At 65.2% G+C, this 222,106-nt stretch carries 222 protein-coding genes, 3 pseudogenes and 1 riboswitch (2 of these 226 running past the window's edge); of the genes and pseudogenes, 98 read left to right on the forward strand and 127 right to left on the reverse strand.

Annotated features, from left to right (window positions below; translation table 11 throughout):
- The 3 genes from ABCR88_RS17590 to ABCR88_RS17600 form a co-directional block, all read right to left on the reverse strand.
- Positions 1-8 carry the 5' portion of a TetR family transcriptional regulator C-terminal domain-containing protein gene (locus ABCR88_RS17590; protein WP_350024041.1) on the reverse strand. Its footprint begins 640 nt before the window's first position, so the window shows 8 of its 648 coding nt (coding positions 1-8); it begins with the start codon at positions 6-8; its stop codon lies beyond the left edge, outside the window.
- Positions 9-105: 97 nt separating this feature from the next.
- The gene (locus ABCR88_RS17595; protein ID WP_350402897.1) at positions 106-900 is read right to left on the reverse strand and encodes a class II aldolase/adducin family protein; all 795 of its coding nucleotides are present in this window, start codon (positions 898-900) and stop codon (positions 106-108) included.
- Between the two features lie 99 nt (positions 901-999).
- Complete coding sequence (locus ABCR88_RS17600) at positions 1,000-2,061, reverse strand: ABC transporter substrate-binding protein (RefSeq protein WP_350402899.1); 1,062 nt, start codon at positions 2,059-2,061, stop codon at positions 1,000-1,002.
- Between the two features lie 215 nt (positions 2,062-2,276).
- On the opposite strand from ABCR88_RS17600, the gene ABCR88_RS17605 reads away from it, so the two are divergent.
- Both ABCR88_RS17605 and ABCR88_RS17610 read left to right on the forward strand, forming a co-directional pair.
- Positions 2,277-4,229 carry an FAD-dependent oxidoreductase gene (locus ABCR88_RS17605; protein WP_350402900.1) on the forward strand — a complete coding sequence of 651 codons (1,953 nt, stop codon included), beginning with the start codon at positions 2,277-2,279 and terminating at the stop codon, positions 4,227-4,229.
- A 73-nt stretch (positions 4,230-4,302) separates the two neighbouring features.
- Positions 4,303-4,914, forward strand: coding sequence for a cupin domain-containing protein (locus ABCR88_RS17610; RefSeq protein ID WP_060838987.1), 612 nt, complete (start codon positions 4,303-4,305; stop codon positions 4,912-4,914).
- Between the two features lie 124 nt (positions 4,915-5,038).
- Here ABCR88_RS17610 and ABCR88_RS17615 read toward each other — a convergent pair.
- The 3 genes and pseudogenes from ABCR88_RS17615 to ABCR88_RS17625 form a co-directional block, all read right to left on the reverse strand.
- Positions 5,039-5,944 (reverse strand): annotated as a pseudogene (locus ABCR88_RS17615) (DMT family transporter).
- A gap of 19 nt (positions 5,945-5,963) precedes the next feature.
- Positions 5,964-6,254: a DUF1330 domain-containing protein gene (locus tag ABCR88_RS17620; protein WP_350024038.1), complete on the reverse strand. Its 291-nt coding sequence runs from the start codon at positions 6,252-6,254 to the stop codon at positions 5,964-5,966.
- Entirely contained in the window at positions 6,251-7,108 is an 858-nt protein-coding gene (locus ABCR88_RS17625; protein WP_350024037.1) for an NAD(P)H-dependent oxidoreductase, read from the reverse strand. The genes ABCR88_RS17620 and ABCR88_RS17625 overlap by 4 nt, the downstream gene beginning before the upstream one ends.
- Before the next feature lie 104 nt (positions 7,109-7,212).
- Here ABCR88_RS17625 and ABCR88_RS17630 point away from each other — a divergent pair, with 104 nt between their 5' ends.
- Positions 7,213-8,103, forward strand: a complete 891-nt coding sequence (locus ABCR88_RS17630) for a LysR substrate-binding domain-containing protein (RefSeq protein WP_350024036.1) — start codon at positions 7,213-7,215, stop codon at positions 8,101-8,103.
- Positions 8,104-8,240: 137 nt separating this feature from the next.
- Here ABCR88_RS17630 and ABCR88_RS17635 read toward each other — a convergent pair whose 3' ends face one another.
- Positions 8,241-8,528, reverse strand: coding sequence for a DUF3077 domain-containing protein (locus ABCR88_RS17635; protein ID WP_350024035.1), 288 nt, complete (start codon positions 8,526-8,528; stop codon positions 8,241-8,243).
- Between the two features lie 290 nt (positions 8,529-8,818).
- Here ABCR88_RS17635 and ABCR88_RS17640 point away from each other — a divergent pair, with 290 nt between their 5' ends.
- Entirely contained in the window at positions 8,819-9,487 is a 669-nt protein-coding gene (locus tag ABCR88_RS17640; protein WP_350024134.1) for a phytanoyl-CoA dioxygenase family protein, read from the forward strand.
- 46 nt (positions 9,488-9,533) lie between these two features.
- Here ABCR88_RS17640 and ABCR88_RS17645 read toward each other — a convergent pair whose 3' ends face one another.
- The 3 genes from ABCR88_RS17645 to ABCR88_RS17655 form a co-directional block, all read right to left on the reverse strand.
- The gene (locus tag ABCR88_RS17645; RefSeq protein WP_253278692.1) at positions 9,534-9,722 is read right to left on the reverse strand and encodes a DUF6360 family protein; all 189 of its coding nucleotides are present in this window, start codon (positions 9,720-9,722) and stop codon (positions 9,534-9,536) included.
- A gap of 2 nt (positions 9,723-9,724) precedes the next feature.
- A complete protein-coding gene (locus ABCR88_RS17650; RefSeq protein WP_350024034.1) occupies positions 9,725-9,988 on the reverse strand; it encodes a hypothetical protein in 264 nt (87 codons plus the stop codon).
- 230 nt (positions 9,989-10,218) lie between these two features.
- The gene (locus ABCR88_RS17655; protein ID WP_350024033.1) at positions 10,219-11,133 is read right to left on the reverse strand and encodes an SGNH/GDSL hydrolase family protein; all 915 of its coding nucleotides are present in this window, start codon (positions 11,131-11,133) and stop codon (positions 10,219-10,221) included.
- 197 nt (positions 11,134-11,330) lie between these two features.
- On the opposite strand from ABCR88_RS17655, the gene ABCR88_RS17660 reads away from it, so the two are divergent.
- Positions 11,331-11,759, forward strand: coding sequence for a hypothetical protein (locus tag ABCR88_RS17660; protein WP_315869309.1), 429 nt, complete (start codon positions 11,331-11,333; stop codon positions 11,757-11,759).
- A gap of 133 nt (positions 11,760-11,892) precedes the next feature.
- Here the strand turns inward: ABCR88_RS17660 and ABCR88_RS17665 are convergent, their stop codons facing one another.
- From ABCR88_RS17665 to ABCR88_RS17675, 3 genes are all read right to left on the reverse strand, one after another.
- Complete coding sequence (locus ABCR88_RS17665) at positions 11,893-12,369, reverse strand: hypothetical protein (RefSeq protein WP_350402901.1); 477 nt, start codon at positions 12,367-12,369, stop codon at positions 11,893-11,895.
- 217 nt (positions 12,370-12,586) lie between these two features.
- Positions 12,587-12,850, reverse strand: coding sequence for a hypothetical protein (locus tag ABCR88_RS17670; RefSeq protein WP_041117850.1), 264 nt, complete (start codon positions 12,848-12,850; stop codon positions 12,587-12,589).
- 36 nt (positions 12,851-12,886) lie between these two features.
- Entirely contained in the window at positions 12,887-13,831 is a 945-nt protein-coding gene (locus tag ABCR88_RS17675; RefSeq protein ID WP_350024031.1) for an AraC family transcriptional regulator, read from the reverse strand.
- Between the two features lie 178 nt (positions 13,832-14,009).
- On the opposite strand from ABCR88_RS17675, the gene ABCR88_RS17680 reads away from it, so the two are divergent.
- The 3 genes from ABCR88_RS17680 (at position 14,010) to ABCR88_RS17690 (ending at position 15,771) form a co-directional block, all read left to right on the forward strand.
- Positions 14,010-14,438, forward strand: coding sequence for a hypothetical protein (locus ABCR88_RS17680; RefSeq protein ID WP_350024030.1), 429 nt, complete (start codon positions 14,010-14,012; stop codon positions 14,436-14,438).
- Positions 14,439-14,504: 66 nt separating this feature from the next.
- Complete coding sequence (locus tag ABCR88_RS17685; protein WP_011060988.1) at positions 14,505-15,125, forward strand: hypothetical protein; 621 nt, start codon at positions 14,505-14,507, stop codon at positions 15,123-15,125.
- Positions 15,118-15,771 (forward strand): hypothetical protein, encoded by a 654-nt coding sequence (locus ABCR88_RS17690; protein ID WP_350402902.1) that lies wholly within the window; start codon positions 15,118-15,120, stop codon positions 15,769-15,771. Before ABCR88_RS17685 ends, ABCR88_RS17690 begins: the two co-directional genes overlap by 8 nt.
- 61 nt (positions 15,772-15,832) lie before the next feature.
- Here ABCR88_RS17690 and katG read toward each other — a convergent pair whose 3' ends face one another.
- The 3 genes from katG to ABCR88_RS17705 form a co-directional block, all read right to left on the reverse strand.
- Entirely contained in the window at positions 15,833-18,013 is a 2,181-nt protein-coding gene (gene katG / locus ABCR88_RS17695) for a catalase/peroxidase HPI (RefSeq protein ID WP_350402904.1), read from the reverse strand.
- 213 nt (positions 18,014-18,226) lie between these two features.
- Positions 18,227-18,826, reverse strand: a complete 600-nt coding sequence (locus ABCR88_RS17700) for an HD domain-containing protein (protein WP_325985959.1) — start codon at positions 18,824-18,826, stop codon at positions 18,227-18,229.
- A 118-nt stretch (positions 18,827-18,944) separates the two neighbouring features.
- Complete coding sequence (locus ABCR88_RS17705) at positions 18,945-19,502, reverse strand: helix-turn-helix transcriptional regulator (protein WP_325986016.1); 558 nt, start codon at positions 19,500-19,502, stop codon at positions 18,945-18,947.
- A 189-nt stretch (positions 19,503-19,691) separates the two neighbouring features.
- On the opposite strand from ABCR88_RS17705, the gene ABCR88_RS17710 reads away from it, so the two are divergent.
- A complete protein-coding gene (locus ABCR88_RS17710; RefSeq protein ID WP_041117838.1) occupies positions 19,692-20,033 on the forward strand; it encodes a low molecular weight protein tyrosine phosphatase family protein in 342 nt (113 codons plus the stop codon).
- An 87-nt stretch (positions 20,034-20,120) separates the two neighbouring features.
- Here the strand turns inward: ABCR88_RS17710 and ABCR88_RS17715 are convergent, their stop codons facing one another.
- Entirely contained in the window at positions 20,121-21,308 is a 1,188-nt protein-coding gene (locus ABCR88_RS17715) for a PrpF domain-containing protein (RefSeq protein WP_325985958.1), read from the reverse strand.
- 410 nt (positions 21,309-21,718) lie between these two features.
- Between ABCR88_RS17715 and ABCR88_RS17720 the strand changes: the two genes are divergently transcribed.
- Positions 21,719-22,306 carry an AidA/PixA family protein gene (locus tag ABCR88_RS17720; protein WP_325985957.1) on the forward strand — a complete coding sequence of 196 codons (588 nt, stop codon included), beginning with the start codon at positions 21,719-21,721 and terminating at the stop codon, positions 22,304-22,306.
- Positions 22,307-22,351: 45 nt separating this feature from the next.
- Here ABCR88_RS17720 and ABCR88_RS17725 read toward each other — a convergent pair whose 3' ends face one another.
- From ABCR88_RS17725 to ABCR88_RS17735, 3 genes are all read right to left on the reverse strand, one after another.
- A complete protein-coding gene (locus ABCR88_RS17725; protein ID WP_123430904.1) occupies positions 22,352-22,972 on the reverse strand; it encodes a LysE family translocator in 621 nt (206 codons plus the stop codon).
- A gap of 87 nt (positions 22,973-23,059) precedes the next feature.
- Complete coding sequence (locus ABCR88_RS17730) at positions 23,060-23,710, reverse strand: DUF2239 family protein (RefSeq protein ID WP_041117830.1); 651 nt, start codon at positions 23,708-23,710, stop codon at positions 23,060-23,062.
- 45 nt (positions 23,711-23,755) lie between these two features.
- Positions 23,756-23,986 (reverse strand): DUF3079 domain-containing protein, encoded by a 231-nt coding sequence (locus tag ABCR88_RS17735; protein WP_041117828.1) that lies wholly within the window; start codon positions 23,984-23,986, stop codon positions 23,756-23,758.
- A 296-nt stretch (positions 23,987-24,282) separates the two neighbouring features.
- On the opposite strand from ABCR88_RS17735, the gene ABCR88_RS17740 reads away from it, so the two are divergent.
- Together ABCR88_RS17740 and ABCR88_RS17745 are read left to right on the forward strand one after the other, a co-directional pair.
- Positions 24,283-24,684: a hypothetical protein gene (locus ABCR88_RS17740; protein WP_041117826.1), complete on the forward strand. Its 402-nt coding sequence runs from the start codon at positions 24,283-24,285 to the stop codon at positions 24,682-24,684.
- A 95-nt stretch (positions 24,685-24,779) separates the two neighbouring features.
- Entirely contained in the window at positions 24,780-25,334 is a 555-nt protein-coding gene (locus tag ABCR88_RS17745; protein WP_041117823.1) for a UPF0149 family protein, read from the forward strand.
- A 96-nt stretch (positions 25,335-25,430) separates the two neighbouring features.
- On the opposite strand, the gene ABCR88_RS17750 is transcribed toward ABCR88_RS17745, so the two are convergent.
- The 8 genes from ABCR88_RS17750 to ABCR88_RS17785 form a co-directional block, all read right to left on the reverse strand.
- Positions 25,431-26,018: a hypothetical protein gene (locus ABCR88_RS17750; RefSeq protein WP_041117821.1), complete on the reverse strand. Its 588-nt coding sequence runs from the start codon at positions 26,016-26,018 to the stop codon at positions 25,431-25,433.
- 10 nt (positions 26,019-26,028) lie between these two features.
- Positions 26,029-26,640, reverse strand: coding sequence for a hypothetical protein (locus ABCR88_RS17755; RefSeq protein WP_041117820.1), 612 nt, complete (start codon positions 26,638-26,640; stop codon positions 26,029-26,031).
- Between the two features lie 107 nt (positions 26,641-26,747).
- Complete coding sequence (locus ABCR88_RS17760) at positions 26,748-27,098, reverse strand: hypothetical protein (RefSeq protein ID WP_041117819.1); 351 nt, start codon at positions 27,096-27,098, stop codon at positions 26,748-26,750.
- Between the two features lie 40 nt (positions 27,099-27,138).
- Positions 27,139-27,432: a hypothetical protein gene (locus ABCR88_RS17765; RefSeq protein WP_011060967.1), complete on the reverse strand. Its 294-nt coding sequence runs from the start codon at positions 27,430-27,432 to the stop codon at positions 27,139-27,141.
- A 135-nt stretch (positions 27,433-27,567) separates the two neighbouring features.
- The gene (locus tag ABCR88_RS17770; protein ID WP_041117818.1) at positions 27,568-28,044 is read right to left on the reverse strand and encodes a surface-adhesin E family protein; all 477 of its coding nucleotides are present in this window, start codon (positions 28,042-28,044) and stop codon (positions 27,568-27,570) included.
- The gene (locus ABCR88_RS17775) at positions 28,041-28,688 is read right to left on the reverse strand and encodes a hypothetical protein (RefSeq protein ID WP_041117815.1); all 648 of its coding nucleotides are present in this window, start codon (positions 28,686-28,688) and stop codon (positions 28,041-28,043) included. The genes ABCR88_RS17770 and ABCR88_RS17775 overlap by 4 nt, the downstream gene beginning before the upstream one ends.
- A 115-nt stretch (positions 28,689-28,803) precedes the next feature.
- Positions 28,804-29,589, reverse strand: a complete 786-nt coding sequence (locus ABCR88_RS17780) for a PhzF family phenazine biosynthesis protein (RefSeq protein WP_350024133.1) — start codon at positions 29,587-29,589, stop codon at positions 28,804-28,806.
- 5 nt (positions 29,590-29,594) lie between these two features.
- Positions 29,595-30,290 carry a PAS domain-containing protein gene (locus ABCR88_RS17785; RefSeq protein WP_041117814.1) on the reverse strand — a complete coding sequence of 232 codons (696 nt, stop codon included), beginning with the start codon at positions 30,288-30,290 and terminating at the stop codon, positions 29,595-29,597.
- Between the two features lie 182 nt (positions 30,291-30,472).
- Here ABCR88_RS17785 and ABCR88_RS17790 point away from each other — a divergent pair, with 182 nt between their 5' ends.
- From ABCR88_RS17790 to ABCR88_RS17810, 5 genes are all read left to right on the forward strand, one after another.
- Positions 30,473-31,165 carry a response regulator transcription factor gene (locus tag ABCR88_RS17790; protein ID WP_041117812.1) on the forward strand — a complete coding sequence of 231 codons (693 nt, stop codon included), beginning with the start codon at positions 30,473-30,475 and terminating at the stop codon, positions 31,163-31,165.
- A complete protein-coding gene (locus ABCR88_RS17795; RefSeq protein WP_041117811.1) occupies positions 31,165-32,502 on the forward strand; it encodes a sensor histidine kinase in 1,338 nt (445 codons plus the stop codon). The genes ABCR88_RS17790 and ABCR88_RS17795 overlap by 1 nt, the downstream gene beginning before the upstream one ends.
- A gap of 130 nt (positions 32,503-32,632) precedes the next feature.
- Positions 32,633-34,873, forward strand: a complete 2,241-nt coding sequence (locus ABCR88_RS17800) for a TonB-dependent siderophore receptor (RefSeq protein ID WP_350024026.1) — start codon at positions 32,633-32,635, stop codon at positions 34,871-34,873.
- A 44-nt stretch (positions 34,874-34,917) separates the two neighbouring features.
- Positions 34,918-35,820, forward strand: a complete 903-nt coding sequence (locus ABCR88_RS17805; protein ID WP_041117809.1) for an alpha/beta hydrolase — start codon at positions 34,918-34,920, stop codon at positions 35,818-35,820.
- Between the two features lie 117 nt (positions 35,821-35,937).
- Positions 35,938-36,549: a DNA-3-methyladenine glycosylase gene (locus tag ABCR88_RS17810; protein WP_015635362.1), complete on the forward strand. Its 612-nt coding sequence runs from the start codon at positions 35,938-35,940 to the stop codon at positions 36,547-36,549.
- Positions 36,550-36,658: 109 nt separating this feature from the next.
- Here ABCR88_RS17810 and dctM read toward each other — a convergent pair whose 3' ends face one another.
- From dctM to ABCR88_RS17825, 3 genes are read right to left on the reverse strand one after another with little or no spacing between them, the layout of a single operon-like run.
- Entirely contained in the window at positions 36,659-37,939 is a 1,281-nt protein-coding gene (gene dctM, locus ABCR88_RS17815; protein ID WP_011060956.1) for a C4-dicarboxylate TRAP transporter large permease protein DctM, read from the reverse strand.
- The gene (locus ABCR88_RS17820) at positions 37,939-38,571 is read right to left on the reverse strand and encodes a TRAP transporter small permease (protein WP_011060955.1); all 633 of its coding nucleotides are present in this window, start codon (positions 38,569-38,571) and stop codon (positions 37,939-37,941) included. Before ABCR88_RS17820 ends, dctM begins: the two co-directional genes overlap by 1 nt.
- Before the next feature lie 57 nt (positions 38,572-38,628).
- Complete coding sequence (locus ABCR88_RS17825; RefSeq protein ID WP_041117808.1) at positions 38,629-39,630, reverse strand: TRAP transporter substrate-binding protein; 1,002 nt, start codon at positions 39,628-39,630, stop codon at positions 38,629-38,631.
- A 241-nt stretch (positions 39,631-39,871) separates the two neighbouring features.
- Here ABCR88_RS17825 and ABCR88_RS17830 point away from each other — a divergent pair, with 241 nt between their 5' ends.
- The 5 genes from ABCR88_RS17830 to ABCR88_RS17850 all read left to right on the forward strand — a co-directional run bounded on the left by ABCR88_RS17830 (position 39,872) and on the right by ABCR88_RS17850 (position 44,375).
- A complete protein-coding gene (locus ABCR88_RS17830; RefSeq protein ID WP_036996300.1) occupies positions 39,872-40,903 on the forward strand; it encodes an AraC family transcriptional regulator in 1,032 nt (343 codons plus the stop codon).
- Positions 40,904-41,009: 106 nt separating this feature from the next.
- Positions 41,010-42,131 (forward strand): polyamine ABC transporter substrate-binding protein, encoded by a 1,122-nt coding sequence (locus ABCR88_RS17835; protein WP_011060952.1) that lies wholly within the window; start codon positions 41,010-41,012, stop codon positions 42,129-42,131.
- 105 nt (positions 42,132-42,236) lie between these two features.
- Positions 42,237-43,700, forward strand: a complete 1,464-nt coding sequence (locus ABCR88_RS17840; protein WP_041117807.1) for an amidase family protein — start codon at positions 42,237-42,239, stop codon at positions 43,698-43,700.
- Between the two features lie 63 nt (positions 43,701-43,763).
- On the forward strand, positions 43,764-44,093 hold the full coding sequence (locus ABCR88_RS17845) for a hypothetical protein (RefSeq protein WP_011060950.1): 330 nt from the start codon (positions 43,764-43,766) through the stop codon (positions 44,091-44,093).
- Positions 44,094-44,183: 90 nt separating this feature from the next.
- Complete coding sequence (locus ABCR88_RS17850) at positions 44,184-44,375, forward strand: 4-oxalocrotonate tautomerase family protein (RefSeq protein ID WP_011060949.1); 192 nt, start codon at positions 44,184-44,186, stop codon at positions 44,373-44,375.
- Between the two features lie 28 nt (positions 44,376-44,403).
- Here ABCR88_RS17850 and ABCR88_RS17855 read toward each other — a convergent pair whose 3' ends face one another.
- The 6 genes from ABCR88_RS17855 to ABCR88_RS17880 form a co-directional block, all read right to left on the reverse strand.
- Positions 44,404-44,835: an HD domain-containing protein gene (locus tag ABCR88_RS17855; protein ID WP_011060948.1), complete on the reverse strand. Its 432-nt coding sequence runs from the start codon at positions 44,833-44,835 to the stop codon at positions 44,404-44,406.
- A 97-nt stretch (positions 44,836-44,932) separates the two neighbouring features.
- A complete protein-coding gene (locus tag ABCR88_RS17860; RefSeq protein WP_011060947.1) occupies positions 44,933-45,745 on the reverse strand; it encodes a CoA ester lyase in 813 nt (270 codons plus the stop codon).
- Between the two features lie 165 nt (positions 45,746-45,910).
- Positions 45,911-47,116: a CaiB/BaiF CoA-transferase family protein gene (locus tag ABCR88_RS17865; RefSeq protein ID WP_015635354.1), complete on the reverse strand. Its 1,206-nt coding sequence runs from the start codon at positions 47,114-47,116 to the stop codon at positions 45,911-45,913.
- Positions 47,117-47,148: 32 nt separating this feature from the next.
- Positions 47,149-48,498 (reverse strand): MmgE/PrpD family protein, encoded by a 1,350-nt coding sequence (locus ABCR88_RS17870; RefSeq protein ID WP_041117802.1) that lies wholly within the window; start codon positions 48,496-48,498, stop codon positions 47,149-47,151.
- A 9-nt stretch (positions 48,499-48,507) separates the two neighbouring features.
- Complete coding sequence (locus tag ABCR88_RS17875) at positions 48,508-49,671, reverse strand: acyl-CoA dehydrogenase family protein (RefSeq protein ID WP_041117800.1); 1,164 nt, start codon at positions 49,669-49,671, stop codon at positions 48,508-48,510.
- 34 nt (positions 49,672-49,705) lie between these two features.
- Positions 49,706-50,533, reverse strand: coding sequence for a MaoC family dehydratase N-terminal domain-containing protein (locus ABCR88_RS17880; RefSeq protein ID WP_041120627.1), 828 nt, complete (start codon positions 50,531-50,533; stop codon positions 49,706-49,708).
- A 142-nt stretch (positions 50,534-50,675) separates the two neighbouring features.
- Here ABCR88_RS17880 and ABCR88_RS17885 point away from each other — a divergent pair, with 142 nt between their 5' ends.
- Positions 50,676-51,581, forward strand: a complete 906-nt coding sequence (locus ABCR88_RS17885) for a LysR family transcriptional regulator (RefSeq protein WP_232642347.1) — start codon at positions 50,676-50,678, stop codon at positions 51,579-51,581.
- Positions 51,582-51,716: 135 nt separating this feature from the next.
- Entirely contained in the window at positions 51,717-52,283 is a 567-nt protein-coding gene (locus ABCR88_RS17890) for a GNAT family N-acetyltransferase (protein ID WP_350024024.1), read from the forward strand.
- 77 nt (positions 52,284-52,360) lie between these two features.
- Here the strand turns inward: ABCR88_RS17890 and mntP are convergent, their stop codons facing one another.
- A complete protein-coding gene (gene mntP, locus ABCR88_RS17895; RefSeq protein ID WP_041117795.1) occupies positions 52,361-52,933 on the reverse strand; it encodes a manganese efflux pump MntP in 573 nt (190 codons plus the stop codon).
- A gap of 5 nt (positions 52,934-52,938) precedes the next feature.
- Positions 52,939-53,104: riboswitch (yybP-ykoY riboswitch) on the reverse strand.
- Positions 53,105-53,214: 110 nt separating this feature from the next.
- On the opposite strand from mntP, the gene ABCR88_RS17900 reads away from it, so the two are divergent.
- From ABCR88_RS17900 to ABCR88_RS17910, 3 genes are all read left to right on the forward strand, one after another.
- Positions 53,215-53,703 carry a GFA family protein gene (locus ABCR88_RS17900; RefSeq protein ID WP_011060937.1) on the forward strand — a complete coding sequence of 163 codons (489 nt, stop codon included), beginning with the start codon at positions 53,215-53,217 and terminating at the stop codon, positions 53,701-53,703.
- Between the two features lie 108 nt (positions 53,704-53,811).
- Complete coding sequence (locus ABCR88_RS17905; protein WP_350402918.1) at positions 53,812-55,623, forward strand: serine hydrolase domain-containing protein; 1,812 nt, start codon at positions 53,812-53,814, stop codon at positions 55,621-55,623.
- Positions 55,624-55,629: 6 nt separating this feature from the next.
- Positions 55,630-56,430, forward strand: a complete 801-nt coding sequence (locus tag ABCR88_RS17910) for a MipA/OmpV family protein (protein WP_350402920.1) — start codon at positions 55,630-55,632, stop codon at positions 56,428-56,430.
- Between the two features lie 67 nt (positions 56,431-56,497).
- Here the strand turns inward: ABCR88_RS17910 and ABCR88_RS17915 are convergent, their stop codons facing one another.
- From ABCR88_RS17915 to miaE, 3 genes are all read right to left on the reverse strand, one after another.
- On the reverse strand, positions 56,498-57,787 hold the full coding sequence (locus tag ABCR88_RS17915; protein ID WP_011060934.1) for an ATP-binding protein: 1,290 nt from the start codon (positions 57,785-57,787) through the stop codon (positions 56,498-56,500).
- Positions 57,788-58,498 (reverse strand): winged helix-turn-helix domain-containing protein, encoded by a 711-nt coding sequence (locus ABCR88_RS17920; protein ID WP_011060933.1) that lies wholly within the window; start codon positions 58,496-58,498, stop codon positions 57,788-57,790.
- 171 nt (positions 58,499-58,669) lie between these two features.
- Positions 58,670-59,275, reverse strand: a complete 606-nt coding sequence (gene miaE / locus ABCR88_RS17925; RefSeq protein WP_011060932.1) for a tRNA isopentenyl-2-thiomethyl-A-37 hydroxylase MiaE — start codon at positions 59,273-59,275, stop codon at positions 58,670-58,672.
- A gap of 289 nt (positions 59,276-59,564) precedes the next feature.
- Between miaE and ABCR88_RS17930 the strand changes: the two genes are divergently transcribed.
- Complete coding sequence (locus ABCR88_RS17930) at positions 59,565-60,428, forward strand: universal stress protein (RefSeq protein WP_041117789.1); 864 nt, start codon at positions 59,565-59,567, stop codon at positions 60,426-60,428.
- Between the two features lie 217 nt (positions 60,429-60,645).
- Here the strand turns inward: ABCR88_RS17930 and ABCR88_RS17935 are convergent, their stop codons facing one another.
- Positions 60,646-61,113, reverse strand: a complete 468-nt coding sequence (locus ABCR88_RS17935) for a DUF1289 domain-containing protein (RefSeq protein WP_011060930.1) — start codon at positions 61,111-61,113, stop codon at positions 60,646-60,648.
- Between the two features lie 409 nt (positions 61,114-61,522).
- Here ABCR88_RS17935 and acnB point away from each other — a divergent pair, with 409 nt between their 5' ends.
- A complete protein-coding gene (gene acnB, locus ABCR88_RS17940; protein ID WP_011060929.1) occupies positions 61,523-64,132 on the forward strand; it encodes a bifunctional aconitate hydratase 2/2-methylisocitrate dehydratase in 2,610 nt (869 codons plus the stop codon).
- Positions 64,133-64,186: 54 nt separating this feature from the next.
- On the opposite strand, the gene ABCR88_RS17945 is transcribed toward acnB, so the two are convergent.
- Together ABCR88_RS17945 and ABCR88_RS17950 are read right to left on the reverse strand one after the other, a co-directional pair.
- Complete coding sequence (locus ABCR88_RS17945) at positions 64,187-65,860, reverse strand: SulP family inorganic anion transporter (protein ID WP_019094304.1); 1,674 nt, start codon at positions 65,858-65,860, stop codon at positions 64,187-64,189.
- A gap of 316 nt (positions 65,861-66,176) precedes the next feature.
- Positions 66,177-67,457: a serine/threonine transporter gene (locus tag ABCR88_RS17950; protein WP_011060927.1), complete on the reverse strand. Its 1,281-nt coding sequence runs from the start codon at positions 67,455-67,457 to the stop codon at positions 66,177-66,179.
- A gap of 493 nt (positions 67,458-67,950) precedes the next feature.
- Between ABCR88_RS17950 and ABCR88_RS17955 the strand changes: the two genes are divergently transcribed.
- From ABCR88_RS17955 to ABCR88_RS17980, 6 genes are all read left to right on the forward strand, one after another.
- Complete coding sequence (locus ABCR88_RS17955; RefSeq protein ID WP_350402924.1) at positions 67,951-68,490, forward strand: cysteine hydrolase family protein; 540 nt, start codon at positions 67,951-67,953, stop codon at positions 68,488-68,490.
- A 134-nt stretch (positions 68,491-68,624) separates the two neighbouring features.
- On the forward strand, positions 68,625-69,020 hold the full coding sequence (locus ABCR88_RS17960) for a VOC family protein (RefSeq protein ID WP_019094301.1): 396 nt from the start codon (positions 68,625-68,627) through the stop codon (positions 69,018-69,020).
- Positions 69,021-69,037: 17 nt separating this feature from the next.
- On the forward strand, positions 69,038-69,988 hold the full coding sequence (locus tag ABCR88_RS17965; RefSeq protein WP_350402927.1) for a 2-hydroxyacid dehydrogenase: 951 nt from the start codon (positions 69,038-69,040) through the stop codon (positions 69,986-69,988).
- A 247-nt stretch (positions 69,989-70,235) separates the two neighbouring features.
- Positions 70,236-71,303 (forward strand): phosphotransferase family protein, encoded by a 1,068-nt coding sequence (locus ABCR88_RS17970; RefSeq protein WP_011060923.1) that lies wholly within the window; start codon positions 70,236-70,238, stop codon positions 71,301-71,303.
- 39 nt (positions 71,304-71,342) lie between these two features.
- Positions 71,343-72,110, forward strand: a complete 768-nt coding sequence (locus ABCR88_RS17975) for an SDR family oxidoreductase (RefSeq protein ID WP_011060922.1) — start codon at positions 71,343-71,345, stop codon at positions 72,108-72,110.
- Between the two features lie 231 nt (positions 72,111-72,341).
- Positions 72,342-73,448, forward strand: coding sequence for a Gfo/Idh/MocA family oxidoreductase (locus tag ABCR88_RS17980; RefSeq protein ID WP_350024021.1), 1,107 nt, complete (start codon positions 72,342-72,344; stop codon positions 73,446-73,448).
- Positions 73,449-73,504: 56 nt separating this feature from the next.
- On the opposite strand, the gene ABCR88_RS17985 is transcribed toward ABCR88_RS17980, so the two are convergent.
- From ABCR88_RS17985 to ABCR88_RS18035, 11 genes are all read right to left on the reverse strand, one after another.
- Positions 73,505-74,941, reverse strand: coding sequence for an FAD/NAD(P)-binding protein (locus ABCR88_RS17985; RefSeq protein WP_019094299.1), 1,437 nt, complete (start codon positions 74,939-74,941; stop codon positions 73,505-73,507).
- Positions 74,942-74,954: 13 nt separating this feature from the next.
- Positions 74,955-75,722, reverse strand: coding sequence for an ABC transporter ATP-binding protein (locus tag ABCR88_RS17990; protein ID WP_350402931.1), 768 nt, complete (start codon positions 75,720-75,722; stop codon positions 74,955-74,957).
- Positions 75,723-75,725: 3 nt separating this feature from the next.
- Positions 75,726-77,060, reverse strand: coding sequence for an ABC transporter substrate-binding protein (locus tag ABCR88_RS17995; protein WP_011060918.1), 1,335 nt, complete (start codon positions 77,058-77,060; stop codon positions 75,726-75,728).
- 28 nt (positions 77,061-77,088) lie between these two features.
- The gene (locus tag ABCR88_RS18000; RefSeq protein ID WP_047336614.1) at positions 77,089-78,138 is read right to left on the reverse strand and encodes a branched-chain amino acid ABC transporter permease; all 1,050 of its coding nucleotides are present in this window, start codon (positions 78,136-78,138) and stop codon (positions 77,089-77,091) included.
- Between the two features lie 4 nt (positions 78,139-78,142).
- Positions 78,143-79,024, reverse strand: a complete 882-nt coding sequence (locus ABCR88_RS18005) for a branched-chain amino acid ABC transporter permease (protein ID WP_011060916.1) — start codon at positions 79,022-79,024, stop codon at positions 78,143-78,145.
- Positions 79,024-79,800 (reverse strand): ABC transporter ATP-binding protein, encoded by a 777-nt coding sequence (locus tag ABCR88_RS18010; protein ID WP_350402934.1) that lies wholly within the window; start codon positions 79,798-79,800, stop codon positions 79,024-79,026. The genes ABCR88_RS18005 and ABCR88_RS18010 overlap by 1 nt, the downstream gene beginning before the upstream one ends.
- Complete coding sequence (locus ABCR88_RS18015) at positions 79,797-80,786, reverse strand: AMP-binding protein (RefSeq protein ID WP_041117778.1); 990 nt, start codon at positions 80,784-80,786, stop codon at positions 79,797-79,799. Before ABCR88_RS18015 ends, ABCR88_RS18010 begins: the two co-directional genes overlap by 4 nt.
- A 153-nt stretch (positions 80,787-80,939) precedes the next feature.
- A complete protein-coding gene (locus ABCR88_RS18020) occupies positions 80,940-82,343 on the reverse strand; it encodes an LLM class flavin-dependent oxidoreductase (RefSeq protein WP_011060913.1) in 1,404 nt (467 codons plus the stop codon).
- Positions 82,343-82,807: an acyl-CoA dehydrogenase gene (locus tag ABCR88_RS18025; protein WP_011060912.1), complete on the reverse strand. Its 465-nt coding sequence runs from the start codon at positions 82,805-82,807 to the stop codon at positions 82,343-82,345. Before ABCR88_RS18025 ends, ABCR88_RS18020 begins: the two co-directional genes overlap by 1 nt.
- 11 nt (positions 82,808-82,818) lie before the next feature.
- Positions 82,819-84,021, reverse strand: a complete 1,203-nt coding sequence (locus ABCR88_RS18030) for an SfnB family sulfur acquisition oxidoreductase (protein ID WP_041117776.1) — start codon at positions 84,019-84,021, stop codon at positions 82,819-82,821.
- A gap of 202 nt (positions 84,022-84,223) precedes the next feature.
- On the reverse strand, positions 84,224-84,787 hold the full coding sequence (locus ABCR88_RS18035) for an XRE family transcriptional regulator (RefSeq protein ID WP_011060910.1): 564 nt from the start codon (positions 84,785-84,787) through the stop codon (positions 84,224-84,226).
- Between ABCR88_RS18035 and ABCR88_RS18040 the strand changes: the two genes are divergently transcribed.
- Positions 84,782-85,789, forward strand: coding sequence for a DMT family transporter (locus tag ABCR88_RS18040; RefSeq protein WP_015635330.1), 1,008 nt, complete (start codon positions 84,782-84,784; stop codon positions 85,787-85,789). The genes ABCR88_RS18035 and ABCR88_RS18040 overlap by 6 nt on opposite strands.
- Before the next feature lie 163 nt (positions 85,790-85,952).
- Here ABCR88_RS18040 and ABCR88_RS18045 read toward each other — a convergent pair whose 3' ends face one another.
- Positions 85,953-86,312, reverse strand: coding sequence for a hypothetical protein (locus tag ABCR88_RS18045; protein WP_169891825.1), 360 nt, complete (start codon positions 86,310-86,312; stop codon positions 85,953-85,955).
- 205 nt (positions 86,313-86,517) lie between these two features.
- Here ABCR88_RS18045 and ABCR88_RS18050 point away from each other — a divergent pair, with 205 nt between their 5' ends.
- From ABCR88_RS18050 to ABCR88_RS18075, 6 genes are read left to right on the forward strand one after another with little or no spacing between them, the layout of a single operon-like run.
- Positions 86,518-89,436, forward strand: a complete 2,919-nt coding sequence (locus ABCR88_RS18050; RefSeq protein ID WP_011060907.1) for a monovalent cation/H+ antiporter subunit A — start codon at positions 86,518-86,520, stop codon at positions 89,434-89,436.
- Positions 89,436-89,780 carry a Na+/H+ antiporter subunit C gene (locus tag ABCR88_RS18055; RefSeq protein ID WP_011060906.1) on the forward strand — a complete coding sequence of 115 codons (345 nt, stop codon included), beginning with the start codon at positions 89,436-89,438 and terminating at the stop codon, positions 89,778-89,780. Before ABCR88_RS18050 ends, ABCR88_RS18055 begins: the two co-directional genes overlap by 1 nt.
- Complete coding sequence (locus tag ABCR88_RS18060; protein WP_015635327.1) at positions 89,777-91,465, forward strand: monovalent cation/H+ antiporter subunit D; 1,689 nt, start codon at positions 89,777-89,779, stop codon at positions 91,463-91,465. Before ABCR88_RS18055 ends, ABCR88_RS18060 begins: the two co-directional genes overlap by 4 nt.
- The gene (locus tag ABCR88_RS18065; protein ID WP_350024018.1) at positions 91,462-91,950 is read left to right on the forward strand and encodes a Na+/H+ antiporter subunit E; all 489 of its coding nucleotides are present in this window, start codon (positions 91,462-91,464) and stop codon (positions 91,948-91,950) included. Before ABCR88_RS18060 ends, ABCR88_RS18065 begins: the two co-directional genes overlap by 4 nt.
- Complete coding sequence (locus ABCR88_RS18070; RefSeq protein WP_011060903.1) at positions 91,947-92,225, forward strand: K+/H+ antiporter subunit F; 279 nt, start codon at positions 91,947-91,949, stop codon at positions 92,223-92,225. The genes ABCR88_RS18065 and ABCR88_RS18070 overlap by 4 nt, the downstream gene beginning before the upstream one ends.
- The gene (locus tag ABCR88_RS18075) at positions 92,222-92,590 is read left to right on the forward strand and encodes a Na+/H+ antiporter subunit G (RefSeq protein WP_011060902.1); all 369 of its coding nucleotides are present in this window, start codon (positions 92,222-92,224) and stop codon (positions 92,588-92,590) included. Before ABCR88_RS18070 ends, ABCR88_RS18075 begins: the two co-directional genes overlap by 4 nt.
- A gap of 137 nt (positions 92,591-92,727) precedes the next feature.
- On the opposite strand, the gene ABCR88_RS18080 is transcribed toward ABCR88_RS18075, so the two are convergent.
- Positions 92,728-93,165, reverse strand: a complete 438-nt coding sequence (locus ABCR88_RS18080) for a DUF3995 domain-containing protein (RefSeq protein WP_019094294.1) — start codon at positions 93,163-93,165, stop codon at positions 92,728-92,730.
- Positions 93,166-93,261: 96 nt separating this feature from the next.
- Between ABCR88_RS18080 and ABCR88_RS18085 the strand changes: the two genes are divergently transcribed.
- Entirely contained in the window at positions 93,262-93,648 is a 387-nt protein-coding gene (locus ABCR88_RS18085; protein WP_026020110.1) for a DUF2946 domain-containing protein, read from the forward strand.
- Between the two features lie 87 nt (positions 93,649-93,735).
- Complete coding sequence (locus tag ABCR88_RS18090) at positions 93,736-95,871, forward strand: TonB-dependent receptor (RefSeq protein ID WP_350402943.1); 2,136 nt, start codon at positions 93,736-93,738, stop codon at positions 95,869-95,871.
- A gap of 61 nt (positions 95,872-95,932) precedes the next feature.
- Here the strand turns inward: ABCR88_RS18090 and ABCR88_RS18095 are convergent, their stop codons facing one another.
- From ABCR88_RS18095 to ABCR88_RS18105, 3 genes are all read right to left on the reverse strand, one after another.
- Positions 95,933-96,946, reverse strand: a complete 1,014-nt coding sequence (locus ABCR88_RS18095; RefSeq protein WP_325985940.1) for an ABC transporter substrate-binding protein — start codon at positions 96,944-96,946, stop codon at positions 95,933-95,935.
- Positions 96,947-97,082: 136 nt separating this feature from the next.
- Positions 97,083-97,286, reverse strand: a complete 204-nt coding sequence (locus ABCR88_RS18100) for a hypothetical protein (protein WP_015635322.1) — start codon at positions 97,284-97,286, stop codon at positions 97,083-97,085.
- Positions 97,286-97,756 (reverse strand): hypothetical protein, encoded by a 471-nt coding sequence (locus ABCR88_RS18105; protein ID WP_325985939.1) that lies wholly within the window; start codon positions 97,754-97,756, stop codon positions 97,286-97,288. Before ABCR88_RS18105 ends, ABCR88_RS18100 begins: the two co-directional genes overlap by 1 nt.
- Before the next feature lie 545 nt (positions 97,757-98,301).
- Here ABCR88_RS18105 and ABCR88_RS18110 point away from each other — a divergent pair.
- From ABCR88_RS18110 to ABCR88_RS18120, 3 genes are all read left to right on the forward strand, one after another.
- The gene (locus ABCR88_RS18110) at positions 98,302-98,589 is read left to right on the forward strand and encodes a hypothetical protein (protein WP_210456806.1); all 288 of its coding nucleotides are present in this window, start codon (positions 98,302-98,304) and stop codon (positions 98,587-98,589) included.
- A gap of 78 nt (positions 98,590-98,667) precedes the next feature.
- Entirely contained in the window at positions 98,668-99,030 is a 363-nt protein-coding gene (locus ABCR88_RS18115; protein ID WP_171820706.1) for a hypothetical protein, read from the forward strand.
- A gap of 84 nt (positions 99,031-99,114) precedes the next feature.
- Positions 99,115-99,354 (forward strand): DUF2789 domain-containing protein, encoded by a 240-nt coding sequence (locus ABCR88_RS18120; RefSeq protein ID WP_011060895.1) that lies wholly within the window; start codon positions 99,115-99,117, stop codon positions 99,352-99,354.
- Here the strand turns inward: ABCR88_RS18120 and ABCR88_RS18125 are convergent.
- The 13 genes from ABCR88_RS18125 to iolC form a co-directional block, all read right to left on the reverse strand.
- On the reverse strand, positions 99,351-99,569 hold the full coding sequence (locus ABCR88_RS18125; RefSeq protein ID WP_041117759.1) for a hypothetical protein: 219 nt from the start codon (positions 99,567-99,569) through the stop codon (positions 99,351-99,353). The genes ABCR88_RS18120 and ABCR88_RS18125 overlap by 4 nt on opposite strands.
- A 121-nt stretch (positions 99,570-99,690) precedes the next feature.
- Positions 99,691-101,316 carry a methyl-accepting chemotaxis protein gene (locus ABCR88_RS18130; protein WP_350024017.1) on the reverse strand — a complete coding sequence of 542 codons (1,626 nt, stop codon included), beginning with the start codon at positions 101,314-101,316 and terminating at the stop codon, positions 99,691-99,693.
- 159 nt (positions 101,317-101,475) lie between these two features.
- Positions 101,476-101,880 carry a TraR/DksA family transcriptional regulator gene (locus ABCR88_RS18135; RefSeq protein ID WP_011060892.1) on the reverse strand — a complete coding sequence of 135 codons (405 nt, stop codon included), beginning with the start codon at positions 101,878-101,880 and terminating at the stop codon, positions 101,476-101,478.
- A 421-nt stretch (positions 101,881-102,301) separates the two neighbouring features.
- Positions 102,302-103,324: an ABC transporter permease gene (locus tag ABCR88_RS18140; protein ID WP_011060891.1), complete on the reverse strand. Its 1,023-nt coding sequence runs from the start codon at positions 103,322-103,324 to the stop codon at positions 102,302-102,304.
- A gap of 31 nt (positions 103,325-103,355) precedes the next feature.
- Positions 103,356-104,903, reverse strand: coding sequence for a sugar ABC transporter ATP-binding protein (locus ABCR88_RS18145; protein WP_350024016.1), 1,548 nt, complete (start codon positions 104,901-104,903; stop codon positions 103,356-103,358).
- A gap of 66 nt (positions 104,904-104,969) precedes the next feature.
- Positions 104,970-105,896: a sugar ABC transporter substrate-binding protein gene (locus tag ABCR88_RS18150; protein ID WP_011060889.1), complete on the reverse strand. Its 927-nt coding sequence runs from the start codon at positions 105,894-105,896 to the stop codon at positions 104,970-104,972.
- 41 nt (positions 105,897-105,937) lie between these two features.
- Positions 105,938-106,183: a hypothetical protein gene (locus ABCR88_RS18155; protein WP_011060888.1), complete on the reverse strand. Its 246-nt coding sequence runs from the start codon at positions 106,181-106,183 to the stop codon at positions 105,938-105,940.
- A 213-nt stretch (positions 106,184-106,396) separates the two neighbouring features.
- Positions 106,397-107,407 carry a Gfo/Idh/MocA family oxidoreductase gene (locus tag ABCR88_RS18160; protein WP_350402951.1) on the reverse strand — a complete coding sequence of 337 codons (1,011 nt, stop codon included), beginning with the start codon at positions 107,405-107,407 and terminating at the stop codon, positions 106,397-106,399.
- A 34-nt stretch (positions 107,408-107,441) separates the two neighbouring features.
- Entirely contained in the window at positions 107,442-109,379 is a 1,938-nt protein-coding gene (gene iolD, locus ABCR88_RS18165) for a 3D-(3,5/4)-trihydroxycyclohexane-1,2-dione acylhydrolase (decyclizing) (protein WP_350402953.1), read from the reverse strand.
- 77 nt (positions 109,380-109,456) lie between these two features.
- On the reverse strand, positions 109,457-110,278 hold the full coding sequence (locus ABCR88_RS18170) for a TIM barrel protein (protein WP_350402955.1): 822 nt from the start codon (positions 110,276-110,278) through the stop codon (positions 109,457-109,459).
- Positions 110,279-110,314: 36 nt separating this feature from the next.
- Complete coding sequence (iolB, locus tag ABCR88_RS18175; protein ID WP_015635313.1) at positions 110,315-111,121, reverse strand: 5-deoxy-glucuronate isomerase; 807 nt, start codon at positions 111,119-111,121, stop codon at positions 110,315-110,317.
- Positions 111,118-112,026 (reverse strand): myo-inosose-2 dehydratase, encoded by a 909-nt coding sequence (gene iolE / locus ABCR88_RS18180; RefSeq protein WP_015635312.1) that lies wholly within the window; start codon positions 112,024-112,026, stop codon positions 111,118-111,120. The genes iolB and iolE overlap by 4 nt, the downstream gene beginning before the upstream one ends.
- A gap of 130 nt (positions 112,027-112,156) precedes the next feature.
- Complete coding sequence (gene iolC, locus ABCR88_RS18185; RefSeq protein WP_350402957.1) at positions 112,157-114,097, reverse strand: 5-dehydro-2-deoxygluconokinase; 1,941 nt, start codon at positions 114,095-114,097, stop codon at positions 112,157-112,159.
- A 315-nt stretch (positions 114,098-114,412) separates the two neighbouring features.
- Here iolC and ABCR88_RS18190 point away from each other — a divergent pair, with 315 nt between their 5' ends.
- A complete protein-coding gene (locus ABCR88_RS18190) occupies positions 114,413-115,333 on the forward strand; it encodes a MurR/RpiR family transcriptional regulator (RefSeq protein ID WP_011060881.1) in 921 nt (306 codons plus the stop codon).
- A gap of 19 nt (positions 115,334-115,352) precedes the next feature.
- On the opposite strand, the gene ABCR88_RS18195 is transcribed toward ABCR88_RS18190, so the two are convergent.
- The 3 genes from ABCR88_RS18195 to ABCR88_RS18205 all read right to left on the reverse strand — a co-directional run bounded on the left by ABCR88_RS18195 (position 115,353) and on the right by ABCR88_RS18205 (position 118,103).
- The gene (locus tag ABCR88_RS18195) at positions 115,353-115,622 is read right to left on the reverse strand and encodes a hypothetical protein (protein ID WP_053157953.1); all 270 of its coding nucleotides are present in this window, start codon (positions 115,620-115,622) and stop codon (positions 115,353-115,355) included.
- Positions 115,623-115,637: 15 nt separating this feature from the next.
- Complete coding sequence (locus tag ABCR88_RS18200) at positions 115,638-116,558, reverse strand: DHH family protein (RefSeq protein ID WP_350402960.1); 921 nt, start codon at positions 116,556-116,558, stop codon at positions 115,638-115,640.
- Positions 116,559-116,633: 75 nt separating this feature from the next.
- Entirely contained in the window at positions 116,634-118,103 is a 1,470-nt protein-coding gene (locus ABCR88_RS18205; protein ID WP_041117745.1) for a PLP-dependent aminotransferase family protein, read from the reverse strand.
- A 92-nt stretch (positions 118,104-118,195) separates the two neighbouring features.
- Here ABCR88_RS18205 and ABCR88_RS18210 point away from each other — a divergent pair, with 92 nt between their 5' ends.
- Together ABCR88_RS18210 and ABCR88_RS18215 are read left to right on the forward strand one after the other, a co-directional pair.
- Positions 118,196-119,419: a multidrug effflux MFS transporter gene (locus ABCR88_RS18210; protein ID WP_350402962.1), complete on the forward strand. Its 1,224-nt coding sequence runs from the start codon at positions 118,196-118,198 to the stop codon at positions 119,417-119,419.
- 258 nt (positions 119,420-119,677) lie between these two features.
- The gene (locus ABCR88_RS18215) at positions 119,678-120,289 is read left to right on the forward strand and encodes a glutathione S-transferase (protein WP_350402964.1); all 612 of its coding nucleotides are present in this window, start codon (positions 119,678-119,680) and stop codon (positions 120,287-120,289) included.
- Positions 120,290-120,393: 104 nt separating this feature from the next.
- On the opposite strand, the gene hcnC is transcribed toward ABCR88_RS18215, so the two are convergent.
- The 6 genes from hcnC to ABCR88_RS18245 form a co-directional block, all read right to left on the reverse strand.
- Positions 120,394-121,647 carry a cyanide-forming glycine dehydrogenase subunit HcnC gene (hcnC, locus tag ABCR88_RS18220; RefSeq protein ID WP_015635308.1) on the reverse strand — a complete coding sequence of 418 codons (1,254 nt, stop codon included), beginning with the start codon at positions 121,645-121,647 and terminating at the stop codon, positions 120,394-120,396.
- The gene (hcnB, locus tag ABCR88_RS18225; RefSeq protein ID WP_011060874.1) at positions 121,640-123,049 is read right to left on the reverse strand and encodes a cyanide-forming glycine dehydrogenase subunit HcnB; all 1,410 of its coding nucleotides are present in this window, start codon (positions 123,047-123,049) and stop codon (positions 121,640-121,642) included. The genes hcnC and hcnB overlap by 8 nt, the downstream gene beginning before the upstream one ends.
- Entirely contained in the window at positions 123,046-123,363 is a 318-nt protein-coding gene (gene hcnA / locus ABCR88_RS18230; protein ID WP_011060873.1) for a cyanide-forming glycine dehydrogenase subunit HcnA, read from the reverse strand. Before hcnA ends, hcnB begins: the two co-directional genes overlap by 4 nt.
- A gap of 389 nt (positions 123,364-123,752) precedes the next feature.
- Positions 123,753-124,694, reverse strand: a complete 942-nt coding sequence (locus tag ABCR88_RS18235) for a hypothetical protein (RefSeq protein ID WP_350024007.1) — start codon at positions 124,692-124,694, stop codon at positions 123,753-123,755.
- 190 nt (positions 124,695-124,884) lie between these two features.
- Positions 124,885-125,271 carry a hypothetical protein gene (locus ABCR88_RS18240; protein WP_041117737.1) on the reverse strand — a complete coding sequence of 129 codons (387 nt, stop codon included), beginning with the start codon at positions 125,269-125,271 and terminating at the stop codon, positions 124,885-124,887.
- Between the two features lie 38 nt (positions 125,272-125,309).
- On the reverse strand, positions 125,310-125,651 hold the full coding sequence (locus ABCR88_RS18245) for a hypothetical protein (protein ID WP_041117735.1): 342 nt from the start codon (positions 125,649-125,651) through the stop codon (positions 125,310-125,312).
- Between the two features lie 181 nt (positions 125,652-125,832).
- Between ABCR88_RS18245 and ABCR88_RS18250 the strand changes: the two genes are divergently transcribed.
- Together ABCR88_RS18250 and ABCR88_RS18255 are read left to right on the forward strand one after the other, a co-directional pair.
- Entirely contained in the window at positions 125,833-126,516 is a 684-nt protein-coding gene (locus tag ABCR88_RS18250) for a response regulator transcription factor (RefSeq protein WP_011060869.1), read from the forward strand.
- Positions 126,494-127,888 carry a HAMP domain-containing sensor histidine kinase gene (locus tag ABCR88_RS18255; RefSeq protein ID WP_350402969.1) on the forward strand — a complete coding sequence of 465 codons (1,395 nt, stop codon included), beginning with the start codon at positions 126,494-126,496 and terminating at the stop codon, positions 127,886-127,888. The genes ABCR88_RS18250 and ABCR88_RS18255 overlap by 23 nt, the downstream gene beginning before the upstream one ends.
- Positions 127,889-128,096: 208 nt before the next feature.
- On the opposite strand, the gene ABCR88_RS18260 is transcribed toward ABCR88_RS18255, so the two are convergent.
- The 4 genes from ABCR88_RS18260 to ABCR88_RS18275 all read right to left on the reverse strand — a co-directional run bounded on the left by ABCR88_RS18260 (position 128,097) and on the right by ABCR88_RS18275 (position 131,053).
- On the reverse strand, positions 128,097-128,738 hold the full coding sequence (locus ABCR88_RS18260) for a trimeric intracellular cation channel family protein (protein ID WP_015635302.1): 642 nt from the start codon (positions 128,736-128,738) through the stop codon (positions 128,097-128,099).
- A gap of 177 nt (positions 128,739-128,915) precedes the next feature.
- Positions 128,916-129,176 (reverse strand): DUF1652 domain-containing protein, encoded by a 261-nt coding sequence (locus ABCR88_RS18265; protein ID WP_015635301.1) that lies wholly within the window; start codon positions 129,174-129,176, stop codon positions 128,916-128,918.
- 1 nt (position 129,177) lies between these two features.
- Positions 129,178-129,429, reverse strand: coding sequence for a CsbD family protein (locus tag ABCR88_RS18270; protein ID WP_350402971.1), 252 nt, complete (start codon positions 129,427-129,429; stop codon positions 129,178-129,180).
- A 136-nt stretch (positions 129,430-129,565) separates the two neighbouring features.
- A complete protein-coding gene (locus tag ABCR88_RS18275; RefSeq protein WP_350402972.1) occupies positions 129,566-131,053 on the reverse strand; it encodes a helix-turn-helix transcriptional regulator in 1,488 nt (495 codons plus the stop codon).
- A 205-nt stretch (positions 131,054-131,258) separates the two neighbouring features.
- Between ABCR88_RS18275 and ABCR88_RS18280 the strand changes: the two genes are divergently transcribed.
- The gene (locus ABCR88_RS18280) at positions 131,259-131,801 is read left to right on the forward strand and encodes a GNAT family N-acetyltransferase (RefSeq protein WP_232642384.1); all 543 of its coding nucleotides are present in this window, start codon (positions 131,259-131,261) and stop codon (positions 131,799-131,801) included.
- A gap of 26 nt (positions 131,802-131,827) precedes the next feature.
- Here the strand turns inward: ABCR88_RS18280 and ABCR88_RS18285 are convergent, their stop codons facing one another.
- A complete protein-coding gene (locus ABCR88_RS18285) occupies positions 131,828-133,141 on the reverse strand; it encodes a sigma-54-dependent Fis family transcriptional regulator (protein ID WP_019094278.1) in 1,314 nt (437 codons plus the stop codon).
- A gap of 251 nt (positions 133,142-133,392) precedes the next feature.
- Here ABCR88_RS18285 and ABCR88_RS18290 point away from each other — a divergent pair, with 251 nt between their 5' ends.
- From ABCR88_RS18290 to ABCR88_RS18305, 4 genes are all read left to right on the forward strand, one after another.
- Entirely contained in the window at positions 133,393-134,277 is an 885-nt protein-coding gene (locus tag ABCR88_RS18290) for an MBL fold metallo-hydrolase (protein WP_041117725.1), read from the forward strand.
- Between the two features lie 30 nt (positions 134,278-134,307).
- Complete coding sequence (locus tag ABCR88_RS18295) at positions 134,308-135,585, forward strand: FAD/NAD(P)-binding oxidoreductase (protein ID WP_041117723.1); 1,278 nt, start codon at positions 134,308-134,310, stop codon at positions 135,583-135,585.
- Positions 135,582-136,409 (forward strand): sulfite exporter TauE/SafE family protein, encoded by an 828-nt coding sequence (locus ABCR88_RS18300; RefSeq protein WP_011060859.1) that lies wholly within the window; start codon positions 135,582-135,584, stop codon positions 136,407-136,409. Before ABCR88_RS18295 ends, ABCR88_RS18300 begins: the two co-directional genes overlap by 4 nt.
- A gap of 238 nt (positions 136,410-136,647) precedes the next feature.
- Entirely contained in the window at positions 136,648-136,986 is a 339-nt protein-coding gene (locus ABCR88_RS18305) for a DUF1232 domain-containing protein (protein ID WP_283994744.1), read from the forward strand.
- Positions 136,987-137,061: 75 nt separating this feature from the next.
- Here ABCR88_RS18305 and ABCR88_RS18310 read toward each other — a convergent pair whose 3' ends face one another.
- The 3 genes from ABCR88_RS18310 to ABCR88_RS18320 form a co-directional block, all read right to left on the reverse strand.
- Positions 137,062-138,078 (reverse strand): PDDEXK nuclease domain-containing protein, encoded by a 1,017-nt coding sequence (locus ABCR88_RS18310; RefSeq protein WP_350402975.1) that lies wholly within the window; start codon positions 138,076-138,078, stop codon positions 137,062-137,064.
- 123 nt (positions 138,079-138,201) lie between these two features.
- Positions 138,202-138,612 carry a hypothetical protein gene (locus ABCR88_RS18315; protein WP_041117715.1) on the reverse strand — a complete coding sequence of 137 codons (411 nt, stop codon included), beginning with the start codon at positions 138,610-138,612 and terminating at the stop codon, positions 138,202-138,204.
- Positions 138,613-138,645: 33 nt separating this feature from the next.
- Positions 138,646-139,050, reverse strand: coding sequence for a hypothetical protein (locus ABCR88_RS18320; protein ID WP_053150990.1), 405 nt, complete (start codon positions 139,048-139,050; stop codon positions 138,646-138,648).
- A 229-nt stretch (positions 139,051-139,279) separates the two neighbouring features.
- On the opposite strand from ABCR88_RS18320, the gene ABCR88_RS18325 reads away from it, so the two are divergent.
- The 8 genes from ABCR88_RS18325 to ABCR88_RS18360 all read left to right on the forward strand — a co-directional run bounded on the left by ABCR88_RS18325 (position 139,280) and on the right by ABCR88_RS18360 (position 148,567).
- On the forward strand, positions 139,280-142,501 hold the full coding sequence (locus tag ABCR88_RS18325; RefSeq protein WP_350402978.1) for an efflux RND transporter permease subunit: 3,222 nt from the start codon (positions 139,280-139,282) through the stop codon (positions 142,499-142,501).
- Positions 142,491-143,657: an efflux RND transporter periplasmic adaptor subunit gene (locus ABCR88_RS18330; protein ID WP_350402979.1), complete on the forward strand. Its 1,167-nt coding sequence runs from the start codon at positions 142,491-142,493 to the stop codon at positions 143,655-143,657. Before ABCR88_RS18325 ends, ABCR88_RS18330 begins: the two co-directional genes overlap by 11 nt.
- A complete protein-coding gene (locus ABCR88_RS18335) occupies positions 143,641-145,062 on the forward strand; it encodes an efflux transporter outer membrane subunit (protein ID WP_350402981.1) in 1,422 nt (473 codons plus the stop codon). Before ABCR88_RS18330 ends, ABCR88_RS18335 begins: the two co-directional genes overlap by 17 nt.
- Positions 145,063-145,187: 125 nt before the next feature.
- Entirely contained in the window at positions 145,188-145,367 is a 180-nt protein-coding gene (locus tag ABCR88_RS18340; protein WP_092315415.1) for a type II toxin-antitoxin system HicA family toxin, read from the forward strand.
- 43 nt (positions 145,368-145,410) lie between these two features.
- The gene (locus ABCR88_RS18345; protein WP_102864418.1) at positions 145,411-145,818 is read left to right on the forward strand and encodes a type II toxin-antitoxin system HicB family antitoxin; all 408 of its coding nucleotides are present in this window, start codon (positions 145,411-145,413) and stop codon (positions 145,816-145,818) included.
- A 592-nt stretch (positions 145,819-146,410) separates the two neighbouring features.
- Positions 146,411-146,713, forward strand: coding sequence for a transposase (locus tag ABCR88_RS18350; protein ID WP_350023010.1), 303 nt, complete (start codon positions 146,411-146,413; stop codon positions 146,711-146,713).
- 26 nt (positions 146,714-146,739) lie between these two features.
- Entirely contained in the window at positions 146,740-147,546 is an 807-nt protein-coding gene (locus ABCR88_RS18355) for an IS3 family transposase (protein WP_350023009.1), read from the forward strand.
- Between the two features lie 748 nt (positions 147,547-148,294).
- Positions 148,295-148,567 (forward strand): hypothetical protein, encoded by a 273-nt coding sequence (locus tag ABCR88_RS18360; protein WP_350024001.1) that lies wholly within the window; start codon positions 148,295-148,297, stop codon positions 148,565-148,567.
- Positions 148,568-148,651: 84 nt separating this feature from the next.
- Here the strand turns inward: ABCR88_RS18360 and msrA are convergent, their stop codons facing one another.
- The 7 genes from msrA to ABCR88_RS18395 all read right to left on the reverse strand — a co-directional run bounded on the left by msrA (position 148,652) and on the right by ABCR88_RS18395 (position 157,236).
- The gene (msrA, locus tag ABCR88_RS18365) at positions 148,652-149,101 is read right to left on the reverse strand and encodes a peptide-methionine (S)-S-oxide reductase MsrA (protein WP_350024000.1); all 450 of its coding nucleotides are present in this window, start codon (positions 149,099-149,101) and stop codon (positions 148,652-148,654) included.
- A gap of 11 nt (positions 149,102-149,112) precedes the next feature.
- Positions 149,113-150,168 (reverse strand): glycine betaine ABC transporter substrate-binding protein, encoded by a 1,056-nt coding sequence (locus ABCR88_RS18370; RefSeq protein ID WP_065363813.1) that lies wholly within the window; start codon positions 150,166-150,168, stop codon positions 149,113-149,115.
- Entirely contained in the window at positions 150,165-152,237 is a 2,073-nt protein-coding gene (locus tag ABCR88_RS18375) for an ATP-binding cassette domain-containing protein (RefSeq protein ID WP_350402985.1), read from the reverse strand. Before ABCR88_RS18375 ends, ABCR88_RS18370 begins: the two co-directional genes overlap by 4 nt.
- Positions 152,238-152,349: 112 nt before the next feature.
- A complete protein-coding gene (locus ABCR88_RS18380) occupies positions 152,350-153,318 on the reverse strand; it encodes an aliphatic sulfonate ABC transporter substrate-binding protein (protein ID WP_041117698.1) in 969 nt (322 codons plus the stop codon).
- A 106-nt stretch (positions 153,319-153,424) separates the two neighbouring features.
- Entirely contained in the window at positions 153,425-153,955 is a 531-nt protein-coding gene (locus tag ABCR88_RS18385) for a hypothetical protein (RefSeq protein WP_232512103.1), read from the reverse strand.
- Positions 153,956-154,244: 289 nt separating this feature from the next.
- Positions 154,245-155,522 carry a Zn-dependent hydrolase gene (locus ABCR88_RS18390; protein WP_350023998.1) on the reverse strand — a complete coding sequence of 426 codons (1,278 nt, stop codon included), beginning with the start codon at positions 155,520-155,522 and terminating at the stop codon, positions 154,245-154,247.
- A 226-nt stretch (positions 155,523-155,748) separates the two neighbouring features.
- Positions 155,749-157,236, reverse strand: coding sequence for an NCS1 family nucleobase:cation symporter-1 (locus ABCR88_RS18395; protein WP_350402988.1), 1,488 nt, complete (start codon positions 157,234-157,236; stop codon positions 155,749-155,751).
- 622 nt (positions 157,237-157,858) lie between these two features.
- Between ABCR88_RS18395 and hydA the strand changes: the two genes are divergently transcribed.
- The 3 genes from hydA to preA all read left to right on the forward strand — a co-directional run bounded on the left by hydA (position 157,859) and on the right by preA (position 162,118).
- Positions 157,859-159,298 carry a dihydropyrimidinase gene (gene hydA / locus ABCR88_RS18400; protein ID WP_350402990.1) on the forward strand — a complete coding sequence of 480 codons (1,440 nt, stop codon included), beginning with the start codon at positions 157,859-157,861 and terminating at the stop codon, positions 159,296-159,298.
- Between the two features lie 177 nt (positions 159,299-159,475).
- On the forward strand, positions 159,476-160,843 hold the full coding sequence (locus tag ABCR88_RS18405) for an NAD(P)-dependent oxidoreductase (protein ID WP_350402992.1): 1,368 nt from the start codon (positions 159,476-159,478) through the stop codon (positions 160,841-160,843).
- Positions 160,844-162,118 (forward strand): NAD-dependent dihydropyrimidine dehydrogenase subunit PreA, encoded by a 1,275-nt coding sequence (gene preA, locus ABCR88_RS18410; protein WP_350402994.1) that lies wholly within the window; start codon positions 160,844-160,846, stop codon positions 162,116-162,118.
- A gap of 84 nt (positions 162,119-162,202) precedes the next feature.
- Here preA and ABCR88_RS18415 read toward each other — a convergent pair whose 3' ends face one another.
- Positions 162,203-162,823 (reverse strand): TetR/AcrR family transcriptional regulator, encoded by a 621-nt coding sequence (locus ABCR88_RS18415; RefSeq protein WP_011060841.1) that lies wholly within the window; start codon positions 162,821-162,823, stop codon positions 162,203-162,205.
- A gap of 264 nt (positions 162,824-163,087) precedes the next feature.
- Here ABCR88_RS18415 and ABCR88_RS18420 point away from each other — a divergent pair, with 264 nt between their 5' ends.
- The 3 genes from ABCR88_RS18420 to copD are packed head-to-tail and all read left to right on the forward strand — an operon-like array spanning position 163,088 to position 164,799.
- Positions 163,088-163,522 (forward strand): GNAT family N-acetyltransferase, encoded by a 435-nt coding sequence (locus ABCR88_RS18420; RefSeq protein ID WP_350402997.1) that lies wholly within the window; start codon positions 163,088-163,090, stop codon positions 163,520-163,522.
- A gap of 29 nt (positions 163,523-163,551) precedes the next feature.
- Positions 163,552-163,920 (forward strand): copper homeostasis periplasmic binding protein CopC, encoded by a 369-nt coding sequence (gene copC, locus ABCR88_RS18425; RefSeq protein ID WP_350403001.1) that lies wholly within the window; start codon positions 163,552-163,554, stop codon positions 163,918-163,920.
- A gap of 3 nt (positions 163,921-163,923) precedes the next feature.
- Positions 163,924-164,799, forward strand: a complete 876-nt coding sequence (copD, locus tag ABCR88_RS18430) for a copper homeostasis membrane protein CopD (protein ID WP_350403005.1) — start codon at positions 163,924-163,926, stop codon at positions 164,797-164,799.
- A gap of 225 nt (positions 164,800-165,024) precedes the next feature.
- Here the strand turns inward: copD and ABCR88_RS18435 are convergent, their stop codons facing one another.
- Together ABCR88_RS18435 and ABCR88_RS18440 are read right to left on the reverse strand one after the other, a co-directional pair.
- A complete protein-coding gene (locus ABCR88_RS18435; protein ID WP_019094312.1) occupies positions 165,025-166,149 on the reverse strand; it encodes an HlyD family secretion protein in 1,125 nt (374 codons plus the stop codon).
- On the reverse strand, positions 166,146-167,807 hold the full coding sequence (locus ABCR88_RS18440) for an MFS transporter (RefSeq protein ID WP_350403009.1): 1,662 nt from the start codon (positions 167,805-167,807) through the stop codon (positions 166,146-166,148). Before ABCR88_RS18440 ends, ABCR88_RS18435 begins: the two co-directional genes overlap by 4 nt.
- A 208-nt stretch (positions 167,808-168,015) precedes the next feature.
- Here ABCR88_RS18440 and dapF point away from each other — a divergent pair, with 208 nt between their 5' ends.
- Complete coding sequence (dapF, locus tag ABCR88_RS18445; RefSeq protein WP_350403011.1) at positions 168,016-168,810, forward strand: diaminopimelate epimerase; 795 nt, start codon at positions 168,016-168,018, stop codon at positions 168,808-168,810.
- Between the two features lie 15 nt (positions 168,811-168,825).
- On the opposite strand, the gene ABCR88_RS18450 is transcribed toward dapF, so the two are convergent.
- Entirely contained in the window at positions 168,826-170,310 is a 1,485-nt protein-coding gene (locus ABCR88_RS18450) for a DASS family sodium-coupled anion symporter (RefSeq protein ID WP_350403013.1), read from the reverse strand.
- Between the two features lie 247 nt (positions 170,311-170,557).
- Between ABCR88_RS18450 and ABCR88_RS18455 the strand changes: the two genes are divergently transcribed.
- The gene (locus tag ABCR88_RS18455) at positions 170,558-172,180 is read left to right on the forward strand and encodes a methyl-accepting chemotaxis protein (RefSeq protein ID WP_350403015.1); all 1,623 of its coding nucleotides are present in this window, start codon (positions 170,558-170,560) and stop codon (positions 172,178-172,180) included.
- 117 nt (positions 172,181-172,297) lie between these two features.
- Positions 172,298-173,494, forward strand: coding sequence for an HD-GYP domain-containing protein (locus ABCR88_RS18460; RefSeq protein WP_236203568.1), 1,197 nt, complete (start codon positions 172,298-172,300; stop codon positions 173,492-173,494).
- 3 nt (positions 173,495-173,497) lie between these two features.
- On the opposite strand, the gene bkdR is transcribed toward ABCR88_RS18460, so the two are convergent.
- Positions 173,498-173,986, reverse strand: a complete 489-nt coding sequence (gene bkdR, locus ABCR88_RS18465) for a Bkd operon transcriptional regulator BkdR (protein WP_011060831.1) — start codon at positions 173,984-173,986, stop codon at positions 173,498-173,500.
- Positions 173,987-174,182: 196 nt separating this feature from the next.
- Here bkdR and ABCR88_RS18470 point away from each other — a divergent pair, with 196 nt between their 5' ends.
- From ABCR88_RS18470 to ABCR88_RS18505, 8 genes are all read left to right on the forward strand, one after another.
- Positions 174,183-175,418, forward strand: coding sequence for a 3-methyl-2-oxobutanoate dehydrogenase (2-methylpropanoyl-transferring) subunit alpha (locus ABCR88_RS18470; protein WP_015635269.1), 1,236 nt, complete (start codon positions 174,183-174,185; stop codon positions 175,416-175,418).
- 1 nt (position 175,419) lies between these two features.
- The gene (locus ABCR88_RS18475; RefSeq protein WP_011060829.1) at positions 175,420-176,478 is read left to right on the forward strand and encodes an alpha-ketoacid dehydrogenase subunit beta; all 1,059 of its coding nucleotides are present in this window, start codon (positions 175,420-175,422) and stop codon (positions 176,476-176,478) included.
- Complete coding sequence (locus ABCR88_RS18480; RefSeq protein WP_350403019.1) at positions 176,479-177,783, forward strand: dihydrolipoamide acetyltransferase family protein; 1,305 nt, start codon at positions 176,479-176,481, stop codon at positions 177,781-177,783.
- Between the two features lie 17 nt (positions 177,784-177,800).
- The gene (gene lpdA, locus ABCR88_RS18485; RefSeq protein ID WP_210671724.1) at positions 177,801-179,192 is read left to right on the forward strand and encodes a dihydrolipoyl dehydrogenase; all 1,392 of its coding nucleotides are present in this window, start codon (positions 177,801-177,803) and stop codon (positions 179,190-179,192) included.
- Between the two features lie 287 nt (positions 179,193-179,479).
- Positions 179,480-180,499, forward strand: coding sequence for a branched-chain amino acid aminotransferase (locus ABCR88_RS18490; RefSeq protein WP_011060826.1), 1,020 nt, complete (start codon positions 179,480-179,482; stop codon positions 180,497-180,499).
- Positions 180,500-180,676: 177 nt separating this feature from the next.
- A complete protein-coding gene (locus ABCR88_RS18495) occupies positions 180,677-181,192 on the forward strand; it encodes a sigma-70 family RNA polymerase sigma factor (RefSeq protein ID WP_041117642.1) in 516 nt (171 codons plus the stop codon).
- Positions 181,189-182,190, forward strand: coding sequence for a FecR family protein (locus tag ABCR88_RS18500; protein WP_041117640.1), 1,002 nt, complete (start codon positions 181,189-181,191; stop codon positions 182,188-182,190). Before ABCR88_RS18495 ends, ABCR88_RS18500 begins: the two co-directional genes overlap by 4 nt.
- A gap of 83 nt (positions 182,191-182,273) precedes the next feature.
- On the forward strand, positions 182,274-184,703 hold the full coding sequence (locus tag ABCR88_RS18505; RefSeq protein ID WP_350403022.1) for a TonB-dependent siderophore receptor: 2,430 nt from the start codon (positions 182,274-182,276) through the stop codon (positions 184,701-184,703).
- Positions 184,704-184,782: 79 nt separating this feature from the next.
- Here the strand turns inward: ABCR88_RS18505 and ABCR88_RS18510 are convergent, their stop codons facing one another.
- Genes ABCR88_RS18510 through ABCR88_RS18520 form a run of 3 tightly spaced genes read right to left on the reverse strand, consistent with a single transcriptional unit; the run spans position 184,783 to position 187,604 of the window.
- Complete coding sequence (locus ABCR88_RS18510) at positions 184,783-185,481, reverse strand: hypothetical protein (protein WP_169893732.1); 699 nt, start codon at positions 185,479-185,481, stop codon at positions 184,783-184,785.
- A gap of 12 nt (positions 185,482-185,493) precedes the next feature.
- The gene (locus ABCR88_RS18515; RefSeq protein WP_041117636.1) at positions 185,494-186,387 is read right to left on the reverse strand and encodes a TIGR03915 family putative DNA repair protein; all 894 of its coding nucleotides are present in this window, start codon (positions 186,385-186,387) and stop codon (positions 185,494-185,496) included.
- Positions 186,384-187,604, reverse strand: coding sequence for a putative DNA modification/repair radical SAM protein (locus ABCR88_RS18520; RefSeq protein WP_015635263.1), 1,221 nt, complete (start codon positions 187,602-187,604; stop codon positions 186,384-186,386). The genes ABCR88_RS18515 and ABCR88_RS18520 overlap by 4 nt, the downstream gene beginning before the upstream one ends.
- A gap of 177 nt (positions 187,605-187,781) precedes the next feature.
- On the opposite strand from ABCR88_RS18520, the gene ABCR88_RS18525 reads away from it, so the two are divergent.
- Positions 187,782-188,432, forward strand: a complete 651-nt coding sequence (locus ABCR88_RS18525; protein WP_236187049.1) for a sel1 repeat family protein — start codon at positions 187,782-187,784, stop codon at positions 188,430-188,432.
- A gap of 67 nt (positions 188,433-188,499) precedes the next feature.
- Here the strand turns inward: ABCR88_RS18525 and ABCR88_RS18530 are convergent, their stop codons facing one another.
- Entirely contained in the window at positions 188,500-189,666 is a 1,167-nt protein-coding gene (locus ABCR88_RS18530) for a heparan-alpha-glucosaminide N-acetyltransferase domain-containing protein (protein ID WP_052470405.1), read from the reverse strand.
- Positions 189,667-189,846: 180 nt separating this feature from the next.
- Positions 189,847-190,818: a DMT family transporter gene (locus ABCR88_RS18535; protein ID WP_350403026.1), complete on the reverse strand. Its 972-nt coding sequence runs from the start codon at positions 190,816-190,818 to the stop codon at positions 189,847-189,849.
- 111 nt (positions 190,819-190,929) lie between these two features.
- Here ABCR88_RS18535 and ABCR88_RS18540 point away from each other — a divergent pair, with 111 nt between their 5' ends.
- Positions 190,930-191,727 (forward strand): helix-turn-helix domain-containing protein, encoded by a 798-nt coding sequence (locus ABCR88_RS18540; RefSeq protein ID WP_019094321.1) that lies wholly within the window; start codon positions 190,930-190,932, stop codon positions 191,725-191,727.
- Between the two features lie 8 nt (positions 191,728-191,735).
- Here the strand turns inward: ABCR88_RS18540 and ABCR88_RS18545 are convergent, their stop codons facing one another.
- The 7 genes from ABCR88_RS18545 to ABCR88_RS18575 form a co-directional block, all read right to left on the reverse strand.
- Positions 191,736-192,731: a hypothetical protein gene (locus ABCR88_RS18545; protein ID WP_141323223.1), complete on the reverse strand. Its 996-nt coding sequence runs from the start codon at positions 192,729-192,731 to the stop codon at positions 191,736-191,738.
- On the reverse strand, positions 192,707-193,780 hold the full coding sequence (locus ABCR88_RS18550) for a hypothetical protein (RefSeq protein WP_041117623.1): 1,074 nt from the start codon (positions 193,778-193,780) through the stop codon (positions 192,707-192,709). Before ABCR88_RS18550 ends, ABCR88_RS18545 begins: the two co-directional genes overlap by 25 nt.
- A gap of 184 nt (positions 193,781-193,964) precedes the next feature.
- Positions 193,965-194,768, reverse strand: a complete 804-nt coding sequence (locus ABCR88_RS18555) for a transglutaminase family protein (protein WP_041117621.1) — start codon at positions 194,766-194,768, stop codon at positions 193,965-193,967.
- Positions 194,765-195,715 carry an alpha-E domain-containing protein gene (locus ABCR88_RS18560; RefSeq protein ID WP_011060816.1) on the reverse strand — a complete coding sequence of 317 codons (951 nt, stop codon included), beginning with the start codon at positions 195,713-195,715 and terminating at the stop codon, positions 194,765-194,767. The genes ABCR88_RS18555 and ABCR88_RS18560 overlap by 4 nt, the downstream gene beginning before the upstream one ends.
- A gap of 3 nt (positions 195,716-195,718) precedes the next feature.
- Complete coding sequence (locus ABCR88_RS18565) at positions 195,719-197,128, reverse strand: circularly permuted type 2 ATP-grasp protein (RefSeq protein ID WP_011060815.1); 1,410 nt, start codon at positions 197,126-197,128, stop codon at positions 195,719-195,721.
- 441 nt (positions 197,129-197,569) lie between these two features.
- Positions 197,570-198,067 carry an AAA family ATPase gene (locus ABCR88_RS18570; protein ID WP_015635256.1) on the reverse strand — a complete coding sequence of 166 codons (498 nt, stop codon included), beginning with the start codon at positions 198,065-198,067 and terminating at the stop codon, positions 197,570-197,572.
- A gap of 256 nt (positions 198,068-198,323) precedes the next feature.
- The gene (locus ABCR88_RS18575) at positions 198,324-199,079 is read right to left on the reverse strand and encodes a metalloregulator ArsR/SmtB family transcription factor (protein ID WP_325985918.1); all 756 of its coding nucleotides are present in this window, start codon (positions 199,077-199,079) and stop codon (positions 198,324-198,326) included.
- An 81-nt stretch (positions 199,080-199,160) separates the two neighbouring features.
- Between ABCR88_RS18575 and ABCR88_RS18580 the strand changes: the two genes are divergently transcribed.
- From ABCR88_RS18580 to ABCR88_RS18595, 4 genes and pseudogenes are all read left to right on the forward strand, one after another.
- Complete coding sequence (locus tag ABCR88_RS18580; protein ID WP_350403031.1) at positions 199,161-200,300, forward strand: cytochrome P450; 1,140 nt, start codon at positions 199,161-199,163, stop codon at positions 200,298-200,300.
- Complete coding sequence (locus tag ABCR88_RS18585) at positions 200,297-200,644, forward strand: antibiotic biosynthesis monooxygenase (RefSeq protein WP_015635252.1); 348 nt, start codon at positions 200,297-200,299, stop codon at positions 200,642-200,644. Before ABCR88_RS18580 ends, ABCR88_RS18585 begins: the two co-directional genes overlap by 4 nt.
- Positions 200,645-200,738: 94 nt before the next feature.
- Positions 200,739-201,230 carry a DUF1543 domain-containing protein gene (locus tag ABCR88_RS18590; protein WP_041117614.1) on the forward strand — a complete coding sequence of 164 codons (492 nt, stop codon included), beginning with the start codon at positions 200,739-200,741 and terminating at the stop codon, positions 201,228-201,230.
- Between the two features lie 113 nt (positions 201,231-201,343).
- Positions 201,344-201,475 (forward strand): annotated as a pseudogene (locus tag ABCR88_RS18595) (GNAT family N-acetyltransferase); the annotation flags it as partial.
- A 13-nt stretch (positions 201,476-201,488) separates the two neighbouring features.
- On the opposite strand, the gene ABCR88_RS18600 reads toward ABCR88_RS18595, so the two are convergent.
- Positions 201,489-202,421 (reverse strand): LysR substrate-binding domain-containing protein, encoded by a 933-nt coding sequence (locus tag ABCR88_RS18600; protein WP_041117612.1) that lies wholly within the window; start codon positions 202,419-202,421, stop codon positions 201,489-201,491.
- A 119-nt stretch (positions 202,422-202,540) separates the two neighbouring features.
- Between ABCR88_RS18600 and ABCR88_RS18605 the strand changes: the two genes are divergently transcribed.
- Positions 202,541-203,179: a LysE family translocator gene (locus ABCR88_RS18605; protein ID WP_350404904.1), complete on the forward strand. Its 639-nt coding sequence runs from the start codon at positions 202,541-202,543 to the stop codon at positions 203,177-203,179.
- A gap of 11 nt (positions 203,180-203,190) precedes the next feature.
- Here ABCR88_RS18605 and dmeF read toward each other — a convergent pair whose 3' ends face one another.
- Positions 203,191-204,195, reverse strand: coding sequence for a CDF family Co(II)/Ni(II) efflux transporter DmeF (gene dmeF / locus ABCR88_RS18610; RefSeq protein ID WP_350403033.1), 1,005 nt, complete (start codon positions 204,193-204,195; stop codon positions 203,191-203,193).
- Between the two features lie 9 nt (positions 204,196-204,204).
- On the reverse strand, positions 204,205-204,480 hold the full coding sequence (locus ABCR88_RS18615; RefSeq protein ID WP_011060804.1) for a metal/formaldehyde-sensitive transcriptional repressor: 276 nt from the start codon (positions 204,478-204,480) through the stop codon (positions 204,205-204,207).
- A 70-nt stretch (positions 204,481-204,550) separates the two neighbouring features.
- Between ABCR88_RS18615 and ABCR88_RS18620 the strand changes: the two are divergent.
- Positions 204,551-204,667, forward strand: a pseudogene (locus tag ABCR88_RS18620) (diguanylate cyclase); the annotation flags it as partial.
- Positions 204,668-204,729: 62 nt separating this feature from the next.
- Here the strand turns inward: ABCR88_RS18620 and ABCR88_RS18625 are convergent.
- From ABCR88_RS18625 to ABCR88_RS18640, 4 genes are all read right to left on the reverse strand, one after another.
- Positions 204,730-205,152, reverse strand: a complete 423-nt coding sequence (locus ABCR88_RS18625; protein ID WP_041117608.1) for an NUDIX domain-containing protein — start codon at positions 205,150-205,152, stop codon at positions 204,730-204,732.
- A gap of 22 nt (positions 205,153-205,174) precedes the next feature.
- Positions 205,175-205,513 (reverse strand): FKBP-type peptidyl-prolyl cis-trans isomerase, encoded by a 339-nt coding sequence (locus ABCR88_RS18630; RefSeq protein ID WP_350403036.1) that lies wholly within the window; start codon positions 205,511-205,513, stop codon positions 205,175-205,177.
- Between the two features lie 76 nt (positions 205,514-205,589).
- On the reverse strand, positions 205,590-205,982 hold the full coding sequence (locus tag ABCR88_RS18635) for an Imm10 family immunity protein (RefSeq protein ID WP_015635243.1): 393 nt from the start codon (positions 205,980-205,982) through the stop codon (positions 205,590-205,592).
- A 23-nt stretch (positions 205,983-206,005) separates the two neighbouring features.
- Positions 206,006-206,437, reverse strand: coding sequence for a DUF4265 domain-containing protein (locus ABCR88_RS18640; protein ID WP_350403038.1), 432 nt, complete (start codon positions 206,435-206,437; stop codon positions 206,006-206,008).
- 185 nt (positions 206,438-206,622) lie between these two features.
- Between ABCR88_RS18640 and ABCR88_RS18645 the strand changes: the two genes are divergently transcribed.
- A complete protein-coding gene (locus ABCR88_RS18645; protein WP_015635241.1) occupies positions 206,623-207,222 on the forward strand; it encodes a LemA family protein in 600 nt (199 codons plus the stop codon).
- Positions 207,223-207,246: 24 nt separating this feature from the next.
- Positions 207,247-208,257: a M48 family metallopeptidase gene (locus ABCR88_RS18650; RefSeq protein WP_041117602.1), complete on the forward strand. Its 1,011-nt coding sequence runs from the start codon at positions 207,247-207,249 to the stop codon at positions 208,255-208,257.
- 5 nt (positions 208,258-208,262) lie between these two features.
- On the opposite strand, the gene ABCR88_RS18655 is transcribed toward ABCR88_RS18650, so the two are convergent.
- From ABCR88_RS18655 to ABCR88_RS18670, 4 genes are all read right to left on the reverse strand, one after another.
- Positions 208,263-209,516 (reverse strand): OprD family porin, encoded by a 1,254-nt coding sequence (locus ABCR88_RS18655; protein WP_350404905.1) that lies wholly within the window; start codon positions 209,514-209,516, stop codon positions 208,263-208,265.
- Between the two features lie 92 nt (positions 209,517-209,608).
- The gene (locus ABCR88_RS18660) at positions 209,609-210,913 is read right to left on the reverse strand and encodes a citrate:proton symporter (protein ID WP_041117598.1); all 1,305 of its coding nucleotides are present in this window, start codon (positions 210,911-210,913) and stop codon (positions 209,609-209,611) included.
- Between the two features lie 139 nt (positions 210,914-211,052).
- Positions 211,053-212,378, reverse strand: coding sequence for a C4-dicarboxylate transporter DctA (gene dctA / locus ABCR88_RS18665; protein WP_350403041.1), 1,326 nt, complete (start codon positions 212,376-212,378; stop codon positions 211,053-211,055).
- Positions 212,379-212,421: 43 nt separating this feature from the next.
- On the reverse strand, positions 212,422-213,504 hold the full coding sequence (locus tag ABCR88_RS18670; RefSeq protein ID WP_350403043.1) for a 4-oxalomesaconate tautomerase: 1,083 nt from the start codon (positions 213,502-213,504) through the stop codon (positions 212,422-212,424).
- Between the two features lie 170 nt (positions 213,505-213,674).
- On the opposite strand from ABCR88_RS18670, the gene ABCR88_RS18675 reads away from it, so the two are divergent.
- The 4 genes from ABCR88_RS18675 to ABCR88_RS18690 all read left to right on the forward strand — a co-directional run bounded on the left by ABCR88_RS18675 (position 213,675) and on the right by ABCR88_RS18690 (position 218,944).
- Entirely contained in the window at positions 213,675-214,565 is an 891-nt protein-coding gene (locus tag ABCR88_RS18675) for a LysR family transcriptional regulator (RefSeq protein ID WP_016966118.1), read from the forward strand.
- A gap of 189 nt (positions 214,566-214,754) precedes the next feature.
- On the forward strand, positions 214,755-216,578 hold the full coding sequence (locus tag ABCR88_RS18680; protein ID WP_041117590.1) for a monovalent cation:proton antiporter-2 (CPA2) family protein: 1,824 nt from the start codon (positions 214,755-214,757) through the stop codon (positions 216,576-216,578).
- Positions 216,579-216,780: 202 nt separating this feature from the next.
- The gene (locus ABCR88_RS18685; RefSeq protein WP_232642431.1) at positions 216,781-217,887 is read left to right on the forward strand and encodes a DNA alkylation repair protein; all 1,107 of its coding nucleotides are present in this window, start codon (positions 216,781-216,783) and stop codon (positions 217,885-217,887) included.
- A 16-nt stretch (positions 217,888-217,903) separates the two neighbouring features.
- Positions 217,904-218,944, forward strand: a complete 1,041-nt coding sequence (locus tag ABCR88_RS18690; RefSeq protein WP_350403046.1) for a DUF6602 domain-containing protein — start codon at positions 217,904-217,906, stop codon at positions 218,942-218,944.
- Positions 218,945-218,980: 36 nt separating this feature from the next.
- Here the strand turns inward: ABCR88_RS18690 and ABCR88_RS18695 are convergent, their stop codons facing one another.
- Positions 218,981-219,355 carry a hypothetical protein gene (locus ABCR88_RS18695; protein ID WP_325985914.1) on the reverse strand — a complete coding sequence of 125 codons (375 nt, stop codon included), beginning with the start codon at positions 219,353-219,355 and terminating at the stop codon, positions 218,981-218,983.
- Between the two features lie 31 nt (positions 219,356-219,386).
- A complete protein-coding gene (locus tag ABCR88_RS18700) occupies positions 219,387-220,016 on the reverse strand; it encodes a TetR/AcrR family transcriptional regulator (RefSeq protein WP_015635232.1) in 630 nt (209 codons plus the stop codon).
- A 155-nt stretch (positions 220,017-220,171) separates the two neighbouring features.
- Between ABCR88_RS18700 and ABCR88_RS18705 the strand changes: the two genes are divergently transcribed.
- Both ABCR88_RS18705 and ABCR88_RS18710 read left to right on the forward strand, forming a co-directional pair.
- Positions 220,172-221,686, forward strand: coding sequence for an MFS transporter (locus ABCR88_RS18705; RefSeq protein WP_350023981.1), 1,515 nt, complete (start codon positions 220,172-220,174; stop codon positions 221,684-221,686).
- A gap of 176 nt (positions 221,687-221,862) precedes the next feature.
- Positions 221,863-222,106, forward strand: partial view of a phytanoyl-CoA dioxygenase family protein gene (locus tag ABCR88_RS18710; RefSeq protein ID WP_019094400.1) — the 5' end (the start) only. The gene runs 692 nt beyond the window's last position; 244 of the gene's 936 nt are visible here — the first part of the coding sequence; the start codon lies at positions 221,863-221,865; its stop codon lies beyond the right edge, outside the window.

Raw genomic sequence — 222,106 nt, forward strand, 5'->3', positions numbered from 1 at the left:
TGGCTCATGGGGCGGGTTCCTTGGACAGTGGCGGGAAGTTGAAACTGAACGACTGTACAACAAGCGTCCCGCGAGCATCCAGTCCCGCCTTCAGGCCGTCCCCCTTCAGGCGCGGTAGTCGGGGGCGATGCGCTCCAGCAGGCGCAACAGCGCCGCCCAGGCCAGTTGCATGGCGTCCGGGTCGTTCAGTTCGCCTTCCTGCAGTGGCCGGCCCGGGTCGTTGAACTGGCGTTCGGTGTGGGCGCAGACCGCGTCCGGCGGCAGCACGATCTCCCCCGCCGCCTGGGCCGCCAGCTGGATCTCGCAGGCCTTCTCCAGGTAGTACATGCGCAAAAACGCCTGGCTCACGGTTTCGCCCACGGTGAGCAGGCCATGGTTGCGCAGCATCAGCACGCTCTTGTCGCCGAGATCAGCCACCAGCCGTTGCTGCTCGCCCAGGTCCAGGGCCACGCCTTCGTAGTCGTGGTAGGCCACGCGACCATAGAACTCCATGGAGATCTGGTTCACCGGCAGCAAGCCGCATTTGAGCGCCGCCACCGCGCAACCGGCCTTGGTGTGGGTGTGCAGCACGCACTGGGCGTCTTCCCGAGCGCCGTGAATCGCGCTGTGAATCACGAAACCTGCCGGGTTCACCGGGTACGGCGACGGCTCCACGGCTTCGCCATTGAGGTCGATCTTCACCAGGTTGGAGGCGGTGATTTCATCGAACATCAGGCCGTAGGGGTTGATCAGGAAATGATGCTCGGGCCCGGGCAGGCGCACCGAGATGTGGGTGAAGATCAGGTCGGTCATGCGAAAGTGCGCGATCAGGCGGTAGCAGGCCGCCAACTCTTCGCGCAGGCGCTGTTCGGTGGCGCTGCGCTCGGCGCTGGCGTACGGGCTGGGAGCGATGTTGTTCATTATTGGAGTCCTCCAGGCAGTTGGGCGGGCAAACGGGGCCGGTAAAAAGAGCCCGCAAACAATAGGACCGGACGCCCGCAGACGTCCAGCCCGTTGCGCTTACTTGCTGGCCCAGGCGTTGAAGCGCTCTTCCAGTTCCTCGCCATGATCAACCCAGAACCCGACGTCCATCGCCAGTGCCCCCTTGAGGTTCTGTTCCGAGGTCGGCACCCACTGCGCCAGCGCCGGGTCGAGCTTGGCTGCGGCCAGGGTGTTGGTGGGGCCATAGGGGATCTGCTTGACGTAGTCGACCTGGGCTTCAGGGGTGTTGGCAAAAGCGATGAAACGCTTGGCCTGATCCACGTGTTTCGAGCCCTTGATGATCGCCCAGTAGTCCATGCCATACAGGCTGCCGGGCCAGACCACCGCCAGCGGCGCGCCGGCCTGGGCGGCCACGGCGATGCGGCCGCTGTAGGTGGAAGTCATCACCACATCACCGGCGGCCAGCCACTGCCCCGGCTGGGCGCCGGCTTCCCACCACTGGATGTAGGGCTTGAGTTCGCTGAGCTTGGCAAAGGCCCGGTCCACCCCCTCGGGCGTGGCCAGGACCTTGTACACGTCCTCGACCTTGACCCCGTCGGCCATCAGGGCGAATTCCAGGTTGTACACCGCGCGCTTGCGCAAGCCGCGCTTGCCGGGGAACTGCTTGACGTCCCAGAAATCCGCCCAGGACGCCGGGGCCTTGGCCAGCTTGTTGCGGTCGTAGGCGATGGCCACGCTCCACACCAGCACCGCCGAGCCGCAGGGCTGGGCGGCATCTGGAATCAGCTGCTCGGCACGGCCCAGGGCTTTCCAGTCCAGGGGCTCGTACATGCCCTCCTCGCAGCCGCGCATCAGGTCCGGGCCTTCGATCTGCACCACGTCCCAATCGACGTTGCCGGTGTCGACCATGACCTTGATCCGGGCCATTTCGCCGTTGTATTCGCTCTGGATCAGCTTGCTGCCATCGGCCTTGCTGAAGGGTTGGAACAACGCCACATCCTGGGCTTTTTGTCCGGCTCCGCCGTACGCCACGACCACCATGTCGGGGGCTGCCTGGGCAGTGCCCTGGCCCAGGGTCAGACCCAGGGCGAGGCTCAGGGCCAGGAAAGAACAACCGTGCTTGCGGGTGAGCGCTTTCATCTGTGAATCCTCGTCGCGGTGCCACACCGGCAGGCGCCGGCACAGCCCTTTTTTATTGTTGTGAGGTTCGCGCCAAAAGCGGGCGCAGGCCAAAGCTACGGCAAGCCTTAGTAAAAAAACAAGTTGATTTTTTACTGGCGGTAAATTTTGATAGGCCCACAATAACAACGCCAAGGCTGCGCTCCCCTGCCCTTGGCCCGCCTGGAGTCACCGCAATGACCAGCGCCTTCCCGCACCTGTTCGCACCCTTGCAGATCCGTGGCAAACGCCTGAAGAACCGCATCATGTCCAGCGGCCACGACACCTCGATGCCCACCGACAACCTGGTCAACGAACAGCTGATCGCCTACCACCGCGCCCGCGCCGAAGGCGGCGTCGGCCTGATCGTGCTGCAGGTGGCCGGGGTCCACGACAGTGCGCGCTACACCAGCCACGTGCTGATGGCCACCGACGACGCCTGCATCGACGGCTACCGACGCCTGGCCGAAACCTGCCACGCCCACGGCACCGTGGTGCTGTCGCAGATCTTCCACCCGGGGCGGGAAATCATGGAGTCCGCCGACGGCCTGCTGGCGGTGGCCTACGCCCCTTCGGCGGTGCCCAACGAACGCTTCCGGGTCATGCCCCGGGCCCTGGACCAGGACATGATCGACGAGATCATCCAGGGCTACGCCGACGCCGCCCGACGCCTGCATCAGGCCGGGCTGGACGGCGTGGAACTGGTGGCCAGCCACGGCTACCTGCCGGCGCAGTTCATCAACCCCCGGGTCAACCGCCGCAGTGACGGCTACAACGGCGAGCTGGAACAGCGACTGCGCTTTATCCGGGAAATCCTCGACGCCATGCGCGCCAGCACCGATGCCGAGTTCATCATCGGCCTGCGCATTTCCGCCGATGAACGCGACCCCGAAGGCCTCACCGAAGACGAATCCCTGGCCGCCGTGCAATTGCTGCAAGGGCAACTGGACTACGTGCACATAGTCGCTGGCACCTCCGCCTCCCTCGGCGGCGCCGTGCACATAGTCCCGCCCATGGCGGTGGAAGCGGCCTATCTGGCCCGGGAAGCCGGCACCTTCAAGGCCGGACTGTCGATCCCGCTGTTCGTCACCGGGCGCATCAACCAGCCCCAGGAAGCCGAAGCGATCATCGCCAAGGGCCAGGCCGATGTGTGCGGCATGACCCGCGCGCTGATCTGCGACCCGCAGATGCCCAACAAGAGCAACAGCGGCCACGCCGAAGACGTGCGCGCCTGCATCGCCTGCAACCAGGCGTGCATCGGCCACTTTCACAAGGGCCTGCCGATCTCCTGCATCCAGCACCCGGAAACCGGCCGCGAACTGCTCTACGGCCAGCCCAAACCCAGCACCCGCGGCAAACGCATTATGGTGGTGGGCGGCGGCCCAGCCGGGATGAAAGCCGCTGCGGTGGCCGCGCAACGGGGCCACCGCGTGACCCTCTACGAAGCCAGCGCGCAACTGGGCGGCCAGATTCAACTGGCGCAACTGCTGCCCCGGCGCAGCGAATTCGGCGGCGCCAGCACCAACCTGCAACGGGAAATGCAGCTGGCCGGGGTCGAAGTGGTGCGCAACACCCGGGTCGACCGCGCCCTGATCGAGCGGGAAAAGCCCGACCACGTGATCATCGCCACCGGCGCCCAACCCTACTGGCCGAACTTCGAACGCGGCGGCGAACTGCAAGTGGTGGACGCCTGGCAAGTACTGCGCGATGAAGTGCAACTGGGCCGCAGCGTGGTGGTGGTCGACTGGCGCTGCGACTGGATCGGCCCCGGCATCGCTGAACGCCTGGTACGCGCCGGGCACCAGGTGCAACTGGCGGTCAACGGCACCCACTGCGGCGAAAGCCTGCCGCTGTACGTGCGCGACCAGATGGCCGGCGAACTGCACAAACTGGCGATCCCGATCATCCCCTACGCCCGCCTCTACGGCTGCGACGACAGCACCGTGTACCTGCAACACACCGCCAGCGGCGAACCCATGCTCCTGGAAAACGTCGACAGCCTGGTGCTGTGCCAAGGCCACCAATCCGTAGACGACCTCGGCCAACAACTCAAAGGCCTGGTGCCCTTCCAACGCATCGGCGACTGCCTGGCACCGCGCACCGTGGAAGAAGCCATCCATGAAGGCTTGAAAGTCGCCTGGGCGCTTTGAGGCTGCTTTATACTCCAGGGCTTTTGCAGGACGGGTGCCCGGACGCGCCCGCCTTCCAGGCCTGGAGCCCGCCATGAATCAAAGCAGCAAGACGCCGCCCGAGCCCGGCAGCGACAACCAAGCCCCCGGCGGCCCACAGTTTCTTGGCACCCGTATCCGCGGCCTGCGCAAACGCCGTGGCCTGACCCTGAGCGAACTGGCCCAGCAGAGCGAACTCACCGCCGGCTACATCAGCCAACTGGAACGCAACCTCGCCTACCCCTCCATCCCCGCCCTGTTCAACATCGCCCGCAGCCTGGGCGTGACCATCCAATGGTTCTTCGCCAGCGAAACCCAGACCGCGCCCGAGGATCAGGGCTATGTAGTGCGCAAGAAACAGCGGCTGCAGGTGAATTATGAGAACGGGATTATTGATCAGCTGTTAACCCCGCAACCGACCCGGCAGCTGGAGTTTTTGCACTCACGGTTTCCACCGGGGACGTACAGCAAGGAGAGTTACAGCCATGAGGGCGAAGAAGCCGGGTATGTGCTGTCGGGGAGTTTTGAGCTGTGGGTGGGGGAACGGTATTTTCAGCTGAGTGAGGGGGATAGCTTTAGTTTCTCCAGCCAGGAACCGCATAAGTATGGGAATCCTGGGGAGGAGGATGCGGTGGTGTTGTGGGTGATAACGCCGCCGACGTTTTGAGGAGGATGTTGAGGGGGGTTAACCGAACGGCTGCTACCGGCCACGAGCTGCCGTTCGCGACAGACTCTCGGCCAAAAGCAACCATTGATGAAGAGCAGTCCCGGTTTGACGTTGCTCTTACAATTTAAGGAGCAATCGTCCCTTTGCTCACGTTAACCACGAGCAGACCTGCCACGGCCAATCCTGCACCCAGTAGGAACCCACCGCCGTATGCTCATCCAGCCAGAGATATCCCATCAGCACACCAAACAGCAGGGTCATGGAAGCCATCACCCCAAGGCGTGCTGCAAGGTAACGGCGAAGCATCCAGAACCAAACTAAATAACTGGCGAATGATACGACCAGCGTCTGGAACCCTAGACATGGCCCATGTTAGTGGACTGAGCTTCACAGAGGTTTGCCCTGCCAACAAAGCCAAGGGGAGTACTAACAGGAAGGCGCCGACCAATTGGTAATACAGGGTCTGCGTAGCTGGAGCTTCAGCTAATCTGCTGGAGCGCACGGCGACCGTAGTGAACCCCCAGGAAATACCAGCGCACAGACCGAGAAAATCACCAAACAAGCGGTGCTAAACGGCAGCACCTCCTGCGTTCTCCCGAGGCAACAAAAACGTTACCGCTATTCCAAGAAAAGCCATGCCCATACTAAGCCATTGGGGCAAGCTCAAGCGTTCCTCCGGCAACCGGATATGCAGATCTATAGCGGCAAACAGTGGTGCGGTGTAAAGGAATAAAGCCATGTGCGATGGGCTCGTCCAGCGCCAGCCTTCAGCGATAAAGAGGAACTCCGCTACGAACAATGCGCCTACGACCGGACCGGAGCGTCGCCAGACACCTGGCAGCCAAGCCTTGCGCAGCATCCACCGGCCTACGAGCCATACCAGAACTGCCGCGATTCCAGATCGTAGTGAGACCTGCATCATGAGTGACACGTCCTCAGCAATTGCCTTCATTGCGACCTGTTGCGCTCCCCAGACTAGGCGTGGCAAAACTATGATTCCCGCGGCCGTGCCATCAACTGGCTTGCTCATGTAACAGCCCTGCAAAAATTTAAGCCAAGTTACCTTCGATAATTATCATTTCTCGCTTATAAGCGCGAAACGCAACCGACCTGGCTTTAGCGTAATCAGGGTCAATACTGCAGGCCTTGGCCTGTTCATAACTCGGGAACTCGACAACCAATACACGTTTGGTGGTCACTGATTCCAGCAGCGCGCCTGGATCTAAAAGCCGGACGCTGGCGCCATATTTCTTACATACCGGCGCCCAAAGCTGGCTATATTCTTTTTGTGCATCAGCGTCGATTACATCCGTTCCAAGAATGATCCAATAGCCTTTCACTGTGGATCCTCCAGTGAAGAGTTAATCTGGTTGAAGCGTGCAGTTTGTGCGTTCTTTTCATCTTCAATACGGCACTGCGCAAAACTGCTTGCCGCCTCCTCGAAGGTCTGTTCTGCGCGCGGGTTCCACTGAACACCGGACCGAGCGATGACCCCTGGCTTGAGTTGTTGATGCTCGTCGTAATCTCGACGGGGATGGAAGAACAAGGGTTGGAGTTCGTCCAGATCAGACAAGTGCTTAACGTAGTCCTGAAGGTACTGTTCGCGCTGCAGCTGACTCACTCGCGCAGGCATCCATGCGGCAAAAGGTGGCAGTACAGTAAAACCGGTGTAAGCAAGAATCCCATTATGAATGGGCCACAGAATATGGTGCAGGTCACCATCAACACCGTTTGGCTCATACAGTGTGCTGGCCGTACCTGTGGTAAGGCTTAGCATTGCTCGTTTGCCTTTAAGAGGACCGGTTTCATACTTTCGCCCAGACGAATACGCGAAACCACGGCTGAAGACCCGATCGACCCATCCTTTGAGGATGGCTGGCATGGAAAACCACCACATCGGGAATTGAAAAATGACCAGATCAGCCTCGGCGACTTTCGATTGCTCAAGCTCTACCTCGCGGCACACTGTCTCATTGGCCTGCGCATGCTCTTGTTCATTGGACGGATCAAAATAGTTTGCATCAGCACGATCGCCGAACTCGTTCGAGTGAAGCGTGGCGTTCCAACCCATGGCATACAAGTCGCTGATCTGGACGTTATGCCCCAGCGCTTCAAAAGTGCTCACAGCGGTCCGCGTCATGGCGCCGTTGAATGATTTGGGTTCGGGATGAGCGTGGATGATCAGAATGTTCATGTCTTGGACCTACATAGCTCTACGATTGAAGATGTGATTGTCAGGGAGTCGCTTATGCCGTACAAACCATCTGTTTTATCGCTATAAGAGAGAATTACTAATCTATGCGATCTGATACTCCGCTCAAGGCCATTGCCTGCTTTGACGCTGTTATGCAGACGGGTAGCGCGGCGCTGGCAGCTCAACAACTGTTTGTCACGCCGGGTGCAGTGAGCCAGCAGATTCGTAAACTTGAGGATTGGCTGGGCGTTCCTTTGTTCGTACGCACCGTTCGCAAATTACAACCGACTGAATATGCGACGCTCTATTGGGAACAGATAAAGCCAGCGCTGCAGCAGATTGACCAAGCCAATGCAACGGTACAGCGTCGACTTGAATCGCAAGTGCGTCTGAGCATGCCGCCAGCGTTCGCCAACACTTGGTTTGCAAGACGCATGCCCTTACTGACCAGTCGATATCCTGGCCTGAACCTTCATCTCAGCGCTTCAGCAGACAACGTGGATTTCAATTCCCCCACATACGATCTGGCTGTCCGCTACTTCGACGGCCAGGATGGTAATTTGAATGTTTTGTTGCTGCTGCCTGACGAAGTGAGCGCGTATTGCAGCCCCGCTTATCGGGAGTGGCTAAAAGCGGTAACCGTGGAGGATATGACGCGGGCGACTCTGCTAATAACAACCTCGCACGCAAATTGGTCTCGATGGCTCGAACAGCTCGGCCTTACTTTCGATTGCATGACAAGCCATCTACGTTTCGACCAGTCGGAGACGGCCATCGATGCGGCCAGACGAAGTCAGGGTCTGGTGCTAACAAGTCCATGGCTCGTCGAGGAAGATCTGAATAAAAACAACCTGGTCCAGTTATTTCCCCACAAACTGCGCACTGAAAAGAATTACTACATAGTTACAAGTAAGGATCGGCCCCTCACTGCGGCCGCACGGCAATTGCGTGATTGGTTAATAGCCGCTGCACACTGCAGCGATGACGAAATGTAATCGAAGCCATTCGGGGCCGAACAGGTTACGCACGAACATCCGCTTCAGGCCGAAAGCTACCTACTCAAATCAAAAAACGCCGCTTATCAACCAACAATAAGCGGCGCTTATATCTACTTAGTACGGGTAGCCCTAACTCAGCGCCTCTCCCTCAATCCGTCTACCCCCAACCCCAAACACACATCATCAATCACCGCCTTGCCCATCTCTGCCAAAAAGTGCGCAGCCCACGCATACCGCTCCCCCTGCTCTTCCATAGCCGCATCCAGCGCAAGTTTTTTAGCGTAGTACAGCAACGTCGAAGCCTGCTCCAACGCCTGCTGCAAAGGCACATCCGCATTGACGCGAAACAACGTTAGTTCAGGATCTGCACATTGGCCAAAGGTGACAAAACCTTGGGTTTTGATGGAGTTTGAATGGCTCATCGTGCACCTCCCGCCAGGGTCTGGCAGCAGAGGCTATTGAGCGGGGGAAGGTGAATGGAACAGCAGCAAATTACGGACAGATTCCCGGCAGACATGATTGAAACTCCCTGATCAACAATGTGCCTGTATCTGATCGGGTTCTCAGGCCCGGTCGCTGATTTTGCAGCGACCGCAGCAGACTAGGCGGTCTTCTCACCCTGCGGCAACCGCTAAACCGTAGCCGGTTATGTCGCTCGGATTAGCGAGCCGTTATGCTCTCCCCCACCCCGGATAAGGACATCTGCCCCCTCATGATCGACCGCGAACAACTTCATCAAAACGGCTACCAGTTGCTGCGTCAGGCGGTGCCCGCCAGCTGGCTGGATGAGCTGCGGGCCACCTTTGAGGCGGGGGTGATCGGGCCCGAGCAATGGCCGGTGCCTCGGGGGCCGGACTGGCGTCATGCGCTGGTGGATCTGGATGCGCGGGTGCAGGCGGTGTGTCGCTTGCCGGCGGTGTTGGCGGTGGCCGGGGAGTTGATCGGGGAAGGCTTTTTTCTGGCTCAGGTGGAGGGCCGCGAGCCGTTGGCCGGGGGCGGTCATCAAGTATTGCACCGGGATCTGTCGGACCAGCGCCTCGGTGACCGGGTCACGGCGCTGGTTTATCTCGATGACTATGGGCCGGCCAATGGCGCGACGCGCATCGTGCCCGGCAGTCATCGCCCCGGGGAGCAGTTGGCGCCCTTCGATTTCAGTGATGAATCCCGGGTGGTGCATCTGGCGGGTGATGCGGGGGACGTGCTGCTGTTCGATGCTGATCTGGTGCATGGGGCCAGTCTGAACCCCAGTGGTGCGCGCCGTCGCAGCTTGCTGGTCAGCTATTGCGCCCTGGGGCTGTATGAGTCCCATCTGCAGACGCTGGGCCTGCGTGCTATCCGCATGGACACCCGCGAGCGCTTCGAGCCGGCGGACTTTGTCTGAGTGGGCTCGGGCGCCAGGGGTGCGTCAGCCAAAGCGTGGCGCTCATTCAGTCGGCAAGGCGGCTGGCCAGACGTTGCAGTGCCTGGGCCAGTTCCAGGGCCTGTTCTGCCGTCAGTTCCACGGGGTCGTTGTGCGGGCTGATGGCCTTGAGATGAATGGCACTGCCCTGCTCTATCCATAGGCGCACATCGCCGTCGCTGCTCTCGAAATAATCCGTTGTGCGGTCAATCGGCATGCTCATTCACCTTGTACGTGGGCGCTGGCCAGTTCCAGCAGGCGGGTGAAGTGGGCGATGGCGAAATACAGGTCATCGCGGGTGTCGCCGTCCCAATCTTCGACGGCTTCCCTGTCGGCCTTGAGTGAGGCGATGCGGGTTTTGATCTCGGCGATTTCCGCCGCGCCGCACTGGGTGGCGATGGCCTCCCAGCGTTCCTGGGGAATGTTTTGCTGGACCGAAAGCCCGGCTTGGGCTTGGGCGATCAGTGCGGTGAGTTGGCTCATGGGGTATTCGTCCTGAAAATGCAGCCTTTGAATCGGGGCGCGATCGCGGGCTGGAATGTGCAGAGGCGCGGCTTGTGCGTTAGGCGCTTTGAGGCGGGTCACTTTATCGGGTTCAAGCCCAAACAACGACCTCAAGAGTGGCGCTAAACCCATGTCCTGCATACCACTGGAGAACGGGTTGCTGGCCTCTAGGCCTGGGGGGGACTACCGGCTATGACCGATAGCGAACCTCAACGGCTCGCTTTCAGCGTTTCAAGCATCGCCTCGGCGGCCAGGGCGTGGACTTTGCGGGTAGGGTGCCATTCATCCCAGTAGTAATGGGCATCGGGATCCGCACACACGGGTTTGACGTCCGGATAGGTGGCTTGGCACGGGGTATCCAGATCCTTCAGGCCCGCCACCTCGGGTGCCGCGCGAAGCGCGTTGCTGAAGGTCAGGTGATCGAAGTAGCCAATACTCACGTGATGGGCGTTAGCCAGTGTTGTCAGCACGGCGGGCAGTTTTTGTTCGAGTATCTGCTGGTATTGCGTTGCGTTCTTGACTTGATTGCCCTGCACCACAGCCGGCACATGGCTCAAATCCGTGGTCCCCACCACCATCAGGTGCTTCGCCCCTGCAGCGATCAGCGTCTCGGTGCTCTTCTGTATGTTCGCCACGCTGTTCTGGCCAAGCACGTCGATCGCTTCTGGGTGCGAGAAGTCGGCCCATTCAAAAAAGTCATTGGCTGAGATGAAAATGAAATACAGCGCATCCGGATCCGCCTTGTGTGTTTTAGCGGCTTTCAGGTGATCGGCGATTTGGCCGAAAACCCCGGTGTCGCGAGAGGGCTGCATCCAGGCGTAGTAGTTGCCGTTGCCGCTTTTGGCGCCGCCAATGGCGTAGTCGGTCAAGGGGATTTTCAAGGCCTGCGCCAAGTGCTCGACCGCGGTGGGACCATTGCTCCAGCGTCCCTGCCAATACAACGAACCGGGTAGCGCCTGTGCATCTTTGACCTTCTGCGCGGCCATGGTTCGGGTGAAGGTTTCACCCGCACCGTTGTCGGAGTAGCTGTCACCGAACGCATAGAGATGATCGTAGCCAGGGCCGCCAAAGGCGGTTGATGCAGTCATTGTCATTAGAGCGACCAAGCACGCGCGTCGAATCATCGAAAGTCTCCCAGGTAGTGGTCCTAGACTACCGCTGGCGAGGTTTTGCCTTGCCACGGTTGCGACCTGTACTTAGCCGGGGGCGCAAAGAGTGTGCACGCAGGCTTTTTTTATCCCGCCTGTTGCCTTGGGTGCTTGGCAGCGCCGCACGGGTCGGCTTCAATAACCGCCCCTTTTTATGTTCAGGAGCTAGAAGGATGCAGCTTTATTACCGTTGGGCGGCCGCATGGGTCATGGCGTGGGTACTGGGAATCGGGCTGGCCCAGGCCGAGGAACGGCCACAGGTGGCGGACAAAATCCTGGCCTACACCGGGCCGCACGGGGTGAAGGTCTGGACCCTGCGCATCGGTGAGCGCAGCGCCAACCAGGCGCTGGTGCAGGTGGAAGACGCCGACCACGACTGGAACATGCGCATTCAGAAAATGAACGTGGAGCAAACCGATCGCGACACCCGTTACTTCACGCAGGTGGACGGGCAGAAGTTCGTGGTGCTGCTGCTTCAGGAAGGCTATGGCGAGTTGCATCTGCCGGGTGAGGCCAAGCCGCTGAAGGTGGGCTATGACAGCAACCTGTCCAGCTATGGCGATGCCCAGGCGTTTCTCAATGAGTACCTCAAGGCGCAGTAAAGCGTCTGGCGGCCGCGACCGCTCTGCAACAACGCCTCCCTAGGGAGGCGTTGTCGTTTTACTCGGTGTGCCCCCCTCTCAACGCAGATCAAACCGGTCCAGGCTCATGACGCTGAGGACCCGCACCCCTTTCTTATGAACTCTGGATGATCAGGGCCCCGGCCATCAGGTCTTCGTCTTCAATGCCTTGCTTCAATAGCAGGTAGCCGGTTCCGCCGACCAAAATGCCCTTGTGCCCTGGAGCGGCCCTGTTCAGCCGGGAGTTGTTGATCTGCAGCACATAGTTCAAGCCTGGGCGTGTCTCTTGACCCTGAATCCAGGCGGGTATTCCGGCGATCTTGGCCAGGCCGTTTTCGTCGCTGTCCTGCCGCGGATTTGCAACCACTGCGATTCGCCGCGCCGGGGTGATGGGCTGTCCGTAACCATCCACCTGTCGCGCCGCGGGCCTGTAGGCCAGCACCTTGCCGCCCTCTTGCATGGCTTGCTCGATGTAGGCATCGCTGACGCTTGAGTAAGGCGTAAACAGCGAAACCACCAGCTCTTCATTCAATTGCATGCCGGCAAGGTATCGATTGATAACGCTGGCCGGCAGGCTGGCAAGGTGCAGCAAGGGGGCGCCCGTCGAGTCGGTGGGCCACGGGATGGACTCAGGCAGGTAGGGGTTGCCGCCGAGGTAGGCGGAGCCCTGGTCGGGGTCTTCGGGCAAAAACACTAGTTCGTTAAACAGGGGCTGTTCCTCTCCGGTGTACCGTTGCCCAGGTGGTTGCGTGGGCCCACGGCGCCCTGGCTGCTCTCGACATAATCCGTTGTGCGCTCAGCCGGCAGGTTCATTCACCTTGTGCGTGGGCGGTGGCCAGTTCCAGCAGGCGGGTAAAATTAGCGATGGCGAAGTACAGGTCATCGCGGGTGTCGCCGTCCCAGTCTTCCACCGCTTCGCGGGCAGCCTTGAGTGAGGCGATGCGGGTTTTGATCTCGGCGATTTCCTCGGCGCCGCACTGGGTGGCAATGGCCTCCCAGCGTTCCTGGGGAATGTCTTGCTGGACCGATAGCCCGGCTTTGGCTTGGGCAATCAGTGCTGTCAATTGGCTCATGGGGGTTGTTCCTCAAGGGGCTGGGGTGCGCCTGCGCTAGCCTTCCGCGCCGGGCGGATGGCCAAAGTGGGCCTTGTAGGCGTGGTTGAAGTTGGCCGGGTTGGCGTAGCCCAGGCGGTAGGCGATCTGCGCCACGTGCCATTTGCGCTGGCGCAACAGGGTGCGCGCCAGCTCCATGCGTTGGCGCCGCACATACTGCAGCATCGACTGGCCGAATACCTGGGCAAAGGCGCGGCGCAGAGTGGTCTCCCCTACCCCCAGTTGCTGGGCCAACGCCTGGCTGCCGGGCGGGTCCAGCAGGTGGGCATCGAGCTGGCGGCGGGCTTCGTGGGCCAGGTCCAGTTGCCCGCGCACCGTGGGCGCCGCAGGGCGCTGGCCCTGGAGGTGCACCGCCAGTTCCACCAGCACCGCCAGGCTCAGGCTTTCCTGGTGCAGGCGTTGCAGGGCGCCCTGGTACGGCGCTTGGTAGAGCCGCTCCAGCAAGCTGCCCAGCGCCCGGCAGCGTTGAAACTGGCGAAAGCGGATGCCGTCGTCCAGCAGGCCAAACAAGGGTTGCAGCGTCGGGTCTTCCTCGGCCAGTTCCCGCAAATAGCTGCCGGCGATGCGCAGGCCGGCCATGCGGGCGTGGCTGCCGGCGGGCATCTGGTCCAGCGCTTCCATGGTCTCGCTCAGGCCCAGGGCCTGAGGCGCGCCGGGGGTGTAGTGGTGGAGCTGGCCGTCGATCCGGTGCTGCCATTGCCCGGCCAGCACCTGGACGATGCACAGGCTGTCGGGCAACACCTTGTGGATGCGCAGCGGATCGGGGAATTGCAGGTTGCAGTCGAAGTACTGCAAGTGCGGGCGCACGGTACGGGCGCGGTAGTGGCCGACGGCGCTGCCCATCACCCGCCGGGCACTGGGGTCGAACACCCCGGCGCGGGCCAGGTCAACCGGCCGGTCGAAGCAGAATTGTGTATCGAGGTAGGGGCTCCAGCATTCCATCGGCAAAGCGGGTCCATGGGTGTGGTTGCTACGGCTGCCAATGGTAACTCACTCACACTTTGCGCAGCGGTGGTTGTGAGCTGCGGAATTTTTCTTGTGAATGACGACCAAAGCGCTTGGCAGGGCAGCAGGTGCCGACTTCAATGAACGGCTTTTTCAGATGTCAGGAGTGGGAACCATGCAGTTTTATTGCAAATGGACGGCCGTGTGGGCCATGGCGCTGGCCTTGGGAAGCGGCCTGGCCCAGGCCGATGAGCGACCCCAGGTGGCGGATAAACTGGCGGCCTATGTTGGCCAGCAGGGGGTGAAGGTCTGGACCTTGCGCGTCGGTGAGCGCAGTGAGCACCAGGCGCTGGTGCAGGTGGCGGACGTGGATCACGACTGGAACCTGCGCATCCAGAAAATGGCCGTGGAAAAGACCGCAAAGGATACCCGCTACGCCACGACCGTCGACGGGCAGAAATTCGTGGTGCTGGTGCTCCAGGAGGGTTGGGGCGAGCTGTACCTGCCGGGTGAAGCCGCGCCAGTGCGGGTGCGCTATGACGAGAACCTGTCGAGCCAGGGCGATGCCCAGGCGTTCCTTACCGACTACCTCAAGGCCCGGTAAGCCCTGGGGGAGCGCCGGCACCCAGGCGCTCGACCGCTTTGTTTTCTGTGAATCAAGGACTTGTTTATGACTTCATCGCTGCAACCCGATGCATCCCGCGACGCTCAGCGCGAACAGGTGATCGCCCAGCTCCAGCAGGTGATCCAGCGTGTGCCCGAGCAGAGCGAATTCACCAACACGCGCCGCTATCAACTGCTGGGGCCGCTGTTCACACTGATTTCGCTGGGCATGCTGGCCTGGGGTATCCAGCAGGGCAAGACCGGCATGTTGCTCTGCGGGCTGTTTCTGTCCGCGTTGTTCGCCCTGGTGACCTGGCAGCATCGCCACGCCGGCCAGCATGCCTTCATGCGTTTGACCCGGCGCCAGCTGTTCGTGGATTCCCTGAGTGCCCCGGTCAACCTGACGGACGTGGTGGATGTCCATGTCAAGGATGAGGGGCTGCTGACCCTGCAGCAGCTGACCCTGCGCCCGGGCAGCCCGCTGCCGACCCACAGGCCCGTGCGCCAGGTGTTCGGCAACCAGGCCATGGCGCTCAAGAGCCCCGAACCTCACATTCGCATTCATTCCGCCGGGTTGATGAGCGGGGGGCGCAAACTGGCCATCGATGACATCGCCGCGCTGTTGGACGCCTACTGCCAGGCGGCCAATGCACAGCAACAGCTGGATGAGTTGCAAGGCCGTGGATAACGCCGAAAAAGAAGCCTTGTTGCTGCAACTGCAGGCCGATGCCGACGGCCCCCGGCACCGCTGCGAGATTCGTGAGCGCGCCCTTGGGCAAGCAGTCATGCTGGCCCTGCTTTCCCTGCTGCTGGTGCTGGTGGGCGGCTGGCTGGCCAGCCTGCCTTCGGCCTGGCAGTTGCGCTCTGCCCAGCTGTGGTTCTGGCTGCCCGGGGCGCTGATGCTGGGCGCCGGGCTTGTGGGCCTGGCGGCGGCCGAAGCCCTGCGTCGGCGGCATGGCCAGCAGGTGCTGGTGCTGACCCCCGACACCCTGCAGTTCGCCAATGCGCCCGAACCCACTCCCTGGGTATGTTTCGATGGTTTCGAACTGGAGCAGCGCCACCTGAGCCTGGGGCTGGTGTTCTCGGTGATGGCCGGCAGCCGTGCACCGGCCCTGGCGCCAGCCTGCTTCAAGTCCCTGGCCGCGCCCCATGCCTGGCCAGTGGCCGCGGGCATGCGCGTGCGGTTGTGGCTGTTCAACCCGATGCTCGATGGCCAGCGCCTGGATTTCCAAGCCCTGACCGACCTGCTCTACGCCTACCTGAATGCGGCCCAGGCCCGCAGCACCCTGGGCCAACTGTTCCCGGAGGTGCAACGGGTGGGGGCAACGCAGTAGCCGGGCCAGTAAAAACGCCTCCCTAGGGAGGCGTTGTCGTATTACCCGGTTTGCTCCCCTTTTAGCGCAGATCGAACCGGTCCAGGTTCATCACCTTGTCCCAGGCCGCGACAAAGTCCTTCACGAACTGCTCACCCGCATCCGCCGCCGCATACACCTCGGCCAGGGCCCGCAGTTGCGAGTTTGAACCCAGCAGCAGGTCGACCCGAGTACCGCTCCATTTGTATTGCCCCGTGGCGCGGTCGCTGCCTTCGTACAGGTCGCGGGCCTCGGACTGGGGTTTCCATTGGGTGCCCATGTCCAGCAGGTTGACGAAGAAGTCGTTGCTCAGGGTGCCCGGGCGCGAGGTGAATACGCCGTGGGGCGCTTGCCCGACGTTGGCCCCCAGCACCCGCAGGCCGCCCAGCAGCACGGTCAGTTGCGGGGCGGTGAGGGTCAGCAGTTGCGCTCTGTCCACCAGCAGGGCTTCGGCGGTGACGCCGCTGACCGGCTTGAGGTAGTTGCGAAAGCCATCGGCCACGGGTTCGAGCACGGCGAAGGATTCGACGTCGGTCTGTTCCTGGCTGGCGTCCATGCGCCCCGGGGCGAAGGGCACGCTGATGCTGTAGCCGGCATTGTTTGCCGCCAGTTCCACCGCCGCGCAGCCGCCGAGGACGATCAGGTCGGCCAGGGACACGCGCTTGCCACCCGTCTGCGCGCTGTTGAAGGCGCTCTGGATCGCTTCCAGGCTTTGCAGCACCTGGGCCAGTTGCTGCGGCTGGTTGACCTCCCAGTCTTTTTGCGGGGCCAGGCGAATCCGTGCGCCGTTGGCGCCGCCGCGCTTGTCCGAGCCGCGGAAGGTCGAGGCCGAGGCCCAGGCGGTGGACACCAGTTGCGCCACGGACAGGCCCGAGTTGAGGATCTGGCCCTTGAGCTGCTGGATGTCCTGGGCGTCGATCAGCGGGTGGTTCAGCGCCGGAATCGGGTCTTGCCAGATCAGTTCCTCGGCCGGCACTTCCGGGCCCAGGTAGCGGGCCCGGGGGCCCATGTCGCGGTGAGTGAGTTTGAACCAGGCCCGGGAGAAGGCGTCGGCCAGTTGCTCGGGGTGCTGGTGGAAGCGCCGGGAGATGGCCTCGTAAGCCGGGTCGAAACGCAGCGACAGATCGGTGGTGAGCATCGACGGCGTGCGGCGTCGGCTCGGGTCGTGAGGGTCGGGCACGCTGTCGGCACCGGCGCCGGCTTTGGGTTGCCATTGGTGGGCGCCGGCGGGGCTGGTGGTCAGCTCCCATTCGAAGCCGAACAGGTGGTCGAAGAAGTCGTTGCTCCAGCGGGTCGGGGTGGTGGTCCAGATCACTTCCAGGCCGCTGGTGATGGCGTCGCCACCGACGCCGCTGCCGAAGCTGCTGTTCCAGCCCAGGCCCTGTTCTTCCAGGCCGGCCGCTTCCGGTTCCAGCCCGACGTGGGTCGCGGGGCCGGCGCCGTGGGTCTTGCCGAAGGTGTGGCCACCGGCGATCAGGGCCACGGTTTCTTCGTCGTCCATGGCCATGCGGGCGAAGGTTTCGCGGATGTCCCGGGCCGCCGCCAGCGGGTCGGGGTTGCCGTTGGGGCCTTCCGGGTTGACGTAGATCAGGCCCATCTGCACCGCCCCCAGGGGGTTCTCCAGCTCGCGGTCGCCGCTGTAGCGCTGGTCGTCGAGCCAGGTGGTTTCACTGCCCCAGTAGACGTTGTCTTCCGGCTCCCAGACGTCCTGTCGGCCACCGGCAAAGCCGAAGGTCTTCAAACCCATGGATTCCAGGGCGACGTTGCCGGTGAGGATGATCAGGTCGGCCCAGGAGAGCTTGCGCCCGTACTTCTGCTTGATCGGCCAGATCAGCCGCCGCGCCTTGTCCAGGCTGACGTTGTCCGGCCAGCTGTTGAGCGGGGCGAAGCGCTGCTGCCCGCCCCCGGCGCCACCAAGGCCATCGGCGATGCGGTAGGTGCCGGCGCTGTGCCAGGCCATGCGGATGAACAGCGGGCCGTAGTGGCCGAAATCCGCCGGCCACCAGGGTTGGGAGTCGGTCATCAACGCCAGCAGGTCGCGCTTCACCGCGGCCAGGTCCAGGGTCTTGAATTCGGCGGCGTAGTCGAAATCCTCGGCCATGGGGTCGGACAGGTGCGAGTGCTGGTGGAGGATCTTCAGGTTCAGTTGGCCGGGCCACCAGTCACGGTTGCTGGTGCCTTCGCCGGCGGTGTGTTTGAACGGGCACTTGGATTCGTTGGACATGGGTCACTCCTTCGGTCATCCCGACCCGGCTGCTCGATATGGGCCCGAGGCTGGACGTGCGTATGAAAAGCGTAGTGAACGGCAAGCGAAGGTAAAAATAGACCCGCTTGATGACCCTGGCAGAAAAAAACCATGACGCCTGCAAGGTTTCTGCGCGGGGCGCCCTGCCCCCTGGGAACCTCCCTGGATCTGGTGAGCGGCGCCCAGGCTTGTTTAGCGCAGCCGATGCTGACCCGCGGCCTGAGCCTGGGCGTCCAGGCGGCGCTGGGTGTCGGCATCGATCTGCTGGCGCAGGGCCTGGAACAGCGGGCTGGCGTCGGTGTAGCGGCGACCGTAATCGAGGTTGAAGCGGTAGTCGAAACCCGCCGGGTTCTGACCCTGGGTGTGTTGCAGCAGGGTTTCCAGCTTGTCCAGGGCCTTGACCGTGCGCGCCTCGGCGCTGGCGGCGCCCTCGTATTCATCCCACAGGTCCAGCAGGCGTTGGCGGGCCGGGGCGTCCAGGGCCCGGGCGAGGTATTGCAGGTCGTCGCGTTCCTGCTGGCTCTTGTTCGGGTGCGCCGCCTGTGCCACCGCCGGGATGTCGCCGTGAATGGCCTCCCCCAAGTCGTGGACGATGCACAGCTTCAGCACCCGCAGCAGGTCCAGGTCCCCCAGTTGGTCTTCGAACAGTAGCGCCATCAGGCACAGGCGCCAGCTGTGCTCGGCGGTGCTTTCCTGGCGGCCGCTGGAGGTGTGGGCGCTGCGCAGCACGTCCTTGAGTTTTTCCGCTTCACGGAGAAAGTCGAGGCGGCCACTGAGAAGTTCACTGTTCATGGAAATACCTGCGCGGTTGGGCAAAACACAGCCGGCACTGAAAGGCGGCGAGCGATGGCTAACCAGACTAGCCAAGGGGTGCTGCCGGGGCCACGGATAAAATATCCGTGGCCCCATTTCAGAGGGTTTCCACCAGCCGCACGGCGTTGCCGTCGGACAGGTTGAGGCGGGTCCAGCGGCACTGGCTGGGGGCGATGGGCACGATGGCCGAATCGTTGCGGCCGCTGAAGAATTCCAGGGACGGCGGCGCCAGCACTTCGCGCCAGCCCAGGTCATCCAGGGCGGCTTCCTTGCGCACGATTTCCTCGGTGCAGAAGCCCCACAGGGATTGGCCCAGCAGCTCGCTCAAGGGCACGCCGAACTGCCCGGCGCGGGTCGGCGAACAGGCCAGCAGGCGGTGGGTCAGGTCGCACACCAGGTGCACGGCGCGCGGGCTGTCGTTCACCAGCCGCGCCAGGGCCTGATCGGCGGCGGCGCTGAGGTTGGCTGCCAGCAGTTGTTCCAGGCGCGCGCGCTCTGCCGGCTCCATGGCCTGCTGGCCGTTTTCCCAGCGGGAAATGCTCGACTGCGCCACGCCGAACAGCTCGGCGGCGTGCTGCTGTTTGACCCGGTGCAACAGGCGCCAACGCCTGAGGGCCAGGCCCAGATGGGGTGAGGTGAACGGGGCTGCGGACATGGCCTGGGCGATGCAAGTAAAGGGGCCGGCAGTTTCGCAGCCACAGCCCTTGACGGGCAACTGGCGCTGACCCACGCCATTCACCCGGCCTGCCACAAGTTGCTGGACAGCACGGTAAAAGCCCCGAAAAATCAGCGCCTTTGCCCTGCCCTCTACGAGCCGGGCGTCTGTGCCAAGGAGTTCGGCCCAATGCTCAATGTCCTGTTTGTCTGCAGCCAGAACAAGCTGCGCAGCCCCACCGCCGAGCAGGTGTTTGCCGACTGGCCGGGCATCCAGACCGCTTCGGCGGGCCTCAATCACGATGCCGAAGTGCCCCTGGGCCCGGAGCTGGTGCAATGGGCCGGGCTGATTCTGGTGATGGAAACCCGCCACCGGGAAAAACTGCGCAAGCGCTTCAAGGCGCAGTTGAACAACCAGCAGATTGTCTGCCTGAACATTCCCGATGATTACGACTTCATGGACCCGCAGCTGATCCAGTTGTTGCGGCAGAAGGTGCCGCAGTTTCTTCCCGATGGCGGCGAGGCTCGCTGATATGGTTTTGCTGTTCAGGGCCCTGCCCACGCTGCGGTTGGGAGAGCGCTGGCGAGCCTGCGGCTCGTTCGCAGCCTGCGGCAGTGGCTACAAGGCGCCAAGGGCGGCGATCAGTTCCGCCGAGGCGTTGTACAGCGGCGTGCTGCCCTGCAACAGAATCTGCGCGCTGCGCCGGTAGGCAGCGCCGTCGATCAGCAGTTCCCCGGCCACCTGCCGGGCATTGATCAGGGTCTCCAGCACCCCGGCGGGGTTTTCAATCGCCAGCGGGTATTCACCCGGCTCCTCGCCTATCACCGGTGCCCGCGCCAACAAGGCATGGGCCACGGTGCCTTCGGCCAGGCACGCCGCCGCCAGGCAGCAGCCGCCGGACACCGCCAGGGACGGGTGGGCGTTCTGCGGGGTGAAGTAACGGGTGGCAATATCCCCACCCTCCCGCGCCGGGCTGACGATGCAGATCTTCGGGATGGTTTCGCTGCGCCGCAGCTCGTCGGCGCTCATCAGGCTGCCGTCGCGCTTGCGCAAGCCCATGCGCAACCCGCCCAGCACCATCAGTTCCAGCAGGCGCGCCTTGAATTGCGGGTCGGCGTCCAGCTGGGTCGGGGTTTCCTCGCCGGTCTGGCCCAGGTCCGATGCGCGCAGGATGACCATGGGCACCGCCACGTCGATGCAGGTGGCGGCGATGCCGTCCAGCAGGTCCACCCGTTTGCCAGTGGGGAACAGCGCGCCGGTCTTGGCCCCCACCGGCTTGTCGAGAAACAGGTCGACCCCGGGAAACACCCCGTTGACCCCGGGAATCCGCGTGTCGCTCAGCAGCCGGCCATTGGCGAAGCCTAAGCGCGCATACATCGTGGTCTGGGTGTTGCTGTTGTAGATCTCGATCTGCCCACCGCCCTCCCCGGGTTCCAGCCAGCCGCGCTGCAAGGCGTACAACGGCAGGGCCGCGGACATGTTGCCGCAGTTGACGCTCCAGTCGATGGCGCTCTTGCCCGCCGCCAGTTGCGCCAGGGTGCTGATCATCCGCGTCTCGCCGGGGCGTCGCTCGACGATGAACACCTTGTTGCTGGTGGGCCCGCCGCGCCCCAGGCCGGTGATCTGGGTATTGCCCGGCCAATCGCCCTGCAGCGGCACGCCCATCAGGTGGCGCAGCAACTCTTCCACCAGGGCTTCGTCCCGGGGCAGCGCTTCACGGGCCAGGATCAGCCCGGTGGAGGTGCCGCCACGGGCGTGGCACACGGGGAACTCAGGGATGGCAGCAGGCTTGGGCAGATCAGGCATGGCGGGCGCCTCCAGGGTGGGCGAATGGAGCAGCCCCTTGTCGCACAGGCAACGGGCGGCGGCGCAGCATGATAAACCGTCGCGGCCGATCCCGGGGCCTGCCGCTTGGCGATCCGGGATCGCCCGCTGCACATTGTGCCCGGGGCCGATCAGCACCTGGGCCTTGGCACGGGTGCTACAGGCTTGTAGCCCGAAGCGGCCAGGACGCCCTCGCGGCGCTTTTTTGACCGGCCCATTTGACTAACAGTCTTGAGCTTCTAGATTCCACTGGCGACCTCATGGAAGTGCATTTCGCCCGGTGCCCGACAGCTGTTGCGCCGCGCCCGGATGCTCGGTGGTCGCACGCTGCATAGCCGATGACACCCGGGCCTGGATCGCCAGGCCCATAGCGCGACAACAGGGAGCCGGACATGAACGAAAACATCGTGGATATCCTTGTCACCATTGACGTGGACACCATTCTGGAAAGCAACGGCAAGACCTTCGACGGCGGCAACACGCTGACCTTGAGCCAGCACAGCGCCACCCCCACCCAGCTCTACAACTACTACAGCAACGGCCAGCGCCTGTCCGAACAGGTGGTCTACATGGTGGCCCGCCGCGACAACACCGACGGGCCGGACGGCGGCTCCGAACTGGCGGTCAACCTGCGTCAGGGGGACATTGTCCGCTGGCGCGCCACCAGCCTGTCCAAGGGCATGTACAACGCGGTGCTGCTGTACCAGTACACCCAGACCAACCCGGTACCGAGTGCCGGCAATCCGCCCTATCTGACCGACGTCACGCCGGTGGTCCTGGACAGCACGCCGCTGCCCATCATCGACAAGGACAACCCGGCCGGGCAGCCCATCGCGCAAAGCGTGCAGAACTACTACTGGCAGGCCAACGCCACCCGGGTCGGCTCGCGCATTACCTACACCTGGGCCTTCATGATCCTGGACAGCAACAACAAGGTGATCGCCTACTGCTCCTGGGACCCGTACTTCTCCATCCACTGATGGCCATGGCCTCTCCCCGTTGCGGGGAGAGGCTTGCTCCAGGCTTCAGGCGCGCCGGGCCAGCAACAGCACCGAGGCAGCCGCCGACAGCAACGCCGCGCAGCAACGATTGAACAGGCGCTTGCCCGCAGGCTCGCTGAACCAGCGGCGCATGTGCAGGCCCATCAGCGCATAGGCGCTGATGGCGATCCACTCCAGCAGCAGGAACAACAGCCCCAGCACCAGGAACTGCGAACCCACGGGCGCCCCGGGCTCGACGAACTGCGGCAGAAACGCGGTGAAGATCAGGATCGCCTTGGGATTGCCGATGGCCACCAGAAATTCCTGCCGGCTGAGGGCCAGCAGCCCGGACACCCGGCTGCGCTCCGCACTCTGCACCTGGGGGGCCGCGGTCCACAGCTGATAGGCCAGGTACAGCAGGTAGCCCGCGCCGAGAATCTTGATCCCGTAGAACAACAGCTCCGAGGCTTGCAGCACCACCGCCAGGCCGGCGGCGGCCAGGGCGATCATCAGGGCGAACGCTGCCAGGCGGCCGATGCCCGCCAGGCACGAGGTGCGAAAACCGTAAGTGCTGGCATTGCGCACCGACAGCAGGTTGTTCGGCCCGGGGGCCATGTTCAGGGCGAAACAGGCCGGGATAAATAGCGCCAGGGTGGCGAGGTTCATAGGCACTCCAGAATCGGCAAGGCGTCGTTGTTGACCGACAAGGAACATAAAACGCCTGGGCCCCGGGACACAAGCCAGCCCCCGCGATTACGCCCCGGCCAGGCGCAAGGCATAGGCACGGATGTCCTGCGGCCAGTCCTCGATGCACTGTTGCAGGCGCGCCAGGTCCGCGGCGAACAGCGCTCGGGTGGCTTCTTCATAACCGGGAAGATCGCCGCCCATGGCCAGCATGAACTGGTAGGCCGCCTCTTGCGCGGCCCGCTGGCGCTGCGGTTCGGCGCCATGGCGCCGGGCTTCGTCCACCAGCCGGCGCAGCACCGCCGAGGCGCCACCGGGCTGCTCGGCCAGCCAGTCCCACTGGCGCGGCAACAGGGTCACTTCCCGGGCGATGACCCCCAGCTTGGGTCGCCCCCGCCCCCGGGGCGCAGCCTCTTCGCCCTCGACCGGCGCAGCAGCAGGCGGGCGCGGGCGATAGCGCCCGTTGCCCGGCGCCGGCGTGGCGGCCAGGCGCTGGCACACTTCGTCCGGGGTGCCCCGCAGGTCGAGGTCGATGACCCGGCCGCTGGCATCGTCGAACACCAGCAACGGCTGCGGCGCCGCCTCTTCGCTGGCACGCTTGACCGCCAGCGCGACCTCCAGCAACGGGCCGGCCGCCAGCACCTGCTGGGCCTGAAACGCAGTGACGGGTCGGGTAAGTGAGTCGGACATGGTTATGGCCTCAAGGAAACGAGGCTGCATATTACCCGGGTATTAATAAGGCAAGCAATAATACCCGGGTAATATTTAAACGGCGGTCGACCCTCGCGACTGCTGCTGTGGGGCCGGCTCGCTGTCGGCGGGCATCTCGATGCCCCAATCGCCGTCCAGGTACCAGTCCTCCCCGAGCATTTCCGCCGGGTGCATGGTGCGATCAGAACCATTGCCGCAGGCCAGGGCACTGGCCGCGCAGTAGCGGTCGCAGCCCCAGCAGATCCGCTCGGGGTGTTTGGGGCGCAGGGGAAAGGGCTTGGCCATGGCGGCTCCCGGAACCTGGATGAAGGAGCCTGCAGGTTAAGCCCCCTGGGGCTGGAGGAGGTTGATCTCGATCACAGCGCCGGGGTGCGCTCCGGGATGACCTGCTGCGTTCTTCAAGGGGCCTTCGTTGGCCAGCCTGGCCCTACCGGTGCCAGTGCTGGCGGTGAAGCGGGAACGGACGGCAACCGCAGCCTTGCACCGTTCGCATCGCCTGATCCAAGGGGCCCTAGAGGCAGATGCCACCGGGCACAGAATTTTCTCTGACAGCGGCTACGGGATCGCTATGATGGATCACCATGAACCCCAGCCCCGCGATCCGCCAACCCTGTCCGCCCGGCGCCTGCATTTGCGAGCGCGAGCAGTTGCTGGACACCCCCGGAGCCGACCTGCGCATCCTCAATCTGACGCGCCAGGAGGAAAAGCGCCTGCTCGAACGCCTGGAAAACCTCAAGGACCTGGCGGACCTGGAACACATGCAGCGGCGGATGTACGAACAACTGGGCATCCGCGTCCACATCAGCCCCAGTGACAACGTGGTCCGCAGCATGCGCGGCATCACCATTTCCCTGGGCGAGTTGCCCGGCCTGTGCCGCAAGACCCGGCAATCGATCCCGGCCGCCATCCGCCGGGCCATGGAGCAGCGCCCGGAAATCGCCTACCGCCTGCTGGACTCCCAGGACCTGTTGCGCGGCACCTGAGGGCCGCGCACTCAAGCGCCGCCCATACCGTTCAAGGCTTGCAGCCCGGGGCCTGAACCCGGAAACTTGCCGCTGCTTTTTCCAGGACTTCTCTCATGCAAAACACCCCATTGAACGCCGCCGACTTCGAAACCCTCGAAGACACCCTGCTCAAGTACGGCGACGACCACTCGGTACTCAACCCCTGCGAGCTGGACGGCTATTTCACCGCGCTGGTGTCGTGCCCGACCCAGGTGGATATCGCCGAATGGTTCCCGGCGATCTGGGGCGGCGAGAACCCCAATTGGGAAACCCCGCAAGAGTGCCGGCAGTTCATCGACCTGTGCGTGCGCCACATCAACACCCTGGCCGAACAACTGGCCAGTGATGCCCAGGGTTTCCATGCACGTTTCGAAACCACCGAACACCAGGGCCAGGACCTGTTGCTGGCCGAAGAATGGTGCTTTGGCTACCTCCGTGGCGTGGCCGTGGGCAACTGGCCGCAGATGCCGGCACCACAGACCGGCCTGTTGCAGACGATTATCGACTGTGCCGAACAGGACAACTTCGAACTGCCGGCCGACCTGGATCTGGAGCAGCATCGCCAGCAAGTGGCGGCCATCGAACCGGCGGCGCGGGCGCTGCACGACTACTGGCTGACCCAACGCTGACCTCCCGCCAGGGCCGCACCCGCCCCATAAGAAACGCCGCTGGCCCTACCCGGGCCAGCGGCGTTTTCATACCTGCCATTAGGTGCTGCGCGGGGGTTACAGCAACTGGCGTTGCACCGCTTCATCCAGGGTGCTGCGGGCCAGTTGCTGGACCACGTCGCGGGTATCCGCCTGGAAAGGAATCGCCACGATCAGCAGCAGTTGCATCCAGGTACGCACCGACTCGCTCTTGCGAATCCGCCCCAGTTCCTTGCCGTCCTTGTCCTTGAACACCGTCTCCAGGGTGAAGGTGTTTTTCGCCGTGGACGGGATGATGAAGAAGGTGGCGCCGGTGATGATGGCCGAGGCCATGCTGAACTGTTCGTTGTTGTACAGGGTGGCTTCGGCGTACAGGTCCGACTCGACCTTGTCGGTGCTAACCCGGGCAAAGCGCCCGGACTGGCGGAAGGCATCGGCCACCACGGTTTCCCAGGCGGCCGCCGGAGCGCCGGCAGCGGCATTGGCCGGGCCGCCGTTGACCTGGTACATGGCGGTGGTGCGGACAAAGGCGCTGGGCTTTTGCTCGGCGGTCTGTGCCACCGGCGGCCAGGTGCCGACAGCGCTCAGTTCGTGTTGCGAGTAGGAAACGCAGCCGCTCAGCAGCACCGCCGCGAGCACCAGGGTGTACTTGATGAAACCCGACATGGGACTCTCCTTAGTGTTGCGCCAACCGGGCGGTGGCGTTGTCCAGCAACTTGGCAACCAGTTCGTTCAGCTGCTTGGCGCCTTGGGTCGGCGCCCAGTATTCGCGGCCGTACAGGCCGACGTTGCGCTCGAACTTGAGCTGCTCCTTGGCACTGGCCAGTTCCTTGCCGTTGCGGTCGACGATCGACAGGTCGCCGGCCAGGTCGAAGGTATCGACGTAGATCGGACCGTTGACCCAGATCCACACGGTCAGGGTCAGCAAGGCCCCGGGCAGGTAGCCCGGATGGGGCGCGCGATGGCCCTTGAGGGAGGTCATGTTGAATTTCAGCACCACGTCTTCCTCGCCCAGGCGGGTGGGGAATTCGCTGAGCTGGCGGAAGTAGCCGGCGCTCTTGACGTAGGGGGTCAGCTGGGCCGTGAGGGAACGGCTGATGGCAGTGCGCGTGGCGTCGTCGATACCGCTGGCGGTGACTTGCACATCGGCGATTTGTGCGGTGCGCGGGCTGCTGATGGGTGCGGGGTGCAACGGCGCGCCCAGCGGGCCGGTGACGTTGTAGGAGACACAGCCGGTCAGCGCCAGGGTGGCGATGAGGGCGGCGGCCCCGAGCAGGGTTCTGAACACGAAATATCCTTATTGAAAGACGAACAGCACCAACGTCTCGACCCCGGCACCCAGAACTTTAGGAAAACCTCGCATTCGGTTGGGCGCTACAGGCCCGCTCGCGGGCCTTATTGATAGTCCTCTTCATAGGCCTGGAGCAGATTGAACAAGTGCTCCTGGGGCATCGCGCAGTCCTCCAGCGCTTCGGGCGCAACGCCGTTCCACTCCTCATCGGGGTCGCTTTCGACAATCAGCAGCGGCACCTGGGCGTTGTTGCAGAAGGCGAGGATGTCGCGCAGTTCCTGCTCGCGCTCTACATGGTCGTTGTGAAACAGCTTGGCGCTGTAGAAGAAACCCTCGGCGCCACGGCGCAGATAGCCCTGGGCAATGCGCAGGGACAGGCCCAGGCGTTGATGGAGAAACTTGACCAGCGCCAGGTCAGTGGTGGGAGTCGCGGCGGCGATGCTTATTCTGGACATGGCAGGTTCCTTGATAAATCGGCGGGCAGCCCTCGCCCTGCTACTCGGGGCGCCACAGTTCGAGCCCCTCCACATGGCGCTCGATGTCGTCCATGTCGTCCTCCCCCAGGGTACGGTCGAAGGGTTCGCTGAGAATCCTGCGCACCTGGGCCAGGCGCTGGGTGACCTGCTGGTTATCGATGAAATCGGTGGTGGCGCGCTGGTAGTCGGCCACGGGTTTATCCATGTAGTAGGCGCCCATCTTGTGCAACGAGATCAAGACGAACTCCAGCTCCGCCAGGGCCTGCAGCGCCTGCTCGCCAGAGAGGGTGATGGTGCGGTTGCTTTCCAGCATCGAAACTTCCTTGGTGCTCAACAGTTGGACAGAACGCCGCCTGGGCGGCGTGCGGCGCGCGCTTCAATCAGGCAGGCCACCGCCCATGCTGATCATGGCCTGGCCGGGCTGAACAACAGGCCCGGCTGACACCGCTCACCGACTCGGTGCCGGAGCCAGCTTGAGCCGGGTCGGATCGACCGCGCAGGCCATGTTGCGCAGCTCCCCGATCAACGATTGACGGGGAAAGGCGGCCCATTGCGCAAGATCTTCCTTGCGCATGACCTCCACGCCCTGGGCGAAGGGCTCGGAGAAGTACACCCGGCCGAACTGCGCCGACTCATCCTTCTCGCAGTTGATCACCCGGGTCGCGCGGGAGCTGTAGATCGGCGGCTTGCCACCGCCCAGCGCAGCAGGCTTGGCGTAGTTGTTGACCAGATAGAACTGCCGCAGGTTCGGGTTGTTCTGGTAGAGGGCCAGCGAGTTGGCGGCAAAGTAGGTGGCCAGTTCCGGGCTTTCCAGCACCTTGAACATGCCGTCCGGACGCTGCGGCGCCGGGGCCTCCCCGGGGGTACCCGAATGCGCGCAACCGGCGAGCAAAAGCGCCGCGCTCAAGCTCAACAGCTTGTTCATCGGCCCGCTCCCTGGGCCAGGTCCGGCCGCTCCTGCTCCAGCAATGGCTGATCGACAGTGCCCTGCAGCGAGCAGAGCAAACGGGTCTTGCCGTCTTCTTGGCTGAGCATGAGGATCTTTTCCGCGGAGCCCGGCGCCGGGGCGATGCCCGAAGCGGCGGCCGGGTTGTCCTGCCAGGGGGTCGCGGCGTTGAGTTTGATCTGCGGCCGGGAGACGAAGTATTCGCCAGTCTCCTGCCAACCGGCCTGGGGCAGCGCGGCCATGACGGCCTCGCGGCTGGCATCGATTTCAAAGCCCCAGAAGTGAAAGGTGCCCTGCTCGCCCAGGTCGAACTGACGGTCGTAGTAGGCGGTCAGGGGCAGGCCCTGATCCAGCAGCGGCCGGGAAAACGCCATTAGCGCGGAGGCGCTGTCGCGGCGCTCCGCCACCGGAATCCAGGCGATGCCCTGGCGCTGATTCTCCGCCAGTTTCACCACCTGTCCGAGCTCGGCGCGCTGCTGATACAGGGCCTTGAAAAAGCTCGGCTGGCACTCCAGCAGGCTCTGGCTGAGGCTCGCTGCCTGGGCAGCGCCGGCACTCAAACCCAGGAGCAAGGCCAACAGCGCTGAGGTGGAAAGGCGGGGCAAGGTGCGCGTCCGTTGCATGGTCTGGAGCATCCTGAGCAGGCGAAAAAAACGCGACTCTACTCCCGCCGGCACTGCCGAGACAAATCCGCCTGCAGGCACCAGGCCTGCATGGCAGAGCGGCGCCGCAGCCGGTTCAGAGGAAAATACTGCCCTTGAGGTACAAGGCGCCGTAGCCGCTGATGATTACCCGCCCGTTGTCCAGCACCTGGCACTGCAGCTGGCCCTTGCGCGCCCCGCCCTGCTGCGCCCGCAACTGACGCTTGCCCAGGCGCGCGGCCCAGTAAGGCGCCAGGGAGGTATGGGCGGAACCGGTGACCGGGTCTTCATTGACCCCGACCCGCGGGCCGAACCAGCGCGAGACGAAATCGAATGCCCGAGACGGCGCCGTCACGGCGATGCCGCGCACATCGAAGGCGGCCAGTGCGGCGAAATCGGGCTTGAGCGCCTCCACCAGAGCTTCGTCGTCCACCACCAGCAGGTAATCGTCGGTGCGGTACAGGGCCGCGGCCGCCGGCAACCCCAGGGCTTGCAGCAGGGCCGCAGGAATCGCCGCGGCTTCGGGCTGCTTGGCGGGAAAGTCCATGGACAGCAGGCCGCCCTCGCGGCTCACCCGCAACTCGCCGCTGCGGGTGGCAAAGCGCAGCACGTCGCGGCGCTCGCCCAACTGCTCGAACAGCACCCAGGCCGCCGCCAGGGTGGCGTGCCCGCACAGGTCCACTTCCACCGTGGGGGTGAACCAGCGCAGTTCGAAGACTTCGCCCCGGGGCACGAAATAGGCGGTTTCCGACAGGTTGTTCTCCAGGGCGATGCGCTGCAGGACCTCGTCCGGCAACCAGGCATCCAGGGGGCACACCGCCGCCGGGTTGCCACCGAAGACGTGGGAGGTAAAGGCATCTACTTGATAGATATCGAGCTGCATCGCGGTCATTCCTCGGCGCCTTGGGCGCGGATCTGTTCCAGGTAGTTGTAGATGGTGTAGCGGGTCACCCCCAGGGCCGCGGCGGCCTTTTCGATCCCGCCCTTGACGATGAACACCCCGCGCTCCTGCATCTGGCGCACGGCGTCGAGCTTGTGTGGCTTGCTCATGCGCGCCCCGTTTCCCGGGCAGGCGCCCTGGATGATCTGGGCCAGCAACTGTTCCATGTCGGGGGCTTCGTCGCGGCGCGGCGCAGGCGCGCTGCCCAGGCCCAGCAATTGCCCGAGGCAGGCATGAGCGGCGGCGATGCCGCTCAGGTCGCTGTTGCTGCACAGGCTGGCGAAGGGCTGCCCGCTGCTGTCGCGAAAGATCACAGTGGAACTGCGCAACTCGCGGCCGTCGGGGGCCAGGGTCGGGTAGTTCTCCAGCACCAGCGGGGTCGCCGCGGAGCGGTCTTGCAGGGCGCGTCGCACCGCGGCAAAACCCAGGTCCTGGCGCGGCCCGACCAGCACCGGGTCACCTACCCGGCGCCCGGTGACATGACCATTGGCGATGGCGACGATCGAGCACTCGGGACGGTCAAGGTCATGCAGGACAATCTCCACATGCCGGCCGACCACACTGCCCAGCATCTGCAAAGTGCTGTGCAGCACCTGCAGCACCAGCTGACGTTCGGCAAGCAGGGAAGCGCAAGATCGGTTCATGGGTGACTACCAAGGTGAACGGCCAGGAAAAATATCAACACCTTGTTGAATATTCAACTTCTTGTTCAGTTGATCCCGGTCATGCCCGCCCATCATGGCAATTGCATAGCCAGGGGCATTGCTGCAATATTCGCAAATGTAAAACGTTCTCATTAAATATTTCCATTCAAGTGCTCTGCCCCATGACCCCCAACCTGCTCCTCGTGGAAGACGACGCCCGACTGCGCGACGACCTGGACCTGCATTTCCGCCAGCGCGGCTTTACCGTCACCACCTGCACCGACGGGCGCCAGGGGCTGGCCGCGGTGCGCGCCGGCCACTTCGACCTGGTGCTGCTGGACATCATGCTGCCGGGCATGGACGGCCTGGCCCTGCTGGAAACCCTGCGCCAGGAACAGGGCACGCCAGTGATGCTGATGTCGGCCCTGGGCGCCGAGCAGGACCGCATCACCGGCTTTACCCGAGGCGCCGACGACTACCTGCCCAAGCCCTTCAGCCTGGCCGAACTGGACGCCCGCGCCGACGCCCTGCTGCGGCGCATGGCCCGGGTGCAACAACAGCAGGCCACGCGCCAGGACCCGCACCTCGACTTCGACGAACAGGCCCAGGACGTGCTGCATCAGGGGCGCGCAGCGGGTCTCACCGGCTCCGAATACCGGTTGCTGGTGACCCTGCGCGAGCACCCCGGGGAAACCCTGAGCAAGCCGTTTCTCTATCAGCACGTGCTGCACCGCATCTACACGAGGCTCGATCGCGGCCTGGATGTGCATGTGTGCAACCTGCGGCGCAAACTCGCGGAGCTCGGGGTGCAGCACCTGCAGATCCAGGCGGTGCGCGGCGCGGGCTACATCCTGGTGGAAGCGGAACGCCACTGATGCGCCGTCACCCCCTGCTGTGGAAACTGGCGCTGTTGCAGATCGGCTTCTGCCTGCTGCTGACCTGGATCATCTGGACCTGGGGCCTGTCGGCCGAGCGCAGCACCTATTTTCTCGACCCCGCCGACCGCCAGTACCTGGCCAGCTACGCCCAGCAGGCCGAGCACGCCTGGCGCCAGGGCGGAGTGGCCGCGGTCGATGAGTTCCAGCAACAACTGGCAACCCGGGAAGACACCTGGGTCGCGGTGATCGGCGATCGCCTGCAGAGCCTGGGCAGCACGCCGCTGACCGCCGAGGAAGCCAGCCACCTGACCTTCATGCGCAAGCTCGACTGGCCCATGAGCCGGCGCCTGCAGGACGAGTTGCCCTACGTCAGCATCGAATTCCCCGAGCACCCGGAGCAAGGCCGGCTGGTGCTGCAACTGCCCGAGCGCCTGCTGCCCAGTGGCCTGACGCCCTGGACCCACGTGCTCAGCCATGGCGTGGTGCCGACCCTGCTGGCCGCCCTGCTCGGCCTGTTGCTCTACCGCCACCTGGTGCTGCCGTTGAACCGCCTGCGCGACCGCGCCGATGCCTTGCGCGCCGACGACCTGGAAAGCCAGGGCCTGGGCACGCCCCTGGTGAACCGCCACGACGAACTGGGGGAACTGGCCCTGGCCTTCGAGCACATGGCCGAGCGCCTGCGCCAGAGCCTGGCCCAGCAGCGCCTGCTGCTGCGCACGCTGTCCCATGAGCTGCGCACGCCCCTGGCGCGGTTGCGCATCGCCCATGACAGCCGGTTGCCGCCGGAGCAGTTGCGCCAGCGCCTGGACCGGGAAATCGCCGACATGCAGCGCCTGCTGGAAGACACCCTGGACCTGGCCTGGCTCGACACCGAGCGCCCGCAACTGCCCACCGAAGCGGTGCAGGTGCTGTCGATCTGGGAAGCCCTGCGCCAGGACGCCTGCTTCGAAAGCAGCTGGCCAGTCGAGCGCCTGCCCTGCCTGCTGGACGCCGAGTGTCGGGTCCAGGTGCACCTGGACAGCATCGCCCAGGCCCTGGAGAACCTGCTGCGCAACGCCATCCGCTACTCCCCCGCCGGCGGCCGGGTGAGCCTGCGCGGCTGGCGCGAAGGCGCCTATTGGCACCTGTGCCTGGAAGACCAGGGACCAGGGGTCGCCGAACAGGACCTGCAACGCATCTTCCAACCCTACCAGCGCCTGGACTCGGCCCAGGGCGACGGCTTCGGCCTGGGCCTGGCCATTGCCCGGCGCGCCGTGGAGCTGCATCAGGGGCGGATCTGGGCCAGCAACGGCCACCCCGGGCTGTGCATGCACCTGCTGCTGCCCGCCGCCTAGGCCCGGCAGCAACAGCGCCTGCGTGCAAAACAGGCCTGGAAGTGTTTAGAAAGTTAATGCGCTTTACTCGCAAATAGCAGTCATTATCATTCGTGATCTTCCTGTTTCTGCTTCTGTCCGGAGATCACCGATGTCCATGCGCTCGATGCGTCCTTTCGCCCCTTTCCTGCTGTCCGGCTGCTGCCTGCTCAGCCAGGCCGTGCAGGCCGCCAACGAAGGCTCGACCCAGCCGGTCCTGGAACTGGAACCGCAGAGCGTAGTGGCCACCGCCAAGGAAGAAACCAAGCAGGCCCCCGGGGTCTCGGTAATCACCGCCGAGGACATCCAGAAGCGCCCGCCGGCCAACGACCTGTCGCAGATCATCCGCACCATGCCCGGGGTCAACCTCACTGGTAACTCCACCAGCGGCCAGCGCGGCAGTAACCGGCAGATCGACATCCGCGGCATGGGCCCGGAAAACACCCTGATCCTGGTGGACGGCAAGCCGGTGGGCAGCCGCAACTCGGTGCGCTACGGCTGGCGCGGCGAGCGTGACAGCCGCGGCGACACCAACTGGGTACCGGCCGACCAGGTCGAACGCATCGAAGTGATCCGCGGCCCGGCGGCGGCCCGCTACGGCAACGGCGCCGCTGGCGGGGTGATCAACATCATCACCAAACAGGCCGGCAGCCAGACCCACGGCAACGCCACGCTCTACAGCTCGTTCCCGACCCACAAGGACGAAGGCGCCACCCAGCGTATGAGCTTCGGCCTTAACGGCCCGCTCACCGACACCTTGAGCTACCGGGTGTATGGCAACGTGGCCAAGACCGATTCCGACGACGCCGACATCAACGCCGGCCATGAATCCCTGCGCACCGGCAACCAGGTCGGCACCCTGCCCGCCGGCCGCGAAGGCGTACGCAACAAGGACCTCAACGGCCTCTTGAGCTGGCGCATGACTCCAGACCAGAGCCTGGACTTCGAAGCCGGCTTCAGCCGCCAGGGCAACATCTACACCGGCGATACCCAGAACACCAACAGCAACAAGAATGTGCAGAACCTGCTGGGCCACGAGACCAACCGCAGCTACCGCGAAACCTATGCCCTGACCCATCGCGGCGAATGGGACTTCGGCAGTTCCATGGCCTACCTGCAATACGAAAAGACCCGCAACACGCGGATCAACGAAGGCCTGGCCGGCGGCACCGAAGGCATCTTCAGCAACAGTGAGTTCTACACCGCGGTGCTGCGCGACCTGACCGCCCATGGCGAGGTCAACCTGCCCCTGCGTGCCGGCTTCGAGCAGACCCTGACCCTGGGCAGCGAATGGTCCCAGCAGAAGCTCGACGACCCCAGCGCCAACACCCAAAGCACCAGCGAAGGCGGCGCCGTGGGCGGCCTGAGCTCAAGCAACCGCAGCACCCAGTCCAGCGCGCAGATCTTCTCGCTGTTCGCCGAAGACAACATCGAACTGCAGCCGGGCACCATGCTCACCCCGGGCCTGCGCCTGGACCACCACAGCATCGTCGGCGACAACTGGAGCCCATCGCTCAACTTGTCCCACGCCCTGAGCGACACCCTGACCCTCAAGGCCGGCATCGCCCGCGCCTACAAGGCGCCGAACCTGTACCAGCTCAACTCCGACTACCTGCTCTACAGCCGCGGCCAGGGCTGCTACGGCCAGAGCACCAGCTGCTACTTGCAGGGCAACGACAAGCTCAAGGCGGAAACCAGCGTCAACAAGGAACTGGGCCTGGAATACAAGGCCGACGGCTGGGTGGCCGGGCTGACCTACTTCCGCAACGACTACAAGAACAAGGTGGAATCCGGCCTGGCGCCGGTGAGTCGTGCCAGCGGCGGCAGCGGCGCTTACCGCAACTCGGCGATCTACCAGTGGGAAAACGTGCCCAAGGCCCTGGTGGAAGGCCTGGAAGGCACCCTGACCATTCCGTTGGCCAGCCAGCTGACCTGGAACAACAACTTCACCTACATGCTGCAATCGAAGAACAAGGAAACCGGCGACTACCTCTCGGTGACCCCGCGCTACACCCTCAACTCGATACTCGACTGGCAGGCCACCCAGGACCTGTCGCTGCAGGCGACCGTGGCCTGGTACGGCCAGCAGACGCCGAAGAAATACGACTACCACGGCGACCGCGTCACCGGCAGCGCCACCCAGCAACTGGCGCCGTACGCCATTGCCGGGGTCAGCGGCACCTACGCCCTGACCCGCAACCTGAGCCTGACCGCCGGGGTCGACAACCTGTTCGACAAACGCCTGTTCCGTGAAGGCAATGCCCAGGGCGTGAACAATATTGCCGGGGCCGGCGCCGCCACCTACAACGAACCCGGGCGCACCCTGTACACCAGCCTGACCGCTTCGTTCTGAGCCATTACCAAGAGCCATCACCAAGAGCCTGCCGAGAACGCCTGATGAGAACTTTTTTCCTGCCCCTGGCCCTGGCCTGGGGCCTTGCGGGAGCGGCCCTGGCCGCCCCCGCCCCGGACCAGCCCATGGACCGCAGCCTGCTGCAACGCCAGGACCTGCCCTACCGCTTCACTAGCCTGCAACTGGATTCCGCCGATGGCCAGCGGCACTACCAACTGTGGATCGGCAAGCCGTTGCAGGCGCCGCCGCCACAGGGCTACCCGGTGCTGTGGATGCTCGATGGCAACGCCGCCATCGGCGCCCTCGACCCCGAGCAGCTCAAGCGCCTGGACCCGGGCCAGGCGCCGCTGCTGGTGGCAGTGGGTTACCAGACCCCGCTGCGTATCGAGCGCAACGCCCGCACCTATGACTACACCCCGCAGCAACCGGGCCAGGCGCAGCAGCAAGACCCGCTGACCGGGCAACCCAGCGGCGGCGCGCAAGCCTTCCTGCAACTGCTGCGCGAACGCATGCGCCCGGCCGTGGCGGCCCAGGCACCGATAGATACCGCGCAACAGACCCTGTGGGGCCACTCCTATGGCGGCCTGCTGGTGCTGCAGGCGCTGTTCAGCCAGCCCCAGGCGTTTCGCCACTACGCTGCCGCGAGCCCTTCGCTGTGGTGGGGCGACGGCCTGATCCTGCCCCAGGCCCAGGGCCTGGCCGAGCGCCTGCAGGGCCATCATGCGCAATTGCTGCTGATGCGTGGCGGCGCCGAGCCGGGCAACCCGCGCCAGCCAGCAGGGCCCGAGGCCGACCAGCGCGCCCGCCAGTTGCAGGCGCAACTGGCCCAGGTGCCGGGGTTGGCCCTGGACTACCAAAGTTTTGAAAAACTCAGCCATGGCCAAACCCTGGCAGCCTCGTTGCACTACGTGCTGGAGCGGCTCTACCTATCGGCGGCCAAGGACTGAAAACCCTGCGCCCGGGTGCAAGGCCCGGGCCGCGAGTTCCAGCGCAAGAGACAGGGTGCAAGCCTTGGGGCGGCGGGCTAATCTGCCGCTCGCCCCGCCACTTGTTCCGGATCACCAATGCCCACCTGCCCTGCCACTCGTTTTCTTGCCGCACTGGATGCCGACTGGGCCGCGCTGATCGCCGCCGTCGGCCCCTGCCTGCATCAGCCCCGCCCGGAGCGCGAGCCTTATCAGGCGCTGGTGCGCGCGGTGGCCTACCAGCAACTGCATGCCCGCGCGGGCGACGCGATACTCGGCCGCCTGCGCGCTTTGTTTCCCGGGCAGGACTTCCCTACGCCCGGGCAACTGGCCGATGCCAGCCTGGAGAGCCTGCGCGGCTGCGGCTTTTCCGCACGCAAGGTAGCGACCCTGCAGGGCATCGCCCAGGCCACCCTGGACGGCCGCGTCCCCGATGCCGCCAGCGCCCGCGGCCTGGATGACGAACAGTTGATAGAGCGCCTGATCCAGCTGCCCGGCATTGGCCGCTGGACCGTGGAGATGCTGCTGATCTACAGCCTTGAGCGCGAGGACATACTGCCCGTGGATGACTTTGGCGTGCGCGAAGGTTATCGCCGCCTGAAAGACCTGGAGAAACAGCCCAGCCCCCGGCAGCTGCGCCAGATCGGCCAGGCCTGGAGCCCCTGGCGCACCACTGCTGCCTGGTACCTGTGGCGCGTGCCGACGGCCTGAACACCGCGCACTTGACCCGGTGCGGACTGGCCGCTGCGCGGTTCGCGGCAGGCCGGCTCCTGCGGGGTTATGCGCGCCTGTAGGAGCTGGCTTGCCAGCGATGGGGGCGCTACATGCCCAGCCAGTTGGGCAAGGCCAGGGAGATCAGCGGCACGTAAGTCACCAGGATCAGGAACAGCAGCAGGATCATCAGCCACGGCATCGCCGCGCGGATGGTCTGGCCCAGGGTCAGGCCGGTCACCGCCGAGGTCACGAACAGGTTCAGGCCCACCGGCGGGTGCACCAGGCCGATCTCCATGTTGACCACCATGACGATGCCCAGGTGAATCGGGTCGATCCCCAGCTTCATGGCAATCGGGAAGAAGATCGGCGCCAGGATCAACACGATCGCCGAGGGCTCCATGAAGCTGCCCGCTACCAGCAGCACCACGTTGACCATCAGCAGGAAACCGATCGGCGTCAGGCCTTCGGAAATCACCCAGGCGGTGATTTCCTGGGGGATCTGTTCGGTGGTCAGCACATGGGCGAAGAGCATGGCGTTGGCGATGATGAACATCAGCATGATCGACAGCCGGCCCGACTCCAGCAGCACCTTGGGGCAGTCCCGCAGCTTCATGTCGCGGTACACGAACAGGGCGACGAAGGCCGAGTACACCGCCGCCACCGCCGCCGCCTCAGTGGGCGTGAACATGCCGCTGTAGATGCCGCCAAGGATGATCACCAGCAACAACAGGCCCCAGAACGCCCGGCGCGCAGCACTCAGCCACTGGCCAAAGGTGGCCCGTGGCTGGGCCGGCAGCTTTTTCACCCGGGCCACGATGTAGATCGCCACCATCAGCAGCAGGCCCAGCAGCAACCCGGGCACCACGCCGGCCATGAACAGCTTGCCCACCGAAGTCTCGGTGGCCGCCGAGTACACCACCATGACGATCGACGGCGGAATCAGGATGCCCAGGGTCCCGGCGTTACAGATGATCCCGGCGCCGAATTCCTTGGGATAGCCGGAGCGCACCATGCCCGCCACGGCAATCGAGCCCACCGCCGCCACGGTGGCCGGCGAGGAACCGGACAGCGCGGCGAACAGCATGCAGGCCAGCACCGCGGCAATGGCCAGGCCGCCACGGATGTGGCCGACGCAGGCGTTGGCGAAGTCGATCAGGCGCTGGGCCACGCCGCCGGTGGTCATGAAGGCCCCGGACAAGAGGAAGAACGGAATCGCCAGGAAGGTATAGGCGTCGGAGGTCTCGAACAGCTTGATCGCCAGGGAGCTCAGGGAGTCCTGGCTGAACATCAGGATCGACACCGCCCCCGACAGGCCCAGGGCAATGGCGATGGGCACGCCGAGGAACATGAACACGAACAGCAGCAGAAACAGACAGAGCACGGCCATCAGTGACGCTCCTCATGGCTGCCCGCCAGCTTGCTGGCCTCGCCCGCCTCGTCGGCCAGGCCCAGGCCGAACTGCCGTCGGGTGAAGATGCGGTAGAAGATTTCCAGGTAGCGGATCAGCACCAGGGCGAAGCCGATGGGCACGATCACCACGATATGGCTGACCTGGATGCCGAAGCGGTCCAGGTCTTCGGCGCCGATATGGGCGGCCATGATCGCGCTCAGCCACTTGAAGCTGGCGACCATGAACAGCCCGGCGTACACCAGGCAGCACAGGCAGGCGAGCAACGCCAGGTAGCGCTGCACCGGGCGCGGGGTCAGGCGCACCAGGGCGTCCACCCCCAGGTGCCCGGCGGTGCGCACACCATAGGAGATGCCGAAGAAGATCAGCCAGCCGAACATCGCCTTGGTCAGGGCCACGCTCCAGGTCATGTCCTGGGCCAGGCCCATGGTGGCGTCGCCCAGAGCGTTGAAGAAGGCGCTGCTGGCGGCCCATTTGTCGGCCAGGGCGAAGAACAGGGTGTAGATGTTGTTGAGCATCACGTAGACAAAGGTCACCAGGGTCATGGTCGCCAGCAGCAGGGCAATCAGGCCCTCCTCCAGGTGCTCCCAGATACGTCTCAGGGACTGCATAGAGATACCTCGCGAAACGGGCAGTGGCCGTCCGCCGCGGACGGCCGGGAGGGCGTATCAGTGGCGCTGGTTGGCGGCGTCGGCGGCCTTGATCAGGTCGGCGCCGATCTCGCCCTCGAACTTGCTCCACACCGGGCGCATGGTGTCGCGCCAGGCCTGGCGCTGCTCGGGGGTCAGTTCGATGATTTCGCTGGTCCTGGCCTCGACGATCTTCTGCCTGGCGCTCTGGTTCAGGGCCTCGGCCTGTTTGTTCACCTCCAGCGAGACCTCGGCCATGATGGCTTCCAGCTCGCCGCGCACGTCCGCCGGCAGGCCGTTCCAGAAGCTCGCGTTGGTGATCACCATATAGTCGATCAGGCCGTGGTTGGACTCGGTGAAGTACTTCTGCACCTCGTTGACCTTCTGGCTTTCATAGTTCGACCAGGTGTTCTCGGTGCCGTTGACGGTGCCGGTCTGCAGGCCCTGGTAGACCTCGGCGAAACTCATCTTGCGCGGGTTGGCGCGCATCGCCTTGAACTGCTCTTCGAGCACGCTGGAGGCCTGCACGCGGAACTTCAGGCCACGGGCGTCCTTGGGTTCGTGCAGGGGCTTGTTGGCCGACAACTGCTTCAGGCCGTTGTGCCAGTAGGCCAGGCCGAGAATGCCCTTGCCCTGCATCGAGGTCAGCAACTGCTTGCCCTCGGCGGCCTGGAAGCGGTCCACCGCCGCCAGGTCGTCGAACAGGAACGGCAGGTCGTAGATCTGGATCTTTTTCGTGTACTGCTCGAATTTGGCCAGCGACGGCGCCAGCATCTGCACATCCCCCAGCAGCAGCGCCTCCATTTCCTTGCCATCGCCGAACAGCGACGAGTTGGGGTAGACCTCGACCTTGACCCGCCCCGGCAGGCGCTCCTCGGCGAGCTTCTTGAACAGCAGCGCGCCCTGGCCCTTGGGGGTGTTCTCGGCCACCACGTGGGCGAACTTGATGATGATCGGGTTGCCGGTGGATTCGGCGGCCTGGGCCACCCCGGCAGCGAGCAATGCGGCGGCACAGAACAGCGCTCTTGAGAGCTTGAACATGGACTTCACCTTTTTATTGTTGTGATTGAGGGAAGAGTGCCTAAGGCATGGCGTATAGAGAATTTCGAATTTTTGATACCCGCGTTCACCCCCACCGAACGCCCCGCCCCATGTAGGAACCGGCTTGCCGGCCAAAGGCCCCCGAGCGCAGCGCCGCCCCGCCAGCGCCGGCAAGGGGCAATTGAACCGCGAGCGCGTAACCCCTAAAGTCACGCCTCCCGATATCACTCTGAGATCGTCGATGACCGCCCTTCGCTTGACCACCCTGCATACCACCCAAGCGGTGCTGGACGCCTTCCGTGACAGCGACGTACCCGCCCAGGTGCTGCTGGAGGGCAGCGGCATCCAGCTGGCGGACCTGGAGCTGCCCAACAGCCTGATCAATATCAGCCAGGAAATGCGCGTGTTCAGCAACGCCGTGCAGTTTCGCCAGGACCTGGGGCTGGTGCTGGGGCGCAACCTGCACATTTCCGCCTACGGCATGTTCGGCCTGACCCTGCTGACCAGCGCCACCCTGCGCGAAGGCTGGTCCCTGGCGCTGCGCTACCCCTTGCTGCTGGGCACCTTCTTCCGCCTCGACCTTGAGGTCCGCGACGGCCTGGCCTGGCTCACCGCCGACCAGTACAGCGAAAGCGAACTTGAGGTGTTCAACACCGATTTCTGCATGTCGTCCTACCGGGTCACCTGCCAGGACCTGCTGGGTTGCTCCCTGCCCCTGCGCCAGGTGCAACTGATGCACGGCCCCCAGCCCTATATGGACAGCTACGAGCAGGCCTTCAATTGCCCGGTGCAGTTCAATGCCGGGCGCAATGCCATCGGCTTCGACCTGGAGTGGCTGGACCGGCGCCTGCCCCTGGCGGACCTGGTGACCCAGAACGACATGCTGCAACGCTGCATCCGCCTCAACGAGGAGCTCAGCGCGCGGCCGACCTGGATCGACCAGGTGCGACGCATCCTCAATGAACAGCTGCACGCGGTGCCGGATTTCGACAGCCTGGCGCGCCAGGTGCACTGCTCCCCCAGCACCCTGCGCCGGCGCCTGAGGGCCCAGGACACCAGCTATCAGCAGTTGCTGGACGAGTTGCGCTACGCCCGCGCCCAGCAGTTGCTGGGCCAGCACAGCCTGCCCATCTACCGCATCGCCGAAGCCCTGGGCTTCAAGGAAACCGCAAGTTTCCGCCACGCCTTCCAACGCTGGAGCGGCGTCGCTCCCGGGCGCTTCCGCCAGCTGGCCGGCCAGCTCGGGCCGCTCTCGGACTGCGCCGAAGATTGACGCTAAATATCCCCTATTGACCGTTGCAAGCATTCTCTCTGCGACCTATCCGACGAAAAATGTCCGCCTCGGATGGTTCCGCTCATTTCGGACATGGAGTTGTCATATGAAATCGTTGCACACCGCCCTCTCTCGCCTCGCCACGGCCTGCACCCTCGGAGCCCTGGCCCTGGCCGCCTCTGTCACCGCCCAGGCCGCCCCCGAGCGCACGGTGAACATCTTCAACTGGTCGGAGTACATCGCTCCCAACACCATCAAGGATTTCCAGGCCCAGAGCGGGATCAAGGTCAAGTACGACATCTTCGAAAGCAACGAAGTGCTCGAAGCCAAGCTGCTGACCGGCAACAGCGGCTATGACGTGGTGGTGCCCTCCAGCGGTTTCGTCAGCAAGCAGATCAGCGCCGGCGCCTTCCAGCCCCTGGACCGCGGGCAGTTGCCGAACTGGAAGAACCTCGACCCGGCCGTGATGAAGCTGCTGGAGCAGAGCGACCCGGGCAACCGCTACGTGATCCCCTACATGTGGGGCACCAACCTGATCGGCTACAACCGCGACAAGGTCCAGGAATTGCTGGGCAGCGACGCGCCGGTCAACAGCTGGGACCTGGTGTTCAAGGAAGAGAACCTGAAGAAGCTCAGCCAGTGCGGCGTGACCTTCCTCGACTCGCCCACCGAAATGCTGCCCCTGGCCCTGCACTACCTGGGCCTGGACCCCAACAGCCAGAACCCCGAGGACTACCGCAAGGCCGAGGCCATGCTGCTCAAGCTGCGTCCCTACGTGCGCTACTTCCATAGCGCCAAGTGGATGGGCGATATCGCCAACGGCAACATCTGCGTGGCCGTGGGCTACTCCGGGGGCTTCCTGCAGGCGGCCAACCGCGCCAACGAAGCCAAGAACGGCGTGCACATCGAAATGCGCATTCCCAAGGAAGGCACCCTGGTGTGGATCGACACCGTGGCCATTCCCGCCGGCGCCAAGCACGTGGACACCGCCCACGCCTTCCTCAATTACCTGATGGAACCCAAGGTCATTGCCTCCATCAGCAACTACGTCGGCTACCCCAACGGCGTGACCGATTCCAAGCCGTTCATCCAGCAGTCGCTGCTGGACAACCCGGACCTGTTCCCCAGCGCCGAGACCATGACCCGCCTCTACCCCCTGGCCCCGCTGCCGGCCAAGGCCGAGCGCACCCGGACCCGGACCTGGGTCAAGGTCACCAGTGGCCGCTGAGTCATTCACTGCGAAGGCCCGCCAGGACGCCGCCAACGGCGTCCATGCCGCCTTTCCACGCCGTGGCGCAGCCCGCGCCCGGCGTGCTTGAACGAAGAGCCGAATATGCCGTTGCCCACTTCCAGCCAAGCGGCCCTGCCGCACCTGTCGATCGAGGCGCTGCTGCAGGGTTTCGCCACCTTGCAGTTCACCCCGGTGGACGTGCTGCAGGCCGTGCTGGCGCAGATCGAGCGCCACGAGCCACAGCTCAACGCCCTCTGCGAACGCCAGGACCCGGCTGCGCTGCGCGCTGCCCAGGCGTCCACCGCGCGCTGGGCCGCCGGGCAACCCATGGGCCGGCTGGATGGCATTCCGATCCTGGTCAAGGACAACAACGACGTACAGGGCTGGCAGACCCGCAGTGGTTCCCGGGCCCTGGCCAACCGCCCGGCCATGACCCGGGACTCCAGCCTGGTGGCACGCCTGCGTGAAGCCGGGGCGATCTTCATCGCCAAGACCACCCTGCCGGAACTGGGCAGCACGCCCCTGACCGACAGCCCGTTGACCGGCATCACCCGCAACCCGTGGAACCTGGCCCTGCATGCCGGTGGCAGCAGTGGCGGCAGTACTGCAGGGGTCGCAGCCGGTTATGCCCCGGCCGCGACAGGCAACGATGCCGCCGGTTCGATCCGTACCCCGTCGAGCTTTTGCGGCGTGGTCGGGTTCAAGCCCAGCCATGGCCTGGTGTCCGCCTGCCCGAGCATCGACCCTGGCGGCATGGCCGCCGAAGGCCCGATTGCCCGCCACGTGCGCGACATTGCCCTGTTGATGGAGCTCATGGCCGTGCACGAGCCCGGCGAGCCCTTTGCCTGGCCCCATGGGCCCAGGGATTTCCTCAGTTCCATCGAGGACGGCGTCGCCGGCCTGCGCATCGCCTTCAGCGCCGACCTGGGCTACGCCGCCCATGTCGACCCGCAGATCGCCGCAGCCTGCCTGAACGCTGCCAGGCTGTTACAGGAAGCAGGCGCCACCCTGGTCCTGGCCTCGCCGGACATCGGCAACCCGGCGCCGAACTACCTGCGGGCCTGGCCGGTGGAAGTGGCCTGCGCCGTGGCCCAGGAAATACCCGCCGAGGACCGCCATCTGGTGGGGGACTTTCTCCAGCAGGCCCAGGTCCGCGCGCGCCAGCTCAATGCCCTGGACTACGCCTGTGCGGTGCAAGAGCGCCATCAGGTGGCGCACAAGCTTCACGCTTTCCTGGGTGAGTACGACCTGCTGCTGACCCCTGCCGCGGTGGTCGAACCCTTCGCCGTGGAACGCCTGCTGCCGCCGGACTGGCCGGAACAGATCAGCGCCATGTGGCAGCCCACCACCTTCCCGTTCAATTTCAGCCGCCAGCCAGCGTTGAGCCTGCCTTGCGCCCTGAGCGAGGCGGGCCTGCCCATCGGCCTGCAGATCGTCGCCCGCTTCGGCCGCGACGCCCTGGTACTGAGGGCCGCACGGGCCCTGGAAAAACGGCTGCCCGAGGGGGTGTTCCGCCACCCCGCCGGGCTGCACGACGCCCCCCAGGCGTCACCCGCAAACCGCTAGACCCGCACAGAACACAATGCCGACGCCGGCCACGGCGAAGGCTCACGGACAAGGAGGTGGACCATGGATTCTTCAAGCAGTTGGTATCAAGACACCCAATTCGACCACGACATCTACGTGATGATCATTCGTGAACCGAGCTCTCCCAGCCTTGATCCCCATCAGTCCGGTTCCAGCTACAGCTACGTCGGCCGCCTCACCGGCCACGGCCAGCACCCGTGCTTTTCCGTGCACTTCGCCTGCCCGCCCTACGGCAACGACTACGCCAGCACTGAAGCCGCGCTGCAGGCCGGCCTGGCCCATGGCCGGGCGCTGATCGAGCACTGGCGCACCCGTGGGCGCAAGCCACCGGCACGCACCGCCGAAGTGGCGCTGTCCAGCTACAGCAACTGACGCACCAAGGCCCCTGGCTGGCAGGAGGGCAGCGGCTGTCGTAGGCTGCCCTGCCGCCCGTCCATGCACCATCACCTGGAGTGTCGATCCATGCCCTATATCAACCTGCAGATCACCAAGGGCGCCACGCGCCAGCAGAAGGCCCAACTGGTCAAGGAATTCACCGAATCCCTGGTGCGGGTGCTGGGCAAGAAGCCCGAGCATACCCACATCGTGATCCAGGAAATCGACGGCAGCGATTGGGGGTTTGCCGGCGAGCTCAGCGACGACGACCAGGCCTGAGCCGCTGCTGGGCGCAGGTATCACGAGCTCAGTCGCACGCCAGTGAGTTCAGGTAATCCGTGGCCTGGCGGTACTTCTCCAGGCGCCGCAGGTCTTCGGCACCCGGCTCGGGGATGCGCGACAGGTCGCTGTTTTCCGCCAGATCCGCCAGCTTCACTTGCCGCGCCAGGGGGTTCGCGCCTGCGCGGCGAATGAACGCCGGGTAGTCCTCGCCTGCAACCTTGGTCAGCGCCAGCAGCGCCGCCAGCACCTCTTCGCTGAAGCCCTCGCCCCGCAACTGCTCCGGGGTGATGGGGCAGTCTTCCAGGACATCGTGCAGCACCGCGACAATCCGCGCCTCGGGGTGTGTCAGGCGCAGCATCACGCGCAAGGGATGCAGGATATAGGGCGCGCCGCCCTTGTCGACTTGCCCGGCATGGGCCTGGGCGGCCAGCGCGATGGCCCGCTCCAGGCTGCTCATCGGACGCTACCGCAGGTGTATGGGGCTGAGCCGTGCATGGTGCCACCTCGATAAAAAGACCGCGCCATTCTACCTGCGCCGCGGCCCGGGCGCTGGCTCAGGCCATCGCCAGCAAGCGCTGGGCCCGCAGCAGCACCGGGGCATCGACCATCTGCCCATCCACCTGGTAGGCCCCGGCACCCTCGCGCCCGCCTTCCACCACCCGTTGGGCCCAGGCCAATTCCTCGGCGCTGGGCGCCAGGGCCTGGTGGATCACCGGCACCTGGGCCGGGTGGATGCACAGCGCACCGGCAAAGCCCATGGCGTAGGCGTGGCGGACCGAGGCGGCCAGGCCCTGGCTGTCGGCGATGCCGGGAAACACCCCGTCCAGCGGCGCCTGCAGCCCCGCCGCCCGGGAGTGCAGGATCAGCGCCAGCCGCGCCTGGTCCAGGGCGAACTGGGCCGCCGCCGAGCCGCTGCTGAGGTTGAGGTCCAGGGCCAGGTCCAGGCCGCCGAACGACAGGCGCTGGACCCCGGGAGCGCTGGCGATCTCGCCCAGGGCCAGCAAGCCCCGGGCACTTTCGATGATCGGCCAGACCAGGCGGCCGCTGGCGGCCACCCGCGCCACTTGGGCTGCACTCTCGACTTTCGGCAGGAGAATGCCCACCACCCCGGCATGGGCCTGGCAGAACGCCAGGTCGGCCAGGTGCTGGGGGTGCTCGGGTGCGTTGATTCGTACCCAGGCCCGGACCTGGGGCTGCGCCAGCAGGAAGCGCCCCAGGTGCTCTCGCGCCTGCACCTTGAGGGGTTCCTCGACGGCGTCCTCGAAATCGACGATCACCGCATCGGCGCCACAGGCCAGGGCTTTGGCGAAACGCTCGGGGCGGCTGCCGGGGACGAACAGCGCGGAGCGGACAATGGGGTTGGACATGTTCGGATCCTTGTTATTGGAAGACCAATGGCGGCCAGGCTTGCTGCCCGGCCCCTACGGCAAAAGCCTGGTGTTGCCCTGCCCTCCGTAGGAGCCGGCTTGCCGTCGAAGGCGATCTCAGGGGCCCCTTCGCTGGCAAGCCGGCTCCTACGGCGAGGTTGGGGTTCAGATGACTCCGCGGGCCTGCAGTTGCTCGATGCCTTGCGGGCTCAGGCCCAGCTCGGCGAGTATCGCTGCGCTGTGCTGGCCCAGCGCCGGGACTGCGTCCATGCGCGGCGCATAGGCGCTGTTGCGCGCCGGTGGCAACAGCGCCGGCAGGCGGCCAGCCGGGCTATCCACTTGGCGCCAGGCATCCCGGGCCGCCAGTTGCGGGTGCTGCCACACGCCCTGCATATCGTTGACCCGGGCGTTGGCGATCTGCGCCTGCTCCAGCCGTTCGATCACCTGGGCGACGCTGAGCCGGGCAAAGCGCTCGACGATGATCTGGCGCAGCGCCTCGCGGTTGGCCGAACGCTTGAAGTTGGCGCCAAAGCGCTCGTCCGTGGCCAGTTCGGGCAGCTCCAGCACCTTGTCGCAGAAGGCCGCCCATTCCCGTTCGTTCTGCAGGCCGAGCATCACCGTGCCGCCATCACCCGCGGGAAACGGCCCGTAGGGGTAGATGGTGGAATGGGCCGCGCCGGCCCGGGGTGGCGGTTCGGCGCCTTCGAAGGCGTAGTACAGGGGGTAGCCCATCCACTCCACCAGGCTTTCCAGCATGCTGATGTCGATGCGGCTGCCCAGGCCGGTGCGCCCACGCAGCAGCAAGGCCGAAAGAATGCCGCTGTAGGCGTACATGCCGGCGGCAATGTCGGCGATCGAGCAACCGGCCTTGGCCATCTGCTCCGGTTCGGGGCCGCCGGTCACCGATACAAAGCCGCCTTCGCTCTGGATCAGCAGGTCGTAGGCCTTTTTCCGCTCATAGGGGCCGCCTTCGCCGTAGCCGGAAATATCGCAGACGATCAGCCGTGGAAAGCGCTCATGCAGCGCCTCGAACGACAGCCCCATGCGCGCCGCCGCCCCCGGTGCCAGGTTCTGCACCAACACGTCGGCCCCGGCCAGCAGGCTGTCCAGCAGGCCCTCGGCTTCGGGCTGCTTGAGGTCCAGGCTCAGGCTTTCCTTGGAGCGATTGGTCCACACGAAGTGCGAGGCCAGGCCCTTGACCCGCTGGTCGTAGCCCCGGGCGAAATCGCCGCTGCCGGGGCGCTCGACCTTGATCACCCGGGCGCCCAGGTCCGCCAGCTGGCGGGTGCAGAACGGCGCGGCAATGGCGTGCTCCAGGCTGACCACGGTGATGCCGTCCAGGGGCCGTGGCTGTGCTGTGTTGTCAGTCATGTTCGGTCCTCGCCCTGTTCGATGTCGGGCATTCAGAGCAGTGAGTTGAGGTCGGCAGCGTCCCGCAGGGCCCAGACCCGGCGGATCAAGGCATTGCCCTGCTCCGGGGTGCGGGCGCCGGAGAACTGCAGCAGGCGCTGGAACTTGTCTTCCAGCTCGGCCCGGGACAGGCCATTGCCCGGGTCACCCTTGGGCTCATCGATGGCGCCGTGCAGGGTGCGGCCGTCCACGCACTGCACCTCGACCCGGCCCAGCCAGCGCGCTGGATAGGCCGCATCGACTTCAGGGTCCAGCTGCATGCCGACCTTGTCGCGAAACGCCGCGACCCGGGCGTCGTTCAGCCCATGGCGCTGGAACTCCGGCAACCCGGCCTTGCCGTGCACGGCGATCAGGCCGAGCACGGTGCCCATGGAGAACTTGGCCTGGTGCACGGTCTGCGGCACCTGGACCCGGCCCAGCACGTCGATGGCGCCCTGGTGCACCCGGGTCAGCACCCGGGCAATCTGCCCGTGTTCCAGGCCTTCGCGCTGCATCACCTCAAGCAGGGCATCGGCGGCGGGATGGGTGTGGCGGCACGAGGCGTGGAACTTGAACGAGGTTTCCAGCAGCGCCCAGCGGCTGCCCAGGCGGGCACTGAGCAGTGCCGGTTCGGCATCCCGGGACATGCCGGCGGCCATGCCCTGCTCACCTTCGAGGATATTGCGCGCACCGCTCAGGCCGTCCCGGGTCAGGTAGGCGGCCAGCAGGCCATCGGCGGCGGCCTTGGCGGTGTGCAGTTGCTTGGAGTCGGCGGCGTCGCGCAAGAACTCCCAGAGCCCGGCGGCCTGAGTCCCGGCGCTGCCCAGCAGGTTGATGAACTGCTCGCTGTCGAATTCCATCAGCTTGCCCACCGCCACCGCAGCGGCCAGGGTGCCGACGGTGGCCGTGGTGTGGAAGATCCGGTAGTGGGAACGGCCCATGAATTCGCCGATGCGGATCCCTGCCTCATAACCGGCCACCGCCGCCAGCAGCAGCTCGCGGCCGGACTTGCCCAGGTCCTGGGCCGCCGCCAGCGCCGCAGGGAACACCACGGTGGCCGGGTGCAGCACGGAGCTGTTGTGCAGGTCGTCCTGCTCCACCAGGTGCGACGAGGCAGCGTTGACCAGGGCGGCGAAATACGCCGAGCTGCCGGCCCCATTGACCAGGATGCGCGCCGGGCCACTGGCCGGGCCCATGTGCCGGGCATAGGCCTCGAACAAGGGGATCGGGTGCGCGCCCTGGGCCGCCAGGGCCGAGCCCAGCCAGTCGAGGAACAGTTCTTGGGTGCGCAGCAGGACGCTTTCCGGCAGGTCGGCGTAGCGCAGGCCGGCGAGGAACCCGGCCAGATCTTGGGTATGGCTCATGGGGGCTCCTTAGAAGCTGCGGGGCAGCTCCAGCAAATGCTCGGCGACGTAGGACAGGATCAGGTTGGTGGAGATCGGCGCCACCTGGTACAGCCGGGTCTCGCGGAATTTGCGCTCGACGTCGTACTCGCAGGCAAAGCCGAAGCCGCCGTGGGTCTGCAGGCAGGCGTTGGCCGCCTCCCAGGAAGCCTTGGCCGCCAGGTACTTGGCCATGTTGGCGCTGGCCCCGGCGTTGCTCCCGCTGTCGTATTCCTCGCAGGCGCGCCAGCGCATCAGGTCGGCGGCCTCGATCTCGATATGGGCCTCGGCAATCGGGAACTGCACGCCCTGGTTCTGGCCGATGGGCCGGCCGAACACCACCCGGTCGCGGGCATAGGCGCTGGCCTTGTCGATGAACCAGCGGCCATCGCCGATGCATTCGGCGGCGATCAGCGTGCGCTCGGCGTTGAGGCCGTCGAGGATGTACTTGAAGCCCTTGCCCTCCTCGCCGATCAGGCTGTCGGCGGGCAGTTCCAGGTTGTCGAAGAACAGCTCGTTGGTCTCGTGGTTGACCATGTTGGCGATGGGCTGCACGGTCAGGCCGTTGCCGATGGCCTGGCGCAGGTCCACCAGGAAGATCGACATGCCTTCGGACTTCTTGCGCACCTCGGCCAGCGGCGTGGTGCGGGCCAGCAGGATCATCAGGTCGGAATGCTGAATGCGCGAGATCCACACCTTCTGCCCGTTGATCACGTACTTGTCGCCGCGGCGGATGGCAGTGGTCTTGATCTTGGTGGTGTCGGTGCCGGTGGTGGGCTCGGTGACGCCCATCGATTGCAGGCGCAGTTCGCCGCTGGCGAGCTTGGGCAGGTAGTAGCGCTTCTGCGCCTGACTGCCGTGGCGCAGCAGGGTGAACATGTTGTACATCTGCCCGTGCACGGTGCCGGAGTTGCCGCCGCAGCGGTTCACCTCTTCGAGGATCACCGAGGCTTCGGCCAGCCCCAGGCCGGAGCCGCCGTATTCGGCAGGGATCATCGCCGCCAGCCAGCCGGCCTCGGTCAGGGCCTTGACGAAGGCTTCCGGGAAGCCCTTGCGCTCATCGATGCCGCGCCAGTAGGCGGCGTCGAATTCGGCACACAGGGCACGCACGCCTTCACGGATGGCATTGAGTTCTTCAGTGTCATGGGGGGTCATCAATCGGCACTCCGCCTTTGCTTATTGTTGGAATTCAGTCGAACTGCACTTCGCCGCGCTGGGCCAGCCCGGAGCCGTCGCCGGCCCACAGTTCGGCGTGGCCAGGGGCGCTGATGCGCCCGCCGACCTCGAAAGGCTGCGGGGCAATCAAGGGCCGCAGGCCGCGGTAGGCGAAATGGCGCAGGCGCGCCTCGGGGTGGGCCCGGCAGAAGGCCCCCAGGCTCAGGGTGGCGATCAGCGGGCCGTGCACCACCACCCCCGGGTAGCCCTCGGTGGCGGTGACGTAGGGATAGTCGTAGTGGATGCGATGGCCGTTGAAGGTCACCGCGCTGTAGCGAAACAGCAAGGTCGGCGTGGGCTCCACCGGCTCGCGCCAGTCGCCTTCGGACAGCAGCTCGCCACTGCTCATTTTCGGCGGGGACGCTTCGCGGTAGACGATGTCCTGTTCTTCGCGCAGCGCCAGTTGGCCGTCCTGAAAATATTCGTGGCACAGGGTGACGAACAGCAGCTTGCCGGTGCGCCCGGCCTTTTCCTCGACCTGGAGGATGGTACTGGTGCAACTGGCCTCGGCGCCGGCCCGCAGCGGCCGGTGAAACGCCAGGCGGCCACCGGCCCACATGCGGTTGCGGTTGGCCGCCGGCGGCAGGAAACCGCCCCGCGCCGGATGCCCGTCGCCGCCCAGGGCCGAGGCCGGCTGTGGCTGCTGGAAGAAACACCAGTGCCACAACGGCGGCAGGGCCTCGCCCGGGGCCGGGGCGGGCTGGCCGAACGTGGCGGCGATGCGGGCCAGCAGGTTATGGCTGAGGTGGTCGTCGATCCGCTGGCTGCGGCCGATCCAGGCGCTGGGGTCGGTGGCACTCATGGTGGCAGGGTCCTGTGGCACGAAGGTGATGGCGGCCATCATGCAAGGGGCTGGCGCGTATGGAGAATTTGCATTTCTATAAACCGGCGTTCGTTTATGCTGAACGCCATTCGCCCCTACCCCTGCCTTCAGGAGCCCGGACATGCATTTCGATCTGGCGGACCTGCGCCTGTTTATCCATATTGCCGAATCCCCCAGCCTGACCCAGGGCGCGCGCCGCGCCTTCCTCTCGCCAGCGGCCGCCAGCGCGCGGATCAAGGCCCTGGAAGGCCAGCTTGAAACCCGCCTGCTGTACCGCGACAGCCGCGGCGTGGAAGTCACCCCCGCCGGCGAGCGGCTGCTGCAGCACGCGCGGCTGATCATGCGCCAGGTGGATTACCTGAAAAGCGAATTCACCCAGTACGGCGGCGATTCTTCCGGGCACATCCGCATCTTCGCCAACACCACGGCGGTCACCGAATTCTTGCCGGAAGTGCTGGCGAAATTTCTCTCGGTACGCCCGGGAGTCACGGTGGACCTGCAGGAGCGCCTGTCCCGGGACATCGTTCGCGGTGTGCTGGACGGCACCAGCGACATGGGCATCATCGCCGGCCCGGTGGAAGCCAGCGGCCTGCAGGTGCTGCACTTCAGCACCGACCACCTGGTGCTGATGGTGCCCGTGGGCCACCCGCTGTCGGGGCAGGCTTCGGTGACCCTGGAACAGACCCTGGCCTACCAGCACATCGGCCTGCATGAAGGCAGCACCCTCTTGACCTTCCTGCGCGAGCATGTGGAACGCCTGGGCAAGCAACTCTCGCTGCGCATCCAGGTGTCGAGCTTCGAAGCGATCTGCCGCATGGTGGAAGCCGGGGTCGGCATCGGCATCATTCCCGAATCCGCGGCCTTGCGGCACAGCCGCACCATGCAGCTGGTGACGGTGAAGCTGGATGAAAGCTGGGCCGTGCGCGAACGTAGCATCATCGTCCGCGAACTGGAGGCCCTGCCCGGCAGCGTGCGGGCGCTGATCGCGACGCTGATGCCCGATCCCCAGAGCCCGCAAGCCGTGTAACCGGTGATCGCCCTGGCCGGCCGCGCAAGCGAAGACATTGATACCGATCAAGTGCCCGCCTCGCCAGCGGAGTAAACCTGAAGCCAATCAGGGCTGTGTGCGCAGCCCGCCCTTTGGCTCCGCGGAGACTTGACCATGCCCAGCACCGCTCTCGATACCCTCGCCCACCCGTCGTTCCCGGCGCAGCAAGGCCAATACTGGATCGACGCCCTGAACGACGGCAGCCACGTGCTGATCCGCCCGCTGCGGCCCCAGGACCGGGAGCGGGAAAAGGCCTTTATCGAAAACCTCTCCCCGGCCACGCGGCACCAGCGCTTTCTCGGTGAGATCAAGGAAGTGGGCGAGCAACTGCTCAATCAACTGATGGATGTCGGCACGCCACAGCGGGTGGCTTATGTGGCCCTGGTCCACGACAACGGCGAACTGCGGGAAGTGGGGATCAGCCGCTACGCCCAGGTCGACGAGCAGCCCTCGCATTGCGAGTTCGCCGTGACCATCGCCGATGAGTGGCAAGGCAAGGGCCTCGGCGCGCTGCTGATGCAGCACCTGATCGACGAAGCCCGCAACAACGGTTTCCAGCAGATGTACTCGGTGGATTCCGCCGCCAACTACAGCATGCGCCGCCTGGCAAAACAGCTGGGCATGCGCAGCGCCATCGACCCCGATGACGCCACCCAGGTGATCCACAGCCTGGCGCTGTAACGCCAGAGCGCACCGCGCCTCGGCCCGAGGCGCGGCCGCATTGCCCGCAGAACCGGGCCCCGCCGCCGATACTGAAGTCAAGCCACAGCCGACAGGTGCTCGTAGAGAATTCCCGAGCCGACAATGATCAGCACCACCCCGCCCAGCACTTCGGCGCGCTGGCCCATCACCGTGCCAATGGCGCGGCCCAGCATCACTCCCAGGGTGACCATGGTCATGGTGGCCAGGCCGATGGCGCTGGCCGCGACCCAGATGTTGACGTTGACGAACGCCAGCCCCACCCCCACCGCCAGGGCATCGATGCTGGTGGCCAAGCCGGTCACCGCCAGCAGCCAGAAGCCGTGCTGGCGCGGTTTTTCTTCCTCGGCCTCAGCCTCCTGGCGGGTGCCGTTGTAGATCATGTGCAGGCCCAGAAACAGCAGCAGGCTGAAGGCGATCCAGTGGTCCCAGTTGGCCACCCATTGAGTCGCGGCCTGGCCGATGAACCAACCCACCACCGGGGTGATGGCTTCAATGACGCCGAAGATCAGGCCGATGCGCAAAGCTTCCAGCAGGCGCGGCTTGAGCATGGCCGAACCCTTGCCCACCGCGGCGGCGAAGGCATCGGTGGACATGGCGAAGGCAAGAAAGATGATCGAGGCTGGGTTCACGTTGAGTCTTCCGGTCGGGCTTGAGTCCACGACATGCCCACGCGCCCGACTTCAGCGCAGGTATGTCGATGGTCTCACCAACCGAAACGGTGCCCGTACCACGGCAGGTTGCCGAGAATGTTGATACGGGCGCCACCGCAGGGCGCGATGGCAGGCTACTCCCCAAAGAGGCGCGCAGCTTAGCCGGCCACATGTGAAAATTTCATCAGCACCGCGCCACGACAGCTGCTCGCACAGCGGCTAGCCTGTGCCATCCACCCGTTGATTCGTGGAGGTACCCCATGCAACTCCAGGGCTCCTGCCATTGCGGCGCCGTGCACTTCAGCCTGTCCAGCCGCCATCCCTATCCCTACCAGCGCTGCTACTGCTCGATCTGCCGCAAGACCCAGGGCGGTGGCGGCTACGCCATCAACCTGGGGGGCGATGCGGCCAGCCTCAAGGTACGTGGGCGCAAGCACATCGTCATCTACCATGCCCGGCTCAAGCCCGCCGGTGCCGCCCGGGCCCACAGCAGCAGCGCCGAACGGCACTTCTGCGGGCGCTGCGGCTCCGGGCTGTGGCTGTTCAGCCCACAATGGCCGGAGCTGATCCACCCTTTTGCCTCGGCCATCGACACCCCGTTGCCGGTGCCGCCGCAACACACCCACCTGATGCTCGACTCCAGGGCGCCCTGGGTCGAGGTCGATGCCGGGGCGCACGACCTGCAGTTCGCCGAATACCCCGAGGAATCGATTGCCCAGTGGCACCAGCGCCTGGGGCTGGAGGCCTGAGCGCAACCGGGGCTTAACAGTCTTTGACAGTTTCCCGACAAAGCTGTCAAAGACTGCCACGCCCCCCTTCCCTAGCATCCGCTGATCCAATTGGCCCTCGGGTGCTGCATGTCCCGCAAACTTCTCGGCCTGCCGCTGGTGGGCCTGCTCTTGAGCAACCTCGGCTGCAACGGCCAGCCTCCGGCGCCGCCGCCCATCGCGCCCGGCGATTACGCCAGCATCATCGGCTACCTGAAGCAGTACATCCCGCAACAGATGGCCGAACATCAGGTGCCCGGGCTATCCATAGCCCTGGTGGACGGCCAGCAACTGATCTGGGCCCGGGGCTTTGGCTTCGCCGACCAGGCCCGGGGCCTGCAAGTGACCGAAAACACCGCGTTTCGCGCCGGCGCCCTGTCGCAATTGCTGACTGCCACGGCGGTGATGCAACTGGTGGAACAAGGGCGCCTGCAACTGGACGCGCCGCTGCAGGACACCCTCAGGGAGTTCTACGTCCGCTCGCGCTTCCACGAGGACCAGAACGCCGCCGACCGGGCCGTGACTCTGCGCCGCCTGCTCAGCCACCAGGGCGGCATTCCCAGCGAATACCTGCGCGACGCACGCACCCCCAACGCCCTCGACGAACTGCCGGGAAAGCTCAGCGGGCTGTGGCTGAGCAACGCTCCGGGAACCCAGACCGCCTACTCCAACCTCGGTTATGCCCTGCTCGGGGCAGCGGTGGAGCGCAGCAGCGGCGTGGATTTCGAACAGCAGTTGCAGAAGAGCCTGCTGCGCCCACTGGGCATGAGCCAGTCGAGCTTTGTCGGGGACAGCCGCGCCCAGCCCTACCGGGCAAGAGGTTATGAAGACGGTGTCAGCAGCGATGCGCTGGTCCGCGACCTTTCCGCCCAGGGCCTGTGGAGCAGCCCGCGGGACCTGAGCCGCTATGTGCGCATGCTGTTCGCCCAGGGCCGGTACCAGGACCGCCAACTGCTCTCGGCGGCATCCATCGACGAAATGGTGCGCACGCAGAACGCCGGCAACCCGCTGGATTTCGACTGCCAGGTAGGCCTTGGCTGGTTCCTGTCGCCCTGCGGCGAGGAATGGGTCCGGCCAGATATGCGCACCTGGCAGCAAAGCGGTTTCGGCGAGGGTTTTCATGCCCGGATCAGCGTGCTGGCCGAGCAGCAGCTGGCGGTGATCGTGATGAGCAATTCCGACAGCGGCGAGGCCCTGGCCCAGCCCCTGGTGCCCCAGGTACTGCGCATGCTGCTGCAGGCCCACGGCGCCCCGCCACCGCCACCGCCACCGGCCACGGCCCCCCAGGCCCAGCAACGTCGGGTTCCGCAAGCGGCGGATCGCCGGCACCTGGCGGGCTTCTATGCCACCCGCTGGGGTGTGCTGCGGATCCGCGACCAGCACCAGCGCCTGTACGCCGAGCTGGCCGGCGAGCGCTACGAACTGCTGCGGGACGAACAGGGCTGGCTAAGGGTGCGCAAGAAGCGCCTCGGGCTCTGGCCCCAGGACCTGGGCCCGCTGGGGCAACTGCAACTGGACGTGATGCAGGTCCAGGGCCATCGGGTGTTCACCGCCAAGAGCCACGGCCAGTTGCTGGCGGTGGGAGAACGGATCGAACCGGTGCCCCTGACGGACAACTGGCTGGCCACGGTCGGCACCTACCAGGCTCTGAGCGACGCCCCCGGCGAACCGCCCATCAACGGCATGGACATCGCCCTGGAGGACGGCTTCCTGATGATCCGCAGCCTGCAGCAAGGCCGTCCCCTCACCGACTACATCCTCGCCCCGGTGGACAACGCCCACGCGGTGATCGCCGGCAACGGCCCGGGCCTGGGCGACACCGTGCGCCGCCAGGTCAACGGCGTGAACGTCCTGGGCTACTCATTCAAACGCACCTATAACGCCAACCATCTGAGGTTCTGACCCTTCATGAAAACCCTGAAACACTCCACCACCGCCGCCTTGTGGGCCGGCACCCTGGGCCTGAGCACGGTCTGCGGCACGCTGCACGCCGAAGACTGGAAGTACGGCGTGCACGCCGGGGTGGCCAGCGTGCCGCGCTACAGCGGCAGTGACGAACGCGCCCTGGCGCCGATTCTCGGCGGCGAGATCATCAGCCCCTGGGGCGTGTTCCTCAATACCGACCAGGGCCTGGGCTGGGGCAACGAATGGGGCGACCTGTCGTTCAGTACCTGGGTCGGCCCGAGCGAATCACGGCGCGACAAGAACCACCTGGGCCAGGGCTCCAAGCGCCTCAGGGGCATGGGCGAAATAAAGACCCGGGCACAGTTCGGCGCGCACCTGGGCTATGACCTGGGGCCGTTCGAACTGGGCGCCACCCTGACCCACGCGGTGAAGAAGAACGACAACCGCGACACCGGCTCGGCCTACAGCGCACTGGAACTGAGCATTGGCAGCAACCTCTACCAGGGCCGCTTCGGCAGCCTGGATGCCAGCCTCAACAGCCTGTTCGGCAACGCCGACTACATGCAGACCTGGTATGGGGTGAGCGACACCCAGGCGGCCCACAGCCGCTTCGGCGCCTACCGGGCCAAGGGTGGACGGGTCAGCAGCGGTGCCGACCTGGCCTGGACCCTGCCCCTCAATGAGCAGACCAAGGTCTCGACCCTGCTGTCGATGAAGTACCTGAGCAAGGAAGCCGGCGACAGCCCGATCGTCGACCGGCGCATGCAGACCAGCATCGCCACTCAACTTGAGTACAGCTTCTAAGAAAGGGAACGCGCGGCCCGTGATCACGGGCCGCGTTGCTGCGCAGGTTCAGGGCTGCGCGCGAACCTCAGTCGAGGTGGGCCCAGGTCATGCGGAACGAGGCACCGCCCCACTCCGAATCCGCCACTTCGACCTTGCCGCCGTGCCATTGCGAGACCCGCCGCACCAGCGCCAGGCCCAGGCCGAAACCGCCGGTACGCCGGTCACGGCTGGCGTCGAGACGGGAAAACGGCTCGAAGATCTTCTCCCGGCCATCCACCGGCACCCCGGGACCATCATCGTTGACCCGCACTTCGTAGCCATGCTCCAGGCGCACCAGGGACACCTCGACCCGGCGGTCGGCGTAGCGGATGGCGTTGCGCAGCAGGTTGATCACTGCCCGGGCCATGAAGCGCGGTTCGATGCGCACGTACTCCACCTGGCAGGAACGGATCAGCAGTTGCACCCCGGCCGCCTCGGCCTCCAGGGCCACGCTGCCGACCACGCTGTCGAGCCAGCTCTGGGCCTGGATATTTTCCCGGTTGATGGTGGCCGCGCCATGTTCCAGGCTGGCGTAGCTGAGGAGTTCGGAGACCATTTCCTCCAGCTCGCCGAGGTCGGCATACATGTCGGCGATCAACTCGCGGTTTTCATCCGGATCTGGCTGTTGCTGCAACTGGTCCAGCTCGAAGGACAGCCGGGCGATGGGCGTGCGCAGTTCGTGGGACACCGCGTTGGTCAACTCCCGCTGATTGGCGATCAGCCCCTCGATGCGCGCCGCCATGCGGTTGAAGTGCTGGGCCAGGTCGCGGATGTTGGAACGCCGCGACAGGTGCAGCCGGGTGCCCAGGTCGTTGTCGCCAAAACGTTCGGCGGCCAGGCGCAGACGCTCCAGGTCGCGCCAGTGCGGGCGCACCCAGAAGTACAGGACGATGGCCAGCAGCGCGCCGAGCAAGGCATAGGCGGCGATGTTGTAGAGCAGGGTCAGGGGCGGGTCTTCCGGCAGCTTGATGCTCAACAGTTGCTTGCCGCCGTCGATGCTGCCGATGAATTCGGTGAACTCCTCGCGCACCACCAACTGGTTGGAATCCAGCAGGGCCTGTTCGCGCACGCTCAGGTCCAGGTCGTCGGCCTGCACCAGTTTGAGCAGCAGCCCGTAGTGCGGCTTGAGCTGCTCCAGCTGCTGCTGACGCCCGGCCTCGTCGAACGGCCGCAACTGTTCGCTCAGGCTGTAGGCCGGCCCGCGCACCGCATCGCGGTTGTAGGACTCGATCAGGTCGGCGGCCAGGTAGTTGATGAAGATGTGTTGCACCGCGGTCATGGCCCCGGCGAAGCCCAGGGCCAGGAACAGGTAGAGCCCCAGAAACAGACGCAGCATTCAAACCTCCCAGGCGAACGGATTGAACAGGTAGCCCTTGCCCCACACGGTCTTGATGCACACCGGCTCGCGCGGGTTGTCCTTGAGCTTGCCCCGCAGCTTGCTGATGTAGACGTCGACACTGCGGTTGAGGCCGTCAAACTCGATGCCGCGCATGCGGTTGAGGATGTCGTCCCGGGACAGGGTCTTGCCCGGCGCGCTGGCCAGCAGCCAGAGCAGCTCGAACTCCATGGTGGTCAGTTCCACCGGCTCGCCCGCCAGGCGCACCTCGCGGCTGTTGCGGTCGATGCTCAGCACGCCGAATGCCAGGGCCCCGCGCAGGGTGGTGGTTTCCGGCACCTGGCGCCGTTGCAGGGCCCGCAGGCGCGCCAGCAGCACCGCCGGTTTTATAGGCTTGATCACGTAGTCATCGGCGCCGGATTCCAGGCCGAGAATGTGGTCCAGGTCGTCTTCCTTGGCGGTGAGGATGACGATGGGGGTGTCCGCCACGGCGCGGATCTCCCGGCACACGTGCAGGCCGCTCTGGCCGGGCAGCATCAGGTCGAGCACCACCAGTTTCGGTTTGAATTCGAGAAATGCCGCCAGGGCGGTATCACCGCGGTGGACCGTCAGCACTTCAAAGCCGTGCTGGGACAGAAAATGCGCGATCAGCCCGGCGAGCTTCTCGTCATCTTCCACCAGCAACACCTTGCCAAGACCCAGGTTTTCCATATTTGCCAATCTGTGAACGCACAATTTGTGCGCGCGCATTATAGGGGGCAAGAGGTTAAGGAAAGGATAACGCAAGCCACAAAACCCGGGACTTGCAGCGGTTTTGCGCGATATTTCATTCTTTTAAGAGTTTTTAACAATTTGCCCCTGCTTTTACACAAGGGCAGTCGTTCACCAGGCCGGCACGCCACTGTGAAAACGGAACTCCGGATCCGGCGACTCGATCAGTTCCTGCTCCGCCGCCCGCACCCGGTCGATGACCTGGGCGATGTCCTTGGCGTCGCCATACTGATAGGCCAGCTTCAGGTAGCCCTGGTAGTGCCGGGCCTCGCTTTTGAGCAGGCCGAAGTAGAACTTGCCCAGTTCCTCGTCCAGGTGCGGCACCAGGGCTTCGAAACGCTCGCAGCTGCGGGCTTCGATAAAGGCGCCCACCACCAGGGTGTCCACCAGCTTCACCGGCTCGTGGCTGCGCACTACCTTGCGCAGGCCCGAGGCATAGCGCCCGGCATGCAACTGGCGCAGCTCGACCTTGCGCTTCTTCATCAGGCGCAGGACCTGCTCATGGTGCACCAGCTCTTCCCGGGCCAGGCGCGACATCATGTTGATCAGGTCGACATGGGCGTGGTACTTGGCGATCAGGCTCAAGGCGGTGCTGGCGGCCTTGAACTCGCAGTTCTTGTGGTCGATCAGCAGGGTTTCCTGGTCGGCCAGGGCCGCCTGGACCCAGGCGTCGGGCGTGCGGCAGCCAAGAAAGTCGGGAATTTCAGGAAAGTTCATCGGCGCATTTCCGAACAATCAGCCACCACCGCAAAGCGGCAGGCAGCACTATCAGTGATCGTTAACATGAGGCTCACGGGACAAAAGGCTTCATAGCGAAAGGCCGGCGATTATACCGGCCGGGCCGCAGACCACCAGCGGCCGCGATTGACATGCATCAACATCCGGCCCGGGCGCCAGCAACTATAGTTGTGCACGCTAGGGTCTGTTCCCGTTTGGTGACGAGCCGCGTTGCTGGGCCAAACGGGAACAGACCCTAACCGTTCATCCCTTCCTGGAGATCCCGATCATGCAAAGCATCCGCAGTATCCTGGTGGTCATCGATCCCACGCCCGGCGAAAGCCTTGCCCTCAAGCGCGCCAAGCTGATTGCCGGGGTCACCCAGGCCCACCTGCACCTGCTGGTCTGCGACAGAAAGCACGAGCATTCGGCGCTGCTGAGCGTACTCAAGAGCAGCCTCACCGGCGAAGGCTACAGCGTCACCACCGAGCAGGCCTGGAACGAAAGCCTGCACGAAACCATCATTGATGTGCAGCAGGCCGAGGGCTGCGGCCTGGTGATCAAGCAGCACCTGCCGGACGCCCCCCTGAAGAAAGCCCTGCTGACCCCGGCGGACTGGAAACTGCTGCGCTACTGCCCGACTCCGGTGCTGCTGGTCAAGACCGCCACGCCCTGGGCCAGCGGCGTGGTGATGGCCGCCATCGACGTCGGCAACATGGACGGCGAGCACCGGGCCTTGCACGCCAGTATCGTCGACCACGGCTTCGATATCGCCAGCCTGGCCAAGGCCCAGTTGCATGTGATCAGCGCTCACCCGTCGCCGATGCTGTCGGCCGCCGACCCGGTGTTCCAGCTCAAGGAAACCATCGAGGCGCGCTATCGCGAGCAGTGCAAGGCGTTCCAGGCCGAGTTCGACATCGACGACGCCCACCTGCATATCGAGGAAGGCCCGGCCGATGTGCTGATTCCCCACCTGGCCCACAAGCTTGGCGCCGTGCTGACCATCATCGGCACCGTGGCCCGCACCGGGATTTCCGGGGCACTGATCGGCAACACCGCCGAAGTGGTGCTCGACTCCCTGGACAGCGACGTGCTGGTGCTCAAGCCGGCGGACATCATGGATCACCTGGAAGAGCTGGCAGCCAAGGCTTGAGCCCCCTCCCCGCAACGCCATCGCGTGATCTGCGTCGTCCATGACGACGCCTTCGCTGGCAAGCCAGCTCCTACAGAGCCCCATCAACCTCACCCCGTAGGAGCCGGCTTGCCGGCGAAGAGGCCCGCAAGCCTTGCACCGCCCTGGCGGCCGTCTTCGCTGGCAAGCCAGCTCCTGCAGTGGCATTTGCGTGGGAGTTATTCGCGTGGCGAAGCACTCAGCCGAGGGCATCCTTGAGAAAGCCGGGGGCGATGTAGCGCTGGTAGTGGGCTTCGGACAGCAGGAAGAATTCCCGATCAATGGCGTCGCGCAACTCCGGCAGGGCCCAGTCGCGAAACTCAGGCAGCAGCACCATCCCATAGGCATCGAGCTGGTTGATCACTCGCGCGCCACGGGCAATCAGCTGGTAGGCCCAGCAATACTCGGACTGATGGGGCACGAAGCGGATCTTGCGCTGCTCCAGTTGCTCGCGCAGGCGCACCGGATCGAAGACTTCCAGCTTGGCCGCCATCACCTGCACCAGCAGGTGCTCAAGACGCAGCCAGACCGCGCGTTTTTCCTCCTCGTTGTAACCATTCCAGTTGATCACTTCATGGTGGAAACGCTTGCAGCCACGGCAAACCAGATCGCCGTAAACCGTGGAACAGAGGCCGACGCAGGGGGTTTTGATGGTCTGATTGGGCATAGATAGACGACGCACGCAAAAGCAAAACAGTGGGCAATGTTAGCCCTTTGTCTAAGATTGATCACCCCTCAAACTTCAATACAGCAACTTACGTTGAGGCTTTTTTTACCGTAGAATCAGCCAGCCTTTTTAGGCGCCAATGTCCGTTTGAAGCTGTTTTCAAAGCGTCACGAGCACAGTCGTTCCTTCAGAGCGGTGTTGGCGAGGGGTTTTTCCAGCGGGGAAAAACCCAACGCCAACCCTCATCAGCTCCCCGTTCTGCAGGCGTAAAACTTTGAAAGCAGCTTCTGTAAGGAATTGTCGGTAATTCTGGCTAAGTGGCCCACAACGCCACGCAGCGCATGAGTACGGCAATTTCGGGATGAGCGTCCCGGACACCCATTTGGGACCACTGATGAGGGTAATAACTGTGCTTGAAGCCTACCGCAAACATATCGAAGAGCGTGCAGCACTGGGTATCGTTCCCCAGCCGCTTAACGCCGAACAAACTGCAGGCCTGGTCGAGCTGCTGAAGAATCCCCCGGCTGGCGAAGAAGCTTTCCTCGTTGACCTGATCACCAATCGCGTTCCACCAGGAGTCGACGAAGCCGCCTACGTCAAGGCCGGTTTCCTCTCCGCGCTGGCCAAAGGCGAAGCCTCCTCCCCTCTGATCGACAAGAAGCGCGCCGTTGAACTGCTGGGCACCATGCAGGGCGGCTACAACATCGTGACCCTGGTGAACCTGCTGGACGACGCCGAACTGGCGCCAGTGGCCGCCGCTCAACTCAAGCACACCCTGCTGATGTTCGACGCCTTCCACGACGTCGCGGAAAAAGCCAAGAACGGCAACGTTCACGCCCAAGGCGTACTGCAATCCTGGGCCGACGGCGAGTGGTTCAAGAATCGCCCGGTACTGGCCGACAAGATCAGCCTGCGGGTGTTCAAGGTCACCGGCGAAACCAACACCGACGACCTGTCCCCGGCACCAGACGCCTGGTCCCGCCCGGACATCCCGCTGCACGCCCTGGCCATGCTGAAAATGGCCCGTGACGGCATCGTTCCGGACGAGCAAGGCAAGACCGGCCCGATGAAGCAGATCGAAGAAATGCGCGGTCAAGGCTTCCCGATCGCCTACGTCGGTGACGTGGTCGGCACCGGTTCGTCCCGTAAATCGGCCACCAACTCGGTGCTGTGGTTCTTCGGCGACGACGTGCCTTATGTTCCGAACAAGCGTGCCGGCGGCTTCTGCTTCGGCAGCAAGATCGCCCCGATCTTCTACAACACCATGGAAGACGCCGGCGCCCTGCCGATCGAATTCGACGTGTCGAAGATGAACATGGGCGACGTGATCGACCTGTACCCGCACGCAGGCAAAGTCTGCAAGCACGGGACCGACGAAGTCCTGGCCACCTTCGAAATGAAGACCCCGGTCCTGCTCGACGAAGTCCGTGCCGGCGGCCGTATCCCGCTGATCATCGGCCGTGGCCTGACCGAGAAGGCTCGCGCCGAACTGGGCCTGCCTGCGTTCGACCTGTTCAAGAAGCCCGAAGCCCCTGTTGAAAGCACCAAGGGCTTCACCCTGGCGCAGAAGATGGTCGGCAAGGCCTGCGGCCTGGCAGAAGGCAAAGGCGTTCGTCCTGGCACCTACTGCGAACCGAAGATGACCACCGTGGGCTCCCAGGACACCACCGGTCCAATGACCCGTGACGAACTGAAAGACCTGGCGTGCCTGGGCTTCTCCGCTGACCTGGTGATGCAGTCCTTCTGCCACACCGCGGCGTATCCGAAGCCGATCGACGTGACCACCCACCACACCCTGCCTGACTTCATCATGACCCGCGGCGGCGTTTCCCTGCGTCCGGGCGACGGCATCATCCACTCGTGGCTGAACCGCATGCTGCTGCCGGACACCGTCGGTACCGGTGGTGACTCCCACACCCGCTTCCCGATGGGCATCTCGTTCCCGGCCGGCTCCGGCCTGGTGGCGTTCGCCGCTGCCACCGGCGTCATGCCGCTGGACATGCCGGAATCGATCCTGGTGCGCTTCAAAGGCAAAATGAAACCTGGCATCACCCTGCGTGACCTGGTCCATGCCATTCCTTACTTCGCCATCCAGAACGGCCTGCTGACCGTCGAGAAGAAAGGCAAGAAAAACGCCTTCTCCGGCCGCATCCTGGAAATCGAAGGCCTGGAAGGCCTGACCCTGGAGCAGGCGTTCGAACTGTCCGACGCCTCGGCCGAACGTTCGGCTGCCGGTTGCACCATCAAGCTGTCGAAAGAGTCGATCACCGAGTACCTGCAGTCCAACATCACCCTGCTGCGCTGGATGATCGGCGAGGGCTACGGTGACGCACGTACCCTGGAACGTCGCGCGCAAGCGATGGAAGCCTGGATCGCCAACCCGCAACTGATGGAAGCCGATGCCGACGCCGAATACGCCGAAATCATCGAAATCGACCTGGCCGACATCAGCGAGCCTGTACTGTGCGCGCCGAACGACCCGGACGACGCCCGTCTGCTGTCCAGCGTTGCTGGCGAGAAGATCGACGAAGTGTTCATCGGTTCGTGCATGACCAACATCGGTCACTTCCGCGCTGCCGGTAAACTGCTGGATCAGGTCAAGGGCCAGCTGCCAACCCGTCTGTGGCTGTCGCCGCCGACCAAGATGGACGCTCACCAACTGACCGAAGAAGGCTACTACGGCATCTACGGCAAGGCCGGCGCACGCATGGAAATGCCGGGCTGCTCGCTGTGCATGGGTAACCAGGCACGCGTCGAGCCGAACAGCACCGTGGTGTCGACCTCGACCCGTAACTTCCCGAACCGTCTGGGTGATGGCGCCAACGTCTACCTGGCTTCGGCCGAGCTGGCGTCGGTGGCTTCGATCCTGGGTCGCCTGCCGACCGTCGAGGAGTACATGGAATACGCTGGCAAGATCGACAGCATGGCGGCCGATATCTACCGCTACCTGTCCTTCGACCAGATCGCCGAGTTCCGTGAAGCGGCTGCCAACGCCAACATCCCGGTGGTGCAAGCCTAAGGCTGTAGCGTTGTAAGAAGGAACGCCGCGTATTCCACGATACGCGGCGTTTTTTTATGCCTGGGAAATAGCCCCGGCCTTCCAGCCCCGCAGGCTCTCCTGCAGCGTGTCGTCGACGCTGGTGCCGCTGAGCAGCACCTGGTACTCGCGGCTCGACGGCAGCAGTGCCAGGGCGTCCTTGGCCTCGTGCTTGAGCCGCGCCAGGGCCAGGTGCTTGTGCTCCAGGCTGACCTGGCGGAAGAACTCGTCCAGGGCCTCGATGCTGGTGCCGTCCAGGTCCGGGGACTCCTCCAGGCTGAGGATGATGCTGTGGATCGGTGCCTGCACGTGGCGGATCAGGCGCAGGGCGCCGCCAAGGATGCGTTCGGCGTTGGCGAAGAACAGCGCCTCCCCCGGCCGCAGGATCAGCACGCCGGGCACCTGTCGGGCCTGAGGATGACGGCTGAGATCGACAAAGTCGTGGCCGCTGCCCAGTTGCCCGAGGATCTGGATATCCGCCGCCGACATCTGCCGCAGCAGCAACAGGATGCTGATGCCCACTGACAGCAGCAGCCCGTCCAGCACCCCCAGCACCAGCACCGCGCTGACCGCGCAGATCACCAGCACCCGGTCACGCCGCCAGATGAAGTAGCGCCCCAGGGGTTGCAGGCTCAGGCCATGGCCCAGGGCGTACATGACAATCGCCGCCAGCACCGGCTCCGGGGTCAGGGCGATATAGGGCAGCACGGTCAGCACGATGAGCAGCATCACCGCCGCCGCGGTCAGCCCTGCCAGGCGCGAGCGCGCCCCGGCCGCTTCATTGGCGGAGGTGGCCGAGTAGCCGGCCCCTGCGGGCATGCCATGGAACAGCCCCGAGAGCAGATTGGAAGCGCCCAGGGCCAGCAGGTCGCGGTTGGAGGAAACCCGGTCGCCATGCTTCAGGGCAAAGGAGCTGATGGAACCATAGGATTCGGCATACAGGATCATCACCAGAGCGAACGCCAGCTCCCCCAGGCGCAGCCAGTCGGCAAAAGGCAGTTGCGGCAGGCTCGGCACCTCCAGCTTGAGTTCGATGACCCCGATCAGGTCGACGCCATGGGCCGGCAGGTTGAACCACTGGCCGGCGCCAATGCCGATCACCACCGCCACCAGCCCGCCGGGCACATAGGGAATTCGCGAGCAGATCCCCAGCACCAGCAGCGCCACCGCCGCCACCGCGGCGCCGGCCCAGTTCCATTGCGGCCACTGCTCCAGCAACTGCGGCAGGAAGCGCACCAGGTTACCGGTGCTCAGGTGCACCCCGACCACGGTGGCGAACTGCTTGAGGACAATGGTCAATGCCAGGCCGAAGGCAAAGCCGCGCAGCACCGGCTTGGCAATGAAGGCGGTCACGCCGCCCAGGCGGAACAGCCCGGCCAGGAGGAAGAACACCCCAGTGAGCAGCACCAGGGCAAAGGCCAGGCTCAGGCGCAGCTGGGCGTCGCCACCGGCCAGGGACAGGGTGGCCGCCGCCAGCACCGCGGCCGACGATGAAGTGGCAGAAACAATGGCAAAGCGGCTGGTGCCCAACAGGCCGTAGCACAGCAACCCGGCAAACAGGGCAATGACCCCGGCCTGGGGCGGCAAGGCGGCGATGCTGGAATAGGCTACGGCTTCCGGCAACAACAGGCCGGCAATGGACAGGCCGGCCAGCAGGTCGCGGGTGCGCTTGGGTGCAGCGGTTGGGTGGGTCAGGGGTTCAGTGGCCAATCGGGTTCATCCGTGACAACGCAAAATCCAGATTCAGGGGGTGTCGCCCAACGGAATAAACATGTTTGGGCAGGCTTGCAGCCAGAGGGGCGGGAATGGCCATGGGCGGGTTCCTGGCAGCAATAAGAGCACCAGCTTAGCCCTTTATTCAAGGCAGCAAACAATCCTGATCAATGCCTTGAACGACAACGCCGCCGGTACAGTGAAGTACCGACGGCGTTGTGTGCAGCAGCGGGTTCGCCAGGGAGGCGTCCGCGCACCTTGCAGTTGGCTTGCGGGCCTCTTCGCCGGCAAGCCGGCTCCTACCGGAAGGCTGTCAGGACGCCAGGGAGTACACCAGGGCAGTAATGGCCACCAGGCCCACCAGGGTCACGAAGACGTTGGAAGCCTGGCCGCGGTAGCGGGCCATGGCCGGCACCTTGCGGATGGCGTACATCGGCATCAGGAACAGGATCGCCGCGATCACCGGGCCGCCCATGGTCTCGATCATCGTCAGGATGCTCGGGTTGAGGGTGGCCACGGCCCAGCAGATCACCAGCATGAAGGCGGCGGTGACGCGGTCCAGGGTTTTCGTGCCCGGGCGCCGGCCGCTCTTGCCGATCAGGCCCTTGAGGCCTTCGCTGGCACCGATGTAGTGGCCCAGGAAGGACTTGGCAATGGCCACGAAGGCAATCAACGGCGCGGCAAAGGCGATGGTCGGATTCTGGAAGTGGTTGGCCAGGTAGGACAGGATCGACAGGTTCTGCGCCTTGGCTTCCGCCAGCTGCGCCGGGTTCAGGGTCAGTACGCAGCTGAAGACGAAGAACAGCACCATGCCCACCATCAGCAGGTGGGCGCGGGAGAGAATCTGCGAGCTGCGCTCTTCGGCGTGGACGCCATAGCGGCGCTTCTGGTCCACGGCAAAGGCCGAGATGATCGGCGAATGGTTGAACGAGAAGACCATCACCGGAATCGCCAGCCACAGGGTATGCAGGAAGGCCGAAGGCGCCGGGACATCGCTGACGGTGGCGAGGATGCCGCCATTCCAGTGCGGGATCAGGAACACCGCGAGGAACAGCAGGGCCACGATGAACGGGTAGACCATCAGGCTCATGGCCTTGACGATCACCTGCTCGCCGCAACGCACCACCACCAGCAGGCCGAAGATCAGCACCAGGGCCAGGATCGCCCGCGGTGGCGGCGCGATGTGCAGTTGGTTGGTCATGAAGCTGTCGACGGTGTTGGTCAGGGCCACGCTGTAGATCAGCAGGATCGGGAAGATCGCCAAAAAGTACAGCAAGGTGATCAGGGCACCGGCGGTGAGGCCGAAATGCTCTTCCACCACGTCAGTGATGTCCGCACCGTCACGCCCGGAAAGCACGAAGCGGGTCAGGCCGCGGTGTGCATAGAAGGTCATGGGGAAGGCCAGCAGCGCCAGGATCAACAGCGGCCAGAAACCGCCGATGCCGGCATTGATGGGCAGAAACAGGGTACCGGCACCGATGGCCGTGCCAAACAGGCCGAGCATCCAGGTGGTGTCTTGGCGGTTCCAGCGGGTCAGGGTCGCTGGGGCCGCGGTTTCAAAGCGTTGATCAACGCTGTTGGCCTGATCATTCATCCGGTGGGATCTCCACATTCCGGTCGTTTGCCATTCACCCGGGCGTATCGGAGTACCCGACAGGCAGTGCCCGAGCGAAAAGAGGGGGCGCGATTGTCCGGGATTCCAAGGGCGCTGCATAGACTCAGCTGAGGAACGGTTTATGCGCTGCAGGTATTTTTTCGTTTGATGGGAAAGCGTCTGGTCCGGCCCTCTCCCGCTCAATCCGGGTTCCGCAGGAGCTGGCTTGCCAGCGAAAGGCGCCCGCCTGAAGACGCCATTCGCCGGCAAGCCGGCCCCTAGCGGGCCGCGTTGACAAGCCTCACGGGCAGGCGGCATGATCGGACCCCATGAATATCTACGCGCTGAACCCTACCTCCACCACCACGACTGCCTCCGGCGGGTCGTGTGGTGGCTGTGCGGGATGACACAAGCACAGTAGAACCAAGGCCCCGCCAGCAATGGACGGGGCCTTTTGTTTCTCCGTCCAGCTGGCACTACAAGGAGAGACAAAATGCCTTTATCCAACGCCAAGCGTGCCCTGCTGGTGATCGACATGCAGGTCGGGTTGTTCAATGGACCGGACAAGCCCTACAAGCGCGAGCAGGTCCTGGAAAACATCAACCAACTGATCCGCCGTGCCCGCCAGGCCGGAGCGCCGATCTTCGCCGTGCGCCATACCGGCCCCGCCGAATCCCCGATTGCCGCTGGCAGCCCCTTCTGGCAACTGCTGCCGACTCTGGAAGTGGATGAAGAGCTGGACTGCGTACTGGACAAGACCCGCCCCAGTTGCTTTATCGGCACCGGGCTGGCCGAGCGCCTGCAGGAGGCCCAGGTCAATGAACTGGTGATCGCCGGCATGAAGACCCAGTACTGCGTCGATACCACCTGCCGCGCCGCCGGCGACCTGGGCTTTGCCGCCGTGCTGGTGGAGGACGCCCATACCTGCATGGACACGCCGCTGATCGGGGCAAGAACCATCATCGCCCACCATAACGCCACCCTGAACGGCCCCTTCGTGCGCCTGGCCACGACCGCCGACGTAACCTTCTGACCCCATCGTCCCCACACCGCCCCGGGCACGCCGAACATGGCGTGATGCCCCCGGGAACGGTGCCGGCGAGCATTGCCAAAATCCCTCGCAACCCGCACCCTTGAGCCTTCGCCCCTGCCCGTATGGAACCCTCCATGAGCGCCACGACGATCGCCGGCTGCCTCCTCTACAGCCTTGATCCACCTTCCCTCGCCCGCTTCTATGCCGAACTGCTGGGCTGGCCCATCACCGAACAGCAAGCCGACTACCAGCAACTGGCCCACCAGGGCTTCGAGCTGACCCTGGTCCAGGTGCCGCCAGCGATTGCTGCGCGCATCGTCCTCCAGGAACCGCCGCTGCCCCGCAGCGATTGCGCCTGCAAGCCGCTGTTCCAGGTAGACGACCTGGCCCGGGCCCGGCAGCGCGCTGCCAAGGCCGGTGGCCGGGTGTACGAGGCCGAGCGCGAATGGCAATTCAAGGACGCCCGGGCCTGCGACGGCATCGACCCGGAAGGCAACATCTTTCAATTGCGCCAACCCCTGCCCCGCTAACCCACGAGGAGTCCGCCATGCGCGCCACCGTTCTGGTCCTGGTTGAAAACGTCAACGCCTACCTGCCGCACCTCGAAGACCTGGGTTTCAGGCTGATCCTGGCGCCCACCCCGCAGACCCGGACCCAGGCGATCCGGGACCACGCCGCGCAGATCGATGCGGTGCTGACCCGTGGCCCCCTGGGGCTGAGCGCGGCGGAAATCGCCTCCCTGCCCCGATTGCAGATCATCTGCGTGATCGGCGCCGGCTATGAGCAAGTGGACCTGCAAGCGGCGAGCAATCGCGGGATCGCGGTAACCAATGGCGCCGGGGTCAACGCCTCGTCCGTGGCCGATCATGCCCTGGCCCTGCTGCTGGCCCTGGTGCGCGGCATTCCCCAGTCCGACGCAGCGGTACGCCAGGGGCACTGGCCGAAGGTGCTGCGCCCGTCCCTGGCCGGCATGCGCCTGGGGGTGCTCGGCCTCGGCGCCGTGGGCCAGGCCATCGCCCGGCGCTGCGCCCTGGGTTTCGACATGCCGGTGAGCTACCACAGCCGCCAGCCACGCCCCGACCAGCCCTACCGCTTCTGCCCGACCCTGGTGGAACTGGCCCGGGACTCGGACGTCCTGGTAATCGCCACCCCGGGGGGCGCCGACACCCGGCACCTGGTGGACCAGCCGGTGCTGGAAGCCCTTGGCCCCGAAGGTTTCCTGGTGAACATCGCCCGGGCCAGCGTGGTGGACACCAACGCCCTGCTGCAGGCCCTGCAGCAGCGGCGGATTGCCGGCGCGGCCCTGGATGTGTTCGATGAAGAACCCCAAGTGCCGGACGCCCTCAAGGTGCTCGACAATGTGGTGCTCACGCCCCACGTGGCCGGCCTTTCGCCCCAGGCCAGCCGCGATACCGTGGCGATGGTCGGCCAGAACCTGCTGGCCCACTTCGAAGGCCGGCCACTGCTGACCCCGCTGGCCCTGCCGGCACCGAACTGACCCAGCCCCGAGTCAACGCCTATGCTCGTGGGGCGGACAACCTCTGTGCCTGCATGACTGGTGTAGGAGCCGGCTTGGTCTCATCGGGTCGTAGACACACGGGGCTAAATTCAAACGCATGTATCAAAAGCAATGATTGTCCGGCAACACGCGCACCTATAAAGGCCCGCCGCGATTGTGAGGGGCCGGTAGGCGCATTAGATTAGCCAATAATCTCTGGCCTCCAGAATAAGCAGAAGGGATAAGCATGGCGCTTACAGACCAGTCCACCCGCACTCGCTCCGGCGAGGAACTCGATGCCAACCTGATCGACCCGTACCTCAAGGCGCACATTCCCGGCCTGAGCGGTACGCCGCAGATCAGCCAGTTCCCGGGCGGTGCCTCGAACCTCACCTACCTGCTGGAATACCCCGGGCAGGAGTTTGTCCTGCGTCGCCCGCCCTTCGGCCACAAGGCCAAGTCGGCCCACGACATGGGCCGCGAGTTCCGCATTCTCAACCAGCTCAAGGACGGTTTCCCCTACTGCCCCAAAGCCTACGTGCACTGCACCGACGAGTCGGTGATCGGCGCCGAGTTCTATGTCATGGAACGGGTCAAGGGCATCATCCTGCGCTCCGACCTGCCGCCGGAGCTGGGCCTGGATGCCGGCCAGACCGAGGCCCTGTGCAAGAGCTTCATCGATCGTTTCGTCGAGCTGCACCGGGTCGACTACAGCGCCTGCGGCCTGGGTGACCTGGGCAAGCCCGAAGGCTATGTGCAGCGCCAGATCAAGGGCTGGAGCGACCGCTACGAAAAGGCCCTGACCCCGGACGCACCGCACTGGGAAAAGGTCAAGGCCTGGCTCAACGAGAAGATGCCCGCCGACCACCCGACCTCTAGCATCGTGCACAACGACTACCGCTTCGACAACGTGATCCTCGACCCACAGAACCCGATGCAGATCATCGGCGTGCTGGACTGGGAGCTGACCACCCTGGGCGACCCGCTGATGGACCTGGGCAACACCCTGGCCTACTGGATCGAGGCCGGCGACCCGGCGCCGGTGCAACTGATGCGCCGCCAGCCGAGCAACGCCCCGGGCATGCTCACCCGCCAGCAGTTCGTCGACTACTACGCCGAGCGCGCGGGAATCGAAATCGGCAATTTCGACTTCTACTACACCTACGGCCTGTTCCGCCTGGCCGGCATCGTGCAGCAGATCTACTACCGCTTCTACCATGGCCAGACCCAGGACAAACGCTTCGCGCAGTTCATTCACATGAACAAACTGCTGGAGCAGATGAGCCTGCAGGTCATTCACAAATCCAGCCTCTGACCGCGCCCCGGCGCTCGACAGCCCAAACAAGGAAAAACCATGTCCAAGACTCAGTTGTTCGACCTCGACGGCAAGATCGCATTCGTCTCCGGCGCCAGCCGCGGCATCGGTGAGGCCATTGCCAAGTTGCTGGCCCAGCAAGGCGCCCATGTCATCGTGTCGAGCCGCAAGCTCGAAGGTTGCCAGCACGTGGCCGACGCGATCATCGCCGCCGGCGGCAAGGCCACCGCCATTGCCTGCCACATCGGTGAAATGGAGCAGATCAGCCAAGTCTTCGCCGGCATTCGCGAACAGTTCGGGCGCCTGGACATCCTGGTCAACAACGCCGCGACCAATCCGCAATTCTGCAACGTCCTGGACACTGACCTGGGGGCCTTCCAGAAGACCGTCGACGTCAACATCCGCGGCTACTTCTTCATGTCGGTGGAAGCCGGCAAGCTGATGCGCGAAAACGGCGGCGGCAGCATCATCAACGTGGCCTCGATCAACGGCATCTCGCCGGGGATCTTCCAGGGCATCTACTCGGTGACCAAGGCCGCGGTGATCAACATGACCAAGGTCTTCGCCAAGGAATGCGCGCAGTTCGGCATCCGCTGCAACGCCCTGCTGCCGGGCCTGACCGACACCAAGTTCGCCTCGGCCCTGGTCAAGAACGACGCCATCCTCAAGACAGCCCTGGCGCAGATCCCCCTCAAGCGCGTGGCCGACCCCAGCGAAATGGCCGGCGCGGTGCTCTACCTGGCCAGCGACGCCTCCAGCTACACCACGGGTGTCTCGCTCAATGTGGACGGCGGCTTCCTCTCCTGAGGCCCGCTTGCACCACAAAAAAGGCAGCCTCCGGGCTGCCTTTTTCATTTCCCGCAGGAGCTGGCTTGCCAGCGAAGAGGGCCTTGAGCCCGGCGCAACTCAGGCGGCCCTTTTCGCCGGCAAGCCGGCTCCTACAGGCGCCTTTCAAAATTTTAATTCCACCAATTGCAATTAAAGAATATTTATTCCATAACTAACCTTCCCTAGAACAATAATTCTGCAGGTGCGGTTATGGACGAGCTCGGCATTGGTTTGATCGGCACCGGTTTCATGGGGCGTGCCCACGCCCTGGCGTTTCGCAGTGCCGGCGCGGTCTTCGAATTGCCGGTGCGCCTGCACCTGGCGGCCCTGGCCGACGCCGACGCCCAGCGCGGCGAACACTGCGCCGGCGCCTGGGGCTTTGCCCAGGCCCATGCCGACTGGCAGGCCCTGGTGGCCAACCCCCGGGTCAACCTGGTGGCCATCACCACTCCCAACCACCTGCACTTCCCCATGGCCATGGCGGCGCTGGCCGCAGGCAAGGCGGTGTACTGCGAAAAGCCCCTGGCGGTCAGCGTCGAACAGGCCCGGCAGATGCACCACGCGGCCCAGGCCGCCGGGGTGGTGACCCGGGTGGGCTACAACTACCAGCACAACCCGGTGATCGCCCAGGCCAGGGACATGATCGGCAACGGCGAACTGGGGCAACTGGTGAGTTTCCAGGGCGAGTTCAGCGAAGACTTCATGGCCGACCCGAATGCCCCCTGGTCCTGGCGTTGCGAGCCGCAGCACGCCGGCGGCGCCCTGGCGGACCTGGGCAGCCACCTGCTGGCCATGGCACGCTTTCTCATGGGGCCGGTGCAGGCGGTGTGCGCCGATACCCAGACCGTGCACCTGCAACGCCCCACCGAAGCCGGCAGCCAGGAACGCCGCGCCATCGCCGTGGATGACCAGGCCCATGCCCTGCTGCGCTTTGCCAATGGCGCGCGGGGTACGCTGAGCAGCAGCTGGATCAAGCATGGTTACAAGAACCACCTGAGCTTCGAGATCAGCGGCACCCTCGGCACCCTGGCGTTCGACCAGGAACGCCTCAACGAACTGCGCCTGTACCGGGTCGGCCAGAAGGGTTTCCAGCGCCTGCTGGCCGGGCCCGCCCTGCCCGGCTACGCGGCCTTCAGCCCGGCCCCGGGGCACCAGCTGGGCTACAACGAACTCAAGACCCTGGAAGTTCACGAATTGATCATGGCCCTGTGCGGCCAGGGCCGGGACGGCACGGATTTCGCTGAAGCCTGGGAAGTGGAGCGCCTGGCCGCGGCGATCCGCACTGCCGCAGCCGAACAGCGCTGGGTGGCACTGTAGGAAGCGGCTTGCCGGCGAAGGCGATCTTGCGGGCGCCTTCACTGGCAAGCCAGCTCCTACGGTTGGTGGTTGGCCAGGCGCGCGGCCAGGGCCTTGGCCTGCAGGGCGACGTCGGTGACGGCGGTGCTTTCCCACCACAGGCCACGCAAGGGCGGCCCCATGGCGAACAGGCGCTCGCAGGCCTGGCCCTGGGCGTTGTGCACGGCACCATCGGGTGCGGCGCTGATGCCCAGGGCCAAAGGCCCGGGTGTCACCAGGCCGCGGGCCAGCAGCTGGCGCGGCAAGGGCCGCGCCACCCGGCGCCAGTCGTATTCGATGCCGCTGGAGTTGATCAGGGCATCGCCCGCCATGCGCACGCTGTCCTGGCTGCCGCGGTAGCGCAGGCGGATCGCCAGCCGGCCTTCGTCGCCCGGCTCCAGGCCCTGGTAGCAAGCGGCATGAATCCGCAACCGCCCTTCTTCATGCAGGCGCGCCACCAGCTCGGCGCTCAGGGGCGGCGAGCGATGGTGATGGCTTTCCCACCAGGGCCGTACATGGCGCACGAACTGGCGTTTGTGCACCTCACTGGCCTGGCTCCACAGGCGCCCGATATGCACCCGCACCGTGTCCAGCGGGGCCTGCCAGTCGATGCCCTGGGCCTCGGCCACGCGGCATTGCTGGCGCAGCGCCCGCAGCAGTTGCCGAGGGCTGCGGATGCTCGGGTCGGCGCCGAGAAAGTCTTCCCAGGCCGGGGGCTGGCGGCGCACGTGTGGCAGCAGCCCATGCCGGGAAAACACCTCGATCGGCCCACGATGCCCGGCCTGCTCCAGGGACACCACGGCGTCCACCATGGTCAGCCCGGAACCGATGATCAGCACCGTCGCCCGGGGATCGAGGCGGGCCATGGCCGCCACATCCCAGGGGTCCAGCGCCGCGGCATTCAGGCCGCTGGAACGGGTCTGCGGGGTACGCGCCGCCGGGAACATGCCGGTGGCCAGCACCGCCACCGCGCCGGGCAGTTGCCGGCCATCGGCCAGGGTCAGTAGCACGCCGTCAGGGCCGGTTTCCAGGTCCACCGCCTCGCCCTGCACATGGCTCAACGAGGAGCCCTGCGCCCGGCCCTGCACCTGGGCCTCGGCCAGGCGCTGCTGGACGTAGACACCAAACAGCCCGCGGGGCGGAAACAGTTCGCTGACCGGCACATGCTGGCGGTCCGACTCGGGCCAGCCGCCCTCGGCGATGTGCCGGGCCAGCCATTGGGTCAGGTCGTCGGCGTTGTCCGGGTCGACGCTCATGCGCGCGGCGTTGCCATTGAGGGTGTGCCCCAGCTCCACGGCGCTGTAGGCCTCGCCGCGCCCCAGCTCGCTGCGCGGTTCTATGACCAGGATCCGTCGCTGGCCCGGCAGGCGCAGCAACTGGGCGGCCAGCAAGGCGCCGCTGAGGCCGCCGCCGACAATCAGGATTGGCGCATCACGGGTGGCAGGGGTTGCCTGTCCGGTGTGGGTTTGGCTCATGGAATGCTCACGGTCAGTGTTTGCCCAGGTAGAAATCCTGCAGGTCGCCCCGGGCCAGCAGTTGCTCGGCGCTGCCGGACAAGGCCACGCGGCCGGTGTCCAGCAGGTAGGCATGGGAAGCGTACTTGAGCGCCAGATTAATGCTTTGCTCGGCGATCAGAAAGCTCACCCCCGCCTCGCGATTGAGCTGGGCGACGATCTGGAAAATCTCCTGGACGATAATAGGCGCAAGGCCCATGGACGGTTCATCCAGCAGTACCAAAGTAGGACGAGTCATCAACGCCCGGCCGATGGCCAGCATCTGCTGCTCGCCACCGGAGGTCAGCCCGGCGCGCACCCGGCGCTTGGTCAGCAGCCGCGGAAACCAGCTGTAGATACGCTCCAGGTCCTGTTCCAGCTGGCGCCGGCCCAGGCCACGGACAAAGCCGCCGGCGCGCAGGTTGTCTTCCACCGTCAACTGGGGGAAGACGTGGCGCCCTTCCAGCACATGCACCATGCCATGGCGCACCCGCTGGCTGGGGTCGACCCCGGCCAGGTCCTGCCCGGCAAAGGCGATGGCGCCGCGGCTGAGCTCGGCACGCCCGGCCCGCACCAGCCCGGAAATGGCCTTGAGGGTGGTGCTCTTGCCGGCGCCATTGGCCCCCAGCAAGGCGACGATGGCCCCCCGGGGCACGCTCAAAGATACCCCGGCCAGCGCCAGGATCACGCCGTCGTAGATCACCTCGATGTCCTGTACCTGCAGCAAGGTCTCCGCCGTCGCGGCCGTAGCGCTGTGGCTCATGGTTCAGTCACCCTCGTTGCATGTACGGGGCACCAGGCGCTTCTCCTTGGCAAAGGCCGCGGCCTTTTCGTCGATCAGCGGCCGTAGCAGCGCGCGGTCGGCGGCAATCCACTCGCTGATCAGGGTCCAGTTGGCGCCGTCCCATTGCTGCACCCGGGCCGCGCCACCGCCTTCGTGATCGCGGCAGGACAGCTTGAGGTTCTGCATCAACCCCAGGTAACCCATGTCCTTGAGCCGGGCGTCGTCGATGTTCAGGTGTTCCAGGCCCCAGCGCCCTTCCTCGCCATTGAGCGGGCGCTTGCCGAACTTGCCCTGGGCGGTCCGGATTGCCTCCACCGCCACCGCCGCGTTCACCAGGCCGGAGTTGTAGTACACGCTGCCGAAATTTTTCAGGTCCTTGAGGTCGCTCTTGCCGGTATCGAGGATGTACTGCTTCAGGCGCTTGTGGATCTCGAAGTCACTGCCCGCCGGGTAGGGCGTCAGCGCCAGGTAGCCCTTGGCCGCGGCGCCGGCCGGCAGCACGTCTTCGCTGGAGCTGGCCCAGATATCGCCGATGATGTGGTCCACCGGGAAGCCGAAGCGCGCGGCGGTCTTCACCGCCACCGGGGTGGACACGCCCCAGGTGCGCAGGAACACCCAGTCCGGGTTCTGCTGGCGGATCTGCCGCCATTGCGCCGACTGCTCGTTGCCCGGATCGGCCACCGGGATCTGGATGTTCTCGAAACCGTACTTCTCGGCCAGCAGCTTGAGCGGCCCGAGGGTTTCCCGGCCATAGGCGGAGTCGTGATAAAGCGTGGCGATCTTCTTGCCCTTGAGCCGGTCGAACCCGCCCTCGCGCTGGGCGATGTAGTTCACCAGGGTCGAGGCCTCGCTGTAGAAGGTCAGCATCACCGGGAAGTTGTAGGGGAACACCGTGCCGTCGGTGGCTTCGGTGCGGCCGTAGCCCAGGGTGATCAGCGGGATTTTGTCCACCTCGGCACGCTCACTCAGGGCATAGGCCGCCGGTGCGCCGTTGGGCTGGTAGACCGCCACCGGTGCGCCATCCAGGCCGTTCTTGAAGCGCTCGTAGCACTCGATGCCCTTCTCGGCGGTCCACTCGGTCTCGCACTCCTGCCACACCAGCTTGACCCCGTTGATGCCGCCCTCCACCTGGTTGATGTAGTTCAGGTAGTCGATCATCCCGGCCCACACCTGCACCCCGCTGGAGGCATAGGCGCCGACGCGGTAGGTGGCCAGGGGGAAGAACTGCTGGTCCGGCCCGGCCTGGGCTGCCGGGGCAACGGCCGCCGCCAGCAGCAACGCCGCGCCGGCCAGGGAAGCTTTCAAGGATGCACGCATGTTGTCTCTCTGTTCTGGGAGGAGGAATTCAGAAGCGCAGCGGCCAGTGCCGCAGGCGCTCGCGCAGGTTGCCCAGCAAGCGGATCAGGCCCTCGGGTTCCTTGATCAGGAACAGGATGATCAGCACGCCGAAAATGATTTTCTGCAGGTTCTGCAACTGCCCGGCGTCCACCGCCCCGCCCAGCAGTGCCTGCCCGGCATGGCTGAGGAGAATCGGCAACAGGCTGATGAAGGCCGCGCCGACGAAGTTGCCGGCCACGCTGCCCATGCCGCCGATAATGATGATGAAGAGGATCTGGAACGAACGATTGATATCGAAGCTGCTGGCGCTGGCGGTACCCAGGTAGGCGAAGGCCCACAACGCACCGGCGATGCCCAGGTAGAACGAGCTGACGGCAAACGCCTGGCGTTTGTAGCGGGCCACCGGGATGCCGATCACCGCGGCGGCGGTGTCCATGTCGCGGATCGCCATCCAGTTGCGCCCGACCTGGCTGTGCACCAGGTTCTGCGCGACCCAGGTCAACAGCAGCACCGTCACCAGGGTCAGCAGGTAGCGCCCCTGGGGGTGGTTCAGGTCATGGCCCAGCAGGCTCAACTGCGGCGCCGAAATGGTGCCCGAGGAACCGTAGTTGTAGAACCAGGGAAACTTGACGAACAGCCACTCCAGGAAGAACTGCGCCGCCAGGGTGCTGACCATCAGGTAGAAACCCTTGATCCGCGAGCTGGGCAGGCCGAACAGCCAGCCCACCAGGGCGCTGATCAGGCCGCCGCCGAGCAGGGCCAGGGGCAGCCCCAGCTGCGGCAGGCGCAGCAGAATACCGTAGGTGGCAAAGGCCCCCACGGCCATGAAGCCGGCGGCGCCCACCGAGGTCTGGCCGGTGTAGCCGGTCAGCAGGTTGAGCCCGAGCCCGGCCAGGGACAGCACCAGGAACGGAATCAGGATCGCGTTGAGCCAATAGTCGTTGCCCAGCACCGGCACCACGCCGAAGGCCAGCAGCAACAGGCCGGCCAGGCCCCAGGGCAGGCGGCGCTGGACCAGCAGCAAGGGGGCGGTTTGCCGCGTCAGAAGAAGGGACATCAATTCACACTCGCTCGATGGCCCGCTCGCCGAACAGGCCGGCGGGGCGGATGTAGAGGAAGGCCAGGGCCAGGACATAGGCGAACCAGGGACTGATGCCGCCGCCAATCAGCGGGCCGATATAGACCTCCGCCAGGTTTTCGGCGGCGCCGACGATCAGGCCGCCGGCAATCGCCCCGCCAATCGAGGTGAAGCCGCCGATGATCAGCACCGGCAGCGCCTTGAGCACCACCAGCGATAGAGAGAACTGCACCCCCTGGCGTGCCCCCCAGAGCAGCCCGGCCACCAGCCCCACCACCCCGGCCACCGCCCAGACGATCTGCCAGATGCGGTTGAGGTTGATGCCGATGGACAGCGCCGCCGTGGTGTCGTCGGCCACCGCCCGCAGCGAGATGCCGATGCGGGTCTTGTTGAACAGCAGCGCCAGCACCGTCACCAGCACCAGGGCGGTGGCCGCGGCAATCAGGTCGAACTGGCTGACCATCAGCGGCCCGAGGAACAGCGGCACATCGTCGATGCCCAGGTCCAGGGCCCGCACCTGGGAGCCCATCAGGCCCTGGGCCAGGCCCTCGATGATGAACGACAGGCCCAGGGTGGCCATGAACAGGGTGATCGGCGAACGGTTGACCAAGGGTCGCAGCACCAGGCGTTCGATCAGCCAGGCGCCGAGGATCATCACCAGCACCGTCAGCAACAGTGCCAGGGCGAAAGGCACGCCCTGCTCGTGCAGGCTGACGAAGGTCAGCGCGGCGAACAGCAGCATCGAGCCCTGGGCGAAATTGAACACGCCACTGGCCTTGTAGATCAGCACGAAGCCGATGGCCACCAGTGAATACAGGGTGCCGGCCAGCAGACCGCCGAGCAGGGTTTCGAAGAAGAATGCCATCAGTGCACGGCCCCCAGGTAAGCGGCGATCACCTCGGGGTTGGCCTGGACCTCGGCCGGTGTGCCATCGCCCACCTTGCGTCCGTAGTCGAGCACCACCACGTGGTCGCACAGGTCCATGACCACCGCCATGTCGTGCTCGATCAGCACCACGGTGGTGCCCAGGTCACGGTTGATGTCGGCGATGAAGCGGGCCATTTCCTGCTTCTCCTCGGCATTCATTCCGGCCAGGGGTTCGTCCAGCAGCAACAGGCTGGGCCCGGCGATCAGCGCCCTGCCCAACTCGACGCGCTTTTGCAGGCCATAGGCCAGGTTGCCCACCGGCACATCGCGCAATGCCTGCAATTCCAGAAACTGCAGGATGCCTTCGGCCAGCTGGCGGAATGCCCGGGCTTCACGGCGGGCCCGGGGCAAGCCCAGGGCCTGTTCGATGAAGCGCGCGCGGGAGTGGCGCGAAAGGCCGGTGAGCAGGTTGTCCAGCACGCTCATCTTCTTGAACAGCGCGTTGTTCTGGAACGTGCGGCCGATGCCCCGGCGCGCGGCGTCCAGCGGGTCGATGCGCTGCAACGGCTGGCGCTCGAACACGATGCTCCCGGCGTCAAAGCGATAGACCCCGTTGAGCACGTTGAGCAGCGAACTCTTGCCCGCGCCATTGGGGCCGATCAGGGCACAGATCTCGCCCCGGCGCACCTCGAACGACAGTTGATTGATGGCCTTGACCCCCTTGAACGACAGAGAGATGTCACTGACTTGCAAAATGGATTCGACGTGGCTCATGCAATGTTCCGTGTGAATTCGACGATCCAGGCCGGGGTGGCCGGTGGCGTCGTGGCCTGGGGGGCCTGCCAGATGAATTGCAGGCGAGCAAAGCCCAGCAGGCGGCGCACCCGATGCTTGAGCAGGCGCGCCAACAGGCCCTGGGGATGGGCCAAGGCCCACTCGCACAGGCGTCGGCGCCAGCTATCGGGGGGCGCCAGGCGGCTCTCGATCTCGTCCGCCAGGCGTTGCAGGCGCTGGGGCGACAGCAGCAGGCCGCTGGGGGCCACCTCCCGCCGGTCGCGGCTGGTCGAGCCGCGGCTTTCGGCGAAGGCCAGGCACTGGCCACTGCCCAGCCATTGCTCCAGCAGCACCGTCAGGCCCTCCTGCCATTGCGTGCCCTCCTCGCTCCACAATTGGCCGCTGCCGACCGGGGCGCGCCAATTGGCCTGGCGCCGGGGTGGCTCGCCCCGGCCCAGCAGCTCGCGCAATTCCAGCAGGGGCAGATGCGCGCCTTCCGGCAGGCGCGGCAAGGCTTGCCCGGCAATCAGCAACTGCGGGGCCAGAGCGTTTTCACTGGCGGCGACCCAATCCAGCACCTGCTGGCGCGAATGCACGAAGGCGTGGCTCGGTTGCAGGCGCCACAGGGTCTGGCGCAGGGCTTGGGGCGGCAGCTCGTCGTCCAGGCTCAGCACCTCGGCGCCAAGGCTGTGGGCCGCCAGGGCCAGCAGGAGCAGGTCCGGTTCGAAGCGGGCGCTGACTGCCAACCGCGAATCCGGGGTCAGGCCCTGCTGGCGCAGGCCGTCGGCCAGGCGCTCGACGTCCCGCAGGGCGTCGATCCAGCGCCAGGCGTACCAGTGGCCGTGGCGCTTGTGGCGCAAGGCGTTGTGCAACGGGCTGACCTGGGCCCAGTGGCGCAACCGCTCCAGGGCCCCGCTCAACTGCAGCCGGGCCTGGGGCGCTGGCGAATCCGCGCTCGGCGCACGCTTGAGTTCATGCACGCTCATGAGTTGACCTCGATCTCTTGGCAATCGCGTGCGGTGGTCCGCTGGCTGGAAATGAACGGGGGGCCTTGTGGGCCTTTTCGCTTGTAGGAGCCGGCTTGCCGGCGAAGGCGTGGGCCCCTTCGCTGGCGAGCCAGCTCCTACAGGACGCGGGGTTCAGGCGCTGGCACGTTGCGCGGCTGTTTGGCGTTGCCCGCCCAGGTTGCGCCAGGCGCTGCCCGGGTGGCTTTCGGGCAGGCGCGGGCCGGCGCCGAAGAGTTTTTCCCGCAGGGTACCCGGGGCGTATTCGGTCTTGTAGACGCCACGTTTCTGCAACTCCGGCACCAGCAGTTCCACGGCGTCGATAAAGCTTTCGTGGGTCAGCGCATACGCCAGGTTGAAGCCGTCGACGTCGGTCTCTTCCACCCATTCCTGAAGCAGGTCGGCGACGGTTTCCGGGCTACCGACGAACAACGGGCCAAAGCCGCCGATGCCCACCCAGTCCGCCAGTTCATGGGGTGTCCAGACCTTGTTCGGGTCTGCCGTGGAGAAGGCTTCCACCGCCGACTGGATGGCGTTGGTGTGCACGTGCTTGAGGGGCTCGTCGGGCTTGAAGCGGCTGAAGTCGATGCCGGTCCAGCCGGAAATCAGCGCCATGGCGCCCTCGTAGCTGACCCAGGATTTGTATTCCTCGAACTTGGCCTTGGCCTTGGCGTCGGTCTCACCCAGGATCACCGTCTGCAGATTGAAGATCAGGATCTTCGACGGATCGCGCCCGGCCTCGGCGGCCCGGCGGCGGATGTCGGCCACGGTCTTTTTCAGCAGCACCTTGGACGGCGCGGCGACGAACACGCATTCGGCCTGCTCGGCGGCGAACTGCTTGCCCCGGCTGGACGCCCCGGCCTGGTAGAGCACCGGGGTACGTTGCGGCGACGGCTCGCAGAGGTGGATGCCCGGCACCTGGAAATGTTTGCCGACATGGCGGATCTCGTGGATCTTGCTCGGGTCGCTGAAGATCCGTCGCTCGCGGTCGCGCAGGATCGCGCCGTCTTCCCAACTGCCTTCCCAGAGCTTGTAGCAGACCTCCAGATACTCCTCGGCGTAGTCGTAGCGAGCGTCGTGTTCGGTCTGGGCCTGCTGCCCGATGTTCTTGGCCCCGCTCTCCAGATAGGAGGTGACGATGTTCCAGCCGGCGCGGCCCTTCGTCAGGTGATCGAGGGTGGAAAGGCGCCGGGCGAAGGGGTACGGGTGCTCGAAGGACAGCGACGCGGTGAGGCCGAAGCCCAGGTGCTCGGTGACCAGGGCCATGGGCGGGATCAGCTGCAGCGGATCGTTCACCGGGACCTGGGCGGCCTGGCGGATCGCTGCCTCGCCGTTGCCGTTGTAGACGTCGTAGATGCCCAGCACATCGGCGATGAACAACCCGTCGAACTTGCCCTTTTCAAGAATTTTCGCCAGGTCGGTCCAGTACTCCAGGTCCTTGTACTGCCAGGAGCGGTCCCGGGGGTGGGCCCAGAGGCCCGGCGACTGGTGACCGACACAGTTCATGTCGAAGGCATTGAGGCGGATTTCACGGGACATCACACAACACTCCTGAAACCTTGGGGTGGCACGCCATTGAGGCGGTAGTTGCCGATCAGTTGGTATTTCCAGCGCAGCGGGTCATCCAGCGTCTGGGGCTGCGGGCTGCGCTGACCGGTGAGTTCGAACTCGGCGTCGCTGGCCGCCAGCAGCGCCTGGCCCGCGGCAATTGCCGCCTCGGCCAGGGCCACCGCAACTTCCGCCGGGTCCGGCTCTTGTTCTATCTGGCGCTGGGCCCGCTCCTGCAGGGCCGCGGCCAGGTCGATACGAATGTTCAGGTCGCCAAAGCGGCTGATCACATAGGGGTCGTCGCTGGCCCTGGCCAGGCCGCTGCCGCTCCAGGGCCGGGCCTGCTCGCGGATGAAATCCAGGGTTTGCTGCAGCAGGACGCGGGCCCGCTGCAGGACCTGGGCGTTGTGTTCCAGGGCCGCTTGGGGGGTGTCGGGGCGGGTCAGTGCATTCATGGCGCAGTCCTTCAGTTCCAGGCGTGGCGGGCCGGCTTGATGCCGTTGAGCAGGTAGTTGCCGATCAGGTGATATTTCCAGCGCGCCGGATCGTGCAGGGTGTGGGTGCGGGCGTTGCGCCAGTGGCGGTCGAGGTTGTACTTGCCCGACACCGAACGGGTGCCGGCCAGTTCGAAGAGTTTGCTGGCGGCGAGCAAGGCACTCTCCGCCGACAGCACCTTGGCCTGGGCCACCACCAGGGAGGCCTGGGCGACGCTGTCTTCACCGGGCTGGGCCAGGGCCTGATCGACCGCCTCGGCGGCCTTGGCGAGGATCGCCTCGGTGCCGTGCACCCGCCATTCCAGGTCGCCGATGGCGGCGATGGTGAACGGGTCCTGCCAGCCATGGTCCAGGCCGCTGTCGATCCACGGCCGGGATTGCCGGGCATGGTGCTTGGCGTCTTCCAGGGCGGCGACGGCGATGCCGGTGTCCACCGCGGCCTGGATGATTTGCGAGATCGGGCCATCGGCGGTGGGCTGGTCGAAGGCCCGATGGGCCGGGATCACCGCGCTGCGCGGCACCCGCACCGCCTTGAGGCTGACCCCGCCGCTGGCGGTGGTGCGCTGGCCGAAGCCGTCCCAGCTGTCGATCACCGTGAGGCCAGGGTTGTCGCGCTCGATAAAGGCAATGTGCGCCTGGTTGTGTTCGTCCACCGCCACCGCCGGGACGATGTGGGCGAACAGCGCCCCGGTGCAGTAGAACTTCTCGCCGTCGATCTGCGCCTGTTCGCCGTCGAAACGGATCTGGGTTTCAAAGGCGCCGACGTGCTTGCTGCCGGCTTCGGAAAACGCATTGCCGAAGCGGTAGCCCTGCAACACCTTGGCGAAGTAATGGCGCTTCTGCTCTTCGCTGGCGGTCTGCAGCAGGATGTCCACCACCCCCAGGTGGTTCTGCGGTAACTGGCCGAGAGACGGGTCGGCGGCGGAAATGAGCTTGATAACTTCCACCAGGGTGGCATAGGACACCCCGGCACCGCCGTACTCTTTGGGGATGGTGATGCCCCACAGGCCGCTGGCGGAAAATTCGTCGAGCTCAGCCCGGGGCAGGCGCCGCTCGCGATCACGCAGCGCCGCCTCCACGGCAAAGCGCTGGGCCAGGGCCCGGGCCACGCTGATGGCTTGCGCATCGGTCTGGATGAGATGGGCACTGCGAGAGGGTTGGGCTGGGGCTGTCATGGGCCGACTCCGCTTCCTGAACATCAAGATGAACACCCGTCGCGGGGTTCTTTCCAGGACAATTGCAGAAGTCGTGCCTAAATATAAAATCCTTTAATATCAGTAGCTTGCTTGATAATTCAGCTAAAAGACATCAACTGAAAACAGGCAAAATGTCCAACTGCTGTTGCTGGGCAAACAGCGCTTGCCGGGCCAAGGGGCGTCAGATCACCACGTTGCGCACGAAGCGCGTGGCCCGGGTGCCGTCGTTGCGGTAGCCGTGGGGCACGTGGCTGGCGAACATGAAGAAGTCACCGCATTCCAGGCGCCGTTCAGTGTCGCCGAAGAACACCGTCAGGCAGCCTTCGAAGACGTAGATCTGCTCGCTCCAGCCCTCGGCGTCGCACTCCGAGTGATAGACCTCGCCAGGCTCCAGCTGCCATTCCCAAAGCTCCACTTCACGGGTGGCCTCGGCCTTGGCCAGGAGCAGCGCCTTGCTGCCGGGGATAGCACCGGCCCAGGCCAGCTCGTTGATGCGGCTCGAATCCCGGGATTCCGGGGCCTGGATCAGGTCGCTGAAGGCCACGTCCAGGGCTTCGGCCACCCGGTCCAGGGTGCCGAGGCTGACGTTCTTCTCCCCCGCCTCTATCGCCACCAGCATCCGCCGGCTGACATTGGATTTTTCCGCCAGGGCGCTCTGGCTCAAGCCCGCGGCATTGCGCAGGCGGCGGACGTTGAGGCTGACATGTTGCAGGACCGAGGCCCGCTGGACGTTTTCTTTGTGCACTATATTGCTCACTCCCGGGGCCTGCGCAGTATACTGCCCAACTTCCGGCGCATTGTGCGTCCCCCTCAGGTAGCACGCAAGGCCATGACAGCAACGCCCTCCCGCGGATTCCAGTTCAAGTTGAGCAAGGCCGAAGCCGTGCTGGTGCTGATCACCATGATCTGGGGCGGCACCTTCCTGCTGGTGCAGAACGCCATGAGCGTCAGCGGGCCGATGTTCTTCGTCGGCCTGCGCTTTGCCGCAGCGGCCTGCATGGTCGGTGCATTCTCACTGCGCCACTTGCGCGGCCTGACCCTGTTCGAACTGCGCGCCGGGGCCTTTATCGGTACCGCGATCATGCTCGGCTACGGTTTGCAGACCGTGGGCCTGCAAAGCATTCCCAGCAGCCAGTCGGCGTTCATCACCGCCCTTTATGTGCCCTTCGTGCCGTTGCTGCAATGGCTGTTCATGGGCAAGCGCCCGGGGTTGCTGCCGAGTATCGGCATCATGCTGGCGTTCACCGGGCTGATGCTGCTGTCCGGGCCCAATGGCGCGTCCCTGGACTTCAGCCCCGGGGAGATCGCCACCCTGATCAGTACCGTGGCCATTGCCGCAGAGATCATCCTCATCAGCAGCTTCGGCGGGCGGGTGGATGTGCGCCGGGTCACCGTGGTGCAACTGGCGGTCACCTCGCTGCTGGCGTTCGCCATGGTGTGGCCGACCGGGGAAGCGCTGCCGGGGTTTTCCTGGCTGCTGCTGGCCAGCGCCCTGGGCCTGGGGGCTGCCAGCGCGGTGATCCAGCTGGCAATGAACTGGGCGCAGAAAAGCGTCTCGCCGACCCGCGCCACCCTGATCTATGCCGGCGAGCCGGTGTGGGCCGGGATTGTCGGGCGCATCGCCGGGGAGCGCCTGCCGGGGCTGGCGTTGCTGGGCGGCGCCTTGATCGTGCTGGCGGTGATCATCAGCGAATGGAAGCCCAAGGCAGAAGCCGGACAGCAGAGCGGCGAGGCGGTGGAGTCCTGAGCAACGGCCCGCTGCGGGGGGTGGCTTGCTGGTGAGGGAGCTCTTGAGGGCCCTTTCGCTGGCAAGCCAGCGCCTACGGCTGGCTGGGGTAGTGGTGGGGACTGTAGGAGCCGGCTTGCCGGCGAAGGTGCTCTTGCAGGCGCTCTCGCTGATAGGCCAGCGCCTACAGTGCGGGGTCCCCGGGGGCATAGAGCCAGGTGGGGACGGTCAGGGAGCCCTTGTGCTTGGGCTCCAGCAGTACCCGGTCATTTTCAGGCTCGCCGTGATAGTAGAAGTAGGCGTGGTAGAGCGCATGCCCCTCGGCAAAGGCGCGGTCGAAATAGAGCACCGTGCCCGGCGGCAACACATAGTTGCGCTCATCCCCCTGCGGGCCTTCGATGACCAGCGCCTGGCGGGTCTTGAGCATGTCGGGGCGGTCCAGATAATGCTCCAGGCCAATGCCCGATGCCGCACCAAAGGCGGTGAACAGCACGGCGAACGCGCCCCGTCGAAACAGCCGGCCCAAGGCCGATCCTTTAATCATGTGCACCCTTGTCGATCCTTGTGGCGGCTTGAGCTGGGCAGGGCATTTGCCCCACAGCACCCGGTGAACGGGCGCATCAGGCATTTGTCTCCTACCTTTGAAAGCGTATGTAACATTTCTTAGGGGGCCCGGGCCGCGCATGGCGGTTGGTGATCCAGGGCCTGGCACGTATTATGCGTCATACTTTTCCGCAGATTAGAAGCCTATGTCCCTGATAGTTCTACTGCTTCTGCCATTCATCGGCAGCTGTCTGGCGGCCCTGTTGCCGCACAACGCACGTAACACCGAATCTCTGCTGGCCGGCCTGGTGGCACTCATTGGCACCATCCAGGTGGCTCTGCTGTACCCACAGATCGCCGATGGCGGGGTGATTCGCGAGGAGTATGCCTGGCTGCCGAGCCTGGGGCTGAACTTCGTGCTGCGCCTGGACGGCTTCGCCTGGCTGTTCTCGCTGCTGGTGCTGGGCATCGGCAGCCTGGTGGCGCTCTACGCGCGTTATTACATGTCGCCGCAAGATCCGGTGCCGCGTTTCTTCGCCTTCTTCCTGGCCTTCATGGGGGCCATGCTCGGCCTGGTGATTTCCGGCAACCTGATCCAGATCGTGTTCTTCTGGGAGCTCACCAGCCTCTTCTCCTTCCTGCTGATCGGCTACTGGCACCACCGCTCCGATGCCCGCCGCGGCGCCTACATGGCGTTGATGGTCACCGGTGCCGGGGGCTTGTGCCTGCTGGCCGGGGTCATGCTGCTCGGCCATGTGGTGGGCAGCTACGACCTGGACCAGGTACTGGCTGCCGGAGACAAGATACGCGCCCACGCACTCTACCCGATCCTGTTGCCCCTGATCCTGCTGGGCGCCCTGAGCAAGAGCGCGCAGTTCCCCTTCCATTTCTGGCTACCCCACGCCATGGCCGCACCGACCCCGGTCTCGGCCTACCTGCACTCGGCGACCATGGTCAAGGCCGGGGTGTTTCTCCTGGCCCGCCTGTGGCCGTCGTTGTCCGGCACTGAAGAATGGTTCTACATCGTCAGCGGCGCCGGGGCCTGCACCCTGGTGCTGGGCGCCTACTGCGCGATGTTCCAGAACGACCTCAAGGGCCTGCTGGCCTATTCCACCATCAGCCACCTGGGGCTGATCACCCTGCTGCTGGGCCTGAACAGCCCGCTGGCCGCGGTGGCGGCGGTGTTCCACATTCTCAACCACGCCACGTTCAAGGCCTCGCTGTTCATGGCGGCCGGGATCATCGACCACGAAAGCGGCAGCCGTGACATCCGCAAGCTCAACGGCCTGATCAAGCTGATGCCCTACACCGCGACCCTGGCCATGGTGGCCAGCGCCTCCATGGCCGGGGTGCCGCTGCTCAACGGCTTCCTGTCCAAGGAGATGTTCTTCGCCGAGACGGTGTTCATCAACTCCAGCGCCTGGGTGGAAATCGCCCTGCCGGTGATCGCTACCATCGCCGGGACCTTCAGCGTCGCCTACGCCCTGCGCTTCACGGTCGACGTGTTCTTCGGCGAACCGGCCACCGACCTGCCGCACACGCCCCACGAGCCGCCGCGCTGGATGCGTGCCCCGGTTGAACTGCTGGTGTTCACCTGCCTGCTGGTGGGGATCTTCCCGGCGCAGATCATCGGCCCGCTGCTGGCCGCCGCGGCGCTGCCGGTGGTGGGCGGAACCCTGCCCGAGTACAGCCTGGCCATCTGGCACGGCCTCAATGCCCCGATGATCATGAGCCTGATCGCCATGTCCTGCGGCATCGTCCTCTACCTGCTGCTGCACAAGCCGCTGGTGGCGGGCCGTTTCGCCTACCCGCCGGGCGTGGGCCGTCTCAACGGCAAGCTGTTGTTCGAGCGCAGCCTGGTGGGCATGACCCGCCTGGCCCGGCGCCTGGAACGCCGGTTGAGCACCAAGCGCCTGCAGACCCAGCTGTTCGTGCTGATCCTGGCGGCGGTGATCGCCGGGCTGATCCCCATGCTCTACAGCCAGCTGACCTGGGGCGACCGGCCGAAGATCCCCGGTTCCATCGTCTTCGTGACCTTCTGGCTGCTGGCCATCGCCTGCGCCCTGGGCGCCGCCTGGCAAGCCAAGTACCACCGTCTGGCCGCCCTGACCATGGTCAGCGTCTGCGGGCTGATGACCTGCGTGACCTTCGTCTGGTTCTCGGCGCCGGACCTGGCCCTGACCCAGCTGGTGGTGGAAGTGGTGACCACGGTGCTGATCCTCCTCGGCCTGCGCTGGCTGCCACGGCGGATCGAGGACGTCTCGCCCCTGCCCAGCAGCGTGCCCAAGGCGCGCATCCGCCGCCTGCGTGACCTGAGCCTGTCGGTGGCCGTGGGCCTGGGCATGGCAGTGCTGTCCTACGCCATGCTGACCCGCCCCACCCCCAACGACATTTCCTCGTTCTACCTCAGCCGCGCCCTGCCCGAAGGCGGCGGCACCAATGTGGTCAACGTGACCCTGGTGGACTTCCGCAGCTTCGACACCCTGGGCGAGATCACCGTGCTGGCGGCGGTGGCCCTGACCGTATTCGCCCTGCTGCGCCGCTTCCGCCCGCCCAAGGAAAGCATGCAGTTGCCGGCGCAGCAGCGCCTGCTGGCCCCGGACGTGGTCACCGACCTGGTCAACCCGCGCCAGGCCAGCGACACCGCCCTGGGCTTCATGATGGTGCCGGCGGTGCTGGTGCGCCTGCTGCTGCCGATTGCCCTGGTGGTGTCCTTCTACCTGTTCATGCGCGGGCACAACCTGCCGGGCGGCGGTTTCGTCGCCGGGCTGGTGATGTCGGTAGCCTTCATCCTCCAGTACATGGTGGCGGGCACCCAGTGGGTCGAGGCCCAGATGAGCCTGCGGCCGCTGCGCTGGATGGGCACCGGGCTGCTGGTTGCCCTGGCCACCGGCCTCGGCGCCCTGGCCTGGGGCTACCCGTTCCTGACCACCCACACGCTGCATGTGGACCTGCCGCTGTTCGGTGATATCCACATCGCCAGCGCGCTGTTCTTCGACATCGGCGTGTACGCCGTGGTGGTGGGTGCGACCCTGCTGATCCTCACGGCCCTGGCGCACCAGTCGGTGCGGGCCCACAAGCCGGCCAGCCAGGCCAAATCCCTGACTCAGAACGGAGCCGCCTGATGGAAGAAGTCATCGCAATCGCCATTGGGGTCCTCGCCGCTTCCGGAGTCTGGCTGGTGCTGCGCCCGCGGACCTTCCAGGTGGTGATGGGCCTGTGCCTGCTGTCCTATGCGGTCAACCTGTTCATCTTCAGCATGGGCAGCCTGTTCATCGGCAAGGAGCCGATCGTCAAGGACGGGGTGCCCCAGGACCTGCTGCACTACACCGACCCGCTGCCCCAGGCGCTGGTGCTCACGGCCATCGTCATCAGCTTCGCCATGACTGCGCTGTTTCTGGTGGTGCTCCTGGCTTCCCGGGGCCTGACCGGCACCGACCACGTCGATGGCCGGGAGCCCAAGGAATGAATCCGTTGTCGCACCTGATCGTCGCCCCCATCCTCCTGCCGCTGCTGACCGCGGGCATCATGTTGCTGCTGGGGGAAAAGCATCGCCCGCTGAAAGCCCGGATCAACCTGCTCTCCACCCTGCTGGGCCTGTGCCTGGCGGGCTACCTGCTGTACTGGACCCAGGTCCAGGGCGCCACCGGCTCCTTCGGCGTGTACCTGCCCAGCAACTGGCAGGTGCCGTTCGGCATCGTGCTGGTGGTCGATCGCCTGTCGGCGCTGATGCTGGTGCTCACCGGTATCATCGGGGTCAGCGCGCTGCTGTTCGCCATGGCCCGCTGGGACGGCGCCGGGGCCAGTTTCCATGCCCTGTTCCAGATCCAGCTGATGGGCCTCTACGGGGCCTTCCTGACCGCCGACCTGTTCAACCTGTTCGTGTTCTTCGAGGTGCTGCTGGCGGCGTCCTACGGCCTGATGCTGCACGGCTCGGGGCGCGCGCGGGTGTCTTCGGGGCTGCACTACATCACCATCAACCTGCTGGCCTCGTCGCTGTTCCTGATCGGCACGGCGATGATCTACGGGGTCACCGGGACCCTGAACATGGCCGACCTGGCGATGAAGATCCCCCTGGTGCCGGAAGCCGACCGCGGCCTGCTGCACGCCGGTACGGCGATCCTGGCGATCGCCTTCCTGGCCAAGGCCGGGATGTGGCCACTGAACTTCTGGCTGGTGCCCGCCTACTCCTCGGCCAGCGCGCCGGTGGCGGCACTGTTCGCCATCATGACCAAAGTCGGTGTGTACACCGTACTGCGCCTGTGGACCCTACTGTTCTCCGGGCAAGCCGGGGCCTCGGCCTATTTCGGCAGCCAGTGGCTGGTGTACGGCGGCATGGCGACGATCTTCTGCGCGGCCCTGGCGATTCTTCCGGCCCAGCGCCTGGAGCGCATGGCCAGCCTGAGCATCCTGGTGTCGGCCGGCATCCTGATCTCGGTGATCGGCTTCGCCCAGCCGGCCCTTACCGGCGCGGCGCTGTTCTACCTGTTCAGCTCGACCCTGGCGATGTGCGCGCTGTTTTTGCTGGCAGAACTGATCGAGCGCTCGCGCTCGGCCAACGAGATCCCCCTGGAGGATGAAGGCGAGATCCTGCCGCGGCCCATGGAGTCGCTGCACCCGCCACGGGGCAGCAACCTCGACGATGAACAGAAAGTGGTGGTCGGCCAGGTGATCCCCTGGACCATGGCCTTCCTCGGCCTGAGCTTCATCGCCTGCGCCTTGCTGATCATCGGCATGCCGCCGCTATCGGGCTTCATCGGCAAGCTCAACCTGATTGCCGCCCTGCTCAACCCCGAGGGCCTGGGGGCCAGCGAGGGCGCGCCGATCACCCCGGCGGCCTGGTGCTTCCTGGCGCTGTTGATCCTCTCGGGCCTGGCCTCGCTGATTGCCTTTGCCCGCCTGGGTGTGCAGCGTTTCTGGACCCCGGAGGAACGCCCTTCGCCGGTGCTGCGGCGCCTGGAGTGCCTGCCGATCGTGGCGCTGCTGGGGCTCTGCGTGCTGCTCAGCTTCAAGGCCGAGCCGTTGCTGCGCTTCACCCAGGCCACCGCCGACAGCCTCAACCACCCGGAGCATTACGTGATGGCGGTGCTGGGCACCCGCACCGTGCTCAGCCCTGAATCCAAGACCGCAGCGGCAGTGGAGGTGCACCCATGAAGCGCCTGTTCCCCGCGCCATTCCTGTCCCTGGCACTGTGGCTGCTCTGGCTGGTGCTGAACCTGTCCCTCAGCCCGGGCAACCTGCTGCTGGGCGCCCTGCTGGGCTTTCTCGCGCCGCTGCTGATGCAGCCCCTGCGGCCCCTGCCGATCCGCATCCGCCGCCCGGGCACCATCCTGCGCCTGTTCCTGGTGGTGGGCCGCGACGTGCTGGTGTCCAACCTGCTGGTGGCCTGGGGCGTGCTCAACAACGGCCGGTGCCCGGTGCACTCGGCCTTCGTCAAGATCCCCCTGGACCTGCGGGATGCCAATGGCCTGGCGGCGCTGTCCACCATCACCACGGTGGTGCCGGGCACGGTCTGGTCCGAGCTGTCCCTGGACCGCAGTCTGCTGTTGCTGCACGTCTTCGACCTGAAGGACGAGGCGCAATTCATCCAGCACTTCAAGGCCACGTACGAGCGCCCGCTGATGGAGATTTTCGAATGAGTGTCCTGCTGACCAACGCGATCTTGCTGAGTCTGTTCATTTTCTCCCTGGCCATGGTCCTGACCCTGGTGCGCCTGTTCAAGGGCCCCTCGGCCCAGGACCGGGTTCTGGCGCTGGACTACCTGTACATCCTGGCGATGCTGATGATGCTGGTGCTGGGCGTGCGCTACGCCAGTGACACCTACTTCGAGGCGGCGCTGCTGATCGCCCTGTTCGGCTTTGTCGGCTCCTTCGCCCTGGCCAAATTCCTTCTGCGTGGCGAGGTGATCGAATGAACAGCCTGGAACAATTGCCACTCTGGGTGGAAGTGCTGGTGGCCCTGTTGCTGGTGATCAGCAGTGTGTTTGCCCTGATCGGGGCCCTGGGCATCCTGCGCATGAAAAGCTACTTCCAGCGCATGCACCCGCCGGCCCTGGCCTCCACCATGGGCTCCTGGGCCGTGGCCCTGGCATCGATCCTGTACTTTTCCGCGCTCAAGTCCGGGCCGGTGCTGCACGCCTGGCTGATCCCGGTGCTGATGTCCATCACCGTACCGGTGACCACCCTGCTGCTGGCGCGGGCCGCGCTGTTCCGCAAGCGCATGGCCGGCGACGATGTGCCGGCGGAAATCAGCAGCAAACGCAGCGAAACCGGCAACTGAGCACATCCGCTGCACCTAGGAGCCGGCTGCCGGCGACGAGGTCCGTGAGCCTTGCGGTGACTTCGAAAACGCCTTCGCTGGCAAGCCAGCTCCTGCACCAGCCAGTTCCTGCACTGGCCAGCGCCAGGTGACTGCCCTCAGGCCCAGGCCAGCACCAGCAACCCGGCCCCCAGCACCACGCACAGGGGGGAATAGAACAGGGTGTCGAGGCGGGCGAATTTCGAATCCCGGACTTCCTTGAAAAAACCCACCAGCTCGGAGTCGCCGATGGCCCGGGCGAACATCAGCAAGGCAATGGCGCTGATCACCCACTGCAGAGACGGGTGGGTCACCGTCGGCAGGTAGAGCCCGACCCTCAGGCACACCAGCATCGCCACCAGCAACAAAGCCACTGCCACCAGCATCGTGGCCAGGGCCGGCGGGCGGAACGCCGGCTGGGTCATGCCGGGCCCCGGCCCCGGCACCTCGGGGATCACCGCATCACTGCCACGCTTGCCACCCGCAGCCCAGTACAGATGGATCAGACTGATCAACAGGAAGCTGCCAGCCACCCCCTGTGCGAGCAGAAGATTCATGTTCAGACGTCCGTGCAGAAAATGTCGCTGAAGAATGGACTCGATTGACCGTTTTTGTAAGTACGTTCGTCGCCTTCGATGATAAAGTGCCGCCCCATGAAATTTGCCCGTTCTGATCGCTCGCTCGTTGCCTGGATGCTCTATTGCTGCGTCCTGTTCAACGTGTTCGCCTGCAGCATCGGCCACGGGCAGATGCTCGGCATGCAGCTCAACGGCATCGGCGGGCAGTTCTGCAGCGTCGACCCTGCCACCCAGGCGCCGCTGCAGAAACCGGCCGACCAGGGCTCCCTGCCCACTCTCTCCAAGGCATTCGGTTGCCCGCTGTGCTCCACCGGCGGCATGGGCCCGGCCCTGAACTCCAGCCTCACCCTGGCCCTGCTGCCGCAGCCCCAGGCCCCGCCTGCGCGCACCCTGGCCAAGACCGACCTCCCCGCCCGCTCCACCTGGCCCGCGGCCCATCCCCGGGCACCGCCTCTCGCCTGATTCCTGCTCGTGCTCAACCTGCCCACTGCGCTGTCGCGCGGCGCGCGTTCGTGGGCCTTTTCCTAGCCAAGAATTCAGGATGCACCGATGAAACACCTTCCTTTGCTGGCGAGCCTGCTGGGCTGCCTGTCGATCAATGCCTGGGGCCAGCCGAGCCTCGAACTGGCCCCCACCACCATCGGCGCCGATGAGGCCGATGCCGAGCCGGGCCTGAACCTGGACCAGTCCAGCGGCATGGCCTCGCGCCTGGGCCTGAGCCTGCGCGAAACCCCGGCCTCGGTGGCCGTGGCCAGCCGCCAGGACCTGGAGCAACGCGGCGCCCGCACCTTCCAGGAAGCGGCCAACGCCCTGCCCGGGGTCAACGCCAGTGCGCCGCCGGGGTTCGGCGGCTTCGTCTCCTACCGTGGCTTCACCAGCAGCCAGATCACCCAGATGTTCAACGGCATCAACGTCGCCACCGGCCTGGCCCGGCCCGTGGACGCCTGGATCTACGACCGGGTGGAACTGGTGGGCGGCCCCTCGTCGCTGATCAATGGCGCCGGCTCCGTGGGCGGTTCGCTGAACTACGTGACCAAGCTCGCGGACCGCCGCGAACAGGCTGCCGAAGGCCTGCTCGGCTACGGCAGCTACGACACCACGCAGACCGCTTTCGGGGTCAACCACGCCCTCAGCCCGGCCGGCGCCGAGGTGCAGCACTACGCGCGCTTGGACGTCAGCCACAACACCAGCAACGGCTACATCGACCGCCAGGAAAGGGATGCCTGGAGCCTGGCCTTCTCCCTGCTCAGCGACCTGACCCCGGACCTGTCCCACACCCTGGCGGTGGAATACCAGGATGAACACGAGGACAGCCCCTACTGGGGCACCCCGGTGCTAAGCCCCAAGGCCGGTGAGCTGAAGATCGACAAGCACAACCGCTTCAACAACTACAACGTCGCCGATGGCCTGTATGAGCAACGCACGGTGTGGCTGCGCTCGATCATCGACTACCGGATCAACCCCAGCACCAGCCTGCGCAACACCCTCTACCACCTGGACAGCCAGCGCGACTATCGCAACCTGGAGACCTACCAGTACAACGCCGACAACAGCCGGGTGAACCGCTCGACCGCCTACCTGGTACGGCACCAGGGCCAGCAGGACGGCAACCAGTTCGAACTGCGCCACGACGATCAGCTGTTCGGCCTCGACACCACCTGGTCCGGGGGTTTTGAGTACAAGGTCAACAGCACCACCAACTCGCCCTGGAACGTGCCGGCCAGCAACAGCATCGATCCCGGCAACTTCCAGCCGGGGTACTTCTATGACCTGAAGGGCACCCGCCAGGGCTGGGCCAAGGACAAGACCAACCAGGTCACCACCCGCGCCCTGTTCGTCGAGAACCGCCTGGCCCTGACCGACGAGCTGTCACTGCTCAGCGGCCTGCGCTACGACGCCATCGGCCTGGACGTGACCAACCACCGGCTGATCACCGCCAGCAACCCGCGCCACCTCAAGCGCAGTTGGGAACCGGTCACCGGGCGCCTGGGCCTGACCTGGCAGTTCCTGCCCAACGCCAATGTCTACGTGCAGTACAGCACCGCCGCCGAGCAGCCCAGTGGCACTCAGAACTTCGAGGTATCCACGGGCAAGCAATGGGAAGTGGGCAGCAAGTTCGACTACCTGCAAGGACGGGGTTCGGCGACCGTTGCCGCCTATCGCATCGAGCGCAAGGACTTTGCCGTCACCGATCCCCTGGACCCGGCCAACAGCATCCCGGTGGGCCAGCAGACCTCCAGGGGCATCGAGCTGGCCAGTTCCCTGCACATCACCCCCAAGCTACTGGCTCAAGCCAACTTCGCCTGGGTAGATGCCGAGTACGGCGAGTTCAACGAGAAGATCGCCAGCGGCGCGGTGGTCTCCCGCAAGGGCAACACGCCGACCAACGTACCGGACCGGCTGGCCAACCTGTGGCTGACCTATGACCTGTCGCCCAACTGGCAGACCGGGGTCGATGCGCGCTACGTGGCCTCGGTATACGCCGACAACGCCAACACCCTGCGGATGCCCGCCTACACCCTGTACGGCAGCTTCCTGCGCTACAAGGTCGACAGCCACACCACAGTGACCGGCCGCGTGCGCAACCTGACCAACGAGGTCTATGGCCAGTTCGCCCATGTGTCCCCGGCGTACTACCTGGGCCAGCCGCGTACCTTCGAGGTGGCGGTGCAGACCCGCTTCTGACCCCCTGCCCTGCACCCGCCGGGCGCAAGGTTCAAGGGCCCATTCGCCGGCACGCCGGCGCCTACAAGGTGGCGGCGATCTTGTCCGCCACGTCCCGAGGCACCCAGGTGCGCCAGACGTCAGGGTGCTGCTTGAGGAAGGCCCGGGCCACGTCCCGCGGGGCGCTGTGGTTCTCGCTCATCTGCGCCAGGGCGCGGTTCAGGGGCTCGATGGGCAGGTCGACCTTGGCGAAGAACTGCGCCAGTTGCGGGTACTGCTTCTGGAATGGCGTGGACACCCCGATCGACAACCTGGAGGCCAGGGAACGGGTTGGCCGGGGGTTGGGGTTGGCGGCGTCGGTCAGGGTCTTCCAGGCTTCGGCGTCAAAGGGCGGTTCTTGCAGTTGCACCAGCTTGAAGCGCCCGAGCAGCGGCGTGGGCGACCAGTAGTAGAACAGGATCGGCTTGCCGCGACGGATCGCCGAGCTGATCTCCGCATCCAGGGCCGCTCCGGAACCGCTGCGAAAATTCACGTAGCTGTCCTGCAGGCCATAGGCCTTGAGCTTCTGCTGGTTGACGATCTCCGAGGTCCAGCCGATCGGGCTGTTGAGGAAACGCCCCTTGTCCGGGCTCTCCGGGTCCTTGAACACGTCCTTGTAGCGGGCCAGGTCGGTCACGCTGCGCAGCTCCGGCGCCAGGGGCTTTATACCCTTGGCCGGGTCGCCCTTGATCACGTATTCCGGCACCCACCAGCCTTCGGTGGCGCCCTTGACCGTATCCCCCAGGGCCTGCACCTTGCCTTCGGCCTCGGCCTTGACCCACACCGGGCTGCGCCCCGCCCACTCTTCGCCGATCACCTGGATGTCGTTGTTGGCCAGGGCCGTTTCCAGGGTGATGGTGGTGCCGGGCAAGGTGTCGGTGGGCAAGCCATAGCCCTGCTCCACCATGATCCGCAGGATCTCGGTGATCAGGCTGCCGCTTTCCCAGTTCAGGTCGGCGAAATGAATCGGTTGCGGCGCCGCCACAACCGGCTGCGCCGTACTCAGGGCGGCAAGGCTCAACAGGCTGCTGGCCAGCAGCGCGCGGATTCCTTTCATCGGGGTACACCTCTTGGGTCAGGACCTGGGCCACAGGGGCAGGCAGCGCCTAAGCGCACGGCCCCCAAAGCATTAAGTCAACTGACTGTAGTAGAGGTTCAGTAGTTTCAACCCCAGGCCCTTCCCGGATGGCCGCTCAAGAGGCCGGAGGCTCCTGCAACCGCTGCAACTCGCGGCGCACCATGCTGGCGTAGGCCGCCGGACGCAGGTTGTACAGCTGGGCGGCGACCCAGTTCAGCCAGGCGCCCTGGAGCACGGTCTTCTGCGCGAACAGGCGCTGGGCTTCAGCGCTTGCGGCCTGTTGATGCTCATGGTGAAACGCGGCGCGGCCCTGGCTCATCACTCGCTGGCCTTGAAGCTCACCAGTTCGCCCTTGCGCCATTTGGCGGCCTTGGCGGTCACCGCCTTGAGGGTCTTGGTCAGGCCTTCCTGCAACTGCTCGTTGGCGGCAAACACGGTCACCACCGAATGGCCTTCCTTGAACAGGATGCCCTGCCCCAGGGGGCTGCTGACAAAGGCGTAGTCGCCCAGGCCGTAGACCGTCAGCTTGATCTCGCGAAAGCGGATCTCCATCTTGCCGCCTTCACGGCTGGGCAGCACGGCGGCGCGAAAATGATCGCCGACCTTGAGTTCAAGGCGCGGCTTGTCGTCCACCACCAGGGCCGCCTCGGTGTCGATCTCGGCGACGTAGATGCCTTCGGCGGACTGTTCGGTGAGGTAGACAAAACGAGATTGGAACTGCTTGACCAGCTTTGCGCGCAAATCACCCAACACGAACAATGCATGCATTTCAAGATTACTTACTGCCAAGGAACACTCCCCGATACTCAAAATGATGTCGCCCGGAGAAAAACGGACGGCACGAAAAAACCGCCATGACGGCGTAGTCACCCCAATCGGTTACCCAATACACACAAGTGCAGCTGGCACTCCTGGCCACGACGCTGGCGGCGGCACTGAGCAAGGGGCATTTCGCCGATGCATCAGGCACATGTCGAAGGCGTGAGGAGTGAGCTCTGACCCGCAAAGCGTGGCGGCGCGTCGTCGGGGGTGGGTGCTGGAACAGGCCTGCTGGCCGGATGCACCCGGGTCACGATTCCCCCGGTCGGCAGCCACTTCGGGTTGCAGAGGCAATTCTAGAGCAACTTTGTGCATTTCGACTATTTAAAGCGCACACCTGATTCGCGCGCACCCACTTCAGCAAAAGCCGGAGTTGGCGCGCAGCCGGTAATATTACCCAGCAACAGAAGCAGGAAGTTTCAGATTAGATCATCAGAATAATCGCCACCTAGAATCCAAATGATATAACTCAGCCCGCCATCACCCAACAACTGCCATACTCCGCCATTGATTGAATGCCCCCCTCTTGGGGGGCGTTCAAGCACTCACTCATCTCCAAGGGAAGGCTAGAAGTGACCGAACTAGATATTGGCGAGTTTTTCATTCGTGGCGAGTGCAGAGAAGTCGAAGGCGAGTTCCAGGCCGTGATTGCCATGCGCGCCAAACCCCCACTGACCCAGGTCACCTTCCACCAGGTGGAACGCGATCGCTGGTTCAAGACCCCGGAAGACGCTGCCGCGGCAGCCAGAGCGTCGGCCAAGGCCCTCAAGCAGGCCATCGACCAGGGCGCCCTGAACGCCTGACAGACAGCGCCAGTCAAGGATCCGACAGCGCGACCGATACAAAGGCGAGATCCGTTTAAGAGCATCATGATGATCGACTTGAAACCCCCATCTCGCCTGGCCGACTTCCTCAAGCCGGATCCAAGCACTGCGGTACTGGAAGCCTCGGACGATGGCGAGACCCTGGTCCTGAGCCGCTCCAGCGCGCAAACCCCGGAAGAGGCGCTGTTGCTGGCGAAGAAGAAACGCATCCGCCAACTGAAAAAGCAGATCGAGCTGCTGCAACAGAAACTGCAGCGGGCCAAGGCCCGCCTGGCCACGGTCAAGGAAGCCAGTTCCGGCTCCGACACCGGCCGGGCCATGGCCCTGTCGTCCGCCCGGGCCCAGGTCATGGCCTACAGCACTGCCCTGTCCATGGCCCAGACGGCGTTGTTCCAGGCCGAGAGCGGCACCCTGGCCTGAACCCTTGGATCGAACTTGCGCGCCTGCCATGCCTCAGATGCACTGAGGCAGCGCCGGTGCTGCCCGTCACCCAAGGAGATCACCATGGAAGCGCCCACCCATAACCTCGAAGGGCTGTTCGACCAGTTGGGCCTGGATTCCAGCCCCGCCGCCATCGATGGTTTCATCGCCCGGCACTCGCCCCTGGACGAAGACCTGAAAATGATCGACGCCCCCTTCTGGACGCCCCAGCAAGCGGCCTTTCTCAAACAGCAACTGCGCGAAGACGCCGACTGGGCGCCCGTGGTGGACGAGCTCAACCTGCGCCTGCACCAGGCCGGTTAAGCCGAATGCCGCAGGTGCCGGCCGCCGGGCAGCAGCACCTGCAGCTGCTGCTGCCAGGCCAGCCGGCACTCCTCGGCCTCGGCGCGGCTGGCAAAGGCCGTGCCGCGCTGTTCGCCATTGACCAGAACCACCCAGCACGCACGACGGCCCTCGGCCCGCAGGCTGGCTGGCACGCCGCTGCCAATCATCACCGCTACATCGACTTTGCTGTACATGGCGCTACCTCCAGAAAATTAGTTAGCTGCCTAACGATGTTGGCATACTAACTAACTTGCCGGCCCCTGGAACAGCCTGTTCCTGCATTGCAGCGTTACCGATAGCGTAACAATGGAGGCCTCAGCCCTTGCCCGAGCCTGGCGCCTGCTCGGGTTTGTAACCCAGGCGCAGCCCGCCCCAATGCCGGCCGCAGACCATGATCGGCACCGAAAGGTCATGCATCAGCTCGCCAGTATCCCGGGTATAGGTCTGCAGAAGCAGCGGTTGCTGGTGGCTGCCACAGCGGATCCCCGTGCGGTCGGCGAACTTGCGCTTGCTGCGGTTATGCAGGTTGTCCACCTCGGGGTCGCCGGTCAGCGGCTGGGAAAAAACCTTGTTGTGGGTCGGCACGTAGCCTTCCTGGGTACAGGCGATGGCGAACACCAGGCCATCGTGGCGCGGCAGCAGGGATTCCTGGATCGGCGGCAGCACCTGATCGGTGTAGCGGTCGAAGCGGGTCTGGTATTTGGCCGGGTCGGTGTTGGCGATCAACTGGTAGTGACGATCGAACAGATCGTCGAGGCTGATGCGGTTCTGCTCCAGATCGGCCTCGAACTGCTCGGCAATGCGCCGCGCGCCTTCGCGGGCCAGGTCGTAGATGCGCTGGTGATAGTCATCCAGGCCCACCGCCGCCAGGCGTTCGCTGATGGTTTCCGCCTGCCCTTCCATCTGCACCGCGGCCTGCGCCAGGCTGCGGGTCTGCTGGTCGCTGACCGCCAGGTCGCTGCGCATCTGCTCCACGGCATGAAACAGGCTGTCCAGTTGCTCGCGGTTGGTCTCGGCGCCCCGGGCGATCTCGCTGACCTGCCCTTCCACCCCGGCCGCCAGGCGCGCGATGTTGTCCAGGTGACGACCGGTGTGCTCCACCTGCTCGACCCCCAGGTTGAGGTCGTCGGCCAGCTGGCGGATCTGCTCCACCACGTCGCTGGTACGCTGCTGGATATCCGCCACCATCACCCCGACCTCGTCGGTGGCCGCGGCGGTGCGCCCGGCCAGCCCGCGCACCTCATCGGCCACCACCGCGAAACCGCGCCCGTGTTCCCCGGCCCGGGCGGCCTCGATGGCCGCATTCAGCGCCAGCAGGTTGGTCTGGCTGGCGATGGACTGGATCACCAGGGTCACCCGCTGGATCTCCTCGCTGCGCTGGCTCAGGGCCTCGATCAGCTCACGGCTGCCATTGGCGCGCTGGCTGAGCAGGTGCATGCGGCTGATGGATTCCCCCAGCACCGTGCGCCCTTCGGCGCTGCTGGCGTGGGCCTCGCTGGCGGCGCCCAGGGCCTGCTGGCTGAGTTGGGAGGTGACCTGCTCGGTCTTGATCATCACTTCGGCGTTGCCGACGATGCGCGCGGCGGCGTCGAGCTGGGATTGCAGCTTGCCTGCCAGTTGGGTCACCGAGTAGGCCACGCCCGCCGCGGACAGTGCGTTATGGGTGGTGCTGTAGGACAGGTCGCGGGTCAGCGCCGACAACTGCTGGTCAGCCGTCGCGTTCGTCACCAGGGGCCGCCCGCGCCCGCGCAACCGCGGCAGCCAGATCACCAGCACCGCCACGGGCAGGCACAGGTACAGCGACCAGCCGCCCAGGGCCTGGCCGGCGAACAGCGCCATCAGCGCCGCGCTCTGCAAGGACGGCGTCCACCAGCGGGCGGCGGTTTCGGGTGTTGCCAGCGGCTGCGCGACCGGCGCCGCTAGAGATCCATCTCTTGACATCTGTGTCACCCCACATCGTTCTAATTGTTTGCGGCATTAGACGCCACTAGAGGGCCATTATCCATGGTCCCTTAGTCGCGGGTTTGCAGCAGATCAAGAGAATGTGCGGGCGGGCACTGCCCAAAAAAACAGAGCCCCCGCTGTGGCGGGGGCTGGCGATCAGGCTTGACGCTGATGCTTGTCGATCTGCTCGTGGCGCTCTTGGGCCTCGATGCAGTACTTGGTGGTGGGGCTGATCAGCAGGCGCTTGAGGCCGATCGGCTCGCCGCTGTCGTCGCACCAGCCGAAGCTGTCGTCGCTGATCCGGCCCAGGGCCTGTTCCAGTTGCGGCAGCATGCGCTGGTCGCGATCAATGGCGTTGACCAACCAGGTGCGCTCTTCTTCGACGGAAGCGGCGTCGGCCGGGTCAGCCGGGGTGTCCAGGCTTTCAATGGCGATCCGGTTCTGTTCGATGCGCTCGTGGGTTTCCACCTTCATGGCTTGCAACAGGTCGCTGAAAAAAGCGTGCTGCTCGGCATTCATGTAGTCATCCGCCGGCATGGCCAGCAACTTTTCCTTGGTCATTGATTTCTCTATAAAAAATACGTGCATTAAGGCGAATTCAAACTGTTTCCGGTTGACCCGTCAGGTCATCAGAAAGGCGCCATACCTTCCAAGCGCCACCCGGCACTCAATTTACGAGGGGCGGCAGTCTAAGGCCGGTTTGAGGGCGCAGCAACTGAAATGACAGCGAATCTGTCCGACAAACCGCACAAAGCCCGCAAATGCGGGCTTTGGTGGCGTTTATTGGAGTGCGTTTATAACAAAAAATTCCATAGCCATGGGTCTGTTAGAAGACAAACGGCAGTGCCGGACGGCGGATTCTGGCCGTTTTCAACGATTTCCAGGGGCACCGGCCGGCGGAGAGACCGTTGGAGCGGGCCAGGGCTCGGGGGCGTGTTCGCTGGCACGCCGGCTCCTGCACCAGCCGGCGCCTCTCCCCTGCTCAGCGCTTGAGCTTGCGCTTGTTGCGGTACTGGTCGATGACCACCGCCACCACGATGATCAGGCCCTTGATGATGTCCTGGATGTAGGCATCGACCCCGACAAAGGTGAAGCCACTGGCCATGACCCCGAGGATCAGCGCGCCGATCACGGTGCCAGTGATGCGCCCCACCCCGCCGGCCAGGCTGGTGCCGCCGATCACTGCCGCGGCAATCGCGTCCAGCTCGTAGGACATGCCCATCCCCGCCTGACCGGTGGCCGCACGTGCCGAGGCCACCACCCCGGCCAGCCCCGCCAGCAGCCCGGCAATGCTGTAGACAATCACCAGGTGGCGCTTGACGTTGATCCCCGAGGTCCGCGCCGCCTGCATGTTGCCGCCGATGGCATAGGTGTACTTGCCGTACTTGGTGTAGCGCAGGGCGATATGAAAGATCAGCGCCACCACCAGGAAGATCACCACCGGCATCGCCCCGTGGCCGATGGCGGTGTAGGAATCGGAGAGCATGCTCACCGGCTGCCCCTGGGTGTAGTAACGCGCCAGCCCCCGGGCCGAGACCATCATCCCCAGGGTGGCAATAAAGGGAGGAATGCCGGTCAGGGCAATCACACTGCCGTTGATCGCCCCCGCCAGGAGGCCGACCCCGAGCCCGGCCAGCACCGGGATCCACACCGGCAGGTCGGTCAGGGATGGAAACACCGCCCGGGTGAAGTCCGAGGTCTGGGCCAGGCTTGCGGCAATCATCGCCGACAGGGCCAGCACCGAACCGGAAGACAGGTCGATGCCAGTGGTGATGATCACCTGGGTCACGCCGATGGCCAGCAGGCCGATCACCGAGACCTGGAGAATCATCAGCACCAGGCGCTGGGAATTGAGCAGGAAACTCTGGTCGCGCACGATCCAGCCAAACAGCTCGAACACCAGGCCGATACCGATCAGTACCAGGAAGATGCTCAGCTCGGTGGGCAGTCGTCGCCGGGGCTTGACTGCCACCGCCGCGGGTTTGTTGTCGATTATCGCGTTCATTGCCAGCCACCACCCTTGGGTTGAATGTCGTCTAGTTCAGGCCCGAAGCCAGTTGCATGACCCGTTCCTGGGTCGCCTCGTTACGGTCCAGGGTGCCCATCAGCTGCCCTTCGTGCATGACCATGACCCGGTCGCTCATGCCCAGCACCTCGGGCAATTCCGAGGAAATCATGATCACCGCCATGCCCTCACCGGCCAGACTGGCGATCAGGCGGTAGATCTCGGCCTTGGCCCCCACGTCAATGCCCCGGGTCGGCTCGTCGAGAATCAGGATCCGCGGCTGGGTCATCAGCCAGCGCGCCAGCAGGGCCTTCTGCTGATTGCCCCCGGACAGGGTGTCGATGCATTGCTCCAGGGACGGGGTCTTGACCCGCAGCTTCCTGCACATGTCCTCGCACAAGGCGCGCAAGGCCTTCTGCTGGACAAAACCGCCGCCGGCGTAGTGCGGCAGTACCGCCACTTCCATGTTTTCCAGGACCGACAGGCAGGGGAACAGGCCACTGAGCTTGCGATCCTCGGTCAGCAGGGCAAGGCCCTTCTCGATCGCCCGGTGCGGGTCGCCGATGCGCAGGGGCTGGCCGTCGAGGACAATCTCACCGCCATCGCTTGGGGTAATGCCGAACAGGGTTTCGGCGACATTGGTCCGCCCCGAGCCCATCAGCCCGGCAATGCCGAGGATCTCCCCGGCATGCAGGTCGAACGACACCCCGGCGAACACCCCGTCCAGGCGCAGGTCGCGCACTTGCAGCAGGCGCTCGCCCACCGGCTGCTGTCGCTGGGGAAACAACTGGCTCAGCTCGCGCCCCACCATCATCGAGATCAGGCTGTCGCCGTCCAGGCTGTCGGCCCGTTGCAGGCCGATGTAGGCGCCATCGCGAAACACCGCCACCTCATCGGCGATGGAGAACACTTCGTTCATCTTGTGGGTGATATAGACGATGCCCTTACCCTGGGCCTTGAGGTCGGCAATGATCGAGAACAGGTGCGCCACCTCCTTGTCGGTGATGGCCGAGGTCGGCTCGTCCATGATCAGCACGTCGGAGTCATAGGACACCGCCTTGGCGATCTCCACCATCTGGCGCTCGGCGATGCTCAGGTTGCCCACCTGCTCCTCGGGGTCCAGTTCGATGCGCAGGCGCGCCAGCAAGGCGGCGGTGCAGCGGTGCATTTCCCGGTGGTCGATCAGGCCCAGGCGGTTCTGTTGCTCGCGGCCGATCCAGATGTTCTCGGCGATGCTCATGTGCGGCATCAGGTTGAGTTCCTGGTGGATCATGGCGATCCCCGCCTGCAGCGCCGCCAGCGGCGTGGCGAAGGTCACCGGCCGGCCCTTGAGGCGCAGTTCGCCGGAATCGGGCTGATAGATGCCCGCGATGATCTTCATCAGGGTCGACTTGCCGGCACCGTTTTCGCCCATCAGCGCCAGGACCGTGCCGGGGCGTACCCGCAGTTGCACGTTGGCCAGGGCCACCACCCCGGGAAAGCCCTTGCTGACATTCAGCACTTCCAGCAGGTAGGGCTCCTGGGGCGCCACGGCCGGGCTCAGGGAGTGCAGGCTCGAAGCAGAAGCACAAGCGTTCATGATCAGCTACTCCAGCGGCCGGGCAGCCAGCGCCGCCCGGCCCGTGTGTGATTGAAGGGCCGGCGCCTACTTGAACTGGGCGACCGTTTCCGGGGTGATCAGGCGGTAGGGAATCCACACCGCGGCGTCCACCGGCTGCTTGTTGGCCATCTTCACCGCGGTTTCCACCGAGCCGTCGGCCTGGCCCTTGGCGTCCTGGAACACCGACACCGCCAGCTCGCCGCGCTGCACCGCGCGCAGCCCGTCGGGGGTGCCGTCGACCCCGGCGATCAGCACGCTGCCCTTGGCCACACCGGCCTGGTTCAGGGCCATGGCCGCACCGATGGCCATCTCGTCGTTGTTGGCCACCACCGCATTGAACTCGCGGCCCTGGGTCAGCCAGTCGTTGACCAGGGTCATGCCCTTGTCCCGCAGCCACACGCCGGTCTGTTCCTGGTCGACCTTGATCCCGGGGTACCGGGCCAGCACCTCCTTGACCCCCTTGGTGCGATTGGTGGTGGAGTTGTTCGCCAGGTCGCCGAGAAGGATCACGATGCTGCCCTTGCCGCCCATTTTCTCGGCCAGGTACTGCATCTGCATCTTGCCTGCCTCCAGGTCGTCGGAGGCCACGGTGACCACACCCTTGGGCAGGTTCAGGTCGTCCGGGCGACGGTTGACGTAGACCAGGGGAATCCCGGCCTTGACCGCCGCCTCGGTGATCTTGCGAGTGGCGGCGGTATCCACCGGGTTGACCACGATGGCGTCGACCTTCTGGCTGATGAAGCTTTCCACCTGGCTCAGCTGCTTGACCACGTCACTGCGGGCGTCCTCGAACTGCAACTGCACGCCTTCGGGCATGGACCTGGCCTTCTGGTCCATGGACTCACGCAGGTAGGTCAGCCAGGTGTCGTCGAACTGCGACATGCTCACGCCGATGCGCACCTGGGCCAGCGCCGCGCCACTGAACAGCATCAGCGACAGGGCAAGACACGCCACTCGGTTCTGAATGTTCATTAAGAGTCGTTCTCCACATGCTTGTTGGTGGGTGGCCGTGCTCAGGCCGGCGAATACAGGACCGGGGCCCCGGGCATGCAGCCCAGCAGCGCGCCCTGGTGTTCGACACACAGGCCGCTGAGCAGGGTCAATAAACGAGAGGACCAGGGAGTGACGGGCAGATCGCGGGAGGCGGCGCCCCGGGTACGGGACAGCCATTGCAGAGCAGAGCGGAAGGTTTTCATCGACGGCACCTGTTTGTTCTTGTTGGTGGGTTCTCCAGGGCTCAAGCGGGGCTTGAAGGCCATGGGAACCTTGTAGGGTCGGCTACCTGGAAACGACTTTATTGGAAAATAATTTCTATATCAACTCATTTTAGAATTTTACTGCAATTGCATTTCCAGCAGCCAGATCCCTCGCTTCCCGCAGGACACGGCTTGCCGGCGAAGGGGCCCGCACGCCTTACAGCGCCCTGGAAAACACCTTCGCTGGCAAACCGGCGCCTACAGAAATCCCGGGGTTCAGGCGTAGAGCGCCGGGCGCTGGGGCAGGCTGATGGGGACGATCACCCCGCTCTGCTGGGCCTCGATGCAGGCGTCGGCCGCCACCGCCGCGGCCAAGCCGTCCCAAGCCGAGGGCCCACCCACCCGGCCAGCGCGCACGCCATCGACAAAGGCCTGCAGCTCGACGTCATAGGCGGCGATGAAGCGCTCCTTCCAGTCCATCAGGATCGCGCTGGACAGGCTGGCCGCGCTGCGCAGCTGGACCTGGGGCGGCTCCGGCAGGCGGGCGATGCCGCTCTCACCCACCACTTCGCACTGGATGTCGTAGCCGTACTGGCAGTTGACGAAGATCTCCACGTCAATCCGCGTGCCCCGGGCGGTTTCCAGCAGCACGATCTGCGGGTCGCGCAGTTGAGCGTGGGCCTTGCCGGTCTTGCGCGGGAACAGCACCTGCACCGACACATAGTCGTCCGCCAGCAGCCAGCGCAGCACATCCAGCTCGTGGATCAGGGTGTCGGTGATGGCCATGTCGGTCTTGTAGTTCTCCCCCACCCGCGGGTTGCGGTGAGCGCAGTGCAGCATCAGCGGCTCACCGATGCGTCCACTGTCCACCACCGCCTTGAGCGCCTGGTAGCCGGCGTCGTAGGGGCGCATGAACCCCACCTGCACCAGGCGCCGGCCGTGGGCAATCTCGGCCTCGACGATGCGCCGGCAGCCGGCGGCGGTCACCGCCAGGGGCTTTTCGCAGAACACCGGCTTGCCGGCGGCGATGGCCGCCAGCACGAACTCTTCGTGGCTCGGGCCCCAGGACGTCACCAGCAGCGCCTGGACCTCCGGCGCCTGGATCAGGGCATGGCCGTCGGGGTAGACCTCGGCCTCAAGCGTGAGCCCGGCCAGCACCCGGGCCGCCTGCTGCGGGTCGATGTCGGTCACCGCCACCACCCGGCAGCCCTGCAGGGTCTGGCTGCAACGCCGAATGTGATCCTGACCTATGGCACCAGTGCCGATAACGCCTAGCTGCAAAGACATGGGTGTACTCCTGTGGTTGTTCGGTTGGGGAGTTTCAGTACTGGCGCGCCTTGGCCAACTGCTGATCGATGGCGGCGGCCGCGGCGGCCACCTTCTCACTGCCGCTGACCTCGGCCACCGCCACATGCCACCAGGACAGGTAGCCGTGGAGCATGGTCTTGGGCAGCACCTTGATATCGATCAGGGTCGAGACCCGCTGCAGCCGGGCGTCCGCCAGGGCGGCGTGGAGCTGCTCCAGGTTCCTCACCTTGTAGGTCTTGCAGCCGTAGGCCGCGGCGCTCATGGCGTAGTCCACCGGGATCAGGCCACCGTCGAGCTGGTCGCTGTCTGGGTTGCGGTAGCGGAACTCGGTGGCGAAGCTGTCCAGGCCCTGGCCCAGCTGCAGGTTGTTGATGCAGCCGAAGGCCATGTTGTCCAGCAGCACCACGTTGATCTTGCGTTGCTCCTGGATCGAGGTCAGCAGCTCCGAATGCAGCATCAGGTAGGAGCCGTCGCCCACCAGGGCATAGACCTCGCGCTCGGGGGCGGCGAGCTTGACCCCCAGGGCCGCGGCAATTTCATAACCCATGCACGAATAGCCATATTCCACGTGGTAGGTGTTGAGCCCCTTGCTGCGCCAGCTGCGTTGCAGGTCCCCGGGCAAACTGCCGGCAGCGGCGACAATCACCGCATCGTCGGCCAGGGTCTGGTTGAGCACCCCCAGCACCTGGCTCTGGGTCAGGCAGGAGCCGGTCAGCTCGATGAACTCGCGCAGCACCGCCGGGTCCAGCGCGTCGTTGACCTCCGGCACAAAATCCTCACCCTGATAATGCACGCCGTGGACCCGCTCCAGCTCGGCATCCAGCTGCGCCCTGGCCTCGGCCACCCGAGTGCCCCAGCCGGCGCGGTAGGCGCTGCCGGCCAGGGCCTCGCCCAGTGCCTGCAAGCCGGCCCGGGCATCGGCCAGCAGTTGCACGCCATCGAGCTTCATGGCATCGCCGGGGTTGATATTGAGGTTGAGAAACTGCACCTGGGGGTGCTGGAACAGCCACTTGGACGAGGTGGTGAAATCGCTGTAGCGGGTGCCGACGCCAATGATCAGGTCGGCCTCCCGGGCCAGCAGGTTGGCCGCCAGGCAGCCGGTTTCACCGATGCCGCCCACGTTCAATGGATGGCTGGACAGCAGCGCGCTCTTGCCGGCCTGAGTCTCGGCCACCGGGATCGCGAAGCGCTCGGCAAAGGCCTGCAGGGCCTGGTTGGCCGCGGCGTACTTGACCCCGCCACCGCAGATCAGCAACGGCTTGCGCTTGCCCCGCAGCAGCGCCACGGCGTCCGCCAGCATCGCTTCGGTGGGGGGCCGCCGGTCGATGCGATGCACCCGTCGGGCGAAGAAGCTCAGCGGGTAATCGTAGGCCTCGGCCTGCACATCCTGGGGCAGCGCCAGGGTCACCGCGCCGGTCTGGGCAGGGTCGGCCAGCACCCGCATCGCCTGCAGCGCCGCGCTCATCAACTGCTCCGGGCGGTTGATCCGGTCCCAGTATTTGCTCACCGCCTTGAAGGCATCGTTGGTGCTGATGCCCAGGTCATGGAACTGCTCGATCTGTTGCAGCACCGGGTCCGGCTGGCGGCTGGCGAACACGTCGCCGGGCAACAGCAGCAAGGGAATGCGGTTGGCCGTGGCGGTGGCCGCGGCGGTCAGCATATTGGCCGCGCCAGGGCCCACCGAAGCGGTGCAGGCATAGACCTTGCGCCGCAGGTGCTGCTTGGCAAACCCGATGGCGGCATGGGCCATGCCCTGCTCGTTGCGGCCCTGGTGCACCCGCAATTGGCCCGGGTCCTGCTGCAGCGCCTGGCCGATGCCCAGCACATTGCCGTGGCCGAAGATCGTAAAGACCCCGGCAACGAACCGGCTCTGCTGCCCGTCCACCTCGACGTACTGGTTATCGAGGAATTTCACCAGGGCCTGGGCCATGGTCAGTCGAATCGTGCTCATCTGTGTTCCTTCAATGGCCATACAGCACTCTCACTGTTCTTTGTGCAGAAGCCGGCTTGCCGGCGCCTACAAGGGGGTCAGGCCAGCGCCTGGCGCAGGTGCTGGATACTGCGCTCCAGAGCCTGCTGCAGGTCCGGTCGCTCGTGAACGCTCGCGGCAAAGGGCTCGAAGGACAGGTAGCCGCGGTAACCGCCCGCCAGCAACGCGGCGATCTGCGTCGTGTTGCCCAGCCGGTCCGCCGCGCCCACCAGCACCCGATGACCGTCCCGCAGCGCTGCCAGAGGCAGTGGCGGCCCCTCGACACCGGAGAGATGCACCAGCCCGGTGAGCTCGGCGAACAGCTGGGGTTCGCCAGCCAGTGTGTGGTGGAAGGTGTCGTGCACCAGGCTCAGCACATCCAGCGCGCCCACGGCGCGGATCGCGTCCACGGCGCTGCGCTTGTCACGCAGGGCGCACTCGGCAAACCCCAGGGGTTCGACAAAACCGTGCAGGCCATGCTGGCGAAGAACCTCCGCGATCCGGGTCAGGGCGGCCGCCAGCCCCTGGGCCCGCTGGCCCGCGCTGCGCCGGTCGCCGGGGTCGTTCAGCGGGCACAACACCAGGCCCTCGGCACCGCAGGCGCGGGCATAACCGGCCAGGTGCAGCAACTGCTGGCGGCGCTGTTCATCCCACAGGTCGAAGGGGTACAGGGCATTGATCGACAGCAGCCGGATGCCACGCTGCTCACACAGCTCGCGGACCTGCTCGGGGGGCGTGCCATCCTCGATCTCCACACCCTTGAGGTCATTGCGCAGCTCCACTGCATCGATCTTCAAGGCCAGTGCCAGGTCAAGAAAATCCGCCAGAGGCAGGTGCGGTGCGACCATTCGGTTCAAGGCAAAACGCAAAGGCTGAGTCATGTTCCAGCTCCCCGAAAATCGGCAAAGGTGCGTCGTTCACAGATCCAGCAGCCAGCTGTGCCGGGGGTCGTTATGGAACTGCCAGACCCGCTTCGGCCCGGCCATCACGTTCAGGTAATAGGACTCGTAGCCATAGGGCACGCTGACCGGGTGGTAGCCCCTGGGCACCACCACCAGGTCGTGGTGCTCCACCGCCATGGCCTCGTCCAGGCTGCGGTCGTCGGTGTAGACCCGCTGGAAGACAAAGCCCTGGGGCGGGTTGAGCTGGTGGTAATAGGTCTCCTCCAGAAAGCTCTGGTGCGGCAGGTCGTCGGTGTCGTGCTTGTGCGGTGGGTAGCTGGAGGAATGCCCGGACGGCGTGCGCACCTCCACCACCAGCAGGGAATGGGCCGGCTCGCTGTCGGGCAGGATGTCGCAGACGTAGCGAGTATTGGCGCCCTTGCCGCGCACGCTGCGCTTGCATTGTTCCGGGCGGATCAGCCGTGGGCCGAGGTCGTTATCGACTGCCCCCGGGGCGGCACACACAGCGATCTGCACATCGCTCAAGGCGGTGACCCGGGCCCGACTGCCCGGCGGCAGGTAGGCTGCAAAGGGGGATTTGTCTTCGAACACCGATTGCCGGTCACCCAGGTTGGGCCACTGGAAGGCGCCCTGGGACGCTTCGCCCTGCACATCGATGCGGCCGCTGAGCAGCACCAGGCACAGCTCCTTGTCGCCGGCGCTGACCGGCAGGCTTTCCCCCAGGCCCAGGCGGTAGGCACTGAACCCCACGTATTCCAGGGCGCCCTCTTGCAGCTGGACCATGGTCCGGCCCTTTGCAGCGCTTTTAACCAGCAGGCTCATTGGGCAGCCCTCCTGCGTTGCAGCGCGGCATCCAGCAGGGCCCGCAGGGTGTCGTAACCTTTTTTCGCATAGACGTAGCTCGGCGCCACCGCCGGGTCCTGCTCGGCCTCCACTACCAGCCAGCCCTGGTAGCCAGCGTCCAGCAGCACATCGAGCAAGGGAGCGAAGTCAATGTCGCCATCGCCCGGCACGGTAAAGGTGCCGTTGACGATGCAGTCGGGGAAGCTCCACAGGTTGTTGCGCGCCAGTTGCACCACCGGCTTGCGCACGTCCTTGAAGTGCACATGGCACACCCGCCCGATATGCCGGCGCAGCACCTCCAGGGGTTCGCCGCCGCCCATGTAGCAATGGCCCGAATCGAAAAGCAGGCCGACTTCCTCGCCGGTCAGGCGCATCAGCGTGTCGATGTCCGCCGGGGACTCGACGTAGGCGCCCATGTGGTGGTGATAGGCCAGGCGCACGCCCTGGGACAGGGTGAAACGCGCCAGCTCCGTGAGTTTGTCCGCGTAATCCTGCCAGGCCTGTGCACTGTGCCAGCGCGGGCGCTCGATCAGACGCACCGGCAAGCCCTGGATCGAGTCGGCCACTTCGCCGTAGACCAGCACCGAGGCGCCGTTGCGTTTGAGCAGTTCAACGTGGCTGGCAATGGCGTCGATTTCCTCGGCCACCGAACGCCGGGCCAGGCGGCTGGAGTACCAGCCCGAGACCAGCGCCAGGTCATAAGGGCGCAACACATCGCCCACGCCCTTGGCGTCCTTGGGGAACTTGCCGTTGAGTTCGAAGCCTTGGTAACCGATCTCGCGCCCTTCGCTGAGGGCGGTGCTCAAGGGCGTTTCACCGCCCAGGGCCGGCAGGTCGTCGTTGCTCCAGGAGATCGGGTTGATGCCAATTCGGATCGCGGGCATGGCTGCACCTTTTGTTGTTATTCATGAAAGCGTGGAGAACGGCCTCGCACTGGTAGGAGCTGGCTTGCCAGCGAAGGCGCCGGCGAACCTGGCACCTGGCTCAAGACCCTCTTCGCCGGCAAGCCGGCTCCTACACAGGGCGGGCGCTGCGCCAGGCGTTGATCAGTTGCTCGAAGGTGCCCTGCACTTGCCGGATCAGGGTGTCGTCGTCGATCTCCCCCGCCAGCCAGGCTCGGCTGGGCTCCTGGAAAATCGTGCGGCCCACGGCAAACCCCCGGCAGGTGCGGCTGTCGGCCGCTTGCCGGAAGCCCTCGGCTAGGGCTTCGGCCGAGGCATTCAGGCCCAGCAGCACCACGCCACGGCAATAGGGGTCGCGCTCCTGGATCAGCTCATCGAGCTTTTTCCATTCCTCGGCCGACTGCGCCTCGATCTTCCACCACGCGGGGTAGATGCCCAGGTTGTAAAGGCGCTTGAGGCTGCGGTAGAGCACCTCGGGATGAGCCCCGGGCAGGTCCCTGGGCGGGATGATTTCCAGCAGCAGTTCATGCCCGCTGACCTGGGACGCCTGGTAAAGGCCACGGATCTGCGCTTCCTGCTCCAGGCGCAGCAGGGGTTCGTCGTCCGGGTGAAATTGCACCAGGCACTTGATGATCTGTTCCTGGGGCCAGGCGATCAGGTTGCTGCCCACCGAGCGCCCGTGCTCGAACGCCAGGGGCCGCGAGCCCTGCACTTCCACCGGGCGCGCCACCCACCAGCCGCGCCCAGTGGCGGCGTTCAGCGCTTCCTGGCCGAAGCGCTGGTCGGCCAGCAGGCCGACATCGGCCTCGATGCCCTGGCGCCGCAGGTCGGCTTCGACCCGCTGCACCGCTTCTATGAAGAGTTGCTTGAGCTGACCGATGGCCTTGAGCTCGCGCCCACCTTGCTGCGCCAGTTCCACCAGTTGCCCACGGTGGTCGAAGGCAAAGACGAACAGCGGCTTCCAGGCCTTGCGCGGTACGCTGACCTGATGCAGGCGTTGCAGCACCGGGTCCTGGTCGGCACGGGTGATGGGCACCGGGCTGCTGAACAGATAGTCCAGTTCGGCCCGGGTCGGCATCGCCGGGGCACAGGCGTGGCGCGACACCACCAGGCCGCCGCAGGCGTTGGCCAACTGGCAGCAGCGCTCGTCACTGGCCTCTTCCAGCCAGCCACTGAGGAAGCCGGACATGAAGGCATCGCCGGCACCCAGTACGTTGAGCACCTCCACCCGCACGCCGGGGTAGATCGCCCCGTCTTCCAGGCGCGCCGGAATCTCGCCGTGGATCACCGTGCACCCTTGCGGGCCAAGCTTGACCACCAGGGTCGCGGCGCTCAGGGAACGCACGGTGCGCAAGGCCGTCAGCAGGTCGTCGCTGCCACCGGCAATCAGGAATTCCTCTTCGGTGCCGACGATCAGGTCGAAGCGCGGCAGGATGCCCTGCACATGCTGGCTGACCTGCGGGTCGGCCACGAACCGGGTCTGGCCGTCGGCCTTGCCCGCCAGGCCCCAGAGCACCGGCCGGTAGTCGATGTCCAGGACCCGCTTGACCCCGTGCTTTTGCGCGTAGTCCAGGGCCTGCAGGCTGGCCCGGTAGACGCCGTCGGTGGAGAAATGGGTGCCGGTGATCAGCAGGGCCTTGCTGGAGGCAATGAAGGCTTCGTCGATGTCGGCGGCGCACAGCGCCATGTCCGCGCAGTTCTCGCGGTAGAACACCAGGGGGAAGGTTTCGCGGTCCTTGAGGCCCAGCAGGACCAGGGCGGTGAGGCGCTGCGGGTCGACCTTGACGGCGCTGACGTCGCAGCCTTCGCGCACCAGCGACTCCAGCAAGAAGCGCCCCATGTGGTCGTCACCAACCCGGCTCAGCATCGCCGACTTGAGGCCCAGCCGCGCAGTGCCAAAGGCAATGTTCGCCGACGAGCCGCCTAGGTATTTGGCAAAGCTTGCGACGTCCTCCAGCCGGGCCCCCACTTGCTGCGCGTAGAGGTCGACGCCCAGGCGTCCGAGGCAGATCAGATCCAATTGACGCCCACTGGCAAAACGAGTCTGGCCCATGCTGGCTCCTGTTATTTTTATCAGCCGCTGCCTGCCGTCGCGCACTGCCCCGGCAGGCCTACTTGGTGGATGCAGACTAGAACGTCTCCCGGCACCAATCAATATTTATTCTATAAATTTTTTACGTGGAATATTTTTTCCATTAAACTTTTCTGCAATGCCCAAGGCTGCGCCGTGCATCGTTTCAGCAAGGCGCCCGGGGCCGGGCCCCTCAAGATTTTCCCGGCGCCGACCCTGTAGACTGCCCGCAGCCCATTTATTGTCAGGGGGCGACGCCCGCGGTCGCTCCCATCAGTACCCTCAGAAGGATCCGTTATGTCCCGCACCGATCAGCCGGCCCTGTCCGATCGCACGCCCGAGAGCGACCTTGCCAGCCCTCCGGCCAATGCCGAGCGGCTGCTGCAGTTGATCACCGAGGAGTACGAGAGCCTGCCGCGCCAGCTCAAGCGCATCGCCAGCTACATGAGCCAGCAGAGCGACCGGATCATGGTCGACCGGATCAGCGACATCGCCCGCGAGTGCGAGGTGCACCCTTCGGCCATCGTGCGTTTTTCCCAGCGTTTCGGCTTCAGCGGCTTCAGTGAAATGCAGGCGCTGTTCCGCCAGGCCTACACCCACAAGGCCACGCCGGTGCAGAACTACCAGCAGCGCATCCGCAGCCTGATCGCCAACAAGTCGCAGAAGGCCAGCGACGGCGACCTGGCGCGCGACTGCATCAGCGCCACCCTGTCGGGGATCGAGCGCCTGGGCCTGGAGCTGGACGACGCGGCCTTCGAGCAGGCCGTGGACCTGGTGGTCAACACCGACAATATCTATGTGGTGGGGGTGCGCCGCTCCTTCGCCGTGGCCGACTACCTGGTGTACAACCTGCAGCACACCAACAAGCGCATCCACCTGGTGTCGGGGCTGGGGGGCAGCTACCGCGAGCAGATGCGCAGTATCCGCCCCAACGACCTGGTGATCGCCATCAGCTTCACCCCCTACGCCAAGGAAACCCAGCACTGCCTGCGCATTGCTCAGCACAACCAGGCCAAGACCCTGATCATCACCGACAGCACCCTGTCGCCCCTGGCCAAGCGCGCCAACAGCGTGCTGCTGGTCAACGAGGGCAGCTCCTTCGCCTTCCGCTCACTGAGCGCCACCCTGTGCCTGTGCCAGGCGCTGTTCATTGCCGTGGCCTACCGCCTGGAATTGAAGATGGACGAGATTCACGAACAGGGCGGCTTCGACGACTAGCCCTTCGGCTGGCGCGGCGCTATTCGTAGATCTTGCCGCAGTACAGGAACACCGCGAAGCGCTGCCAGGGCGAAGCCTCCACCAGCCCCTGGGTGGCACCGATGCCGGTGGCCTCGGCCCAGGCGTGGGCGCCGTCGAGAAAATCCTCGATGCAATGGTTCTGCCAACTGTCGGCCTCGCCGGCCTGGGCCATGCGCTGCGCCTGGCGGCGGTCGGCAATCAGCGCCTGGACGAAGTCGAGGAAGCTCTGCTCGTCATGCACCTGCTGCAAGCATTGTTCAAGGTCCATTGGGGCTCTCCGGGGTCAGGACGTTGCCTGGAGCGCCAGGCCCTTGCGCAGCAGTTCCTTGCGCAGGATCGGCCGGCCCGGGCAATGCACGCCGTCCAGGGTGCTGCACTCTAGCAGCCGTTCCAGCTTGCGGGCACTGCCCGGGCTGCCGGTCAGCAGGTAGCTCGTGCCTTCGCCGAGGCTGATCAGGTTCAGCAGCCATTCATCGCCCCACTGCCCCAGCACCTGCTCGATCAGGCTGCGCTGGCGCACCAGCAGGCCCTGGGCATGCCACAGGGTCAGTTGGGCGAAACGCCGCGGCAGGTTGCTGGACGCTTCGAACACTTTCAGGTCCTTGAGCAGGGCCTCGGGCAGTTGCGCTTCGATCTGCTGCTGGCACTGCTTGAAATAGTCTTCGGGCCAGTCGGGGCCCAGGCCGGCCAGCGCGGCCAGGTCGGCGTAGGCCTGGCGGTCCGCCGCGGTGCACCCCTGGTCGGTGAAGTTCAGGGTGTTGTCGAGAATGCCCGCCGCCAGCAGTTGCGCGCTGTCGCGGCTGATCCTGGGCAGCAATCCGGAGTCGCGCCAGCGCTGGTAGACCTGGGTACAGGCGGCGCCGATCTGGCGGATATCCGCGTGCTGGCCCAGGCGCTCGGCCCAGAAGGCCTCGAACCCCGGGTGATGGTCGATGACCTCCACCACCCGGTCCAGGTCTACCAGCGGGTCCAGGTGCAGGTGGTTGGAAATGTCCACCAGCACGAACTGCTCGGTCCCTTGTGGAACATGGGCGTCCAGCCCCTTGAGACGCTGGCGGAAAGTGCCCGGGATGCTCTCATTGAGCGGCGCGCTGCTCAGGGCCCGGGCCGGGCGGCCGCTGAGGTTGAGCCATTCGGTATAGGCAATGCAGCCAGCGTAGGCGTCGATATCCAGATAAGCCGCGCCGGCGGTGACAATGATCATGACGTCCCTGTAATCCACAAAGGCCGGAGGCCGGGGCGCCGAGGGTGCCTGAGCCACATGACAGCCAGATGACAGTCAGCGGCCCTCTACAGGCCCTGCCTCGGCCACCAGCAGCGCCGCCAGCCGCGAGCCGCTGAAGCGGATCTGCGCCAGGCTCAGAGCCGCGTAGCCGACGATCACCGCCGCCGGCCGGCGCACCTGCTGGCAGTGCTCGGCCAGGCCCTGCAACAGCAGGCCCTGCTGGGCCGCCCGCTGGCGAAAGCGCGCCTCATCGCTGCCCGGCGGCAACGTCAGCAGCAGGTGCAGCCCGGCCTGCTGGCCGCTGATGCTGTAGCAGCCCGGTGCTTCACTGGCGAGGATCGCCAGCAGCAGGTCGCGGCGTTCCTGATAGGCCTGGCGCGCCGCCCGCAGATTGCGCAGGAAGGCGCCGCTGGCGATGTAGTCGGCCAGGGCCAGTTGCTCGATCACCCCCACCGAGCGCCCGGTGTCCTGCAAGGTGGCCAGCAACCGCGGGCGCAGGCGCTCGGGCAGCAGCATGAACCCTACCCGCAGGCCGGCGAACAGGGTCTTGTTGAAGCTGCCGCAGTAGATGACGCGGTCGTCCCGGTCCAGGGACTTGAGGGCCGCCAGGGGCGCGCTCTGGTAGTTGAATTCGCTGTCGTAGTCGTCCTCCACCACCCAGGCCTCGCTGTGCCTGGCCCACTCCAGCAGGGCCAGGCGCCGGGACACCGGCATGGTCATGCCCAGGGGCGCCTGATGGGCCGGGGTGACATAGACCATGCGGGCATCCTGGTGGTGTTGCAGCTGCTGTACATCGATCCCGTCCTCCTCCACCGCAATCGGCACCAGCCGCGCTCCGGCCAGGGCGAACAGGCGCCTGGCCGACAGGTAGCCGGGGTCTTCGAGGCAGACCTTGTCGCCCGCTTGCAGCAGGCTGCGGGCCAGCAGGTCGAGGCCATGGCGGATGCCGGTGGTGATCATCACCTGCTGCGGCTCGCAGGCGATGCCCCGGTGCTGCCCCAGGTACTGGGCGATCTGCTGGCGCAGGGCCGGCAGGCCGCCGGGGTCGGCGTCCCACAGCGACTGCGCCGAGGTATTGCCCAGGGCCCGGGTCAGGGAGCGGGTCCAGCGTTGCAGGGGAAACAGCGCCGGGTCGGCCAGCCGGGCGACAAACGGCTGGCCGGCCCGCACGCTGAGCGGCGGGTACGGTGGTTCGCTCTCGCTGACGATGGGTGCCGCCGCCCGTGCCGGGGCGCTCAGGTACAGGTCCGGCACCACCGCGCAGACCCGGGTCCCGGAACCGCTGGCCCGGCTCACATAACCTTCGCTGCGCAAGCGGTCGAAGACCACTTCCAGGGTGCCCCGGGACAGGCCCCAGCGCTGGGCCAGGGTGCGGGTCGAGGGCAAGCGGCAGCCGGCAGGCAGGCGTTTTTCCAGGATCGCCTGGCGCAGGGCACTGTAGGCGCTGTCCTGTTTGCCCGGGGCTTCATCGCAGTGCTGGGGCAGCGGCAGGTCGAGGGGCACGGGGTGTTTTCCACGGCTCATAGTGGTCCAGTCAAAAGCGGCCTAAATGGTGCTCGGCATTAAACCACAAACCCCTTAATTTCAGCGCCATCGCCCTCTGCCCCGAGCCTGCCATGCCGCCCGCCAGCCCCATCACCACCCACTCCATCGCTGTTGAACGCCCCCTCGCCCCCTGGCTATGGACCCTGTTGCTGCTGGTGGTGGTCTGCCTGCCGCGGATCAGCATCGACCTGTACCTGCCGGCGCTGCCGGCCATGGCCGACCAACTGGGGGCCAGCGACGCCCAGCTGCAACTGACCCTGAGCCTGTACATGCTCGGCTATGCCCTGTCGATGCTGCTGGGTGGCCCGCTGTGCGACCGCTATGGCCGGCGCCCGGTACTGCTGGCGGGCACAGCGCTGTTTCTCGCGGCCAGCCTGGCCTGCATGCTGGCCGCCAGTGTCGAAGTACTGATGGCCGCCCGCCTGCTGCAGGCCCTGGGCGGTTGCTGCGGCACCCTGGTGGGCCGGGTCATGGTCCGCGACCGCTGCCCGCCCGAGGAGCAGCCGCGGCTGCTGGGGCTGTTGTCCATGGGCATTGCCCTGTCGCCAATGCTGGCACCGCCCCTGGGCAGCCTGATCGACCAGTTGCTGGGCTGGCGTGGCCTGTTCCTGTGCCTGAGCCTGGTGGCCGCGACGGCCTGGCTGCTGATGTTCAAGCGGCTGGCCGAAACCCGCCCGCCGCAGCTCGCGCCAGTGGCCGTGAAAAGCCTGCCGCGCCTGTACCTGCGCCTGCTGGGCGAGGCCTACTTCATGCGCTATTCCCTGGCCATCGGCTGCCTGTACTGCACCTACTTCCCGTTCATTGTGCAATCGCCGGCCCTGTTGCAGCGCCAGCTGGGGCTGTCGCCCACGGCCTACGCCCTGGTGTTCGCCGCCACCGTAGCCGGCTACCTGATGGGGTCGCGTCTGTTCCAGCGCCTGGGGGTACGCCACAGTGCCGACCGCCTGATCACCGCGGCCTGCCTGTTGAACCTGGCCGGCGCCGGCCTGTTGCTGCTCACCCGCAGCCTGTGGCCCGACAGCCTGTGGGCCATCGTGCTGCCGATGCTGGCGCTGATGCTCTCGGTGGGCCTGGCGATTCCCGCCTGCCAGCTGGCGATTCTGCAGCCCTATGCGGCGGTGGCCGGCACCGCCTCGGGGCTGTTCTTCTTTATCCAGATGGCCATGACCGCCGGCTGCGGGCTGCTGGCCAGCCTGCTGGCGGACAGCCCGGCGGGCTCGCTGCAGGCCCTGACCGGCCTGTTCAGCCTGGCCCTGGGGCTGGCCTGGTGGTGCCTGCGGCCACGGCGGCGGTAGGCGCCGGCTCAGAACGCCTTCCTGCACCCCTGTAGCCGCTGCTGAGCCTACAAAGCTGCGAAAGGCCGGGCCGCGTTCGGTACGAGGGGCCTTGCTTGGCGGCCTCCTGCCGAACCTCGGGCGCCCTCAAGCCTCCCGCGTCTTCTTCGCAGCCTGCGGCAGCGGCTACAGGTTTGCACTGTGCAAGGTTGCTTCAATACCGCTAAATTGACCGCGCCTTTCCCATCCGTTGTGCCGTTCAAGACAAGGAAATACGTGATGAAGCTTATTGGAATGCTCGATTCACCCTACGTGCGCCGCGTCGCCATCAGCCTCAAGAGCCTGGGCCTGCCCTTCGAGCATCACTCGCTTTCGGTGTTCAGCACCTTCGAGCAGTTCAAGGCGATCAACCCCGTGGTCAAGGCCCCGAGCCTGGTCTGCGAGGGCGGTGAAGTGCTGATGGATTCAAGCCTGATCATCGACTACCTGGAAACCCTGGCCGGCCCGCAACGCAGCCTGATGCCCACCGCCCTGCCCCAGCGCCTGCGTGAGCTGCGGCTGGTCGGCCTGGCCCTGGCGGCCTGCGAGAAGTCGGTACAGATCGTTTACGAGCGCAACCTGCGCCCCGCGGAGAAACAGCACGGCCCCTGGCTGGAGCGGGTTGGCGGCCAGTTACAGGCCGCCTATGGCGAGCTGGAGCAGGAGTTGCAGAAACAACCCCTGCCCCGGGACGGTTCCCTGGGCCAGGCCGGCATCAGCCTGGCGGTGGCCTGGAGTTTCAGCCAGATGATGGTGGCGGACCAGTTCAACCCCGGACAATTCCCGGCAGTACGCGGCTTTGCCGAGTACGCCGAACAATTGCCGGTGTTCCTCGCCACCCCCGCCACCTGAGCCACACCCTCCCCGTAGGAGCCGGCTTGCCGGCGAAGAGGCCTGCAAGCCTTGCAGCGCCTTCGAAGACGCCTTCGCTGGCAAGCCAGCTCCTACAGCAGCGGTCAGGCCGGTTCGGGCTGTTTCTTCACGGGGGCAGTGGCGAAGCGCCGGGCCAGGAAGGGGGTGATGTCCAGCGGCAGGGCTTCTTCGTTCACCAGTTTGTCCAGCAACACGCCGGTGATGGCCGAGGTCAGGATGCCGGTGCGGAAGTGCCCACAGGCATTGAGGTAGCCTTCGACCCCATCCATCGGCCCGAGGATCGGCAGCTCATCCGGCGAACCCGGGCGCAACCCCGCCCAGCAGCGCTTGAGGTTGACATGGGCCAGCTCCGGTACACAGCGCACTGCGCCCTGCACCAGGCCGTTGATCTCCGGGTAGGTGGTGGTGACGTCGAAGCCCTTGTCCTCGGTGGTACTGCCGATCAGGATCTCGCCGTTGTCCTTCTGCGCCATGTAGCAGTCGCTGGTGGTGAGGCAGCCGTTGAGCAGCTTGGGCATGCGCTCGGTGAGAAGGATCTGGCCCTTCACCGGCTTCACCGGAATCTCGATGCCGGTGGCCTGCAGGCTCAGCTCGGCGGCCCAGGCGCCGGCAGCGTTGATCAGGGTCGTGCAGCGGAACAATCCGGCAACGTCGGTTTTCACCCCGCTGACCCGATTGCCCTGGTGCAGGACCCCGGTGACGTTGGTGTTGAAGTACACATCCACGCCGTTCTGGCGTGCGCCTTCGGTGTAGGCGTCGGTGAGGCGGAACGGGTTGACCTGGTGGTCGCAGAGGAACTCCAGGGCGCCCTGGGCTTCATGGCTGACATTGGGTTCCGAGGCGCGCAGGGCCGCCTGGTCGAGCCAGCGCACCTGGTCGCTCAGGTGCGGGATGCAACCGACGATGTGCTCGGCGTACAGGCGATCTTCCTCGTCATAGATGACGAACTTGAGCCCGGTCTGCTCGAACTTGAAATCCATGTTGTGCAGGCCCATCAGCTCGCGGTGCAGGCGTGGGTACAACTCGTTGGACTGCAGGGCGAAGTCGAAGAACGACTGCGGCAGGATGTGCGGAGTGCTGGAATCCACCACCACCGCCGAACCCTGGGCCTCGCGCTTGCGGTTGGCCGACATCATGCGAAAGAAGATCACCCCGCAGCCCAGCCCCACCGACTCGCCGATGGCCCACAGGCCGCCGGCCGAAGCGCGGCTGGCGTTGCCCGGGCGCTTGGCGTCGATCAGCGCCACCTTCAGGTCCTTGCGCTTGGACAACTGGTAGGCGCAGGAAGCGCCGATCACACCGCCACCGGCAATGACCACGTCGTAATGCTTAATCATGCTGGGAGACCTCCTGGTCAGATGGCGGGAACGCGGAAAATGGAATCGGGTCCAGGGGGAAGCGCGGGCGGATCCAGCCCACGTCCTTGCGCCCGGTGGCCTGGCGCAGGCGGTCGCTGCAGTAGCCCACGCACATGCGCCCCTGGCAGTCGCCCATGCTCACCCGGGTGCGCATTTTCAGGCTGGCCATGTCCTGCACGCCCTGGCTCAGGGCACGCTCGATGTCGTTGCGGGTGGTGTGTTCGCAACGGCAGATCACGGTGTCGCCCTTGGGCAGCTCTACCTGCCCGGCGCCACGCGCGGTATAGCGGTCCACCGCACCACGAAAACGCAGGATCGAGGCCAGCTTGCGCTCGTAACCCTGGCGCCGTTGCAGGGCCGCTTCGTTGCTCAGTACGCCACGCTGCATGAGGATCGACAGCGCGGCGATACGCCCGCTGAGCATGGCCGCCTCGCCGCCGCGGATGCCGCCCATGTCGCCGGCCAGGTGCACGTGGGGCTCGCTGCTCTGCTGCCAGGCGTTGGCGCTGGCGCGCAGGTAGCCGTCGTCGCTGAAGTTGTGTTCCAGGCCCATCTGCTGGCTCAACTGGGTGCGCGGGATGAAGCCGTAGCCCACCGCCAGGGTCTGGGCAGCAATGCGCTGGGCCTTGGCCATGTCCGGCTGCCAGTCGCTGGAGTACGGCGCCACGGTGACCACGCTCAGGGCGTCCTGGCCCTGGGCTTCGACCACGCCCCAGCCATAGCGCAGGGCGATGCCGTGCAGCTTGAGGTAGGCGAGCATGCTCAGGCCGTCGAGAAACAGTTGCGGCTTGTTGAGCATGGCCAAGCTCTGCTTGGCGATCTTGCCCAGGGCACAAGCCTCGTAGACCCCCGCCACGCGCACGCCGGAAGCATGCAGCTGGCACGCCACCAGGGGCAGCAAAGGGCCGGTACCGGCGATCACCACCGGGCTCTGGGGCTTGACCACCCCGCTCTTGATCTGCAATTGCAGGCCACCCAGCAGCTTGACCCCGGGCAGGGTCCAGCCGGGGAACGGCACACTGCGCTCATGGCAGCCGGCGGCCAGTATCAACTGCTCGTAGCTGACCTGCTGCACCTGCTCTTCGCCATCGAGCAGCACCAGGCTCTGGGTGCCCTCGGCGCCCACTACCCGGCTGTTGAGGCGCACGTCGATCATCTGTTCGTGGTCGGCGAAATCGCCGTGCAGCTTGGCCAGCATTTCGCAGTAGCGCGGCCCCAGGTAATCCAGCTGCACGCCGTCGCGCAGCGGCCCGCGGTAGACCACGCCGCCCAGGCGCGAGGCCTCTTCGATCAGGGTGCTGCGCACACCGTGCTCGGCCAGTTCGATGGCGGCCGCCATGCCCGCCGGCCCACCGCCGACGATCACCGGGTTCAGGCTCATAACGTGGGCTCCGTTTCAGTGATGCGGTTGCTCAGGGTCTGCACCTGCATCCCCGGCTTGACCAGGGTCTGGCAGGCACGGCGCTTGTGCCGGCCGTCGATCTGCACCAGGCAGCAATGGCACACGCCCATGCCGCAGTAGGCGCCGACCAGTTGCCCGTGATCGTTGCGCGCCACCTGGCGCAGGCCGGTGGCCTGGATCACGCTGAGGACGGTTTCACCCAGGGCGGCAGTGACTGGCTGGCCATTGAGGCTGATGGTCATGTCCGCATGCTGCAGCGGCTGAATATCGAAGTTGCGGTCTATCTGACGCATTGTGGGTTCATCCGTGAAAAATGAATGGGGTTGCCGGCGTCCCGCCGTCCATGCTGCTGCGGTCGGGACCGGGCAACGTCCCGGTCCCAAGCTGTTTGTCAGAACCGAGCGCGGGCCAATCTAGTCGGTTTGTCGGACACGGATATTGATCTGGGCCAAGCAAACGGCTGCCTCGCACGGGGCGGTGGCCAGCCCTTGCAAAACTGCGATACCGCGCACAAAAACGCCGCTGGCGGCAATGGCCGGCAGCGGCGTTCGGGAAGGCCCGGGCCCGTTCGGACCGGGCTTTATAGCTTGAATCAGTGCATGAACAGGGCGATCAGAATAATCACCGGGATCGGCACACCGAGGAACCACAAGAGTAATGAGCGCATGGGAAATCTCCTGGATCAGTGAACGGGGGTGGGGGCTACGGTGCGCGGCTGGACATCGCTTTCAAGCCAGACCACGGCGTCCCGACGACGACCGCCAAAGGTCGCCGCGAGGCTGGCGAAGAAGGCCCCGCACAACAGCGCGATAAACATCCACAGCGACGACCAGGCAGCCACCTTGGCTGCGGTGTCGGCAGCTTCCTTGGCGGCCTGCTTGGCCTCTTCCACGGCCTGGCGGGTCTTGGCGAAGACTTCATCGACCCGACGCTCGGCATCGGCCTGGCTGAGGTTGGTGCGCTGAGCCACCAGTTGCGCCAGGTAGCTGCGGTCCTCAGGGGCCAGTTGGCCGTCGTTGCTCAGGGTGCGCACGAAGATCCGCGATACCGTGCCCCGGGCCGCATCATCGCTGACCGCCGCCGGGCGATCGTCGCGGAACAGGCTGTCGACGAAGTAGCCGTAGTCATCCTGGGAACCCTGGGCGGCAGCATGGCCGGCCACCTGGGTCATGGCACCGGCGGCGCCGGAAGCCACCTGGGCGCCGGCATGCACGCCGCCGCTGATGACGCTGCTGACCGACCCCACCACCAAAGTCGCGGTGACCAGGGTGGCCACGGCCCAGGCCAGGAAGCCATGGGCGGTGTCGCGGAAATACACTTCATCGCCATGCAGGTTGGCCCACTTCACCCGCAGGCGCCCGGCGATGTAACCGCCCAGGCCGGCAGCGATGATCTGCGTCACGGCCAGCCAGACAATGCTGGAAATGCCCAGGCCCTTGGCGCTGATGCCGCTGCCGGCCCAGGGCGAAACCGCGGAAAAGCCCAGGCCGAAGCCCAGCAACAGGAGGATCAGCGAAAGAACGGCGGCCGCCGCGGCGCCGGCGAAGATCGCCGCCCAGGACACGCCCGAGTGATGACTCGAGGCATCTGCGGTGGCCAGCAGGTGTTCAGAGGGTCTTTTCATTGTTGTTCAGCTCCAGGCATGAAAAATGGTGTTACACGTCTCGAAGGGACAAGTGCAGCCACCGTGCCAGTTGCACGAACTTTACAAACTCTTTTATTTCAATGAGTTGCGATAAGCAGATAATCCCGGATCGTGCAATTTACCGGCCCGGGAGTTTTCGGGCGGGCGTTCTGCACGGCCCGCCCGGTGCTCAGGCCTGCCGGCTCCGGTAGAGCTCCCGGCCGCGGGTCCAGCACAGGTGCACCACCAGTACCAGGATCCAAAGGGCCAGCAGCAGGTTGCCCACCAGGGTCAATTGCGCGATGCCCTGCCCCCACAAGGTAAAGAGCGGCAATGCCAGCCAGGCCGAACGACGAAAATCCAGCAGCCGCATGATTCCCGGCACGGCCACCGCCATCAGGGCGATGACCAGGACGTCCAGGCCGCGATACGCCAGCATCCAGCGCGCATAGCGGGGGTCGGCAGCATAGGCCTCCAGATAACCCGGCAGGCGCAGCGCCAGATCCACGGCGAGACTCAACAGCAGGCTGGCCACCAAAAGCCACAGCAGGCCTTTGAAACGTGATGCGTAGTTCATTGCACAACACCTTGATACACAGAAGGTCAATCGGGTTTTCAATGTCGCTTGTAGCTCTTGTTGCCACTGGGGGTCAGGCAGTACACCCCGCCCCGGGGCCCAGTGCAGAAACTGCCGCTGCCACAGCTGCAGCCCTGGGCATCGCGCAGCAGGGGCTCGGCCCGGGGGGTAGTGGAGCGCTGGCCGGACATCAGGGCGCAGTTCTTTTTCGACGCGCTGATGGAACCGTCGTTGCACAGGAACAGCTCGCCGTCGCAACGGGCGATGCCGCCCTTGCGCCCGGAACAGGGCTGGTTGGCCGCCAACACCGCGCTGCTGCACAGCACCATCAGGCAGAGAAAGGACATTGGCTTCCAGCCAACCCGGGGCAGGCCCGTCATGGATGTGCCTCCTGGCCATAAAAGTGGCGCGATAATATCAGGCAGCGCGGCCTCTGGCAGGGGCTTGTTCAAGGTCTGGACAGAGGCCTGGAGGCGCAGATGAAAGTTTTTTTAGAATTGCGGCCGCCGTTTCTTGGCAAAATGCCCGCCTGTGTCACGAACCGCCAAACAGGTAACGCCTATGACCCGCATTCTGACCATCGAAGACGACGCCGTGACCGCCCGGGAAATCGTCGCCGAACTGAGCAGCCACGGCCTCGACGTGGATTGGGTGGACAATGGCCGCGAGGGCCTGGTGCGCGCCGTGAGCGGCGACTACGACCTGATCACCCTGGACCGCATGTTGCCGGAACTGGACGGCCTGGCCATCGTCACCACCCTGCGCACCATCGGTGTGTCGACGCCGATCCTGATGATCAGCGCCCTCTCCGACGTCGATGAACGGGTGCGCGGCCTGCGGGCCGGGGGCGACGACTACCTGACCAAGCCCTTCGCCTCCGACGAGATGGCGGCCCGGGTCGAAGTGCTGCTGCGGCGCAAGAACACGGTCAAGGATTTCGACACCAGCCTGCGGGTGGCGGACCTGGAACTGAACCTGATCAGCCGCGAGGCTACCCGCGCCGACCAGTTGCTGAGCCTGCTGCCCACCGAATACAAGCTGCTGGAATTCCTCATGCGCAACACCGGCCAGATTCTCTCGCGGATGATGATCTTCGAGGAGGTCTGGGGCTATCACTTCGACCCCGGTACCAACCTGATCGACGTGCACATCGGCCGCCTGCGCAAGAAGATCGACCCGCCCGGCATGACCCCGTTGATCCGCACCGTGCGAGGCTCGGGTTATGTCATTGCTGAACCCCTCTAAAGGCTGGCGTTCCTCCAGCAGCCGCCTGCTGGCGCTCTACAGCACGCTGTTCGTGGCCTGGAGCTGCATCCTCATGGGGGTGCTGTACTACGAGGTCTCCACCTACCTGGACAGCCTGGCCAAGCACTCGCTGATGCAGCGCCAGCACCTGTTCGCGCGCTTCGAGGGCGACCAGCTGGTGGAAGCCCTGACCACCAGCATGACTTTCGACATGCGCGCCATCGACGCCTACGGCCTGTTCGATGAGCAGCGCCGGCCCCTGAGCGGGCCGATCCGGCAGATACCCGACGACCTGCCCCTGGACGGCAAGATCCACGAACTGAAGAACTGCATCGACTCCGACGACCCGAGCCTGCCCCGCGACAGCTGCGACGCCGTGGCCACCCACACCCGGGATGGCCGCTGGCTGGTGCTGGTGCGCGACAACGGCTCGCTGTTCGCGGTGACCCGGATCATTCTCCACGCCCTGCTCTGGGGCATTTCCCTGACCATCATTCCCGGCGCCGCCGGCTGGCACCTGCTGCGCCGCCGGCCCTTGCGGCGCATCCGCCAGATCCAGGCCAGCGCCGAAGCCATAGTCGCCGGCGACCTGACCCGGCGCCTGCCGCTGTCGGACCGGCGCGACGAGCTGGACATGCTGGCGGCCATCGTCAACGCCATGCTCGAACGCATCGAACGGCTGATGCACGAGGTCAAGGGCGTGTGCGACAACATCGCCCACGACCTGCGCACCCCGCTGACCCGCCTGCGGGCCCAGCTCTATCGCCTGCAGCAACAGGCCGAGGAAGGCTCGCCCCAGGCCCAGCAGATGGACCAGCTGCTGGCCGAGGCCGACACCCTGATGGCGCGCTTTCGCGGGTTGCTGCGGATTTCCGAACTGGAGGACCAGCAGCGGCGCTCGGGCTTCCTGGTGCTCGACCCCCTGCCCCTGCTGCACGAGCTCTATGACTTCTACCTGCCCCTGGCCGAGGAAGGCCAGTTGACCCTGGTGCTGGATGTACCGGCGAGCCTGCCCAGCCTCACCGGTGACCGCGCCCTGTTGTTCGAGGCCCTGGCCAACCTGCTGAGCAACTCCATCAAGTTCACCCCACCGGGGGGCGAAGTGATCCTGCGGGGGATCGACGACGACGGCAGCCCGCGCCTGGAAGTGCTCGACTCAGGCCCCGGAATACCTGCAGCGGAACGGACGGCGGTGTTCCGGCGCTTTTACCGGGTGGATGAAAACAATGCCCAGGGCGGGTTTGGCCTTGGCCTGTCGATCGTCGCGGCGATTGTCAGCCTGCATGGCTTCAAGCTTGAGGTGGGCAGCAGCGAACGCGGCGGCGCGCGCCTGAGCCTGGACTGCCGGCCGAGCCTGATTGCCGACAATTGAGCCCGGCCTCCACCCCCCCATGATCCGGTGCCTGTGACCCTGTGATCCTGTAGCCGCTGCTGAGCCTGCGAAGCTGCGAAAAGGCCGGGCCGCGTTCGGTACGCAGGGCCTTGCTTGGCGATCTTGCGCCAAACCTTCCGCGCTCTCACGCTCCCGGTGTCTTCTGCGTCGCAATCCCGCCCAAGCCGTTCGCAACCTGCATCAGCGGCTACAAGGCCTTGGGCAGTTGCCAGCCGTAGCGCACCGAGAGCATGCGCAGGGCGAAACAGACGGTGCCCGCCAGCCAGGCCGACCATAAAGGCGGCACGCCCAGGCGCCGGGCGATGACCAGGCTGGCCGCGCCGACAAAAGCCGAACTGGCATACAGGTCGACCTGCAGCACCAGGGGAATGCGGGCCAGGACAATGTCGCGAATCACCCCGCCCCCCACCCCGGTCACCGTGCCCATGAGCATCGAGACAAAGGGCGAGATGCCGAAGTTCTGCGCCTTCTGCGTGCCCGCCACGGCAAACAGCCCCAGCCCCGCGGCGTCCAGCAGAATCAGCAGCGGCCCGGACCACCCCAGCACCCAGTCCCGTGCCACGAAGGCCAGCCCGCCCATCAGCAGCGCCAGCGCCGGGTACCGCCAGTCGGCCACGGCCTTGGGCGGCGTGGCGCCAATCAGCAGGTCACGGGTCACCCCTCCGCCAAGGGCGACGATAAAGGCGATCACCATCACCCCCAGCAGGTCCAGTTGGGCGCGCATGGCGCTGATCGCACCCTCCACGGCAAACACCGCAGTGCCCGCCAGATCCGCCACCAGCACGATGTTTTCCAGGCGCCGGGGCAAGCCCTGGGCCCGGGCGTTCATGGGCCCATCCAGAAAAGCGGGGTGATCAGGAAAATACGGCGCGGCAACAGGGTTGAAGGCATGCCCGGGCACCTGCAAAAGGCTGGAGATGACGGCCGGGAACCCGACCGTCGACCCTTTGCTTATAGTTCAGGCCGTGGGCTGTCGCCATCGACCGGCCCCGGTGCAAGGCCGGGTTCAGGGCGCCAGATCGAGCTGGCCCAGGGAGTTGCTGCCCAGCTCATAGAGCAGTTCGTCGATGATCTTCTGCACATCGGCCTCGCTCTGCAGCGCCCGGGCGCTGAGCCCGGTCACCACCAGGTCGACCCGGCCGCTGGCCGGCTCGAACACCCGCAGGGTCAGGGTGCCGTCACCGGCGTTGCTGAAGCTGCAGGCCAGGGGCGCCAGGCGCTGCTCGATACAAGCGCGCAACTGCGCCAGGGTGATGGCCGCCGGCATTTCAGTGGCGCCGCAGCAGCAGGCCCGCCAACAGCCCGACGCCGGCCAGCAGGGCCACGCTCAACAGCGGTTTGTCCCGCACCCAGCGCGCGCCCTGGTCCAGGGCCTGGCCGTACTTTTCCTGCAATTGCCCGGCGGCTTCCCGGGCCATGCCGCGGGCTTGCAGCTGCTCATCATCCAGCCACTCACCCACCACGGCCTCGGCCTTGCCGGCCACCTTGCCCACTGTGCCCTTGATCTGTTCGCTAGCCATGCTGGCGCTCCTTCTACTGCGGTTCATGAATGGCAGAGGCCCGATACAGAGCCCTGCGCAGAATCACAGGATAGAAAGGCCCGCCCCCGGGCAAAAGGCGCATTTGCACTGGTTGCACTGGTGCATTTGCACCGGGTCAGCCGGCACTGCCGGCAAACAGCCCGCGCTCCCGGGCCCAGACAATGGCCTCGCCGCGGCTGTGCACATCGAGCTTGGAGTACAGGGTGGCCACGTGATTGCGCACGGTGTTGGGGGCCAACTGCAGTTGCGCGGCAATTTCCTTGTCCGCCAGCCCCTGGTAGATCAACCCCAGGACCTCGCGCTCGCGGGTGGTGAGCTCAGCAGAGGTTACCCCCGGGGCTTGCGCGCTGCGGGTGTTGCGCACATTGGCAAGCTTTTCGATCAGGGTCTGGCTGAACCAGGAGGCATCACGCATCACCTCCTCGATGGCGCCCACCAGCTCCAGCTCCGAGCGCTTGCGCTCGCTGATGTCCATCAGCACCAGCAGGTAGCAGGGGCTGTCCTGGATCAGCACGGTATCGGCGTAGGCCACGCAGTCCACCTGCTCGGCGCCCTTCTTGCGCACCTTGAGGTCCAGGCCCATGACGTTGCCGCTCTTCTCCAGGCGACCGAACAACTGCTCGGCTGCCTGGGGCTCGGCGATAAAACCGATGTCCTGCACGGTCTTGCCCAGCAGCTCTTCGCTGCTGTAGCCGCAGGTGTCGAGAAAGGCTTCGTTGACATCGACGATCTGCTGCTCGGCGCTGCACACCAGGGTCGGCACCGGGGTCAGGCGGAACGACTTGGCGAAACGCTCCTCGCTCTGGCGCAGGGCGATCTCGGCCTTGCGCCGCGGCTCCAGGTCCATGAAGGAAAACAGCATGCAGTCCTCGTCGTTGATGTCCAGCGGCTGGCCGGCGACGATCACCAGTTTGCTGCCGCCCTCGGGCAGGCGCAGCTCGGCCTGCATCTGCGGGATGGTCGCGCCCTGCCCCAGGCGCTCGACGGCCAGTTCCTTGTGCTCGGCGTCTTCCAGCACGTCCAGCTCGTACACCGAACGGCCGATCACCTGGTCCCGGGCATAGCCGGTCATCTCCAGGAAGCCCTGGTTGACCTTGATGTAGCGCAAATCCCCCAGGCGGCAGATCACCGCCGGCGCCGGGTTGGCGTTGAAGGTCTTCTCAAAGCGCTGCTCGGCGCTGGCCCAGTCGGTGGCGTCACTGAGGATCAGCACCAGGGACTCCGGCGCGCCATTACGGTCCTCGAGGATCATGCTGCGCACCCGGTGCACCCAGTGCCGGGGTTCGCCATCGATCTCGGCCTGGACCTCCACCACCACGTCGCTGAAGGTTTCTCCGGCAGCCACCCGGTTGATGGGGTAGCTGTCCAGGCCCAGTGGATGGTTGTTGCGGTAGCGCAAGGCATAGCGCCGGGCGTATTCGCGCAGATTGCCGCCCAACTGCTCGACCGTGCTGACGCCGTGCATGGCCAGGGCCGCTTCATTGGCCCAGAGCAGGGTCCGGGCCTTGTCGGTCTCGATCAGGATCACCCCGTCGGACAGGCCGGAGATGATCTGCTGCAATTGGCGGCGGTTGGTTTCGGTGGCAAGTACGGCCTGGCTCATGGCATCTCCGGAAGAACCCGACGCTGCGCCAAACATCCCGCACGCCGGAAAAAAGGGGGCTGCAACTACGACCACGGCGCGCCGCCATCGTGCCCCGGCGCGAGCGCTGGAGCCCCTTTGGGCAACGGAGTAAGCTGCCCCGTCCGGATTGCGGGCCAGCCGCCAGCCCGGCGACACCGGCCAGCCGCCCCTCGAGGAATGACGCATGATCACCATCCGTGAAGCCGACAGCCGCGATATCGACACCCTCCAGGCCATTGGCTGCGCCACCTACCGCGAGCACTTCGCCGCGATCTGGAGCACCGAAGGCATGCAGCAGTTCCTGGCCCAGGACTTCGCCCCCGCCCCCCTGGAACAGTCCCTGGCCGACAAGCACCTGCACCTGTGGCTGCTGGCCCTGGACCCGCAGCAGCAGCCCATCGGTTTTGCCAAGCTCAACTGGAACCGGCCACTGCCCGATGGAGCCCGGCGCGGGGCCGAACTGCAGAAGATCTATCTGCTCAAGTCCGAGGCCGGCAAGGGCTATGGCCGCCGGTTGCTGGAGCATGTGCTGCAACGGGCCAGCGCTGCCGGTGAGCCCTGCCTGTGGCTGGACGTGCTCAAGAGCAACAGCGGCGCCCGGCGCTTCTATGAAAGCGCCGGCCTGCGGCAGGTCGACGAGGTGCCGTTCAGCACCGACCTGGAGCAGATCGGCATGTGGGTGATGGCCTGCGACCTGCCCCTCCAGAACCACCCCGCCCCAGGCTGAGGCGGCCCTGCCAGCCTCGCCCGCCGCTACAGACCCAGGGCCTTGAGCCGCCGGTACAGGGTCCGCTCGCTCAGGCCCAGGGCCCTGGCCAGCTCACTGCGCGAACCCTCGAACACCTCCAGGGCATGGGCCAGTTGCTCCAGGTCCTTGTTGCCGCGGCGGCGGCCGGGGGGCGCTGGTGCCGGCGTGCTGCGCAGCTCCGGCGGCAGGTCCGCCAGGCGGATCACCCCGTCGTCGCTGAACAGCCGCGCCCGTTCGAGGATGTTGCGCAGCTCGCGGATATTGCCCGGGTAGGTGTACAGGCTCAGTTGGGCCAGGGCCTGGGGATCGACCCGCGGCACTACCCCGGGGTCAAGCCGGCGCAGCAGGCTGTCGATCAGCAGTGGCAGGTCGTCGCTGCGTTCGCGCAAGGCCGGCAGGCGGATCGGGAAGGCACTGATGCGGTAGTACAGGTCCTGGCGGAAGGTGCCGGCGGCGACCATTTCCTTGAGCGGCTTGTGGGTCGCCGCCACCAGGCGGAAATCCGAGTGCACGGTGCGCAGGCTGCCCACCGGGCGAAAGCTGCCGGACTCGATCAAGCGCAGCAGTTTGACCTGCATGGCCAGGGGTACTTCGCCGATCTCGTCGAGAAACAGGGTGCCGCCATGGGCGGCTTCGGCCAGGCCGATCTTGCGCTGCAGGGCACCGGTGAAGGCGCCCTTTTCATAACCGAACAATTCGCTTTCCAGCAGGCTTTCGGTAAGCCCGGTGCAGTCCACCACCACCAGTGGCCCGCTGGCCCGGGGGCTGCCGTCGTGCAGGGCACGGGCGAACAGCTCCTTGCCGGTGCCGGATTCACCCTGGAGCAATACCGGGATCGGCGCCGGCGCCGCCCGCTGCAAGGCGCTCAAGGCTTCGTTGAAGGCCGGCGAGCGCCCCACCAGGCCCTTCTGCTGGGGTTGTACCGAGGCCACGGCCACCGAACTCAGGCGCTCGACATAGGCCACCACCGTGCCGTCTTGGCCAATGATCGGCCGCAGCTCCACGTCCACATGTTCCGGCCCCCGGGGCGTGTGGTGGATGTGCAGCATGCGTTCCGGCACGCGGCTGTCATGGGCCTTGCGCATCGGGCAATGCTCGCCGGCCTGGTCGCAGGGCACGGCGAACTGATGGGACACCCGGTAGCACTTGGCGCCCACGTGGGGCTTGCCGGCAACGCCGAACTGACGCTGGTAGGCGGTGTTGGCGGCGATGATGTTGTAGTCGGTGTCCAGCACTATGGTGGGCTGCGGGTCGTGTTCGAGGTAGGACACCAGGGCGGACATCGGTGGCGGGACTAGGTCGGTGGCAATCAGGGACATGGGCAACTCCGGGGCAGAGGCGGCAGCTTAAAGCATGGGCGCCGTCACTGCCATTTTCTGCCAGTAACTGCCAAATGACTGCCAATCCCGGGTGACAGTCCTGGCGACAACACATCACCAGGGGGCTGAAAAACCGTCTAAACCAATGAACAGGCGCCAAACGACGCCGTTTCGGGTTGGCACGCTTATTGACACTTCAAGAAACGAGCGTCAGCGCAGACTGCCCTCACCTTCATTGCCTGGAGTGCCCCATGATCATCAGCGACACGCTGCGTGTAGAAGCCTTTTTCGACAGCCATACCTGGACCATCAGCTACCTGGTGATGGACCTGGCCAGCCGCCACTGCGCATTGATCGACAGCGTGCTGGACTACGACCCGAAATCCGGCCGCACCCACACCGAGTCCGCCGATCGCCTGATCGCCCGGGTGAAAGAGCTGGACGCCCGGGTCGACTGGATCCTGGAAACCCATGTGCATGCCGACCACCTGTCGGCCGCCGCCTACCTCAAGGCGCAGCTCGGGGCCCAGGTGGCCATCGGCAACCAGATCACCCGGGTGCAGAAGACCTTCGGCGCGCTGTTCAACGAAGCCCCGGCCTTTGCCCGGGACGGCAGCCAGTTCGACGTGCTGCTCGAAGACGGCGCCGAATTCGCCATCGGCGGCCTCACCGCGCGGGCCATGCACACCCCGGGGCATACCCCGGCCTGCATGACCTACCTGGTGCAGGTCGGCGACGAAACCCTGGCCTTTGTCGGCGACACCCTGTTCATGCCCGACTACGGCACCGCCCGCTGCGACTTCCCCGGGGCCGATGCTCGGACCCTGTACCGCTCCATCGGCAAGATCCTCGCCCTGCCCCCGCAAACCCGGCTGTTCATGTGCCACGACTACCTGCCCAACGGCCGCGAGCTGCAGTACATGACCACCGTCGCCGAGCAGCGCGCCAACAATATCCACATTCACCAGGGGGTCGACGAAGACAGCTTCGTGGCCATGCGCGAAGCCCGCGACGCGACCCTGGACATGCCGGTGCTGATCCTGCCTTCGGTGCAGGTCAACATGCGCAGCGGGCACTTCCCCGAGCCCGAGGACAACGGCGTGAGCTACCTGAAGATTCCCCTGAACACCCTATAACTATTACCTACTCCACACGGAGACCTTGCCATGCGCCCCTTCAACCCGGCCCTGCCCACTGTCGACGGCAGCCACCAGGTGCTGATCGTCGGTGGCGGTGCCGCCGGCATCGCCGTTGCTGCCAGCCTCTTGACCCGCGATCCACACCTGGACGTGGCACTCATCGACCCTGCCCGGCACCACTATTACCAACCCGGCTGGACCCTGGTGGGCGCCGGAGTATTCAGCGCCCAGTCCACCGAGCGCGCCATGGCCGAGCTGATGCCCCAAGGGGTCAAGTGGATCCAGGACGCGGTCAGCCGCTTCGACCCGGAACACAACGCCCTCGTACTGGAGGACGGCCGGGTGCTGGCCTATGACCAACTGATCGTCTGCCCCGGGCTCAAGCTCGACTGGGCCGCCATCGACGGCCTGCCCCAGGCCCTGGGCACCCACGGCGTGACCTCCAACTACCGCTACGACCTGGCGCCCTACACCTGGCAACTGGTGCAGCAACTGCAGCAGGGCGAGGCGCTGTTCAGCCAGCCGCCGATGCCGATCAAGTGCGCCGGAGCGCCACAAAAGGCCATGTACCTGTCCTGCGACCACTGGCTGCGCCACGGCCGCCTGGGGCCGATCAAGCCGCGCTTCCTGAATGCCGGCGGTGTGCTGTTCGGCGTCGCCGACTACGTGCCGGCGCTGATGGAATACGTGAAGAAATACGCCATCGAACTGGATTTCGGCCATAACCTGGTGGCGGTGAACGGCCCGGCCAAACGCGCGACCTTTGTCCGCACCCTGGCCGATGGCCGCCAGGAAACATTGGAACGGGCCTTCGATATGCTGCACGTGGTGCCTCCCCAGTGCGCCCCGGACTTCATCCGCCAGAGCCCCCTGGCGGACGCCGCCGGCTGGATCGACGTCGACCCGGGCAGCCTGCGCCACAAGCGCTACGTGAACATCCACGGCCTGGGGGACGCCACCAATACCAGCAATGCCAAGACTGCCGCAGCGGCACGCAAACAAGCACCGGTGGTGGCCAACAATGTGCTGGTTGCCCTTAAGCGCCTGACCCGCCTGGCCGAATACGACGGCTACGGTTCCTGCCCGCTGACCGTGGAACGGGGCAAGATCGTCCTCGCCGAATTCACCTATGGCGGCAAGCTGGCTCCGAGTTTCCCGCGCTGGCTGCTGGACGGGCGCCAGCCAACCCGTCGCGCCTGGTGGCTGAAGGAACGGATCCTGCCACCGCTGTACTGGCGCGGCATGCTCAAGGGCCACGAATGGCTGGCCCACCCGACCCTGGCCACGGACACCCCGAAAGCATGAGCGAACACAGTCTTCTGGGCGCCGGGCTGGGGGCGATCATCGGTGCGATCCTGGCCCTGACCGGGGCCGGTGGCGGCATCCTCGCCGTGCCGCTCCTGGTCTTCGGCCTGGGCCTGAGCATGGTCGAGGCCGCGCCCATCGGCCTGCTGGCGGTGGGCCTGGCAGCCAGCGTCGGCGCGGTGCTGGGCTTGCGCCAGGGCATCGTGCGCTACCGCGCGGCGGGGTTCGTGGCCGGCATCGGCATCCTCATGGCGCCGCTGGGCCTGTGGCTGGCCCACCGCCTGCCCAACCTGCCGCTGGCGCTGCTGTTCTCCCTGGTGCTGCTGTACGCCTGCGGGCGCATCCTGCGCAAGGCCAGCCTGGAACTGAAACAGGGCCAGCCGGCGCCGCGCCCGGCCTTCATGCCCTGCGTGCTCAACCCGGCCCAGGGCCGCCTGCGCTGGACCCTGCCCTGCGCCCGGGCGCTGACCTTCACCGGAATGCTCTCGGGGCTGCTTTCCGGGCTGCTGGGGGTGGGTGGCGGCTTCGTCATCATCCCGGCCCTGAGCCGCTACACCAACCTGGACAGCAAGAGCATCGTCGCCACCTCACTGGCGGTGATCGCCCTGGTCTCCCTGGGCAGCGTGGTCACCGCCAGCCTCAGCGGGATCATGCACTGGGCGGTGGGCGCGCCCTTTGCCCTGGGGGCGGTCCTGGGGCTGGTGCTGGGACGCCAGGTAGCCAGCCACCTGGCCGGCCCGCGGTTGCAACAGCTGTTCGCCATCACCGGGATCCTCGCTGCCCTGCTGCTGGCCGGCGGCGCCCTGGGGCTGATTGCCCCTTGACCCCTTCGCCAGCCGGCTCCTGCAGCACCGTGTACGCCCCACACGTAGGCGCTGGCTTGCCAGCGAAGGCGTACTCACAGGCGCCCCTGTCCTGAAGCAAGATTCACGGCGCCTGGTCCGGCCCTTTCGCCGGCAAGCCGGCTCCTACGCTGAGAACGACCGGGGAAATATTGGCCTCTGCCGGTCCAGCGCTCGGGTGGCGACCATGACCTGGACCCATGTCTCTCAGGAGTGCGCCATGTCCACCGCCCAGTCCCTTGAACTCTGTTTCTGGCGCAAGATCGGCCGCTACGCCTCGCGCATCGGCCGGGCCTTGATCCAGAAAGCCCTATGGCTCTACTACGCCGCGCAACGGCCGCAAACCCCGATCTGGGCCAAGACCACCATCTATGCCGCCCTGGGTTACTTCGTACTGCCGCTGGACCTGATCCCCGACCTGCTCCCCGGGGCCGGGTACGTGGATGATCTCGGCCTGTTGACCGGCTCAGTGGTGACAGTGGCCGCCCACATCAACGCCGAGGTCCGGGAACAAGCCAGCGCGCGCCTGGCCGACTGGTTCGGCAGCGAGTCGGAATGAGCCAGAGGTCGGCGCCAGGCTGGGCATTCGACTCACCAAGGCAGTGCAGCGCCCCGGACACCATGGCCGCCCGACTCACCGCGCCTGGGTGTCCAGGGCATAGAACTCCTGCAACTTGGCCTGCAGCAGCTTCTTGTCCGGCAACTGGGTCCGGTACTCTGCGATCAGCGCCGGTGACAGGGAACGGTTGAGGGCATATTCCACCACCTCGTCCTCCTTGCTGGCACAGAGCAACACGCCCAGGGCCGGGTTCTCGTGGGGCTTGCGCACCTGGCGATCCAGGGCCTCCAGGTAGAAGTCCAGCTTGCCCAGGTACTCCGGCTCGAAGCGCCCGACCTTGAGTTCAACGGCCACCAGGCAATTCAACCCACGATGGAACAGCAGCAGGTCCAGGGCGAAATCTCGCCCGCCGACCTGCAGCGGATAGCCTGAAGCGACAAAGCAGAAGTCGCGCCCCATCTCGATCAGGAAATCCTTGAGTTGGCGCACCAGCCCCTGGTGCAGGTCGGCTTCGTCATGCCCCTGGGCCAGGCCGAGAAACTCCACCATGTAGGCATCCTTGAAGACCTTCAGGGCCTCGGGACGGGTTTGCTTCAAGGTGGCCGTGGCATTGGCCGGGTGGCTCAGCGTGCGTTCGAACAGCGCGGATTTGATCTGCCGTTCCAACTCGCGGGTCGACCACTGCTCCTGAATGGCCATGCGCAGGTAAAACTCGCGCTCTTGCGCGCATTTACCTTGCGCAAGAATGATCAGGTTCTGGGTCCAGGGTAATTGTGTCAGCACTGCTGACACTTTCTCCTCCCCTCGATAAACCTCATAGAACTGACGCATGCGGAACAGGTTACGCCGGGTAAAACCCCGCAGCCCCGGCTGCTGCCGCGCCAGGTAATCCGCCAATTGCCGGACCACGCCATCGCCCCATTCCGCCGCCTCGATCTTGCGGCTGATATAGGCCCCGACCTGCCAATACAGCTCCACCAGTTCAGTATTCACCGCGCGCACTGCCCGCTGCCGCGCGGCGGTGATCATTTGCGCCACTTCGCCAAATGCCACTTCGGTGGAGTAGATCGCCGCTTCAGCCTCTTGCTTCATGACGCACGCCCGCTTGCTGGGAGACAGGCCCCTATCATCCCGTGGCTCGCCATGGGCCTGAAGTCAGGCCCGTCTCTTTGTGGTGAGCGAAATGTCCTTGTTTGAGCGCGGTAAACAGCCCCGTCAGCCGGGCATGCAATTGAAGTCGTGGGTACTGGCTACCTGCTTGCCCTTGGCGTCATACAGGCGCGCCGACACCTCGTTCCCCAGGCTCGACTCCACCAGTTTGTAATGCTCCCCGGCCTTGAAGCCGCCGTAGCTGATGTGGCCGTCACAGTCTTGCTGGTTGGAGTCGCCGACGTTCTCTTCAAACAGGGTCACGTCCAGGCGGTGAGCACCGGGCTTGACCTGGAAATAGCGACCATCGTCGATCTTCTGCCCGTCCACCCGTTCGGCCATCAGGTCGTTGGGCGCCTCTTCCTGCAGGCCGATCCAGGCCTGGCTGGGATCGGGTCGAGGCATGGGCCCGGCGCAAGCGCCGAGCAGGCACGCGAGGCCCAGGACGGGTATCAGCAGCAGCGGTTTGAGTGTCATGAAAATCTACCTTGGCAATGGAAAAAAGAAGCCCTACAGGCAACTGAACGGCCGGCTCTGGGCCACCTGCCGGCCCTGGGCGTCCAGCAGAGCGGCGCTGACGTCCTGGCCCTGGCTGGACTCCACCAGTCGGTAATGCCCCCCCGCCTGGAACCCGGCATAGTCCAGGTGCCCCAGGCAGTCGGGTTGCGCCGAGTTGCCGTTGGCCCCTTGCAGCAAGGCCATCCGCAAGCGGTGCTGGCCGGGGCTGACCTGGAAGTAGCGGCCATCGTTCAGGCGCTTGCCATCGACGCTGTCGGCCAGCAAGTCGTTGGGCGACTCCGGAGAAAGATCGATCCAGGCCTGCTGAGGATCGGCCTTGGGCAGCGGCCCGGCACAGGCCGAAAGCAGGCACACCAGGCCAAGGCCCGGCAGCAGCAACAAGGGTTTGAGGGACATGGAAGAAACCTCGCAAATGACAGTAATGAGTGCGGCGCAGGCCCGGAAAAATCGCCGGCACCGATAGCCATCAAGCTTGTCGAGGCCCCGAAGCAAGAACAAATGAATCCACATGAAAGGAAATACAGGCCTTACCTAAAACTTCCTTCACCTGGCTGAAAGCCGCGTGTTAGGTGGGTCGCTGCAGGCTGCCGAGGTTTGCAACCCCACTCCCTCGGAGGTTTTCGGCATGCTCGGGCTGGTCAAGACCGCACTGCTCAAGCCCTACACGTTCATCGTGCTGGCGATATTCATCTGCATCATCGGGCCCCTGGCGGCCCTGCGTACCCCCACCGACGTGTTTCCGGATATCGGCATCCCGGTGGTGGCGGTGGTCTGGCAGTACAACGGCCTGTCACCGGATGCCATGGCCGGGCGGGTGATCTACACCTACGAGCGCTCCCTGAGCACCACGGTCAACGACATCGAGCACATCGAATCGCAGTCGCTGCCGGGCATGGGCATCGTCAAGATCTTCTTCCAGCCCGGGGTCGATATCCGCACCGCCAACGCCCAGGTGACAGCCGTTTCACAAACCGTGCTCAAGCAGATGCCGCCGGGCATCACCCCGCCGCTGATCCTCAACTACAGCGCCTCGACGGTGCCGATCCTGCAGATGGCCTTCTCCAGCCCGACCCTGTCGGAGGCGAAGATCCGCGACCTGGTGCAGAACAACATCCGCCTGCCCCTGAGCTCCCTGCCCGGCCTGGCCATGCCCACCCCCATGGGCGGCAAGCAGCGGCAGATCACCCTCGACCTGGACCCACAAGCCCTGGCCGCCAAGGGCCTGTCGGCCCAGGACGTGGGCAATGCCCTGGCGGCGCAGAACCAGATCATCCCGGTGGGCACCGCCAAGCTGGGCAGCGATGAATACACGGTGCTGCTGAACAACAGCCCGACCGCCATCGAGGAGCTCAACGACCTGCCGATCAAGACCGTGGACGGCGCGCTGATCACCATCGGCCAGGTGGCCCACGTGCGCGACGGCTCGCCGCCGCAGACCAACATCGTGCGGGTCGACGGACGCCGCGCGGTGCTGATGCCGGCCCTGAAGAACGGCAATATCTCCACCCTGTCGATCGTCGACGGCATCCGCCAGATGCTGCCGCGCATCAATGAGACCCTGCCGCCAGCGCTGAAGACCTCACTGCTGGGGGACGCCTCGGTGTTCGTCAAGCAGTCGGTGGGCAGCGTGGCCCAGGAAGGCATCATCGCCGCCCTGCTGACCAGCGCGATGATCCTGCTGTTCCTCGGTAGCTGGCGCTCCACACTGATCATCGCCGCCTCGATTCCCCTGGCGGTGCTCTCGGCCATTGCCCTGCTGGCGCTCAGCGGCCAGACGCTGAATGTGATGACCCTGGGCGGCCTGGCCCTGGCGGTGGGGATCTTGGTGGACGACGCCACCGTGACCATCGAGAACATCAACTGGCACCTGGAGCAGGGCAAGGCGGTCAAGCAGGCCATCCTCGACGGCGCCAAGCAGATCGTCGGCCCGGCCTTCGTCTCGCTGCTGTGCATCTGCATCGTCTTCGTGCCGATGTTCCTGCTGCAGGGCATCGCCGGCTACCTGTTCCGGCCCATGGCACTGGCGGTGATCTTCGCCATGGCCAGCTCGTTCATCCTCTCACGGACCCTGGTGCCCACACTGGCCATGTACCTGCTCAAGCCGCACACGCCAGAAGCCGGGCCCGGGCATCACCCGGAAGACGCCTTCATCAACCACCACGAAGGCGAACAGCACACCAAGCCGCGCAATGCCCTGGTGCGCGGGCTATTGGCCTTTCAACAAGGTTTTGAGGCGCGTTTCTCCACTGTGCGCGACACCTACCACGGCCTGTTGCATCTGGCCCTGGGCAGACGCAAGACCTTCATCATCGGCTTCTTGGCCTGCGTGCTGGCCTCCTTCGCCCTGCTGCCGAGCCTGGGCCAAGACTTCTTCCCCGCCACCGACGCCGGGGCCCTGGCCCTGCATGTGCGGCTGCCCCTGGGCACGCGGATCGAGGAAAGCGCGGCGGCGTTCGACCGTATCGAAGGGCGGATTCGCGAAGTGATCCCGGCCGAGCAACTGGACAGCATCATCGACAACATCGGCATCCCCCTGAGCGGCATCGACATGGCCTACAGCAACAGCGGCACCATCGGCCCCCAGGACGGTGACATCCAGATCACCCTCAAGCCCGGCCACACCCCCAGCGCCGAGCTGGAGAAACAGCTGCGCGAAGCCCTGCCGGAAAGCTTCCCCGGCAGCCAGTTCGCCTTCCTGCCGGCGGACATCAGCAGCCAGATCCTCAACTTCGGCGCCCCGGCCCCGCTGGACGTGAAAATCTCCGGGCCCGATGACGCGGCCAACCGCGCCTTCGCCCTGGAACTGCAACGGCGCCTGCAACATGTGCCGGGCATTGCCGACCTGCGGATCCAGCAGTCCACCGGCTACCCGTCACTGCAGGTCAAGGTCGACCGCCTGCGGGCCAACGGCCTGGGGATCACCGAGCGTGACGTGACCAACAGCATGGTGGCGTCCTTGGCCGGCAGCTCCCAGGTGGCGCCGACCTTCTGGCTCAACCCGAAGAACGGCGTGTCCTACTCCATCGTCGCCGCCACCCCGCAGTACCGCCTGGACAGCCTGCCGGCCCTGGAGGCGCTGCCGGTCACCGGCAGCAACGGCCAGTCGCAGATCCTCGGCGGCCTGGCGGACATCTCCCGGGTCGAGAGCCCGGCGGTGGTCAGCCACTACAACATCCAGCCGACCCTGGACCTGTATGCCAACGTGCAGGGCCGCGACCTGGGTGCCGTGGCCCACGACATGCAAAAGGTTCTGGACGACGCCGCGGCCCTACGGCCCAAGGGCGCCACGGTCAGTCTGCACGGGCAGATCGACGCCCTGCACGAAGCCTTCAGCGGCCTGAGCCTGGGCCTGCTGGGGGCGGTGGTGCTGATCTACCTGTTGATCGTGGTCAACTTCCAGTCCTGGGTCGATCCGTTCGTAATCATCACCGCGCTGCCGGCAGCCCTGGCCGGGATCGTCTGGATGCTGTTCTTGAGTGGCACCTCGCTGTCGGTGCCGGCGCTGACCGGGGCCATCCTGTGCATGGGGGTGGCCACCGCCAACTCGATCCTGGTGGTGAGTTTTTGCCGCGAGCGCCTGGCGGAACACGGCGATGCCCTCAAGGCCGCGCTGGAAGCCGGCTACACGCGCTTTCGCCCGGTGTGCATGACCGCCCTGGCGATGATCATCGGCATGCTGCCCCTGGCCCTGTCCGAGGAACAGAACGCCCCACTGGGCCGCGCGGTGATCGGCGGGCTGCTCCTCGCCACCGTCGCCACCCTGATTTTTGTCCCCGTGGTCTTCAGCCTGGTCCACGGCCGCCGTCCCCAATCCGCTGTTGCTGGAGAAAACACCCATGTCGCCTGATCACACCCCTTCGCGCAAACGCCTGATGCTACTGGGCATCGGCGGCCTGAGCCTGGCCGCCCTGCTGGTGGCCAGCGGCCTGGCCGCACGTACCCGGCATGAACGGGCCGTCGTTGCCTGGACCGAAACCGCCGCCGTACCGCAGGTGCTGGTGTTCCAGCCGCAGCACAACCTACTGGGCGACACCCTGCGCCTGCCGGCACACCTGGAGGCCTGGAGCAAGGCGCCGATCCATGCCCGGGTCAGCGGCTACCTCAAGGACTGGACCCAGGACATAGGCGCCAAGGTGAGCGCCGGGCAAGTGCTGGCCCATATCGACAGCCCCGACCTGGACCAGCAAGTGGCCCAGGCCCGGGCGCGGATGATCCAGCAACAAGCCAATGCCCGGCTGGCCCAGACCACCGCCGAGCGCTGGCAGAACCTCTTGGCCAGCCATTCGGTATCGCGCCAGGAAGCCGATGAAAAGACCTCCAACGCAGCCGCCGCCAAAGCCAATGCCGAGGCGGCCGCCGCCGACTATGCGCGGCTCTCGGCGCTGGAGGACTACAAGACCATTCGTGCGCCGTTCGCCGGTACCATCACCGCCCGCCACACCGACATCGGCCAGTTGATCAAGGCCGACAACGACAGCGACCCGGAGCTGTTCGACCTGGCGGACACCCACAAACTGCGGCTCTACGTGCCGATTCCGCAGAACTACGCCAGCGTGATCCGCCCCGGCCTGCAAGCGCAGTTGACGGTGCCCGAGCACCCCGGCCAGCACTTCAGCGCGCAACTGCTGGGCGACTCCACCGCCATCGACCCACGCTCCGGCACCCTGCTGGCGCAGTTCGTCGCCGCCAACCCGGACGGCGCGCTGATGCCCGGTGAGTATGCCGAAGCCACACTGGCCATCCCTGCCGACACCCACGGTGTGAGCATCCCCGCCAGCGCCCTGATCTTCCGCGCCCAGGGCACCCAGGTGGCGGTGATCGACGGTTCCCGCCACGTGCACCTGCGCAGCATCCATATCGGCCTGGACCTGGGCGAGCGGCTGGTGATCGACCAGGGCCTGCAAGCCAGCGATCACGTCATCGACAACCCGCCGGACGCCCTGCGCGAAGGCGACCTGGTGCAACTGGCCGACGCGGGAGGCGAACATGCGCCCAAGGCTTAAGCCCCTCGCCGCCCTGCTGTTGCTGGCCCTGCACGGCTGCTCCCTGGCGCCCCACTACCAGGTGCCGCCCATTGACCTGCCAGCGCACTACCGCGAACAGAGCAGCGACGGCCCCTGGCACCCGGCCGCCGCGCCCCAAAGCCTCGCCGAGCAATGGTGGCTGCTGTACCAGGACCCGCGTCTGGATGACCTGCAACAACGCCTGCTCCGAGCCAACCCGGATCTGGCGGCGGCCCTGGCCCACTACGACGGCGCCCAGGCCTACGCCAGCCAGCTGCAGGCCGGGCTGTTCCCGCAGATCAGCGCCAGCGCCCAACCGTTGCGCCAGCGCCAGTCGGACAGCCGCCCCCTGCGCGGCAGCACGCAACCGTCGATCTACAACAGCAACAGCGCCGGTTTTGCCCTGAGCTTCGACCTCGACCTCTGGGGCCGGATTCGCAATCAAGCCGCAGCCGGCGATGCCCAGGCCCAGGCCTCCGGCGACGACCTCGCGGCGGCGCGCCTGAGCCTGCAAAAACAATTGGCGAGTCTGTATGTGCAACTCAATGGCCTGGACGCCCAGAGCCGCATCCTCAGCCACTCCCTGGAGGATTACGCCCAGGCCCTGCAACTGACCCGCGACCGCTATCAGGGGCAGATCGCCTCGGAACTGGACCTGACCCGGGCCCAGAGCCAACTGGCCAGCGCCGAGGCGGAACTGGACGAAGTGCGCGCCCAGCGCAACCTCACCGAACATGCGATTGGCGAACTGGTGGGCGAACCGGCCAGCCGCTTCAGCCTGGCGCCCTCTTCGCAACTGCTGAGCCTGCCGAGTATTCCCCAGCAACTGCCCAGCACCCTGCTGCAACGAAGGCCGGACATTGCCGCCGCCGAACGCCGGGTCTACGCCGCCAATGCCGGCATCGGCATCGCCCGCGCCGCCTGGTATCCGGATTTCAGCCTGACCGGCATGCTCGGCGGCCAGACCCAGGGCGTGGGCAATCTGTTGGCGGCGGGTAATCGCTATTGGGCCCTGGGGCCGTTGGTGAACCTGCCGATTTTTGACGGCGGGCGGCTGAGCGCCAATGAGCGCCAGGCCCACGCCGAGTTTGAAGAGGCTGCCGCCCATTACCGTGGGCAAGTGCTGCGGGCGGTGCGCGAGGTGGAGGATAACCTGGGGCAACTGCGGGATTTGCACCAGGAAGCGCTGGACCAACAGGCGGCGGTGAATGCTGCCGAGCACACGCAGACCTTGGCGATGAACAGCTATCAGGCCGGAGCAGTGAGTTATCTGGATGTGGTGACGGCGCAGACCGCAGCCTTGCAGGCCCAGCGGGGGTTGCAGGCGGTGCAGACAAGGGAGTTGCAGGCCAGTGTGGGGTTGGTGGTGGCGTTGGGTGGAGGAGAGTCAGCGTCAAGTTTGTAGCGGCAAGCGGCAAGCTAAAAGCTTGAGGTTTACCGCCTCGCCCTATGCGTCGCCAACCGTTGCTGATAGTGTTGAGCGCGAAAAAGTAGTTATCATACCCACCACAACAGGGAGTTGAAAGCGATGTGAACAGCCGGCAACTCATCGCCCAGATCGAAGCAGATGGTTGGTATCTGGTCAGGGTCAAGGGCAGTCACCACCACTTCAAACACCCAACCAAGCCAGGCCTGGTCACCATTCCCCATCCCAAAAAAGATCTACTGGCCAAAACGGTAAGCAGCATATTGAAACAAGCCCGGCTCTAACCACCCAGGCTCGACGCTCCCAGGTCCGAAGGAGGATCAGTCCATGCTCTATCCCATTGCCATTCTCCCCGGTGACGACCAACACGCCTGGGGTGTGGAAGTACCCGATATTCCTGGCTGCTTCTCCGCCGGTGACGACCTCGACGACGCCATGGCCATGGCCCGCGAAGCCATCGAAGGCCACCTGGAATTACTGGCCGAAGAAGGAGCAGCCATCCCCACCGCGCGCACAGTGACCCTCCACGCCGCCAATCCCCAGTATCAAGGCTGCACTTGGGCCGTGATTGATATCGACATCACTCGCTACATGGGCAAGGCGGAAAAACTCAACATCACGCTGCCGGGCTATTTGCTGAATCGAATTGATGAATATGTGAAACATCATCCGGAACAGAAAAGCCGATCGGGCTTTTTGGCTCAGGCTGCGTTGAGGGTCTTGCAGGGCGTTTGAGGGTTTTGATTGAAAGGGTGAGGGTTCAGGCTTTGGCTTTGCTCTCCCGTCAGGAGACCGGAGCGAGGCGCCGGATGCTGGGGCAGGAGCCTTTTGGTTATTCTGGGCTGGACCGGCATTCCGGCTTTGCCAAAGTGATTCGCTCTTACCGCGAGTTCTGGGTACATATCCTTTGCTGCGGTTACGGCCGCTTAGGGTTTCGCCCTTACGGCGACTCACTTTGGAAAAGCCCCAAAGTAAGCAAAGGGCTCCTGCCCCTCCACTCGGTGCCTCGCCTAGGCTCGGCATGCCCTCACTCCGGCATTGATCCGTGGGCCGCCGCAATGGGCCATCCCTGGCCCAGTGCGGCTAACCCGGCGTCCTGCCGGGTTACCCACGGATCAATGCCTGCGTTCGGCCATCGTGTCTAAAGGGGCAGGAAGATCAAAAGCAAGATCAAAAGCAAAGGCAAAATCTGACGGCGGCCTGCCGGCCGGCCTGGAGATTGATCGGTGTGCACCGCCCCCCTGTAGGAGCTGGCTTGAACTGGCCTAATAATTTTGGACACCCAAATCGGGCGCTATGATGGCGCCCAAATCAGAGGTGTTTGGATATGCGTAATTCTTATTCGGGTGAGTTCAAGCTCAAGGCGGCCAGCATGGTGTTGGACGAGGGACTATCGGTTCCCGAGGTTTGCGCCAGTTTGAGTGTTGGTCCTACGGCGCTGCGTCGCTGGGTTGAACAAGTTCGTCAAGAGCGCCAGGGATCGATTCCGGTCGGGGCCAAAGCGATTACCGCCGATCAGCGAGAAATCCAACAACTCAAAGCCTTGCTCAGGCAAAAAGATCAGGATATCGAAATCCTAAAAAAGGCCAGTGCTCTCCTGCTGTTGGACGCCAAAGATCACTCTCGCTGATCGATGAGCTGGGTGAGCAATACGGCGTGAACAAGTGCTGCCGCGTGCTGGGAATTAGCCGCAGCAGCTTTTACGCATGGCGCGAGCGCCAAGGCCGAGCTCGGCCCGAACGAGAGAAGCTCAAAGCCTTGCTGGTCAAGCACCATAAGGCTTCCAGGGCATCTGCCGGCTCGCGCACCCTGGCCAAGGTGCTGCAAGCCAATGGGCATAGTGTCGGACGGTACATGGCTCGCAGCCTGATGCGAGAAGCCGGTATCGCCAGTCGTCAGCGTCGACGCCACAAGTACAAGTCCTCCGGCGTGGAAGCGCTGGTGGCGCCCCACGTGCTCAAGCGTCAGTTTGAGGTTACGGCGATGAATCAGGTGTGGTGCGGCGACGTCACGTACATCAAGGTCGGCAAGCGCTGGCTGTATTTTGCCGCAGTTCTGGACTTGTTCGCCCGCAGGATCGTGGGCTGGTCGTTTTCGATGATCTCTGATGCCTCGCTGACCTGTGAAGCCTTGCGGATGGCCGTCGAGCTACGGGGGCGTCCCAAAGACGTGTTGTTTCACTCCGATCAAGGTTGCCAGTACACCAGCCATAAGTTCAGGAATGAGCTGCTGGAACTTGGGCACCGGCAAAGTATGAGTCGTAAAGGTGAATGCTGGGACAACGCTGCGATGGAGCGTTTCTTTGGCAGTTTGAAGTCGGAGTGGGTACCTGAAACAGGCTACAGCTCGGAGCATGAGGCCCGAACGGATGTACAGCGCTACGTCATGCGCTACAACACCATCAGGCCTCACAGTTATAACGACTATTGGTCGCCGGTAGCGATGGAGAAACTGGCGGCGTAGAACCTTAATCGGTGTCCAGGATTACTTGACCAGTTCAGCTTGCCAGCGAAGGCGTCCGCCAGGGCGACGCATGTCTTGCGGGCCTCTTCGCCGGCAAGCCGGCTCCTACGGAAGCGCGTACAACGCGCTTGGGCTTTTGATCTTGCTTTTGCTTTTGCTTTTGATCTTCCTGCCCCTTCAGGAGGCCGAGCGTAGGCATTGCGCAGGGGGCAGCTCGGCATGGATGCCGAGCTAGCCGCCATCAGGCCATGGATGGCCTGTGGCGGCGTGCCCCCGGAGCAATGCCGGAGCGAGGGAACGCCGAGCCTAGGCGAGGCGCCGGATGCGGGGGCAGGAGCCCTTTGGTTACTTTGGGGCTTTTCCAAAGTGACTCGCCGTAAGGGCGAAACCGCCAGCCGCAACACCCGCAGCAATGGATATGTACCCCATCAAAACCAGCCACCAACAGTCGACACAACCACTCAAACATCACCTTCAATGCCCAATTGCACCGCTCTGGCATCCCCCCTATAGTTCGCCCACGCGGCAAAATCCGCGAGCGACCTTGGCCGGTCGAATATAGGAACGCATCCACTTTCAAACATCCTCGCAGTCGCTTTTGTCCCTGCGATCAAAGGTTATGACGGTGGTGCGCGGGACACCTCAAGGTGTGCTGTTGCCCTATCCCCGGCCAGCCTGCTCGCGCATCACTGCCCCAATCCTCACGGTCGGCAAAAAGACGATTGCTCTATAAGCAGGAGCCGTACCTATGACTGACCATCACCTCCCCCGCTTCACCCCCATCGACACCCACGACACCGAACACCCGGTGTTCTACCTCGATACCGACGCCCCCTTGAGCGACCTGGCCAGCAGCGCCGCCCACCGTTTCACCGTGGTTCGCGACCTGATGGACAGCCTGTCCACCCTGAAACTGAAAGACATCAGCGATTGCGACCTGACCCGCATCACCCGTGGCGTACACCTGCTGACACGAGAAGGCTGCGCGGTGCTGGAAGTGATTCAGTGGAGGGTTGTGTAGGAGCCGGCTTGCCGGCGAAGGCGGTCTTACGGGCCTCTTCGCTGGCAAGCCAGCGCCTACAAAAACCGGCGCACCTGCAAACGATCAGATGTGGCAACTGCTCAAGCCATTCTTCTCCAGGTAACGCTGGTGCGCTTCATCCGCCAGGTCGAAGCGGCCCAGGGACACGATCACCGTGGCCACGGGTTTGTTGAGGCGGCCAGAGTCTTGCAGCGCCACCTTGGCCGCCCTCGCCTGTTCGGCCTGCACGGCGTTGGTGTGGAAAATCGCCGAGCGATATTTCACCCCGCCATGTTCGCCCTGGCGGTCCACCGACGTCGGATCGTGCAGGCCCCAGAAGTGTTCGATCAGGGTCGAATACGCCAGCACCTGCGGGTCGAAATCCACCTGCACCACTTCAATCTGCAACGCCTCGTCACCCGCTTCCACGGCGTAGCCCACACGGGAATCCACTACCCCCGGCAGCGCCCGGAACGCGGCTTCCGCGCCCCAGAAGCAGCCAGCGCCGAAGGTCGCCTGTTCGAGGCTATTCACCGGCGCCCCGCTCATTGCGCCACTCCCACTTTCTCACCGCTGGCACCCAGCCAGCCATCAACGATCTGCGGATGCGCCGCGACCCATTCCTTGGCCGCCTGCGCCGCCGGTTGCTGTTCCTTTTCGATCTTGAGGATCAGGTCATTCAAAGCCTGGGGTTCGATGCTGAAGTTCTCCAGGAACGCGGCGATCCGTGGTGCGCGTTTTTGCAAGGCGCTGGAGGCCAGGACATAGACCCGTGCATCCGGGTAGGCGCAGGTGATCTTGCTCTTGCTCAGCCAATCGGCATCCACCGTCGGGCTGATGAATTTCCAGCAGCCGTCGGCCTTGTACAGCGGGTCGCCCTTTTTGTTGTCCTGGGCGTAGCCGTCGAACGCCGGTTCATCCAGGCGGCGCAGGTCGAAGGCGGAGAAGATCCAGTCCGGGGTGTAGGCGTAGAACACCACGCCGCGCTGGGCCTTGTAGGCCGCGGCGAGCTTGGCGTAGGTCACCGAGGCTTCGGTGGACACCGATTCGAATTTATCGGCAAAGCCGAAATCCTTGGCCTTGATCTCGCCGATGTAGGTCGATTCCCAACCCGCCGGGCCCACCAGCAGTTGCGCCTTGCCGCCGCCCAGGGGTTCGAAGAGTTTCGCCACTTCGGGCTTTTGCAGGTCGTAGACCGACTTCACGCCGTATTTGTCTTGCAGGTAGCCGGGGATGTAGAAGCCCTGAACCCCCAGGTACGGCTGCTTATTGGGCACCAGGGAACGGGTGCCGCCGGTGACGTATTTGGCCCAGGCGGCGGACTGGTTGGGCAGCCAGATATCGGTGAGCACGTCCACCGAGCCGTCGCCCTTGGCAGCGGCGGCGAACAGCACCGGAACGTCACCGGCGAGGTAGGAAACCTCGCCGTCGAGGCGGCTCTTGATCACTTCGCCAAGGATGTTCTGGATGGCGATGGCACCGGTCCAGTTCTGCTCGCCAATGACGATCTTGTCCTTGGCCAGCACCGGCAGGGACAACCCCAACAGCAGCGCGGCAGCGCCAAGGGTACGGGTAAACGACTTGTTCAAGGGACACCTCATGATTGATGCAATGTGCGATCCCGCTGGCGCAGGGTCGCTTGAATGATGCGGTCGGGAATCAGCGCGCAGAACACGATCGCGGCGCCGGCCAGCATGCCCTCGCCGCCCTTGATGTTGCGCAGCGCGGTCATCACGTCGTAGCCCAGGCCGCCGGCGCCGATCAGCGCCGCCACCACCACCATCGACAGGCTCATCACCAGGGTCTGGTTGATCCCCAGCAGCAAGGAGCCCGCAGCCAGGGGCAGTTCGACCTTGGTCAGGACCTGCCACGGCGTGGCGCCGTGGGCCAGGGCTGCTTCGACGGCGGTCTTGGGCACTTCCTGAATCCCCAGGGCAGTGAGGCGGATCATCGGCGCCAGGGCGAAGATCACCGTGGCGATCACCGCCGGGGTCTTGCCCACCGAGAAGAACGCCACCGCCGGGATCAGGTACACGAAGGTGGGCAAGGTCTGCATCACGTCCAGGAGCGGAGTGATCAGGCGCCGGGCCAGGGCGCGCTTGGCCAGGAGGATGCCGGCGGGTACGCCGATCAACAGCGAGATCAGCACCGAGGAGCCCACCAAGGCCAGGGTGGCGATGGTCCGCTCCCAGAAACCGAACAGGCCGATGTAGAGCAAGGCCGCGGCACTGGTCAGGGCCAGGGCGGCGCCGGCGCTGCGCCAGGCCAGCAGCACCAGGGCCAGGGCCGGCACCGGCCAGGGCAGCCAGCCCAGCAGGCTTTCGATGCTTTCGATCACCGTGCGCACGGCGACTATCACGCCGACGAAGGTGCTTTCGAACGTCACCTGGGACCAGGCAATCAGTTGATCGATGGCCGCGGCGGTGCCCAGCAGCACTTGGCGGTCGGCGGGAAATTGCAGCCAGGGGCCAGTGGCGTCGACGGCCAACACCCGCCACAGCACCAGGACCTGGGACAGCAGCAACACCAGCCACGGCAGACGCCAGTCCGAACGCCTCAGGCGGCTGGGACGGCGGGCCAGGGCCACACTCAACAGGCGGCTGGACAGCAAGCCGATGAGCGCCAGGGCGGCCCAGGCGAAACTGGCCGTGGCCAGCCCTTGCCCCAAGGCTGCGACCGCCCCCAATTCCAGGGCGAAGCCCAGCCAGTACAGGCCACCGCGACCGCTGGCGGCCAGGGCGGCGGGCCCCAGCAGCAGGGCCTGAGCAAAGGACAGTCCGGGGCTGAACGGCGCCGGGGTCGTCGCGCTCTTGCGCGGGGCAATCGTCGCCATCGGCGTGGCGCTGCGGGCGCCGTGTTCCTGGAAGAAGTCCGCCACTTCGGCATCCGCCGGCTGCTTCAGCAATTCCTCGGGGGTGCCAACCTGAATCAGCTGGCCGTGGCGCAGCACGGCGATGCGGTCCGCCAGGCGCAGGGCTTCCGCCGGGTCGTGGGTCACCAGCAAGGTGGTGATGCCGCGCTCGCGCACCACCTGCAGAAAGTGGCTTTGCAGGTCGCGGCGGATGGTCGGGTCCAGGGCGCTGAAAGGTTCGTCCATCAGCAGGATGTCAGGCTCGCTGACCAGGGCCCGGGCCAGACCGACCCGCTGCTGCATGCCGCCGGACAGCTCATGGGGATAGTGATCGCCCCAGCCGTCCAGGCCCATGGCGTGCAACTGCAGATCCGCCGCGGCATGGCGCAGAGCCTCGGGCTCGCCGCGCAGTTCCAGGGGCAAGGCAACGTTGTCGCGCACGCTGCGATGAGGCAGCAGGCCAAAATGCTGGAACACCATGCCGATGCGCCGGGAACGCAGGGTGCGCAGTTCCTGGGCCGAGAGTTGGCTGATGGCCGCACCGTCGATCAGCACCTCGCCGCTGCTGGGCTCGATCAACCGGTTGATATGCCGCAGCAAGGTGGACTTGCCGCTGCCGGAGGTGCCCATCAGGCACAGCACCTCGCCACGGCGCACCTGCAAGCTGACCTGCTGCACCGCAGGCGGCGCGCTCTGGCCACGGCGGCGGGAGTAGTGTTTGGTCAGGTTGCGCAACTCCAGCACCACCTCGGGGTTTTCCGCGAGCGGGCTGGACCAGGCTGGGACGGCAAAGGCCTCTTGGGGTTGAACGGCAGACACGGGAACTCCTGACGCCGGGCGCGGGATGGCGTGGCCGGCGGTGAACAAGAAAAAAAGGGGGCCAGGTTCGCTGTAGGAGCCGGCTTGCCGGCGAAAGCGATCTAACGGTCACTTACAACGATTTGGGGCTCCACAACTGCACGGCCCGGGCATCCACTGGCTTGGGCAAGAGCTTTTCCTGGTAGAAGGCATCGGCGATTTTCTGCTGCTCGCCCAAGGCGTCGGGCTTGACCGCTTCCACCTGGTAGGTGCGGCGGCTGTTGGCCAGTTCCACCGTCGGCACATCCAGATTGCCCCACAGCGGGCCCAGCAGTTTTGCCGCCTCGGCCGGGTGTGCCTTGACCCAGGTGCCGGTCTTCTGCAACTCGGCGAACACTTGCTGCAGCACCTCGGGATGGGCCTTGGCGTAGTCGTTGGAAGCCAGGTAGTAACGGCGATAGCTGGCCAGCCCCTGGCCGTCGTGCAGCACCCGCGCGCCCTGCTGGCGCTGGGCGCTGGCGACGAAGGGTTCCCAGGTGACCCAGGCATCGACCTTGGCGGTTTCCAGCGCCGCGCGGCCATCGGCCGGGGTCAGGTACACCGGCTGGATATCGGCAAAGCTCAGCCCGGCTTGGCGCAAGGCGGCGATCAGCAGGTAATGGCTGCCGGCGGCCTTGGTCACGGCAACGCGCTTGCCCTTGAGGTCAGCGAGGGATTTGAGCGGCGAATCCTTGGGGATGACGATGGACTGGGCCGCAGGCGATGGGGTTTCCGTGGCGAAATAGGTCAGCTTGGCCCCCGCCGCCTGGGCGAAGACCGGCACCGTGTCGGCGACATCGGCGCTGATGTCGACGTTGCCCACGTTCAGCGATTCCGCCAGCGGCAGGCCACTGGTGAATTCGTGCCAGGTGATGTTGACGCCCTGCCCCGCCAGTTGTTTTTCCAGGGTGCCCTGGGCCTTGAGCAGCGCCAGCAGGGTCGAGGATTTCTGGTAGCCGATACGCAGGTTGGTGTCGGCCTGGGCATTGAGCGCCATGCCCAGCGCCAGACCGGCCAGGGCGGTGATCGACAAGCTGCGACGCAAAGCAAAGGGCAGGCGCATGGGGGCGAACCTTCTGGGAGACAGGAAAGTCGCTAAAAGCTAATCGATCTAACAAATCTAAAATAAATACTTTTTAGGAATTAGCTTAGGTTCGTGCGACTGCCCCCTAACGGTCACAAGGCTTGGAACCGCCGAACTCGGTTTTGCGCAGGCAGAAGAAGCCGTTTTTCTTCAAGGTCAGCGGGGCCACGGCGCAAGGCAGCACGGCCTGATTGACCTCGATCGACACCCGCTCGCCCTGCAACTCGCGCTCGTCCAGCCGCAGCTCGCAACTGCCCGCCTGGTCACCTGCCGCGTAGCCGATATGGCTGATCACCCGGTTGTCCAGCTTGATCACCAGGGGGTTCTGCGCCGCCGAACAGACCGAGAGGCTGGGGTGGCGGGTGTTGATGCTCAGATGGTTGTCATCGCCGGTGGCCGCCGGGACCAGGGGAATGAACAGCAGCGACATCAGATGGTGGGACGGCGCGGAGGTCAGCTTCACATACAGCGGCTCGGGCCCGCAGGCCAGCTTGAACGAAGTGCCCTGGTCATATTTTCCCTTGCTGGCGTCCTGCCAACCGCCGAGGCTGTCGGCCTTCCAGTCGTGGCCCCATTTGTAATCGATACAACCCCCCAGGCTCAGAGCCAGGGCCAAACAGAGCGCCATCCTGTGCATAGTCGATATCCCGTGCGAAAAGTTCGCCAGTGTACGCCAGGACCAGCGGCTGACGATGCCCTTGTAGGAGCTGGCTTGCCAGCGAAAGCGTCAGCACTGGCGATACAGGTCTTGCGGGCCCCTTCGCCGGCAAGCCGGCTCCTACGGGAATAGTGGCGTGGGCGGATTCGCGGAATCACCTCCCCCCCCGGTAGGAGCTGGCTTGCCAGCGAAGGCGTCGCCATGGGCGGCGCATTTCTTGCGGACCTCTTCGCCGGCAAGCCGGCTCCTACGGTTGGCGTTGGGCGATGGATTGGGAGGCGGCGAGCATGGCGCGCAGCAGCACGGCGCAGCCGGCGGCGAGGTCGTCGGGGTCGGCGTTCTCGATTTCGTTGTGGCTGATGCCACCTTCGCAGGGCACGAAGATCATCCCCGCCGGGCCCAGTTCGGCGACGAAGATCGCGTCGTGCCCGGCGCCGCTGACGATGTCCATATGGGACAGGCCCAGCCCCTGGGCGGCACCGCGCACGGCATCGACACAGACGGGGTCGAAATACAGCGGCGGGAAGTCCGCAGTGGGGGTCAGTTCGAAGCTCAGGCCGTGTTCTTCACAGGTGTTGTCGATCACCTGGCGCACCTCGGCAATCATCGAATCCAGGCGCGCCGGCTCCAGGTGGCGGAAGTCCAGGGTCATGCGCACCTCCCCCGGGATCACGTTGCGCGAGCCTGGATAGGCTTGCAGGCAGCCGACGGTGCCGCAGGCGTGGGGCTGGTGGCCGAGGGCGGCACGGTTGACCGCCGCGACCACGGCGGCAGCGCCCACCAGGGCGTCCTTGCGCAGGTGCATGGGGGTCGGGCCGGCGTGGGCTTCGACACCCCGCAGCTTGAGGTCGAACCATTTCTGCCCCAGAGCACCGAGGACAATGCCGATGGTCTTGCGCTCGTCTTCAAGAATCGGCCCCTGCTCGATATGCGCCTCGAAGTAGGCACCCACCGGATGCCCGCTGACCGGGCGCGTGCCGGCGTAGCCGATGGCGTTCAGCGCCTCGCCGACGCTGACGCCCTCAGCGTCGGTCTTGGCCAGGGTGTCTTGCAGGGTGAACTTCTCGGCGAACACCCCGGAACCCATCATGCACGGCGGGAAGCGCGAGCCTTCTTCGTTGGTCCACACCACCACTTCCAGGGGCGCCTCGGTTTCCAGCTTGAGGTCGTTGAGGGTGCGCAGCACTTCCACTCCGGCCAGCACGCCGAAGCAGCCGTCGAACTTGCCGCCGGTGGGCTGGGTGTCAATGTGGCTGCCGGTCATCACTGGCGGCAGCTGCGGATTGCGCCCGGGGCGGCGGGCGAAGATGTTGCCGATGCCGTCCACCGTGACCGTGCAACCGGCCTCCTCGCACCACTTCACGAACAGGTCCCGGGCCTGGCGGTCGAGGTCGGTCAGGGCCAAACGGCAGACCCCGCCCTTGACCGTGGCGCCGAGCCGGGCCAACTCCATGAGCGACTGCCAGAGGCGGTCGCGGTTGATGTGCTGATGACTGGATTGCAGAACCTCGACGGCAGCGTTCATGGTGATTTCCTCAGGCGTTTCTTCTGGTTTTGTCGGGGGATGCGTGGCGCAATCGCCCGGGATAACGGCCTAGCAAAAACCTGCTCTTGCCCAGGAGCCGGCCGGGCGGCGTACCACTTGCCGGCGAAGGAGCCCGCAAGAGGTGCATCGCCCGTGCCGACGCCTTCGCTGGCAAGCCAGCTCCTACGGGACGGGGGTGGTGCCCGCGAGCACGCTGGTTGGGTGTTCATGTTGGGGTCTTGGCGGTCGCCACCTGGGGGCTGCGCCAGGTGCACAGGCCGTAGTAGATCAACCCGCCCAGGGCCGAGCCGGTGAACCAGCCGTAGCTGTAGAACCAGTTGAAGGCGCTGCTGCCCAGGGACATTAGGGTCAGGGCCACCGGCACGCCGAAGGCGATGAAACCGTGCCAGTTCCACGCCGGGTAGACGTCGTCGCGGTACAGGCCGGCCAGGTCCAGGCGCTGTTTCTTGATGATGAAGTAGTCCACCACCATGATCCCGGCAATCGGCCCCAGCAGACTGGAGTAGCCCAGCAGCCAGTTGGAATACACGCTCTCCAGGCTGACGTCGGAAATCAGCAGGCCGAGCTTTTTCAGCAATTCGTGGCCCATCAGCGCCAGCCCCACCAGGCCGGTGAGGATTACCGCCGTGGTGCGGCCGATCAGCTTCGGCGCGAGGTTCTGGAAGTCGTTGGTGGGCGAGACGATGTTGGCCGCAGTGTTGGTGGACAAGGTGGCGATGATGATCAGCGCCATGGCCAGGGCCACCCAGCCCGGGCTCTGGATATGGCCGATCAGGCTCACCGGGTCGGACACCGTGACCCCCACCAGTTTCACCGAGGCGGCGGTCATCACCACCCCCAGGGCGGCGAACAGGAACATGGTCAGCGGCAAGCCGAAGATCTGCCCGAGGATCTGGTCCTTCTGGCTTTTCGCGTAGCGGCTGAAGTCGGGAATGTTCAGCGACAAGGTGGCCCAGAAGCCCACCATCGCCGTCAGCCCGGCCATGAAGTAACCGGTGACGCTGGCGCCCTCGGGACGCTTGGGCGGGATCGCCAACAGCTCAGTCAGCGACACGCTGGGCAAGGCCCACACCAGCAGGCCGATGCCCACCGCCACCAGCAGCGGCGCGGACAATGTTTCCAGCCACTTGATCGACTCGGCGCCGCGCAGCACCACCCACAGGTTGAGGGTCCAGAAGATCATGAAGCCGATCACCTCGCCGGTGCCGCCCAGGGCCTTCCAGCCCTCGAAGATCGAGCCCAGGAACAGGTGGATCGCCAGCCCGCCGAACATCGTCTGGATGCCGAACCAGCCGCAGGCCACCAGGGCGCGGATCAGGCACGGCACGTTGGAGCCGATGATGCCGAACGACGAGCGCAGCAGCACCGGGAAGGGAATGCCGTACTTGGTGCCGGCAAAGGCGTTGAGGGTCAGGGGAATCAGCACCACGATGTTGGCCAGGAGGATCGCCAGCAGCGCCTCGCCGACGCTGAGGCCGAAGTAGGCGGTCAGTACCCCGCCCAGGGTGTAGGTGGGCACGCAGATCGACATGCCGACCCACAGCGCGGTGATGTGCCATTTGTTCCAGGTGCGCTCCTGGACCTTGGTCGGTGCGATGTCGTGGTTGTAACGGGGGCTGTCGAGTACGTCGCTGCCGGCGTCCAGCTCGTACAAGCCGGCGCGCTCGGTCACCTGGGATCTGATCTGTTGCATGGCCGCTCCACTGTTGTTCTGATTATTTTGCTCATCAGGCCGGCGCACCAAGGGACAGCGCGCCGGACGATGGCCGGAGAACTTACGACTTCCGCCCTCCTGGCCAGCGATCTGCGGCGGCACTCAATTACGATGCCAACTACTGCCGGGTACGCGACTGCACAGTGTGCGGAATCCATGTAAACAACTGATGTGATTCAGTTTTATTCATTCAACTTTGAAGCCTTCGGTTAGTTGCCGGTTCACTCAGGCCGGGTGTTTGGCAAGTTGTCCGTTCGATCAGGTCCCAAAGCGGTGCACGTTTATTTTCTTAGTTGTCTTCTGCTCTTCGCAGCGCCTCCTCAAACGGCTGATTTGACATAGGAAATCTCGACTATTTTTAGATCCTGTCAAGTGCGTCAAAATGGTGAGAGGCTGCACCATTTTGCAGATTTGAACTTTTAATCGTTTAATTTCAATAACTTATCTTTTATATAAGCTTATAAAAAATATTCTTGCTGTTTCTTTGAAGTGCGACTAGCTTCTAATCCTGTCACCGATGACAGGATTGTTTAAGTTATCAGTGCGTTCAATAAAAAAGTTAGAACCGACAGCAGTCGGTCATGCCTGCGAGGAACTCGGAATGTCTCTGTTGATCCGTGGCGCCACCGTTATTACCCATGATGAAAGTTATAAAGCCGATGTGCTCTGCGCAGAGGGTGTGATTCGCGCCATCGGCCAAAATCTGGATATTCCCGCCGACTGTGAAGTACTCGACGGCAGCGGCCAATACCTGATGCCCGGCGGCATCGACCCCCATACCCACATGCAACTGCCCTTCATGGGCACCGTGGCCAGCGAAGACTTTTTCAGCGGCACGGCGGCGGGTCTGGCGGGGGGTACCACCTCAATCATCGACTTCGTGATTCCCAACCCCCAGCAGTCGTTGCTGGAAGCCTTCCATCAGTGGCGCGGCTGGGCGGAAAAATCCGCCAGCGACTACGGCTTCCACGTGGCCATCACCTGGTGGAGCGAGCAGGTACGCGAGGAAATGGCCGAGCTGGTGCAGCACCACGGCATCAACAGTTTCAAGCACTTCATGGCCTACAAGAACGCCATCATGGCCGCCGACGACACCCTGGTGGCGAGCTTCGAGCGCTGCCTGGAATTGGGGGCGGTACCCACGGTGCACGCGGAAAACGGCGAGCTGGTGTATCACCTGCAACGCAAGCTGCTGGCCCAGGGCATTACCGGGCCGGAAGCCCACCCGTTGTCGCGGCCTTCGCAAGTCGAAGGCGAAGCCGCCAGCCGGGCCATTCGCATCGCCGAGACCCTGGGCACGCCGCTGTACCTGGTGCACGTCTCAACCCAGGAAGCCCTGGACGAAATCAGCTATGCCCGGGGCAAGGGCCAGCCGGTCTACGGTGAAGTGCTGGCCGGGCACCTGCTGTTGGACGACAGCGTGTACCGCGATCCGGATTGGCAGACCGCCGCCGGCTACGTGATGAGCCCGCCCTTCCGCCCCCGTGGCCATCAGGAGGCCCTGTGGCGCGGCCTGCAATCGGGCAACCTGCACACCACCGCCACCGACCACTGCTGCTTCTGCGCCGAACAGAAAGCCGCCGGCCGCGATGATTTCAGCAAGATCCCCAACGGCACCGCCGGCATCGAGGACCGCATGGCCGTGCTGTGGGATGAAGGGGTGAACAGCGGGCGCCTGTCGATGCAGGAATTCGTCGCCCTGACCTCCACCAACACCGCGAAGATCTTCAACCTCTACCCGCGCAAGGGCGCGATCCGCGTCGGCGCCGACGCCGACCTGGTGCTCTGGGACCCGCAAGGCAGCCGCACCATTTCCGCCAAGACCCACCACCAGCAGGTGGACTTCAACATCTTCGAGGGCAAGACCGTGCGCGGCGTGCCCAGCCACACCATCAGCCAAGGCCGGCTGGTGTGGGCCGACGGCGACCTGCGGGCCGAACGCGGCGCCGGGCGCTACATCGAGCGCCCGGCCTACCCGGCGGTGTTCGACCTCTTGAGCAAGCGCGCCGAGCGGCACAAGCCGAGCGCCGTCAAACGCTGACCCCACTCCTCCCCCATCGCAGGAGCTGGCTTGTGTAGGAGCTGGCTTGCCAGCGAAGGCGTCCTCAAGGGCACCACCAGGCCCAAGGCCCTCTTCGCCGGCAAGCCGGCTCCTACGTGGAGTTGGAAAACATGCCCATCAGAGGCAGCCGCTAAAAAAAACCGTGAGGCCAATACCGTGATCAAGACCTTGAACCACTTGCCCCACCCGACCCAGGACGGCGCCACCCTGGCCGGTCATTTCAGCGATCTGGCGCCACCACTCAACGCCCGCCAGGCCCACCTGGAAGCCTCGCGCTGCCTGTATTGCTACGACGCGCCCTGCGTCAATGCGTGCCCCAGCGAGATCGACATTCCTTCGTTCATCCGCAATATCCACACCGACAACGTACAGGGCGCGGCGCAGAAGATTCTCTCGGCCAATATCCTCGGCGGCAGTTGCGCCCGGGTCTGCCCCACGGAAATCCTCTGCCAGCAGGCCTGCGTGCGCAATAACGCCCAGGAGTGCGCGCCGGTGCTGATCGGCCTGTTGCAGCGCTATGCCCTGGACAACGCGCACTTCAACGAGCACCCGTTCCAGCGCGCCGCGCCCACTGGCAAGCGCATCGCCGTGGTCGGCGCCGGCCCGGCGGGCTTGTCCTGCGCCCACCGCTGTGCCCTGCATGGCCATGAAGTGGTGATTTTCGAAGCCCGGGACAAGGCCGGCGGCCTCAACGAATACGGGATCGCCAAGTACAAGCTGGTGGATGACTTCACCCAGCAGGAGCTGGAATTTCTCCTCGGAGTGGGCGGCATCGAGATCCGCCACGGGCACAAGCTGGGCGCCAACCTGAGCCTGACCGAGCTGCACCAGCAGTTCGACGCGGTGTTCCTCGGCCTCGGGCTGGCCGCCAGCAAGCAGCTGGGGCTGGAGCATGAAGACGCCCCCGGGCTGCTGGCCGCCACCGACTACATTCGCGAATTGCGCCAGGCCGACGACCTCAGCCAACTGCCCCTGGCCGAGCGCTGCATCGTGCTCGGCGCCGGCAATACCGCCATCGACATGGCGGTGCAGATGGCGCGCCTGGGTGCCAGTGACGTCAACCTGGTGTACCGCCGGGGCGTCGAGGACATGGGCGCCACCAAGCATGAACAGGACATCGCCAAGGCCAATCAGGTACGCCTGCTGACCTGGGCCGCGCCGCAAGAAGTGCTGCTGGATGACCAGGGCCGGGTGCGCGGCATGCGCTTCGCCCGTACCCGCATGATGGAAGGCCGCCTGCAAACCACCGGCGACACCTTCGAACTGGCCGCCGATGCCATCTTCAAGGCCATCGGCCAGAGCTTCGACGCTACAGCCCTGAGCGACCCGCTGGCCCGGGAGCTGCAACGCAGCGGCGAACGTATCCAGGTCGACGAACACCTGCGCACCAGCATTCCCGGAGTCTATGCCGGCGGCGACTGCGTCAGCCTCGGCCAGGACCTCACCGTGCAGGCGGTGCAACACGGCAAGCTGGCCGCAGAGGCCATGCATGCCCAACTCATGCTCAATGTGGAGGCTGCGTAAATGGCCGATCTGTCGATTGTCTTCGCCGGTATCAAAGCCCCCAACCCGTTCTGGCTGGCCTCCGCGCCGCCCACCGACAAGGCCTACAACGTGGTTCGCGCGTTCGAGGCCGGCTGGGGCGGCGTGGTCTGGAAAACCCTGGGTGAAGACCCGGCGGCGATCAACGTGTCGTCGCGCTACTCGGCGCACTTCGGGCCCAACCGCGAGGTCATGGGGATCAACAACATCGAGCTGATCACCGACCGCTCCCTGGAGATCAACCTCAGGGAAATCACCCAGGTGAAGAAGGATTGGCCGGACCGGGCGCTGATCGTCTCGCTGATGGTGCCCTGCGTCGAAGAATCCTGGAAAGCCATCCTGCCCCTGGTAGAAGCCACCGGCTGCGACGGCATCGAACTGAACTTCGGCTGCCCCCACGGCATGCCGGAACGGGGCATGGGCGCGGCGGTGGGCCAGGTGCCGGAGTATGTCGAGCAGGTGACCCGCTGGTGCAAGACCTACTGCTCGCTGCCGGTGATCGTCAAGCTGACGCCGAACATCACCGACATTCGCATTGCCGCCCGCGCCGCCCATCGTGGCGGGGCCGACGCGGTATCGCTGATCAACACCATCAACTCCATCACCAGCGTCGACCTGGAGCGCATGGTGGCCCACCCGATGGTGGGCAGCCAGAGCACCCACGGCGGCTACTGCGGTTCGGCGGTCAAGCCGATCGCCCTGAACATGGTGGCCGAGATTGCCCGCGACCCGCAGACCCCCGGCCTGCCGATCTGCGGCATTGGCGGCATCAGCAACTGGCGCGACGCCGCCGAGTTCGTGGCCCTGGGCTGTGGCGCCGTGCAGGTGTGCACTGCGGCAATGCTGCATGGCTTTCGCATCGTCGAGGAAATGAAGGATGGGCTGTCGCGGTGGATGGACAGCCAGGGCTATCGCAGCCTGCAGGACTTCTCCGGGCGCGCGGTGGGCAACACCACCGACTGGAAGTACCTGGACATCAACTACCAGGTGATCGCCAGGATCGACCAGCAGGCCTGCATTGGCTGCGGCCGCTGCCATATCGCCTGCGAAGACACCTCGCACCAGGCGATTGCCAGCCTCCGGCAAGCCGACGGCACCCATGTATATGAAGTGATCGACGACGAATGCGTGGGCTGCAACCTGTGCCAGATCACCTGCCCGGTGCAGGACTGCATCGAGATGGTGCCCCAGGACTCGGGCAAACCGTTCCTCGACTGGCTGCATGATCCGCGCAATCCCTACCGCGAAGCTGTTTGAGAGAGGCCTGCTCTTGCCGGCGAAGGCGGTCTTGCGGGCCCCTTCGCTGGCAAGCCAGCTCCTACGGGAAGCGGCGATGCAGGTTCAGGGTTCCAGGCCGATGCCCCGCAGGATGACGCTGGTGACGGTCTGCACCGCCCGCTCGAATTGCAAATCCGACAACGGTTGATGGTCGTTGAGGATCATCACCTGATGGTCGAAGTCGGCGTAATGCTGGGTCGAGGCCCAGATCATGTACAGCAGGCTCGACGGCTCCACCGGCAGGATCCGCCCGTCCTCCACCCATTGGCGGATCTTCGCTTCCTTCATCTTCGCCCAGTCGTACAGGCTGGCATCCAGGGTCTCGCCCAGGGTCGGCGCGCCGTGCATGATTTCGTTGGCCCAGACCTTGGAGCCATAGGGCCGGCTGCGTGAATGCTGCATCTTGGCGCGGATGTAGCTGCTGAGCACCACCCGCGGGTCATCGAACATCTCGAAGCACAATGCGTCCTGTTTCCACACATCCAGCAGGTCCAGGAGCACAGCGCTGTACAGCTCGTTCTTGGTGCTGAAGTAGTAATGCAGGTTGGAGCGCGGCAGTTGCACTTCTTCGGCGATGTCGGCCATGGCGGTGCCGGCATAGCCCTTTTCAGCGAAGATTTTCTCGGCACCCAGGAGGATTTTTTCCACGTTGCTGCGACGAATCTCGATCTTGTGATTGCCCATGAGGGCTCCTACGAAAACAGTCTGGGGCAAGACTAGCATCCGCCCGCCCGCTGCGGGGAGCTGCCAGGCCTGCGACATCGCCGGCCTGCGTCGGTCTTTCACCACCCGGCCATATTGGGTAGGATCGGCCTCCCGCTCATTTGCAGCAGCCACTGCGGTGCTCCGTCCAGGCGTTAATTCGCGACACGGGCATACAGGTCTCTGCCCGAATGCCGGCCCTGCCCCACCGCCGGCCATCTGTCCTGATACTGATGGAAGACACCCATGAAGATTCGCCCTCGCGTCGCTGCGGACGACGCCCTGCTGACCGCGCTCTGGGAGCGTTCGGTCCGCGCCACCCATGACTTTATCGCTGAAGACGATATCCAGCGCCTGTACCCGCTGGTACGCGACAGCTACCTGCCGGCCCTTAAGGCCTGGGTCTGGGAGAACCCCGACGCCAGCCCCGGCGGTTTTATCGCCACCAGCGACGACACGGTACAAATGCTGTTCATCGAACCGGCCCAACGGGGCCGGGGTATCGGTCGAAAGCTTCTGGATCACGTACGCCGTCCCGGCCTCAAGGTTGACGTCAATGAACAGAACCCCCAGGCCCATGGTTTCTACCGTCGCTATGGCTTCGTCGACTGCGGCCGTTCGGAAACCGACGGTGAAGGCCGGCCGTTTCCGATCATTCACATGCAGTTGCAAGACCAATGAGCCCCGTTCTCTTTAAAGGTAAACCTGCCATGTCCCTGAAAAACCTCTTCACCACCACCGCCCTGCTGTCCTCCCTGCTGGCCGCCAGTTCGGTGTTCGCCCACGCCCACCTGAAAAGCTCGACCCCGGCGGCCCAAGGCACTGTCAGCGCGCCCAGCGAGCTGCGTCTTGTATTCACCGAAGGCGTGGAAGCGGCCTTCACCCAGGTCAAGCTGAGCAAGGACGGCGCCCCGGTGGAGGTCAAAAGCGTCGCCACCGAAGGCGCGGACAAGAAGACCCTGGTGGTCACCCCGGTCGCCACGCCGCTGCCCGCCGGCGAGTACAAGGTGCAATGGCACGCGGTGTCGGTGGACACCCACAAGAGCGAAGGCAGCTACAGCTTCAAGGTGAGCCAGTAATCCATGGCGTCATGGCTGGTGCTGTGCCGCTTCGTGCACTTTGCGGTGGTGCTGACCCTGGTCGGGGCCTGGGTGTTTCGCCCGCTGCTGCTGGGCCGTGATTCCGCGCAGAGCGGCCATGGCGCCGTGCATCGACAGCTCGATCGGCTCTGCCGCTGGCTGGCACTGGCCGGCCTTTGCAGCGGCCTGTGCTGGCTGTTGCTGATCACCGCCAGCATGGCCGGCTCCTGGCCGGCAGCGCTGGACCCGGCGACCGTGCAGTTGGTGCTGGGCAAGACCTTCTTCGGCCAGGTGTGGAGCTGGCATCTGTCGCTCAACCTGCTGTTGCTGGGCCTGCTGCTGACCCCGCTGGGCCGGCGCCTGCCACTGCAACTGGGCCTGGGCGCCCTGCTCCTGGCAACCCTGGCTCCGGTGGGCCACGGTGCCATGCTCGATGGGTTGGCGGGGCAGTTGCTGATCCTCAACCAGGTCGTTCACCTGAGCTGCGTGGGCATCTGGCTTGGCGGTTTGCTGGTGTTGCTGCTGGTGTTGCGGCAACCACCACAGGCCTCAGTGGAACCGCTGTTGCGGCGTTTCAGCGGTGTGGGGTACGGCGTGGTCACGGGGTTGCTGGCAAGCGGCCTGATCAATGTGCGGGTGCTCACCGGGCAATGGTGGCCGACGCCCTTGTTCAGCGGCTTTGCCCTGATTCTGCTGATCAAGGTGCTGCTGGTGGCGGGCATGCTCGCGCTGGCACTGTTCAACCGCCTGCGGATTCGCGGCTGCGACCAGCGCCTTGCCAGCCTGCGCAACAGCGTGCAGGTGGAATGGCTGCTGGGTGTGGCCGCAGTGGCGGCGGTCTCGTTGCTGGGCACCTTGCCGCCGATGCAGGCGGTCTAAACCTCAGCCTGTAGGAGCTGGCTTGCCAGCGAAAGCGTCGGCAGCATCGCTGCAAATCTTACGGACCGCTTCGCCGGCAAGCCGGCTCCTACGCAAAGCATCGAGCCTTGGGAAAACCCAGCCCTTGTAGGAGCTGGCTTGCCAGCGAAGGCGTTTGCAGCATCGGTGCAAATCTTGCCGGCCCCTTCGCCGGCAAGCCGGCTCCTACGTGAGGTGGTGTGTCGGCTATTGGCTGGTATCAATGCTGACCACCACCGACAATCCCGGGCGCAGGCGTTCAAGCTCTGGCTGGTCCGGGTCGACGGTGATCCGCACCGGCACCCGCTGGGCAATCTTGACGAAGTTGCCGGTGGCATTGTCGGCCTGCAGCAAGGCGAACTCGGAACCGGTGGCCGGGGAGATCCGCTGCACCTTGCCGGTGAATTTGCGGTGGTTCAGGGCGTCCACGGTAAAGCTCACCGGCTGCCCGACCCGGACGTTGTCCATCTGGGTTTCCTTCATGTTGGCAATCACCCAGAGCTGGTTCGGCACCAGGGCCATGAGCTGGGCGCCGGAGTTGACGTAGGCCCCCAGGCGCACGCCGATCTGCCCCAATTGGCCGTCCCGCGGGGCGAGGATGCGGGTGTTGGACAGGTCGATCCGCGCCAGTTCCACCGCGGCTTCGGCGCTGGCCACTGCCGCTTCCAGGGAGCCGCGGTTGACGATCACGGTCTGCAGGTCCTGGCGGGCTATTTCCAGTTGCGCCTGGGCCTGGGCCACAGCGGCCACGGTCTGGGCATTGGCCGCGCGGGTCACGTCCAGTTCACGCCGGGACACCGAGCCGTCGGCAATCAGTGCTTCGTTGCGTTGCAGGTCGGCCGCGCTCTTGCGCGCCTGGGCCTGGCTGTCGGCCAGGGCCGCCTGGCGCAGCTTGATGGTGGCTTCGGCGCTGTTGCGCTGTTGCAGGGCATTGGCCAGGGCCGCCTTCTGCACCGCCAGTTGCGCCAGGGACTGGTCCAGGCGCTGCTGGTAGATACGGTCGTCAAGGCGCACCAGCAGGTCGCCGGCCTTGACCTGCTGGAAGTCCTGCACCGGCACCTCGAACACGTAGCCACTGAGCTGCGGGCCGATGATGGTCACCTGCCCCCGCACCAGGGCGTTCTCGGTGCTTTCGATGGCGCTGGAGAAGGGTGGCAGTTGCCACGCGTAGAGCACGATCAGCACACCAACGATGGCGATGGCGGCAAAGCCCAGGGACGAGATGATGCGCACGGCCAGCGGCCGTGGCTCGGTGGCCGGCATGGTCGGCGGGCCGCTGGGCTCGGGAGTCGAGGCAATGGCGTTGGTGGTGGGGTTGACGGTTTCGCTCATGAAGAAGAGGCACCACTTTGTTGAACGGGAGCCGGGGCGGCGGGCGCGACCGCTTGGGTCGTGCTCATCAGCCACAGGCTGCGAATGAATATCCAGATCATGGTCAGTACGGCAATCACTGCAATCAGCATGAATACATCGTTATAGGCCAGCACGTTGGCTTCGCGCGTGGCCGCGGTGGCCAGGCTGCGTATGCCTTGCAGGGTGCGCAGGTCCGGGTCGGCGATGACCTTGCCGTAGGCCGCCCCGCCGCTCTGTACCCGGGCCAGGACCTGGGGATCGAGCAGGGTCAACTGCTCGACGATATGGCTGGAATGGTACTTCTCGCGCACGATCTGGAAGGTCCCGAGCAAGGCCGAGCCGATCAGCCCGCCGAGGTTCTGGCAGATGCCGAACAGCACCGAGAAGCTCACCAGGTTGCGCGGGTTGGTCAGCACGTTGCGGGTGCCCAGGACCATGGTCGGGCCAAGAAAGAACGTACCGCCGAAGGCCAGCAGGAACTGGCTGAAGTACATGTTGGCCGGGCGCGTGAGGTTGCTCGAAAAGCTGTCCATTACCGACCCCACGGCCATCAGCGCCAGGGAAATGACCAGTGGCATCAGCAGGTGCGCCGGGTTGATGGTCAGGGCGCTGGTGGCCAGCCCGGCAATGCTGCCCAGCAGCATCACCCCGTATAGCATGCGCATCTGCTGGCTGCTCATGTTCAGCGCCTGGAGAAAACCCACGGCGCCGGTGGACTGTTCCGACAGCACCATGCGAATCAGTATCACTGCCAGGGCCAGGCGGATCATCGCCCCGCTGCCCAGCCAGCGGGTCATCAGCATCGGGTTGCTGCGGTTATGTTCGATGCACAGCCCGGCCAAGATCAGCACGATCGAGGCGGCGCTGGCGTAGCCGATCCACGGCGCCTCCAGCCACCAGTCGATGCGCCCCAGGGACAGCACCGCGCACAGCAGGGCCACGCCAGTGGCCAATAGGGCAAAGGTCAGGAAGTCGAGTTTCTCGAAGGTGCGAAAGCGGTCCCCCGGCGGCAGCTTGAGCATGAACACGCAGCCCAGGGAGGTCAGCGCCAGGCCCAGCTCGAACAGGTACAGGCCGCGCCATTCGGCAATCTGCAGTAGGTCCTCGGAAAACAGCCGGGCCAGGGGCAAGGCCAGTTGCGAGGCGCCCAGCCCCAGCACCAGGGCCTTGAGCCGCCACTTCGCCGGGAAGGCCTGGACCATGTAGTACAGGCCCAGGGAGCTCAGCGCCGCGCCGACCATGCCGTGGGCCGCGCGCACGGCGATGGCCGAGCTCAGGTCGTTGACGAACAGGTGGCCGAAGGTCACCAGGGCGTAGAGCACCAGGAACACTTCGGTGAAGGCGCGCAGGCCGAACTGCTGGCGAAACTTCACCAGCAACAGGTTCATCGACACGTTGGTCATCACGTAGGCGGCCGGCAGCCAGGCCATTTCCGCGGTGGTCGCCCCCAGCGCCCCCTGCAGGTACGGCAGGTTGGCGATCACCAACGAGTTGCCCAGGCCACCGGTGATGGCCACCAGCAAGCCCACCAGCGCATAGGCCAGGCGCTTGTGGGTGGGATGCAACGGTGTCGAGGGAGAGCCGGGCAAACTGGGCTTTTCGTGGGGCTGCCAGTTGCGCGGGGCGTAGTGATCCATGCCATGACCTTGTGCTGTGCCGGCCGCTGTTGCGGCGGTCGGCGATATTCCCGGTGGTCCGGCAGTGTGCCGGAAAATCCCGCCATCCAGGCAATGCCGGGGCTTGCAGGATGAATTTTATTTTAAGGCGCTGGCGTCGGTGGCTTTTTTTCGGAATCCTGCATGCGCTGGCCCCCGCCCTTTCCTGCCCTCGCCTGTTGGAGCCCGAATGCCCCTGAACTTTGTGAAGATGCACGCCAATGGTGACGACTTCGTGCTGATCGATGCCCGTGGCCGCACCAACCCGATCACCCGCGAGCTAGCCAGGGCCCTGGGGGACCGCCGGCGTGGCATCGGTTTCAATCAGTTGGTGGTGCTCGGCGATTGCAGCGACAGCGCGGCGCAACTGACCTTCTTCAACGCCGATGGTTCCAGCCTGGACACCTGCGGCAGTGCCACCCGGGGCGCCGCCGATCTGCTGATGCAGGAAAGCGGCATCACCTCGGTACAGGTGAAAACCGCCCGCGGTCTGCAGCAATGCCTGCGCCTTGAAGATCGGTCGGTGTCGGTGGAAATGGGCCTGCCGTCGTTCGACTGGCAGTCCATTCCCCTGGTCCGAGAGCTGGACAGCCTGCACCTGCCACTGCCGGGAACACCGGCGGCGTGCAGCATGGGCAATCCCCATTGCAGTTTTTTCGTCGCCGACCTGGCACCGCTGGACATTGCCACGCTGGGCCCACAGATCGAGAGCGACCCGCTGTTTCCACACAAGACCAACGTGCACTTCATCCAGGTGATCGACCGCCAGACCATCCGCCTGCGCATCTGGGAGCGCAATGGCGCCATCCCCCTGGGTTCCGGCTCCTGCTCCTGCGCAGCGGCAGTCAACGGCATCCGCCGCGGCCTGCTGGACAGCCCGGTGCGGGTGCTGTGCGATGGCGGGCCGGTGACGGTGAGCTGGGACGGCCAGGGCAAGGTGCGCCTGGCCGGCAGCGTGACCCGGGTGTTCAGCGGGTCACTGTGAAGGGATTTACTTTTCCTACATCCAGCCCAGCCATTTCCACCAGGTCATGGCGAACACCAGCATCAGCAGGTAGCCGATCAGCGTCACCAGCAGCCCGACCCGGGCGAACTGCCGCGCGTTGAAGGTCTCGGTACCCAGGCAGACCATGTTCTGCGGCGCGTTGATCGGCAGGATGAAGCCGTAGCTGACCACAAAGCCCAGGAGCATGGTCATGCCCAGGCGGCTGAACTCACCCGGCAGGGTCTGCAGCACGGCGATCAGGATCGGCAGCAAGGCCGAGGTCAGCGCCGTGGCGCTGGCGAACCCCAGGTGGATGAGGATCAGGAACGCCGCGAGAATCGCGAACACCGCCAAAGGCCCCACCTGGTCCAGGCCGGTATGGGCCACCACCTGGCTCCCCAGCCACTGCCCGGCCTGGGTACTGAGCAGCGCCGAACCGAGGCTGATGCCGACCCCGAAGACGATCACCGTGCCCCAGGGAATGCGCGACTGCACATCCTTCCAGGTCATGATGCCGATCCGCGGCAGCAGCAGTATCACCAGCCCGGCGTAGGTGGTGGTCGTGGTGTCGAAGGGGTGCAGCTTGCCTTCGGTGGACCAGGCCAACAGCAGCAGCACCGACACCGCCAGCAGGCGCTTCTGCGGCCCGGTCATGGGGCCGATGTCCGCCAGGGACTGGGCCACCGATTCCTTGCCGCCGGGAATGCTGTCGGTTTCAGGCGGCAGCAGTTTCAGCACCAGCCACAGCAGCACCAGGGACATGATCACCGCCCAGGGCGCGCCGGCGATCAGCCAGTCGAGCCAGGCCACGCGCTGGCCGAGCATCTTGTCCATGAAGCCCACGGTCAGCAGGTTCTGCGCCGCTGCGGTCTGGATCCCGACGTTCCAGATGCTGGTGCCCTGGGCCACGACGATCATCAGCCCGGCGGCGATGTTCGAGCGCTTGTCGACGCCGAACGCGGCAATCACCCCCATCATGATCGGCACCACGCAGGCACTGCGCGCGGTGGCGCTGGGCACCAGCAGGCTGAGGAGGATAGTCACGGCGATGGCGCCGATAAGGATGCGCCGGGTGCTGGTGCCGACCCGGGTCAGGGTCACCAGGGCGATGCGCCGGTCGAGGCCGGTGTGGGTCATGGCGGCGGCGATGAACAAGGCACCGGCCACCAGAGCCAGGGCCGAGTTGGAGAACCCGGTGAGGGCCAGGCCGATGGCCGCCGAGCTGCCATAGAGCTGGCTCGGGTCCTGCAGGGTGGGCGCGGTGCCGATGAGGAAGGCCATCAAGGCCGTGATCATGATCGCGCTGGCCTCGTAGGACACCGCCTCGCTGATCCACACCACCACGGCAAAGGCCAGGATCGCCAGCATCCGGTGCCCCGCCACCGGCAGGTCGGCGGGCAGTGGCAACAGCAGCACGGCAACCATCGCCAGCACGGCGATCAGCAATCCAATCGGTAATACGGCCTTGGCCGCGGGCGCCGTTGTCAGAGGCGTATTCATGGGCCTTTTCCTTTTCCATTGGAGAGGCGCCAAGGGTGCCGCAAAACCGCGAAAAGCGCCTTGATGAAGGTCAAGCGCGGTGGGGCGCCCGGCCTGGAGCTGTCCCTTTGCAGGACAAAAAACCATTCGCAGAAATATTTTTTTACATCTCTACAGATTTTTCATCTATTTGGAGTCAGAGTGCTATCAAGGCGACAAGGAGTCGAAACGTACTTGGCTATATCACTCCAACCTGCAAGGTGCCTTTATGGTGACAAGAAACATGAAACTGACTTCAAGGGCGCTACTGAGTTTCGGCGCCATCTGTGTACTGCTGATTGGTCTGGGAGGGCTGGCACTGTGGAAAATGGGGCAGATTCACGACGCGGCACTGGATCTGCAAACCAACTGGCTGCCCAGCGTCAGGCAAGCCACGAAAATCGAATCCGGCACCTTGCGCGTGCGCCTGGAGGCACTGCACTACGCCACTGAGAACGATGCCCAGAAAGGCGCATCCCTGGACAAGCTGGCTAGCCTGAAAACCATCCTGGCCCAGGCCATCAAGGACTACGAGCCGCTGGTCTCCAGCGCCGAGGAAAAAACCACCTTTGAACAGGTCAAGCGCGGCGCCCAGGACTACCTGGACAAGCTGGCGGTGCTGATCGATGCGAGCAAGACCAACACCGCGCAACAGAGCAGCGACTACATCAATCAGGTCACCGTGCCCCTGGCCAATACCCTGCAAAGCGCCATCGAGGCCCTGATCAAGATCAACGAGAGCGGTGCCGCACACTCGGCGACCGTGGCCGGCGAGCAATTCGACAGCGGCCTGACCCTGACCTCGCTGATCATCGTCCTGGCGATTGTCCTGACCATGCTCATCGCCACCCTGTTCACCCGCAGCATCACCCGCCCGGTGCAATCGCTGCTGGCCACCACGCAGAAAATCGCCGAGGGCGACCTGCGCGCCCAAGTGGAAGTCAGCGGCCAGGACGAACTCACCGACCTGCAGAAATCCACCCAGTCCATGCTCGACAGCCTGAAGTCGACCATCCGCCATATTGCCGACTCCTCCACCCAACTGGCCTCCGCCGCCGAGGAAATGAGCGCCATCACCCGCGAGTCCAACGCCGGCATCCAGCAACAGAGCATGGAGACCGACCAGGCCGCCACCGCGGTCAATGAAATGACCGCTGCGGTGGAGGAAGTGGCACGCAACGCGGTGTCCGCCTCGCAATCCACCCAGGCCTCCGAGCGCTCGGCCGGGCTGGGCAAGGAGCGGGTCGAGCAGACCATCCACTCCATCGAGAAACTCACCGGCACCGTGGAACACACCCGGCTGGAAATGGCCGGCCTGGCCCAGCAGGCCCAGGACATCACCAAGGTCCTGGATGTGATCCGCGCCATTGCCGAGCAGACCAACCTGCTGGCCCTGAACGCCGCGATCGAGGCCGCCCGGGCCGGGGAACAGGGCCGCGGCTTCGCCGTGGTGGCCGATGAAGTGCGCGCCCTCGCCCACCGCACCCAGCTCTCGACCCAGGAGATCGAGCAGATGATCCAGGGCATCCAGAGCGGTTCGAGCAAGGCTATGCTGTCTATGCAGCAAAGCAGCGAGGACGCCAGCCAGACCCTGGCCATCGCCCACGAGGCCGGCGCCGCCATCGGTCATATCACCCAGGCCATCAGCGAAATCAACGAACGCAACCTGATGATCGCCACCGCCTCGGAGGAACAGGCCCAGGTGGCACGCTCGGTGGACCAGAACCTGATGAGCATCCGCGACCTGTCGCTGCAAAGCTCGTCCGCCGCCAGTCAGACTTCCATCGCCAGCAGTGAACTGTCGTCACTGGCGGTCAGTCTGAACAAACTGGTGGCACGCTTCTCCCTCTGACCGGGCGTGACCGGTCAAGCGGTTCAGGATAAGTAACGGCAAGGAGCGTTATCGATCAGCCAGCCCGGGCCGCCTCTTGGCGCCCGGGCCGGTCTGAATCAGGTGGGGGGCTCGACCGTGCTCAAACTCATTTCCGTGCAGCAGTTGCAGATGGGCATGTATATCCACCAGTTCTGCGGTTCGTGGCTGGACCATTCGTTCTGGAAAGCCGGCTTCGTGCTCAATAGCCACGCCGACCTGCAGCGCCTGCGCCAGTCCAATGTCAGCAGCCTGTGGATCGACTCGGACAAGGGCCTGGACCTGCCGGCGAACCCGCAGCCCAGCGCGCCGGCCGCCCAGCCGCCGCTCAAGAGCGAAGCCCCGCTGCGGGTCGAGCGGGCCGAGGAAATCCAGCGTGCGCTGAAGATCTGCGCCCACTCCAAGAAGGCGGTGATGCAGATGTTCCAGGAGGTGCGCATGGGCCAGGCCATCGAGCTGGTCCAGGTGGACGAGCTGGTGCACAACATCTCCAGCTCGCTGCTGCGCCACCCCGACGTGCTGATCAGCCTGGCCCGGCTCAAGACCGCCGACGACTACACCTACATGCACTCGGTGGCGGTCTGCGCGCTGATGGTGGCGGTGGCCCGGCAACTGGAGCTGCCGGTGGAGCAGGTGCACCAGGCCGGAGTCGCCGGGCTGCTGCACGACATCGGCAAGCTGACCATCCCCGACAGCATCCTCAACAAACCGGAAAAACTCTCCGCCGACGAGTTCGAGCGGGTCAAGCTGCACCCTGCCGCCGGTGGTGCCATCCTGCGCCAGAACCCGCAGCTGGACGCGCTGGTGCTGGATGTGTGCCTGCACCATCACGAAAAGATCGACGGCAGCGGCTACCCGCACCACCTGGCGGGGGAGCAGATCAGTCTGTTCGCACAGATGGGCGCGGTCTGCGACGTGTATGACGCCGTGACCTCGACCCGCCCCTACAACCGTGGCTGGGACCCGGCCGAAGCCTTGCAGCGCATGTCCGGCTGGACCGGGCATTTCGGCCCGCGGGTGTTGCAGGCCCTGGTCAAGTGCGTGGGCATCTACCCGGTGGGTTCCCTGGTGCGCCTGAACAGCGGCAAGCTGGCGGTGGTCCTGGAGCAGAACAGCGAGTCGCTGCTGCTGCCCAAGGTCAAGGTGTTCTTTTCCACACGCTCGAAGATGCCCCTGCCGCAACGGGTCCTGGACCTTTCACGGCTGCAGGGCGAGGAACACATCGTCGCCCGGGAAGCGCAAGAGGCCTGGGACTTCAAGCAACTGCAACAGCTGTGGAGCGAAGTCCCGGCCTGAACCTCAGGTGCCCAGGGTCAGGCCGTTGGCCGGCAAGGGCAGCGCGGTCTTGTAGCGCACCTGCTTGAGGGCGAAGCTGGAACGGATATTGGCCACCCCGGGGACCTTGGTCAGGAAGTCCATCATGAAGCGTTCCAGGGACTGGATGCTGGGCACCAGCACCCGGATCAGATAGTCCGGATCACCGGCCATCAGGTAGCACTCCATCACCTCCGGGCGGTCGGCGATGGCCTCCTCGAAGTGCTGCAGGGCCTCTTCCACCTGCTTCTCCAGGCTGACGTGGATGAACACATTGACGTGCAACCCCAACAGGTCGGCATCCAGCAGGGTCACCTGCTCGCGGATCAGCCCCAGCTCCTCCATGGCCTTGACCCGGTTGAAGCACGGGGTGGGAGAAAGGTTCACCGAACGGGCCAGGTCGGCGTTGGTGATGCGGGCATTCTCCTGAAGACTGTTGAGAATGCCGATATCGGTACGGTCCAGTTTGCGCATGAGACAAAACAACCTGTTTTTTATGTTTATGCAGATTTTTTATCTGCAAATACCGTCCAGCGCAATGAAACAGAGATAAATATTCTTCTACGCCCGGCCTATGATGTTTGTAGGACAAGATTTCTCTTACCCAGGGAATGACTGTCAGCTAGCGCGCCCAATTACAAGAAATCCACAAGATCGAGCGTAGAAAGCCATGACCCCAGCGTATGCACCGCTACGCCTGCACGTTCCCGAACCCTCGGGCCGTCCCGGCTGCAAGACCGACTTCACCTACCTGCGTCTGAACGACGCCGGCCTGGCCCGCAAACCTCCTATCGATATCGAACCTGCCGACTGCGCCGACCTGGCCCGTGGCCTGATCCGCGTGCTCGACGATCAGGGCAACGCCCTGGGCGACTGGGCCGCGGACGTGCCTGTGGAGATCCTCCGCCAGGGCATGCGCGCCATGCTCAAGACGCGGATCTTCGACAATCGCATGGTGGTCGCCCAACGGCAGAAGAAGATGTCCTTCTATATGCAGAGCCTGGGCGAGGAAGCCATCGGCAGTGCCCAGGCCCTGGCGTTGAACCTCGACGACATGTGCTTCCCCACCTACCGCCAGCAAAGCATCCTGATGGCCCGGGAAGTGCCGCTGGTGGAAATGATCTGCCAGCTGCTGTCCAACGAGCGCGATCCGCTCAAGGGGCGCCAGCTGCCGATCATGTACTCGGTGAAGGAATCCGGGTTCTTTACTATCTCCGGCAACCTGGCGACCCAGTTCGTGCAGGGCGTGGGCTGGGGCATGGCCTCGGCGATCAAGGGCGATACCAAGATCGCCTCGGCCTGGATCGGCGACGGCGCCACCGCCGAGTCGGACTTCCACACCGCCCTGACCTTCGCCCACGTGTACCGCGCACCGGTGATCCTCAACGTGGTCAACAACCAGTGGGCCATCTCCACTTTCCAGGCCATCGCCGGCGGTGAAGCCACCACCTTCGCCGGACGCGGCGTGGGCTGCGGCATCGCTTCCCTGCGGGTCGACGGCAACGACTTCATCGCCGTCTACACCGCCTCGCGCTGGGCCGCCGAACGTGCCCGCCGCAACCTTGGCCCGACCCTGATCGAGTGGGTCACCTACCGCGCCGGCCCGCACTCCACTTCCGACGACCCGTCGAAATACCGCCCGGCCGACGACTGGAGCCACTTCCCCCTGGGCGATCCGATTGCCCGTCTCAAGCAGCACCTGATCAAGATCGGCCAGTGGTCCGAAGAGGAACACGCCGCGGTCAGTGCCGAGCTGGAAGCCCAGGTCATCGCCGCCCAGAAGGAAGCCGAGCAGTACGGCACCCTCGCCGGCGGCCAGATCCCCAGCGCCGCGACCATGTTCGAGGATGTCTACAAGGACATGCCCGAGCACTTGAAACGCCAACGCCAGGAACTGGGGATCTGAAATGAACGATCACAACAACAATATCCAGCTGGACACCGCCATGACCACCACCACCATGACCATGATCCAGGCCCTGCGCTCGGCTATGGATGTGATGCTCGAGCGTGACGACAACGTCGTGGTGTTCGGCCAGGACGTGGGCTACTTCGGCGGCGTGTTCCGCTGCACCGAAGGCCTGCAGGCCAAGTACGGCACCTCGCGGGTGTTCGACGCGCCGATCTCGGAAAGCGGCATCGTCGGCGCGGCCATCGGCATGGGCGCCTACGGCCTGCGCCCGGTGGCGGAAATCCAGTTCGCCGACTACGTCTACCCGGCCTCGGACCAGATCATTTCCGAGGCCGCGCGCCTGCGCTATCGCTCCGCCGGCCAGTTCACCGCGCCCATGACCCTGCGCATGCCTTGCGGCGGCGGGATCTACGGCGGGCAGACCCATAGCCAGAGCATCGAGGCGATGTTTACCCAGGTCTGCGGCCTGCGCACCGTGATGCCGTCCAACCCCTACGACGCCAAGGGCCTGTTGATCGCCTCCATCGAGAACGATGACCCGGTGATCTTCCTCGAACCCAAGCGCCTGTATAACGGCCCGTTCGACGGCCACCACGATCGCCCGGTAACCCCCTGGTCGAAACACCCGGCGGCCCAGGTGCCGGACGGCTACTACAAGGTGCCGCTGGACGTGGCGGCCATCGCCCGCCCGGGCAAGGACGTGACCATCCTCACCTACGGCACCACCGTCTACGTGTCGCAAGTGGCGGCCGAGGAAACCGGCATCGACGCCGAGGTCATCGACCTGCGCAGCCTGTGGCCCCTGGACCTGGACACCATCGTCAAGTCGGTGAAAAAGACCGGCCGTTGCGTGGTGGTGCATGAAGCTACCCGTACCTGCGGTTTCGGCGCCGAACTGGTGTCGCTGGTGCAGGAACACTGCTTCCACCACCTGGAAGCCCCGATCGAGCGCGTCACCGGTTGGGATACGCCGTATCCCCACGCGCAGGAGTGGGCATATTTCCCAGGGCCGTCCCGAGTGGGCGCGGCGCTGCAACGGGTCATGGAGGTCTGAATGGGCACGCACGTTATCAAGATGCCGGACATCGGCGAAGGCATCGCGGAAGTTGAACTGGCGCAGTGGCACGTCAAGGTCGGCGATCAGGTAGTGGAAGATCAGGTTCTGGCAGACGTGATGACCGACAAGGCGATGGTCGACATCCCCTCCCCGGTGCACGGCAAGGTCATCTCCCTGGGCGGCGAGCCCGGTGAAGTGATGGCGGTGGGCAGCATCCTCATCAGCATCGAGGTCGAAGGCGCGGGCAACCTCAAGGAATCCGCCCAGGCAGCCGCACCGGCGGCAAAAGAGCCGGCAGCTATTAATAAGCCCGTGGCCGCCGCGCCAGTGGCCCAAGCCCCCAAAGCGGAAAAACCCGTCGCCAGTCCAGCAGCAGCCTGCCGCCCAGCGCCCCAGGCACCGGTGGCCCGGGAAGCCGACGAACGCCCGCTGGCCTCGCCGGCGGTGCGCAAGCATGCCCTGGACCTGGGCATCCAGCTGCGCCTGGTGCAAGGCAGCGGCCCCGCCGGGCGCATCCTGCACCAAGACCTGGACGCCTACCTGGCCCAGGACAGCCAGCCGCTCAAGGGTTACTCGGCGCCGGGGGCCGGCTATGCCGAGCGCCATGATGAAGAGCAGATCCAGGTCATTGGCATGCGCCGCAAGATCGCCCAGCGCATGCAGGAATCCAAGCATCGCGCCGCGCACTTCAGCTATGTCGAGGAAGTGGACGTCACCGCCCTGGAAGAGCTGCGCATCCACCTCAATGAAAAGCACGGTGCCACCCGCGGCAAGCTGACCCTGCTGCCGTTCCTGGTGCGGGCCATGGTCGTCGCCCTGCGCGACTTCCCGCAGATCAACGCCCGCTATGACGACGAAGCCCAAGTCATCACCCGCCACGGCGCGGTGCATGTCGGGGTCGCCACCCAGAGCGACGTCGGCCTGATGGTGCCGGTGGTGCGCCACGCCGAAGCCCGCAGCCTGTGGGGCAACGCCGAGGAAATCGCACGCCTGGCCCAGGCCGCTCGCAGCGGCAAGGCCGCCCGGGATGAACTCTCCGGTTCCACCATCACCCTCACCAGCCTCGGCGCGCTGGGCGGGATCGTCAGCACGCCGGTGCTGAACCTGCCGGAAGTGGCGATTGTCGGGGTCAACCGCATCGTCGAGCGGCCCATGGTGATCAAGGGCCAGATCGTGATCCGCAAGATGATGAACCTCTCCAGCTCCTTCGATCATCGGGTGGTCGACGGCATGGACGCTGCGCAATTCATCCAGGCCATTCGCGGCCTGCTCGAACAACCCGCCACGCTGTTTGTGGACTGACTTTCAGAGGAGCAGGCATGCAACAGACTCTCAATACCCAACTGTTGATCATCGGCGGCGGCCCTGGCGGTTATGTGGCGGCCATCCGCGCCGGCCAGCTGGGCATCTCCACCATTCTGGTGGAGGGCCAGTCCCTGGGCGGCACCTGCCTGAACATCGGTTGCATCCCGTCCAAGGCGCTGATCCATGTCGCCGAGCAGTTCCACCAGACCCGCCACCACAGCCAGGGCTCGGCCCTGGGCATCGAAGTGGCGGCGCCAACCCTGAACATCGGCAAGAGCGTGGAATGGAAGGACGGCATCGTCGACCGCCTGACCACCGGGGTCGCCGCGCTGCTGAAGAAAAACAAGGTCCAGGTGATTCAGGGCTGGGCCAGGGTCATCGACGGCAAGACCGTGGAGATCGAAGGCGCCGATACCCGCATCCAGTGCGAGCACCTGCTGCTGGCCACCGGCTCGAAAAGCGTCAACCTGCCGATGCTGCCCATCGGCGGGCCGATCATTTCCTCCACCGAGGCCCTGGCACCCAAGACCCTGCCCAAGCGCCTGACCGTGGTCGGCGGCGGCTACATCGGCCTGGAACTGGGCATCGCCTACCGCAAGCTCGGGGTCGAGGTCAGCGTGGTGGAGGCCCAGGAACGCATCCTGCCTGCCTACGACGGCGAACTGACCCAGCCGGTGCTGGAGTCGGTGAAGCAGTTGGGGATCAAGCTCTACCTCAAGCACAGCGTGCTGGGCTTCGATGCCGCCAGCAGCAGCCTGCAGGTACGCGAACCCAATGGCGACACCCTGAACCTGGCCACCGACCAGGTACTGGTGGCGGTGGGCCGCAAGCCCAACACCCAGGGCTGGAACCTGGAAAGCCTGAACCTGGACATGAACGGCGCGGCCATCAAGATCGACCACCGCTGCCAGACCAGCATGCGCAACGTCTGGGCGATCGGTGACCTCAGCGGTGAGCCGATGCTCGCGCACCGGGCCATGGCCCAGGGCGAGATGGTCGCCGAGCTGATCGCCGGCAAGCACCGGGAATTCAACCCGGCAGCGATTCCCGCGGTGTGCTTCACCGACCCGGAACTGGTGGTGGTGGGCAAGACCCCGGACGAGGCCCGCGCTGCCGGCCTGGATTGCATCGTCAGCAGCTTCCCGTTCGCGGCCAATGGCCGGGCCATGACCCTGGAATCGAAAAGCGGTTTCGTGCGGGTGGTGGCCCGAAGTGACAATCACCTGATTGTCGGCTGGCAGGCAGTGGGAGTCGGAGTCTCCGAGTTGTCCACGGCGTTCGGCCAATCCCTGGAAATGGGCGCGCGCCTGGAAGACATCGGCGGCACCATCCACGCCCACCCGACCCTGGGTGAAGCGGTCCAGGAAGCAGCGCTGCGGGCACTGGGCCACGCCCTGCATCTGTAACCATTCAAGGGGCACACAGGACAGTGCCCAGGTAGGAGCGAGCTTGCTCGCGAAAGAGCTGGCGGGGATAGCCAAGCGTTCGCGCCGGGGCCTTCGCGAGCAAGCTCGCTCCTACAGGGGTATGGGGCTGTTAGGGGGGAAGCTTCATAAGCAGGCTAAGTTTTTTTGCGCCCCCTCCCATCGTCCGGGATGCGGCACGCCCCCGGAATGCAGTATTGTTGTGCCCATCCAAAAAAACGTCAGAAGCCTTGAGCCGTTCCGACGGTTGTTAAGCGATAGAGGGTGTCATGGGTAACGAAAGCATCAATTGGGACAAGCTGGGTTTTGACTACATCAAGACAGACAAGCGCTATCTGTCGCACTGGCGTAACGGCGAGTGGGACGCAGGCACCCTGACTGAAGACAATGTGCTGCACATCAGCGAGGGCTCCACCGCCCTGCACTATGGCCAGCAATGTTTCGAAGGCCTCAAGGCCTACCGCTGCAAGGACGGTTCGATCAACCTGTTCCGTCCGGACCAGAACGCCGCACGCATGCAGCGCAGCTGCGCCCGCCTGCTGATGCCGCAGGTCTCCACCGAACAGTTCATCGAAGCCTGCAAGGCCGTGGTCAAGGCCAACGAACGCTTCATCCCGCCCTACGGCACCGGCGGCGCGCTGTACCTGCGCCCGTTCGTGATCGGCGTCGGCGACAACATCGGCGTGCGCACCGCGCCGGAGTTCATCTTCTCGATCTTCGCCATCCCGGTCGGCGCCTACTTCAAGGGCGGCCTGACCCCGCACAACTTCCTGATCTCCAGCTACGACCGCGCGGCGCCTCAGGGCACCGGCGCGGCCAAGGTCGGTGGCAACTACGCCGCCAGCCTGATGCCCGGCGCCCAGGCCAAGAAGGCCAGCTTCGCCGACTGCATCTACCTCGACCCGCTGACCCACAGCAAGATCGAGGAAGTGGGTTCGGCCAACTTCTTCGGCATCACCCATGACGACAAATTCGTCACCCCCAACTCGCCATCGGTACTGCCGGGCATCACCCGCCTGTCGCTGATCGAGCTGGCCAAGACCCGCCTGGGCCTGGAAGTGGTCGAAGGCGACGTGTTCATCGACAAGCTGGCGGACTTCAAGGAAGCCGGTGCCTGCGGTACTGCCGCGGTGATCACGCCGATCGGTGGCATCGAGTACCAGAACAAGCTGCACGTGTTCTACAGCGAAAAAGAAGTCGGCCCGATCACCCAGAAGCTCTACAAAGAGCTGACCGGTGTGCAGACCGGCGACGTCGAAGCGCCAGCGGGCTGGATCGTCAAGGTCTGATCCCCCCTGCTTCAGCCGAGCCCGCCCCTGCTTGCCAGGGGCGGGCTTTTTCATGCCTCGAATCTGCCTCTTCGTTCCCGGGCTGACCGGCGTCAGACTTTTCTTGCGGAGCCCTGGCAACGGCCTATATGATAAGCATTATCATTCGCAACCTCCCGACCCCGGTAATTTTCCGTCATGCCTGCTCCCGCCCAAGCCAGCGATCTGACCCAGCTGTATCGCCAGCAACATCAGTGGCTGAAGAACTGGCTGCGCCTGCGACTGAATTGTTCCCACAGCGCTGCCGACCTGGCCCAGGACACCTTCCTGCGGCTACTGGCCAAGCCTGAGCCGGTGCAGATCCAGGCGCCCCGCAGCTTCCTGGCGAAGGTGGCGCAGAGCGTGCTGAGCAACCACTACCGGCGCCAGAAGCTGGAGCGGGCCTATCTGGAGGCCTTGCAGTACGTCCCCGCGCACGTGGTGCCGGACCTGGAAACCCAGGCCATCCTCCTGGAAACCCTGATGCAGCTGGACGCCGTGCTTGAACGCCAGGAACCTGCGGTGCGCCAGGCATTCCTCTGGTGGCAACTCGAGGGCCTGGGCCATGAGCAGATCGCCGAGCGCCTGCAAGTCTCGGTGACCACGGTCAAGCGCTACATCATCAAGGCCGGTGCCCAGTGCATCCTTCTCGACGACAGCCTGGGCTCGCTGTGAATCATCCGCTGAGCAGCAACGCAAATGCAGAACCCCAGTCCATCGACATCGCCATGGCCGAACAGGCCATGCAATGGCAACTGGACCTGCAGGAACCCCAGGTCAGTGCCGCCACCCTCGCCGCCTGGCACCGCTGGCGCCAGGCCCACCCTTTGCACGAAAAAGCCTGGCAGCGGGCCGAAACCCTAGCTCAACGCCTGCAGCAGGTGCGCAGCCAGGGCCACAGCGAGCTGGCCCGGGCCACCCTGGTGCCGAACCTCGGCCGCCGTCGTGCCCTCAAGCAACTGGGGCTGCTGCTGGTCACAGGCGCCGGTGCCTGGGCCGCGCGGGACACAGCCCTGGTACAGGACTGGAGTGCCGACTACAGCACCCGGGTCGGCCAACAGCGGCGTATCACCCTGGCGGACCAGACCCGGGTCCAGCTCAACACCGATACCGCCATTGCCCTGCGTTTCGACCGCCAGCAACGGCGCATCAAGCTGCTGCGTGGCGAACTGCTGCTGACCCTGGCACGCCAGGATTCGCTCCCGGCCCTCCAGGTGGAAACCGCCGAAGGCTGGATTGAAACCAGCACAGCACGCTTCAGTGTGCGCCAGCTGGCCGGGCGCACCGAACTGGCGGTGTACCAGGGCAACCTGACCCTGCGCCCCCGGGATGGCGGGCAGCCAGCACTGTCCATGGGAGCCGGTGAACAGGCACGCTTCAACCGCCAGGGCTTGCTGCTGCGCCAGGCACAGAACGCCACGCAACCAGCCTGGAGCCAAGGCATGCTGGTGGCCCAGGGCCAGGCCCTGGCGCAGTTCCTGGAAGAACTGGGCCGCTACCGTCACGGGCACCTGGGCTGCGATCCAAGCCTCGCCCAGTTGAAGGTTTCCGGCACCTTCCCCCTGGCGGACACCGACCGCGTGCTGTTCGCCGTGGCCCGGACCCTGCAACTGGAGGTGCGCCAGTTCACTCGCTACTGGGTCACCCTCAAGCCCCGTACCGCCCTGAGCTGAAAATATTGTTGCAACAAGGTGGTCTGTTTTTCGTGCTGGCGAGACTTACCCCCCAGAACATTCATTTGCATGGGGAGCAACACATGTCATCTGCAGTAACGCAGCGCCGCCACCGAACCTTTTCACTCAAGCAGAATCTGGCCGGCGCCGTGGCCCAGGGCCTGGTCTGCCTTGGCGCAAGCACCGCGACCGTGCTGTTGCCCACCTGGGCGCTCGCAGCAGAACAGGCCCAAGTCGAGTTCGATATCGCCCCCGGCAACCTGGCCAGCGCCCTCACCCGCTTCGGCCAGAGCGCGCACATTTTGCTGTCCTACCCGGCGAGCCTGACCGAGGGCCGCAGCAGCCCCGGGCTGCGCGGCCGACATGATGTCGACAGCGGCCTGGCCCTGCTGCTCAGCGGCACCGGGCTGCAAGCGGTGCGCGGCGCCAACGGCGACTACTCCCTGCAACCCCGCGGCAACGGTGCCAGCCTGGAGTTGAGCCCGGTATCGATCTCCGGCAAGGCGCCGGGCTCCACCACCGAAGGCACCGGCGAATACACCACCTACTCCTCCAGCAGTTCCACACGCTTGAACCTGACGCCCCGGGAGACCCCGCAGTCGATCACCGTGATGACCCGCCAGCGCCTGGACGACCAGAACCTCAGCACCCTCACCGACACCCTGGAAGCCACCCCGGGGATCATCGTCACCCGCGACGGCCTGGGGGCGGAAACCGACAGCTACTGGTCCCGTGGCTTCGCCATCCAGAACTACGAGATCGACGGCGTCCCCACCAACACCCGCCTGGACAACTACTCCCAGAGCATGGCCATGTACGACCGGGTGGAAGTGGTGCGCGGCGCCACAGGCCTGATCAGTGGCATGGGCAACCCGTCGGCGACCATCAACCTGATCCGCAAGCGCCCTACCAGCGAGGCCCAGGCCAGTATCACCGGCCAGGCCGGCACCTGGGACCGCTATGGCGGTGGAGTCGACGTTTCCGGCCCGCTCACCGACAGCGGCAATGTCCGCGGGCGCCTGGTGGCCGACTACAAGACCGAAAGCGCCTGGGTCGACCGTTTCAAGCAACAGACCCAACTGCTGTACGGCATCAGTGAGTTCGACCTCAGCGAGGACACACTCCTGACCCTGGGTTTCAGTTACCAACGCACCGACGTCGATTCACCGCTGCGTACCGGCCTGCCCACACGCTTCAGCAGTGGCGAGCGCACTCACTTCAAGCGCTCCACCAACACCGCGCCGGACTGGTCCTACAACGATCACCAGCAGACCAGCTACTTCGCCTCCATCGAGCAACAACTGGGCAACGGCTGGAGCGGCAAGATCGAGTACACCCACGCGGAAAACCAGTTCGACGAGGTGTTCAACTTCGCCATGGGCCAGGTGCACAAGGACGGCAGCGGCACCACTCAGTTGCCGGTACGCTTCTCCGGCACGCCGCGCCAGGACAACCTCGACCTGTACCTCACCGGCCCCTTCAACCTGTTGGGCCGCGAGCACGAACTGATCGGCGGCATGACCCTGTCCCAGTACAAGGAACGCACCCCCGGCTGGGGCAGCTGGCGCTACGACTACGCCGCTTCCCCGGCCGGGGTCATCGACGACCTGGACGACTGGGACGGCCATTCGCCGAAACCGGACTTCAACGTCAGCGGCAAATCGTCGATCGATGAAAACCAGTACTCGGCCTACCTGACCTCGCGCCTGAGCCTGACCGACGATCTGTCCGTAATCCTCGGCAGCCGGGTCATCAACTGGAAACGTGACACCCACGAGCGCCCCTACGGCGGTACCGAAAGCGAGGTCAATCGCGCTGAAAACGGCGTGTTCATTCCCTACGCCGGGGTGGTCTACGACCTGGACGAGATCTGGTCGGTGTATGCCAGCTACACCAGCATCTTCAACCCGCAGGCCTCCTGGGTGCGCAGCGAAGACAACAAGCCCCTGGACCCGATGGAGGGCAAGGGCTACGAAGTCGGGATCAAGGGCAGCCACTTCGACGGCCGCCTGAACTCCAGCCTGGCCCTATACAAGCTGCAACAGGACAACCTGGCAATCTGGAAGCACGACAACGTCTACAGCGCCGAACAGGACACTACGTCCAAGGGCGTGGAACTGGAGTTCAACGGCGAACTGGCCGAAGGCTGGCAGGCGTCCGCCGGCTACACCTACTCGGTCACCACCAACGCCGACAACCAGCGGATCAACACCGGCCTGCCGCGCAACAGCTTCAAGACCTTCAGCAGCTACCGCCTGCACGGCCCGCTGGACAAGCTGACCGTCGGTGGCGGGATCAACTGGCAGAGCAAGGTCGGCAACGACCTGCACACATTCACCCAGGGCAGTTACGCGGTGACCAACCTGATGGCCCGCTACGACATCAGCCGCAACCTCAGCGCCTCGCTCAATCTGAACAACCTGTTCGACCGCGAGTACTACAGCAACGCCGGCCTGTACGGTAACTACGGCGCACCGCGCAACCTGATGACCAGCTTCAAGTACAGCTTCTGATGACCGCCGAACCGCGCCGGGGCTGAGCCCGACGCGGCCTACGCAACCTGCCTTCGTCATGACGAAGGCAGGTTCGGTGCTAGAGGCCGATACCGAGCAGCGCCAGTACCCGTCGCGACCCATCCACCACCAGCAGCGCGGCCTGGGATGCCATCAAGGTGTAGAAAAAGCTCGCGATCAACACGCAGAGCTCGAACCAGACGAACATCGGCCAGTTACTGGCGCGCAGCGGCCGCTCCTGCATGAGCTGCCTCACGCCGTTGCGTGGCAGGTGATAGACGATCTCGAACACCTTGGTCTCGCGAAAATTCTTGAACACTGCATACACCACGGCAAAGCCGGTGACAGCCGCCATCCACCAGAAACCGACCAGTTCCACCCCGCTCTGCCCCTGGGACTGGAGGCTGGCGCTCTGTTGAAAAAAATACATGCCCACCGCTGAAACCAAAGGCATCACGACCCCGAAGTAGACCACCAGCCCCAGGCTGGCCATGGCCACACCGCTGGCAAACACACTGATGCGGATCACCCAGGCGAGAAACCCGGGGGAAAACTTCGAATAGGCCCTCTGGGTCTCGATCACCAGCAAGGGGATCAGCATGGTCAGCACTCCAACTGCGATGTCCACGACCTTGAACCCGGTCTTGGGTAGCAGCAGCGCCGCCAGGAAGGTCACGCCGCGGCTGCCCACCCGCCACATCATCTTCGCGTCGTCAGTCACTCCCTTCGACCAGAATTCCTCGGTAATGCCCTTGCCGTCATCCACGCCGTCATCCATTGGCTGCCTGCCTCATTGTTCAAAGCCACCCATTGTCAGGGAAGGCCCTGGGCCCTGCCCAGCGCAATCGCCGCGCGGCTGGCCGATCCGCTTGCCTGGCCGTGCTGCCACCTGGCTGGCCTGCCCGTCGCGCTGCTTGCCGTGGCGAGCCTGGTTGATCAGTGCCGGAATCAACGGCCCCTCCGGCAGGTGCTTCCAGAAGCGCGCCGGCAAATGCCCCTGCATCACCCGGGGGTTGAGCCGCGCCGGATTGAAGATATGGCTGTAGTAGGCCAGCCACAGCTCGCCCCCGGGGTCTTCACCGGCCTGGGCCAGTTGCCGCCAGGCGCTGGGGCAGCGCCGCTGGTGGTGCAGTTGCGTACCGTCGAAATACACCCCGTCCCGGGGCGTGGCGATCATCCAGCGGTGGCGCCCCATGCGCCCGATGAAATGCCGGCTGGCCTGGGCCAGGATGTCGTGGGCCGGCTCGTGCCAGGCCACGTATTCAGGCTGCTCGGCCAGCTGTGAGCGGCCCGCGGGCAAGCTGACGAAGCGCACGAAGGCATGCAGGTGATGGGCCTCGCGGTCGACTTGCTTGATTCGCCGCTGCAACTCGCTGCCCAGTTGATCGCCGCTGAGCATGGCCGTGCGGTCGCCATGGCTGACCCGCCACAGCACCTCGTACAACAGGCTCCAGCGCTGCTCGCCGCGATAGCAGCCGGCCCGTTCCAGCAGCTCCAGCAGGGCCAGGGGAATCCGCGCACGAAACGGACCGGGCTGCTCAGGGCAAGCCTCATCGCTGGCGAACAGATCGGCCTCCTGCGTCCCGGACCAACTGACCCGGCTCGGATCGATGGAATGACTGAGCAGCCAGCGCGCCTGCTGGCGCCAGGTGTCGAACAAGTCGTCACAGTCCAGGCTGATCATCCCCAGAGCCCCATCTGCTGCGGTTGCGGGCGTTCCCGCAGTTGCTGGTAGAGCAGCGCGCTGCTGGTCTCCGCCTGCTGCGGGTGATAGTCGCTGGTGATAAAGAAGGGCCTTGCCTTGCTCAGCACACAGCGCATGCGCGCCAGGTCCTCGTAGCGGATACGCCTCTCGCGGCGCAGTTCCACCAGGCGCTGGGTCGTGCGCAGGCCGATCCCCGGAATGCGCGAGATCAGCGCCGGTTCGGCACGGTTCAGGTCCAGGGGAAACACGCTGCGGTTGTCCAGGGCCCAGGCCAGCTTGGGGTCCATGTCCAGGGCCAGGTGCCCCGGCCCCTGGAACAGTTCGTTGGCGCTGAAGCCATAGCCGCGCAGCAGGAAGTCGGCCTGGTACAGGCGGTGCTCGCGCATCAGCGGTGGCGCGGCCAGGGGTACGCTTTTCGGGCTGTTGGGAATCGGGCTGAAGGCCGAGTAATAGACCCGGCGCAGGCGGAAGTTGCCGTACAGCGCCTCGGCGCTATGGAGGATGGTGCTGTCGTCGGTGTCATCGGCGCCGACGATCATCTGGGTGCTCTGCCCGGCCGGGGCGAAGCGCGGCGCCCGGGGCTCGTTGAGCACCGTCTGCTCGCCGGTATAGATGGTGCCCATGGCCTGCTTGATCGAACCCAGGTGCTTTTCCGGGGCCAGGGCCTTGAGGCCCTGGTCGGTGGGCAGCTCGACGTTGACGCTGAGGCGGTCGGCGTAGCGCCCGGCCTGCTCGATCAGCAACGGGTCGGCGTCGGGGATGGTCTTGAGGTGGATGTAGCCACGGAACTCGTGCTCCTCGCGCAGCAGCCTGGCCACCTGCACCAGTTGCTCCATGGTGTAGTCCGCCGAGCGGATGATCCCCGAGCTGAGGAACAGCCCGCTGACGCAATTGCGCCGGTAGAAATCCAGGGTCAGGCGCACGACTTCCTCGGGGCTGAAGCGTGCCCGGGGTACGTCGCTGGAACGGCGATTGACGCAGTACTGGCAGTCGTAGAGGCAGAAATTGGTCAGCAGCACCTTGAGCAGCGAGACGCAGCGCCCGTCCGGCGTATAGCTGTGGCAGATGCCCATGCCATTGCTCGAACCCAGCCCGCTCTTGCCTTCGGAACTGCGCTTGGGCGCGCCGCTGCTGGCGCAGGAAGCGTCGTACTTGGCGGCGTCGGCGAGGATGCTCAGCTTGTCGATCAGTTGCATGGTCGGGCCCGGATACTGTTTTTATATACAGTACAGAGTAAAACCCCGGGACCACAAGAGAGCTGCCGGGGGCAAATTGAAAAAAAACGTCTCGCCACCCCCTCGGCAGCCTGGAGCTATTGGCGAAAATCCTTAAGATACCCCCGCGCCCACGCCCCCTGGAAAGGACACTGCCCCATGCATCGCCTCTACCGTTTCTGCCTGTTCGGCCTGGCCTTGCTGTCGAGCATTGCCGCCAGCGCCGCGCCCACCGACCAGGAACTGATCGCTGCCCTGTACGCCAACGTCCAGGCCCGGCAGGACTGGCAGGCCCAGGCCAGGCAATGCCCCGGCGACAACATGCCGGCCAGGGCCGCGATACGGGCCACGCAGGCCAACCGCTGCGAAACACCGGAGCAGCTGGGGGCCTGCCTGCAGCGCTGCGAAGCCGGCGACGGCAACGATTGCTACTGGCTGGCAACCACCCTGCAACAGGCCAAAGGGCCGGCCGAAGGCTATGAACCGCTGTACCAGCGCGCTTGCAGCCTGGGCCTGGTCTCCGGCTGCACCAACCGCGCCGCCGGCATGCTCACGGCCGACGCCGACAGCCAGGGCACCCGGCACTGTGCAGTGCAGACCTTCAACAAGGCCTGTGAGCTGGATGACCCGTGGGCCTGCACCATGTACGGCTTCCACCTGAGCCGGGGCATAGGCGTAGCGCCCGACGCCGATCTGGCGCTGAAGGTGCTGGATAAATCCTGCAAGTACGGCCCCGCCGACCCGGCCTGCAGCGGCGCTCGCCAGTTGCAGGAAGAAATCCGCGAGGCCATTCGCGCGGCGCGGCCCTGACAACCGTCGGGGGGATGCTTTCGCCGGCCAGCCGGCTGCTGCGCAACGCGTACCGGCGAACCCTCCCTCAAAAGTACTTCAGCCACCCCAGGTCGCGACGCCGTGCCTTGAGCCGGGCAAAGGCCCGCACCGGCGGGTAGAGCAGCACCGCCAGCAGCGGCGTGATCAGCCATAGCCAGCCCAGCGAGTCGAAGCCGAAGTAGGCCCCTTGGTTGCGCCCCAGCAGCGCCACGGCCAGCAGGTACAGGCCCTTGAGCACATACAGGTGCAGCAGGTAGAAGAACATCGGCGCGCCACCAAACACCCCGAGCACCGCGACCCAGCGGCGTGCCTGGCAGCGCTCCAGGGCGCGCAGCACCAGCAGCCCCACACCCAGGGTCAGGGCGATGAACAGCAGCGACGGTGGGTACTTGGTGATGTTGAAAAAGCTCATCAGCGTTTGCAGGCCGCTGTCGCCACTGACCCAGGGCCGCTCGCCATAACCGTTGAGCAGGCGCAGCAGGACAAACCCCGCCAGCGCCGCCAGCCCGCACAGCAGCAACCGCCGCTGACGCCGCGCGCTATCGGCCTCGGCGGCAAACCACGGCCCCAGCCCATAGCCCAGGCCAATCACGCCTATCCACGGCAACAGCGGATAGGAGGTGCGCAGGCGCAAGGCATCGCCGAACTCGATCCAGCCCCGGTCGTGCAGGATCGCCCAAGGCACCTGCAGCGCCTCGCCCGCGGCGAAATGCACGCCATCGAGCAGGTTGTGCCCGCCGATCAGCAGCAGGCTCAGCACCAGCAGCACCGCGCGCGGCAACCACAGCAGCGCCGACAGCGCCAGCATGCTCAGGCCGATGACCCAGATCACCTGCAGGTAGATCACGCTCGGCGGCATCTGCCCGGTCCAGGCGAAGTTCACCAGGGTCAGTTCCAGCAGCACCAGGAACAACCCGCGCTTGAACAGGAAGGCACTGGCCTCGGCCCGATTGCCGTGCTTGTGGGCGAACAGGCTGGCCGAAAGCCCGGTCAGCAGCACGAAGACCGGCGCACACAGGTGCGCAAGGGTACGGCTGAAAAACAGCCCGGGCTCGGTGGTGGCCACGTCCATGGGATCGCTGACCTGCCGGTGCAGGAAGAAGGTTTCGCGGACGTGGTCCAGGAGCATGAACAGCATCACCAGGCCGCGCAGCGCGTCGATGCTCAGCAAGCGCGCGCCGAGGCGCACGGGAGGATGGGCTGAAGAAATCATAGGGAGGGATCGCAGCGTCAGGTTCAGAGAGTGGGCGTCAGCTTGGCTAAGCAGGACAATTTTTCGTTACTTTATAACATAAACGATTGATCCGAAACCTTGTCCGCAACCGTTGCTGCGGGCACGACACGCTCAAGACCACGGGCGAGCCGACGCCAGCCGCGGCCAGTGGGCCTAGCCTCAGGCGCGTGGCCCGCTCCCGGGCAGGCTCGCCGGCGCAGCAGCGACCTGGGCGTTGCGTTTGAGCCGCTGGTGCAGCCACTCGTAGCCGCTGACCATGACAATCCCCGCCAGCACCAGCAACGCGCCGAAAATGAAGTTCGGCTCCAGCGGCTCATGCAGCAGCCAGACCCCGAAACCGATGCCGAACAGCGGGGTCATGAACGACAGCACCCCGAGCCGCGAGGCCGGGTAGCGGCGCAGCAGGGTGAACCAGATCAGGAAGCTGGCGAACGACACCACCAACACCTGAAAACCCAGGCTGGCGACCACCAACGGAGTGAAATGGATGCTGGTCTGATCGGTCAGCAGCGCCGCCAGCCCGAGCCAGACAAAGGCCCCCAGCAGTTGATACTGCAGGGTCCGGGTGGTGGGGCTGGAGGCCAGCCGCGAACAGCGCACCACCACGGTGGTCGCGCCCCAGGCAACCCCGCCGAGCACCCCGAGAAAATCCCCCAGCAGCACATGGCTGCCGCCGCCGTGGCCGGCCGGGGATGGACCGCTGAAGGCCACGACGATGCCGCCAAAGGCCACGCTAATACCCAGCCATTGCGCGGGCTTGAGGCGCTCGGAAGGCATTAGCCAGTGCAGCCCGAGGGCGGCGAAGATCGGCGCGGTATAGAGAAAGATCGCCATGTGCGAGGCCGTGGTGTAGCGCAGCCCTTCACCCACCAGCAAAAACTCCAGGGCGAACAGCCCGCCCACCAGCAGGCCCGGGCGCCAATGGCCGTCGCCCAGCCCCAGGCGCTCGCCGCGCCAGCACATCAGCAGCCCCACCAGCAGCGCCGCGCCGCCGGAACGCAGGGCAATCTGCAGCACCGGGGCGATGTCCGACGCAGTGGCCTTGAGCGCCACCTGCTGCAGGCCCCAGATCGCGCACAGGCCGACCATCAGGCTGCAGGCGGTGGCATCCAGGGGTTGGCGAGTGGCCATGGCAGATCCTTCATCGAAAAAAAGTGATGAAGGATTGTCCGCCTGACAGTTTTCCTAGATATAGTTTTAATCCGCCAGCCCATAACACTTATCCGCCAACCGGTGCCCGCCGTGAACAAAGCCGCGCAACAGTTGCACCTGCCGCCTTTCAGCGAAGCCCTGCCGGCGCCGATCTTCTTTCGCGCGGCCAACCTGCCGGCCCACGCCACCTACCCGCGCCACCGCCATCCGTGGGGCGAGTTCGTCTATGCCTACAGCGGGGTGATGGAAATCGAGCTGGGCGACCACCATTACCTGGCGCCGCCGCAGTACGGCATCTGGCTGCCGCCAAATGTCGAGCACATGGGCTTCAACCGCCACGAAGCCTGCCACTGCTCGCTGTACCTGGCGCCCGAGCTGTGCACCGCCCTGCCCGCCCGGCACTGCGCCCTGAGCCTCAGCCCGCTGGTCCTGGCGCTCCTGGACGACTTGCGCCAGGCGCCACCGGGCCTGCCCCAGAGCGACGAGCAACAGCGCCTGCTGCAGGTGCTGGTGGACAAGCTGGGGCATGCCTCCTGCGCCGGCAGCTACCTGCCCTCTTCCGACGACCCGCTGCTGGGCCCGGTGCTGCGCACCCTCAAGGCCAACCCCGGCGACCCGCGCTCGCTGCCGCAACTGGCCCATGCCGCCAACACCAGCGAACGCACGCTGATGCGGCGCAGCCAGCGCGAGCTGGGCATGTCACTGGTGGAATGGCGCCAGCGCCTGAAGGTGGTGCAGGCCCTGGCCCTGCTGGAACAGGGCCGGACCGTGGAAAGCATCGGCCTGGACCTGGGCTACAGCAGCGCCTCGGCCTTTATCAGTATGTTCCGGCGGATGATGGGCACCACCCCGGATGAATATCGCCGCCAAGCCATGGGCCGCGACTGAGGACCCGGTCAACTGCCAATCAGCTTCACACAAGGCTCAAGGTCGGATTTCAAACTGATGAAGGCCGCTTGCTCCACCGCCTGGTCACGAGCTTTTATGGCGTTGTCCAGATCGGTTTGGGCATTCTTCAATTCGTTGTCGGCTGCCAATTGCCTCTTTTGGAGATCACTCTCGGATTCCTCCTTCAGAGGCTGAATATTGGAAAGACTCTTCTTCTGTTCATAATGTCTCTGTGCAGCCAGGAGTTCTTCCTCTTGTCCAGCAATGTTGCTCCTCTTGAGTTCGCTGTCCTTGTTGTATTGCTCGGCATACCTTTTGAAATCGGCCTGGCTCGGCGCCATGGGCCTCTGGCCCCGTATCAGGCTGCGATAGCGGTCAAAAATATCGTTGATCCGCGAAATGCTGTCGGGCACGGCTGCCTGGGCCGCGCCCTTGATGTCATCCAACGCAGAACTAGCGGCCTGTACACGGGCCGCTTCAGTCAAGGGATCCAGCACGTCTGCAACACACCTGAGTGAGGTCAACGCCGTCTCATGAGTGTCGAGCGTGGTTGCAGGGGCATAGAAACTGTCCAGAGCCAACGCCCCCAGAGCCAACCCCAGGCCGGTGTTTAGCAACCCTGTCTTGGAAGCAAGTTGGCCAACTGTTGCCGACGCACCGCCCACCAACGCCGTTTCCTGATAGGCCGTTCTCTGGCCGCTTTTCTGATCCGCGGCCTGCGAGACTTTGAGCTTCACCGCTACCAACTCTTGCTTGACCTCATCCAGCGTAATGGGATCTTGCCTGGCAGCTGTCGCTCTTGCCAAACGGATCATTTCACTGAACGTCTGGTCAGCGGAAATAGCCGAGCCGGGCCCCCAGGAACCGCACTTTTTTTGCTGAAAACACGGAGAACTGCACCCGCCCATTGCAAGAATCAGCAGCCCCCCCAGGATTTTGATAAGCATCGACGGCATAACGTGGAACTCCCTTTCAGCACTTAAAGCCCGGACGATTTCAGACATTGGCGCATCTCTGCCACCGACATGCCCGTATGACGCTGATCCACCGCACGCTGGAGATTTTCCTGGCTCACAGCCTCCAACAAGGCACCGTAAGGAGGCTGTTCCTGCTTGAGCCGGGCGTCACTCAAGATAATGACCTCGACCTTCTCTTCGATGGCGGCGCGGATCCTGATATCAGCGGCGCCCCGGGGTCTGTTTCGGGTCTGCTCACAGCTGTCCTGTTTAAGGTCAGGCCTGGACAGAAAAGGCGGCAATAGGCCGGCTTCGATGGCCGTACAGCGTTGAGCCAGAGAGATCGGCCCAGGCAGTTGCTGTTTCAGCGCGCCGTAACGCAGCAGTTGATGAGCGGCAATAGAGGCTTCGCCAAACCTCGGACCGATATCCCCCACCACAGCTAGAACCTCTCGGCCGTTGAACTGCAGGGAGGCGACCTGCCCCAGGCGATTTCTTGCAACACGTGGCGCGACGATGAAAGGCACAATCGCTGCGTCCAGGGAGCGCGCCCTCTGCTGATCGTCCCGAAGCATCAATGACGTCAGAGAAATATAGGGCACCAGGGAAATGCCCTCTACGGTCGCCAGAGTGGGACCCTGGCGGGGAGCCCCCAGCCCTCCACCTACAATGTATCCCTCGATACCTCCGGACTTACAGGCTACGGGCTCGGCGCCATGGAGCCCGTCAACAGCAAAGGCAAAGACACAGAACTGCTTTGACGCGCGGCCAAAATGCAGCCTGTCAGCTTCGGCAAAGTACTCTGAACAACGATTGCCGGCAGCTGTGCAGGACTCAGAGGCTCCATTGCCTTTCCAGAGCACCATGCCGTCGCCAAGATAGGAGAAACCGTGATTGCCTTGTGCGTAGGAAGCCTGTGCACCATCGGAGTTGACCTCCAGTGGGATTCGCATGGCGATACTGCCGTCCTTGAACTCAAGCAGTCGCAGATGCCCACCGGAATGGTTGACAGTACTCGGTGCAGGGCAGGAAGCAGTTGCAAAGGTTGGCGCAACAACAATCAGGCTGAACAGGCTCAGAATCCACCGAGACAACATACCGCCATCCTTGACCGCTTGGGTGCAGAGAGAAGTAAGGGCAGTGAAGCATAGGATCCGAGTAATAGCCTTAAGCCATAAAAGAAAATTTGCTACCTGGAATCAGAGCCCTTTCTCAAGCTGGAACTGTCACAAAGGTCCCGAACACCAGGACCTCTGTCCCCTCCATGGGCCGCTGCCAGGACTACTGCGTCTGCACCTGAAGCTGCGAGTTGACCCGCACCTGCACCTGCGCGTGCATCTGCTCCGCCCCGCCACCGCGACGCATGCCGCGTACCGGGCAGGCGTCCAGATAATCCAGGCCCACCGCCAGTTTCAGGTGGCGCTCGGGGCGGTCCAGGCGGTTGGTCACATCGAAGCTGTACCAGCCGTCATCCAGCCAGGCTTCGGCCCAGGCATGGCTGGCCAGGTGGCTCTGGTCCTCGGTGCACAGGTAGCCAGACACGTAGCGCGCCGGTATGCCCAGGCTGCGGGCGCAGGCCAGGAACGCATGGGTGTGGTCCTGGCAGACGCCGGCACCGCCGGCAAAGGCTTGCGCGCCGGTGCTGCCGACCCCGGTGGAGCCAGGGCTGTAGGGCATGTGCTCGGCCAGGGCCTGCATCAGCTCGATCAGCGCGGCGCGATCGCGGCGCTCGCCACAATGCTGTCGGGCAAAGTCGCTCAGGGCCGGGTCGGCCTTGCTCAGGTGGCTGCTGCGCAGGAACGGCAGCGGCGACTGGCTGTCGCCCTCCACTTCGCGCAGCGGGTCGATCTGCACTTCGCCGAAAGCGCTGAGGACGATCGCGCCGTGGGGCTCGTCCAGGGTCATGACGTGGAGGATGTTGCCGTAGGGATCGCGCTGGGCACGCACCCGCCGCGGCAGCTCCAGGTGCCATTGGAGGATCTGCTGGCGCAGGCTGTTCTGGGGCGTCAGGCGCAGAAACTGGATGCTGGTGCAGACTTCATCGGTGTAGCTGTAGGTCGTGTCGTGACGAATGGACAGTTTCATACCACCTCCAGATAGGACTCGTGCACGGTTTGCCCCAGGTGGCGGATCTGAGCGATGCAGTCGGTCAGCCACTGGTGCAGCCCGGAGTCGAGAATCTCGTTGATCCCGGTGTAGCGCAGCCGCGCATTCAGCTCGGCGGCCAGGCGCTGTGCCGGGCGGCCGTTGTCCCCCGGCAGGGCGGCGAGGATCTGGTCCAGCTCCTCGACGCAGGCGTGCAGCGAGCGCGGCACATCGGCGCGCAGCAGCAGCATTTCGGACACCTGCTCGGCCCCCGGGGCGTTGCGGTAGATCTCGTTGAACGCCTCGAAGGAGGACAAGGCGCGGAGCAAGGCGCTCCACTGGTAGTAGCCGCGGGCCGAATCGTCGCTGACCTCCTCGGACTCCTCGCCGAACATTTCATAGCGCGCATCCAGCAGGCGCAGGGTGTTGTCGGCGCGTTCGATAAAGGTCCCCAGGCGGATGAAGCGATAGGCATCGTTGCGCATGATGGTGCCGGCGGTAGCGCCGCGGAACAGGTGCGAACGCTCCTTGACCCACTCGCAGAACTGGCTGATGCCGTAGCGCCCCAGGCCGTTGCGGGCGATGTTGCGCATCTCCAGCCAGGTGGCGTTGATGTTTTCCCACATGTCGGCGGTGATCCGCCCGCGCACCGCGTGGGCGTTGCTGCGTGCCGCGCGCAGGCAGCAGTAGATGCTGCCCGGGTTACTCTCGTCGAGGGCGAAGAAATGCAGCATGCGCTCGCTGTTGAGTTCGCCGTGGCGCTGGTGGTAATCGTCCAGGGTGCCGGCGGCCAGCAGCGACATGGCCAGTTCGGCCTGGCCGTCGCCGCGCCCGGCCTGTGGCATCAGCGACAGCGAATAACTGACTTCGAGCATGCGTGCCAGGTTCTCGGCACGCTCCAGGTAGCGGGACATCCAGTACAGATCGGCTGCGGTTCTTGAAAGCATGGTTCAGTCCTCCACCACCCAGGTGTCTTTGGTGCCGCCGCCCTGGGACGAGTTGACCACCAGCGAGCCCTCGCGCAACGCGACTCGGGTCAGGCCGCCGGGTACCAGGCGGGTTTCCCGGCCCGAAAGCACGAACGGCCGCAGGTCGATATGCCGCGGCGCGATGCCGCTTTCGACAAAGGTCGGGCAGGTGGACAGCGACAGGGTCGGCTGGGCGATATAGGCCTCGGGCCGGGCCTTGATCCGCACGCGGAATTCCTCGATCTGCGCCGCCGTGGCCGCCGGCCCCACCAGCATGCCGTAGCCGCCGGAACCCTGGGTTTCCTTGACCACCAACTGCGCCAGGTTGGCCAGCACGTGGGACAGTTCGGCGGGCTTGCGGCACTGCCAGGTGGGCACGTTCTTGAGGATCGGCTCCTCGCTCAGGTAGAAGCGGATCATCTCGTCCACATAGGGGTAGATCGACTTGTCGTCGGCCACCCCGGTGCCCACGGCATTGGCCAGCACCACGTTGCCGCAGCGGTAGGCGGCGATCAGCCCGGGCACCCCGAGCATGGAATCGGGGTTGAACGACAGCGGGTCCAGGTAGGCGTCATCCAGGCGTCGGTAGATCACGTCCACCGCCTGGGCACCGGCGGTGGTGCGCATGTACACCCGGTCGTCACGCACGAACAGGTCGGCGCCTTCCACCAGTTCCACGCCCATCTCCCGGGCCAGGAACGCATGTTCGAAATAGGCACTGTTGAAGCGCCCCGGGGTCAGCACCACCACGGTCGGGTTATCCAGGGGGCTGGAGCTTTTCAGGGTGTCCAGCAGCAGGTTCGGGTAATGGTCGATGGGCGCGATGCGCTGGGCGGCGAACAGCTCGGGGAACAGGCGCATCATCATCTTGCGGTCTTCGAGCATGTAGCTGACACCGCTGGGGGTGCGCAGGTTATCTTCGAGCACGTAGTAGCTGCCGTCGCCGTCGCGCACCAGGTCGACCCCGGCGATATGGGCATAGATGCCGCGGTGCAGGTCCAGGCCCTGCATCGCCACCTGGTAGCCCTCGTTGGCCAGCACCTGTTCGGCGGGGATGATGCCTTCCTTGAGAATCCGCTGGCCGTGATAGAGGTCGGCGAGGAACAGGTTCAGCGCCTGCACCCGCTGGATGCAGCCGCGCTCCACGGTGCGCCATTCGCTGGCCTTGATGCTGCGGGGAATGATGTCGAAGGGAATCAGGCGCTCGGTGCCCTGCTCGTCACCGTACAGGGTGAAGGTGATACCGGCGCGGTGGAACAGCAGGTCGGCTTCGCGCCGGCGCTGGTCCAAAAGTTCCAGAGGAGTGTCCGCCAGCCAGCGGGCAAACCCCTGGTAGTGAGGCCGGCAGACGCCATCGGCAGCATACATTTCATCAAAGAAAGCGCGGGACATAGCCAACTCCTTGCCGTGACGTGAACGGCTTTTTATTTGAACCCTGTGTGTGCGTGACCCGGCTTCGAGCGTGAGGGGCACAGCCCCCCTGAAAGAGTGATAGCAATCGCTATGCCGCAAATGCACGGTGCGCCGCCCCGGAGGTGGCCCGTGGCAAAAATGACCGCCTAGCGACAAATAGATTCAAAAAAGAGACACAGAGAAAGCTGGAGAACACCCAGCAGCAAAGCCCCAGCAGCGTAGCCGGCGCCGCTCGTGGCTCTGCGCGAACAGAATCGGTGCACAAAGCCCCCGCGCTGAATGTTTTGCCCCGTTATCGGGAGTTTTCCGGCCAATGCCGCCCCACAGCGCGGCCTCGAGGCACCATCGCGGGGCCATGAGCACTGACCATCAGCGCACCATCAAGGTTCAAAGACTTGGCGCCGCTGCTCCCGGCCAACCTCAGGCGCCCTGCAGGCACGCCAGAATCAGGGCCAGCGCCTGCTGCGGTGAGAGCTGCGCGGTATCCAGGCGTAGAGGCGAGCTCGCCCAGGGCTGATAGTCATGCTCGAGCACCGATTGCCAACTGGGCGGGCGCAGGCCCGGCACGTCCAACTGGCGGGTCTCGACCCGGCGCCGATGCTCCGCAAGATCGGAGCACACCACCTCGATCTCCAGCAGCCTCACCCCCTGCCTGCTGGCCAGGTCCTGCCAGGCCTGGCGGCTTTCCTGCACCGGATTGACGCAGTCGGCCAGTACCCGGTTGCCCAGGGCCAGGTTGGCCTCGGCCAGTTGCAGGGCAATCTGGTAGCCGGCCTTGCCCACCTGCGCCAGGCCAGCGTCACGCAGGCCCTGTTCGATGCTGTCGATGCGCAGGTAGGTGGCCGCCAGGTGTGGCGCCAGGGTACGGGCGATGGTGGTCTTGCCGGTGCCCGGCAAGCCGCTGAAAACGATGAGCATGCAAGGCCCTGCCAACGTTGAAGGACGCACAGCTTTACCACTATTGCCACACGCGTCCAGCCCCGGGCTTGAGGACGGGCCTGCCATTAGCCCTGAGCCGGCCCCCGCACTTCGATCAGCCTCTGACGCTCTAGCGGTGCCACCACCTATCCAGCACCAGCTTCATCTGGGCCAGAGTCAGGGACGCCCAACCACTGCCCGACATGCCCCGTTCGCCAACAAGTGGCCCAGGCCCTGGAACAGAAGCTTGCAGACGTCAGCCGCCGAGGCGTTGCAATTCAATGACGGCCGAGGACGACAGCGGCCGGGCCGGCTGGATCAGGGCCATGCCAAAGCGCTTGCTGATGTAGCGACCGCCGGTGCCGGTCAGGCTCAGGGCACGGCTGTCCAGGTCCTGGATCAGCCATTTGCGCTCCAGCAAGGCCTGCAACAGCGCCGCCCCCAGGGCGCCCCCCAGGTGCGGACGGCGCATGCTCCAGTCCAGGCACGGGCAGGCGAAGCGTCGACGCAAGGCCTTGAGCCCGGCCACCTCGATCCCCAGGCTGAGGAAAAATTCTTCGCCGCTGTCGCTGACCCGGTAGGCCTCGCCCTCCCCGGCCGCCAGCAGCCAGCCGGCCTCGAACATCCGGTCGTGCAGCTGCACCCCCAGGGTGCCCGCCAGGTGGTCGTAGCAGGTGCGGGCGAACTGCAGGCGGTCCGGGGTGCGCGGGGTGAAGCGGGGCGCGCGGCCCTGGCCAATCACCATCAGCGCCTCAAGGGCCTGGGCCACCAGCGGGTCGCCGAGGCAGTAGTAACGGTGCCGGCCCTGGACCTGCACCCGCAATAGCCCCGCCTCCTTGAGCTTGGCCAGATGGGCGCTGGCGGTGGAGGTGCTGACCTCGGCAATCGCCGCCAGCTCGGTACTGGTGCGTGCGTGGCCGTCCATCAGCGCACAGAGCATGCGGGTGCGCGCCGGCTCGGCGATGGCCGCCGCCACTTGGGATACCCCGACGTCGTTCTGCACTACATTCATATTTCGCTCCCTGACGAATCGTGTCTTCGAAAGGGTCAGGATAGTAGCAGCCTGGATATCTGCCGAACAAAGAGATAAATCATGGACGCGATCAGCGCTGCTACTCACTCAGACCCGTACTTCTACTACACCCGCCTCCGCGCCCGGGGCGGCCTGACCTACGATTGCGCCCTCAGGCTATGGGTCGCCAGCAGCGCCGCGGCGGTGGCAGCGGTGCTCGACCACCCGGCCTGCCAGGTGCGTCCCAGTACCGAGCCGGTACCCCAGGCCATTGCCGGAAGGCCGGCCGGGCAGTTGTTCGGCCGCCTGATGCGGATGAACGATGGCCCGCGCCAGCGTTGCCCGCGTGCGGCCATCGAACCGGCCTTGCAGGGCCTCTGTACCGCCGGGCTGGAGACCCATCTGGCCCGGTGGCAACCGGCCCTTGTGGCTCCGGCCTGCGCTGGCGACCTGCAACGCTGGCAGTTCGTACTGCCGGTGGCGCTGCTGGCCAGCCTGCTTGGCGTCCCCGCCGAACAGTGCGAAACACTCGCCCGGCGCACTGGGGAATTCGTCGCCTGCTTCTCGCCCCTGAGCGATCAGCCCCGATTGCAGGCCGCCGACCGGGCAGCACTGGAGCTGGACGCGCAAATGCAGGCCCTGGTGCAGGCCCCGCAACACAGCCCGCTGCTGCGGCAGATTCTCGACCGCAGTGGTGAGCTTGCTCCAGCGGACCTGCGGGCCAATCTGGCGGGCCTGCTGGCGCAGACCCATGACGCCTGCGCCGGCCTGGTCGGCAACAGCCTGGTCGCCCTGCTGGCTGCACCGGCCATGCAGCAGCGCCTGCGCCAGGAACCGGGCCTGCTGGGCGACTGGCTGCTGGAGCGCCAGCGTCTGGACCCGCCGGTGCAGAACACCCGGCGCTTCGTCACCGCGCCCTGCACCGTGCACGGCGTGGAACTGCAAGCCGGCGAAACCATTCTGGTGCTGCTGGCCGCGGCCAACCAGGACCCGGCGCTAGCCGCCATTACCGGCAGCAACCCGGCGCATCAGGGCTTCAGCTTCGGCGCCGGAACCCACCGCTGCCCGGGCCGGGAGCTGGCCTTGGGCATAGTCCAATGCCTGTTGCACGCCCTGCTGCAGGGCCCCGGCCTGGATGCACTGGCCCTGGACTGGCAGTACCAGGCCTCGGTCAACGGCCGTATTCCGCTGTTCAGCGACCGCGGGGAGGCCGAACAATGATCGCGGTGATCTTCGAAGTGCTGCCAGCTTCGGGCCAACGCGACGCCTACCTGGAGCTGGCGGCCGGGCTGAAAAACCAGCTGGAGGAGATCGACGGTTTCATCTCCATCGAACGCTTCCAGAGCCTGGCCCAGCCGGAAAAACTGCTGTCCCTGTCGTTCTGGCGTGACGAGCAGGCCGTGGCCCAGTGGCGCAACCTGGAATGCCACCGCCAGGCGCAGGCCCGGGGCCGCGGTGAGGTATTTGCCGACTACCGGCTGCGGGTGGCGACGGTGCTGCGCGACTATGGACTGCAAGAGCGTTGCCAGGCCCCTGCGGACAGCCGCCGGTTGCATGGCCGCTGAAACCGTCGGCCTTGGCCCGGCGCCCGGCTTGAGGTAAAACGTGCGCCCGCGGTGGCGGCACGCGCCACCACCTAGCCCGGAACAAGGAGCCTGCATGCTGTTTGTGGTGATGCTGGGGGGCAAGCACCCCAGAGCGAAAATCGAAGTCCATGATGTGCAATTCGTGGTCGCCGACAGCCTCGAAGCGGCCTACCCGCAACTGCGCGAAGACTGGTTCGGAAGCCCGGCGGGGTTGCACATCGACTCATGGATGCGGGTGGACGGTATCGAAGACTACAGGCTCGAACTCAGCGCCCTGGCCCCGGCGGCGGATGCGCCGCGCCTGTACTTCATCAACCTGGGCGGCTATGAAGCAGCGACCTTCGGCGAAGCCCACCGTTACCTGCTGGTGGTGGCCCGGGACAAGGCGCAGGCCAAGGCCAAAGGCAAGCAGCAGATGCTTGCCCACTGGCACAAATCCCACACCGATGCCCTGCTGGACGTCGACGACTGCCTGCCCATCGACCTGGCGGACGGCCGCTACGTGCACCTGGTGAAGGGCCCTCACCAGGGCATCGTGCAGCACAACGACTACATCATCCTGTAGCCGCCGGCTGGCAGGCCAGTGAAGCGCGCACAGGCCGGCTATGCTGGCGGTTTTCTTCAGGGAGCAGAGCCATGCCGCTATGTTTGCGCAACGCACCGCAAGACGACACCCAGCGCCTGACCGTCAACGAACACAATGCCCGGGCGATCCGTTTCTACCAGCGCAACGGCTTTGTGAGGGGCGGCGAAACCCTGTTCCCCTGCGGCGCCGACCTGCACCGCGACTGGGTCATGCTGCGCCGTTGAAGCGGCCCCGCCATCAGCCCGCGCCAGGCGTCAGGTCACCCAGCTCAAGGTCATCGATGGATACCACTTGCTCCAGCAGAAAGGCGCGCAGGCCGTCGATCTGTTCCCGGCGCGGGCTGTCCCGCAGCCACACCAGGTAATAGCCGTCCCCCGACGCCAGCGCACGGGGAAACGGCAGGCTGACCAGGCCCTGGCGGATGTCCTCGGCCACCAGGTACAGGTCGGCGATGGACAGCCCGTGGCCACGCATGGCCGCGCAGATCGCCTGGTCCAGGGTGTCGAAGACGTTGCCCCGGTCCAGCCGTACCTGCTCCAGCAGGCCCTGGGCCTGTAGCCAGCGCCGCCAGTCGCGGCGGTCCGCCGAAGGGTGGATCAGTGGCGCCTCCCTGAGCCGTTCCAGGGTCCAGGGCGGCGCATCCACAGCCTCCGGAGGGCCGATGGGAATCAGCCACTCATCGAACAGCTTGCAGGCCTCGACCCCGGCGCCGAACTGCCCGTTGCCCAGCAGAATCGCGCAGTCATAGGGCTCGGCATGAAAATCCACATGATCGAAATCCATCCACACGCTGGCCAGTTGCACCGCCAGCGACGGCTGCTGGTGCTTGAGCTGGTCCAGGGCCCGCAGCAGCCAACGCATGGTCAGTGTCGAAGGGGCCTTGAGGCGTAATTGGCCACTGCCGCTGCGCAGCGGCAGACAGGCGTCCTCGATGATCCGGAACCCCGCCTTGAGCTCCCGGGCCAGGCGCTGCCCAACGTCCGTGAGTACCAACCTGGGGCCGTGGCGCTCGAACAGGCGGCAGCCGAACTGGCTTTCCAGGGTGCGGATATGCCGGCTGATGGCGCTTTGGGTCAGGGACAGCTCCTCTGCGGCCCGGGTGAAGGAGCTGGAACGGGCCGCCACTTCAAAGGCGCGCAAGGCATAGAGCGGCGGCAGGGACTCGACCATCGGCAAACACTCAGCATGATTAAAAATCATAGTAAGTCACAGCTTTTTGCGTTTTTCAACGCAGGCTCAAGCCTTCAGGCTAGGGCCTTTGCCAATGACCGAGGAGTTGCCGGGTGGATGTGAACATGTCGTTATTGCTGGCCTATACCCTGAGCGTGCTGATGCTGGTGGCGACCCCGGGGCCGGTGGTGGCGCTGATCGTCAGCACCAGCATGAACGCCGGCCCGCGCCAGGCGCTGCTGACCGCCCTGGGCACCAACGCAGCGTCGTTGCTGCTGGCCCTGCTAGCGGTGCTGATGCTCTCCGGCGGGCTGGCCCTGGACCCACGGCTGATCCACTGGATCAGCGTGCTGGGCTGCTGCTTCATTGCCTGGCTGGCCGTGCAGGGGTTGCGCGAGGCGGCCACCCAACCCGCTGCGCAAGCACCGGCCAAGCCCCTGGCCGGGCGCGGCAGGGGCCTGGCCACCGGCTTTGTGGTGGGCATCGGCAACCCCAAGGACATCATCTTCTTTGTCTCGTTCTTCCCCCAGTTCATCCAGGTCGGCCGTACCTTCGAACACAGCGCACTGCTGCTGACCCTGGTGTGGGTACTGATCGACCTGGCGGTGCTGGGGGCCTATATCCTGGTGGCACGCCAGGGCTTCTCGCGGAAGTACAAGCGCCTGGTGACGGGGGTGTCGAGCCTGGTGCTGCTGGCAGTGGCCGTGGTGGGGCTGGCCTATTCGCTGCTGGAACTGTACCGCCCGGGCGCTATCTGAGGCGCCCGGCTTCAGACGCTGCGCAATTCCAGGGTCAGGTGCGACAGCCCCGGCAGCGCGGCCAGGCGCGCACGCACGGTCTCGGCACTGAGCGAGGCCCGGGCCACCACACTGACAATCGCCGCCCGGGCCCCGGGGCCCACCTGCCACACGTGCAGGTCGACGATACTGGCATCCCCCGGCCCTTCCACCGATGCGCGGATCTGCCCGGCCACCTGCTCATCGCTGGCATCGAGCAGCACCGCGGCGCTGGACTTGATCAAGGCATAGGACCAGCGGGCAATCACCAGCGCGCCGACAATGCCCATCGCCGGGTCGAGCCAGACCCAACCCAGGTAGCGCCCGGCCAGCAGCGCGGCAATGGCCAGCACCGACGTCAGGGCATCGGCCAAAACATGCACATAGGCCGAACGCAGGTTGTTGTCGCCCCCGGTCTGGTGCGACTGGTGATGCTCGTGATGCTCGTGATGCTCGTGATGCTCGTGATGCTCGTGATGCTCGTGATGCTCGTGATCATGAGAGTGGCCGTGGGAACGGCCATGGCCATGATGGTCGTGCCCCCCGCCCAGCAGCCAGGCGCTGAGAATGTTCACCAGCAACCCCGCCACGGCGATCAGCGTGGCTTCGCCAAAGGCCACGCGAGTGGGCTGGAACAGCCGCACCAGGGATTCGCCGGCAATGCCCAGCGCCACCAGGCCGAGAATGATGGCCGAGGCAAAGCCCGCCAGGTCGCCGACCTTGCCGGTGCCGAAACTGAAACGCCGGTTGCCGGCATTGCGCCGGGCAAAACCGTAGGCCGCCGCCGCGATGCCCAGGGCCCCGGCGTGGGTGGCCATGTGCAGCCCATCGGCCAGCAGGGCCATGGAACCGGTGAGGTAACCGGCGACGATCTCCCCCGCCATCATCACCACAGTCAACAGCACTACCCACAGCGTACGGCGGGCGTTGTCGTCGTGATCAGCACCGAGAAACTGATGATCGTGGGCCAGGTGTGCAGCCTGCTGAGACAGGTTCATGAGCGGCTCCTACTTGGAATAACGGCGGATGGCTTCAAGCAGTTCATCCACGCCACGGGCCCGCTCGGCATCGCTGAGCTCGGGGTTGGCCACGTGCTCCAGGGCATGGGCTTCGATGATCTCGCCCATCAGGCCGCTGATGGCGCCCCGGGTGGCGGCCACCAGGTGCAGGGTCTTGCCGCAGTCGGCCCCGCTTTCCAGGGCTCGCTCCACAGCCTGGACCTGGCCGAGAATGCGCCGGACCCGCTTGAGCAGCTCATCTTTCTGCGCATGAGTATGCGACATACCTATACCCCCTATACCTATATAGAGCGCATCTTGCTCCCCTGCCCTCGACGACGCAAGCCGGCCCGACGATGCCGAACGGTTCAAGCGCAGCCAGTATTTTGCGCGGATCGACACCTGGGACCGGGAGGTCGATACCGAGCGCCTGTACTGGTCGGAGGCGATCTACGGCATGTTCGGCTTCCAGGCGATGTACGAGGCCCGGCGCAGCGGCAACAATCACTACCGTCTCAGGCAATCAGCCGCTGCCTAGGCCTCGGCGCCTTCGCCCAGCAGGCGTTGGCGCAGGAATCTCAGGGCGCCCTGGAACAGCGGGTGCCATTGCTCCGACGGCAGGCTGGCCAGGGGCTGCCAGAAAAACTCGAACCGATGGCCGCCGTCATCCGCGGTAAAATGGCTCCAGCTTTCCGGCAACGGCGCTGGCACCCGGCATTCATGGAAGGCCCACACCTGGCCGCAGAAACCCGAATGCCAGAGCCCCAGGAAACCGCTTTCCCCGGCCTGGACACCGGCCTCTTCCGCCAGCTCGCGAACGGCAGCAGTAGCCGTGGACTCCCCCGGCTCCACCGTGCCCTTGACCAGTTGCAGGCCGGCCAGTGGATGGCGGAAAGCCAGGATCTCCAGTTCGGTGGAATGGCGCAGCACCACCGGACAGGCTTTATTGGCACGCATCGGCCCCTCGCTCCTCAAGCCTTCAATCGTCCCGGGTCAGCACTTCCAGCAACTCGATCTCGAAGATCAGGTTGGAATTGGGCGGGATGGCGCCCATGGAACGCTCGCCATAACCCAGGTGCGCCGGCACCAGCAGCTTGCGCTTGCCGCCCACCTGCATGCCCATCAGGCCCTGGTCCCAGCCCTTGATCACCCGGCCGGTGCCGATCACGCACTGGAACGGCTTGCCACGATCATAGGAGGAGTCGAAGCTGCTGCCGTCCTCCAGAAAGCCCCGGTACTGGGTGGTGATCAAGGCGCCCTTGACCACAGCCTTGCCGTCGCCCGGCTGGATATCGATGACCCGCAATTCGTCGCTCATGGTTCACTCCCGTTCAAGCATTGCCCCGTCACGGGACTGCGGCGCGCTTTTTCGCAGAATTGCCCCGGCTTGGCAATCACTGTGGCGCCACCTCGATCAGGGTATCGGTATCGAGAAAGATCGCCCCCAGCGCCATCGCGACCTCCTCGACGCTGGCGAGCCCCGGCTTCCAGCTGATCTCAAGGCTGGGCAAGCCCCGGCACCAGGCCTGGGAATCGCCAAAATGCAGGGTCAGGCGGCCCGGGGCCAGCAGCACCTGGCGGATGCCGCCATAGCCGGACACTGCCTGGCCGCCCAGTTCCACATGGTAAGTGTCCATGCCCAACTGGCGGTCCTGCTCGTCAAAGCATTCGGCGCGCTGCAACAGCAGGTAGTGCCCGGGCTGCTGCCCGTCGTCGGCAAAGCCCAGGATCTGCACCTCGTCTTCAGTGCAGGCACTGTAGCCAGTGGCATGAAATTTCAAACTCATCGCTCCTTGCTCCTTATTCGCGGTCACTGGCGCAACAGCCCGCTTTCATAATCCAGCCAGTCCTGCTCAAAGCACTCCTGCAGGTACTCCAGCACGCTGTCCAGCGACACCGAGGCAGGCACATTGACAGCAAAGAACGCCTTGCTCATGCCTTCCCAGCTGCAGCCCAGGGCGTTGATCCGCGCCAGCACCTCGGGGGTCCGGGCCCTGCCAACGTCAAAGAACACCAGGCGCAACGTGCTGTTGCCACTGCTGCGCCCGACCCGCCTGAACCACTTCAGGCCATCGGCCTCCACCTGGACTTCGACGTCGTCCTCGTAACAGGCATCCTGGGAGTAGAACGGAAGGTTGGCGATACGGTACAGGCCATCCGGCTGGCGTTCGGCCCAGACCCCTTCGCTGGCCACCGGCGGATAGTCGTCCACCACCGTCAACCTGAGCATGATCTTGTCCATCACCTGTTCCTGGTTCATTGAATAAAAGGCAGCGGTGCCCTTCGGCCCCCGCACAAGCCGAGCGCTTTTTCGCAGAATTGCCGGCCCTTGGCAATCATTGACGGGTCGCCGGCGAAGGTGTGTCACCGAACAGGAAGATTCCGTTACCATTGCCGCCCCCACGCCTCACCCGATAAGGACATCCCATGGCCACCGCCGATATCGTCGCCCTGGTGCTGCTCGCCGCTCTGGCGCTGTACCTGGTCAGCCTCTACAACCGCCTGACCACCCGGCGTACCCGTCTGCGCAATGCCTTCGCCCAGATCGAGGTGCAACTCAAGCGCCGCTACGACCTGATCCCCAACCTGTTGGAAACCGTCAAGGGCTACCTGCAGCACGAGCGCCAGACCCTGACTGCCCTGGCCGAGGCGCGCAACAGCGCGCGGGACAGCCTGCAAGCGGCTGCTGCGCAACCCGGTGACAGCGCCAGCATCGCCCGCCTGGGCCAGGACCAGGGTGCCCTGGACCAGGTCCTCGACCGCCTGCACCTGAGCCTGGAAGCCTACCCGGAACTCAAGGCCTCGCAGAACATGGCGCAACTCAGCGAAGAACTGACCAGCACCGAGAACAAGGTCGCCTATGCGCGCCAGGCCTTCAACGATGCAGTGACCGACTACAACCTGTGCAAGCAGCGGGTGCCGGCGCTGTTTTTCGCCGGGCTGTTCGGCCACCGGGCCGATGCCGCCCTGCTGCAATTTGCCGACAGCGCGCGCATTCAAGACGCCAGCAAAGTCTCCTTCCAGTAACTGCACCTGCCGCCGGAAACCTGCATGAAGTTCTTTCAACACCAGGCCCGTGCCCGGCGCCACACCCTCAAACTGCTGCTGTTGATGACACTGGCGGTGACCACCCTGGTCAGCCTCAGCAGCCTGGGGCTGGGCCTGTTATGGCGCGAGCTGAGCCAGGAGTATGGCCAACCCAAGGTGCTGAACTGGATCGTCGTTGCAGTCGTGGCACTGCTCATGCTGCTGGTGGTGCTGCTGGGCAGTTGGTACAAGACCTGGCGCCTGCGGGCCGGCGGCAAGGTGATCGCCGAGCACTTGGGCGGACGCCTGATCAACGATTCGCCGCGGGGCAGCGAGGAACAGCGACTGCTCAATATCGTCGAGGAAATGGCCCTGGCCTCGGGCGCCACCATGCCTGCGGTGTATGTGCTGCCGGAAGACGGGATTAACGCCTTCGCCGCCGGGCTGACCCCGCAGCAGGCCGTACTCGGCATCACCCGCGGAGCTCTCGTCCATCTGGACCGCGACGAATTGCAGGGCTTGGTCGCCCATGAGTTCAGCCACATTCACAACGGCGACATGCGCCTCAACACCCGCTTGCTGGCGGTGATCCACGGCCTGCTGGTGTTCAGCCTCGCCGGCATCGCGGTGCTGCGCCAGGCTGAAAAGCAGCACCTGGGCAGTGACCGCCACCGCTTCTTCTGGCAGATCGTGTTCGCCGTGCTGGGCCTGGCCCTGCTGATCTTCGGTTCCCTGGGCAGCCTGCTGGGCAACCTGATCAAGGCCGCCATCTGCCGCCAGCGCGAGTTTCTCGCCGATGCCTCGGCGGTGCAGTTCACCCGCAACCCTCAGGGCATTGCCGGGGCCCTGAAAAAGATCGGCGGCAGCAGCGCCGGCTCACGCCTGCGCGCCTTCGCCGCCGCGCAGTACAGCCACCTGTATTTTCACCAGGGGGTGAAACTGCGCCTGGGCCGCCTGATGGCCACCCACCCACCGCTGGCTGCGCGCATCCAGCGCCTGGACCCGCAGTGGGATGGGCGCTTCAAGCCACTGTAACTGCGCTACCAGAGGGCAATGTCGTAAGTGATGTAGAGGCGGTTGCTGTCGCGTCCACGGGCATAGTCGGAGCGATACACATAATTGCGCAGCTTCACCCCCAGCCCCTTGAACGAGCCCTGCTGGAGCACGTAGGCCAGTTCGCTGTCGCGCTCCCACTCATCGACCCGGGTATTGGACTTGCCGTCATTGCCACTCAGGTAGCGGGAACTGAAGGTCAGGCCGGGGACACCGAGGCCGGCGAAGTTGTAGCCGTAGCCGAGCATCCAGGTCTTCTCGCCCTCCTCGATGAACTTACCGATGCCGGCGTTGCTGAAGGAGTAGACCGTGGCGCCGCTGATATACGGCAAGCCGGCATCGCCACTGAGGCGCTGATAGCCGCCGCCAAGGGAATGCCCGGCAATCGCGTAGGTCAGTTGGCCGCTGAACATGCGGTTGGCGATCTTGCCGTCAAACGCCGCGCCTGAATCGGCGCTGCGAAAGTAGCGCAGGTCGCTGGTCAAGGTCCCCTGCCCCAGCGCCAGGTCATGTTGCAGGCCAACAAAATCCTGCCGATAGAAGTTTTCGAGCTCGCCATGGAAATAGCTCAGGCGCAGGGTCTTGCTCCATTTGTATTCGCCCCCGCCGTAGCGGAAGTCCCCGGACTGGCCGCCGCTGTAGCCGTCGGGCACCAGCCCCACGCTGTCGGTGGAATCGCGCAGTTTAAAGCGCTGCAGATAGCCGCCGGTCAAGCTCAAGCCGTCGATATCCGTGCTGGTGAGCTGGGTGCCCTGATAGGTCTGCGGCAACAGACGGGCATCGTTGTAGACCAGCACCGGGGTCTTGGGCAGCAGGGTGCCGTACTTGAGCGTGGTCTTGGCCAGCCGCACCTTGGCCGTGGCGCCGGCACTGGCAAATTCGCTCGCGGCGCGACCGTCGTCGTGCACCGGCAGCAGCCCCGTGCCACTGCGCCCCTTGCCGGAATCGAGCCGAACCCCCAGCAGTCCCAGGGCATCGACCCCGAACCCCAGGGTGCCCGGGGTGAATCCGGACTGATAATCGAGCAGGAAACCCTGGGCCCATTCAGTGCGCTCGCTCTTGGCCGTGCGCGCGGCCTTGGCGCTGAGCCCGTGTTCGTCGCGGAAGTTCTCGTTGAAATAGACGTTGCGCAGTTGCAGCTTGAGGCTGCTGTCGTCGATGAAGCCAGCGCCCTGGGCCGCCGCCAGGGGCAGCAGGCTCAGGCTGGACAGAATCAGGGTGCGAGTGTGCCAATAGCTCATGAGGTAGTTCTCGTTATTGTTATTCAAGGCGCAGTTGTCCCTGGCGCCCCTGAGACAAGCGCGCCGGGCCATCAAAGAGGGTTTCGAACGAATCAGACGAACAGGGTCAGGGCGCCGGTCAGCAAGGCCAGGGCGGTAATCACCAGAGAGGTCAGCACGGCCCACTTCACCGTGGCTTTCTGGAAGTCGCCAATGTCACGGTCCACCATGCCCACCAGCAGCAGGGTCGAGGCCACCAGCGGGCTCATCAGGTGCACCGGCTGGCCGAGGATCGAGGCCCGGGCGATTTCCAGGGGGGAAATGCCATAGGCCGCCGCCGCGTTGGCCAGGATCGGCACCACGCCGAAGTAGTAGGCATCGTTGGACAGGACGAAGGTCAACGGCATGCTGGTCAGCGCCACCACCAGCGGGAACAGGTGGCCCCAGGATGGCGGAATCCAGTCCACCAGGGTCTGTGCCAGGGCGTCGACCATCTTGGTACCAGAGAAAATCCCGGCGAAGATCCCCGCGGCGAACACCAGCAGCACCACGGTCATGGCGTTACCCGAGTGGGCGAGAATGCGCTCCTTCTGAATATCCAGCTGCGGGTAGTTGATCATCAAGGCCAGGACAAAACCGATCAGGAACAGCACCGCCGAGTGCATCAGGCCCAGCACCAGCGCGGTCATCACCGCCATCACCAGCAGCAGGTTGACGTAGGCCAGCTTGGGCCGCTTGTGCGGGGTGTCTTCGAGAATCGCCTTGATGTAGCAGTCGCCACCGCCGCTTTGCAGCTGGGTATTGCCGATGCGCTTGCGTTCGGCCCGGCCCAGCAGGTAGGCGGTGAACACCACCCAGGCGGCGCCACCGATCATGGTCGGCAGCAGCGGCACGAAGTACTCGCCGGCATCCAGGCCCAGGGCGGCGATGGCGCGCGTGGCCGGCCCACCCCAGGGGGTCATGCCGCTCATGATGCTCAAGGACAGCATGGAAATGGTGGCGAGGATCATCGGGTTCATGCCGATGCGCTTGTACAGCGGCAGCATGGCCGCGCAAGTGATCATGTAGGTGGTGGTGCCGTCACCGTCCAGGGCCACCACCAGCGACAGCAGCGCGGTGCCCATGGCGATCTTGGTCGGATCGCCATTGACCCGCTTGAGAATCTTGCGGATCAGCGGGTCGAACAACCCCGAATCGATCATCAGGCCGAAAAACAGAATGGCGAACAGCAACAGCGCCGCCGACGGCGCGACCATTTTCAGGCCGTCGAGCATCATCTTGCCGGTGGTGCCGGCAAACCCGCCGAGCACCGCGAAGACGATGGGCACCAGCGTCAACGCCACGATGGGCGACAGGCGCTTGGTCATGATCAGGAAGGTGAAGACCACCACCATGGCGAGGCCGAGTAAAGCGAGCATAAGTCGATTCTCTTGTTTTTATGATGAGCGTGGCCGACGCGCGGGCGCACGGCCACCCGAGCGCCGGAGGCCCAGATCAAGGGCGCCCGGCACAGGTGTTGAGTCGGTACTTGGGGTGAAGCGGTGCGGCCTGGCGGGTCTAGCCGAGCTTGTTCGCCAGCGCGCTCGCCGGGGTGTCGTCGGCAGCGGCGGCCTGGGCCGCAAGGGGCTGGCCATCGAGCGTGCGCAACAGCACCTGGCGGTCGCAGGCCTGCTCCGAAATGGCGATCACCACGGTTGCCACGGCGTTGCTGGCCAGGCTGGTCAAGGCCCGGGCCTCGGACATGAAGCGATCGATGCCGATCAGCAACGCCAGGCCGGCCAGGGGGATGTCATGAATCACCGTCAGGGTCGAGGCCAGGGCCACGAAACCGCTGCCGGTCACTCCGGCGGCGCCCTTGGACGACAGCAGCATGATCGCCAGCATGGTGACCACCTGCCCGGCGCTCAGGTCGATGTTGCACGCCTGGGCAATGAAGATCGCCGCCAGGGACAGGTAGATCGCCGTGCCGTCGAGGTTGAACGAATAGCCGGTGGGCAGCACCAGCCCCACCACGCTCTTGCGGCAGCCCAGGGCCTGGAGTTTTTCCAGCATGCGTGGCATCACCGGCTCCGTGGACGAGGTGCCAAGCACCACCAGGAACTCTTCGCGCAGGTAGCGCAGCAGCTTCCACAGGCTGAAGCCGTTGGCCCGGCAAATGCCCCCCAGGACCACGCAGACAAAGAAGCCGCAGGCGACATACAGGGTCATGATCAGTTTGGCCAGGGCGCCCAGGGAGGTGATGCCGTACTGGCCCACGGTAAAGGCCAGGGCCCCGAAGGCGCCGACGGGGGCAAAACGCATCAGGTAGGAAAAAATCTTGAACACCATCTGCGAGGCCGACTCCAGTACCTCCAGCACCGGCTTGCCACGCTCGCCCAGGGACGACAGGGCAAACCCGCACAGCACCGCGATAAACAGCACCGGCAGGACCTCGCCCTTGTTGAAGGCGCCGATGAAGGTCTCGGGGATGATGTGCAGGAAGAATTCCACCACCCCCAGCTTGGCCGCCGACTCGGTGTACTGGGACAGGCCCTGGGTGTTCAGCCGGGTGGGGTCGATATTCATCCCCGCGCCGGGCTGGAACAGGTAGACCGCCCCCAGGCCGATGAACAGGCTGATCAGCGTCAGGCCCAGGAACAGCAGCATGGTCTTGCTCAGCAGCCGACCCAGGGAACGCTTGTCACTCATGCCGGCGATGCCGGTGACGATGGTGCAGAACACCACGGGAGCGATCATCATCTTGATCAGCTTGATGAAGGCGTCGCCCAGCGGCTTCAAGGCAATGGCTTGCTGGGCCCAGAAGTGCCCCACCAGTACCCCGAGGCACACCGCGCAGAGGATCTGGAAGTAGAGCGATTTAACAACTTTCATGGCATCACCCATTTTTAGAATTGTACTGATGCAACCAGGATCGACAGCGCGTCGACTAACCGGCTAGACGTTGTGCAGCAGGCGCGTAGACATACCCGGAAAATAACCGGCGGGCGGTGCGGACCACCGAGGCGCGGATGGTCTCGGGGCTGGTTCCGCTGTAGGACAATACGACATCTATCGCCCCGCTGGGGTGTTCGATTCGAACCTGATGCAGACGCGGTTCACTGATCCCGCCGAGCATCTCGGCCACCACGCTGCCGGCGGTGACACAGGCGGTAGCCAGGCCGATGGAGCCGGTGATGGCCAGGGCCCGATGGCAGTTGTGGGGCATGAAATAGCGCACCGCCAGGGTGCCCCCCGCCCGGGCCGGGGACACCAGCACCGGCTTGGGAATCACCTTGTCGCTGACATCCCCCAGGCCCATGGCCAGGCCGGCCTTGAGCCGCAGGCTCTCCAGGCGCTGGAGAAAGTCCGTATCAGCGTCCAGTTCGGCGGGGCTTTCATCGCCGCGCTTGCCCAGGCAGGCCGCCTGCACCAGCACCATGGGCATGGCCATGTCGATGCAGGTCACGGCAATGCCGTCGATCAGGTCCTGAGGCTGGCCGGTGGGGAACAACTGGCCGGTCTTGCTCCCGGCGGCATCGAGGAAAGTCAGGGCCACCGGCGCCGCGCTGCCCGGCACGCCGTCAATGGTGGTGTCGCCTTCGTAGCTGACCTTGCCATCGGGGGTCTGGACCTGGGCGTTGACCAAGGTGCCGGTGTTGAGGTTGCGAATCCGCACCTGGGTCTGAGCACCCGTGGCCTTGACCAGCCCCTGCTCTATGGCAAAGGGCCCGACGGCGCAGAGCATGTTGCCGCAGTTGGGCGCGGTATCGACCCGCCGCTGCGACACCATGACCTGGACGAACAGGTAGTCGACATCCGCCTCCGGGTGCAGCGACGGACTGACGATCGCCACCTTGCTGGTTTGCGGGCTGCCACCGCCGATGCCGTCGATTTCCAGCTCATGGCCGGAGCCCATCAGGTTGAGCAACAGCTCATCACGCTCGGACACTGCCACCGGCAGATCCCAGGCCAGAAAAAACGGCCCTTTGGAGGTGCCGCCGCGCATCAACACACAAGGAATTCGTTGCATGAACACTGACTCTTGTTGATCAATCGAGGTAATTGATGTTCTGGGCACAAGAGTGTCAGGGATTAAAATGTGTTTCCAATGCAAATATCAGAGAGATTATTGCGTTTCGCGCATGAGTTAAATATCGTGTCCGCCAGCGCCCCACCCGACTCCCGCCTTGAGTAACCCGCATGGAATATGAGCTTCAGGACATAAGATCTTTCGTGAAAATCGCCGAACTGGGGAGTTTTCACGAAGCAGCCGACGCCTTGCACCTGTCCCAACCGGCCCTGAGCCGGCGCATGAAAAAGCTCGAAGAGGGACTGGGTACCGCCCTCCTCGATCGCACCACGCGCAAGGTCAGCCTGACCAGCGTCGGCCGCGACTTCCTGCCCAAGGCCCGCCGCCTGCTGGACGACTTCGACGATTCGATCCTCAACATCCGTGAGCTGGCGGAACGGCAGATCGGTCAGGTGACCCTGGCCTGCATCCCCACGGCGGCGTTCTATTTCCTGCCGTCGGTGATCCGCCTGTACAACCAGCGCTACCCGAAAATCCGCATCCGCCTGCTCGACCTCAGCGCCAACGAGGGCCTTGAAGCGGTGCTGCGCGGCGAAGCGGACTTCGGCATCAACATGATGAGCGGCCAGCACCCGGACATCGAGTTCGTGCCACTGGTCAACGAACCCTTTGTCCTGGCCTGCCGGCGCGACCATGAACTGGCCGAGCGCAGCTCGGTGACCTGGTCGGAACTCAGCGATTATCGCTTGATCGGCGTCGGCCGCCTGAGCGGCAACCGCATGCTGCTGGACCATGCCCTGTCCGGCTTGAGCTGGCGGCCCCAGTGGTTCTACGAGGTGCAGCACCTGTCCACGTCACTGGGCATGGTGGAGGCCGGGCTCGGGGTGTCGGCCATGCCCAGCCTGGCCATGCCCGCCGCCGATCACCCGACCCTGGTCAGCGTTCCGCTGACCGAGCCGGTGGTCAATCGCACCCTGGGCCTGGTGTACCGCCGCGGCGCATCGCTGTCGCCGGCCGCGGAAAAATTCGTGGCGATCCTGCTGGAGCAGTGGCCGCACTGACCGGCGCGCCCCTTCAGCCTCTCCCCCTCCAGCCTCCCTCCTACTCCGACGTGCCTTGCAGGACGCACCGCCAGTCTCAGAACATCCACGCCGTTTTTATCCGGGCGCAAACTGGCAACAGCCATCGGCTGATTGTCACCGGTGAGCCTTTATCATCACCGGCGCCCCGTTCTCCCTGGAGTCCCCCCGATGCCCCATGAAGGCAACCTGCTACAAGCCGCCGTCGTGTTCCTCTGCGCCGCGGTGCTCATCGTGCCCCTGGCCAAGCGCCTGCAACTGGGGGCCGTGCTCGGCTACCTGCTGGCCGGGGTGCTGATCGGCCCGTCGGTGCTGGGGCTGGTGGGCAACCCGCAAAGCGTCAGTCATATCTCCGAGCTGGGGGTGGTGCTGTTGCTGTTCATCATCGGCCTGGAGCTGTCGCCCAAGCGCCTGTGGGTGATGCGCAAGGCGGTGTTCGGCGTCGGCCTGGCCCAGGTGCTGTTGACCGGCACAGTGATCGGCGTGGTGGCGCTGTTTCTGTTCGGCCAATCGCTGAACAGCGCCATCGTGCTGGGCCTGGGCCTGGCCCTGTCGTCCACGGCCCTGGGCCTGCAAAGCCTGGCCGAACGCAAGGAACTGAACAGCCCTCATGGGCGCATGGCCTTCGCCATCCTGCTGTTCCAGGACATCGCCGCCATTCCACTGATCGCCATGGTCCCGGTGCTGGCTGGTGGCGATCACCACACCAGCAGCGCCGAGGACCTGCGCCACGGCCTGCAGGTGCTGGGCAGCATCGCCGTGGTGGTGGTGGGCGGGCGCTACCTGCTGCGCCCGGTGTTTCGCATCGTGGCCAAGACCCGCTTGCCGGAAGTCTCCACCGCCACTGCCTTGCTGGTGGTGATCGGCACCGCCTGGCTGATGGACCTGGTGGGCGTATCCATGGCCCTGGGGGCCTTCCTCGCCGGCCTGCTGCTGGCAGACTCGGAATACCGCCATGAGCTGGAAGCGCAGATCGAACCCTTCAAGGGCCTGCTGCTGGGGCTGTTCTTCATCAGCGTCGGCATGGGCGCCAATATCAGCCTGCTGCTCAGCGCGCCCATCGCGGTGCTGGGCCTGACCCTGCTGCTGATCGCCCTCAAGCTGCCGCTGCTGTTCGTGGTCGGGCGCCTGGCCGGTGGCCTGGGACGCGAGAGTGCGGTGCGCCTCGGGGTGGTGCTGGCGGCGGGCGGCGAGTTCGCTTTCGTGGTGTTCAAGATCGGCCGCGACCAGGGCCTGTTCGAGCCCCGCCTGTATGACCTGCTGGTGCTGACCATCACCCTGTCCATGGCCCTCACCCCACTGCTGTTGCTGGCCTGCACCCGCTGGCTGAAACCCAAGGCCAAGCCGGTGGAAATGCCCGCTGAGTATCGCCGGATCGATTCCGACGGGCCGCGGGTGGTGATTGCCGGCATGGGCCGCATGGGGCAGATCGTGGCGCGGATCCTGCGGGCACAGAAAGTGCCCTTCGTGGCCCTGGACACCTCGGTGGAAACCATTGAACTGATCCGCAGTTTCGGCGGCATGCCGGTGTTCTACGGCGACCCGTTGCGCCCGGAGATCCTCAGCGCGGCCAAGGTCGGCGAAGCGGAGTACTTCGTCATTGCCACCGACGACCCGGAAACCAATATCAAGACTGCCGAGCAGGTCAGCCGGCTCTACCCGCACCTGAAGATCATCGCCCGGGCGCGCAACCGCCAGCACGTGCACCGGCTGGTGGACCTGGGGGCCCAGGCGGTGCGGGAGACCTACTATTCCAGCCTGGAAATGAGCCGCCGTACCCTGGTGGGGCTGGGCTTGAGCCAGGCCCAGGCCGATTCGCGGATCCAGCGTTTCACCCAGCACGACGAACAACTGCTGGCGGCCCAGCACGCCGTCTACGACGACGCCGCCAAGGTCCTGCAAAGCGCCCAGGAAGCCCGCGCCGAACTGGCCCGGCTGTTCGAAGCCGACGAACAGGACGAACAGATCGAAAGCCCGCTGCCGCCGATGCGCTGAGGCCCCGCGCCCTTCGCTGGCAAGCCAGCTCCTACAGGCCGGTACGACACACCGTAGGAGCCGGCTGGCCGGCGAAGGCGGCCTCAGCAACACCGGAAAACGATCTGCATGACGCAACACGTCCTCCGGCGGCTACCGACAGATTCTGTCAGCAGAGGGCGTGTAGAGTGGACGCCGCCCCGGCTTTGAATGGATATGCCCCATGAGTTCTACCCAAGAGCAGGCCCCCGCCCTCAAGGAAATCTTCAACCAGCAGCGCCTGATGCATATCGCCGACGCCATGCACGCGGTGCACCCGGCCTTCGATCGTCAGGGGTTCCTGCAACGGGCCGGCCACGGCCTCGCCGAGCTGTCGCTGATGCAGCGCCTGGCCCGGGTCAGCGAGAGCCTGCACCAGGTACTGAGCCTGGACTACCCCAGCAGCCTGGAGCTGCTGCAAGCCCTGGCGCCGCGCCTGAACAGCCGCTTCGTGTGCATCTTCCTGCCCCACTACGTGGCCAGCTACGGCCTGCATGACTTCGAGCTGTCCATGGCGGCACTGAAGTATTTCACCGGCTTCGGCTCATCGGAGTTCGCCGTGCGCCACTTCTTGCGCCAGGATTGCCAGCGCACGCTGGCCGTGATGCACGAGTGGGCCACGGACAGCGATGAACACGTACGCCGCCTGGCCAGCGAAGGCAGCCGCCCGCGCCTGCCCTGGTCGTTCCGTCTGGAACAGTTGCAGGCCGACCCGCAACTGGCGGCGCCGATCCTCGAACGCCTGCGCAATGACCCCAGCCTGTACGTGCGCAAGTCGGTGGCCAACCACCTCAACGACATCACCAAAGAGCACCCGCAGTGGGTTCTGGAACGTCTTGAAGGCTGGCCCCTGGAGCAGCCGCACAGTGCCTGGATCGCCCGTCATGCCTTGCGCAGCCTGATCAAGCAGGGCGACCGCCGGGCCCTGGCGCTGATCGGCGCCGGGGCCCGGGCCGAGGTCCAGGTTTGCCGCTTCCAGGTGGCCCCCGGGCAATTGCACCTGGGGGACAGCCTCAACCTGTCCCTGACCCTGGTTTCCACCTGCTCGCACGAACAGCGCCTGGTGGTGGATTACGCCATCGACTACGTCAAGGCCTCCGGCGCCACCGCGAGCAAGGTGTTCAAGCTCAAGACCTTCACCCTGCAAGGCCTGGCCCAGGTGGAGCTTGGCCGCAGCCAGCAGATCCGCGAACTGACCACCCGCCGCCACTATCCGGGGCGCCACGGCGTGCGATTGCTGGTCAACGGCGAAGCTCTGGCCACAGGTCATTTCGACTTGCTCGTCCCCTGATCCCCAAGGAAGCCCCATGGCAATCATCAGCAAATGGGCGAAATCCATCGCCCGGGTCCTGGAAAGCAGCTTCAGCGTCAGCAGCACCATCGCCAGCCACTCCGGCGTCCTCGGTGACGCCCGGGAGAGTTTCATCCGTGACGTCCTCAAGCGCTTTCTGCCGAGCAACATCAGCATTGGTGCCGGGCAGATCATCGACTCCGAAGGGGGCATCTCCAAGCAGATCGACCTGATCATCTACCGCAACGATTTCCCCACCCTGCGCACCTTCGGCTCGGCGGACGTGTACCTGATCGAAGGGGTGATCGCCACCGTGGAGGTCAAGTCCCAACTCAACGAGAAGAGCCTGTTCGAGGCGCTGGAGAACGGCAAGTCCGTGCGCAACCTCAAGCCCTCGGTGCTGCGCCACTCCCTGGACGAGTACAGCGCCCGCATCTATGGACGCGACTATCAGAACCTGACGGTGTCGCAGATGAATTCGGTCATGGGCCTGGTGCTGCCGCCAGCCTATGTGTACGGGTATCGAGGCTACCCCGGCAGCAGCCTGGAGCCGTTGCGCAACAGCCTGAACGCCTGGCACAACATCCCCGACCGTGCCGGCGAACTGGACGTGACCCTGATGCCCGAGGTCATTGCCACCCAGGGCTGTGTGACCCTGAAGAACCTCAACAACCACCTGGCCCTGCCCCGGCCCGGCGCCGCCGACCTGGAGGCCTGTCGCCAGAGCTACAACACGGCCATGTCCAGCAGCATGAGCAAGCAGGAGTTCTTCGGTTGCTTTCGCGAAAGCAACGCCGAGAGCTTCGACTACGGCATCGCCATCAAGGCCTACGAAACGCCGCTGCAATACCTGATTTCCAGCTTGCTGGAGGCGGTGACCTCACGCATCGGCTACCAGCAACTGGGGGGGACGGCGATCCAGTACAACCTGTTGAAATACCACCTGAGTGAAGAGATGGAGGGCGGCTGGTCCGGCGCCGCGATCAACCTGACCCGGGTGCGTGATCCCAAGCTGGATCTGGCGGGCAAGTTCGGCTTGTGGAAGGCCGGGGCCTGAAGCGATCGACAGGGCCCGCAAACCGCGACTGGGCGCTCAGCCCGTCGTGGCCTTCGTGGGCAGCGCGATCAAGTGCTCGCTGCAGCCGAAGCCACCCACTGCGTCGTCGTACCAGAACACTTCCACCACCGCGATGCAGCCGTCATAGGACTGCCCTACCAGCGTGCCGTCGGCCTTGAACACCCGCAGGTAGCCGCCAACGCTGTAGCGCGAGCTGTCGCCATCGCCGGGCATGGTCATGGTGGGAATCCAGGCGCGCCAGCTGAACAAGCGGTACTTCTGGTAGTAGAAGGCCTGGTCGGCGCTGTAGTCGCGGCCCTGATACGGCGTGCCGTAGTAGAACGAGCCATAGGCCTGGTACGCCAGGTACAGCGCCAGCGCGGCGCCGAGAATGAGGTTGATCTTTTTCATTGCAGGGTCGTTCCTTTTACCCGTGGAAACATCAAGAAGGAGGCAGACCCAGCATGCGCAGGCACGCCTGGACAATGGCCTCGGCCAGGGCTCGGCCATCGTCCTCGCCGGCGGCGATCACATCGTCGGTGGCGCCATGCACCCCGGCGTAGATCAGCGAAGCAATCACCCCTGGCTGGGCCAGGGACCAGCAGCCGGCGCGCTGGCCGCCTTCAAGAAGGCCCAGCAACTGCTCGAGGATCGCGTTCTTTTCCGGGTTGCCGCGGTCGTGATGATGGTGGTTGGGGTAGACGATGTCGTGCAGGCGGTAGGTGTCGAGGTAGGCCTGCACGCTGGTGCGGATCCAGCTGCTGAGCTGCGCCACCCAGTCGTCCTCGGGGCAGGCCGCCACCGCCTGCTCCAGGCGCTGCAGGTAGTGCTGGGTATAGCGTTGCCCCAGGGCCACCAGCATGTCGTTCTTGGATTGGAAGTAGTGATAGAAGGTGCCCTTGGCCACCTCGGCGCGCTCGACGATCTCGCTGATGGTGGTGGCTTCCACGCCCTGGCTGAGGAACAGGTCTTGGGCGGCGGCCATCAGCTCTTCCAGGCGTACTTCGGCCGGTTTGGTGCGCGGCCGCGGCTGGGCAGCGCGCTTGGCAACCGGGGAGGTTTTGACACTCATGAACGAATCCGGGCTGTTCGACAAAGGTCGCCATTCTAGGGGATTTGTGGGGGAAAAGAGAGTTGAGAATCTTTTTCATTCCCCATTGACCGACGGTCAGTCGAAATACTATGCTCGCCCTGCAAGCCCATTCCAGACCTTGCGGGAGATACATCATGCAGCGCTATCGTCGCCCGGCCCTGGTCGCCGCCGCCTACCTCGGGACCTTCCTGGCGTCCCTCGACATCAGCATCGTCAACGTCGCCCTGCCAACCTTGCAGCAGGCCCTGGCCACCGACCTGGGCGGTCTGCAATGGGTGGTCAATGCCTACGCCATCTGCCTCTCGGCGTTCATGCTCTCGGCAGGCCCCCTGGGGGATCGCTTTGGTCACAAACGCTGCTGGCTGATCGGTGTGCTGCTGTTCTGCCTCGGCTCGGCGCTGTGCGCGCTGGCCCAGGAGCTTTCGCTGCTGCTGGCCGGGCGCGCAGTGCAGGGGCTGGCCGGGGCCCTGCTGATTCCCGGAGCGATGCCGATCCTCAGCCACGCCTTTCCCGAGCCTCGGCAACGGGCCCACGTGATCGGCGGCTGGTCGGCCTTCAGCGCCCTGGCCCTGATCCTCGGCCCGCTGCTGGGTGGCCTGTTGCTGGAGCACCTGGGCTGGCAGAGCATTTTCCTGATCAACCTGCCCATCGGCCTGCTGGCCCTGGCCCTGGGCGGCTGGGGCATCAGCGAGCGCAAGTACCCCCAGCACGCCGCGCTCGACCCCCAGGGCCAGATCCTCAGCGTGCTCTGCCTGGGGGCCCTGACCTACGGCCTGATCGTCGCTGGCGAGGACGGTTTCGGCAGCCGCGAGGCGCTCACCTCATTGCTGCTGGCGACGCTGGCGCTGCTGGCCCTGATCCAGGTCGAGCGTCGAGTGCAGCGGCCCCTGGTGCCCGTCACCCTGTTTCGCCAGCGGCCCTTTGCGGTGGCCAACCTGGCCTCGTTCATCCTCGGGTTTTCCTGCTACAGCAGCCTGTTCTTCTTCTCGATCTTCCTGCAGCAGATCCAGGGCTGGTCCGCCGCCGACACCGGCCTGCGCATGCTTCCGCAGTTCGTGGTCACAGGCGTTGTATCGATGCTCTTTGGCCGCTTGCACCGGCGCATCCCCCTGCCCTGGCTGATGGTTGGCGGCTATGGCCTGGTAGGCCTGGCCATGAGCGCCATGGCCGGCTTCGATGCCCACACGCCCTACTGGCTGGTGGGTTCGCTGTTCGGTCTGCTGGGGCTGGGCATGGGCCTGGCGGTGCCGGCCACCGGGCTGGTGGTGATGGCCTGCGCACCGGCAGAGCGCGCCGGCATCGCCTCGGCCAGCATGAACGCCCTGCGCCAGACCGGCATGAGCGTCGGCATCGCCCTGCTCGGCAGCCTGATGAGCACCCGGGCAGTGCAAGTGCTCAGCGAATCCGGCGCCACGGCCGGGTTCGACGGCGCCGCCGAACTGGCCCGGCAAGCGGTGACCGAACACCGCCTGCCGCTGCACGACCCGCTGTTCGCCGACCTCTATGGCGCCGCCATGACCAGCGGGTTTCGCCTGGCCATGGCCCTGGCCGGTTGCGCCAGCCTGCTGGCCATGGGGCTGTTGCTGGGAACTCGCCAGCAAGCGGTCCGCGAGCCTGCCGGCAGCCCCGGCACCAGGCCGGCTCGTTGACAAGCGCCGTGGTGGCACCGACCTTCCAGGCCCGGGACCGCTACATCCGGCCTGACGACTAAGGCGCCGTCCTCCACGATGTCGCAAAGGCGTTGCTCAAGGTCGAATCCAGCCTGCCACCCCAGCGCGCACTGTCCATACTCAAGGGCCTTGTCCCCTGGTAATGGAATACCCCCGTGAACCTGCCACCGGTCCTGCCTGACACCGCCCCTGCCCTGGTCAACCCGCTACGCCTGGATCAGGACGATCTACGGCATTTCAAGGAGCGTGGCTTCATCAAGCTGCGGGGGTTGTTGACGCCTGCGGCCATCCTGCAACTGCGGGAGCTGGCCAACAGCCAACTGCGCCCGACCTCCTCGGGCACCTCGGCCCATGGCGACGGTTTCAGTCGCCTGACCCACCGGGTGACCCAGGTCGGCA

It is taken from the genome of Pseudomonas sp. W17, assembly GCF_040268305.1.
GTDB lineage: Bacteria > Pseudomonadota > Gammaproteobacteria > Pseudomonadales > Pseudomonadaceae > Aquipseudomonas > Aquipseudomonas protegens.

Coding starts and splice junctions, on each gene's coding strand:
- ABCR88_RS17880 (WP_041120627.1), bottom strand. CDS start 50,533: ATGAGTGCCACCGACCCCAGCGCCTGGATCGGCCGCAGCCAGCGGATC.
- ABCR88_RS18095 (WP_325985940.1), bottom strand. CDS start 96,946: ATGAAAGGAATCCGCGCGCTGCTGGCCAGCAGCCTGTTGAGCCTTGCC.
- ABCR88_RS18370 (WP_065363813.1), bottom strand. CDS start 150,168: ATGAGGTGTCCCTTGAACAAGTCGTTTACCCGTACCCTTGGCGCTGCC.
- ABCR88_RS17630 (WP_350024036.1), top strand. CDS start 7,213: ATGCGATCTGATACTCCGCTCAAGGCCATTGCCTGCTTTGACGCTGTT.
- ABCR88_RS17960 (WP_019094301.1), top strand. CDS start 68,625: ATGAGCGCCACGACGATCGCCGGCTGCCTCCTCTACAGCCTTGATCCA.
- ABCR88_RS18050 (WP_011060907.1), top strand. CDS start 86,518: ATGTCCCTGATAGTTCTACTGCTTCTGCCATTCATCGGCAGCTGTCTG.
- ABCR88_RS18215 (WP_350402964.1), top strand. CDS start 119,678: ATGAAGCTTATTGGAATGCTCGATTCACCCTACGTGCGCCGCGTCGCC.
- ABCR88_RS17675 (WP_350024031.1), bottom strand. CDS start 13,831: ATGGAATGCTGGAGCCCCTACCTCGATACACAATTCTGCTTCGACCGG.
- ABCR88_RS18520 (WP_015635263.1), bottom strand. CDS start 187,604: ATGCAACTGATCGACAAGCTGAGCATCCTCGCCGACGCCGCCAAGTAC.
- ABCR88_RS17760 (WP_041117819.1), bottom strand. CDS start 27,098: ATGTCCAGAATAAGCATCGCCGCCGCGACTCCCACCACTGACCTGGCG.
- ABCR88_RS17995 (WP_011060918.1), bottom strand. CDS start 77,060: ATGCGTGCATCCTTGAAAGCTTCCCTGGCCGGCGCGGCGTTGCTGCTG.
- ABCR88_RS17870 (WP_041117802.1), bottom strand. CDS start 48,498: ATGAGCCATACCCAAGATCTGGCCGGGTTCCTCGCCGGCCTGCGCTAC.
- lpdA (WP_210671724.1), top strand. CDS start 177,801: ATGCAACAGACTCTCAATACCCAACTGTTGATCATCGGCGGCGGCCCT.
- ABCR88_RS18525 (WP_236187049.1), top strand. CDS start 187,782: ATGCATCGCCTCTACCGTTTCTGCCTGTTCGGCCTGGCCTTGCTGTCG.
- preA (WP_350402994.1), top strand. CDS start 160,844: ATGGCCGATCTGTCGATTGTCTTCGCCGGTATCAAAGCCCCCAACCCG.
- ABCR88_RS18155 (WP_011060888.1), bottom strand. CDS start 106,183: ATGGCCTTCAAGCCCCGCTTGAGCCCTGGAGAACCCACCAACAAGAAC.
- iolE (WP_015635312.1), bottom strand. CDS start 112,026: ATGCCCGCGATCCGAATTGGCATCAACCCGATCTCCTGGAGCAACGAC.
- ABCR88_RS18420 (WP_350402997.1), top strand. CDS start 163,088: ATGAAGATTCGCCCTCGCGTCGCTGCGGACGACGCCCTGCTGACCGCG.
- ABCR88_RS17645 (WP_253278692.1), bottom strand. CDS start 9,722: ATGCCGATTGACCGCACAACGGATTATTTCGAGAGCAGCGACGGCGAT.
- ABCR88_RS18700 (WP_015635232.1), bottom strand. CDS start 220,016: ATGAGTGTCAAAACCTCCCCGGTTGCCAAGCGCGCTGCCCAGCCGCGG.
- ABCR88_RS18695 (WP_325985914.1), bottom strand. CDS start 219,355: ATGAAAAAGATCAACCTCATTCTCGGCGCCGCGCTGGCGCTGTACCTG.
- ABCR88_RS18080 (WP_019094294.1), bottom strand. CDS start 93,165: ATGAATCTTCTGCTCGCACAGGGGGTGGCTGGCAGCTTCCTGTTGATC.
- ABCR88_RS17850 (WP_011060949.1), top strand. CDS start 44,184: ATGCCCTATATCAACCTGCAGATCACCAAGGGCGCCACGCGCCAGCAG.
- ABCR88_RS18360 (WP_350024001.1), top strand. CDS start 148,295: ATGACTGACCATCACCTCCCCCGCTTCACCCCCATCGACACCCACGAC.
- ABCR88_RS18280 (WP_232642384.1), top strand. CDS start 131,259: ATGATCACCATCCGTGAAGCCGACAGCCGCGATATCGACACCCTCCAG.
- ABCR88_RS17680 (WP_350024030.1), top strand. CDS start 14,010: ATGCAGTTTTATTGCAAATGGACGGCCGTGTGGGCCATGGCGCTGGCC.
- ABCR88_RS18015 (WP_041117778.1), bottom strand. CDS start 80,786: ATGAGCGTGCATGAACTCAAGCGTGCGCCGAGCGCGGATTCGCCAGCG.
- ABCR88_RS17775 (WP_041117815.1), bottom strand. CDS start 28,688: ATGCAACGGACGCGCACCTTGCCCCGCCTTTCCACCTCAGCGCTGTTG.
- ABCR88_RS17805 (WP_041117809.1), top strand. CDS start 34,918: ATGAGAACTTTTTTCCTGCCCCTGGCCCTGGCCTGGGGCCTTGCGGGA.
- ABCR88_RS18690 (WP_350403046.1), top strand. CDS start 217,904: ATGGCAATCATCAGCAAATGGGCGAAATCCATCGCCCGGGTCCTGGAA.
- ABCR88_RS18470 (WP_015635269.1), top strand. CDS start 174,183: ATGACCCCAGCGTATGCACCGCTACGCCTGCACGTTCCCGAACCCTCG.
- iolB (WP_015635313.1), bottom strand. CDS start 111,121: ATGAGCCTGCTGGTTAAAAGCGCTGCAAAGGGCCGGACCATGGTCCAG.
- ABCR88_RS17735 (WP_041117828.1), bottom strand. CDS start 23,986: ATGGCCAAGCCCTTTCCCCTGCGCCCCAAACACCCCGAGCGGATCTGC.
- ABCR88_RS18560 (WP_011060816.1), bottom strand. CDS start 195,715: ATGCTTTCAAGAACCGCAGCCGATCTGTACTGGATGTCCCGCTACCTG.
- ABCR88_RS18125 (WP_041117759.1), bottom strand. CDS start 99,569: ATGTACAGCAAAGTCGATGTAGCGGTGATGATTGGCAGCGGCGTGCCA.
- ABCR88_RS18275 (WP_350402972.1), bottom strand. CDS start 131,053: ATGAGCCAGGCCGTACTTGCCACCGAAACCAACCGCCGCCAATTGCAG.
- ABCR88_RS17830 (WP_036996300.1), top strand. CDS start 39,872: ATGACCGCCCTTCGCTTGACCACCCTGCATACCACCCAAGCGGTGCTG.
- ABCR88_RS17875 (WP_041117800.1), bottom strand. CDS start 49,671: ATGACCCCCCATGACACTGAAGAACTCAATGCCATCCGTGAAGGCGTG.
- ABCR88_RS18685 (WP_232642431.1), top strand. CDS start 216,781: ATGAGTTCTACCCAAGAGCAGGCCCCCGCCCTCAAGGAAATCTTCAAC.
- ABCR88_RS18450 (WP_350403013.1), bottom strand. CDS start 170,310: ATGAATACGCCTCTGACAACGGCGCCCGCGGCCAAGGCCGTATTACCG.
- ABCR88_RS18195 (WP_053157953.1), bottom strand. CDS start 115,622: ATGGACCTTGAACAATGCTTGCAGCAGGTGCATGACGAGCAGAGCTTC.
- ABCR88_RS18705 (WP_350023981.1), top strand. CDS start 220,172: ATGCAGCGCTATCGTCGCCCGGCCCTGGTCGCCGCCGCCTACCTCGGG.
- ABCR88_RS18585 (WP_015635252.1), top strand. CDS start 200,297: ATGATCGCGGTGATCTTCGAAGTGCTGCCAGCTTCGGGCCAACGCGAC.
- ABCR88_RS17770 (WP_041117818.1), bottom strand. CDS start 28,044: ATGAACAAGCTGTTGAGCTTGAGCGCGGCGCTTTTGCTCGCCGGTTGC.
- ABCR88_RS17705 (WP_325986016.1), bottom strand. CDS start 19,502: ATGTCCGCAGCCCCGTTCACCTCACCCCATCTGGGCCTGGCCCTCAGG.
- ABCR88_RS17820 (WP_011060955.1), bottom strand. CDS start 38,571: ATGCAGTCCCTGAGACGTATCTGGGAGCACCTGGAGGAGGGCCTGATT.
- ABCR88_RS17930 (WP_041117789.1), top strand. CDS start 59,565: ATGCAAAGCATCCGCAGTATCCTGGTGGTCATCGATCCCACGCCCGGC.
- ABCR88_RS17950 (WP_011060927.1), bottom strand. CDS start 67,457: ATGAATGATCAGGCCAACAGCGTTGATCAACGCTTTGAAACCGCGGCC.
- dctA (WP_350403041.1), bottom strand. CDS start 212,378: ATGGGTGATGCCATGAAAGTTGTTAAATCGCTCTACTTCCAGATCCTC.
- ABCR88_RS18250 (WP_011060869.1), top strand. CDS start 125,833: ATGACCCGCATTCTGACCATCGAAGACGACGCCGTGACCGCCCGGGAA.
- ABCR88_RS18565 (WP_011060815.1), bottom strand. CDS start 197,128: ATGTCCCGCGCTTTCTTTGATGAAATGTATGCTGCCGATGGCGTCTGC.
- dmeF (WP_350403033.1), bottom strand. CDS start 204,195: ATGAACCTGTCTCAGCAGGCTGCACACCTGGCCCACGATCATCAGTTT.
- ABCR88_RS18020 (WP_011060913.1), bottom strand. CDS start 82,343: ATGTCCCGTGAAATCCGCCTCAATGCCTTCGACATGAACTGTGTCGGT.
- ABCR88_RS17900 (WP_011060937.1), top strand. CDS start 53,215: ATGCAACTCCAGGGCTCCTGCCATTGCGGCGCCGTGCACTTCAGCCTG.
- ABCR88_RS18010 (WP_350402934.1), bottom strand. CDS start 79,800: ATGAGCCACGTCGAATCCATTTTGCAAGTCAGTGACATCTCTCTGTCG.
- ABCR88_RS18145 (WP_350024016.1), bottom strand. CDS start 104,903: ATGAACGCTTGTGCTTCTGCTTCGAGCCTGCACTCCCTGAGCCCGGCC.
- ABCR88_RS18615 (WP_011060804.1), bottom strand. CDS start 204,480: ATGTCGCATACTCATGCGCAGAAAGATGAGCTGCTCAAGCGGGTCCGG.
- hcnA (WP_011060873.1), bottom strand. CDS start 123,363: ATGCGTCAGATAGACCGCAACTTCGATATTCAGCCGCTGCAGCATGCG.
- ABCR88_RS18045 (WP_169891825.1), bottom strand. CDS start 86,312: ATGATTAAAGGATCGGCCTTGGGCCGGCTGTTTCGACGGGGCGCGTTC.
- ABCR88_RS18170 (WP_350402955.1), bottom strand. CDS start 110,278: ATGACTCAGCCTTTGCGTTTTGCCTTGAACCGAATGGTCGCACCGCAC.
- ABCR88_RS17935 (WP_011060930.1), bottom strand. CDS start 61,113: ATGCCCAATCAGACCATCAAAACCCCCTGCGTCGGCCTCTGTTCCACG.
- copC (WP_350403001.1), top strand. CDS start 163,552: ATGTCCCTGAAAAACCTCTTCACCACCACCGCCCTGCTGTCCTCCCTG.
- ABCR88_RS17685 (WP_011060988.1), top strand. CDS start 14,505: ATGACTTCATCGCTGCAACCCGATGCATCCCGCGACGCTCAGCGCGAA.
- ABCR88_RS17635 (WP_350024035.1), bottom strand. CDS start 8,528: ATGAGCCATTCAAACTCCATCAAAACCCAAGGTTTTGTCACCTTTGGC.
- ABCR88_RS18535 (WP_350403026.1), bottom strand. CDS start 190,818: ATGGCCACTCGCCAACCCCTGGATGCCACCGCCTGCAGCCTGATGGTC.
- ABCR88_RS18260 (WP_015635302.1), bottom strand. CDS start 128,738: ATGAACGCCCGGGCCCAGGGCTTGCCCCGGCGCCTGGAAAACATCGTG.
- ABCR88_RS18205 (WP_041117745.1), bottom strand. CDS start 118,103: ATGAGCCGTGGAAAACACCCCGTGCCCCTCGACCTGCCGCTGCCCCAG.
- ABCR88_RS18600 (WP_041117612.1), bottom strand. CDS start 202,421: ATGGTCGAGTCCCTGCCGCCGCTCTATGCCTTGCGCGCCTTTGAAGTG.
- ABCR88_RS18290 (WP_041117725.1), top strand. CDS start 133,393: ATGATCATCAGCGACACGCTGCGTGTAGAAGCCTTTTTCGACAGCCAT.
- ABCR88_RS18570 (WP_015635256.1), bottom strand. CDS start 198,067: ATGCTCATCGTTTTCAGCGGCTTGCCGGGCACCGGCAAGACCACCATC.
- ABCR88_RS18100 (WP_015635322.1), bottom strand. CDS start 97,286: ATGAGCCAGGGCCGCGCCGCGTTTCACCATGAGCATCAACAGGCCGCA.
- ABCR88_RS17890 (WP_350024024.1), top strand. CDS start 51,717: ATGCCCAGCACCGCTCTCGATACCCTCGCCCACCCGTCGTTCCCGGCG.
- ABCR88_RS17715 (WP_325985958.1), bottom strand. CDS start 21,308: ATGCCTGATCTGCCCAAGCCTGCTGCCATCCCTGAGTTCCCCGTGTGC.
- ABCR88_RS18190 (WP_011060881.1), top strand. CDS start 114,413: ATGTCCCGCACCGATCAGCCGGCCCTGTCCGATCGCACGCCCGAGAGC.
- ABCR88_RS18650 (WP_041117602.1), top strand. CDS start 207,247: ATGAAGTTCTTTCAACACCAGGCCCGTGCCCGGCGCCACACCCTCAAA.
- ABCR88_RS18675 (WP_016966118.1), top strand. CDS start 213,675: ATGGAATATGAGCTTCAGGACATAAGATCTTTCGTGAAAATCGCCGAA.
- ABCR88_RS17845 (WP_011060950.1), top strand. CDS start 43,764: ATGGATTCTTCAAGCAGTTGGTATCAAGACACCCAATTCGACCACGAC.
- ABCR88_RS18630 (WP_350403036.1), bottom strand. CDS start 205,513: ATGAGCGACGAATTGCGGGTCATCGATATCCAGCCGGGCGACGGCAAG.
- ABCR88_RS17640 (WP_350024134.1), top strand. CDS start 8,819: ATGATCGACCGCGAACAACTTCATCAAAACGGCTACCAGTTGCTGCGT.
- ABCR88_RS18070 (WP_011060903.1), top strand. CDS start 91,947: ATGAGTGTCCTGCTGACCAACGCGATCTTGCTGAGTCTGTTCATTTTC.
- ABCR88_RS17610 (WP_060838987.1), top strand. CDS start 4,303: ATGAATCAAAGCAGCAAGACGCCGCCCGAGCCCGGCAGCGACAACCAA.
- ABCR88_RS18580 (WP_350403031.1), top strand. CDS start 199,161: ATGGACGCGATCAGCGCTGCTACTCACTCAGACCCGTACTTCTACTAC.
- ABCR88_RS17785 (WP_041117814.1), bottom strand. CDS start 30,290: ATGAACCGATCTTGCGCTTCCCTGCTTGCCGAACGTCAGCTGGTGCTG.
- ABCR88_RS18285 (WP_019094278.1), bottom strand. CDS start 133,141: ATGTCCCTGATTGCCACCGACCTAGTCCCGCCACCGATGTCCGCCCTG.
- ABCR88_RS18635 (WP_015635243.1), bottom strand. CDS start 205,982: ATGAGTTTGAAATTTCATGCCACTGGCTACAGTGCCTGCACTGAAGAC.
- ABCR88_RS17720 (WP_325985957.1), top strand. CDS start 21,719: ATGAACGAAAACATCGTGGATATCCTTGTCACCATTGACGTGGACACC.
- ABCR88_RS18270 (WP_350402971.1), bottom strand. CDS start 129,429: ATGGCTAGCGAACAGATCAAGGGCACAGTGGGCAAGGTGGCCGGCAAG.
- ABCR88_RS18505 (WP_350403022.1), top strand. CDS start 182,274: ATGTCATCTGCAGTAACGCAGCGCCGCCACCGAACCTTTTCACTCAAG.
- dctM (WP_011060956.1), bottom strand. CDS start 37,939: ATGGCCGTGCTCTGTCTGTTTCTGCTGCTGTTCGTGTTCATGTTCCTC.
- ABCR88_RS17800 (WP_350024026.1), top strand. CDS start 32,633: ATGTCCATGCGCTCGATGCGTCCTTTCGCCCCTTTCCTGCTGTCCGGC.
- ABCR88_RS18510 (WP_169893732.1), bottom strand. CDS start 185,481: ATGGATGACGGCGTGGATGACGGCAAGGGCATTACCGAGGAATTCTGG.
- ABCR88_RS18140 (WP_011060891.1), bottom strand. CDS start 103,324: ATGAACGCGATAATCGACAACAAACCCGCGGCGGTGGCAGTCAAGCCC.
- ABCR88_RS17915 (WP_011060934.1), bottom strand. CDS start 57,787: ATGCTGCGTCTGTTTCTGGGGCTCTACCTGTTCCTGGCCCTGGGCTTC.
- ABCR88_RS18655 (WP_350404905.1), bottom strand. CDS start 209,516: ATGAGCTATTGGCACACTCGCACCCTGATTCTGTCCAGCCTGAGCCTG.
- ABCR88_RS18515 (WP_041117636.1), bottom strand. CDS start 186,387: ATGATCAGCCTGGACTGTGACGACTTGTTCGACACCTGGCGCCAGCAG.
- katG (WP_350402904.1), bottom strand. CDS start 18,013: ATGTCCAACGAATCCAAGTGCCCGTTCAAACACACCGCCGGCGAAGGC.
- hcnC (WP_015635308.1), bottom strand. CDS start 121,647: ATGATTAAGCATTACGACGTGGTCATTGCCGGTGGCGGTGTGATCGGC.
- ABCR88_RS18325 (WP_350402978.1), top strand. CDS start 139,280: ATGCTCGGGCTGGTCAAGACCGCACTGCTCAAGCCCTACACGTTCATC.
- ABCR88_RS18150 (WP_011060889.1), bottom strand. CDS start 105,896: ATGAACATTCAGAACCGAGTGGCGTGTCTTGCCCTGTCGCTGATGCTG.
- ABCR88_RS18335 (WP_350402981.1), top strand. CDS start 143,641: ATGCGCCCAAGGCTTAAGCCCCTCGCCGCCCTGCTGTTGCTGGCCCTG.
- ABCR88_RS18555 (WP_041117621.1), bottom strand. CDS start 194,768: ATGAAACTGTCCATTCGTCACGACACGACCTACAGCTACACCGATGAA.
- ABCR88_RS18085 (WP_026020110.1), top strand. CDS start 93,262: ATGAAATTTGCCCGTTCTGATCGCTCGCTCGTTGCCTGGATGCTCTAT.
- ABCR88_RS17700 (WP_325985959.1), bottom strand. CDS start 18,826: ATGAACAGTGAACTTCTCAGTGGCCGCCTCGACTTTCTCCGTGAAGCG.
- hydA (WP_350402990.1), top strand. CDS start 157,859: ATGTCTCTGTTGATCCGTGGCGCCACCGTTATTACCCATGATGAAAGT.
- ABCR88_RS17750 (WP_041117821.1), bottom strand. CDS start 26,018: ATGTCGGGTTTCATCAAGTACACCCTGGTGCTCGCGGCGGTGCTGCTG.
- ABCR88_RS17670 (WP_041117850.1), bottom strand. CDS start 12,850: ATGAGCCAATTGACAGCACTGATTGCCCAAGCCAAAGCCGGGCTATCG.
- ABCR88_RS18315 (WP_041117715.1), bottom strand. CDS start 138,612: ATGACACTCAAACCGCTGCTGCTGATACCCGTCCTGGGCCTCGCGTGC.
- ABCR88_RS18395 (WP_350402988.1), bottom strand. CDS start 157,236: ATGCAACAGATCAGATCCCAGGTGACCGAGCGCGCCGGCTTGTACGAG.
- ABCR88_RS18350 (WP_350023010.1), top strand. CDS start 146,411: ATGCGTAATTCTTATTCGGGTGAGTTCAAGCTCAAGGCGGCCAGCATG.
- ABCR88_RS17795 (WP_041117811.1), top strand. CDS start 31,165: ATGCGCCGTCACCCCCTGCTGTGGAAACTGGCGCTGTTGCAGATCGGC.
- ABCR88_RS18545 (WP_141323223.1), bottom strand. CDS start 192,731: ATGTCTGAAATCGTCCGGGCTTTAAGTGCTGAAAGGGAGTTCCACGTT.
- ABCR88_RS17780 (WP_350024133.1), bottom strand. CDS start 29,589: ATGCAGCTCGATATCTATCAAGTAGATGCCTTTACCTCCCACGTCTTC.
- iolD (WP_350402953.1), bottom strand. CDS start 109,379: ATGAGCACGATTCGACTGACCATGGCCCAGGCCCTGGTGAAATTCCTC.
- ABCR88_RS18130 (WP_350024017.1), bottom strand. CDS start 101,316: ATGTCAAGAGATGGATCTCTAGCGGCGCCGGTCGCGCAGCCGCTGGCA.
- ABCR88_RS17825 (WP_041117808.1), bottom strand. CDS start 39,630: ATGTTCAAGCTCTCAAGAGCGCTGTTCTGTGCCGCCGCATTGCTCGCT.
- ABCR88_RS18110 (WP_210456806.1), top strand. CDS start 98,302: ATGCCCCCCTCTTGGGGGGCGTTCAAGCACTCACTCATCTCCAAGGGA.
- ABCR88_RS18680 (WP_041117590.1), top strand. CDS start 214,755: ATGCCCCATGAAGGCAACCTGCTACAAGCCGCCGTCGTGTTCCTCTGC.
- ABCR88_RS17965 (WP_350402927.1), top strand. CDS start 69,038: ATGCGCGCCACCGTTCTGGTCCTGGTTGAAAACGTCAACGCCTACCTG.
- ABCR88_RS17725 (WP_123430904.1), bottom strand. CDS start 22,972: ATGAACCTCGCCACCCTGGCGCTATTTATCCCGGCCTGTTTCGCCCTG.
- ABCR88_RS18495 (WP_041117642.1), top strand. CDS start 180,677: ATGCCTGCTCCCGCCCAAGCCAGCGATCTGACCCAGCTGTATCGCCAG.
- ABCR88_RS18200 (WP_350402960.1), bottom strand. CDS start 116,558: ATGATCATTGTCACCGCCGGCGCGGCTTATCTGGATATCGACGCCTAC.
- ABCR88_RS18055 (WP_011060906.1), top strand. CDS start 89,436: ATGGAAGAAGTCATCGCAATCGCCATTGGGGTCCTCGCCGCTTCCGGA.
- ABCR88_RS18300 (WP_011060859.1), top strand. CDS start 135,582: ATGAGCGAACACAGTCTTCTGGGCGCCGGGCTGGGGGCGATCATCGGT.
- bkdR (WP_011060831.1), bottom strand. CDS start 173,986: ATGCGCAAACTGGACCGTACCGATATCGGCATTCTCAACAGTCTTCAG.
- ABCR88_RS17840 (WP_041117807.1), top strand. CDS start 42,237: ATGCCGTTGCCCACTTCCAGCCAAGCGGCCCTGCCGCACCTGTCGATC.
- ABCR88_RS18475 (WP_011060829.1), top strand. CDS start 175,420: ATGAACGATCACAACAACAATATCCAGCTGGACACCGCCATGACCACC.
- ABCR88_RS17970 (WP_011060923.1), top strand. CDS start 70,236: ATGGCGCTTACAGACCAGTCCACCCGCACTCGCTCCGGCGAGGAACTC.
- ABCR88_RS18390 (WP_350023998.1), bottom strand. CDS start 155,522: ATGAACGCTGCCGTCGAGGTTCTGCAATCCAGTCATCAGCACATCAAC.
- iolC (WP_350402957.1), bottom strand. CDS start 114,097: ATGGGCCAGACTCGTTTTGCCAGTGGGCGTCAATTGGATCTGATCTGC.
- ABCR88_RS18120 (WP_011060895.1), top strand. CDS start 99,115: ATGGAAGCGCCCACCCATAACCTCGAAGGGCTGTTCGACCAGTTGGGC.
- ABCR88_RS18575 (WP_325985918.1), bottom strand. CDS start 199,079: ATGAATGTAGTGCAGAACGACGTCGGGGTATCCCAAGTGGCGGCGGCC.
- ABCR88_RS17810 (WP_015635362.1), top strand. CDS start 35,938: ATGCCCACCTGCCCTGCCACTCGTTTTCTTGCCGCACTGGATGCCGAC.
- ABCR88_RS17885 (WP_232642347.1), top strand. CDS start 50,676: ATGCATTTCGATCTGGCGGACCTGCGCCTGTTTATCCATATTGCCGAA.
- ABCR88_RS18550 (WP_041117623.1), bottom strand. CDS start 193,780: ATGTTGTCTCGGTGGATTCTGAGCCTGTTCAGCCTGATTGTTGTTGCG.
- ABCR88_RS17955 (WP_350402924.1), top strand. CDS start 67,951: ATGCCTTTATCCAACGCCAAGCGTGCCCTGCTGGTGATCGACATGCAG.
- ABCR88_RS18345 (WP_102864418.1), top strand. CDS start 145,411: ATGCTCTATCCCATTGCCATTCTCCCCGGTGACGACCAACACGCCTGG.
- ABCR88_RS18670 (WP_350403043.1), bottom strand. CDS start 213,504: ATGCAACGAATTCCTTGTGTGTTGATGCGCGGCGGCACCTCCAAAGGG.
- ABCR88_RS17835 (WP_011060952.1), top strand. CDS start 41,010: ATGAAATCGTTGCACACCGCCCTCTCTCGCCTCGCCACGGCCTGCACC.
- ABCR88_RS18440 (WP_350403009.1), bottom strand. CDS start 167,807: ATGGATCACTACGCCCCGCGCAACTGGCAGCCCCACGAAAAGCCCAGT.
- ABCR88_RS17600 (WP_350402899.1), bottom strand. CDS start 2,061: ATGAAAGCGCTCACCCGCAAGCACGGTTGTTCTTTCCTGGCCCTGAGC.
- ABCR88_RS17905 (WP_350402918.1), top strand. CDS start 53,812: ATGTCCCGCAAACTTCTCGGCCTGCCGCTGGTGGGCCTGCTCTTGAGC.
- ABCR88_RS17910 (WP_350402920.1), top strand. CDS start 55,630: ATGAAAACCCTGAAACACTCCACCACCGCCGCCTTGTGGGCCGGCACC.
- hcnB (WP_011060874.1), bottom strand. CDS start 123,049: ATGAGCCTGAACCCGGTGATCGTCGGCGGTGGGCCGGCGGGCATGGCG.
- ABCR88_RS18160 (WP_350402951.1), bottom strand. CDS start 107,407: ATGTCTTTGCAGCTAGGCGTTATCGGCACTGGTGCCATAGGTCAGGAT.
- ABCR88_RS18415 (WP_011060841.1), bottom strand. CDS start 162,823: ATGGGCAATCACAAGATCGAGATTCGTCGCAGCAACGTGGAAAAAATC.
- ABCR88_RS17865 (WP_015635354.1), bottom strand. CDS start 47,116: ATGACTGACAACACAGCACAGCCACGGCCCCTGGACGGCATCACCGTG.
- ABCR88_RS17975 (WP_011060922.1), top strand. CDS start 71,343: ATGTCCAAGACTCAGTTGTTCGACCTCGACGGCAAGATCGCATTCGTC.
- copD (WP_350403005.1), top strand. CDS start 163,924: ATGGCGTCATGGCTGGTGCTGTGCCGCTTCGTGCACTTTGCGGTGGTG.
- ABCR88_RS18000 (WP_047336614.1), bottom strand. CDS start 78,138: ATGTCCCTTCTTCTGACGCGGCAAACCGCCCCCTTGCTGCTGGTCCAG.
- ABCR88_RS17790 (WP_041117812.1), top strand. CDS start 30,473: ATGACCCCCAACCTGCTCCTCGTGGAAGACGACGCCCGACTGCGCGAC.
- ABCR88_RS18065 (WP_350024018.1), top strand. CDS start 91,462: ATGAAGCGCCTGTTCCCCGCGCCATTCCTGTCCCTGGCACTGTGGCTG.
- ABCR88_RS18660 (WP_041117598.1), bottom strand. CDS start 210,913: ATGCTCGCTTTACTCGGCCTCGCCATGGTGGTGGTCTTCACCTTCCTG.
- ABCR88_RS18265 (WP_015635301.1), bottom strand. CDS start 129,176: ATGCCGGCGGCCATCACCCTGGCGCAGTTGCGCGCTTGTATCGAGCAG.
- ABCR88_RS18030 (WP_041117776.1), bottom strand. CDS start 84,021: ATGACAGCCCCAGCCCAACCCTCTCGCAGTGCCCATCTCATCCAGACC.
- ABCR88_RS18235 (WP_350024007.1), bottom strand. CDS start 124,694: ATGAAAAGACCCTCTGAACACCTGCTGGCCACCGCAGATGCCTCGAGT.
- dapF (WP_350403011.1), top strand. CDS start 168,016: ATGCCCCTGAACTTTGTGAAGATGCACGCCAATGGTGACGACTTCGTG.
- ABCR88_RS18255 (WP_350402969.1), top strand. CDS start 126,494: ATGTCATTGCTGAACCCCTCTAAAGGCTGGCGTTCCTCCAGCAGCCGC.
- ABCR88_RS17860 (WP_011060947.1), bottom strand. CDS start 45,745: ATGTCCAACCCCATTGTCCGCTCCGCGCTGTTCGTCCCCGGCAGCCGC.
- ABCR88_RS17650 (WP_350024034.1), bottom strand. CDS start 9,988: ATGAGCCAACTCACCGCACTGATCGCCCAAGCCCAAGCCGGGCTTTCG.
- ABCR88_RS18645 (WP_015635241.1), top strand. CDS start 206,623: ATGGCCACCGCCGATATCGTCGCCCTGGTGCTGCTCGCCGCTCTGGCG.
- ABCR88_RS17730 (WP_041117830.1), bottom strand. CDS start 23,710: ATGCAGCCTCGTTTCCTTGAGGCCATAACCATGTCCGACTCACTTACC.
- ABCR88_RS17990 (WP_350402931.1), bottom strand. CDS start 75,722: ATGAGCCACAGCGCTACGGCCGCGACGGCGGAGACCTTGCTGCAGGTA.
- ABCR88_RS17605 (WP_350402900.1), top strand. CDS start 2,277: ATGACCAGCGCCTTCCCGCACCTGTTCGCACCCTTGCAGATCCGTGGC.
- ABCR88_RS18240 (WP_041117737.1), bottom strand. CDS start 125,271: ATGAACTACGCATCACGTTTCAAAGGCCTGCTGTGGCTTTTGGTGGCC.
- ABCR88_RS17985 (WP_019094299.1), bottom strand. CDS start 74,941: ATGAGCCAAACCCACACCGGACAGGCAACCCCTGCCACCCGTGATGCG.
- miaE (WP_011060932.1), bottom strand. CDS start 59,275: ATGAACTTTCCTGAAATTCCCGACTTTCTTGGCTGCCGCACGCCCGAC.
- ABCR88_RS18480 (WP_350403019.1), top strand. CDS start 176,479: ATGGGCACGCACGTTATCAAGATGCCGGACATCGGCGAAGGCATCGCG.
- ABCR88_RS18305 (WP_283994744.1), top strand. CDS start 136,648: ATGTCCACCGCCCAGTCCCTTGAACTCTGTTTCTGGCGCAAGATCGGC.
- ABCR88_RS18330 (WP_350402979.1), top strand. CDS start 142,491: ATGTCGCCTGATCACACCCCTTCGCGCAAACGCCTGATGCTACTGGGC.
- ABCR88_RS18455 (WP_350403015.1), top strand. CDS start 170,558: ATGGTGACAAGAAACATGAAACTGACTTCAAGGGCGCTACTGAGTTTC.
- ABCR88_RS17765 (WP_011060967.1), bottom strand. CDS start 27,432: ATGCTGGAAAGCAACCGCACCATCACCCTCTCTGGCGAGCAGGCGCTG.
- ABCR88_RS17655 (WP_350024033.1), bottom strand. CDS start 11,133: ATGATTCGACGCGCGTGCTTGGTCGCTCTAATGACAATGACTGCATCA.
- ABCR88_RS18490 (WP_011060826.1), top strand. CDS start 179,480: ATGGGTAACGAAAGCATCAATTGGGACAAGCTGGGTTTTGACTACATC.
- ABCR88_RS18530 (WP_052470405.1), bottom strand. CDS start 189,666: ATGATTTCTTCAGCCCATCCTCCCGTGCGCCTCGGCGCGCGCTTGCTG.
- ABCR88_RS17920 (WP_011060933.1), bottom strand. CDS start 58,498: ATGGAAAACCTGGGTCTTGGCAAGGTGTTGCTGGTGGAAGATGACGAG.
- ABCR88_RS17745 (WP_041117823.1), top strand. CDS start 24,780: ATGCAAAACACCCCATTGAACGCCGCCGACTTCGAAACCCTCGAAGAC.
- ABCR88_RS18310 (WP_350402975.1), bottom strand. CDS start 138,078: ATGAAGCAAGAGGCTGAAGCGGCGATCTACTCCACCGAAGTGGCATTT.
- ABCR88_RS18025 (WP_011060912.1), bottom strand. CDS start 82,807: ATGAATGCACTGACCCGCCCCGACACCCCCCAAGCGGCCCTGGAACAC.
- ABCR88_RS18380 (WP_041117698.1), bottom strand. CDS start 153,318: ATGCGCCTGCCCTTTGCTTTGCGTCGCAGCTTGTCGATCACCGCCCTG.
- ABCR88_RS18320 (WP_053150990.1), bottom strand. CDS start 139,050: ATGTCCCTCAAACCCTTGTTGCTGCTGCCGGGCCTTGGCCTGGTGTGC.
- ABCR88_RS18625 (WP_041117608.1), bottom strand. CDS start 205,152: ATGCGTGCCAATAAAGCCTGTCCGGTGGTGCTGCGCCATTCCACCGAA.
- ABCR88_RS18005 (WP_011060916.1), bottom strand. CDS start 79,024: ATGGCATTCTTCTTCGAAACCCTGCTCGGCGGTCTGCTGGCCGGCACC.
- ABCR88_RS17980 (WP_350024021.1), top strand. CDS start 72,342: ATGGACGAGCTCGGCATTGGTTTGATCGGCACCGGTTTCATGGGGCGT.
- ABCR88_RS18435 (WP_019094312.1), bottom strand. CDS start 166,149: ATGAGCGAAACCGTCAACCCCACCACCAACGCCATTGCCTCGACTCCC.
- ABCR88_RS17710 (WP_041117838.1), top strand. CDS start 19,692: ATGCTCAATGTCCTGTTTGTCTGCAGCCAGAACAAGCTGCGCAGCCCC.
- ABCR88_RS18245 (WP_041117735.1), bottom strand. CDS start 125,651: ATGACGGGCCTGCCCCGGGTTGGCTGGAAGCCAATGTCCTTTCTCTGC.
- ABCR88_RS18210 (WP_350402962.1), top strand. CDS start 118,196: ATGCCGCCCGCCAGCCCCATCACCACCCACTCCATCGCTGTTGAACGC.
- ABCR88_RS17740 (WP_041117826.1), top strand. CDS start 24,283: ATGAACCCCAGCCCCGCGATCCGCCAACCCTGTCCGCCCGGCGCCTGC.
- ABCR88_RS18135 (WP_011060892.1), bottom strand. CDS start 101,880: ATGACCAAGGAAAAGTTGCTGGCCATGCCGGCGGATGACTACATGAAT.
- ABCR88_RS18590 (WP_041117614.1), top strand. CDS start 200,739: ATGCTGTTTGTGGTGATGCTGGGGGGCAAGCACCCCAGAGCGAAAATC.
- ABCR88_RS17855 (WP_011060948.1), bottom strand. CDS start 44,835: ATGAGCAGCCTGGAGCGGGCCATCGCGCTGGCCGCCCAGGCCCATGCC.
- ABCR88_RS17595 (WP_350402897.1), bottom strand. CDS start 900: ATGAACAACATCGCTCCCAGCCCGTACGCCAGCGCCGAGCGCAGCGCC.
- ABCR88_RS18075 (WP_011060902.1), top strand. CDS start 92,222: ATGAACAGCCTGGAACAATTGCCACTCTGGGTGGAAGTGCTGGTGGCC.
- ABCR88_RS18295 (WP_041117723.1), top strand. CDS start 134,308: ATGCGCCCCTTCAACCCGGCCCTGCCCACTGTCGACGGCAGCCACCAG.
- ABCR88_RS18090 (WP_350402943.1), top strand. CDS start 93,736: ATGAAACACCTTCCTTTGCTGGCGAGCCTGCTGGGCTGCCTGTCGATC.
- ABCR88_RS17625 (WP_350024037.1), bottom strand. CDS start 7,108: ATGAACATTCTGATCATCCACGCTCATCCCGAACCCAAATCATTCAAC.
- ABCR88_RS18640 (WP_350403038.1), bottom strand. CDS start 206,437: ATGGACAAGATCATGCTCAGGTTGACGGTGGTGGACGACTATCCGCCG.
- ABCR88_RS17660 (WP_315869309.1), top strand. CDS start 11,331: ATGCAGCTTTATTACCGTTGGGCGGCCGCATGGGTCATGGCGTGGGTA.
- ABCR88_RS18060 (WP_015635327.1), top strand. CDS start 89,777: ATGAATCCGTTGTCGCACCTGATCGTCGCCCCCATCCTCCTGCCGCTG.